This window comes from Stenotrophomonas sp. I18B00994 (genome assembly GCF_014145825.1).
GTDB classification, from domain to species: domain Bacteria; phylum Pseudomonadota; class Gammaproteobacteria; order Xanthomonadales; family Xanthomonadaceae; genus Stenotrophomonas; species Stenotrophomonas maltophilia.
Genome location: NZ_JACIUW010000008.1, coordinates 1 through 190,205 on the forward strand (window position 1 = coordinate 1; position 190,205 = coordinate 190,205).

General features: G+C 59.5%; 200 protein-coding genes, 2 tRNA genes and 1 pseudogene. 53 read left to right on the forward strand and 150 right to left on the reverse strand.

Translation table 11 applies throughout. The annotated features are described in order from the left end of the window. Positions 1 to 75: 75 nt before the first annotated feature. The 10 genes from hisIE to hisS all read right to left on the reverse strand — a co-directional run bounded on the left by hisIE (position 76) and on the right by hisS (position 9,292). Entirely contained in the window at positions 76 to 696 is a 621-nt protein-coding gene (gene hisIE, locus H4O10_RS10555) for a bifunctional phosphoribosyl-AMP cyclohydrolase/phosphoribosyl-ATP diphosphatase HisIE (protein ID WP_076738989.1), read from the reverse strand. Continuing rightward, on the reverse strand, positions 686 to 1,462 hold the full coding sequence (hisF, locus tag H4O10_RS10560) for an imidazole glycerol phosphate synthase subunit HisF (RefSeq protein WP_005409431.1): 777 nt from the start codon (positions 1,460 to 1,462) through the stop codon (positions 686 to 688). Before hisF ends, hisIE begins: the two co-directional genes overlap by 11 nt. After that, entirely contained in the window at positions 1,456 to 2,190 is a 735-nt protein-coding gene (gene hisA / locus H4O10_RS10565) for a 1-(5-phosphoribosyl)-5-[(5-phosphoribosylamino)methylideneamino]imidazole-4-carboxamide isomerase (RefSeq protein WP_076738988.1), read from the reverse strand. Before hisA ends, hisF begins: the two co-directional genes overlap by 7 nt. Then, the gene (gene hisH, locus H4O10_RS10570) at positions 2,187 to 2,789 is read right to left on the reverse strand and encodes an imidazole glycerol phosphate synthase subunit HisH (protein WP_024956882.1); all 603 of its coding nucleotides are present in this window, start codon (positions 2,787 to 2,789) and stop codon (positions 2,187 to 2,189) included. Before hisH ends, hisA begins: the two co-directional genes overlap by 4 nt. Further along, positions 2,786 to 3,859 (reverse strand): bifunctional histidinol-phosphatase/imidazoleglycerol-phosphate dehydratase HisB, encoded by a 1,074-nt coding sequence (gene hisB, locus H4O10_RS10575; protein ID WP_005409428.1) that lies wholly within the window; start codon positions 3,857 to 3,859, stop codon positions 2,786 to 2,788. Before hisB ends, hisH begins: the two co-directional genes overlap by 4 nt. Next, positions 3,856 to 4,950, reverse strand: coding sequence for a histidinol-phosphate transaminase (hisC, locus tag H4O10_RS10580; protein WP_076738987.1), 1,095 nt, complete (start codon positions 4,948 to 4,950; stop codon positions 3,856 to 3,858). The genes hisB and hisC overlap by 4 nt, the downstream gene beginning before the upstream one ends. Next, positions 4,947 to 6,242 (reverse strand): histidinol dehydrogenase, encoded by a 1,296-nt coding sequence (hisD, locus tag H4O10_RS10585; RefSeq protein ID WP_076738986.1) that lies wholly within the window; start codon positions 6,240 to 6,242, stop codon positions 4,947 to 4,949. Before hisD ends, hisC begins: the two co-directional genes overlap by 4 nt. Continuing rightward, the gene (gene hisG, locus H4O10_RS10590; protein WP_099562583.1) at positions 6,239 to 7,150 is read right to left on the reverse strand and encodes an ATP phosphoribosyltransferase; all 912 of its coding nucleotides are present in this window, start codon (positions 7,148 to 7,150) and stop codon (positions 6,239 to 6,241) included. The genes hisD and hisG overlap by 4 nt, the downstream gene beginning before the upstream one ends. 34 nt (positions 7,151 to 7,184) lie before the next feature. Next, the gene (locus H4O10_RS10595; RefSeq protein ID WP_088025802.1) at positions 7,185 to 7,493 is read right to left on the reverse strand and encodes a YerC/YecD family TrpR-related protein; all 309 of its coding nucleotides are present in this window, start codon (positions 7,491 to 7,493) and stop codon (positions 7,185 to 7,187) included. A gap of 404 nt (positions 7,494 to 7,897) precedes the next feature. Further along, on the reverse strand, positions 7,898 to 9,292 hold the full coding sequence (gene hisS / locus H4O10_RS10600) for a histidine--tRNA ligase (RefSeq protein WP_005413164.1): 1,395 nt from the start codon (positions 9,290 to 9,292) through the stop codon (positions 7,898 to 7,900). Between the two features lie 126 nt (positions 9,293 to 9,418). Between hisS and H4O10_RS10605 the strand changes: the two genes are divergently transcribed. Beyond that, complete coding sequence (locus H4O10_RS10605) at positions 9,419 to 10,171, forward strand: helix-turn-helix domain-containing protein (protein ID WP_005409422.1); 753 nt, start codon at positions 9,419 to 9,421, stop codon at positions 10,169 to 10,171. A 102-nt stretch (positions 10,172 to 10,273) separates the two neighbouring features. Here the strand turns inward: H4O10_RS10605 and thrC are convergent, their stop codons facing one another. The 3 genes from thrC to thrA are packed head-to-tail and all read right to left on the reverse strand — an operon-like array spanning position 10,274 to position 15,005. Continuing rightward, positions 10,274 to 11,560, reverse strand: coding sequence for a threonine synthase (gene thrC, locus H4O10_RS10610; protein ID WP_076738984.1), 1,287 nt, complete (start codon positions 11,558 to 11,560; stop codon positions 10,274 to 10,276). Between the two features lie 29 nt (positions 11,561 to 11,589). Then, positions 11,590 to 12,504, reverse strand: a complete 915-nt coding sequence (locus tag H4O10_RS10615; RefSeq protein ID WP_076738983.1) for a homoserine kinase — start codon at positions 12,502 to 12,504, stop codon at positions 11,590 to 11,592. Then, a complete protein-coding gene (thrA, locus tag H4O10_RS10620; RefSeq protein ID WP_043035073.1) occupies positions 12,501 to 15,005 on the reverse strand; it encodes a bifunctional aspartate kinase/homoserine dehydrogenase I in 2,505 nt (834 codons plus the stop codon). Before thrA ends, H4O10_RS10615 begins: the two co-directional genes overlap by 4 nt. A gap of 27 nt (positions 15,006 to 15,032) precedes the next feature. Here thrA and H4O10_RS10625 point away from each other — a divergent pair, with 27 nt between their 5' ends. Beyond that, complete coding sequence (locus H4O10_RS10625; protein ID WP_162292024.1) at positions 15,033 to 15,353, forward strand: hypothetical protein; 321 nt, start codon at positions 15,033 to 15,035, stop codon at positions 15,351 to 15,353. Positions 15,354 to 15,362: 9 nt separating this feature from the next. Here H4O10_RS10625 and H4O10_RS10630 read toward each other — a convergent pair whose 3' ends face one another. Next, positions 15,363 to 16,313, reverse strand: coding sequence for a DMT family transporter (locus H4O10_RS10630; protein WP_043035072.1), 951 nt, complete (start codon positions 16,311 to 16,313; stop codon positions 15,363 to 15,365). Positions 16,314 to 16,432: 119 nt separating this feature from the next. Then, complete coding sequence (locus H4O10_RS10635) at positions 16,433 to 17,131, reverse strand: AraC family transcriptional regulator (protein WP_005409417.1); 699 nt, start codon at positions 17,129 to 17,131, stop codon at positions 16,433 to 16,435. Positions 17,132 to 17,212: 81 nt separating this feature from the next. Between H4O10_RS10635 and H4O10_RS10640 the strand changes: the two genes are divergently transcribed. Further along, positions 17,213 to 17,992 (forward strand): DUF6491 family protein, encoded by a 780-nt coding sequence (locus tag H4O10_RS10640; RefSeq protein ID WP_043035071.1) that lies wholly within the window; start codon positions 17,213 to 17,215, stop codon positions 17,990 to 17,992. Here H4O10_RS10640 and H4O10_RS10645 read toward each other — a convergent pair. The 3 genes from H4O10_RS10645 to H4O10_RS10655 all read right to left on the reverse strand — a co-directional run bounded on the left by H4O10_RS10645 (position 17,989) and on the right by H4O10_RS10655 (position 19,958). Further along, positions 17,989 to 19,041: a linear amide C-N hydrolase gene (locus tag H4O10_RS10645; RefSeq protein WP_012480021.1), complete on the reverse strand. Its 1,053-nt coding sequence runs from the start codon at positions 19,039 to 19,041 to the stop codon at positions 17,989 to 17,991. The two genes, H4O10_RS10640 and H4O10_RS10645, sit on opposite strands and share 4 nt — an antisense overlap. 69 nt (positions 19,042 to 19,110) lie before the next feature. Continuing rightward, a complete protein-coding gene (locus H4O10_RS10650; protein ID WP_005409414.1) occupies positions 19,111 to 19,524 on the reverse strand; it encodes a DUF6691 family protein in 414 nt (137 codons plus the stop codon). Then, positions 19,521 to 19,958: a hypothetical protein gene (locus H4O10_RS10655; protein WP_043035070.1), complete on the reverse strand. Its 438-nt coding sequence runs from the start codon at positions 19,956 to 19,958 to the stop codon at positions 19,521 to 19,523. The genes H4O10_RS10650 and H4O10_RS10655 overlap by 4 nt, the downstream gene beginning before the upstream one ends. Before the next feature lie 86 nt (positions 19,959 to 20,044). Here H4O10_RS10655 and H4O10_RS10660 point away from each other — a divergent pair, with 86 nt between their 5' ends. Next, positions 20,045 to 20,365 (forward strand): metalloregulator ArsR/SmtB family transcription factor, encoded by a 321-nt coding sequence (locus H4O10_RS10660; protein WP_043035069.1) that lies wholly within the window; start codon positions 20,045 to 20,047, stop codon positions 20,363 to 20,365. 15 nt (positions 20,366 to 20,380) lie between these two features. Here H4O10_RS10660 and H4O10_RS10665 read toward each other — a convergent pair whose 3' ends face one another. The 5 genes from H4O10_RS10665 to H4O10_RS10685 are packed head-to-tail and all read right to left on the reverse strand — an operon-like array spanning position 20,381 to position 26,197. Further along, entirely contained in the window at positions 20,381 to 20,515 is a 135-nt protein-coding gene (locus H4O10_RS10665) for a hypothetical protein (RefSeq protein WP_005413152.1), read from the reverse strand. Between the two features lie 54 nt (positions 20,516 to 20,569). Then, on the reverse strand, positions 20,570 to 21,703 hold the full coding sequence (locus tag H4O10_RS10670; RefSeq protein WP_043035068.1) for a hybrid sensor histidine kinase/response regulator: 1,134 nt from the start codon (positions 21,701 to 21,703) through the stop codon (positions 20,570 to 20,572). Continuing rightward, positions 21,700 to 22,275 (reverse strand): chemotaxis protein CheB, encoded by a 576-nt coding sequence (locus H4O10_RS10675; protein ID WP_005409409.1) that lies wholly within the window; start codon positions 22,273 to 22,275, stop codon positions 21,700 to 21,702. The genes H4O10_RS10670 and H4O10_RS10675 overlap by 4 nt, the downstream gene beginning before the upstream one ends. Further along, positions 22,275 to 23,099 (reverse strand): CheR family methyltransferase, encoded by an 825-nt coding sequence (locus tag H4O10_RS10680; protein WP_005409408.1) that lies wholly within the window; start codon positions 23,097 to 23,099, stop codon positions 22,275 to 22,277. Before H4O10_RS10680 ends, H4O10_RS10675 begins: the two co-directional genes overlap by 1 nt. Beyond that, entirely contained in the window at positions 23,096 to 26,197 is a 3,102-nt protein-coding gene (locus tag H4O10_RS10685) for a response regulator (RefSeq protein ID WP_043035067.1), read from the reverse strand. Before H4O10_RS10685 ends, H4O10_RS10680 begins: the two co-directional genes overlap by 4 nt. Before the next feature lie 178 nt (positions 26,198 to 26,375). Here H4O10_RS10685 and H4O10_RS10690 point away from each other — a divergent pair, with 178 nt between their 5' ends. Both H4O10_RS10690 and H4O10_RS10695 read left to right on the forward strand, forming a co-directional pair. After that, positions 26,376 to 27,512, forward strand: a complete 1,137-nt coding sequence (locus H4O10_RS10690; protein WP_005413148.1) for a PAS domain-containing sensor histidine kinase — start codon at positions 26,376 to 26,378, stop codon at positions 27,510 to 27,512. Beyond that, positions 27,502 to 27,861 carry a response regulator gene (locus H4O10_RS10695; RefSeq protein ID WP_005409405.1) on the forward strand — a complete coding sequence of 120 codons (360 nt, stop codon included), beginning with the start codon at positions 27,502 to 27,504 and terminating at the stop codon, positions 27,859 to 27,861. The genes H4O10_RS10690 and H4O10_RS10695 overlap by 11 nt, the downstream gene beginning before the upstream one ends. Positions 27,862 to 27,892: 31 nt before the next feature. Here the strand turns inward: H4O10_RS10695 and H4O10_RS10700 are convergent, their stop codons facing one another. Then, positions 27,893 to 28,459 (reverse strand): hypothetical protein, encoded by a 567-nt coding sequence (locus H4O10_RS10700; RefSeq protein WP_005409404.1) that lies wholly within the window; start codon positions 28,457 to 28,459, stop codon positions 27,893 to 27,895. 172 nt (positions 28,460 to 28,631) lie between these two features. Here H4O10_RS10700 and H4O10_RS10705 point away from each other — a divergent pair, with 172 nt between their 5' ends. Beyond that, positions 28,632 to 29,462 carry a universal stress protein gene (locus H4O10_RS10705; protein ID WP_005409403.1) on the forward strand — a complete coding sequence of 277 codons (831 nt, stop codon included), beginning with the start codon at positions 28,632 to 28,634 and terminating at the stop codon, positions 29,460 to 29,462. Here the strand turns inward: H4O10_RS10705 and H4O10_RS10710 are convergent. Beyond that, positions 29,410 to 30,303: a helix-turn-helix domain-containing protein gene (locus tag H4O10_RS10710; RefSeq protein WP_076738982.1), complete on the reverse strand. Its 894-nt coding sequence runs from the start codon at positions 30,301 to 30,303 to the stop codon at positions 29,410 to 29,412. The two genes, H4O10_RS10705 and H4O10_RS10710, sit on opposite strands and share 53 nt — an antisense overlap. A gap of 146 nt (positions 30,304 to 30,449) precedes the next feature. Here H4O10_RS10710 and H4O10_RS10715 point away from each other — a divergent pair, with 146 nt between their 5' ends. Continuing rightward, positions 30,450 to 31,010 (forward strand): GNAT family N-acetyltransferase, encoded by a 561-nt coding sequence (locus H4O10_RS10715; protein WP_099485195.1) that lies wholly within the window; start codon positions 30,450 to 30,452, stop codon positions 31,008 to 31,010. A gap of 7 nt (positions 31,011 to 31,017) precedes the next feature. On the opposite strand, the pseudogene H4O10_RS10720 reads toward H4O10_RS10715, so the two are convergent. The 3 genes and pseudogenes from H4O10_RS10720 to H4O10_RS10730 form a co-directional block, all read right to left on the reverse strand. Continuing rightward, a pseudogene (locus H4O10_RS10720) lies at positions 31,018 to 31,482 on the reverse strand (GNAT family N-acetyltransferase). 173 nt (positions 31,483 to 31,655) lie between these two features. Further along, on the reverse strand, positions 31,656 to 32,138 hold the full coding sequence (locus H4O10_RS10725; RefSeq protein ID WP_076738980.1) for a hypothetical protein: 483 nt from the start codon (positions 32,136 to 32,138) through the stop codon (positions 31,656 to 31,658). Between the two features lie 253 nt (positions 32,139 to 32,391). Then, positions 32,392 to 32,495, reverse strand: a tRNA-Ser gene (locus tag H4O10_RS10730). Positions 32,496 to 32,727: 232 nt separating this feature from the next. Between H4O10_RS10730 and H4O10_RS10735 the strand changes: the two genes are divergently transcribed. Next, a complete protein-coding gene (locus H4O10_RS10735; RefSeq protein ID WP_076738979.1) occupies positions 32,728 to 32,916 on the forward strand; it encodes a hypothetical protein in 189 nt (62 codons plus the stop codon). Positions 32,917 to 34,448: 1,532 nt separating this feature from the next. On the opposite strand, the gene H4O10_RS10740 is transcribed toward H4O10_RS10735, so the two are convergent. From H4O10_RS10740 to H4O10_RS10750, 3 genes are all read right to left on the reverse strand, one after another. After that, entirely contained in the window at positions 34,449 to 34,703 is a 255-nt protein-coding gene (locus H4O10_RS10740) for a hypothetical protein (RefSeq protein ID WP_224481848.1), read from the reverse strand. Between the two features lie 80 nt (positions 34,704 to 34,783). Beyond that, positions 34,784 to 35,212 carry a BLUF domain-containing protein gene (locus H4O10_RS10745; RefSeq protein WP_076739013.1) on the reverse strand — a complete coding sequence of 143 codons (429 nt, stop codon included), beginning with the start codon at positions 35,210 to 35,212 and terminating at the stop codon, positions 34,784 to 34,786. Between the two features lie 142 nt (positions 35,213 to 35,354). Further along, positions 35,355 to 36,008 carry a hypothetical protein gene (locus H4O10_RS10750; RefSeq protein ID WP_076738976.1) on the reverse strand — a complete coding sequence of 218 codons (654 nt, stop codon included), beginning with the start codon at positions 36,006 to 36,008 and terminating at the stop codon, positions 35,355 to 35,357. Positions 36,009 to 36,233: 225 nt separating this feature from the next. On the opposite strand from H4O10_RS10750, the gene H4O10_RS10755 reads away from it, so the two are divergent. Together H4O10_RS10755 and H4O10_RS10760 are read left to right on the forward strand one after the other, a co-directional pair. After that, entirely contained in the window at positions 36,234 to 37,586 is a 1,353-nt protein-coding gene (locus H4O10_RS10755; RefSeq protein ID WP_076738975.1) for an aspartyl protease family protein, read from the forward strand. Positions 37,587 to 37,881: 295 nt separating this feature from the next. Further along, positions 37,882 to 38,406: a DUF1993 domain-containing protein gene (locus H4O10_RS10760; protein WP_076738974.1), complete on the forward strand. Its 525-nt coding sequence runs from the start codon at positions 37,882 to 37,884 to the stop codon at positions 38,404 to 38,406. A gap of 124 nt (positions 38,407 to 38,530) precedes the next feature. Here H4O10_RS10760 and H4O10_RS10765 read toward each other — a convergent pair whose 3' ends face one another. From H4O10_RS10765 to H4O10_RS10785, 5 genes are all read right to left on the reverse strand, one after another. Further along, entirely contained in the window at positions 38,531 to 39,106 is a 576-nt protein-coding gene (locus H4O10_RS10765) for a hypothetical protein (protein ID WP_076738973.1), read from the reverse strand. 77 nt (positions 39,107 to 39,183) lie between these two features. Further along, positions 39,184 to 39,801 carry a hypothetical protein gene (locus H4O10_RS10770; protein ID WP_139338711.1) on the reverse strand — a complete coding sequence of 206 codons (618 nt, stop codon included), beginning with the start codon at positions 39,799 to 39,801 and terminating at the stop codon, positions 39,184 to 39,186. Between the two features lie 126 nt (positions 39,802 to 39,927). Beyond that, positions 39,928 to 40,275 carry a hypothetical protein gene (locus H4O10_RS10775; RefSeq protein ID WP_065183267.1) on the reverse strand — a complete coding sequence of 116 codons (348 nt, stop codon included), beginning with the start codon at positions 40,273 to 40,275 and terminating at the stop codon, positions 39,928 to 39,930. A gap of 38 nt (positions 40,276 to 40,313) precedes the next feature. Next, positions 40,314 to 41,933 carry a DUF1983 domain-containing protein gene (locus H4O10_RS22395; protein ID WP_224481847.1) on the reverse strand — a complete coding sequence of 540 codons (1,620 nt, stop codon included), beginning with the start codon at positions 41,931 to 41,933 and terminating at the stop codon, positions 40,314 to 40,316. Between the two features lie 336 nt (positions 41,934 to 42,269). Continuing rightward, positions 42,270 to 42,995: a hypothetical protein gene (locus H4O10_RS10785; RefSeq protein WP_076738971.1), complete on the reverse strand. Its 726-nt coding sequence runs from the start codon at positions 42,993 to 42,995 to the stop codon at positions 42,270 to 42,272. Between the two features lie 39 nt (positions 42,996 to 43,034). Between H4O10_RS10785 and H4O10_RS22290 the strand changes: the two genes are divergently transcribed. After that, entirely contained in the window at positions 43,035 to 43,163 is a 129-nt protein-coding gene (locus tag H4O10_RS22290; protein WP_258013616.1) for a hypothetical protein, read from the forward strand. A gap of 58 nt (positions 43,164 to 43,221) precedes the next feature. On the opposite strand, the gene H4O10_RS10790 is transcribed toward H4O10_RS22290, so the two are convergent. Beyond that, on the reverse strand, positions 43,222 to 43,449 hold the full coding sequence (locus H4O10_RS10790) for a hypothetical protein (RefSeq protein ID WP_076738970.1): 228 nt from the start codon (positions 43,447 to 43,449) through the stop codon (positions 43,222 to 43,224). Positions 43,450 to 43,763: 314 nt separating this feature from the next. Then, positions 43,764 to 44,345, reverse strand: a complete 582-nt coding sequence (locus H4O10_RS10795) for a hypothetical protein (RefSeq protein WP_139338710.1) — start codon at positions 44,343 to 44,345, stop codon at positions 43,764 to 43,766. Positions 44,346 to 44,409: 64 nt separating this feature from the next. On the opposite strand from H4O10_RS10795, the gene H4O10_RS10800 reads away from it, so the two are divergent. Genes H4O10_RS10800 through H4O10_RS22400 form a run of 4 tightly spaced genes read left to right on the forward strand, consistent with a single transcriptional unit; the run spans position 44,410 to position 46,472 of the window. Next, positions 44,410 to 44,913, forward strand: coding sequence for a hypothetical protein (locus H4O10_RS10800; RefSeq protein ID WP_076738968.1), 504 nt, complete (start codon positions 44,410 to 44,412; stop codon positions 44,911 to 44,913). Beyond that, positions 44,910 to 45,233, forward strand: a complete 324-nt coding sequence (locus H4O10_RS10805) for a hypothetical protein (protein WP_076738967.1) — start codon at positions 44,910 to 44,912, stop codon at positions 45,231 to 45,233. The genes H4O10_RS10800 and H4O10_RS10805 overlap by 4 nt, the downstream gene beginning before the upstream one ends. Before the next feature lie 55 nt (positions 45,234 to 45,288). Further along, positions 45,289 to 45,624 (forward strand): hypothetical protein, encoded by a 336-nt coding sequence (locus tag H4O10_RS22295; protein WP_224481846.1) that lies wholly within the window; start codon positions 45,289 to 45,291, stop codon positions 45,622 to 45,624. Between the two features lie 8 nt (positions 45,625 to 45,632). Further along, the gene (locus H4O10_RS22400) at positions 45,633 to 46,472 is read left to right on the forward strand and encodes a tyrosine-type recombinase/integrase (protein WP_224481845.1); all 840 of its coding nucleotides are present in this window, start codon (positions 45,633 to 45,635) and stop codon (positions 46,470 to 46,472) included. Positions 46,473 to 46,707: 235 nt separating this feature from the next. Here the strand turns inward: H4O10_RS22400 and H4O10_RS10815 are convergent. After that, positions 46,708 to 46,784 (reverse strand) — tRNA-Arg (locus H4O10_RS10815). 26 nt (positions 46,785 to 46,810) lie between these two features. Between H4O10_RS10815 and H4O10_RS10820 the strand changes: the two genes are divergently transcribed. Continuing rightward, positions 46,811 to 48,235, forward strand: coding sequence for a site-specific integrase (locus tag H4O10_RS10820; protein WP_088470179.1), 1,425 nt, complete (start codon positions 46,811 to 46,813; stop codon positions 48,233 to 48,235). 2,215 nt (positions 48,236 to 50,450) lie between these two features. Here H4O10_RS10820 and H4O10_RS10830 read toward each other — a convergent pair. Next, positions 50,451 to 51,224 carry a hypothetical protein gene (locus H4O10_RS10830; protein ID WP_182681008.1) on the reverse strand — a complete coding sequence of 258 codons (774 nt, stop codon included), beginning with the start codon at positions 51,222 to 51,224 and terminating at the stop codon, positions 50,451 to 50,453. Between the two features lie 252 nt (positions 51,225 to 51,476). On the opposite strand from H4O10_RS10830, the gene H4O10_RS10835 reads away from it, so the two are divergent. The 4 genes from H4O10_RS10835 to H4O10_RS10850 all read left to right on the forward strand — a co-directional run bounded on the left by H4O10_RS10835 (position 51,477) and on the right by H4O10_RS10850 (position 54,737). Then, positions 51,477 to 53,114 carry a YadA-like family protein gene (locus H4O10_RS10835; protein WP_182681009.1) on the forward strand — a complete coding sequence of 546 codons (1,638 nt, stop codon included), beginning with the start codon at positions 51,477 to 51,479 and terminating at the stop codon, positions 53,112 to 53,114. A gap of 92 nt (positions 53,115 to 53,206) precedes the next feature. After that, positions 53,207 to 53,623 (forward strand): carboxypeptidase-like regulatory domain-containing protein, encoded by a 417-nt coding sequence (locus tag H4O10_RS10840; RefSeq protein WP_182681010.1) that lies wholly within the window; start codon positions 53,207 to 53,209, stop codon positions 53,621 to 53,623. After that, positions 53,623 to 54,294 carry a DUF5710 domain-containing protein gene (locus tag H4O10_RS10845; RefSeq protein ID WP_182681011.1) on the forward strand — a complete coding sequence of 224 codons (672 nt, stop codon included), beginning with the start codon at positions 53,623 to 53,625 and terminating at the stop codon, positions 54,292 to 54,294. Before H4O10_RS10840 ends, H4O10_RS10845 begins: the two co-directional genes overlap by 1 nt. 20 nt (positions 54,295 to 54,314) lie before the next feature. Further along, complete coding sequence (locus H4O10_RS10850; protein WP_259394421.1) at positions 54,315 to 54,737, forward strand: GIY-YIG nuclease family protein; 423 nt, start codon at positions 54,315 to 54,317, stop codon at positions 54,735 to 54,737. A 38-nt stretch (positions 54,738 to 54,775) separates the two neighbouring features. Here the strand turns inward: H4O10_RS10850 and mobF are convergent, their stop codons facing one another. The 13 genes from mobF to H4O10_RS10915 form a co-directional block, all read right to left on the reverse strand. Further along, a complete protein-coding gene (mobF, locus tag H4O10_RS10855) occupies positions 54,776 to 57,739 on the reverse strand; it encodes a MobF family relaxase (RefSeq protein ID WP_182681013.1) in 2,964 nt (987 codons plus the stop codon). Positions 57,740 to 57,809: 70 nt separating this feature from the next. Beyond that, positions 57,810 to 58,661 (reverse strand): ankyrin repeat domain-containing protein, encoded by an 852-nt coding sequence (locus H4O10_RS10860; RefSeq protein ID WP_182681014.1) that lies wholly within the window; start codon positions 58,659 to 58,661, stop codon positions 57,810 to 57,812. Positions 58,662 to 58,749: 88 nt separating this feature from the next. Further along, positions 58,750 to 60,204: an ankyrin repeat domain-containing protein gene (locus tag H4O10_RS10865; RefSeq protein WP_182681015.1), complete on the reverse strand. Its 1,455-nt coding sequence runs from the start codon at positions 60,202 to 60,204 to the stop codon at positions 58,750 to 58,752. 59 nt (positions 60,205 to 60,263) lie between these two features. Then, complete coding sequence (locus H4O10_RS10870; RefSeq protein WP_182681016.1) at positions 60,264 to 62,138, reverse strand: helicase HerA-like domain-containing protein; 1,875 nt, start codon at positions 62,136 to 62,138, stop codon at positions 60,264 to 60,266. Positions 62,139 to 62,183: 45 nt separating this feature from the next. Beyond that, positions 62,184 to 62,876 carry a M15 family metallopeptidase gene (locus tag H4O10_RS10875; protein ID WP_182681017.1) on the reverse strand — a complete coding sequence of 231 codons (693 nt, stop codon included), beginning with the start codon at positions 62,874 to 62,876 and terminating at the stop codon, positions 62,184 to 62,186. A 186-nt stretch (positions 62,877 to 63,062) separates the two neighbouring features. After that, the gene (locus tag H4O10_RS10880) at positions 63,063 to 63,947 is read right to left on the reverse strand and encodes a hypothetical protein (protein ID WP_182681018.1); all 885 of its coding nucleotides are present in this window, start codon (positions 63,945 to 63,947) and stop codon (positions 63,063 to 63,065) included. Positions 63,948 to 63,977: 30 nt separating this feature from the next. Next, positions 63,978 to 67,007 (reverse strand): hypothetical protein, encoded by a 3,030-nt coding sequence (locus H4O10_RS10885; protein ID WP_182681019.1) that lies wholly within the window; start codon positions 67,005 to 67,007, stop codon positions 63,978 to 63,980. 42 nt (positions 67,008 to 67,049) lie between these two features. Further along, the gene (locus H4O10_RS10890; protein WP_182681020.1) at positions 67,050 to 67,385 is read right to left on the reverse strand and encodes a hypothetical protein; all 336 of its coding nucleotides are present in this window, start codon (positions 67,383 to 67,385) and stop codon (positions 67,050 to 67,052) included. Positions 67,386 to 67,446: 61 nt separating this feature from the next. After that, positions 67,447 to 68,691 carry a hypothetical protein gene (locus tag H4O10_RS10895; RefSeq protein WP_182681021.1) on the reverse strand — a complete coding sequence of 415 codons (1,245 nt, stop codon included), beginning with the start codon at positions 68,689 to 68,691 and terminating at the stop codon, positions 67,447 to 67,449. Between the two features lie 72 nt (positions 68,692 to 68,763). After that, positions 68,764 to 69,408, reverse strand: a complete 645-nt coding sequence (locus tag H4O10_RS10900; protein WP_182681022.1) for a glycine zipper 2TM domain-containing protein — start codon at positions 69,406 to 69,408, stop codon at positions 68,764 to 68,766. A 101-nt stretch (positions 69,409 to 69,509) separates the two neighbouring features. Continuing rightward, positions 69,510 to 69,962, reverse strand: coding sequence for a hypothetical protein (locus H4O10_RS10905; protein WP_182681023.1), 453 nt, complete (start codon positions 69,960 to 69,962; stop codon positions 69,510 to 69,512). 902 nt (positions 69,963 to 70,864) lie between these two features. Continuing rightward, positions 70,865 to 71,614 (reverse strand): ankyrin repeat domain-containing protein, encoded by a 750-nt coding sequence (locus H4O10_RS10910; protein ID WP_143570037.1) that lies wholly within the window; start codon positions 71,612 to 71,614, stop codon positions 70,865 to 70,867. 70 nt (positions 71,615 to 71,684) lie between these two features. Continuing rightward, positions 71,685 to 72,272, reverse strand: a complete 588-nt coding sequence (locus H4O10_RS10915; RefSeq protein ID WP_158490958.1) for an ankyrin repeat domain-containing protein — start codon at positions 72,270 to 72,272, stop codon at positions 71,685 to 71,687. Positions 72,273 to 72,393: 121 nt separating this feature from the next. Between H4O10_RS10915 and H4O10_RS10920 the strand changes: the two genes are divergently transcribed. Then, positions 72,394 to 73,413 carry an HNH endonuclease signature motif containing protein gene (locus H4O10_RS10920; RefSeq protein ID WP_182681024.1) on the forward strand — a complete coding sequence of 340 codons (1,020 nt, stop codon included), beginning with the start codon at positions 72,394 to 72,396 and terminating at the stop codon, positions 73,411 to 73,413. 180 nt (positions 73,414 to 73,593) lie between these two features. Here H4O10_RS10920 and H4O10_RS10925 read toward each other — a convergent pair whose 3' ends face one another. From H4O10_RS10925 to aadB, 23 genes are all read right to left on the reverse strand, one after another. Next, on the reverse strand, positions 73,594 to 73,773 hold the full coding sequence (locus H4O10_RS10925; RefSeq protein WP_182681025.1) for a hypothetical protein: 180 nt from the start codon (positions 73,771 to 73,773) through the stop codon (positions 73,594 to 73,596). A 36-nt stretch (positions 73,774 to 73,809) separates the two neighbouring features. Beyond that, positions 73,810 to 74,253 (reverse strand): hypothetical protein, encoded by a 444-nt coding sequence (locus tag H4O10_RS10930; RefSeq protein WP_088470199.1) that lies wholly within the window; start codon positions 74,251 to 74,253, stop codon positions 73,810 to 73,812. A gap of 158 nt (positions 74,254 to 74,411) precedes the next feature. Further along, positions 74,412 to 74,585, reverse strand: coding sequence for a hypothetical protein (locus H4O10_RS10935; protein ID WP_158490959.1), 174 nt, complete (start codon positions 74,583 to 74,585; stop codon positions 74,412 to 74,414). Positions 74,586 to 74,857: 272 nt separating this feature from the next. Continuing rightward, positions 74,858 to 75,052, reverse strand: a complete 195-nt coding sequence (locus tag H4O10_RS10940; protein WP_099476141.1) for a hypothetical protein — start codon at positions 75,050 to 75,052, stop codon at positions 74,858 to 74,860. Then, positions 75,049 to 75,330, reverse strand: a complete 282-nt coding sequence (locus H4O10_RS10945) for a hypothetical protein (RefSeq protein WP_088470201.1) — start codon at positions 75,328 to 75,330, stop codon at positions 75,049 to 75,051. Before H4O10_RS10945 ends, H4O10_RS10940 begins: the two co-directional genes overlap by 4 nt. A 157-nt stretch (positions 75,331 to 75,487) precedes the next feature. Further along, positions 75,488 to 75,880 (reverse strand): ankyrin repeat domain-containing protein, encoded by a 393-nt coding sequence (locus H4O10_RS10950; RefSeq protein ID WP_088470202.1) that lies wholly within the window; start codon positions 75,878 to 75,880, stop codon positions 75,488 to 75,490. Next, the gene (locus H4O10_RS10955) at positions 75,874 to 76,194 is read right to left on the reverse strand and encodes a hypothetical protein (RefSeq protein ID WP_182681026.1); all 321 of its coding nucleotides are present in this window, start codon (positions 76,192 to 76,194) and stop codon (positions 75,874 to 75,876) included. Before H4O10_RS10955 ends, H4O10_RS10950 begins: the two co-directional genes overlap by 7 nt. Positions 76,195 to 76,318: 124 nt before the next feature. After that, complete coding sequence (locus H4O10_RS10960; RefSeq protein ID WP_088470203.1) at positions 76,319 to 76,759, reverse strand: hypothetical protein; 441 nt, start codon at positions 76,757 to 76,759, stop codon at positions 76,319 to 76,321. Between the two features lie 124 nt (positions 76,760 to 76,883). Next, positions 76,884 to 77,405 carry a hypothetical protein gene (locus H4O10_RS10965; protein WP_182681027.1) on the reverse strand — a complete coding sequence of 174 codons (522 nt, stop codon included), beginning with the start codon at positions 77,403 to 77,405 and terminating at the stop codon, positions 76,884 to 76,886. Between the two features lie 181 nt (positions 77,406 to 77,586). Next, a complete protein-coding gene (locus tag H4O10_RS10970; RefSeq protein WP_182681028.1) occupies positions 77,587 to 78,147 on the reverse strand; it encodes a hypothetical protein in 561 nt (186 codons plus the stop codon). Positions 78,148 to 78,232: 85 nt separating this feature from the next. Then, positions 78,233 to 78,643 carry a hypothetical protein gene (locus tag H4O10_RS10975; RefSeq protein WP_182681029.1) on the reverse strand — a complete coding sequence of 137 codons (411 nt, stop codon included), beginning with the start codon at positions 78,641 to 78,643 and terminating at the stop codon, positions 78,233 to 78,235. A 129-nt stretch (positions 78,644 to 78,772) separates the two neighbouring features. Continuing rightward, complete coding sequence (locus H4O10_RS10980; RefSeq protein WP_182681030.1) at positions 78,773 to 80,059, reverse strand: ankyrin repeat domain-containing protein; 1,287 nt, start codon at positions 80,057 to 80,059, stop codon at positions 78,773 to 78,775. A gap of 97 nt (positions 80,060 to 80,156) precedes the next feature. After that, positions 80,157 to 81,236 carry a hypothetical protein gene (locus H4O10_RS10985; protein WP_182681031.1) on the reverse strand — a complete coding sequence of 360 codons (1,080 nt, stop codon included), beginning with the start codon at positions 81,234 to 81,236 and terminating at the stop codon, positions 80,157 to 80,159. 299 nt (positions 81,237 to 81,535) lie between these two features. After that, entirely contained in the window at positions 81,536 to 83,011 is a 1,476-nt protein-coding gene (locus tag H4O10_RS10990) for an ankyrin repeat domain-containing protein (RefSeq protein ID WP_242876484.1), read from the reverse strand. Positions 83,012 to 83,445: 434 nt separating this feature from the next. Further along, positions 83,446 to 83,994 carry a hypothetical protein gene (locus H4O10_RS10995; protein ID WP_143570083.1) on the reverse strand — a complete coding sequence of 183 codons (549 nt, stop codon included), beginning with the start codon at positions 83,992 to 83,994 and terminating at the stop codon, positions 83,446 to 83,448. A gap of 98 nt (positions 83,995 to 84,092) precedes the next feature. Next, positions 84,093 to 84,917 (reverse strand): hypothetical protein, encoded by an 825-nt coding sequence (locus tag H4O10_RS11000; protein WP_143570084.1) that lies wholly within the window; start codon positions 84,915 to 84,917, stop codon positions 84,093 to 84,095. Positions 84,918 to 85,063: 146 nt separating this feature from the next. After that, entirely contained in the window at positions 85,064 to 86,488 is a 1,425-nt protein-coding gene (locus tag H4O10_RS11005; RefSeq protein ID WP_099476149.1) for a hypothetical protein, read from the reverse strand. A 156-nt stretch (positions 86,489 to 86,644) separates the two neighbouring features. Next, positions 86,645 to 87,274, reverse strand: a complete 630-nt coding sequence (locus H4O10_RS11010) for an ankyrin repeat domain-containing protein (RefSeq protein ID WP_310734141.1) — start codon at positions 87,272 to 87,274, stop codon at positions 86,645 to 86,647. A gap of 200 nt (positions 87,275 to 87,474) precedes the next feature. Then, complete coding sequence (locus H4O10_RS11020) at positions 87,475 to 88,239, reverse strand: IS6-like element IS6100 family transposase (protein WP_001389365.1); 765 nt, start codon at positions 88,237 to 88,239, stop codon at positions 87,475 to 87,477. 506 nt (positions 88,240 to 88,745) lie between these two features. Further along, positions 88,746 to 89,246, reverse strand: coding sequence for a GNAT family N-acetyltransferase (locus H4O10_RS11030; protein WP_000376623.1), 501 nt, complete (start codon positions 89,244 to 89,246; stop codon positions 88,746 to 88,748). Positions 89,247 to 89,373: 127 nt separating this feature from the next. Continuing rightward, positions 89,374 to 90,213, reverse strand: coding sequence for a sulfonamide-resistant dihydropteroate synthase Sul1 (gene sul1 / locus H4O10_RS11035; protein WP_000259031.1), 840 nt, complete (start codon positions 90,211 to 90,213; stop codon positions 89,374 to 89,376). Next, positions 90,207 to 90,554, reverse strand: coding sequence for a quaternary ammonium compound efflux SMR transporter QacE delta 1 (locus H4O10_RS11040; RefSeq protein WP_000679427.1), 348 nt, complete (start codon positions 90,552 to 90,554; stop codon positions 90,207 to 90,209). The genes sul1 and H4O10_RS11040 overlap by 7 nt, the downstream gene beginning before the upstream one ends. A 156-nt stretch (positions 90,555 to 90,710) precedes the next feature. Further along, positions 90,711 to 91,244 (reverse strand): aminoglycoside nucleotidyltransferase ANT(2'')-Ia, encoded by a 534-nt coding sequence (gene aadB, locus H4O10_RS11045; RefSeq protein WP_000381802.1) that lies wholly within the window; start codon positions 91,242 to 91,244, stop codon positions 90,711 to 90,713. A 145-nt stretch (positions 91,245 to 91,389) separates the two neighbouring features. On the opposite strand from aadB, the gene intI1 reads away from it, so the two are divergent. Further along, positions 91,390 to 92,403 carry a class 1 integron integrase IntI1 gene (intI1, locus tag H4O10_RS11050; protein ID WP_000845048.1) on the forward strand — a complete coding sequence of 338 codons (1,014 nt, stop codon included), beginning with the start codon at positions 91,390 to 91,392 and terminating at the stop codon, positions 92,401 to 92,403. Between the two features lie 355 nt (positions 92,404 to 92,758). On the opposite strand, the gene H4O10_RS11055 is transcribed toward intI1, so the two are convergent. From H4O10_RS11055 to H4O10_RS11080, 5 genes are all read right to left on the reverse strand, one after another. Then, complete coding sequence (locus H4O10_RS11055; RefSeq protein ID WP_143570050.1) at positions 92,759 to 93,757, reverse strand: hypothetical protein; 999 nt, start codon at positions 93,755 to 93,757, stop codon at positions 92,759 to 92,761. Between the two features lie 118 nt (positions 93,758 to 93,875). Then, positions 93,876 to 95,300: a hypothetical protein gene (locus H4O10_RS11060; RefSeq protein ID WP_143570051.1), complete on the reverse strand. Its 1,425-nt coding sequence runs from the start codon at positions 95,298 to 95,300 to the stop codon at positions 93,876 to 93,878. Positions 95,301 to 95,831: 531 nt separating this feature from the next. After that, on the reverse strand, positions 95,832 to 96,641 hold the full coding sequence (locus H4O10_RS11070) for a hypothetical protein (protein ID WP_143570052.1): 810 nt from the start codon (positions 96,639 to 96,641) through the stop codon (positions 95,832 to 95,834). Positions 96,642 to 96,655: 14 nt separating this feature from the next. Further along, the gene (locus H4O10_RS11075; RefSeq protein WP_099476019.1) at positions 96,656 to 97,456 is read right to left on the reverse strand and encodes a hypothetical protein; all 801 of its coding nucleotides are present in this window, start codon (positions 97,454 to 97,456) and stop codon (positions 96,656 to 96,658) included. Positions 97,457 to 97,488: 32 nt separating this feature from the next. After that, positions 97,489 to 99,039, reverse strand: a complete 1,551-nt coding sequence (locus tag H4O10_RS11080; RefSeq protein ID WP_099476020.1) for an LA2681 family HEPN domain-containing protein — start codon at positions 99,037 to 99,039, stop codon at positions 97,489 to 97,491. Positions 99,040 to 99,127: 88 nt separating this feature from the next. Here H4O10_RS11080 and H4O10_RS11085 point away from each other — a divergent pair, with 88 nt between their 5' ends. Both H4O10_RS11085 and H4O10_RS11090 read left to right on the forward strand, forming a co-directional pair. Further along, the gene (locus H4O10_RS11085) at positions 99,128 to 99,502 is read left to right on the forward strand and encodes a hypothetical protein (RefSeq protein ID WP_158490965.1); all 375 of its coding nucleotides are present in this window, start codon (positions 99,128 to 99,130) and stop codon (positions 99,500 to 99,502) included. A gap of 158 nt (positions 99,503 to 99,660) precedes the next feature. Continuing rightward, positions 99,661 to 99,999, forward strand: coding sequence for a hypothetical protein (locus tag H4O10_RS11090; RefSeq protein WP_099476022.1), 339 nt, complete (start codon positions 99,661 to 99,663; stop codon positions 99,997 to 99,999). A gap of 53 nt (positions 100,000 to 100,052) precedes the next feature. Here H4O10_RS11090 and H4O10_RS11095 read toward each other — a convergent pair whose 3' ends face one another. The 7 genes from H4O10_RS11095 to H4O10_RS11125 all read right to left on the reverse strand — a co-directional run bounded on the left by H4O10_RS11095 (position 100,053) and on the right by H4O10_RS11125 (position 105,841). Further along, on the reverse strand, positions 100,053 to 100,586 hold the full coding sequence (locus H4O10_RS11095; RefSeq protein ID WP_099476023.1) for a hypothetical protein: 534 nt from the start codon (positions 100,584 to 100,586) through the stop codon (positions 100,053 to 100,055). Positions 100,587 to 100,609: 23 nt separating this feature from the next. After that, positions 100,610 to 101,752 (reverse strand): hypothetical protein, encoded by a 1,143-nt coding sequence (locus H4O10_RS11100; RefSeq protein ID WP_143570054.1) that lies wholly within the window; start codon positions 101,750 to 101,752, stop codon positions 100,610 to 100,612. 70 nt (positions 101,753 to 101,822) lie between these two features. Further along, complete coding sequence (locus H4O10_RS11105) at positions 101,823 to 103,085, reverse strand: Y-family DNA polymerase (protein WP_099476025.1); 1,263 nt, start codon at positions 103,083 to 103,085, stop codon at positions 101,823 to 101,825. Next, the gene (locus H4O10_RS11110; protein ID WP_182681034.1) at positions 103,085 to 103,933 is read right to left on the reverse strand and encodes a hypothetical protein; all 849 of its coding nucleotides are present in this window, start codon (positions 103,931 to 103,933) and stop codon (positions 103,085 to 103,087) included. Before H4O10_RS11110 ends, H4O10_RS11105 begins: the two co-directional genes overlap by 1 nt. 26 nt (positions 103,934 to 103,959) lie before the next feature. Further along, a complete protein-coding gene (umuD, locus tag H4O10_RS11115; RefSeq protein WP_099476026.1) occupies positions 103,960 to 104,400 on the reverse strand; it encodes a translesion error-prone DNA polymerase V autoproteolytic subunit in 441 nt (146 codons plus the stop codon). A gap of 103 nt (positions 104,401 to 104,503) precedes the next feature. Beyond that, a complete protein-coding gene (locus H4O10_RS11120; protein WP_143570056.1) occupies positions 104,504 to 105,277 on the reverse strand; it encodes a hypothetical protein in 774 nt (257 codons plus the stop codon). Positions 105,278 to 105,322: 45 nt separating this feature from the next. After that, entirely contained in the window at positions 105,323 to 105,841 is a 519-nt protein-coding gene (locus tag H4O10_RS11125; protein ID WP_099476028.1) for a hypothetical protein, read from the reverse strand. 98 nt (positions 105,842 to 105,939) lie between these two features. Here H4O10_RS11125 and H4O10_RS11130 point away from each other — a divergent pair, with 98 nt between their 5' ends. Continuing rightward, on the forward strand, positions 105,940 to 106,449 hold the full coding sequence (locus tag H4O10_RS11130; RefSeq protein ID WP_099476029.1) for a hypothetical protein: 510 nt from the start codon (positions 105,940 to 105,942) through the stop codon (positions 106,447 to 106,449). A 22-nt stretch (positions 106,450 to 106,471) separates the two neighbouring features. Next, entirely contained in the window at positions 106,472 to 106,951 is a 480-nt protein-coding gene (locus H4O10_RS11135) for a hypothetical protein (RefSeq protein WP_099476030.1), read from the forward strand. Between the two features lie 54 nt (positions 106,952 to 107,005). Here the strand turns inward: H4O10_RS11135 and H4O10_RS11140 are convergent, their stop codons facing one another. The 29 genes from H4O10_RS11140 to H4O10_RS11280 all read right to left on the reverse strand — a co-directional run bounded on the left by H4O10_RS11140 (position 107,006) and on the right by H4O10_RS11280 (position 129,136). Continuing rightward, positions 107,006 to 107,941: a hypothetical protein gene (locus H4O10_RS11140; RefSeq protein WP_143570057.1), complete on the reverse strand. Its 936-nt coding sequence runs from the start codon at positions 107,939 to 107,941 to the stop codon at positions 107,006 to 107,008. A gap of 55 nt (positions 107,942 to 107,996) precedes the next feature. Further along, positions 107,997 to 108,527, reverse strand: coding sequence for a hypothetical protein (locus H4O10_RS11145; RefSeq protein WP_099476032.1), 531 nt, complete (start codon positions 108,525 to 108,527; stop codon positions 107,997 to 107,999). A 115-nt stretch (positions 108,528 to 108,642) separates the two neighbouring features. Further along, positions 108,643 to 109,320, reverse strand: a complete 678-nt coding sequence (locus tag H4O10_RS11150; protein WP_143570058.1) for a hypothetical protein — start codon at positions 109,318 to 109,320, stop codon at positions 108,643 to 108,645. 100 nt (positions 109,321 to 109,420) lie between these two features. Beyond that, positions 109,421 to 109,801, reverse strand: coding sequence for a hypothetical protein (locus H4O10_RS11155; RefSeq protein ID WP_143570059.1), 381 nt, complete (start codon positions 109,799 to 109,801; stop codon positions 109,421 to 109,423). Between the two features lie 134 nt (positions 109,802 to 109,935). Continuing rightward, the gene (locus H4O10_RS11160) at positions 109,936 to 110,676 is read right to left on the reverse strand and encodes a DUF4942 domain-containing protein (RefSeq protein WP_158490967.1); all 741 of its coding nucleotides are present in this window, start codon (positions 110,674 to 110,676) and stop codon (positions 109,936 to 109,938) included. Positions 110,677 to 110,830: 154 nt separating this feature from the next. Beyond that, a complete protein-coding gene (locus H4O10_RS11165) occupies positions 110,831 to 111,874 on the reverse strand; it encodes an ankyrin repeat domain-containing protein (protein WP_099476035.1) in 1,044 nt (347 codons plus the stop codon). A 136-nt stretch (positions 111,875 to 112,010) separates the two neighbouring features. Beyond that, positions 112,011 to 112,523: a hypothetical protein gene (locus H4O10_RS11170; RefSeq protein WP_099476036.1), complete on the reverse strand. Its 513-nt coding sequence runs from the start codon at positions 112,521 to 112,523 to the stop codon at positions 112,011 to 112,013. A 43-nt stretch (positions 112,524 to 112,566) separates the two neighbouring features. After that, on the reverse strand, positions 112,567 to 113,067 hold the full coding sequence (locus tag H4O10_RS11175) for a hypothetical protein (RefSeq protein ID WP_141097825.1): 501 nt from the start codon (positions 113,065 to 113,067) through the stop codon (positions 112,567 to 112,569). Between the two features lie 77 nt (positions 113,068 to 113,144). Next, positions 113,145 to 113,522: a hypothetical protein gene (locus tag H4O10_RS11180; protein ID WP_182681035.1), complete on the reverse strand. Its 378-nt coding sequence runs from the start codon at positions 113,520 to 113,522 to the stop codon at positions 113,145 to 113,147. Further along, a complete protein-coding gene (locus tag H4O10_RS11185; protein ID WP_182681036.1) occupies positions 113,519 to 115,699 on the reverse strand; it encodes a fimbria/pilus outer membrane usher protein in 2,181 nt (726 codons plus the stop codon). The genes H4O10_RS11180 and H4O10_RS11185 overlap by 4 nt, the downstream gene beginning before the upstream one ends. Beyond that, the gene (locus tag H4O10_RS11190; protein WP_099476038.1) at positions 115,696 to 116,319 is read right to left on the reverse strand and encodes a fimbria/pilus periplasmic chaperone; all 624 of its coding nucleotides are present in this window, start codon (positions 116,317 to 116,319) and stop codon (positions 115,696 to 115,698) included. The genes H4O10_RS11185 and H4O10_RS11190 overlap by 4 nt, the downstream gene beginning before the upstream one ends. Before the next feature lie 64 nt (positions 116,320 to 116,383). After that, positions 116,384 to 116,737 carry a hypothetical protein gene (locus H4O10_RS11195; protein ID WP_099476039.1) on the reverse strand — a complete coding sequence of 118 codons (354 nt, stop codon included), beginning with the start codon at positions 116,735 to 116,737 and terminating at the stop codon, positions 116,384 to 116,386. Between the two features lie 30 nt (positions 116,738 to 116,767). After that, on the reverse strand, positions 116,768 to 117,739 hold the full coding sequence (locus H4O10_RS11200) for an ankyrin repeat domain-containing protein (RefSeq protein WP_143570060.1): 972 nt from the start codon (positions 117,737 to 117,739) through the stop codon (positions 116,768 to 116,770). A 245-nt stretch (positions 117,740 to 117,984) separates the two neighbouring features. Next, entirely contained in the window at positions 117,985 to 118,353 is a 369-nt protein-coding gene (locus H4O10_RS11205; protein ID WP_182681037.1) for a hypothetical protein, read from the reverse strand. A gap of 260 nt (positions 118,354 to 118,613) precedes the next feature. Then, positions 118,614 to 119,045, reverse strand: a complete 432-nt coding sequence (locus H4O10_RS11210) for a hypothetical protein (RefSeq protein ID WP_182681038.1) — start codon at positions 119,043 to 119,045, stop codon at positions 118,614 to 118,616. 280 nt (positions 119,046 to 119,325) lie between these two features. Next, positions 119,326 to 119,823 carry a hypothetical protein gene (locus H4O10_RS11215; protein WP_182681039.1) on the reverse strand — a complete coding sequence of 166 codons (498 nt, stop codon included), beginning with the start codon at positions 119,821 to 119,823 and terminating at the stop codon, positions 119,326 to 119,328. Between the two features lie 32 nt (positions 119,824 to 119,855). Further along, positions 119,856 to 120,257 (reverse strand): ankyrin repeat domain-containing protein, encoded by a 402-nt coding sequence (locus H4O10_RS11220; protein WP_182681040.1) that lies wholly within the window; start codon positions 120,255 to 120,257, stop codon positions 119,856 to 119,858. Positions 120,258 to 120,317: 60 nt separating this feature from the next. Further along, positions 120,318 to 120,938, reverse strand: a complete 621-nt coding sequence (locus H4O10_RS11225; RefSeq protein WP_182681041.1) for a hypothetical protein — start codon at positions 120,936 to 120,938, stop codon at positions 120,318 to 120,320. An 8-nt stretch (positions 120,939 to 120,946) separates the two neighbouring features. Then, positions 120,947 to 121,558, reverse strand: a complete 612-nt coding sequence (locus H4O10_RS11230) for a hypothetical protein (protein WP_182681042.1) — start codon at positions 121,556 to 121,558, stop codon at positions 120,947 to 120,949. Beyond that, complete coding sequence (locus H4O10_RS11235) at positions 121,558 to 122,553, reverse strand: zincin-like metallopeptidase domain-containing protein (RefSeq protein WP_182681043.1); 996 nt, start codon at positions 122,551 to 122,553, stop codon at positions 121,558 to 121,560. The genes H4O10_RS11230 and H4O10_RS11235 overlap by 1 nt, the downstream gene beginning before the upstream one ends. Before the next feature lie 7 nt (positions 122,554 to 122,560). Then, on the reverse strand, positions 122,561 to 123,652 hold the full coding sequence (locus tag H4O10_RS11240; RefSeq protein WP_182681044.1) for an ArdC-like ssDNA-binding domain-containing protein: 1,092 nt from the start codon (positions 123,650 to 123,652) through the stop codon (positions 122,561 to 122,563). Further along, on the reverse strand, positions 123,649 to 123,861 hold the full coding sequence (locus tag H4O10_RS11245; RefSeq protein WP_182681045.1) for a hypothetical protein: 213 nt from the start codon (positions 123,859 to 123,861) through the stop codon (positions 123,649 to 123,651). The genes H4O10_RS11240 and H4O10_RS11245 overlap by 4 nt, the downstream gene beginning before the upstream one ends. Positions 123,862 to 123,997: 136 nt before the next feature. After that, entirely contained in the window at positions 123,998 to 124,318 is a 321-nt protein-coding gene (locus H4O10_RS11250) for a hypothetical protein (protein WP_182681046.1), read from the reverse strand. 1 nt (position 124,319) lies between these two features. Next, on the reverse strand, positions 124,320 to 125,915 hold the full coding sequence (locus H4O10_RS11255) for a DUF5906 domain-containing protein (RefSeq protein ID WP_182681047.1): 1,596 nt from the start codon (positions 125,913 to 125,915) through the stop codon (positions 124,320 to 124,322). Between the two features lie 58 nt (positions 125,916 to 125,973). After that, positions 125,974 to 126,198, reverse strand: a complete 225-nt coding sequence (locus tag H4O10_RS11260) for a hypothetical protein (RefSeq protein ID WP_182681048.1) — start codon at positions 126,196 to 126,198, stop codon at positions 125,974 to 125,976. A 591-nt stretch (positions 126,199 to 126,789) separates the two neighbouring features. Continuing rightward, the gene (locus tag H4O10_RS11265; protein WP_182681049.1) at positions 126,790 to 127,470 is read right to left on the reverse strand and encodes an ankyrin repeat domain-containing protein; all 681 of its coding nucleotides are present in this window, start codon (positions 127,468 to 127,470) and stop codon (positions 126,790 to 126,792) included. 139 nt (positions 127,471 to 127,609) lie between these two features. Further along, positions 127,610 to 128,101 carry a helix-turn-helix domain-containing protein gene (locus H4O10_RS11270; RefSeq protein WP_099476044.1) on the reverse strand — a complete coding sequence of 164 codons (492 nt, stop codon included), beginning with the start codon at positions 128,099 to 128,101 and terminating at the stop codon, positions 127,610 to 127,612. A gap of 127 nt (positions 128,102 to 128,228) precedes the next feature. Then, on the reverse strand, positions 128,229 to 128,642 hold the full coding sequence (locus tag H4O10_RS11275; RefSeq protein WP_182681050.1) for a hypothetical protein: 414 nt from the start codon (positions 128,640 to 128,642) through the stop codon (positions 128,229 to 128,231). Between the two features lie 5 nt (positions 128,643 to 128,647). Beyond that, entirely contained in the window at positions 128,648 to 129,136 is a 489-nt protein-coding gene (locus tag H4O10_RS11280; RefSeq protein WP_088470249.1) for a hypothetical protein, read from the reverse strand. Positions 129,137 to 129,545: 409 nt separating this feature from the next. Here H4O10_RS11280 and H4O10_RS11285 point away from each other — a divergent pair, with 409 nt between their 5' ends. The 7 genes from H4O10_RS11285 to H4O10_RS11315 all read left to right on the forward strand — a co-directional run bounded on the left by H4O10_RS11285 (position 129,546) and on the right by H4O10_RS11315 (position 136,250). Continuing rightward, the gene (locus H4O10_RS11285) at positions 129,546 to 131,078 is read left to right on the forward strand and encodes an aldehyde dehydrogenase family protein (protein ID WP_012480007.1); all 1,533 of its coding nucleotides are present in this window, start codon (positions 129,546 to 129,548) and stop codon (positions 131,076 to 131,078) included. Further along, positions 131,078 to 131,917, forward strand: a complete 840-nt coding sequence (locus tag H4O10_RS11290) for an SDR family oxidoreductase (protein WP_076738965.1) — start codon at positions 131,078 to 131,080, stop codon at positions 131,915 to 131,917. The genes H4O10_RS11285 and H4O10_RS11290 overlap by 1 nt, the downstream gene beginning before the upstream one ends. Before the next feature lie 219 nt (positions 131,918 to 132,136). Next, a complete protein-coding gene (locus H4O10_RS11295) occupies positions 132,137 to 132,421 on the forward strand; it encodes a DUF4190 domain-containing protein (protein ID WP_005413144.1) in 285 nt (94 codons plus the stop codon). A gap of 4 nt (positions 132,422 to 132,425) precedes the next feature. After that, positions 132,426 to 133,196: a class I SAM-dependent methyltransferase gene (locus tag H4O10_RS11300; protein WP_049396305.1), complete on the forward strand. Its 771-nt coding sequence runs from the start codon at positions 132,426 to 132,428 to the stop codon at positions 133,194 to 133,196. A gap of 8 nt (positions 133,197 to 133,204) precedes the next feature. Further along, a complete protein-coding gene (locus H4O10_RS11305; protein WP_005409365.1) occupies positions 133,205 to 134,260 on the forward strand; it encodes a quinone-dependent dihydroorotate dehydrogenase in 1,056 nt (351 codons plus the stop codon). An 8-nt stretch (positions 134,261 to 134,268) separates the two neighbouring features. Then, entirely contained in the window at positions 134,269 to 135,330 is a 1,062-nt protein-coding gene (gene murB / locus H4O10_RS11310) for a UDP-N-acetylmuramate dehydrogenase (RefSeq protein WP_076739012.1), read from the forward strand. A gap of 32 nt (positions 135,331 to 135,362) precedes the next feature. Further along, the gene (locus H4O10_RS11315) at positions 135,363 to 136,250 is read left to right on the forward strand and encodes a DMT family transporter (protein WP_032966688.1); all 888 of its coding nucleotides are present in this window, start codon (positions 135,363 to 135,365) and stop codon (positions 136,248 to 136,250) included. Between the two features lie 153 nt (positions 136,251 to 136,403). Here H4O10_RS11315 and H4O10_RS11320 read toward each other — a convergent pair whose 3' ends face one another. The 3 genes from H4O10_RS11320 to H4O10_RS11330 form a co-directional block, all read right to left on the reverse strand. After that, entirely contained in the window at positions 136,404 to 137,444 is a 1,041-nt protein-coding gene (locus H4O10_RS11320; protein WP_076738963.1) for an aminoglycoside phosphotransferase family protein, read from the reverse strand. Positions 137,445 to 137,543: 99 nt separating this feature from the next. After that, positions 137,544 to 138,578 (reverse strand): heparan-alpha-glucosaminide N-acetyltransferase domain-containing protein, encoded by a 1,035-nt coding sequence (locus H4O10_RS11325; RefSeq protein ID WP_076738962.1) that lies wholly within the window; start codon positions 138,576 to 138,578, stop codon positions 137,544 to 137,546. After that, entirely contained in the window at positions 138,575 to 139,165 is a 591-nt protein-coding gene (locus tag H4O10_RS11330) for a TetR/AcrR family transcriptional regulator (protein ID WP_076738961.1), read from the reverse strand. Before H4O10_RS11330 ends, H4O10_RS11325 begins: the two co-directional genes overlap by 4 nt. A 143-nt stretch (positions 139,166 to 139,308) precedes the next feature. Here H4O10_RS11330 and H4O10_RS11335 point away from each other — a divergent pair, with 143 nt between their 5' ends. Further along, on the forward strand, positions 139,309 to 139,734 hold the full coding sequence (locus H4O10_RS11335; RefSeq protein ID WP_060380028.1) for a DoxX family protein: 426 nt from the start codon (positions 139,309 to 139,311) through the stop codon (positions 139,732 to 139,734). Here the strand turns inward: H4O10_RS11335 and H4O10_RS11340 are convergent. Together H4O10_RS11340 and H4O10_RS11345 are read right to left on the reverse strand one after the other, a co-directional pair. Next, positions 139,707 to 140,510 carry an APH(3')-II family aminoglycoside O-phosphotransferase gene (locus H4O10_RS11340; protein WP_180845672.1) on the reverse strand — a complete coding sequence of 268 codons (804 nt, stop codon included), beginning with the start codon at positions 140,508 to 140,510 and terminating at the stop codon, positions 139,707 to 139,709. The two genes, H4O10_RS11335 and H4O10_RS11340, sit on opposite strands and share 28 nt — an antisense overlap. A 41-nt stretch (positions 140,511 to 140,551) precedes the next feature. Continuing rightward, positions 140,552 to 141,055, reverse strand: coding sequence for a DUF2938 domain-containing protein (locus H4O10_RS11345; RefSeq protein WP_076738959.1), 504 nt, complete (start codon positions 141,053 to 141,055; stop codon positions 140,552 to 140,554). Between the two features lie 55 nt (positions 141,056 to 141,110). Here H4O10_RS11345 and H4O10_RS11350 point away from each other — a divergent pair, with 55 nt between their 5' ends. The 3 genes from H4O10_RS11350 to H4O10_RS11360 are packed head-to-tail and all read left to right on the forward strand — an operon-like array spanning position 141,111 to position 143,264. Continuing rightward, a complete protein-coding gene (locus H4O10_RS11350; protein ID WP_005409356.1) occupies positions 141,111 to 141,776 on the forward strand; it encodes a metalloregulator ArsR/SmtB family transcription factor in 666 nt (221 codons plus the stop codon). Between the two features lie 14 nt (positions 141,777 to 141,790). Beyond that, positions 141,791 to 142,519: a GNAT family N-acetyltransferase gene (locus tag H4O10_RS11355; RefSeq protein WP_059034257.1), complete on the forward strand. Its 729-nt coding sequence runs from the start codon at positions 141,791 to 141,793 to the stop codon at positions 142,517 to 142,519. A 28-nt stretch (positions 142,520 to 142,547) separates the two neighbouring features. After that, positions 142,548 to 143,264: an SDR family oxidoreductase gene (locus H4O10_RS11360; RefSeq protein ID WP_005413133.1), complete on the forward strand. Its 717-nt coding sequence runs from the start codon at positions 142,548 to 142,550 to the stop codon at positions 143,262 to 143,264. Here H4O10_RS11360 and H4O10_RS11365 read toward each other — a convergent pair. Further along, positions 143,258 to 144,769, reverse strand: coding sequence for an MFS transporter (locus H4O10_RS11365; protein WP_076738958.1), 1,512 nt, complete (start codon positions 144,767 to 144,769; stop codon positions 143,258 to 143,260). The genes H4O10_RS11360 and H4O10_RS11365 overlap by 7 nt on opposite strands. Before the next feature lie 120 nt (positions 144,770 to 144,889). Here H4O10_RS11365 and H4O10_RS11370 point away from each other — a divergent pair, with 120 nt between their 5' ends. Then, complete coding sequence (locus H4O10_RS11370) at positions 144,890 to 145,792, forward strand: LysR substrate-binding domain-containing protein (RefSeq protein ID WP_076738957.1); 903 nt, start codon at positions 144,890 to 144,892, stop codon at positions 145,790 to 145,792. A gap of 63 nt (positions 145,793 to 145,855) precedes the next feature. Next, positions 145,856 to 147,802, forward strand: a complete 1,947-nt coding sequence (locus H4O10_RS11375) for an EAL domain-containing protein (protein WP_076738956.1) — start codon at positions 145,856 to 145,858, stop codon at positions 147,800 to 147,802. Here the strand turns inward: H4O10_RS11375 and H4O10_RS11380 are convergent. Beyond that, positions 147,799 to 148,410 carry a TetR/AcrR family transcriptional regulator gene (locus H4O10_RS11380; protein ID WP_076738955.1) on the reverse strand — a complete coding sequence of 204 codons (612 nt, stop codon included), beginning with the start codon at positions 148,408 to 148,410 and terminating at the stop codon, positions 147,799 to 147,801. The two genes, H4O10_RS11375 and H4O10_RS11380, sit on opposite strands and share 4 nt — an antisense overlap. 104 nt (positions 148,411 to 148,514) lie before the next feature. On the opposite strand from H4O10_RS11380, the gene H4O10_RS11385 reads away from it, so the two are divergent. Continuing rightward, on the forward strand, positions 148,515 to 149,591 hold the full coding sequence (locus H4O10_RS11385; protein ID WP_076738954.1) for an MBL fold metallo-hydrolase: 1,077 nt from the start codon (positions 148,515 to 148,517) through the stop codon (positions 149,589 to 149,591). Between the two features lie 27 nt (positions 149,592 to 149,618). Here the strand turns inward: H4O10_RS11385 and H4O10_RS11390 are convergent, their stop codons facing one another. Then, positions 149,619 to 150,116: a DNA-binding protein gene (locus H4O10_RS11390; protein ID WP_012479990.1), complete on the reverse strand. Its 498-nt coding sequence runs from the start codon at positions 150,114 to 150,116 to the stop codon at positions 149,619 to 149,621. A 33-nt stretch (positions 150,117 to 150,149) separates the two neighbouring features. Continuing rightward, positions 150,150 to 150,392, reverse strand: a complete 243-nt coding sequence (locus H4O10_RS22310; RefSeq protein ID WP_076738953.1) for a hypothetical protein — start codon at positions 150,390 to 150,392, stop codon at positions 150,150 to 150,152. A 237-nt stretch (positions 150,393 to 150,629) separates the two neighbouring features. On the opposite strand from H4O10_RS22310, the gene H4O10_RS11395 reads away from it, so the two are divergent. Next, a complete protein-coding gene (locus H4O10_RS11395) occupies positions 150,630 to 153,743 on the forward strand; it encodes a discoidin domain-containing protein (RefSeq protein ID WP_076738952.1) in 3,114 nt (1,037 codons plus the stop codon). Positions 153,744 to 153,818: 75 nt separating this feature from the next. Here H4O10_RS11395 and H4O10_RS11400 read toward each other — a convergent pair whose 3' ends face one another. From H4O10_RS11400 to H4O10_RS11440, 9 genes are all read right to left on the reverse strand, one after another. Further along, complete coding sequence (locus H4O10_RS11400; RefSeq protein WP_076738951.1) at positions 153,819 to 154,796, reverse strand: ABC transporter substrate-binding protein; 978 nt, start codon at positions 154,794 to 154,796, stop codon at positions 153,819 to 153,821. Between the two features lie 16 nt (positions 154,797 to 154,812). After that, on the reverse strand, positions 154,813 to 156,558 hold the full coding sequence (locus H4O10_RS22405; RefSeq protein WP_099562582.1) for an amino acid ABC transporter permease/ATP-binding protein: 1,746 nt from the start codon (positions 156,556 to 156,558) through the stop codon (positions 154,813 to 154,815). Beyond that, a complete protein-coding gene (locus H4O10_RS11410) occupies positions 156,555 to 157,106 on the reverse strand; it encodes a GNAT family N-acetyltransferase (protein WP_060380885.1) in 552 nt (183 codons plus the stop codon). The genes H4O10_RS22405 and H4O10_RS11410 overlap by 4 nt, the downstream gene beginning before the upstream one ends. After that, complete coding sequence (locus tag H4O10_RS11415; protein ID WP_065184098.1) at positions 157,103 to 158,323, reverse strand: M20 aminoacylase family protein; 1,221 nt, start codon at positions 158,321 to 158,323, stop codon at positions 157,103 to 157,105. The genes H4O10_RS11410 and H4O10_RS11415 overlap by 4 nt, the downstream gene beginning before the upstream one ends. Before the next feature lie 4 nt (positions 158,324 to 158,327). Next, positions 158,328 to 159,671: an LLM class flavin-dependent oxidoreductase gene (locus H4O10_RS11420; RefSeq protein WP_012479984.1), complete on the reverse strand. Its 1,344-nt coding sequence runs from the start codon at positions 159,669 to 159,671 to the stop codon at positions 158,328 to 158,330. 17 nt (positions 159,672 to 159,688) lie between these two features. Next, positions 159,689 to 160,666, reverse strand: a complete 978-nt coding sequence (locus tag H4O10_RS11425) for an MsnO8 family LLM class oxidoreductase (protein ID WP_076738949.1) — start codon at positions 160,664 to 160,666, stop codon at positions 159,689 to 159,691. 14 nt (positions 160,667 to 160,680) lie between these two features. Beyond that, positions 160,681 to 161,043, reverse strand: coding sequence for a DUF3088 family protein (locus tag H4O10_RS11430; protein WP_044570017.1), 363 nt, complete (start codon positions 161,041 to 161,043; stop codon positions 160,681 to 160,683). 157 nt (positions 161,044 to 161,200) lie between these two features. Beyond that, on the reverse strand, positions 161,201 to 161,782 hold the full coding sequence (msuE, locus tag H4O10_RS11435; RefSeq protein ID WP_012479981.1) for an FMN reductase: 582 nt from the start codon (positions 161,780 to 161,782) through the stop codon (positions 161,201 to 161,203). A gap of 52 nt (positions 161,783 to 161,834) precedes the next feature. Continuing rightward, positions 161,835 to 164,411, reverse strand: a complete 2,577-nt coding sequence (locus H4O10_RS11440) for a TonB-dependent receptor (protein WP_099562579.1) — start codon at positions 164,409 to 164,411, stop codon at positions 161,835 to 161,837. A gap of 424 nt (positions 164,412 to 164,835) precedes the next feature. Here H4O10_RS11440 and ftrA point away from each other — a divergent pair, with 424 nt between their 5' ends. The 3 genes from ftrA (at position 164,836) to H4O10_RS11455 (ending at position 166,942) form a co-directional block, all read left to right on the forward strand. Then, on the forward strand, positions 164,836 to 165,837 hold the full coding sequence (ftrA, locus tag H4O10_RS11445; RefSeq protein WP_049459933.1) for a transcriptional regulator FtrA: 1,002 nt from the start codon (positions 164,836 to 164,838) through the stop codon (positions 165,835 to 165,837). 95 nt (positions 165,838 to 165,932) lie between these two features. After that, positions 165,933 to 166,367 carry a BLUF domain-containing protein gene (locus H4O10_RS11450; protein WP_076739201.1) on the forward strand — a complete coding sequence of 145 codons (435 nt, stop codon included), beginning with the start codon at positions 165,933 to 165,935 and terminating at the stop codon, positions 166,365 to 166,367. Positions 166,368 to 166,390: 23 nt separating this feature from the next. After that, positions 166,391 to 166,942 (forward strand): chemotaxis protein CheW, encoded by a 552-nt coding sequence (locus H4O10_RS11455; RefSeq protein ID WP_224481844.1) that lies wholly within the window; start codon positions 166,391 to 166,393, stop codon positions 166,940 to 166,942. A gap of 11 nt (positions 166,943 to 166,953) precedes the next feature. On the opposite strand, the gene H4O10_RS11460 is transcribed toward H4O10_RS11455, so the two are convergent. From H4O10_RS11460 to H4O10_RS11475, 4 genes are all read right to left on the reverse strand, one after another. After that, positions 166,954 to 167,454 (reverse strand): hypothetical protein, encoded by a 501-nt coding sequence (locus tag H4O10_RS11460; RefSeq protein WP_065184076.1) that lies wholly within the window; start codon positions 167,452 to 167,454, stop codon positions 166,954 to 166,956. A gap of 92 nt (positions 167,455 to 167,546) precedes the next feature. Then, positions 167,547 to 168,134: a TetR/AcrR family transcriptional regulator gene (locus tag H4O10_RS11465; protein WP_043035135.1), complete on the reverse strand. Its 588-nt coding sequence runs from the start codon at positions 168,132 to 168,134 to the stop codon at positions 167,547 to 167,549. Positions 168,135 to 168,220: 86 nt separating this feature from the next. Beyond that, positions 168,221 to 169,990, reverse strand: a complete 1,770-nt coding sequence (locus H4O10_RS11470) for an oleate hydratase (RefSeq protein WP_076739202.1) — start codon at positions 169,988 to 169,990, stop codon at positions 168,221 to 168,223. 94 nt (positions 169,991 to 170,084) lie between these two features. Further along, positions 170,085 to 170,609, reverse strand: coding sequence for a GNAT family N-acetyltransferase (locus tag H4O10_RS11475; protein WP_033834651.1), 525 nt, complete (start codon positions 170,607 to 170,609; stop codon positions 170,085 to 170,087). 165 nt (positions 170,610 to 170,774) lie between these two features. Between H4O10_RS11475 and H4O10_RS11480 the strand changes: the two genes are divergently transcribed. From H4O10_RS11480 to H4O10_RS11490, 3 genes are read left to right on the forward strand one after another with little or no spacing between them, the layout of a single operon-like run. Next, entirely contained in the window at positions 170,775 to 171,230 is a 456-nt protein-coding gene (locus tag H4O10_RS11480; RefSeq protein ID WP_076739203.1) for an SRPBCC domain-containing protein, read from the forward strand. Positions 171,231 to 171,240: 10 nt separating this feature from the next. Continuing rightward, positions 171,241 to 171,573 (forward strand): helix-turn-helix domain-containing protein, encoded by a 333-nt coding sequence (locus H4O10_RS11485; RefSeq protein WP_076739204.1) that lies wholly within the window; start codon positions 171,241 to 171,243, stop codon positions 171,571 to 171,573. A gap of 2 nt (positions 171,574 to 171,575) precedes the next feature. Beyond that, complete coding sequence (locus H4O10_RS11490; RefSeq protein WP_062606308.1) at positions 171,576 to 172,034, forward strand: SRPBCC family protein; 459 nt, start codon at positions 171,576 to 171,578, stop codon at positions 172,032 to 172,034. A 54-nt stretch (positions 172,035 to 172,088) separates the two neighbouring features. Here the strand turns inward: H4O10_RS11490 and H4O10_RS11495 are convergent, their stop codons facing one another. Next, positions 172,089 to 173,375: an alpha/beta hydrolase gene (locus H4O10_RS11495; RefSeq protein ID WP_076739205.1), complete on the reverse strand. Its 1,287-nt coding sequence runs from the start codon at positions 173,373 to 173,375 to the stop codon at positions 172,089 to 172,091. A gap of 145 nt (positions 173,376 to 173,520) precedes the next feature. Here H4O10_RS11495 and H4O10_RS11500 point away from each other — a divergent pair, with 145 nt between their 5' ends. Together H4O10_RS11500 and H4O10_RS11505 are read left to right on the forward strand one after the other, a co-directional pair. Next, positions 173,521 to 173,898: a DUF4180 domain-containing protein gene (locus H4O10_RS11500; RefSeq protein ID WP_049403163.1), complete on the forward strand. Its 378-nt coding sequence runs from the start codon at positions 173,521 to 173,523 to the stop codon at positions 173,896 to 173,898. 97 nt (positions 173,899 to 173,995) lie between these two features. Next, the gene (locus H4O10_RS11505; protein WP_060380221.1) at positions 173,996 to 174,760 is read left to right on the forward strand and encodes a hypothetical protein; all 765 of its coding nucleotides are present in this window, start codon (positions 173,996 to 173,998) and stop codon (positions 174,758 to 174,760) included. Here H4O10_RS11505 and H4O10_RS11510 read toward each other — a convergent pair. After that, entirely contained in the window at positions 174,757 to 175,539 is a 783-nt protein-coding gene (locus H4O10_RS11510; protein WP_182681051.1) for a 3-hydroxybutyrate dehydrogenase, read from the reverse strand. The genes H4O10_RS11505 and H4O10_RS11510 overlap by 4 nt on opposite strands. Positions 175,540 to 175,599: 60 nt before the next feature. After that, positions 175,600 to 176,079: an SEL1-like repeat protein gene (locus H4O10_RS11515; RefSeq protein ID WP_158230118.1), complete on the reverse strand. Its 480-nt coding sequence runs from the start codon at positions 176,077 to 176,079 to the stop codon at positions 175,600 to 175,602. Positions 176,080 to 176,245: 166 nt separating this feature from the next. Here H4O10_RS11515 and H4O10_RS11520 point away from each other — a divergent pair, with 166 nt between their 5' ends. Further along, positions 176,246 to 177,622: a hypothetical protein gene (locus H4O10_RS11520; RefSeq protein ID WP_076739208.1), complete on the forward strand. Its 1,377-nt coding sequence runs from the start codon at positions 176,246 to 176,248 to the stop codon at positions 177,620 to 177,622. Positions 177,623 to 177,748: 126 nt separating this feature from the next. Here H4O10_RS11520 and H4O10_RS11525 read toward each other — a convergent pair whose 3' ends face one another. From H4O10_RS11525 to H4O10_RS11535, 3 genes are all read right to left on the reverse strand, one after another. Further along, on the reverse strand, positions 177,749 to 178,228 hold the full coding sequence (locus tag H4O10_RS11525; protein WP_224481843.1) for a hypothetical protein: 480 nt from the start codon (positions 178,226 to 178,228) through the stop codon (positions 177,749 to 177,751). Positions 178,229 to 178,302: 74 nt separating this feature from the next. Continuing rightward, on the reverse strand, positions 178,303 to 179,034 hold the full coding sequence (locus H4O10_RS11530; RefSeq protein ID WP_076739210.1) for a hypothetical protein: 732 nt from the start codon (positions 179,032 to 179,034) through the stop codon (positions 178,303 to 178,305). Between the two features lie 98 nt (positions 179,035 to 179,132). Beyond that, positions 179,133 to 179,972, reverse strand: a complete 840-nt coding sequence (locus H4O10_RS11535; RefSeq protein ID WP_076739211.1) for a type 1 glutamine amidotransferase domain-containing protein — start codon at positions 179,970 to 179,972, stop codon at positions 179,133 to 179,135. 98 nt (positions 179,973 to 180,070) lie between these two features. Here H4O10_RS11535 and H4O10_RS11540 point away from each other — a divergent pair, with 98 nt between their 5' ends. Together H4O10_RS11540 and H4O10_RS11545 are read left to right on the forward strand one after the other, a co-directional pair. After that, positions 180,071 to 180,994 (forward strand): LysR family transcriptional regulator, encoded by a 924-nt coding sequence (locus H4O10_RS11540; RefSeq protein WP_099596132.1) that lies wholly within the window; start codon positions 180,071 to 180,073, stop codon positions 180,992 to 180,994. Between the two features lie 542 nt (positions 180,995 to 181,536). Continuing rightward, a complete protein-coding gene (locus H4O10_RS11545; RefSeq protein WP_049427767.1) occupies positions 181,537 to 181,893 on the forward strand; it encodes a hypothetical protein in 357 nt (118 codons plus the stop codon). A 253-nt stretch (positions 181,894 to 182,146) separates the two neighbouring features. Here the strand turns inward: H4O10_RS11545 and H4O10_RS11550 are convergent, their stop codons facing one another. The 5 genes from H4O10_RS11550 to folD form a co-directional block, all read right to left on the reverse strand. After that, on the reverse strand, positions 182,147 to 183,886 hold the full coding sequence (locus H4O10_RS11550) for a DUF87 domain-containing protein (RefSeq protein ID WP_076739213.1): 1,740 nt from the start codon (positions 183,884 to 183,886) through the stop codon (positions 182,147 to 182,149). Between the two features lie 9 nt (positions 183,887 to 183,895). Further along, positions 183,896 to 185,146, reverse strand: coding sequence for a DUF4297 family anti-phage-associated protein (locus tag H4O10_RS11555; protein WP_076739214.1), 1,251 nt, complete (start codon positions 185,144 to 185,146; stop codon positions 183,896 to 183,898). A gap of 400 nt (positions 185,147 to 185,546) precedes the next feature. Continuing rightward, positions 185,547 to 187,112, reverse strand: a complete 1,566-nt coding sequence (gene guaA, locus H4O10_RS11560) for a glutamine-hydrolyzing GMP synthase (RefSeq protein WP_076739215.1) — start codon at positions 187,110 to 187,112, stop codon at positions 185,547 to 185,549. A gap of 103 nt (positions 187,113 to 187,215) precedes the next feature. After that, positions 187,216 to 188,673, reverse strand: coding sequence for an IMP dehydrogenase (gene guaB, locus H4O10_RS11565; RefSeq protein ID WP_049483302.1), 1,458 nt, complete (start codon positions 188,671 to 188,673; stop codon positions 187,216 to 187,218). Between the two features lie 491 nt (positions 188,674 to 189,164). Further along, entirely contained in the window at positions 189,165 to 190,043 is an 879-nt protein-coding gene (folD, locus tag H4O10_RS11570; RefSeq protein ID WP_012479956.1) for a bifunctional methylenetetrahydrofolate dehydrogenase/methenyltetrahydrofolate cyclohydrolase FolD, read from the reverse strand. Between the last annotated feature and the right edge of the window lie 162 nt (positions 190,044 to 190,205).

Here is a 190,205-nt window from a genome sequence, read left to right on the forward strand (position 1 = left end):
GTCGGCCGCTGGCCGGCAACCTCATGATCGTCGGGCATCCGGGGCTTGCCGGCCAGCGGCCGGCACTACCACACGTCAACGATGGCGTTTTTCCAGCACCGCACGCGCATCATCCAGCGACAGCCTGCGCGCGCGCAGCAGCACCAGCAGGTGGTACAGCAGGTCCGAGGCCTCGCCGAGCAGCGCCTCGTCATCCTGCGCCACCGCCGCCAGGGCGGTCTCCACACCCTCCTCGCCCACCTTCTGTGCGATACGGCGGATGCCGCCCTCGAACAGGCTGGTGGTGTAGCTGCCCGGCGGGCGTTGCGCCTCACGCATCGCCACCAGCTGGCCCAGCCCGCCCAGGAAATCCTTCGGCGCCTGGTCGAAGCAGCTCTCTGCACCGGTGTGGCAGGTTGGCCCCGCCGGCCGTGCCATCACCAGCAAAGTATCGGCATCGCAGTCGACGCTGATCGACTGCACCACCAGCACGTTGCCGGACTGCTCGCCCTTGGTCCACAACCGTTGCTTGCTGCGGCTGAAGAAGGTCATGTGGCCGATGGCCAGCGTGGCCGCCAGCGATTCGGCGCTGACATAACCGAGCATCAGTACCTGCAGGGTATCGGCATCCTGAACCACCGCCGGCAGCAGGCCGTCACCCTTGGCCCAGTCCAGCGCCTGCAATGCGTCCAACGACGGCCTGACTTCAATAGACATCCCGCACCTCGATCTGCTGTCCGCGCAGGTAGCGCTTCAATTCTGGAATGGCGATGGCGCCGCTGTGGAACACGCTGGCGGCCAGCGCGCCGTCGACGTCGGCCTGGTCGAAGGCTTCGGCGAAGTGCTCCATCGCACCGGCACCGCCCGAGGCGATCAACGGTACCTGGCACAGTGCCCGCGCCTGTTGCAGCTGCACGACATCGTAGCCACGGCGCACGCCATCGCTGTCCATGCAGTTCAGTACGATCTCGCCCGCGCCACGCCGTTGCGCCTCGACAATCCAGTCCAGGGTGCGCAGCGGCACCGCCTGGGTCTTGTCCGGATCGCCGCTGAAACGACGCACCCGCCATTGCCCGTCGGCCTCGCGCACCGAATCGACGCCCACCACCACGCACTGCACGCCGAACTCGTCCGCCAGCTCGGTGATCAGCTCCGGGCGCCCCAGCGCCGGCGAGTTGATCGACACCTTGTCGGCACCGGCAAACAGCACGCGGCGCGCGGTCTCCACGCTGTCGATGCCACCGGCCACGCAGAACGGAATGTCGATCAGCCGCGCGATACGCTCGATCCACGCCACGTCGACCGAACGCGCCTCGGGGCTGGCGCCGATGTCATAAAACACCAGCTCGTCCGCCCCCTGGTCGCGATAGCGCTGCGCCAACTCGGCGATGTCGCCCATGTCGACGTGGTCGCGGAAGCGCACGCCCTTGACCACGCGGCCATCGCGCACGTCCAGGCAGGGAATGATGCGGCGGCTCAACATGCCAGTGCCTCCGCCAGGTCCATGCGCTGCTCCAGCAGTGCCTTGCCGAGAATCGCACCGCCGCAGCCGGCGGCACGGGCCTCGGCCACATCGGCTACGTCACGGATGCCACCGGACGCCTGCACCGCCACACCCGGCAACAAGCCGGACAGGTGCCGATAGAGGTCGATATTGGGCCCGGCCAGCATGCCGTCACGGGCGATGTCGGTGCACAGCAGGTGGCGCATGCCGGCGCGCGCGTAGCGCTGGGCCAGGTCATCCAGGGTCACTCCGGCGTTCTCGGTCCAACCATGCACCGGCAATTGCCACTGCCCCTGTGCGTCCTGGCGCGCGTCCAGCGCAACCGTGATGCGATCGGCGCCGAATTCCTCCAGCCAGCCGACCACTTCATCGGGGCGACGCACCGCCAGCGAACCGACCACCACGCGACCGGCGCCGGCATCGAGGATGCGCGCCACATCGTCGCGGCCGCGCACGCCACCGCCGGTCTGCACCTGCAGCGATGTCTGCGCGCGGATCGACGACAGTAGCGGCGCCAGCGTATAGCCACCGGCGCGCGCAGCGTCCAGATCGACCAGATGCATCCACTGCGCACCCTGCGCGGCGAAGGCCTGCGCGCGTGGCAACGGATCGTCGCCATACGAGGTTTCCTGCGCGTAGTCGCCCTGGCGCAGCCGCACCACGCGGCCGTCGCGGATATCCAGCGCGGGGTAGACGATGAAACTCATGCAGCAGTGCCCTCGAGAAAATTGCGCAGCATCAGCGAGCCGGTCTCGCCGGAGCGCTCGGGGTGGAACTGTGCGCCGTAGTAACGCCCCTGCTCCACCACGGCAGTGAACAGGCCGCCGTGGTCGCAGGCAGCGACGGTGTGGGTATTGAGGGGCGCGGCGTAGCTGTGCACGAAGTAGGCGCTGGCACGCTCCGGCACGCCGCGCAGCAGCAGCGATTCGCGCAGCGGCAGCAGGCGGTTCCAGCCCATGTGCGGCACCCGGATGCCGCAGGCCGGCACCAGCTTGCGCACCACGCCGGGAATCAGGCCCAGTGTCTCCACACCCGCCTCCTCGGAGCGTTCGAACAGCAGCTGCATGCCCAGGCAGATTCCCATCAGCGGCACCTCCAGTCGCTGCAGCGGTTCCACCAGGCCTTGCGCATGCAGGCGTTGCATGCCGGGACCGGCGGCGCCGACGCCGGGCAGGATCACCCGCTGCGCACCGACCAGACCGTCCGCATCGCGCACCAGCCGCACAGTCGCACCCAGGCGCTCCAGTGCGTAGCGCACCGAGCCCAGGTTGGCGCCGCCGGCATCGATCAGCGCAACGTCACTCACAGCGCCCCCTTGGTGCTCGGCAGTGCCGTGCCCTGCCGGGCCAGCGCCGGACGCAGCGCGCGGGCCAGGGCCTTGAAGCACGCCTCCACCTTGTGGTGATCGTTGTCGCCGCGTACCTGCAGGTTGAGGTTCAGGCCGCTGGCATCGCACAGCGAGCGGAAGAAATGCGGCACCAGCTCGGTCGGCATATCGCCCACGCGTTCGCGCTTGAACTCGCCCTCGAACACGAAGTACGGGCGGCCACTGAAGTCCAGCGCAGCGCTGGCCAGCGTCTCGTCCATCGGCAGGGTGAAACCGTAGCGGCCGATGCCGCGCTTGTCGCCCAGCGCCTCGCGCAGCGCCTGGCCCAGGGCCAGCCCCGTATCCTCGATGGTGTGGTGTTCGTCGATGTGCAGGTCACCCTCGGCCTGGATGTCCAGCGCGAAGCCACCGTGCTTGCCGATCTGTTCCAGCATGTGGTCGAAGAACGGCAGGCCGGTGGAGATGCGTGCATCACCCGCGCAATCCAGGTCCAGTTCGACGCGGATCTTCGTTTCTTTCGTGTTGCGCTGGACCACGGCGGTGCGCGGCGCATCGGCCAGCGCATGGGCAATGCCCGGCCAATCCCACTCGCCACCAAACTGCGCGGTGCGCAGCTGGAAACCGCGGATGTTGAGGTTGTCGGCAAACTGCAGGTCGGTGATGCGATCGCCGACCATGCCCGAACGCGCCCAGTCGATGCTGCGGTCCTGCAGATAAGCCGTCATCAGTCCGATGCCCGGCTTGCGGGTCGGCGCGTTGTCGTGCGGCCAGCTGCAGTCGATCAGCACGTCACGGAAAGTGATGCCCTGGCTTTCGAAGATCTGCAGCATCAGCTCGTTGGGGCCATCGAAGCTGGCACGCGGGTAGCTGTCGCTGCCCAGGCCATCCTGGTTGGTGACGATCACGAACTGGTAGCCGGCATCCCGCAGCTTCAGCAGCGCCGGGATCACCTGCGGCACGAAGCGCAGCTTCTCGTAGGCGTCGATCTGGAAATCGGACGGCTCCTCGATGAGGGTGCCGTCGCGGTCGATGAACAGGATCGGGGTCATGCTGCGGCCCTCCGCGCCGACAGGGCCGCGAGCACGCGGTCATTCTCTTCCGGGCTGCCGATACTGATGCGAAGCGCATCGCCCAGCTGCGGCGCGGCGCGCTGGTCGCGCACCACCACCCCTGCAGCAAGCAGCGTATCGAACGCCGCCTGCGCATCGGCGAAGCGGACCAGCAGGTAGTTGCCGGACGAGGCGTACACCCGGCGTACACCGGGCAGGCTGGCCAGTGCCGTTCGCAGGCGTTCGCGCTCGGCGATGACCGTGGCCACGCGCTCGGCGGTGCGTGCCAGCGCGGCCGGCTGCAGGGCCTGCACGGCCAGTTCCGCGCACGGGGTCGGCACCGGATACGGCGCCTGGCAGCGGCGCAGCACGGCAATCAGTTCCGGCGCGGCGATCAGCGTTCCAATGCGCGCGGCCGCGAGTGCGTGTGCTTTCGACAGCGTGCGCAGCACCGCCAGGTTGGCGTGCACGGCCAGCAACGTGGTCGCCGACGGACGCTGCGCGTACTCGACATAGGCCTCGTCCACCACCACCAGTGCCTGCCCGCGCAACGCAACCGCCACCCGTTCGACCTCGTCCAGGGCGATATCACTGCCGGCCGGGTTCGACGGTGCGCACAGGAACACCAGCTTGGCATTGCGCGCCCTGGCGGTGTCGATCACCGCATCCAGATCGGCGCGCAGGCCATCCTCGCTGTCCACCAGCGGCACTTCAATCAATGCGGCGCCCTGCAGGCGTGCGCAGACGGCGTACATGCCGAACACCGGCGGCGTGACCAGCACGCCATCGCGGCCCGGCACGCACAGCGCGCGCACCAGCAGATCAATGGCTTCGTCGCTGCCGCGACCGATCAGCAGCTGCTGTGGCGTCACGCCGTACAGCGCCGCCAGTCCCTCACGCAATGCCAACGGCTGCGGTTCGGGATAGCGCCGGCTGCTGCCCGCGGCATCAGCGGGATTGGCCCAGGCCGATTCATTGGCGTTCAACCAGACCTCGCCCTGCACCGCCGCACTGCGCGCCGAGCTGTAGCCGGCGAAGCCCTGCAGATCCGGGCGAACCAGTGCCAGCACATCATTGATAGCCGCGTTCATGCTGCCACTTCCATGCGCACTGCGACCGCACGTTCATGTGCATCCAGGCCTTCGGCACTGGCGATGATGCGCGCGCAGCCGCCAATCGCTGCCAGGCCGGCGGCGCTGGCGCTCTGCACGCTGATCAGGTTCTGGAAGCTGGCCACACTGACACCACTGTAGGCACGTGCGGCACCCGCGGTGGGCAGCACGTGGTTGGTGCCGCTGCAGTAGTCGCCCAGTGCCTCGGGGGTGTAATCACCCAGGAACACCGAGCCGGCCGCCTGCACCTTGTCCAGCCACGCACGCGGATCACGCAATGCCAGGATCAGGTGCTCCGGTGCATAGCGGTTGCTGATCGCGAAGGCTTCGTCCAACGAGTCGACCTGGATCAGCCGCGAGGCCGACAGCGCCTGGCGTGCGATCTGCTGGCGCGGCAGCAAGGCCACCTGGCGCTCGACTTCAGCCTCGACCGCCGCCAGCATCGCGGTATCGTCGGTCAGCAGCAGCACCTGCGAATCCGGGCCGTGCTCGGCCTGCGACAGCAGGTCGGCTGCAACGAACGCCGGGTTTGCACCTGCATCGGCAATCACCAGCACTTCGGAGGGACCGGCCGGCATGTCGATGGCGGCGGCGCCGTCCTGTGCGACCTGCTGCTTGGCTTCGGTGACGAAGCTGTTGCCCGGCCCGAACAGCTTGTCACAGGCCGGAATGCTGGCCGTGCCGTAAGCCATCGCAGCGATGGCCTGGGCGCCGCCCAGCTTGAACACGCGCTGCACGCCGGTCAGGCGTGCGGCCACCAGCACCGCCGGATCCGCGCTGCCATCGGCACGCGGCGGCGTGCACAGCACCACCTGCGGGCAGCCGGCCAGCTGCGCTGGCACACCCAGCATCAGCGCGGTGGACGGCAGCGGTGCGCTACCGGCCGGTACGTACAGGCCCACCCGGCCGATCGGGCGCAGCATGCGTTCGCAGACCACGCCCGGGGCGGTTTCCACCACGTATCCCTGGCCCATGCCGGCGGCGTGGAAGCGCGCGATGCGTTCGGCAGCTTCCACCATGGCCTGGCGCAACTCAGCCGGCACCGCAGCTTCCGCCGCGGCAAACTCGGCTTCGCTCACTTCAAAGGACGACAGCTCGACACCATCGAAGCGTGCGGTGATCGCGCGCAGCGCGTCGTCGCCCTGTGTGCGCACCTGTGCAATCAGCGTCGCCACCGCGTCGCGGGTCTGCTGCGCCACGGTCTGCACCGGGCGGGTCAGCGCCGCGCTGCGCGCGGTCTCATCAAGTCGGGACCAGATCAGACGGTTCATGCCAGCGACCGCTCCACGCTCAGTACCATCAAGCCCTGCGCGCCGGCGCGCTCGAGTTCCTCCATGCGCTGCCAGCTCAGCGGGCCCGGGCACATGGTCTGCAGGCGCAGCGCGCCGCCATCGGCCGGCAGCCGAACCAGCGGCTCGGCATCGGCCAGCAGCTGCGCCAGCGCGTCGACGCGATCCTCGCTGGCGCGGAACATCAGCAGCTTGCGATCCTGGCGCTGCACCACGCCGTCGAGGCGGCGCAGCAGCATCGCGCGCAGCGATGCACGTGCGTCATCCGGCACGCGCACCGCACCGGCCAGCACCGCCTCGCTGTCGAGCAGGTTGTGCACCGGGGTCAACTGGTTGGCGCGCAGCGTGGCGCCACTGGAGACCAGGTCGCAGATCAGGTCGGCGGTACCCAGGCGCGGGGCGATTTCCACCGACCCGGACAGCTCGACCACCTGTGCGTCCACGCCCTGTTCGGCCAGCCATTGCTTGAGGATGGCCGGGTAGCTGGTGGCAATGCGGGTGCCGGCCAGCTGCGCCGGTCCCTGCCACTGCCACTCCTCGGGTACCGCCAGCATCAGCCGGCACTGGCCAAAGCCCAGTCCGCGCAGTGCCTGGTAGGCAACCGGCAGGCCGATCTGGCGACGTGCCGCAGCCTGCTCGTCCAGCTCGTTGCGGCCGACGATGCCGAGGTCGCAGACGCCGTCGGCGATCAGGCCGGGGATGTCGTCGTCGCGCACCAGCAGCAGGTCCACCGGCAGCGATTCGCCGTAGCAGAACAGCTTGTCGCGGCTCTCGCGCCAGCTCAGGCCACAGGCACTGAGCAGGTTGCGGGCGGGCTCGGCCAGCCGGCCACTCTTCTGGATGGCGATACGCAGCCGGTCTCGTGCCGGCGCTGCCTGGGTTGCACTCATGGGGGAGGTCTCGAAGTTCGGAACGGGGCGCGGATCAGCGCGAAGCAAGGCGGTCGATGGCGGCGGCATAACCTCGATGGCCATGCTCGAGCGTTCGCGCCACCCGTCCGGTGGTGGTCACGCTGACCCCGGTGCGCTCGTGGATCTCGCGATACGGCACGCCCTGCTGCAGCAGCGGCACCACCTTCCAGCGGTCGGCCATGGCTTCCAGCTCGGCCGGGGTGCACAGATCACGCAGGAAGGCCTCGACCTGTTCCGGCTCGCGCAGGGCGGCAAAGGCTTGGGCCAGGGCTTCCAGGTCGGCCTTAGGGTCTTTGGCGGCAATCTCCGGGCGGGCTTTCACGGGGTCGTTTCCATGCATCAATGTAATAGCGCGTTAGTACATTAGCGCATTCTTGCGCACTGCGTCAAATCTGGGGGGATTTGTGGGCAGGGCTGCGCCCTGCACCCGCTAGATGCCGAAGCGACGTCAAATGCTGGATGGCTGAGGGTTGGCGGGGTGGGTCCGGTGGCAGGGGACGCCGTAAACCCGTCCATGGGGGCTTGTCCGCGGCATCCATGCCGCGGACACCCCTGCCTCCGGCCCCACCCCGCCGTCGACAGTTTCCTGCGAGCTGTTGGAACAGCAAGGGGTCGGATCCGTTTTCTGAAGGAAAACGGCTCTGACCCCGGAACGCGGCCCGGAAACGAAAACGCCCACCGGGTGGTGGGCGTTTCGTGGCGTGTCGGCGTGCGGCCAACCGGCCGTTACATCACCTTCGACTGCTCCAGCTCGACCTGCAGGGTGCTGGCCAGCTCGTCGCGGGAGACCTCGAACTGCTGCTCGCGCAGCAGGTCCTTCACTGCCACCACGCCGCGCGCCAGCTCGTCCTCACCGGCCAGCACCACGAAGCGGATGCCGGCCTTGGCTGCGTACTGGAACTGCTTGCCGATCTTCTTCGGCTCCATCTGCACTTCGGTGTTGATGCCACCGGCGCGAAGGCGGCGCGCGATGTCCAGCGACTGCGGCATGCCCTGCTCGTCCATCAGCGCCACCAGCGCCTGCACGCTGCTGCCCTCGATGCCATCGATCAGGCCGGCTTCGCGCAGCTGCCAGAACAGGCGCGACAGGCCGATGGAGATGCCCACGCCCGGCAGCTTCGACTTGCTGTAGTGGCTGGCCAGGTCTTCGTAGCGGCCGCCCGAGCAGATCGAACCGATCTGCGGGTGGTCGGTCAGCGTGGTCTCGTAGACGGTGCCGGTGTAGTAGTCCAGGCCGCGCGCAATGGAGAAATTCAGGCAGTACGCGGTTTCCGGCACGCCCAGCGCCTGCACCAGCTGCAGCACTTCGCGCAGTTCGGCGACGCCGGTACGCAGGATCTCCGAAGAACCGGCGTCGGCTTCAAGCGTGGCCAGCTGCGCCAGTGCATCGGCATGGCCCTGCGAACGCACGGCCACGAACGCCAGGATCTTCTCGACCTGCTCGGCCGGAATCTCGAAGCCCTCGCCCACCAGCGTCTCGCGCACGTAATCGGCGCCGCGCTTGTCCAGCTTGTCCACTTCGCGCAGCACTGCCAGCTGGCGCTCGCCCTCCGCCACGCCCAGGCTCTCGAAGAAGCCACGCATCAACTTGCGGTTGTTCAGCTGGATGCTGAAGTCACCGATGCGCAGTTCCGAGAACACCGCGTGGATGACCGCCAGCACTTCGGCGTCGTATCGCACGCTCAGGCTGTCCTTGCCGATCACGTCGATGTCGCACTGGTAGAACTCACGGAAGCGGCCGCGTTGGGCGCGCTCGCCGCGGTACACCCGCTGCATCTGGTAGCGACGGAACGGGAAGGTCAGTTCATGCTCGTGCTCGGCCACGTAGCGCGCCAGCGGCACGGTCAGGTCGAAGCGCAGCGCCATTTCCGGCAGCGAACGGTCACCCGATTCGGCGGCGTTGGCCAGCGCACCGGTGGACTGCACGAAATACACCTGGCGCTCGGTCTCGCCACCGGACTTGGTCAGCAGCACGTCGGACAGCTCGAACACCGGCGTCTCCACCGGCAGGAACCCGAAGCGCTCGTAGTTGCGACGGATCACGTCCAGCATGCGCTGGAACGCAATCTGCTCGCGCGGCAACAGTTCAAGGGTGCCGGGCGGGGTACGGGGCTTGATCACGGGCGGAACTCCTGCTGGAACGGGACGTGGGAGGGGGCGACATTCTAGCGCCCCCGCCTCGGGCAGGGTCGAACGGCCGCTTGAAGTATCATAAGGCCCTCCCCGCCCGCGATACGCCCCCGCAACATGTCACGGCCTTCCGGCGCTCCGCCCGCCACCAACGATCCCGCCTCGCCGTCCTGCAACACGCTGGACTGCCTGCACTGCTCGGTTCGCCACCTTGCGGTGTGCTCGGCGCTGTCGCCCGATGAAGTGCAGGCACTGGAACAGGTCACCGTTTCCCAGCAGGTCAGCATGGGCAGTACCCTGGCCCGCACCGGCGAAGAGCGCGACCATGTCTATACATTGACCGGCGGCGCCCTGCGCCTGGTGCGCACCCTGGCCGATGGCCGCCGCCAGATCAATGGCTTCGTGCTTCCTGGCGACTACCTGGGCCTGAGCGGCAGTGACCACCACCGCTACGATATCGAGGCCATCGCAGACAGCCGCGTATGCCGTGTCGCGCTGCCGCAGATGAAGGCGCTTCGCAGCCGTTTCCCGCACCTGGAACGCAAGCTGCTGCAGCGTGCCTGCCAGGAGCTGGACGCCGCCCAGGATGCCGCGCTGGCACTGGCGCGGCTGCAGCCGGCCGAGAAAGTGGCCGACTTCCTGCTGCGCCTGGCCGCGCGCGAGGCCAAGCTGGGTGGCGATGGCCTGCGCGTCTCGCTGCCGATGGGGCGTGGCGACATCGCCGACCATCTGGGCCTGACCATGGAAACGGTCAGCCGTACCTTCACCAAGCTGCGCCAGCAGGGGTTGATCGCCCTGCCCCACCTGAACGTAGTGGAGATCCTCGACGAGGACGGGTTGCGCACGCTGGCCGGTGAAGGGTTGATCTGACCGCATCGCGGTTGGCTGGGTTGCCGGCCAGCGGCCGGCACTACCAGGTGGACGCAGCACGGGTAGTGCCGGCCGCTGGCCGGCAACCACGTCCATCTCCGGTCAACGCAGCAACACCTCGCGCAACGCCGCATACTCCGCGGCCAACGGTTCCGCGTGCGCGGGCCGCTGCAGCAACGCATCCAGCGCAGGCGGCACCGCCACCGTTTCGCCGATCAGCGGCTCGACCACGGCCTCGAACTTGGCCGGGTGCGCCGTGGCCACCACCGCCCAGTCGCCCTTGGCGCCGCGCGCACGCAGGTCCTGCAGCACCTTCACCGCTGTGGCCGTATGCGGGCAGAACAGTTCGCCGTTGCTGGCATGCGCCGCCGCAATCGTCGCGCGGATGGTCACGTCATCCACCGCGAACGCGCGGAACGCAGCGCGCAGCTCGGCGTCATCTCCGAGGTAAAGCCAGCGCAGGCGTTCAAAGTTGCTGGGCGCCCCCACATCCATTGCGTTGGCAACCGTGGCCACACTGGCCTGCGGCTGATAGTCGCCACCGTTGAAGTACGCCGGCAGCACCGCATTGGCATTGTTCGCCAGCACGATCTGCCCGATCGGAACGCCCAGCGCGCGCGCCAGCACGGCCGCCATCGCATTGCCCAGATTGCCGGTCGGCACCACCAGGTTGAGCCGACGACGATGCGCTGCGTAATGGGTCAACGCCGCATGTGCGTAGTAACTCATCTGCGGCAGCAGCCGGCCCAGGCTGATGCTGTTGGCCGAGCTGAGCGGCACCTGCGCCTGCAGGTCACGGTCGGCCAGCGCCTGCTTGACCATGGCCTGGCAATCGTCAAACGCCCCGGCCACACGCAGCGCCTGGATGTTGTCGCCGAAGCAGCCAAGCTGATGCGCCTGGCGCGGTGACACGCGGCCATCCGGGTACAGCACCACCACACGCACGCCCGGCTGGCGGTGGAAGGCTGCCGCCACGGCGGCACCGGTATCGCCAGAGGTGGCGACAACGATCGTCAGGTCGCGGTCCTTGCCGGCCTGCAGCCGCGACAGTGTTCCGGCCAGGAAGCGCGCACCGATATCCTTGAACGCCGCCGTCGGCCCATGGAACAGCTCCAGCACATGGTCACCGCCGCCCAGTGGACGCAGCGGCACCGGAAAGTCGAACGCCTCGCGGCAGATCGATGGCAGCGCCGCCTCCAGAGCATCACCTGCGAAGAACGGTGCCAGCAGATCGGCGGCGGTATCGGCCAGCGTTGCGCCGGCCCGCAGCTCACGTGGCGCCGGCAGCACCTGCGGAACATACAGCCCTCCATCGGGCGCCAATCCTGCAGCGATCGCCGCACTGAGGCCAACGGCCGGGGACTGACCCCGGGTCGAAACAAATTGCATGGGTTCGGTATCCAGTAAAGGGGAAGGATTCAGCACAAGCGGGCTCCCGCTGCATCCAGCGGCGACACCCAGGCATCGCTGTCGAAACCGGCGGCGGCAAATGCCGCCTGCACCGGTGCGGCAGCGGCGCGGGCCTGGTCGGCGTCCTCGAACCAGGCGAACACGCTGGGTCCGGCACCGGAGATGCCCGCACCCATTGCATGGGCCGACAGCGCCGCATCGCGGGCTGCTTCGAAACCTGCAATCAGGCCGGCCCGCCGTGGTTCGACCAGCACATCGCGCAATCCAGCCCGCACCAGCGCCGCATCACTACGATGGCAACCACTGAGTACCAGCGCGAGGTTCGCACTCTGTGCCACGAATTCACCCAGCGCGTAGCTGCCCTGCAGCACCTGGCGCGCACGGCGTGTTTCCAGCACCGCGTGCGGATGCACCAGCAGGCTGTGCCAGGCCGCCGGCACAGGAATTGGCAGCAGGCGGTCGGCCGTACACAGCGCAAGACCACCCAGCAGCAGCGGCCCCACGTTGTCGCCGTGGCGGCCACCGCTGGCCACTGCCTCGCCATCGAGCGCAAACGGATACAGCGCCTCACGCGACAGCGGTGCATCCAGCAGCGCGTTGCCGGCAACCAACGCCGCAACGCATGACGCTGCCGAACCGCCCATGCCGGAACCGAACGGAATGCCCTTGTCGATCTCCACCGCGAATCCGAAATCCAGGCCCAGGCCTTCGCGCAGTGACGTCAGCGCAGCGCCGGCGGTGTTCCCGGCTGCCTCCAGCGGCAGCTCGACCGCACTGCCACGGATCGCCTCGATGCGCACCAGCGGTTCATCGATGCGGCGCACGCTCACGGTATCGCCAACACCGGCGATGGCATGACCAAGAATGTCGAAGCCCACCGCCACGTTGGCCACCGAGGCCGGCGCGAACGCACGTGCGATCACAGGCGCGCTCCTTCACCGGCCGCGACCCGCAGCAGGTCGGCAAACACACCGGCGGCGGTGACTTCCGGGCCGGCCCCCGGACCCTGCACCACCAACGGGTTGTCGCAGTAGCGACGGGTACGGAACTGCACCACGTTATCGGTCAACCGAAGGTTGGCGAAGGCGTGGTCGGTGGGCAGTTCCTGCAGGCCCACCGAGGCACCGTCAGCGCCCAGCCGTGCCACGTAGCGCAGCACCGCGCCACGCGCCCGCGCGTCCTGCAACCGCTGCAACAGGCTGGCATCGGACTCGCCCAGCCGCGCCATGAAGTCATCCACGCTGCCGTCGCGCAGCAGCGCCGGCACCAGGCTTTCCACCTGTACCTGTTCCAGGCTGAGCGCGTGGCCGGCCTCGCGGGCGAGGATCACCAGCTTGCGCGCCACGTCCACGCCCGAAAGATCATCGCGCGGGTCCGGCTCGGTGTAGCCCATCGACCGCGCCTGCGCGACCAGCTGCGAGAACGGCTGACTGCCGTCGAAGCGGTTGAACAGCCACGCCAGCGTGCCGGAGAAGATGCCTTCGATCGCCAGCACCTCGTCGCCCGTATCGACCAGATCACGCAGCGTGGTGATCACCGGCAGGCCCGCGCCCACCGTGGCTTCGTAGCGGAAGCGCGCACCACTGGCCGCCGCAGCAGCACGGATGCGCTGGTAGCGCGGCAGCGGGCCAGCACCGGCCTGCTTGTTCGGGGTCACCACGTGGATGCCGGCAGCCAGCCAGCCCTCATAGCGCTCGGCCACGTCGGCGCTGCCACTGCAGTCGATCACCACCGCATGCGGCAGGTGCGCGGCCAGCAGATGTTCGGTGAAGCGATCCAGGTCGCTGGGCTCGCCCGCGTCCTGCAATGCCTCCCGCCAATCGGCGTGCAGGCCATCCACTTCCATCCGCATGCGCGAACGCGAGGCCAGCGCGCGCAGGCGAAGATCCACATTGGCCTTGGCCAGCAGCTGCGGGCGGGCCGCCAGCAGCTGGTCCAGCAGTGCCGCGCCGACGTTGCCCGGCCCGATCACACCGACCGCGAACGTCTGCGGCGACAGCCAGAAGCCCGCATGTGCGGCCCGCAATGCGCGGGTGGCATCGGCACTGTCCACCGCCACAGAAATATTGCGCTCCGACGAGCCCTGCGCGATCGCCAGGATGTTCACCTGCGCGCGTCCCAGCGCCTCGAACAGGCGCGCCGCCACACCGGGCTGGCCGGCCATGCCGTCACCCACTGCCGCCAGCACGCTGACGCCCTCACTGACCTGCACGCGCTGCACCTGCCCTACCGACAGTTCATGCGCGAACGCGTGCAGCAGTGCCTCACGGCCACGCGCCGCTTCGGCAGCGCGCACCACGCAGCAGATCGAATGCTCTGACGAACCCTGCGAGATCATCACCACCGACACCTGCGCCTGGCGCAGCGCCGCGAACACGCGCTCGGCGGTACCGGGCACACCGATCAGGCCGGTGCCTTCCAGGTTCAACAGGGACAGCCCGGGGCTCAGGGTCAGGCCCTTCACCGGCCCGCGCGGCGAGCGCTCGGCGCTGATGCGCGTCCCCGGATGCGCCGGCTGGAAGGTATTGCGGATGAAGATCGGCAGGCCGAGGCGGATGGCCGGCGACATCGTCTGCGGGTGCACCACCTTGGCGCCGAAATAAGCCAGCTCGCAGGCCTCGTCGTAGCTCAGTGATTCCAGCTGCACCGCTTCGGGCACCAGTCGCGGGTCGGCCGACAGCACACCGTCGACGTCGGTCCAGATGTGCAGTTCATCGGCATTGAACAACGCGGCGAAGATCGCGCCGGAATAGTCGCTGCCATTGCGGCCGAGCGTGGTGATGCGGTCATGGCGGTCACGGGCAACGAAACCGGTGGCGACCAGGCGCATCTGCGGATGCCGCAGGCGCCACTTGGCCAGGCGGTCCGCGCTGGACTCCCAGTCGACATCCACACCCAGTTCGCCATGCCCGACCACCAGCACGTCGCGTGCATCGAGTACCGCACAGTCTTCGCCCAAGGCACGCAGGTGGGTGCCAAGCAGTTGCGCGGAGAATACTTCGCCCAGGCCCTGCACGCGGTCGAGCACTTCGCGCGGCAGCTCGCCGATCACCGCCAGCGCCGCCAGCACTTCGGCCAGTTGATCGAAGCGGGCGTCGATCCATTCGACGGTCTCGCCCACCTGCTCGCCCAGCAGGGCCACGGCGGCGCCACGGTGACGCGCGCGCAGCGCATGCCAGGCCTCGCGCCAGGCTTCGTCGCCCTTGGCCGCCAGCTGGGCCAGCTCGATCAGCGCGTCAGTGACGCCCTTCATTGCCGAAACGACAGTGACCTGCAGCGATTCGGGACGGGCCAGCAGCAGGCCCGCGACATGGCGGTAGCGTTCGGCATCGGCCACCGAGGTGCCGCCGAACTTGTGCACGACGATGGACGGTGCAGCCAGATCGGCCGGGGCAACGGGATGAGCGGGGGCGTGGGAAGACATGCAGACCTCGGCAGGAGGCCCCGTCGCATGCAGGTGTCGAGTTTCCCCGCCACCTGTATGGTGCGGGGCCGTGGTTTTCGGGAGTTACACGAAGACGACGGGCCGCACCAGGGCAGTGGTGACGGTGGTGGTGGTAATGGTGGTGGTGGCGACCGGCGCAGTCGAACGGCCCGCGGTAGCGGGAGCGATCAGGCTGGCGTGGGCGGCATCAAGAACCATGACGCACAGAAAACACTGTGCGCCGGCCTGCTGTCAAGTGCTGCGATGCAAAAAACCAGTGCCGCGATCATCGCTCAACGTGCCGGCATTTGGTTGCATCTGAGACCAAGGCAGCATCAGCACGCTTGACGCACGCATTCAGTCGGCATGTTCGGCGATCGCCCGTGGACTACGATGGGCATGCGCGCACAGCATCACGCCGGCCACCAGGAACACGATCGCCAGCGCTTCCAGCAGTGAAGGCCAGCGCTGCTGCCAGGCGAAGGCATACGCCAGCGCGAACAGCGTCTCGAACACGATCATCTGTCCGGTCAGGGTCAGCGGCAGCAGGCGGCTGGCGCGGTTCCAGAACGCATTGCCGAGGATCGAGGCCACCACCGCCACACCGGCACTGATTGCCCAGAAACCACTCCACTGCGCCGCCGTGTGCCCGCTGGTGTGCCCGATGAAGGCCATCGGCACCAGCAGCAGGGCCAGGCCGCCGGTGGTGACGCCGGTCAGCAGCGACCAGTCGTGGCTGGACAAGTCCGGTCGACGCGCCAGCCAGCGGCTGTTGCCGATCGAGTACAACGCCCACGAGAACAGCGCGCCGAACGCGCACAGCAGGCCGATCAGGCGCTGCCGCCACGGGGTTGCCAGGTGCTCGGACATCAGTGCTTCCCAACCAACCAGGGCCACGCCCAGCACGCACAGGCCCAGTGCCGGCAGCAGCTGTTTCAAAGGCACTGCACCCTGTTCGCGCACGCCGACCAGGGTGACCACCACCGGAATCAGGCCGACAATCAGCGACGCCGCCGCACCGCCAGCCCACTGCACCGCCGTGGCCAGCAGCAGGAAGTACACCAGGTTCCCGGCCAGGCTCAGCCACAGCAGCCCGATCCATTCGGTGCGACCCAGCTGGGGTGCCAGCCGCTTCCAGCGCGGGAGCAGCAGTACTACGGCGATCAGGCCGTAGACCAGATAGCGACCGGCCGACAATTGCAGGGCGTTGAACGACTGCAGCACGGCGGGCGCGAGGAAGACCACGCCCCACAGCGCGCCAGCGGCAACGCCATTGGCGATGCCCAGGGCCATCGGGTTGTTGCGCATTCGGGTTCTTCGGGGGGAGAGAACAGGCCGCGCAGTGTAAGCGCTGGCCAGCGGGCGCTCTTGACCGAGGCTATTGCCCTGACCGGCCGCGCGTGTGCAAAGCCGAGCGTGGCTCGACCCTACAGTCCGGCGCCCCGGCGCCACGCTGCGGGAGTCTGGCCGCACTCGCGGCGCAGCGCGCGGGTCAGTGCGCTCTGCTCGGAATAGCCCGCGGCCAGCGCGATATCGCTGATCGGCGCCACGCTGGTGCGCAGCTGGTGCTTGGCCCAACGCAACCGGCTTGCACTGAGCCAGGCCTGCGGGCTGAGCCCGAACTCCTGCCGGAACAGCGCATGCAAACGGCTCTCGCTGACCCCGACGAACCCCGCCATGCGCGCCACCGGCCACGCCTGCCCGGGGTCGGCCTGGACCGCCGCACACAGACCCTGCATGCGCGCGCCACTGCCGGCAGGTGCAAATACCTGCAGCAACTGCGGCAGCAGCGCCGGCATTGACTGCCCTGCCTGCACCTCAGCCAGGCGTCGGCGCAATGCCAGCGGCAGATGCAGCCAGCGCTGCCGGCACAGATGCTCCTGCGTGCCGTCATCAAGTACGCCCGGAGGACAGTCAACGATCACGAAACCATTGGGACCATCAGCCATCTGGTCATGCGCCTCACCGGCGGCCACGAATGCCCCCTGCAGCACGTCCAGCCGACCTCCGCGGCCTTCCATTTCGAACTGCAGTTCACCCTGCACTGGCAGCACCCACTGCGCGTAGTCATGGCGGTCCAGGCCGGTGGCCTGGCCGTAGTGCCGCAGATGGAAGATGGCGCCCATGCGGGCAGTGTGCGCGTGTAACAACGGCCGTGCAAACCGTTGCTATAGTCGATCCGTCATCCAACGCAGGGAGTGCAGGACATGACCCATCAGCAGGTGTCCCTGGCGCTCGCCACCGGCCTCGGCCTGGCGCTCGCAGCTTCGGTCTCCGCACAGGCGCGTACGCCACCGGCTCCGCACTGCATGAACGCTGTCGGCGTACAGGAAGTGGAGCAGGCATCACCGCGCTCGATCGCACTGCGCGCCGCCTCCGGCCAGCCCTTTCGGATCGACTTCAACGAAGATTGTCCCGGCGTCCGCAGTGCCACCTCGCTGAAACTGGAAGCCCCCGCCGGCTGGGCCTGCGGCCGCCCCAGCGAACGCGTCGTGGTCGACGGCCGCCAATGCACCATCAGCGCAGTCACCCCGCTGCAGAATCGCGACTATGCCAGCGTCGCCCGCGACAGCGAGCGCCTGCGCACCGCTACCCTGCCTGCCGTGACCATCCGCGAACGCAAGGAGGTGCGTCGCAGCTTCGGCGGCTCACCGTCCTACTGCTTTGCCACGCGCAACGTGCGTGCCTGGTCATCCGACCCGCAGGGCATGCTGGTGGAGACCAACCCGCGCCGCAATGGCGGCCATCGCTACTACCGGGTAGAACTCGGCAGCCACTGCCGCCAGCTCGACCGCACGCCGCAGCTGAGCTTCCACTCGGGCCTGCAGAACGGCCTGATCTGTGGCAATCCCGGCGATCGGATCATGACTGCCGAATTCGAGACAGACGATCTGCGCGGTGAAAGCATCGCCCCGCTGCCGCAGTACACGCGCGGCAGCTGCACGATCCAGGCGGTCTACCCGGCCTCCAGCCAGGCGTCGAACTAACCGTCGACGCCGAGGAAGGCGAACGGTGCGCTGGGCACGAACTGGCCCAGTGCATCACCGGCGAAGGTATTGCGCTGGTCCTTGCCGAGGTCGAGCTTGAGTACCTTGCCGGCGAAATCGACCTTGTTCAGATCGACCCAGAAGGTGTTCGGGGTCAATGCCGATTCGAAGAAGTACAGCCGCCGCTTGTGGTCGGCCACGGTGCGCCAGCGCGTGGATGAGATGTTCGGCTCACCCGGCGTGGTGATGCCATACGGCACCGACGCGTTGCGGATCACGCTGAACACGCTGGCCAGGGCCTCCACCGGATCCTCGGCCTTGGGAATGGCGTTGATGTAGAACGAGGCGCGCGCGAAACGGTCAGCAGAGCGGTTGGTGCCCGGCAGCATCACCGTGCCGCCGATCTGCTGCCAGTAGCTGTTGAGCGCCAGCTGCTGCTCGAAGATCGGCGAATTGGTCATCACCTGGTAGCGCCGGTCATGGTGGATCACCTGGCGGCCGCCGATGTACTCGACGATGGCACTGTCGCCGCTGGCATCGGACAGCGAAAGGTGCAGCGTCGCCTGCCGATCTTCACCGGGCACCTTGTCGGTGACGATCGAGTACGGCTCGCGCTTCAACGCGGCGACCGCCTCTTCCACGGTAGCGAAGTTGTCCAGCACATACTGCGCCCACAGCGAAATCGCCAGGCCCGGCTTGTTGCCACGCTGCTGCGGATACTCCGATTCGACCAGCCACAGCAGGTTGGCTACCAGGCCCTTTTCGTTCATGCCATCGGTGGTCGACACGTCGTAGCCGGTGGCCACCACCGAGCCGTAGCGCGCGGTCCACGCCAGCGACTTCGGGCCGGCCTGGCCGGTGCGCGCAATGCCGCGCGGCAGTATGTAGAGGTTGGTCGCCACATCGACCTTCCAGTCCATCGAGCGCGCGGTGATCACATCGCCGTTGTCACCCAAGTACACCGCGCGCGTGCAGGCCAGTGCCGGTGCCACGGCTGCGGCCAGCGCGACCGCCAGCATTCCCCTTCCCATCCACTTCATCCGTGCCATGTCGTTGCACTCCTTTTCCCCGTGATCCGAAGATAGGACCCCAGGCAGGGTGAGACAGGGGTGAAAGCCTCAACGGACGAAGCGGTCGTGCAGCCAGAATCCTGCAAGCATCGAAGGCACGAACCACAGGGCTTCGCGCGACGCCACGGCCACCCCGGCGATGGCCGGGCCTGGGCAATAGCCCGCCCAGCCCCAGCCGATCCCGAACAGCGCGGCACCCAGCAGCAGGCGAGCATCCACACGCCGGGTAACAGGCAGCCGGAAGCGGTCTGCGTACAGCGGCTGCTGTCGCCGCAACACCCACCGCTGCCCGATCGCGCTGACCAGCAGCGCCGAGCCCAGCACCCACAGCAGCGTGGGATCGAAGTCACCGGTGATGTCGAGGAAGCCGAGGACACGACGCGCGTCGGTCATTCCCGAAAGTGCCAACCCCATGCCAAACAATGCGCCCGCCGCGCCGGCGGCCCAGACTGCGCGGCTCATGTTGGGCCTCCGCCATGACGGACCAGGAAGGTGGTCAGCATCGCGCAGGCCATGAACACCAGCACGGCCGCCAGCGATCGCTTCGAAGCGCGGGCCATGCCGCACACACCGTGACCGCTGGTGCAGCCGTTGCCCAGCCGCGTACCGAAGCCGACCAGCAGGCCGGCTCCCATCAACTGCCATGCCGGCAGCGCATCACGCAGCAGCGCACGCGGCGATGCCTCGGGCACCGATTGCCACCACAGCACCAGCCCCGCCGATGCGGTCAGGCCGGCCAGGAAGGCCCAGCGCCAGGCACGCTCGCCCTTGCCTGCGCGCAGGCTGCCTGCGGTGATGCCGCTGATGCCCGCCACGCGTCCGATGGTGGCGAGCAACAGCACCGCGGCGGCGCCGATCAACGCACCACCTGCCGCCGCACTCCATGGCAGGTTCATGCCCTGCCCTCTTCGCTGCCGTACATGGGATTGCCCATTTGTTTAGATTATTCTAAATTAGATCATTCTAAACAAAATGGTCAACCATGGCCCGGACCCAGCTCGACAGCGCCGCGATGGCCGAACACGCGTCGCAGGCAGCCACGCTGCTCAAAAGCCTGGCCCACCCGGCCCGGCTGCGGGTGCTGTGCCGCCTGGTGGAAGGTGAAGCGTCGGTACCGGAACTGCAGGCACTGACCGGCCTGAGCGCATCGGCGTTGTCACAGCATCTGGCGGTGCTGCGCGGACTGGATATCGTGGCGACCCGGCGCGAAGCGCAGGCGATCCACTACCGGGTTCTTGAAGGGCCCGCACTGGGCGTGCTGCAGGCGCTGCATGCGGCGTACTGCGGTGCTGCTTCGCGCTGAATCCGGCGCAGACCATCAGCCTGCGTGCAGCGCCGGCTGCACCACCTGATCGAGCAGGTCCACTGGCGTCGGTGCCGAACGATCGCCCTGCAGGCGCCGGGAGAATCCGGACCAGTCACTGCAGGAAAGCTGGCGAGAATAGGCACCCACGCTGGCAGTTGCGGACCAGTCCGTCTCAGTCCGCCGGAACGCTGGCCGAAGCGTTCAGGTTGCCGCCAAGACCGTGCCGTCGCAGCGTCGTGGCAGCATTGCCTCGAACACCACCTGGCCCGCTTCGTTGCGGGCCGCAATGCGCCCGCCGTGCGCGCGGACGAACTGATCGACGATGTACAGGCCCAGGCCCAGGCCCTTGCTCTGGTGGAAGCTGGCCTTGAACGGTTCGAACAGTCGCGGCAACAGCGCGTCATCGATCCGGCCGGCGTTGCTGACCCGCAGCAGTACGCCGCGCGGGTCGCGCCCATCCACCTCCACCCTCGCCTCGCTGCCATGGGTCAGCGCATTGCCGACCAGGTTGGCGGCGACCTGGCCAAGGCGATCCAGATCGCCCTGCAGCCGCGTGTCTCCCTGCAGGTCCAGGTGGATCCGGTCCGCCCCATGCGCGCTGCCCGCCTCGGCGACTACCGCGCGCGTCACGTCGGCCAGATCGCAGGCACTTGCCTCCAGCCTCAGGCCACCGCTGCGGATCCGCGAAAAATCCAGCAGCTGCTCGACCATCCGCGCCATCCGCAGGGTGCTGGCTTCCAGGTACTGCAGGGTCTGCTGCGCGCCTGCGTTGTCTTCCGGAAGCTCCAGCGCCAGCTTGTCGGCACACAGCAGGATCGCCGACAACGGCGTGCGCAGGTCGTGGGTCAAAACGGCAGCCATCGTCTCGTTGAGCTTCAGCGCGCGCTCCAGTGCCTCGTTGCGCGCCTTCAGCAGCTGCCGCTGCTGGTACAGCTCGATGAAGACGTTGACCTTGCTCAGGATCACCTGCGGCGCCACCGGCTTGTGCAGGAAATCGACCGCACCGCTTTCGTAGCCCTTGAACACGCGCAGGGGATCATCCGGAGAGGCGGTCAGGAAGATGATCGGCACGTCGCGGCTGCGATGCGAACCGCGCATCAGTTCGGCCAGGGTGAAGCCATCGATCTCCGGCATGTGCACGTCAAGCAGGGCCAATGCCACCTCGTGCTCGAGCAGCAGCTCCAACGCCTGCGCGCCCGAGCCGGCCAGCAGCAGGTTGACCCCTTCGCGCTGCAGCAGGGCCTGCATGGCTACCAGGTTCTGCGGCACGTCATCGACGATCAGCAGGTTGACCGGGGTCCGCGACTGCGCAGGTTCCGGTGGCAACAGGTTCATGCAAACAACTCCTTCAGGCGGCGACACATCAGTTCAAGGGGCAGCACGGCATCGGCGCCGGCGTACTGCAGGGCGGAAGCGGGCATCATCGACGCCTCGGCTTCCTCGGGACATTGCAGCCAGGCATGGCCACCGGCACGGCGCACGGCGGCAACGCCCTCGCTGCCATCACTGCTGGCACCGGTCAGCAGCAGGGCCAATACCTGCGCGCCGAACACCGCCGCAGCGGAGTCGAACAGCGGATCGATGGCCGGACGGGAAAACAGCACCGGTGCATCCACCGACAACGCCACCGCCCCCTCGTCCTCCACCAGCAGGTGGTAATCCGGCGGCGCGAACGTCACCGTGCCCGGCTGCAACGGCTGCTTGTCTTCGGCTTCGCGCACCGGCAACGCGCAGTACGGCGCCAGCACCTCGGCGATGCGGCTGGTACGGTCACGCGGCAGGTGCAGCACGGCCAGTACCGGTACCGGCAGCTTCGCCGGCAGTGCACCGAGCACCGCCTGCAGGGCCGCCACGCCACCGGCGGACGCGCCGATCACCAGCACGGCCGGACGCACCGGCAGCGTCATCAGGCCACCTTCCGGTACAGGCGGTGCTCTCGCGAACAGACCTCGAAGGCATCGTGGTGGCACCCGAACTGCAGCGACTCCTTGCTGCCCAGGCCAAGGAAGCCCCGGTGCACCAGCGCTTCGCGGAACAGGCCGACGGCACGATCCTGCAGGTCGCGGTTGAAATAGATCAGCACGTTGCGGCACGACACCAGGTGCACTTCGGAGAACACGGTATCGGTGGCCAGGCTGTGGTCGGCGAACACCACGTTGCGGCGCAGTTGGCGGTCGAACACCGCACCATCGTAGGCGGTAGCGTAGTAGTCCGACAGCGACGCGGTGCCACCGGCGGCCAGGTAGTTGCGGCTGAACTGGGCCATCCGGTCGATGCCATAGGCGCCCGCCTCGGCGGTGGCCAGTGCGGCCGGATTGATGTCGGTGGCATAGACGATGCTGCGCTCGAGCAGGCCTTCCTCATGCAGCAGGATCGCCAGCGACCACACTTCCTCGCCCGTGCTGCAGCCGGCCACCCACAGCTTCACCGAGGGATAGGTACGCAGCACTGGCACCACCTGCTCGCGCAGCTCACGGAAATACGCAGGGTCACGGAACATCTCCGAGACCTGCACGGTGAAGAACTGCATGGCCTGGGCGAACAGGTCCGGCTCGTGCAGCAGCCGGTACTGCAGGTCGACCAGCCGCTCGCACTCATAGCGCTGCATCGCCTGGCGCATGCGTCGGCGCAGCGACGACACCGCATAGCTGCGGAAATCGTAGTGGTAGCGCTGGTACAGCGCCTCCAGCAGGACCTTCAGTTCGAGGTCGAACAGCGCCTGTTCGTTCATTGCCGCGAGCACCAGACCCGGCACAGCGAGACCAGCTTGTCGACGTCGATGGGCTTGGCGATGTAATCGTTGGCGCCCGCCTGCAGGCAACGCTCACGGTCGTCAGGCATGGCCTTGGCAGTCAGCGCGATGATCGGCAGGTCCTGCAGGTGACGCTGCGCGCGGATCTCGCGCATCGCGGCCAGGCCATCCTTCTCCGGCATCATGATGTCCATCAGCACCAGGTCGACTTCGCGCTCGGCCAGGCGGTCCACTGCCTCCTGCCCATTGCGCGCGATCTCCAGCGTCACGCCCAGCGGCTCGAGCACGCTGGACAGCGCAAAGATGTTGCGCACGTCGTCCTCGGCCAGCAGTACGGTGCGTCCATCGAGCACGGTGTCGCGACGGCGCGCCTCGCGCAGCAGGCGCTGCTGGTCGGTGGGCAGGCTGGCTTCCACGCTGTGCAGGAACAGGGTGACTTCATCCAGCAGGCGTTCGGGCGAACGTGCGCCCTTGATGATGATGCTCTTGGAATAGCGGCGCAGGCGCTGTTCTTCCTCGCGACCGAGCGCGCGACCGGTATAGACGATCACCGGCGGGAAGCCGACGTCATCGTTGCCGGCCATGTGTTCGAGCAGGTCGTAGCCGCTGCCGTCAGGCAGTGACAGGTCCATCACCATGCAATCAAAGGTGACCGTGCTGAGCTGCTCCAGCGCGCCAGCAAGCGTTCCCACGGCGACGATCTGCAGCTGATCACGGCCCAGCAGCAGTTCCAGGTTGTGGCGCAGCTCGCTGTCGTCCTCGACGATCAGCAGGCGCCGCACGTCGCGCTGGCTGGTCTGTTCCAGCTGCTCGATGGCGCTTACCAGGCGCTCGCGCGTGGTCGGCTTGATCGCAAACCCGATCGCGCCAAGCTCGCGCGCCACCTGGCTGCGGTCCGTTGCCGAGACCACGTGCACAGGAATATGGCGGGTATCGGGGTTGCGCTTCAGGCGCTCCAGCACGCTCAGGCCGGACACGTCCGGCAGGCCGATATCGAGCAGGATGCCGTTCGGTCGCAGTTCGCCGGCCAGGGCCAGCGCCTCTTCGGCCGTCCCGGCCACCACGCAGTCGAAATCCAGTTCATGGGCCAGGGCCACCAGCGCTTCGGCGAACGTGGCGTCGTCCTCGACGGCCAGGATCAGGCGGCCCGGGTGCTGGCGACGACCGCGGTCGTCGGCCACGCTGGGCACCGTCGTCGTCGGCGCCACCGGAGCCCTTGCTGGCACCTGCATCGCCGGCACAGCGGCCGCGACCGGCGAGGCCACGGGGGCTGCGGCGATGTCCGCGGCGCTCGACGCGGGCGCGCCCTGCAACGGCAGTTCCAGAATGAAGCAGCTGCCACGGCCCGGTTCGCTGTCGACCTGGATGCTGCCGCCCATGCGCTCGGCCAGATCGCGCGAGATCGACAGCCCCAGGCCGGTGCCACCGTAGCGGCGACGGGTGCTGCCATCGGCCTGGCGGAAGGCTTCGAAGATGACCTGCAGCTGCTCGCGGGCAATGCCGATACCGCTGTCGCAGACCTCGAAACGGATGCGCCCCTGGCCGGCCGCGCGCACGTGCAGGCTGACCTTTCCATGCTCGGTGAACTTCACCGCATTGGCCAGCAGGTTCTTCAGGATCTGCTGCAGTCGCTGGCTGTCGACCATCAGCTGGCTCGGCGCCAGCGCATCGGCCTCGATCTGCAGGGCCAGGCCCTTCTGCCGCGCCATCGGCTCGAAAGTCTCGCGCAGGCGCTGCAGCACGCTGTCGGTCACCACCACTTCATCGGCCAGCTCGACGTGGCCGGCCTCGATGCGCGACAGGTCCAGGATGTCGTTGATCAGCGCCAGCAGATCGTTGTTGGACGACAGGATCGCACGCGCATACTTCACCTGTTCTTCGGTGAGCGTGCCGTCCTTGTTGTCGGCCAGCAGCTTGGCCAGGATCAGCGAGCTGTTCAGCGGCGTGCGCAGTTCGTGCGACATGTTGGCCAGGAACTCGGACTTGTAGCGCGATGTCGCGGCCAGTTCGTTGCTGTTGCGCACCAGCTGGCTCTGCGCGACCAGCAGTGCCTGCTTCTGCGCCTCCAGCTCGTGGGTCCGCTCTTCCAGCTGGACGTTGCTCTGTTCCAGCTCGGCCTGCTGTTCTTCCAGATGGCTCTGCGACTGCAGCAGGCTGCGGCTCTGCTCTTCCAGTTCCTCATTGGCCACGCGCAGCTCTTCCTGCTGGGCCTGCAGCTCCTCGCCCTGGCGCTGCGATTCCTCCAGCAGCACCACCAGTTGTGCGCGCAGCAGCGATGCACGCAGCGCCATGCCGATGGTCTCGGCGCAGCGCTCCAGCAGCTCGCGATCCAGGTCGCGCTGCGCACCCGCCCGGGCGCGTCCCAGCTCGACGATGCCTACCACGGTGCCGTCACTGCTGATCGGCGCCAGGATGCGCTCGCGCACCGGCAACCGCCCCAGGCTGGTCTGCAGTTCAAGTACGGCATCGTCGCTGCCCTCCAGGTGACGGATGCACTCATCCCGCGCCACCTGCCCGGCCACGCCCTCCTGCAATGCCAGCGACGCCGGCATGCCGGACGGCAACGCCAGGCCGCCGGTCAGCTGCAGTCGTCCGCCTTCCAGCCGGTACACGGCGCCGACGTCGGCCTCCAGTTGCGCGCCCAAGCTGGTGGCTGCCGCCTCGGCAATCTGCTCCGGGCCGAGGTCGCCGCGCAGGCTCATCGCTACCGCGTTCTCGGCCTCCTGCAGCCACAACGCCCGCATTGCGTCCCGGCGTGCCTGGATCGCGCGGGAGACGATCAGCGCGATCATCAGGAACGCACAACCACCGATGCTTCGGTTGACCAGCGAGAACGCCGAGTTCGAGCTGGCCGGGGCGATGTTGAAACCGATGACCAGCAGGACGCAGGCGAGCACAGCCACGATGAACGGCGCGCGCGCACTGCGCTGGAACACCGTGACGCCCACGGCCAGGAAATACGCCAGCCATACTGCATAACCGAGCGGTACCACCAGCTCCAATGCGATGGTCGCAGCCAGTAGCACGGCGGACGTCATCCAGATCCAGCGGTCACGCGTAGTCGCACCAGGACGCATGCAGGTCGGTTCCAGAACAAAAAGGGTGGGTGATGGTACTCCGTGTCGTATTCAGCCGCACAGGACAAATGGCACGTGTCCCGCCTCCACGCCTCCTTCACACTTGAATGCCTAGCTTCACGTCCCTCACAGGGGTAACACTTATTTTTACGTGGACGCTGCCGCCTCTACGACGTCCGTGCTGACGGACCCTTCCCGCCAACTGCGACTGCTGATCGACAGCGTGCGCGACCATGCGCTGTACCTGCTTGATCCTGATGGCATCGTCTGCAGCTGGAACCCTGGTGCGGAGCGCATCAAGGGCTATTCAGCCGATGAAGTGGTGGGCACCCACTTTGGTCGCTTCTACCTGGCCGCCGACCGCGAGGCAGGAGAACCGCAACGCCTGCTCCGTCATGCAGCGCAGCATGGCCACGTTGCCAATGAGGGCTGGCGGGTACGCCGCGATGGCTCGTCATTCCGTGCCAGTGTTGTCATCGAGCCGGTGGTTGAAGCGGGTGAGCTGCTCGGCTTCGTCAAGATCACCCGCGACATCACCGAGCAGTGGCAGGCACAGCGCCTGCTGCGTGATGCCCAACGAGCGCTGCGCAATACCCAACAGTTCGAGACCGTCGGCCGACTCAGCCGCGGCCTGTCGCACGAGTTCAACAACCTGCTGACCACCATCGGCAACGCACTGGACCTGCTGTCCCTGCGCGTTGGCGGTGACGATGCGCGCGCCGCCGAGCTGCTCGATGCCGCGCAGAGCGCGACCGATCGTGGTGCGCTGCTGACCCGCCAGCTGCTGGCGTTCAGCACTGGCCAGACCCTGATCCGCGAACCACTGGATATCAATGTGCTGATACAGCAGTGGCTGCCGGACCTGCAACGCGCCTGCCCGTCCACGGTGATGCTGGATGCCAAGCTGGCACCCGGCCTGCCTGCGGTCAACACCGATGCGCTGCAGCTGCAGACGGCGCTGGCCAATCTGGTCGCCAATGCCGCCGATGCTACCCTTGAAGGCGGCCGCATCCTGATCGGCACCGCGCTGGAGCATCGCCTCGACCCGGACGCGGACTCCACGCTGCAACGTGGCTATGTCACTCTCAGCGTCTGCGATGAAGGCCACGGGATGGCGGCCGACATCGCCGAACGGGCCACCGAGCCCTTCTTCACCACCAAGGACATCGGCAAAGGCAGCGGCCTGGGCCTGAGCCAGGTGTTCGGATTCACTACCCAGAGCGGCGGCTTCGTCGACGTGTCCACCACGCCCGGTGTCGGCACCACGGTCAGCCTGCTGCTACCCGCAATGGAGGACCCTGCCGATGACCGATGACCCGATCCGCGTACTGATGGTGGAAGACCAGACCGATCTGCGTGAAATGATCGGCTTGGCCCTGCGCGACCTCGGCATCGATGTGGCCACGACCGCCGATGGCCACGAGGCGGCGGAACTGCTCAAGGGCGAAGCACGTTTCGACGTGGTGTTCAGCGACGTCAGCATGCCCAACGGCATGTCCGGCATCGAGCTGAGCGAGCATGTGGCACGCGAACAGCCGCAGGCACGGATGATCCTCTCGTCCGGCTATGCCCGCTCGCAGCTGCCGCCGCTGCCCGAGCAGGTGGAGTTCCTGCCCAAGCCCTATCGCCTGCGCCAGCTGGTGCAGCTGCTCAGGCAGGCGTAAGCCACGGCGCTCCCGCAGGAAACCCCTGCGGTCAACCCATCATCGCCCCGCGCTGGAACGACGCCAGCAGCGTAGAGGCTGCCGCTGCCGGCGCCAGCCGACCGCGTGCCAGTGACCAGGTGATGCCGTAGAAACAGCTCCAGTAGAAGTCCGCGAGCCACACCGCGGTGAAACCGACGTTGAACTCTCCGGCCGCCTGACCCCGCAGGAAGAAGGCCTCGAAGCGCTCGCCGATCGGCGCCCAGCGCTCCGGCAGCAGGTGCAGGTCGCCCAGGCGCTGCTGTTCTTCCATCATCCGTGCGAACAGCAGCGTCACCAGCTCCCAGTCCGCCAGCAGCGTGGCGGTGACCTGCTCCAGCACGTGGCGTGCATCACCGCCCTGGTCGAACCAGGCCGCCGCAGCTTCCACGCGCTCGAAACCGGCCGCGAACAGGGCCTCGTCGATCGCCTCCCGGGTAGGCGCAAACCGGTACAGGGTCGCGCGGCTGATGCCCGCCCCGCGCGCGAGTTCGCTGAGGGTGCAGCGTGGATGGCTGACCAGGGTGGCCGCCAGCGCATGGGGCAGGTCGCGTCGTGTACGTGCTGCGGCAGGTCGCATGAAAAGCGATGGGGTGTGGGCTGGCCCTCACGCTAGCATGAATCATCAATTAATAAACTGAATCAAATATGATTCATCCGAATCACGGATGCGCTACAACGGGGGTGCGTCCGGTGCACCCGGGTCGGTGCACGGCAGGGAACGCGTCACAGGCATCGAGGGAGACAACGCCATGCTGCACCCACTACGCGATATCGCCGTGCTGTTCGACGCCAGCGACACCGGGCACCGCGTTCTCAACATCGCCGCCGACCTGGCGCAGGCCCAGCAGGCGCATCTGGTCGCAGTCTCCACGGCCCTGCATCCCACCGACATCGCCAACGGCTTCGCGCGCGGTGCCGGCATCGCCGCCGCGCTGGACCACGAGGCCCGCGCGGATGCCGCCTGCACCGCACAGCTGATGCAGAACCTGCGTGCCGTGTCCGAGCCGCTGCAGATCAGCACCGAACTGCGCATCGTCTCGGACTACCTGGGTGGCGCCGACCTGGCGCTGCAGTCGCTGTACTGCGACCTGATCATCGCCGGCTATCCGCACACACCAGGCGCGCCCTCCGGCTGGCATCCACTGGGCACGCTGCGCCAGACCGGGGTACCGATGCTGCTGGTGCCGCCGCACTGGAAGGGCGAGCAGGTCGGCCGGCGTATCGTGGTGGCCTGGAATGCCAGCAAGCAGGCCCGTCGTGCGGTGGCAGATGCCCTGCCTCTGCTGGCCCGGGCGCAGGCCGTGCACCTGCTGATGGTCGACACGCCCAAGGCTGAAGCGGCACCCGGCGCTGAAATGGCCCAGCATCTGGCGCGGCACGGCGTTGAAGTGGAGATACAGGCGATCAGCTCCAGCCAAGGGGGCGTAGCTGCCACCATTCGCCAGCATGTACTTGATGCCGAAGCCGATCTGCTGGTGCTGGGGCCCTACAGCCGCAGTCGCGTGGTCGAACGCGTGCTCGGCGGGGTCACCGAGGATCTGCTTGCCGAAGTACCGGCGCCCTTGTTCGTATCGCACTGATACCGCCCTGCCCCGCCCGGCGGTAGCCGGTCAGCGATTGGCCGGTGTGCCGCCGGAAATAGCGGCACAGGTAGGACGCGTCCTCGAAACACAGGCGTTCGGCGATGCGACCGATCGGCAGTTCGCTGTAGCTCAGCAGCGCCTTGATCTCCAGCACCACCTGGCGGTCGATCAACGCCTTCGGCGTTTCGCCGAAGCATTCCCGGGTCACCTGCGAGAGATAGAACGGGGTAATGCACAGCGCCTCGGCGTAGGACTGCACGTCGCGTTGGCGCGTGCTGCGCTGGCCGACCAGTTCCCAGAAGCTCCAGGCCAGGCGCTCGCGTCGGCCGACCGGCGGCGCCGCCTCGTAGTATGCCGGGAGCAGTGTGGCGAACTTCAGGAAAAACGTCTGCAGCAGGTTGCGCAGCATCACTTGCCGATGGCGGCCACCGTTGTGCTGGGCATCCATCAACTGCTGCAGCCAACCCTGCAGCAGCGGCACCTCCAGCGGTGACGGTACACAATGAGGGTGCTCGTGCAGGAACTTGAACAGTGCATTGGGCAGCACATAGGCCACCTCCGAGGCCAGCGCTTTCGGCACCAGGCAGGCCACCACAAGGAAGCCGCGCGAACGCTGCCGCAGCAGCGTCAGCGTATCCTCCGCCAGCACCAGTACGTCGTGCCGCTGCACCGCCACTTCGCGGAAGTTCAGTGCGAACCGCGCACGCCCGGACACGCACACCAGCACCGTCAGATAGGCGTGCCCGAACGACAGCGGAACACCCAAGCCTTCAGCCAACGTACTGACTTCCAAGCGCATGGATTCGTCCTGTTCCAGAAGCTGGGGAATGCGATCCATGGGCCGATCCACTGGGATATCGCGGCAGAGCATATCCGCCCGAACGAAGAAGTTGTGAAAAGTACCGAAACCATCAAGGTCCCGCCCTGTGCTCCCCGCCCGTCGAAACCTAGCCTGTGCACTCTCTTTCCACCGACGGACCCGCCATGCAACTGGCCACCCAACGCTTGATCCTGCGCCCCTGGCGCGACAGTGACGCCGCCGATCTGTACGAGTACGCCCGCGACCCGCGCGTGGGGCCCATCGCCGGTTGGCCACCGCATGCCAGCGTAGAGGAGAGTGCCGACATCATCCGCACCGTGTTCAACCGACCGGAGGTCTACGCCCTGCAGAGCCGCGAGAACGGGCGTGCCATCGGATGCGTCGGCATCCTGATCGGTGCTGACAGCAACTTCAGCTTGGGCGAGCGCGAGGGAGAGATCGCCTACTGGATCGGCGTACCGTACTGGGGTCGTGGCCTGGTACCCGAAGCTGTACGTGAGGTGATGCGGCATGCCTTCCTGGATCTGCAGCTGGATGCGTTGTGGTGCGGCTACTTCGCCGACAACCTGCAATCAATGAGCGCGCAGGCCAAATGCGGTTTCCGCCATCACCACACCGAGGTCAACCAGTTCAACCGCTTCCTCGCCGACTACCGCACCGAGCACATCAGCCGCATCACTGCCAGGGAATGGCAGGCGCAGCAGACCGTACCGCTGCCCACGTGATCACGGCTCAGCCCTCGCTGCGCAGCATGAACAACAATTCCAGCGTCGAGGCATCTTCCACCGGCTGGAAGCCGACATCGCGGTAGAGCGCCAACGCTGCGACGTTGTCACGATAGACACGCAGGCTCAGGCGCTGCACATCCGGCGACCGCAGGGCCTCGGCACACAACAACTGCATCAGCACCCGGCCCAGGCCGCGCCCACGCGCCTGCGGCGAGACAATGATGCGGCCCAGGTGGGCAGTGCCGGGCGCGGTCAACCAGTACTGGCCGAACCCCATGCAAGCACCCTCCCCGTCCAACAGCACCCAACCCGGGCGCTCGGCCAGTTCAAGAGCCCGTGCGAATGCCTCAGGCAGCAGAGGAAACGCAACGCCCGGGCCAGCCCAGCGTTACGTCGCTGCAACCGAATCGAGCCAGCCAGCGATACGCGGGTAATGCCGAGGTTGAACCGGCTGCAACTGTGCGGGCATATGGATGCCTGTGTGGTCCCGTCAACCTGCCGCGGTCGCTGCCTGGATTGCAGGGTGATGAGCAGGCGCTTGCAGCGGACGTGCTTGCGCGAACTGGGCTGCGGTAACAGTGCGTGGGACGGATGTCCCCTGCAGGAAGCCGCCGCACTCGACGGCGGCGACCTGTCGGCGCTTTACCGGCAGACGTACTCGCGTGCCGATTCGATGGTGTCCACGTCGAGCTCTTCGTATTGGATCTCGACGGTTTCCATGCTGGACGCGGTGACCACCGCGCGCGCGCCAAGATTGCAGGCGGCAGGCAGCCCGCCAGCGTACGCTTGGCCATTGATCGCATACGCCAGGCCGTAGCAGGCCGAGCCGAGCTGGAACGGATTGTGGTTGCAGGCCATGAGCTGACTGTTGGCAAGGTCACTGGAGGCCGTGTAGTTGGACGTCCAGCCACTGCCGGCATCGCTGCCGCAGCTACCCGGATACCCCTGGATCTGCGCACCGCTGGAGTCGCAGGTGTGGTAGACGAAACTGCCGAAGAAACTGGTCTTTACGTACGCGGTGCGGCCGCTGTCTACCCATTGTGCCGCAGCAGCGCTCTGGGCAAAGGCGGACAGGCCGAGCAGGCACACGGCGGCAGCGGTGAGAGGTTTCAATCCCTTCAACATGACTATCGTCCTCGGTATTGGCGTAGTGCACGCCTCATGCGTGCCAACCGAGTCTACCCCGCAGGTATATGGGCAAATATGACAGGCTCGACAGTCTGGGCCCTTCTGCGCACCTGATGCCTGAAGGGGAGGACGGCTTCGTGGCGAGGGCCGCCTGTTGACTGGCCATTGTGACCACTGCGACCAAAGCACTGGAAGGTGCCGTGGAACAAGGAGCGCCACACGATCACCAATCGTCGCAAGTGACTGATTCTGGTGACCCCGGCCCGATTCGAACGGGCGACCTTCCCCTTAGGAGGGGGCTTCCACCGCGCGTTAAATCAATGACTTGCAAGACTGCTGGGACCGGCTTGGGTCCAGCTTCGCTCAAACACCCCGCCGCAGCTGTTGTAGCCCTACCCACACCCAGGCCTTGCGGGCGTCCCTCAGTTAGCGCTCATCGGACCCTACGATGATCAGCATGGGTCGGTCCAACTCGTCCTGCGACAGAGGCTCGAGAGTAAGCCTGAAGCCATTTTGACCAGGCCGACACAGAATTCCGTCTTCTGTTCACCACGATGTCAGCAATGAGCCTCTAAGCGAAAACGCCATGCTCGCCCTACTGAAACGTATGGGCTATCGCCACGTTACCGTCCATGGGTTCAGATCGACGTTCAAGGACTGGTCCAGCGAGACCACCGACTTCCCCGACGACCTGTCGGAAGCCGCACTCGCCCATCGGATTCGCGACAAGGCGAAGGCCGCCTATAAAAGGGGAACTATGCTCGAAAAGCGGTGATCCCTGATGGCAGCTTGGGCCAACTATCTAATGAACGAAGAATAACCGAATCGAGTCGTGGCGGCGGGAATCTCAGCTTATGCGACTTCATTGTGGGTCATCCCAGATCACCCCAGATCACCGGACACCCCACGTCAGATGATTCAAATCATCAAAATGAATTTGTATGCTGTTGATTTTATTTAATAAAAGTGCGACGAGAACCAAGGTCACATGCGAAATCGTGACCGAATCCCGAATCACGCTTCCATTTGGCTGAGCTGGGCGGTACAGTTCGCATCATGGACAGTCTCAACAACCCCTATGCCGCTGCCATCGCTATGGAGCGCGCGAAGATTTCCGAGTATGAGAAGCGGATCGCGGCTTGCCGCGGGCGCATCGCGGCGCTGGAGGGGTTGGCTGATGCTGAACCGGACGATGTCGATGCAGCCTTGGAACGGAAGCTAAAGGGATTGGACAGCGGGGACTGGTACACCGTTGAAAGCGAGGAAGTTCGGACGCGAGTTGCCGCGCCGCCCTCGCTAGCTACCTACTCCCCTCCGATTTATCCAGGGACTCCGCCGCTTCCAAAGCTGCCTACTGCTGAGACTGATCCATCCGTACAGTCCGGGTCGACGGCGTCTACACTCGTCCCGCCACCGCCACTGCCACCGCCAGGGCCGTTCGTTGGGCGAGCTGCGCTGCCCAGTTTCTTTTTTGCTCCACCACCAGGACCAACGATGCTGAACCCACTTAAAGGGGAAAGCGTCCATAGGTCCGAAAGTGGCGATTTCGTGTTGCCGAAGCGTCAAGTCTCGGCACAGGCAATTGAGCTCCTGCGCTTTCTGCGCGCCCCAGCCACATCAGATACAACGTTCGCGTTCACTGAGCGACGCGGTATCAAAATGAATCGCGCTTCACTTAGCACGTTCTTGTACGCCTATCGAACCAAGTACGGCTTTTTGGACTTGCAAGCAGACGGACGGTACGTGCTATCGGAACGTGGTCGCAATTACATCGACGCACCGGCGCGTCGCGATATCAAATTTGAACCCTCTGACGCGGGTGCAACCGCGTCAGAGGAGGAGTAACGCAGGTGATGGACCTGACCCGAACCGAAGGGGCTGACTCGGTATGGAGGATGCAAATGGTGCTCACCCGCCATCCCCGAACAACATAGATTTCGGCCGAGCGGATGATGTTGGCTCTTGCTGACAGTCATGTCAACTGGCCCCAAAAAAAGCCCAATAGCGCGGCAACGCTATCGGGCTCTGGCATGGCAGTGGAGCGTCCCTCTGCCACCTGCAGCTGTCTCTTAAAGACGGGCGGACTGTAACACCCGTTTTAGGCTGCGGGCAAATATCGCCTCCAAAGCCCCTTAGAGGACTTTGGCCATGGACTGCATTGCAGCCAAGCCCAAGAGCGTGCGCGTGCGTGCTTACACCAGGATTCGCTTCGGCAGCCTGGAGCATGTTTGCCAGCACTGGCGCTCTTACCCGCATCAGCTGAGCCTGTTCTGATGCATAGCGCCCGGTCTATCCGGGCGCTACCTTTTAGGGCTGCCCTTGCGTTCGCCGCCCTGCCGTCACCCAAGCCTTCATCGGATCCTTCGCCCTAGGCTTGGTATCGGCCGGCGGCTTGCGTGGCGCCAGTGCCGCCTTGATCCGCTCGACCTCCTTCGCTCCGGCCTCGGCCAGGCGCCGGGCCTGTTGCTGCTGCTCGCGGGTCGGCGGCAGGCCAGGTGGTGGGGGTGCCGGCTGGATCGGCGTGGTGTCAGTCAGCCGCGCCACAGCCGCGCGCAGGCGCATCTCCGGGTAGAGCCTGGCCGCACACCACCGCTCGGCATAGCGTTTGCCCTGACTGATGCTGGCCGCCGGAACGTCCTTGCTCAGGCAGCCTCGGCGAATGGTTCGACCAGCGCACCCAGCATCTCCATGGCTGTCGCTGGCGGCGTGCGCTCGGCTCCGCGCTGGAGGAAGCCGATCCAGTCAGCACGAACCAACATCAAAAGTTCTCCAGGCGATACGGGGACCAAACGCATCGGCCAGTATGGAAGCCGACGCTGCCCCACCCGCCCCCTGGCCAGCTCGATCAGTTCAATGTGGCTGGTTGAGCCCGCGGCTCTGGAGAAGGCCACATCTAAGCCATCTGGCGGGCCTTCCATGTACGCCAAGAAGCGGCTGCCATCGAAGAGGGTCACGCCAGTGACCCCTGCATCCCGGTTGAACCGCCTCGCGTCCGCCATCAGCCCTACAAGGTGAGCACTGTCGAGCCCTGGCATCGCCTCACTCACAAATACCACCGCTCGATTTGGCACGGCCGGCTCCGTCATCCTCTAGAGACTGTGAAGCCTATGCCTACACATGTTCACGACGCGTGCTGACCCATGGGATGCCGTCACAGTTTGGTTCCCGCTGGCCTACACGCCCCGGGCACGGCCGGCCGGACTACTCTCCGGCCTAGTGTGACCGATTCGTCCAGCTTCCTGCCCCTAATCGCCAGATCGGCCCTAGGTCCTTCACGACCGCCTGGCCCTGCTGAAGGAACCCGATTAGCAGACGGCCACCAGCGACCTGCCGGCCCATCTGCTCGTTGAGGTAGTTGGCCTGGAGCCGCCCAGCCGTCATCAGATCGGACTGCAGCATGCTGGGCGCGACACCTTTAAGTGGATCACCAGGTGATGCGAAATGGCCACCAATCGGCTGGACCGTGGTTGCGCGCCGACTGTTGCTCTTGGCATAGGCAGTGGCCATCATCCGGCCACTTCCCGACGACCAACCGGCCAGGATGATCTCGGTCCCCAGTTGTTCGATTGGTAGGTCAGCCTCCGCCGCCGCCCTCTCGTAGTTCAGCCACAGCTGGTCCATTACTGATCCCATCTCGGCGGACAGCTTCTCAATGGAGAAATCCGCACGGAAGCTAGCCTGCAGGACCAGCTCGTAGATCTTCAGGAAAAACTGGGCCGCACCTCTCGCCGCCAGCAGCACGTTGTGCTGCGGTATCAGGAGCATCTTGGCACCAGCAGAGTGGGCACCGGTAAGCGCATCCTCCGCAAGCGTATCTACTGCAATGACAAGCTGGTCACGGCTGATCAGAACATTGAGGATGCTCATGGGGCGCGTCCATTGGCAAGCCGAGACTATGGCTGGAGCACTGCCCACTGGATCTGAACCGGCGCGGCGCTGCGTAGCTGCTGCACCAGCGGAACGGCCCGCCCGGACCATCCTTGCTGATCCACGAGGCAACCCATATACCGTCGTTCAGGGGTCGAGCGGCGGCGATGGAAGTCGTGATGGCCGCCATGCTAGGTTCCAACCGGGTAGAAGGGAGCAACCTCAATGAATCGACGCTGGTGGGGCGTGAGTGCATTATTCGTTACGGCAGTGGCTTCAGCTGCGACAGCCGACACACCCGAGGGTGAACTGAGCGATCCCTACGGCTATACCCGCAGCGTACGCCGTGCTGAACTGGGCGCGCTGCAGGCGATGGGCAAGACGCAGGGCGCTAAGGGGCTGCTTGGCCAGACAGGCTTCTACCGTGTCCGCGGCGAAATCGACCGCTCCAGCAAGGCCGCCGAGCAATGTCTTCAGGCGGTGGCCAACGAGCCCCGCGAACAGGTAAAAGGTATCGAGTACCTATGTGCGGCCTCCTTGGCAGGCAACTTACTCATCCAGGGCGATATTGCCGGATGGGCGACGCAGATGATCCAAGTTCGAACGCTGCTGGACCGCGATATCCGCCCAATGCTCAAACAGCAAGCGGGCGACATCCACCTAGCGGGCATCAGCGAGCCGCATTTCGAGCGCTTCACAGCCTGGCCACGCACTGCCTTGGCGGCACAAACACCTCCAAGCGATATCCATGTTCCCATCCAATTGCAAAACGAACTGCCGACACTCAGCCTGAAGATTCGCACTAAGGCCGGTGAGCGCGAGCTGCGCGTACACGTGGACAGTGGCGCAGCGCATTCGCGCATCGGGCGCACGCTGGCAGCCGAACTCGGGCTGGAACTCACCGAAGGTTTCATGGTTGCCGATGGAAAGGCTGGGGCGGTGTATGCGCTGGCGTCGCCGGTGACTCTGGACATCGGAAGTGTTCTGGTGCGCGATGTCTCCTTTGCAGTGCTGGGCAAGGACGATCTACCGCGCATCGGCCTGGACGTGTTGCGCGCGCTTGGACGGGTGCGTATCAACCAAAACGCCCTTGTGATCCAGGCCGCTGCCAGCCCGGTGCCATGCGCGCGACGGATGGCGACACTATCCTCGCTGTGGGGCGATGCGTATGACGTCCGCTATCCGATCCGTGCCGGCAAGCAGAATGTGCTGGTCAAGGTGGATACCGGATTCAACGGTGGCTTCCAGGCGCGCGGAACGCTGCCCGCGCGCCCACCGGCAGCTGCTATACGGCGCAAGAACGTGATCACCACCGAAGGCAGCGAAGATATCCAGTACGTGGAAGCAACCACGCCGGTGATGATTGGCGACGAAGTTCTGAACCTCCCGATGGACCTAGGCCTTTCACCTGGGCCCAGGCCGTTGTTCAATCCCGAATGGCGCTTGGGTTTTGCTTCAACCCAGCGTTACAGCCTGTACATGGACGTTGCTGGCACCTACGGTTGCCCAGTTGCCGTTGCCGAAGCACCACCGCTGTTGCCACCGAAGCCAGTTGCCGCGCCGCCCACCGGCGACTGATCGGCGCTGGACGAAATCGTCAATTTGCCAAAATCGCAGGGTCGAGCCTGGTTCGACTCTTTGTCGGCGAGCCGCTCCTCACGCGCCCCGGTCGAGCGGCCTGCGGCCCCAAGCGCCGCGCCGAACCAAAAACGCTAGACCCATGCAGGGATGTCTGGCCACCCCTCAAGTCAGCCAAAAATGTATGTTCTATGCCCGTTCTGTCCAGTGAACCCGATGCATCCGAGCCAAGAAGATCGTCGAATTGCTAAGGTCCAGCGATTCCGCCTAGGCTTCCAGCAAACAAGGTAGCCCGATGTCCATTCATCAACTGAACGTTTGTGGCTCAGCACAGATGCTCCGCGCCCTCCGAGGTCAACTGGAAAAGGCCGAGGCCCACGCCAAGACCCTCGGATATGATCCGGGCAACTTGCTGTTAGCGCGATTGGCGCCAGATATGCACCCCCTTGCCAAGCAGATTCAGTTCGTATGCACCCAAGCCCGTGAAGTGATCAGCCGTCTCGGTGGCAAGCCCCTGCCGACACTCCAGCCTCCGAGCGACATGGACGAAGCACGTGCGCTCATAGACCAAACGCTGGAGTACTTGACCACCAGTGAAGCGGAAGAGATCGATGCCGGCGCGTCGCGTCATGTTGCGATCGAACTAGCCGATGGCCTCGCCTTCGATATGAAGGGCGAGGAGTACGCAGCGAACTGGGCAACACCTCAGTTCTACTTCCACCTGATAACCGCCTACTGCATCCTACGCCACAACGGCATCCCCCTGGGGAAGGCAGACTATGTGCCCCACATGTTCGCGTGGATACGAAAGGACGACTAGCTAGCCGCCGGTGATGGAGGCCTCCCGCGTCAGTCGCACGGTCAACACGTCGCCGCGGAACAACGGCGAGAATCTGCGATTGCCCGTACCTTGAACTGCCCAGCCATGGCTGGGCAGCAGGCGATCACATGAAGACGTAACCCAAAGGACCGTCAAGGATAGCGCCAGGCGCCCCGTCGCAATCCGCGCGAAGGGTATCAAAATGCCGCGACTTCCCCTCCCAGAGATGGCGGCAGCGGTACAGGGGAACAGTACCTGGCAACTGGGCTTGCGAGATGTAGCCCCGCAGATGCGAGTATGGGAGCATCGGCTGCCCCTCACAGTTCACGTCGGTGCTACTGAAGGTGTCCCAGGGAGTATGCGAGACACATTCGCGGATCGGCAAGCTGTTCTCAAAGGGAGTCAAGGAGATGAATCCCAAAGTTCCCTCAATGTGCCACCCATCCCGCAAGTAGAGACCGTAGTCCCAGTTCACGCTCACGTGTGAGCCAAGGTTAGGTCTGTAGATACGGACGACCTCGCTCAAGGTAACGCCAGGCGGCACAGCCAGCGTCGGGTTCATCTGAACTGCTGCGTTTGCCACACCAGACAGATCGGACTGGCTGGCAGGAGCGGACGCTGCGCTACCGGCTGCCAGAATCAACGAAATTCCCAAAAGACATGCTTTCACGGACATCTCCATTTCTTTAATCGCGAGCATCTTGCTCGCCTGACCATCCTAGCTGGACTGGCAAGTCCGCGACATGACCTAGTTCCCACAGCTACAACGTAGCTGTGTCAGCCGAACCCCAGCGGCACTTCCGTCAGGTCCACGATGAAGATCGTGGCGTTCTGCGGCCCCATCGTCACCCCGCCCACCGGGAAGGTGTTGGTGATAAGGGTCTGCGAGAACGTCTCATGCTTCGACATGAAGATTCTATTGTCGCTCGTCATGTGGAAAGCATCGGCGTAGGCAGTACACCGGTCCTGGGATATTGATGCGTAATAGAACCTGGGAGATGGGATGGCGATGCCAATCTTGGTGCCAGGGAAGAACTGGCCGACCTCAACGAACGGCGTATTTACCGGCGGCGGCGGGAGCGGCACAACCTGCAGCACGCGCAACCCCTTCCGCCTGGAGTCATAGAAGACTGACCCGTCCTCCCCGCGCGTGCGTAGCCCCACCGGCCCTGAAGCGGCCCGCTCGGTAGCGTCGAACGTGTAGTACTCCAACGTCTTGTTCGGAGCATTATTCGCTGCAAACACGTAACAGCTCAAACCCGACTGGACAATGGAAAACCCAGTGATGAACGCGACGCTGTCGTTGATGTACCTCACCACGTGCAGGTTGGTTGTTCCGGCAGTGCTCGCCAGCAACCCATAGGGAGACGAAGAGGCGAACGGGGGGGGATCCACCGGTGGATCTGCCCTGAAAGGAACCAGTGTCGAGGGTTCCCGACTTAGCCAACTGCAGGTTTCGATAGCCAGCACCGATCTGGATCTGCCCGGTCCCTTGGTTCCGCACGCGAAGTCCGACGGCCATCAGCTGTAGATCCCGTAGTGAAGGGTGATGCCGCCCACGGTGTTGGTGATCGACTGGCTCAAGAACATCTCCATCCTGACGTGATAGTTCACCACGTCAGGATCCCAGGACCAGTTGATGCTGTTGCCTGACACGGTGACGGAGGGAACCAGCATCCCGTACACCGATCGCTGCCCCTCGCAGGTGAAGTAGTAGAAGGGCTCGCCGCCGGAGAAATCGTTGACGACGAGCCCGCCATTCGCCTCTGGCGGGGCCACCCATTTGTTGTTGGAGTTGACCGGGTTGTAGAGCGGAAATCTGTACGACCCTATCATCTTGGACAGCTTGGTGGTGACCGTGGTCTCCACGTAGCCATCAGCTCGTCGTATGCGGAGCCCGACTAGGGTCACAACAACACCCCCACTTCAACAGCTGGAACTCCGTTCGGGTGATAGACGTAGACGCCTTGATTGACCACGCGCAACTTGTAGCCATCTGGCGTGTTCCCGTTCAGTTCGAAACCACCGTCCTTGCTGATTCGCCAACCGGTTTGCCCTGGAACATAGTTGTCTGACTGGATGACGCCACCGATCTTTGCGTTGGTGATCGCCGCATCCGCGATGTTGGCCGTGTTGATCCACGCCGTTCCGATCAGCGCCTGGTTGATGAAGGTCTGGCCCCCCTGGATTACGAACGGCGAGGTCAGCTGCCCGTTGACCAGGTTGACGAATGCAAAGCGATCGGCGGTGAACAGCACCTGGCTTTGGTAGCTGCCATCCGGCTGGTTCTCGATGCCGATACCCATGCCGGCCGCGTAGTACTGGCCGTTCGCGGCGATCTGCAATTTCAGGCTGTAGGAGGCGCTGATCTTGCCATTCACGTCCACCAGGGCTTGGCTGGTCGCCTGCACCATCGACCGGGTTTCGCCTACCGCTGCTTCGTTGGTGTCCACCCGCCGGCCCAGCGCATAGTCGCCACTGCCGGTGACCGTCAGCGTGGTGATCGTGCCGGCAAACGAGTCCTCATCGCCTGCGTTCCAGTCCTCATCGCCCGCATGCTCGGCGCTGTACTGCGCGACCAGGCCGTCCACCCGGTTGCCCACCGCGGTGACCTTGCCATCGATCTCCGTAACGTCCAGCTCCAGCTGATCGATTCGCCCGGCCAACGCACCGGCTTCGGCGACGGCGTCGCCCACGCTCTTCCACTTCGTACCGGGCGGCTCCTCATTGCCGGGGGCGGCGTCAGTCCACAACCAGATCTTGCCGTTGCGCACCACCGTCTGGCCCGGCTCGTACGTCGCATCGGCGACCCAGATCAACGGGACGATGCTGCTGATGCTCTCGATCTCCGACAGCAGCTCCTGTCCCAGCGCGCTCTTGTTGATGAGGCCGGAGAAGTACGCGTCGTACTCGGTCACGTCGGCGCTCGATTCGCCCACCACGCCTGCACCGGCCGGATACCACGGCCCGATGTTGCCGCTGCGATCCACCAGCCGGCCCCAGAAGTAGAACTTCGCGCCGGCGGCCAGGCCATCGAGCCGGTGCCGGTTCTGGGGATAGGCGAAATCGCCCAGCTTCGTCGCGCTTTCCAGACTCGGTCCGGGGCTGCGCCAGATCTCGGTGCGTTCGGTGTCGGTTGCCCCAGGCGGGAACGCCCAGGCCAACTGGATACCGAACACCACCGACGCGGCCGTCAGCGAGGTCAGCGCCGGCGGCGGCTCCGTCTTGCCCTGAATGTCCGTGAGGACGCTGAGGGCCGGCTGCGACACGGCATTGAGTGCATTCACCGCACGCACCCGGGCCAGGTACTTGCCCGCGTAGATCCCCCGCACCTCCGCGCTGGCCGTGCCCACGCGCCCGACACGCACCCAGTTCAGGTCGTCCCGGCGCCATTCCACGTCGTAGGCAATGGCTTTGGCGGCTGCGTCCCACTCGATGGTCAGCACCGGTGTGGCGATGCCCTGGTCGATCACCACATGGGACGACATGCGCACATTCGCCGGCGGCGGCTGCACGCTGGGCGGCACGGTGCTGACCGGCGGCGGCTCCAGCCGGGTGTTGCTGTAGGTGAACCGCCCGATCGTGAAAGCGCAACGGCACACCTTTGCGAGAAGTGCGTCTTGGCAGCGCTCAGCGCCTTTGCCGCAGCCGGGGCGCAGCCATGAGCCGCCACATCGCCCGCCGTGCGCCGAAGGAGACCCTGGGCTTCGCCTGGGGCCGATTCCCTACCGTTGACGGCAGCGCCATCACCTCGCCCATGAGGACCGCGCGGTGATCGCCGGGCACCTGCGCCGCGCGCGCCGCTGCCTGCGGGAGAAGGTGGACGACATCGACTTGATGGCGATGGGGGTGGCGGCTTGAGCCTAGTGAATCGTGTAGCTGGAGAACTCCTCCAAGTTGTGGGCGTAGTCACGCTTGGGAACTCCCACAAACGAGTGAAACTCATCAGAGAACTGGGCACTGAAGCGAAGTATCCAGATCGCCTGGTCCTGCAGGTTGAGCCAGTCGACGAGCACCCTGCTCACATCTACATAGCTAGTGCTCTTGCCAGCAGTGGTAGTAGTCGTGCGGAGGGCGTTCACGTCGACTCTCTCTGCCAGTGCCTTGAGGGTTCTGCACGCTGCGATGAGCGCGGCCAGATCGGGCCCCAACGAAGCTGGAAGCGTGTGGATGCGCTCAATAACCGACTCCGCAGTCGGCAGGAGGTCTTGGCGAGCTTCGTAGATAGCTTGATCGTAGTAGGTGCCGTGCAAGTAGCGAATGCTCTCGCCATGCCCGTCGGGCGCCTCCCGCATAGCTCTCGCCACTCGGGCAGCTCGCGGCGTGATGGTAGCCACCTCGGCAATGAGAAGCCTTCCAACGATTCGCCCGGTCTCGCGACTAAGGCGTGCCACATCTTCATGCTGCCGCTCGGCGATTCTGGTTGCCTGCTCAGCAATCTTTGCTGCTCTTCTAGAGGTGAGCCACGCAAGGAGGGCAACCAGAACGGTTACCACACCCACAGCTGCAGTGGCGATGACTCCCCATCCCGCCCAGAACGTCGCGCACTCCGCCTTCATCGAAAGGCATTCACCGAATCCCAGAGCCATCGCTGTTCCCCCCCTATCCATGTTGGAGTCGATTCTGCCATGACCTATATCCATCCGAACGACCGGGTCTACACCCTGAAGCGCGCCCTGGCTGCTGCCATCGTTCGCAGCGAGGGATGCAAGTCCGACATGGCCCTGATCGAAAGCCAGGCGGTGGGCAATGGCTGAGCGCGAATTCCCTTGGTGCGTCAGAGAAACTGCCCGTCTATCGCCGATCGTACGGGGCTCAATCAATATAGCGCCGGTAGCGCTCCATCAGCGACATCTCGGTTGCAGCAGCGTTCGCCAGCTCGCGGGCGGCAGCCACCGCCTCTGCTTCCGTCGCGCCTTGCCCAAGGACGCTTCTAAGCGGCTCCTGAGACCACAGAGGACGCAGCGTCCCTCTTGCTACGAAGGGACCGTCACCGGTGATTTCGATGTCCACGTTGAAGTGGCCAGCGTAGAAGGTGTTCATTTCGCCGTCTTTTCTGCTGTTGAAAGTAAGACGATGTATCGCAAACCCCTCCTCCTATTCAAGCTGGAGGAAGAGGCTGCGTGAACTACTACAGCGAATGGGATCCCTACGCAGCGCAGTGGATCCGCAACCTCGTCGAGGCCGGGCTCATTCCGCCTGGCCACGTCGACACCGGGAGCATCACCGATGTTCAACCCGCAGACCTCGCTAGATACCGGCAGTGCCACTTCTTCGCCGCCATGGCCGTCGGCATCCCGCACACGCTCGCGAATGCAAAAGCTATCGGACACACCCCGGAGCAAGCTCGCACCGAGCTAGCTTTTAAACAACCATCGGGAAGAGTTCAAGCGCTTCACGATGGCGCGCTCACACGTACCCAAGAGCTTCTCCGCTTGGGTAGATCGAAACAGCGCGTCCTTCAGCATCTTCTGAGGGTCCTCCCCCTCAAAAGGCTTCCCGTCAACAAAAGCGGAGATGCTGTGCCAGTCGTCGGCGATCTCACCAATCAGGAAACAAGCTTGGGCGAGCGCCTCTCCAATGACTCCAAGTTGATATACATCGGCGCGGAACTGCGAGACACCAGCGGGCATTTCCAACGCTTTTCCATACTGTCCATTGGTGATGGACATCATCATCTTGAAGTCGTCGAGCTCGATGGCCTGGGCCAGTACCCCAACGTCCATGCGCCATGCCCGAATCGGCCTGAGCAGCTCCATAGCGATCCAGCGGGAGCGCCCCTCAAGCTCCTTCTTGCGTCGTCTTCCATCGAGCGTCGCAAGCGAGAGTGCGCAAATTACAGCACCGACCGTCCCTATTGCGGCCCAGGCGTCCCACCACACAACGCAATCGCCCTCACCCGGTGGCCAGCATGTACTGAGGCCATTCCACCAGCTCATTCTCTTATCCCCCTGTGGACTGGCGGGCATTCTGCCATGCCAATTCGGCCAGAGGAGATGGCCCATGGCTGACCAGCAGTTTACCGCTGCAATGGTCCACCGCGAGGTCGGCCGGCAGCTGGCCAGCATGTCGGGGGTCGAACTCGACTCGATCATCTCCCAGGATGCTCGCCTGTGGGACGCCCGCGGGCAGGCGCTTCAGGCGCTTGCTACGGGCGATATGGAGACTGCGCTGCGAATCATGGGCATGGTGTCGTCGCGGATCATGGACCGAGACGAAGCATGGGAGATCGCGTCGAACGCGGTAGCTGTCCGCATTGCCGCCGGCTGGACGCGCGACATGCTGGACAGCAGCACCGTGGGCGGCCGCGCGCCGTGTGGTCGCGGCTACTACCTGTTCTGCTCCGGGGCCATCGCGGTCTGCTACTTCCCGATGGTCTGCATCACCGACATGAACGGCCGGGGCTACCACTTCCATATAGCCCATGACCTGCTCAACGAGCGAGATCCCAGCCCCTACGCCATCCGTCGTCCGACCGTGCCGCAGCAACTGGAGATGTTCCGATGATCGGCCAGGACGCAGCACGCGTGCCTGACGCTGATGAGGATGAGTACGACCGCCGGCGTTTGCCCGGTGCCTACTCCCAAACGATCCATCACATCCGGGAGTTGCGCAAAGAGCGGGATGCGCTGCTACTGCGTGGCCACGCCGGGGACAGATTCAGGGCCGCCCAGCTCTCATGGTTCATCACGAACAACGAGAACTACGCAGCGCGACTTGTGGTGCAAATGGAGCGACTCGGGCATGGCAGATCCCGAGCGACCGTTGAACACGCGACCGCAGCCCCGCCGCCGACGCTGCCGGCTCAACTGAACCTATTCGCATGAACACCGCCACCGAGCAGCTGCGTGCTGCGCTGGCAACGAACTGAAGGAGGACCCGATGGGAGCTGCTGAAAAGCTGGACATCGTCGGAAAGGACTGGCTGACCGTGGACGAGGCCGCGCACTACTGCGGGGTGTCACGAAGCCAGTTCGATTCGAACATCGCCGACTACGGCATCGAACCACGAAACTTCATGGGCAAGAAGCTCTACGAGAAGGCTGCCCTCTACTCTGCAATCTACGGCTCCAAGCAATGGTCAAGGTCACAATCTTCTAGCGCGATGGCGCCGCGTACCTCAACTGGCGGGAAGGCGGCAAGCGAAGCCGTGTCGCCATTGGTCGCGTCAGCCCACGCGAAGCTGAGGGCGTACGAGCAGCGAAAGAAGCGGAGCTGACCCATGGAGTGCGCATCCTTCCCCGGCTGCCCACGGTCCGCGACTTCCTGGAGCCCTACCTGGAGTGGTACAAGGCCGAGCATCCCACCACGCACGGCAAGGCCAAAAGCGAGGTTCGGCTGTTCATGGCCCGCTTCGGCCACCGCCCCATCGATACGCTGCGCCCGATGGAAATGGAGTCGTATAAGACGGACCGCCTGACCAAGGACAGGGTTTCACCAGAGACTGTAGGGAAGGAAGTGCGCAGGCTGCAGGCCGCGTTTCGGCGTGGCGTGCAGTGGAAGGAACTGGACTTCAACCCGCTGGAGGAGACCCGGGCACCGCGAGGCGTTCGTAGCGTGGCGGTGCGGTTCTACGACCGGGCCGCGATGCGCAAGCTGTACCGGGCGAACCCGGCCCGGGCACCCCTGTGGCTGTTCATGGCCCACACGGGTCTGCGTCTCGGCGAGGTGGTTGGAATGGGCAAGGATGCGGTGGCCGGGTGCAGGCTCAGGATCGAAAGCGATCCAGACGAAGATGGCCAGGGACGCACGAAGTCGGGCAAGTGGCGCGAGGTGCCGCTGAATCGGTATGCACGCTGGGCGCTTCGCCACCTACCCGATCCGCTGGTGGCCGTGCACAGGGACACGCTGTCCGACTGGTTCGCCTCAGATGCCAAACGTGCGGGAATCGGTGGCAGCCTCCACCGGCTGCGGCACACCTTCTGCGCCCACATGGTGATCGCCGGGGTTCCGTTGCGACGGGTGCAGATTCTGGCCGGGCACGCTGATTACGCCACGACCGAGAAGTTCTACGCTCACCTAACTCCTGAGGGCGACGACGGCGCCGTAGCGAAGCTCAAGTACTGATCCGCGGCGCTGGGACCACTGGGACCAAATCCTGTGGATATGCAGGAAACAGTGGGAAATGCTCGCTACTGAGTCTTCCTAAGTTATTGATTCTGGTGACCCCGGCCCGATTCGAACGGGCGACCTTCCCCTTAGGAGGGGTAAGATAGACAATCTGCAAGCCCTGCGGCACAAGGCTATCGGCGGCTTTTGGAAGATCTGGGGCAACCGATTGGGGCAAAATCAATTACAACGATGGTGACCCCGGCGCGATTCGAACGCGCGACCTGCCGCTTAGGAGGCGACCGCTCTATCCAGCTGAGCTACGGGGTCAAAGAACGGCGTTAAGGATACAGGCAATGGCGAAGATGACCAAGATGAAGAAGCCCGCAAGCCGCGTTCCGGGTGTCACCTACCGCGACGACGGCTCCCCTCGTTGGGAGGTTCGAATCCGCTGGATGGTCAACGGCGAGAAGCGACACCTTCCTACGGTCCGCTACCCGGTGGACCTTGACGCGCCCAAGGGGGCAGACACCCACATCGAACGTGCGCGCACTGATGCCGAGGTGTACGCCAAGCAACAACGTCAAAAAATCAAAAGCGAGTCGTTGGAGTGGTCCAGCGCCGCCCACCACTACACCCTTCGAGGAATTTTGGAACGCTACCGCCAAGAGGTGGAACAAGGGCTCATCACTACCCAGGAGGACCGCGAAAACAAGAAGATGGCCTCTGAACATGTGCCGTTGAAGGCCCACGTGCGCAAGAGCGTGACTAAGGAATTGTCAGCCATCGCCGTGATGCTTGGCACAGCCACCACCGGTCCCAACCGCGAGGGATTTCCCGACATCGTGGACCGGCGAATGGACCAGCTTTCCTACGACCTGTTTCACTCCCCCAACAGCACCGAGGCATTGAACTGGCGGTTGAAGGGGCAAGACGGTAAGCAAGCCCCACCCGGAAGTGTTAAGCGTCTTTTGTCGTCGCTGCGCACAATCATCAACCACGCCACAAAAGTGTGGAAGCTGTCTTTGGACAACCCATTGGCAACACTCAAGGACATCAAAATCAATGATAAGCGCGAGCGAACTATTGATGCCGAGGAATGGGAGTTGCTGTGCCAATGGATGGAGCGAAGCCGCACCGACCCCACCACCTACGCAGCAATTCGCTTCGCCCGCTTCTCTGCTGCACGCCGGGCGGAAGTGTGCAAGTTGGATTGGTCTGATATCGACCAGCGGAAAAAACTGGCGTTGCTGCGCGACACCAAATCGAACGCTGGGGAGAGCCGTCAGCGTTCCATTCCTCTCAATGGCGACACGATGGCCATTTTGGAAGCTCTTCGGGCCAATCGCACAGGCAAGGACCTAGTAGGCCCCGTGTTTCGCACCAGCAGAGGTAAGCGCCTGCGTCCCGACACCATCACCCAGGCTTGGTCTAGGGCACGCGAAGCGGTGGCCGACGAAACGGGGCGTGAGGAAATCCGCACCGCTCGCCTGCACGACCTGCGCCACACCCGTGTTACGGAATTGGGCACTTTGCTTTCAGCGGCAGAAGCAGCCATGGTGTCCGGCCACCGCGATATGGGCACCTTCATGCGGTACTTCAACCCAAAGCCCGAAGACATTGGGCGGCGCATTGACGCATTAGAAGCCCAAAAAGGTGACAACAAGGAGCTACAGGGGTTGATTGAAAAACTAGCTTTGCATTCGGTTGAAGATATCACAGCCGTTTTCATGTCGGCCATTCAACGAAAGACGCTCACAGAGTCCAACAAAGGACGATAACCCAAGCCCCAGGAATGGGGCTTTTTTCATTGCAAATAATTTGCACCACCCAACGGACAACTCAAGAATGTAACAACATTAAAATAATTATATATATCAACACAAAAGCTTGCCAAAAAACAAAACCCCCGTAATGTGAAATGAACATTTAATATTCAGGGGCGAAAGATGGCAAGAAATGGATTTAATTTAGTTGAACTCACGCTGTGCCTCGCTCTATTTGTTGGCCTGGGCGCATTGACATACAAGGTCTTTAAGCCTTCCGCATCAATGGCGGCAATTCGCTCGGAGCAACAAAGAGCTGGTGAGATTGTTCAAGCGCTGACAGACCTATACGTACTTCAACCATCGTACAACGGTTTAACAACAGACACACTCAAAAGTACATTCAACTCAAGGTTCATTGTCCACAACAACGCATTGAGCACACCCGCATCAATTGCAGGAATGGCAACAGTTCAACCCGGCTCTTCGTTCGGAGCAAATGACTCAATAGACCTTCTGTATTTATCGGTACCAACGGGATCATGCATCAAACTTGCAACAGCCCTATCCAAATCAGCGGATTTCATTGCCGTGAACAATGTGCAGGTGCAAAAGCCGTACACACCTTTAAATGAGGGATTGTTGGCAACGCATTGTGCAACACGCGAGCGCAATGAAGTTTTGTTCCGTTACGCGAATAAAAATGTTTCGACCCAAGCAACAGACATGCTTGCTTGTGAGTGTTCGCCCACGATTGAAACACAAACACTAGCGTGTCCGGACAACGCTGCTGGCTCTATTACCCAACGGCGCAACGGCACGTGCCCTGCAACATCGTGCCCAACCCGACAATGGACATCGTGGGTGACCACCAGCAACACGTGCGCGGCCAATGGGGCACCTATACCTGTCATTGATCCGCAAGTCCCACAATCCATCTGCACACCAATCACTGAGCAACGGGTGTCAAACTGTCCAAGCGATCAAATTGGATTTGTCGTTGAAGGGCGAACCCGTGCGTGTCCAACCCAACAATGGGGAGCGTGGACGCCCGTAACTCGGAATTGCATCGATCCTGCCCCACCCCAAACAGCGTGCGAATTTGATCCCGTGACGGATAAAGGCACGGAAACGACCACCTGTCCTGCCGGTCAAGGCGGAAACATCATTCGCGAGCGCTACCGTAGCTGCAAAGCGGATGGAACAAAAGAATGGGGGGATTGGCAGACAATGACCAACACATGCAGCGCGTCGTGCACAACCACGGGCACGTGCTGTGCGCCTGGACGCATGCAACGCGCCACTGCTGTGCCCTGCCCTATTCACAGCTATGGAGAGCGCAATGGGGTTGAACAGCAATTTTCCCGGTGCACAAACGCAACATCCGCTCCTGTGTGGACTGGCGTGTGGGAATTGAATGCGTCAACCGTTGTCGGTCAATGCAATGCATGCCCCGCTGACACGTCCGCGACACTGACCCGCACAGAACCGCGCTCCGGTGTATGCCCAGCTGGAACGTTTGGTAATCAAAGTTGGGAAGCGGTGTTCAATCAAACAATGACAGTCGCTTATGCATGCAACGCCACATCCGGCCAGACATCACCAGGTCGAAAAGAGACGTATGGAGCATGGGTCGAGTCAGGCACCAGAAATCACAACAGCAATTGCGCAACATGCCCATCGCCTTACAGCGAAACCGATGAGCAATGGCAACGGGTTGATATGGGATGCCCCAACGGCTACACGGGGCAGAACTCGTATGAGAAACAACAGTATCGCCAACGGACAATAAGCTTCAATTGCCCAATCGGTCAGACAACTGCGCCATCACCCAGCGTTGGGGCATGGGGTGGATGGTACGACACAGGAGCACAACGAAATCACGTGAACTCGTGTGCTGCAAGTTGCACGGTCGATAACCGTTCGTATCGAATTGCGTGGCAGAATTCCTCTGCGTTGAACGGGCTGAAAGACTGCAACGCGTCGAACATTGGTCAGCGCTCTTGGTCCAACTACACAAGTTGCAGTGGGATGGGGCCATGTGGGGGAACATTCCGCGCAGCGATTTGCACAGCAAGCGGGTGGCAAATTGTGGCCGGTGCTGGATCGTCACCCTACGTCGGATGGGCCAGTGGTCGTCCAGCGGAATGGGACGCGGTTTATATGCAGGGGTACAACGATGCACCCGCAATTGGTGCGCAACAGGGCTCAGCCGGTCAATCGAATTGGATCACCTATCAATGCTTATAACCCTAACCTTTTTGGGGCCGTCTTGATGCATCAAGCGGCCCTTGTCGGTGACCATGTAGCCAGGGCCTGCTTTGAAGTCTTCCTCGGAAAAAACATCCGTATGTCCGCGTGCTTCTTTCGCGCCCAGGCGATAGAAGGGACCAGATAGAAGCAAAGCCTTATCAGCGGCATTGATTTTGTAGGTCGAACCTGTAGGGTGCGAATGGATCCCCTGACCTGTCGCGGTCATGCCATCAGGGCAAACACTGGTGATTGGGCACATCACGTGCGAACCGACCGTTGTGACGATTGCACCCCAATCCCCCAAGGGGGACTTGCAAATCTGAGCGCACACCTCGTGCTGGGTGTTCTTTGTGTACTGCGAAATTGGATCGGAAATCGAAGCTGCAAACTGATCCATAGACATTGCAGAGCTTGCGGTCAATTCCCCAAGAACGCGGCCCTCAAGATGACTGCCACCGATATTTATTGAAGCACTCACTGACTCAAATACTAGGCGCGTCCAGCCCCCAGCCGTGTAAACAACGAGTTCCGCATCAGAATATTTCAGTGCACAGTCAACCAATCGAATGCGATAAGAGTTTGCCGCTTTAGAAATATAACCGCAGCTCGATGTCCGCTCAGCCAAGGAAACCCGCTCAACAAATTTATGAAGCGACTCACCATCATTACTGACCAATGCCCCGTCGCCAGAAGCACTGGCCGATGACACAACTAAAGACAATCCGAAAGCAAGCAAAACAAACTTATTCATATACAACCCCATTAACATTGATTGAATTCAAGTTATGAGGTATTTGAATATTGTCAATTAGCTTGACTTGCGCATATCGACTGATACTTTAATTGTGCCGTGAGCGTCAAACCTCCTTACACCTCTTCGGCAAGCCCCCCATAAGGGGGCTTTTTTTTGGAAGTAATTGTAATTGCAATTAAGCTATTGACAAAAATGCAATGTCTGATTTCCTGAATTGGTGAACTTATTCACCAACTAAAAGGAGGTCAAATGAACCGCAACAAATATTCAGCAATGCATTTAGCCCTATCCATTGGCATGGCTTTAAGCGGACATGCTGCAGCTCAATCAACGCCCATGCAAAACTATGGTGACGCAAGCCGTCAACAGTATTGGAATGGCACAGGCAACTCTGCAACCCATGCTGACCCTGCCTGGGAGCGCAATCTAACCAATCTGTACTTCAACGGAGTAGGAAACAGATTGAACATCACCAACCCATTGACCCATAACGTCAGCGATGTTGTATTCAACGGAAGGAACAACCAAAGCGACACAGGTTTCGTCACCGTCACCGGATATGACAACATCGTTCGTTCGGATTGGGTCTATGCAAATGATCCAGCAATATCACCTAGCACCGGCCAGATCTATTTGAACGGCGGCAGCAATGAGTTGAATGGACGAAACCTCAACATTTATGGCAGCTTCAATCGCGCAAACGGTGAATTCACCAGTTCGCTAGGCGACAACAACGAACTCGGATCCAATGTGCGGAACCTCGGAAGCGGCAATGCCGTTGCGGACGGTGGTACAAGCATTGGGTTTGGAAACCGCGTGACTTACGCAAGCAATGCTGGAAGTGCAGGCGGCATTGCCCTGGGCAACTACACCGTTGTTGAAGCGGCGTGCGTATCTATTGGATATGCCTCATCGTGCAATGAAGACCGCACTGTCTCGTTCGGGCAGACAGGGACCAACTTGCTGTCACGTTTGACTGGCGTAGCCGCTGGGCAAGCTATGGACGACGCTGTGAACCTCGGGCAGTTGTCTTCCGTGACCCAATCATTAGGCGGAACAGCAGGCTTCACCAACGGCGTCTACAACGGATGGAGGGTCAACCTAGGGGGCTCGAGCTATACGAACGTACACGACGCTCTCGTGTCGCTCGACGGACGCCTCACCACCGTTGAGAACAACCCAGGTGGTGGAACTCCGACACCCGGTCCGGTTGGTCCTCCCGGCACTCCTGGGCGCGATGGTGTGGACGGTGAAACAGGTGCGCCCGGACAAAATGGAACGGATGGCCGCAGCGCATACGAGGTGGCTGTTGGTGAGGGCTTTACCGGCACCCAACAGGAATGGCTTGAGTCGTTGAACGGACGCGATGGTGCCAAAGGCGACCGTGGCGAAACAGGTTTGGCGGGCAAGGATGGCATTGACGGAGCCACCGATCCCCTGGCGGTGAAGTACGACGACGAAAGCAAATCCCAAGTGACGTTGAACAGTGCGTCGTCCCAACCGGTCCGCGTGAGCGGTGTTGCCAACGGTCAAATTGCGCAAGGCTCCATCGATGCTGTCAACGGGGGCCAGTTGTGGGACATGGAAAGCCGCTGGAACGACCGCTGGGAAGACACCAACCGCCGCATCTCCAATCAAGACAAGCGCATCAATGGCTTGGGCGCGCAAGCGATGGCCATGGGGCAACTGTCAATGGCAAGCCAGTATTTGCCGGTCGGAAAAGTTGCCGTGCATGCCGCTTTTGGCGCGTACGGACCTGAAACCGCTGTGGCGTTCGGTGGAAGCGCCCAGGTCAGCCCACGTATTCGTGTCACGACTGGCTTGACGTTTGGTTCGGGCGGCGCAAAACCCGGTGGTGGTGTTGGCTTCTCGTACGTATTGGATTGATTTTTACGCGTGCGGGGAAGCCCGCATACAACTCGGCAAACATTCATAGGGGCGCCGAAAGGTGCCCCTCTTTTTTACAGGAGAACTTTACGATGAAAGCATTATTGATTGCAGCAATCGCATGGATTGGTTTAACAGCCCAACCCGCTCATGCGGCATATGTTTTGGCGTCGGATATCAACGGAATTGTGGTGGACGCCAATGGCAAACCCATGGCGGGTGAAGTGGTCCGGATCCACCACCACGAAACCAACCGGGTGATTGAACGTCGCACCAACAGTAAGGGGCGCTACCACTTTTCCAATGTGCGTTCGGATGGTCATTACACCGTCTCGCACAATGGAACGTCGTACACAGGCCGCGTCCGCCTGGGGCAAACCCACCGACAGAATTTTATCGGTGAGCCTATTCGTTATGACTCACCTGCCCATCTCTTCTCGTGGATCTGGTCTGGTCCTCAACAAAAAATCTCTGACATTAAAGCGGCAAACGCCGCACAGGAGGACTAATGGCCGCTCAGTATTTCCACGTCCCTTATGCCAATAAAGACACGGCGCGTGATTTGGGCGCACGCTTTGACGGCGAGACCAAGCAATGGTACGCCGATACACAAGACTCCATCGAACAAATGCAACAGCATTTCGATGCCATCAACGACCCCAACCCAATTGTAGAACTGGTCGGCGAGGACCGCACGTTTGGCGGGAACCATTTGCACATCACAATGGTGCCAATGAGTTGCTGGATGCGATCCGTGAAGCAAGCGGTGGATCCGTCCGACTGGAAACGTCTGTCCATGGGTCTGCGTCAGCGCTGCAACCACACATGCGAATTGTGTGGTGCTGTGGAAGACGCCAAACGCAATGAGTATTTGGATGTCCTGGCTCGCTGGGAGTATTGCGACGACAGCAAAACGCAAACGCTCAAGCGCTTGGTGAGTGCGTGCCAAAATTGTGTGAAGGCGACGAATTACGGCTACTCAAAACTCATCGGTGAAGAAGAGCTTGTGCGAATCCACTTCAAAAGCGCAAATAAATGTAACGATGATTTCTTGGATGAACACATCCGTGATGCATTCGGGCTGTGGACGCAACGGTCCGCCAACAATCAAAAATGGAGCATGGATGTATCGCTGTTGACCAACAACGGCATCCACTTAACTCGTAAAGGGGGAGTTTGAGTGGCGGTAAAGCGGCAGGATTGGGCCGCTCTGAAAAATACCACACCCGCCCCCGACATCTGTACACACTGCTGTTTGAGAACGGATGTTGCTATGTGGGGCAGACCACAGACTTGAAGCGGCGTGAGAGCCAACACCGCAACCCCACTGGTGGATGGGGAAATCAACCCTTCACCTTCGTTCATTTGGCAACCATGGAAGGAACAAAAGAGCAAGCCGAAGATCATGAGTACGCGTGGCGGTACACGGCTCAACACGCCGGTTGGCGCATCTACGGCAAGCCGCCCAATATACGCGTGAACACCGTTTTGCGTATGAATTCCAGACGGCAGGCGATTGCACGCCAATGCACATGGCCGTCACCCAAACGCAACGCATGGGGATGGATGAAATGGATTTTTGGTCTGTCCGCAGCCGCTGCAATCATCGCACTGGCACTGTAAAGGAAAAGCCACCCAATGGGTCGCTTTCTTTATACACACTAGATCCTTTGGGTGTTGGTGTTCGCGCGTTGTTTGGTTACGGCATCGTGGGTGGTCTTGATGGCGTCCACATGCTTTTGAACCCAGTTGAACATCTCTTTGTCTTCGATGGACACGCGAGCTTTCTTTGTGCGTGTGTGGGCCGATTTCATGTCGATCTTTATGGGAGAAATGTTGGGTTTGACTTTGAGGCTGTCGAACAATTTGGTGATGTCCTGGCCTTCCGTTCCACGGATGCCTGCGTGCAATGTGTTCTCTTTGCGGTGATCCAAAGCGGCGCGTTGACGGATTGTTTCCACGTTGTCTGCCGTGGCGTACAGCGTGAACTTGCCTTTGGTGACGCGTGAGATGGCAACCATCAGGCTGCTGCTGTCGGTCATACCCGCGTTGCCCAGCAAGAAGACATCTGTTTTTCCTTGACCCTGTGCGCCATGAACGGTGCGCGCGTAGTTGTGCTGGATGGCGTTCCATTCCTCAGTGTTAAAGGTGAGTTTTCGCACGCCACCCTTTTCTTCAATGTCCACCGATACGTTGTATCCGCCGCGTTTGTGGTTGGGAACCACCGCTGTGATTTTTGCCTCGGTTCCGTTGACCACTTTCATCACACTGTCCGCCGTTGTAAAGCGAATGCGATCCCCAACTGAAATGGCGATGTTTTCAAAATACCTTTTGCCCATCGCGCGAATGACAACCTCGTCGGTCGAAACCTCACCCTTGTCCTGGAAGCCTTTGCGGATGGCTTGATTGAGTGTTTTAAGATCGGCGTTGGAGTGGGCCAACACCAAACGCTCATCCACCGTCGCATTGGACGCAAAATAGTCGCTCACCAACGCCTTGAGCGCTTGCTTTTGGGTGTTGTATTCATCGATACATCCCGCCGCAATCAGTGCGTTCCAAATTTCTTTGGATTGTTCCAACACCTCGTTGCGCGATTTTGGCGAACGGGACTTCTTGGGCAGTCCGTTTTCATCGTATTGGTAAAACATCTTGATGATATCGCGCATAACGACATCCTTTTGGCGGCGGATTTCGGTGATGGTGCTTTCGCCCAACACGTCACTCATCAACGCCATGCCCTGCCCCGCGCCCACCGGCTTCAACTGTTCTTCGTCGCCTTGCAAGATCAATTTCGCGCCCGCCTTCTTGCAGTGCGCCGACAGCGCCCGAATTTGCGGGACATCGATCATTCCAGATTCATCCAACACCACCACATCGTTTTCGGTGAGCGTTAGACGGTTGCGTGAGAGATCCACCAGCATTTTGGTGACCGAACGGCATTCCATGCGGCTTTCTTCCTCCAGCTTTTTTGCGGCTTGATTGGAGATGGCGCAGCCCAACATCTGCTTGCCCTGCGCACGGAACACCGCAGAGTAAAAATCGGAAACCGTTGTCTTACCGGTTCCCGCAAAACCAGAAGCGATGCAAACACCTGCGGTCTGGCACACAATGTGATCAACCGCAACACGCTGCTCCTGTGACAGTTTAAAGCCCTTCAATTTCTCCATTTCAGCGATGATGGTGTTGGCAACCTTTTGGTCAATCTTCCACCACTCTTCTTTCTGGCGTGCATTGGACATGGTGACCAGATCGATTTCGCAGTCCACCATCCAACGGGCGGCGTAGCGTGCTTCGGTGTGCTTGCGCGCCAGTGTTTTCCCCTTGTCGTCTTCGTGCAGTTCTTCGGGGTTGATTTCCATCAGATCGTCCATATTGGTGATGGCCTTTTCAGCCAGGTCAAACAGCTCGGCTGCGGTGACAAAGCCTAAGTTCTCCATTCCAAGTTGCTTCAACAATGTGGGGTAGCTAAAAGCAGCGTCGTGTTCGTGCAGCAACTCCAACAATTCCTCACGGCTGCGCGGTTCACACCGCACATCGGATTGACTCTTCAATTCCTCAATGGATGGAATGTGGCGGCGCTGGCTCACGTTGTTGATCAATTTGGAAAAGTGGTCCATCAACTCCGGATACGATGGCTCATCTTTGTGCTTGCGGGTCTTCGCCCACGCCTCGGCATCGGACGTGCCCTTGGCGCGCTCGTTCATGATGTCCATATGCCGGGTGGAGAATTCGTCAATCAAATCCCGGTCGTGCAACCCCGCGATTTCCCAATTGCGCTCCCCAGTTCTTTCACCGCGCGCATCCAATGTCTCTTCTTGGTGAATTTTGAAGCCCGCTTTGGACAACTGCGTTGCCAAGGTGTTTTGATAAACCATGTCGGCGGCGTGGCAGAAACGGAAGATTTCCGACGCGTCAAAGGTGCTGTATTCCCCGTCCTTGCCTTTGCACACGTTGTAGACCAAAACGTGCGTGTGCAAGTGCGGCTCCAATTCGCGGCTACCAAATTGCATGTGCATGGAGTACGCCAATCCATCGACATCGATGACATCTTTACCACCCTTGCCGCGACGGCATTGAGTGAATTTTTCAAACATAAATTTCATCGATGTTTCCACCGCCAACTTTTGCGCGTCCATGACAATGCGTTTGGTGTCGTCGTCGCCCAAAGTCATCAACAGTGAGACGGATTTGGGGGGCGAATGGGTTAAGTCGTAGCCTGCGCGCCGCCCACCAACGTCCACGGTCATAACCGTTCCATCATCGTTGAGACGTGGCTTATTTGTCTTGGGATCAATTTTCACTTCCGCTGTTGGTCGCGCGCCCGCGTTTTGGCACAGCGCTGTTCCTGCTGGTGAGAAGCCGTCGAACAACGCCATCATGTCGTCTTTGTTGACGGGCTTGCCAATCAACCCCAGTTCTGCGGCAAGGTTCCCACCCCATTGTGAGGTTGAATAGAGTTCACCGACATTCGGTGTGCCGTCCAAATAATAGTCCGTGACCTGCCCCGACTCTTGAATGTGGGATGGAGCCTTCAATTCAATGTCGGGAACCGACAGTAAATAGTCAATGACATCATCGCCCTTGGGCCGTTGCGATTTATGTTTCAGTGGTTTCTTTTGGATCATGCGCTGCCCCCATCAATTTGATACAAACATCCAAACAAACAAATGGTATTTGTCAAGACAACACGAGCGTTCACAAGCACATGCGTGGGGGTTTATCACCCCGTCCCACCTCGTATTGGATGCGCGCGGATCCCAGCAAGCGTTGCTTATACGCCAGGGCGTCGTTTTCGTTGATGGTGTGGGTGGTTGAGGGCGCGGATTGCGCACCGTGATCTTCCAACCATTGGGACGCTTGCTCACGGCCAAATTGGCGGGCTGTATCCAACGGTGTTTGCTTGAGCATGTCCAAGTCGTTGACGCTGTGCGACGCCAGCAATTCCAGGCACGCAACGCTGCCGCTGCGTGCGGCCAGATGCATTGCGGTTCGCTTGAGTGGATCCAACTGGCAGGGGTCGGCCCCCGTGTCCATTATCTTTTTCAGTGTCTCCGGTGATCCGCTGAGCGCGGCCAGATGCAAAGGAGGGGTGGTTGAAGGGTGGACGTTGCGGCAGTCGGCTCCGGCGCACACAAGCTCGTCAACGATATCCGCGTGCCCCTGCATACAGGCGTGCTGCAAGATCGAAAACTTGCTGTGGTCGGTGGTGTTCACATCGCCACCCAAGGCAATGTAGGCGCGGATTTGTTCGATATCCCCCAGCGCTGCAGCTTGGTGTGCGGTTAAGCGGTGCTGCTCACGGTTGTTAACCATGGGCTTGCGCAAATCAAACGCCCGTACACCATGTATATCTTCCGCGTCAACATTGGCCCCGTTGTCCAATAAAATGGCTGTGGCTTCGGTTCGCTCTCCCAGGACGGCGTAATGCAAGGGGGTGATCCCGCTTTCATCGTGGGCGTTTGCACCGTACTGGGCAACGCACAATTTCAGTTCATTGACGTTGTTGTCAATGATGGCGCTTTTGTACCTCTGATTGAAATATGACATTGGGATCCCCTGAAAGTGATGTATCCATTCACTCAAACAAAGAATGACCCAATGTCAAGCTCAACGCCCGTCAATTGACGGGCGTTCGTTACATGCGCCTGCGCATCCGTGGTTGTTCGTCTGTGAGTTCTGCGGTGTTGGTGAGTTGAGCCAAGAGTGTTTGTTTTTGAACAAAACTGTCAATAGCGTCCGCGATATCGCCACGACCATCTGCTCTGTGATGAATTGCAGGTGTTGCACCTTGATGAATATCAATGAGCGCCCTGTTGCTGTCCGCGCCCGCATTGAGCAGTTCTAACGCAATTTCCGGCGAATTTGCTGTATGCAATGGAGTAATGCCTTTGGGGTGGAAATGCATTAACTCTTCGTTTTCCCTGCGCATCATTTGGGCACCCATGGCATCGGAATTGACATCCGCCCCATGCTGGATCAGCAATCGGACTTGTTCGGCGGATCCTGCGCAATGGAGTGGAGTAAGCCCCTCAGCCACAGGGGTCATGAAATACTGATTTTTAGGATCGTCAATGAGGACATTCAATCTTCGATGAACATCCGCCCCCAAATTAAGCATTTTCTCGCTCAAAGTGGTGTCTGCCAGGGATGCGGCCAAATGGAATTCCTGAGAAAGCGAATGCATATTTGCGCCCTGCTCCAAAAGCTCAATGGCGACACTGTTGTATTGAGTGTCAATGGCACACCACAGCGCCGACTTATGTTCGTGCGAGTCGGTTAAAAAGTAGTCGCTGGGGCCAACACGATCAATCAACGCCGCAAACACATCGACGTGCCCATTGTCCAAAGCAATTTTCCACGCGGGTTCAACGTCCTCCAAGATACGTTCACGATACAGCGGGCGCTCTGGAACACCATGTTCAACGCTTCCGTAGTAATACCCCTCTCCGCGATATTCATTGATCGCGCCTTGAGATGGATACCCTTCATCAATGAGTGTGTTGACCGTTTCAAGATCACCAAGTGCAGCAGCTTGGCACAACTCCCTGTCCATAGCGATATCATATGGCGTGCGCCCTTCGGCGTTCTTCAAAAATGGATTGCAACCAAAATCGTTGATCAATAATTCCGACAATTCATGATCGCCCAAACGTGCCGCTGTGTGCAACGGTGAGTCGTTGAGGTCGCCACTGCCGTCAACGCTGCACCCACGGCTGTAAAACAATCGCATCACCGGTATATTGTGCGACAGCGCGGCGTTTTTAAATTCTGCATTAAAGTCCACGCCGGACCCACCGTATGAGTTGATCGTTAATGTGTCACCACCAACGTTCCCATATTGCAAGTACAACTCAGCAAGCTCGCGACTGGCCGTATCAAACTGTGATCCACCCCAATACTCAATAAAAGGATACCCCACCCTCGCCAGCACATCTTCTACAACATCAAGATTTTGCAAGCGCTCATCTAATGTCAGCCCCCCCAAAAGGAAATTTGCGTAATCAGAAGATGATATCTCATACTCATCCAAATTGACACTGGATGAGCGCTTGCTCTTTTTGAACTTCTCATATCTCTCACGTGCATCCATAACCCCCCCCCTTTACATGGTATTGCTTCATCCAAACAGATGAATCATTAAAGTCAACACTAACGGAACAAATCGTATATTTCCTCTTGAGTCATAATGGAATGGGTTCTCCCTCCACTGGGCGCTTCCTCGCGGGGTTCCAAAGGAGCATCGACTTTCTTGACCGCAGCGGCTTCCGTCATCCATTTGGCTGGAACCTGCCCAGGACGTTTGACCTCCAATGGGAACCCAGGAAAGGCCAACAGCATTGGGTCGTAGCCCGCCACGGCAACAATGGCTCGGACTTCAAAGCCTTTCTTCAAACTGCGCGGGCCCAACTCGTTGGTCAGTTGATGCTCAAACACCACCTGTCGGCCATCTTGATGCACGTTCGCCTGCGGATCGTGCGCCAGCGATGCCGTCACGTTGGTTCCAAACATCTCGGCCACGTGCTTGCGTGTTTCAGACATCTGCAGCTGACAAATCACGTGCGTGCCAACAATGGTGGGCAGGATCTTGGCGTCCTCCTGTGAATAGACCTTTGCCAACTGCCCAAGCTCTTGAATGGCGGCAATAAACGTCACACCCTTGGAACGCCCTTTGTCGATCAGCGGCATGATGTTCAAACGTCCAGCGGATGTCAGCTCATCGAGCACAATGTAAATTCCCCGGTCTTTGTTCTCGGTCATTTTTGGCGAAATCACCTCACCCACCAAAGTGTTGATCAACGATGAAATGTACGCACTGGTGAGCAATTCCATCCCGCCACCTTGAACAATGACCGCTTTACGCCCACGGTAACTGTCGGACGCCCACTCTGTTATTGAGAACCGCCGCTTTGTGACAACCGGCCACGCCTGCGCCAAATACTCCACCGCTTGCATATTGGACATCACCGTTGACATAACGTTGGATGTCGTCTGTGACTCAGCGTTTTCGATCAGCGAAAAAGCTTTGGCGTAGTGCGCCAAAATGTCGGGTTGCATCTGCGCGGCGGTCTTATTCAGTTGCTCGTTGAGATCTGTGAAATTCCACTGCCTGGGCTTGTTGGCAATCAAAGTGCGCACGGAGCCTACGAAAATCATGCGCGCGGCGTTGGTGAAAAATGGATTGGTTTCACCGGGGTTGTCTGCAATCATGCTGCGGGCAAATTCTTCCACCTGCATGCTTGTGTGGATGTCGCAGGCAACATCCCACACATACCCCCGCTTGTCATACGGACTGAGAATGATGGGACGGGGAACCACCGTGTTGACCACCGCCTTTTTGAAGCGCTTTGCCCAGCGGGTTTGTGGTTCGCTGTCGGATGCGCCAAAGTCTGCGAAACTTGTGAAGTCGCCTTTTACGTCGTACAAAAAGAGTTTCTTGCGCATCCGCATGATTTGTTGCAGCAAACGCTTCAAGAATTCGGTCTTTCCTGAGCCAACGGATCCATATATAAGGATGTGGCGGTTTAAAGTCGTCTGCGCCAAACGCAACAGTGGATGCAGTGCGAGTGTATTTGTGGCATTGCCAACCTCCTTCTTTGTGATCTGCCGCGCCAGTTTTTCGGCGTCTGCGCCTTGGCGAAGTTGAGGGCCATCGAGAACGTACATATTGCGGCGCGGCACCAAACCGATGCGCAAGGCAATACCACCACACAGCATAGCCACCGCAAAACTCACATAGGTTGCAATTTTCGCATTGGTCAGCGCAAGAATTTCAGTGCTGGTGTTGTCGGGCGAAAAAATTCCCAAAGTCAAATAGTGGAGCGTACTGCTTGCGCCCACGATGAGATGCAGCATGTAGGGAACCTGCGTGGGATCACCCATTAAACGCACAAGCCAAATCAAAGCGGCGTAGGTGAAAACAAACACCCCCAAAGCAAAAGCGAGGGCGGTATCCCAACGGCGAACCAAAGTGTGGGGGGCAACATGTTTCCCCACCGGCCCAAACGCATCGTAAATCTTGCTCATATAAAACCCCCTTTTTCACTCAACTTAAAGGGGGTTTGCAATGTGTCAAGTCCAACTGTACGCGTAATACCCGCTCATCACGGACCACGGCAATGGTTCTGGCGTGTGTAGAGGCGTTGGGCACATCATTGCGGCGAAAAAGGCCTGCTGTTCGCACGGACTGTCGAATGTGCATATGGTTCCATTGGGACTGGGTTGAACGAACGACGCCAACAGGATGTCGGGCGGTAATTGCATTGGGTCTGCCACCATCACGGGTGGCTTTTGACCGCTACGTTTTGCGCGAATGGCAACACGGCATTCGCTTTGCATTTCGACATGGGGATAGTCTTTGATGGTTGTCCACGCACCACCCCACTCAAGCCCCACGGCCTGCACCATTTCGCCAAACAGAAGGTAGCCGTCGCGCACGTGTTGGTTGTCCATGTCCCAGGTGGGTTTACCATCCACATACATCACACTGTCGATGGCGTATCCGTGGTTGTGGCAACTCATGCCAGCGCCCACGGTTGTTACCCCACTGCCACTGGCAAGCAACGACGCTTGACGTGCTTCACTGCGCAACCCTTCCATGGGGCGGATGTCAAATCCGCGTTGGGCCATCGCGCTGTACACCGCTTCCAACTTGGTGCGCATATCGGGGTGAACACCTTTCCAAATCCGCTCGTGCTTTTTCTTCTTGAAGAAATTCCACCACTGCGTTTCGTTGGCGTTCTTGATCGGATTTTCACTAATCATGGGCCTTTCGTTGTATGCGCTTGTAGTGTGCGCGACACACGGAATTGCAAATATGAGCGCAAGATAAAATAGAATAATTTTTGTTTTCATGAATTCCCCTTTTCTAGCAATCTGTATTTATTACAAAAGAGAAATCAATATTGTCAACCACCCAATAATAAGGCCGGGAATTCCCGGCCTTTTGTGTTACTGGGTGTAAGTTTGACTTCGCCGCTGGGTTTGCACCTGCGTTTGTTCTTCGCTTTCGACATCCACGTGCCCGCTTTGCGTGCGCTGATGTTTGAACAGAAGGTCGTCAATTTCCTTCTCCTTGGGCCAGCGATTGTTTTCCAACACGAACTTGTGCTGCAAGTCAGCCAACAACTTTTCCTCTTCAGTTGGTTTTGCCAAAGTTTCTGCCGCCCACGCCATCCCACCTTGACGCTCTCCTTGTTCGGACTGCCCGCTGTCACCGTCGGAAGTCTCGCGGCGTTTCTGGATGCGCTCGGCTAAGGAAAAGGAGTCACGGCCTTGGAAAAGATTGTATGCATCCGCTGACGCCTGGGCGTGCATCAATTGCTCCGATGGCAGTTCACCCAATTTCTGACGTTCGCCCGTGGCCTCCAACAACTCTTCAAATTTTTGATTGCGGCGCTTGGTCAATTCCGCCAAAACTTCGGGGGAGGATTTCTCTTCCCACTCGTGCATCTGCTGCTTGCTGTCTTCAATTTGTTGTTCGTACACACTGAACTTCTTCTGCCACTCGTCTTTACCAAACGCTAAGGGTTTAGGGTTGTTCTCCAAAAACACGGTGCGCGCGTGCAAAATGCTTTGGTAGTGCTCTTCCAACTTCAACACATGGGTTGGATCTTGGCGGCGTTCAATTTCATGGTCGTACTGTCCAATGCGGCGCTCAAGTCCATCAACGGTGGCGTCGTGGTCCACCCAGGCTTGCGCTTGGGGGTCTCCGCCTTCCGCTGCCTGCTGCTTTTCCGCGCGGAATGTGTCGTCCGGTGCTTGGAAGATATCTTCCAACTTGGTGCTGAACATTGCGTCGTTGTAGGCTTTCTGGTCTTCAATGTGTTTGTTCATACTATTGCTCTCCTATTTTGAGTTGTTGTTTTATGCCAATTCGTTCTGGAAGTTCTCGGGTTCCAAGCGTTCCGCTTTGAACCGTTCCATGTACTTGTCCACTTTGCCGGGTGTGACAGGAATGGTTTTAGCAAAATCAACCCGCCGCACGTTTCCTCGGTTGAGGTACACCAACGCACGTGTACCACCACTTGTGTTGAGTTCGCGTTCCAATTCCACCGCTGACACAATCTCGCCGTCTTTCGCGGATCCTGCCCCACCCACAATAATGGCTGACCGCGCTTTGGATCCTGCTGCTTCGCCAACATTGGTTCCTTGCAACGCCTGCATCTTTTGATCCCAACGGTGGCCGTAATCGCTGACCAGCATGTCTTGAGATACAACTTTCCCCATGCCGAAGCGTTTCAATTTCCGCAAGAACGCACGCTGCGGGTGATCGTCCACATTAAGCGTTGAGCGTTTGAAGGCATTGGTGCTGGCCTTGTAATCAAAACCACGGCCCGTGGGTTCGTATTGAACAATCGACCCATGCCCCACCTTACCCGCAACCCACTCATAGCTTGCTTTGGAGGCCATGGAACAGGTGACGGATTGGAAACAATCCAGGAACGCATCAAGATCTTCGCGGGTTTCAAAGCACTGCATTAAACCTTCCACGTTCTGGGTTAAATACACAGCACCCATACCAAGCGAACGGGCAATGCTGAGCAAGCCCTTTTCTTGCTTGCTGACCAACAAATGGCATTCGTCCATCAACTGGATGAACACCGTGTCATCGGGCATTTCTTTGCGCCAATCGGGGGCTTCAACACGGCGTTTGAGTTTGGCGTACACCCGCTGCTTCAACAGGATTTGCACGGCGGTGCCAGCCTCTTTGTGCAGAGCTTCTGGAAGATCGATCCCAATGCGATCCCCACGCATGACGCCCGTGATATCCACACCGCTTGTCAATGCCGTCCAAGGGGTTCCGTTTTCGTCAACCAAATGTTCGGATTGGTACAAGGGGTTGATGCGTTGATCAACGTTCAAAAGAAACGATTGACGTTGTTCGTGAGGGTACTTGGCCCAGGTTTCGGCAATGTAACCCACAGCTTTTTGCAAAGCAGAACCTTCAACTTGAATTTTGGGGTGGATGGCAATGGGGCTGCGGCTCTCGCCTTGCACATTCACGCCCAAGAAGTTGAACCAACGTTTGATCTCAGGACCAATCTCCCCCTCTTCACCGCCTTTGGGAACCACAATGTCGTTCAACATCTTTTTGGTCTTCACGAAATGGTCGTAGCTCCAATGCCATTCGCGCGGACGGCTCACTTCTTTAGCATAGAATTCACGGCGGTCGCGTGTCTCTTGCAACGCGCGAACAGCTTTGTGGTGCTGATCAGATTTCTTGGTGTCGGGATTGAAGTTCAACTGCTTCACAATGAATTCCAAATTGGGAAGCATTGCGTCGATCTTGGTTAACTCCGAAACAGCTTTTTTGTAGACCGTTTTTTCATGCTCACACAACGCCTCAAAAATCAGACAGGTGTTCACCACAAAAAAATCTGCCCCTTGGCTCCACATCTTGTCTTTAGCGGACGAACTGGCAACCATTGAGTTGATGGCGTCGGCCAAATCCATTGCCTTCAATCCCTCAATCAAGCCCACCGCCATACCAGGCTTGATGTTCCAATCCAACGCGTTTCGGACTTCACCGGGCAACGTTCCCTTTCCGCACAAGACGAACAAACCAACGCGGTATCCGTTCATGGCCGCCAGAGCTATTTGCAAGGCGATCAAACGCGCAAAGTTGGTTGTTTTACCAATACCAGTTCGCCCCAAGTTCAACATGTGGGTACACATGTCGTTGATCGACATCACCATGAACTTGTTTTGGTCGGGACTAAAGTTGTAGCCCTTGCGCGCCAAATACCCTGTGGAAATAGCAATCACGATGTCCGGAGATTTGTCGTTCTCAACATTCATCCGTTGGAACTGACGGTCGTCCATATCACGTTGATACGAGTGATCCTGCATCACACCGCCAATCCGTTTGTTTTGCTGATCCAACACCCAGCCGCGCGCTTGGAAATTCTGTTCGGTGTAGCGCATTGCGTACGCTGATGCGAACAACAAGATCACCCATGGAGCCATAACGGGTGGAAGTGACAACACCAACCCCAAAGCCAAGCACAACTTGGCGTACGCCCACACCCAGGCTTTACCGCCTTGAACAGCCCCGCCAACTTTTGAGTCGTTCCCAGCATTCACCAATGAGCCAAGTAGCATCACAAAACCACTTCCCACAATAAACAGACCCAAGGCCATGGAGATGTTGCCCACCAAACCCCATTGGCCGGTGGCGAAGTTGGTCAGTGCTGAAATCGCATTGTTGGCTAACCCGGCTATCAGATCCGACGCCGAAAGCCCTTGGCTGGTTGACACCAACTGCGCCTGGTCAAGTGCGGCCACGGCTTTCCCTGTTTTCACAGTGGACACCACGTTCAACGACAGGAGAACCGGCAGGATGAAGCCAACAAATCCGCTCTTGACGGCCTCGGTGATTGACTCCCCTTGGTACAACGCAATGAGGTGCGGTATCACCAAGGCAGCGGGCAGACACGCGAGCAACGCCCACAGTCCCGGCAACGCCATCAACACAATGGTCAATGCCGCCAAGACAGGAACCATTCCGTAGACAATTGATGTTGCTGTTGAGTCGCCCCCCTGCGTGGTGTCGGTTGGGGTGACAAAGTTTTCCCAGGGCAAGCCGTCGCTTGTGACTTTGTACGTCGAATGTTCGTCATCCAGGTCTTCTGCGACCATCGGCGAGTACATGCGGAATGGCTCGCGATTGACGCCCTCGGGCACATACAGCGATCCGTCCTCACGCATCTTCGCGCCCATCTTTTGAACTTTCTCGTAGTCCTTCAGCTGAACGTTTGGCAGTTCACCATTGAGCACATGGCGGTCACCGCGACTGATCAAACGATGAAAACGCTTGTTGGCGTTGCTGATTGTTTTTTGCTCACTCGTTGGAATAGAGCCTTGGCCTTTTAATCGACCATACAGCTTTTCCATAAAATCTGGAATTGTAAAAATACTTAAACCCATATCACCCCCTTATACTTTAATGATGAACCAAAACACCAACCCCAAAAAACAAATAATGGAAAGTGATGTCATGAACACGCCGCGCGACACACGCGGAGCCTCTTCGTCGCGGATCTGAGCTAAAAGCAAACTGTTATCCCGCCAATTGCTTTCCGACTCAGAAATATCCGCTGTACTGCCTCGATCACCCACGTTGTAATAATATTCCCGCTCTAAGTGTGGGTTCATCTTGGGATACTTGTGCAACGGTGTGCGAATTAACTTCCGTCCGTAAAAATTGTAAATCTTGCTGCCCAGCGACAGGCCGAACTTTGTTTTGTATTGATCGTATATTTTGTTGAGCATTTTGACTCCTTATATATATGCCTTGTTTAATCAAACACAGAAGCTAACATTGTCAATAGCTTTAAAATTGTTTTGCCCATTCGTCCAAATCATCGCTGGCTTTGTCCTGCCAGTTCTGTGAGCGCGCATTGCGTGGCTCAACTTTGGGCGCAGGTTTTGTTTGGGCAGGTCGTGGACGTGGCGCGGGTTGTGCAACAGACGCAACCGGTTTGGGCGTTTCAATTTTCGGCTCGACCTTCGCTTCAACCTTTGGTGTTGCTTGAGGTTCAACACTCACAGGTTTTGGTTCAACAGCAATTGGTTGTTGTTCAACTTTCGGTTCTTCAACGACGGCTGGCTCTTGAACCTTTTGTTGCGCACGTTCGGCATCAACAACCGACTTTTCGCGGAACACAATCGACACGCCAGCCACTTCATCAAAGACGATGCTTTTGGGAACCGTGTTGCTTGCGTTTCCATAATTGACCGTTGCCCTGACAAATCCATTCCCGGCATCAATCAATATGCGCGGATTGGTCTGATTGGGTTCGTACTCACCGGATGGCTCAATGTTGTATTCCTCGCGGACATCACCCACAGGGTTGATAAACACCACCTCACCCTTTTTGGAAATCACAAGAGACTTCTCACCATCGACCCAGGTCTTTCCAAAGATCGCCGTCACGCGCTCATCCAAGATCGCACCGCGTTTGGTTTTGAACTCCACGATGGGCTTTTCTTCTTGAACCTCTTCGACCGCAACTGTTGTGGTGTCGTCGCTGGGCCAATACAGATAGCCTCCAACCACACCAGCAACGATCAACAATGCCGCGCCGACCAACACAATGGGTTTGCGTGAAGGGGGTTTCTTTTCACCGTCTTGCTGCAGCTCAGGTTGTTCAACCCGATCATCGCTAAAGAATGACTCATCCATTTCGGGCGCACGGGCAATTGCAATGGACACATTTGCTGGGGCTGAGTGTGTAAGGTCGTAACCCACCCTTTCATCTGCAACAGTTTCTGCTTGTGCGACAACAGGTTCTTCAACGCTGTGCGGCGCGCTGGCCTCATCGTGTTTTTTCTGTTGTTGTTTTTCTTTGACTTCGGAAGCTTTCTTGGCGGCTGCTGTCGCGCCACTTTTCAATCCACCCCACAAACCACTTCCGATTTTTTTTGCACCATCTTTGACCTTCTGCGCGGCCTCGACTGTCTTATCAACCGCCCGATCCAAATCCTTGCTGTTGCAGTCGTCAACAAGATCCTCGTCGTCAACCATCTGCATCTCTAATGCGCGCGGATCAATTTTTTTATTTTTATCGTCTGACATATTCACTCCTTATTGATTGCTCAACGTGCTGGGGATACTGGGCGTCATTGCGACGCCCAGTATCGTTTTGGATTACTGACGCGCCAATTCCGGCAACGGGGTGATGACGAACTTGCTGTCCCCTTGTCCGCAACTGACCTTCACCGCGTGTTGAACACCCGCGCCGTTGAATGCGCCACGCTTGCCCAACTCGGCCAACGGCAACTCACAGCCTTGGCGTCCGCTGAACTCAAAGGTCAGTTGGTTTTTGGAGCGCACGCTGATTGCGGCCACCTTGTCGAACACCGCCGATGTTTTCGCCGACATCGGGGACAAGTCGCTGGGGTTGTATGCAATCACCATTGCGCCCAACTCTTTGGTGGGTTTGCCGCGCTCATCCACACCGTCCCGCGCATCGACGGTTGCGGTCAAGCCTGCGGCTTGCGCCTGGGCTTGTGCCTCTTGGAACTCTTTGAGTTGTTTTGCTTTGCTCCACTTCTTGCCAAAGAAGTTTCCGCCCGCGCAACCCAATGCTCCACCGCCCACCGCTCCAACCGCTTGATCGTCTTTGAAGACCTTCGCGCCCACCACACCGCCCAACAATCCGCCGACAACACAGCCGATCTTTCCGGCCTTCTCTGTGCGCCGTTGGTCCTCTTGCTGGGTTTGTGCGTGTGCAGTCATTCCGCCTGTTGCCAACGCCACTGCCACCGCTGCTGCCAATACAATGTTTTTCATAAATCATTCTCCTTGTTGTGAATTCAAATAGTTTTGTACCTGGGGAGGTTGTTGGTCATCGTTCGTGAGGCTCCCCTGTACACCACGACCGATTTTTTTAATTACGATTTGTCACCGCTGGGGAATGACACTTGCGATCCACCCGATGAATGACTGCTTCTGCTGCTTGACGATGACGGTGAGCCGATATGCAGCGCGCCCGACTCAAGCCCCCTATTGAGAACGGTTGTCATTCCTGAAATGTGTTGCTGTGCGATCTTGATGTGATGCTCGGACATGGCGTCAGCGACCTGCTCGGCTTTCTCAATAAAGGATTTTTGATCGGCCAATAGGTTGAGCCGGAGATTTGCCAGTTCTTTGCGCAGGTCGTTTTGGGTGCGCAGTAAATCCTGTTTTGCTTGCTCAATGGCGTCCACTGTTTCCACTTGGCTGAGCTTTACTTCGATGGCGTTGCGGATCCAATCGACAAATGTCATACCGCAACCGGCCATTTGACGTTCAATACGTTCGTTCTGCCGCTCTGTAATTTTGATGTGCTTGCTAATTTTTTTCATTTTTCCTCCTTTTTGTTTCCTTTACTCAAACAAAAAATTGGATAAAGTCAAGCTCATTGCCGAAACTCAAGCAAATCAAGGGTTTTTGGGTATTTTATTAAGGCAAATAAATACACATGCGTGTACATCTGAAAAGCCTTGCTGCTGTAGGCTTTTCGTGTGCTTTTAATCGTTTTTATGTACACCGCGTTACAACACCGAAGGTGCGACATGTGCATACGTTCTGTTCAGTCCCAAACCGACGGCTGTAGACTTTCGGCCCCCGCGTGGTTTTGATTTTGCTTTTCGCTTTTTTGTTTTTTGCTCTGGCTTTTCGCTTCTGCCTTGCTCCGGCTGTCCCGCTGTTGCTCTTTGCGGGCGCTCGGGCTTTATTGTTTTTTGCTTTGCCCACTGGCGCGCTCCACCGCCAGTCAGTGCCCCGTCCTGGCCGTCTCGTGCTGTTCTTCTGGGTGTTTGCAGTGCCACACCACGGCTTGGGCCTGCAGCTCGTCTTGACCGCTGTCAAGTCGTTCGTGTGTCAGCCGTCTGTACCTGTTGGCTGGGCACCCCCTGCCCTCGCCTGCGGCTCTTGGCTGCACGTCTGGTTGCTTGCGAGACACCTGTGCGCCGTCTGTTCGGACGGCCTGCACACGTCGTCTGGTCCGCTCTGTGGGTTCGTGCGTGCAGCCGTCTGGTGATACCGTTTGGTTCTCGCACAACAATCAAGCGTCTGGTCCGGTCAACGCGCGCAGCGTCAGGTTCTCAAACCAAACACCTTTTGTTCGTCCAGCCGTTCTGGTTATACATACGTTGTCCTGCCTCAAGTACCCTGGAACACTTCATCGTCAGGTGTTGAGAATTCAACGGGCATAAAAAAGGCCGTCCATTGGACGGCCTATCGTGCAACCAAAAATTGTTAGTTGTCAGATCCCACCTTCACCACGCTTGATGCGGTCCGGTGAATTCTCAGATAACGCAAGCAACTCCGCGTTTAGCACTGCTCGTTGAATAATCGATTTAATGCCCGATCTGTTTGCAACATCACCGGGGGTTTTCCCCTTGGCATTTAATGCAGAGGGATTGGCACCAGCATGAAGCAGAACCCCAATTACTTCCTCACCATTTGCCCCATATGCTGCCATATGTAAAACAGTGTCACCATCATTGTTGACTGCATTAACGTCAGCCCCAAGGGCGATTAGGGACGCCACTGGATTAACTTCATTAGCGCACCACTCACTTGCGCTAATGAAGTGATGCATTAGAAGCGTTTCGCCGTCTTTGTTTCTTGCATTGACATCCGCACCCGCATGAACAAGCAATTTAATAGCATCAGTTTCGACATCACCCCAAAGATGGAAGATTGGCGTAAGACCAGAATGATCCATTGCGTTAATGTTTGCGCCAGCTTCAAGTAGAGCCTTAACTGTTTCCACTGTCCGTGCCGACACCAAGGGTGTCCTCCCTTCGTGATCAATGCAATTCACATCAGCACCACGGCGAGCAAGTTCTCTTATTAGATACGGCTTATCATAGCTCACTGCGTAATGCATCAATTTCATCCCAAGCACACGACCATCAGCGTTAAGATTATCGACTTCGCCGCGATCAATACTTGTCAAAAGTTCGTCAAACCTATTTTCAACCATAAGTTGAAAAGCATTTACTTTCAAAGGACACCTCCACCGTCCAGTTCCATCCCAGTCTATCAAAAAACCCGCCGAAGCGGGTTTCGTTTTTCTATTACATTCGCCGCCGCATTCGCACCGGTTCTGCGTCCAGGCTTGCTGTGACTTCACTCATGATTTTTGCATTGGTCTGAGTGTTCAACGCCTCGGTCAAACGGTCCCGTAGGGAAAAATCGTCTGCGAGTTCCGCTGGCACTTGTCCATCTTTAGTACGCGCTGTTGCGTCGGCTCCTGCTTGTAGAATTTTCTCAGTCACTTGCGGCAAGCTGTACGCCGCTGCGACATGCAAGGCGTTGTACCCCTCGTGGTCTGTGGCGTTGACATCCGCACCCATTTTCAAAAGCTCGTTTACGCACCCGAACGAATTCTTGACGATGGCTAAGTGCAACGGTCGAACACCATGTTTTTCGTTCTCAATATTGATGTCCGCGCCCGCATTGATAAGCTCACTCAGGACAAACGCTTGCCCTTTGTACGCAGCAATATGCATCATTGAGTTGCCTTGTTCGTTGAGCGCATTAAGATTGACAATACCATCAAGCGCCAACCGAAACTCATCCGCCGACTTTTCGTCACCATTATTCTTTTCAAGATTTCCAGCCGCTTTCGCAAGCCGCTGGTAGTTCTCATCATTGAAATTCATATTTTTTCCCCTGTGTGGGTGGATATATACATAGCAACACACGCGCTTAATTTGTCAAGGCCAATATTTGACAATACAGCAAATTGTGATTGAGTAAGACGTGCATCAACAGGGGAACAACATGAATATTAAAGATGAAATGCTCTCGATCATTCTTACGCTCAACAAACGCAAACGGCACAGCGTCCCAAAATACGCGCGTCCCACAATATTGGGTTTGTTTGGCGGGGTGTGCGCGTACTGCGGGGATGTGATCAACGCGGAAAAGAAAAACGCGTGGGGCGTCACCCACGCTATACCTGTGGCTTTGGGTGGGGAGGTTTCCATGGACAACTGGATCCCCTCGTGCATACCGTGCATCCAAAAATTTGGGAATTCCGATTGCCTGTCCGCGTTGACAACGAACACCACAAGGATGGATCCCACGTGGCAAAGCAAGTTGGAGCGCATACGCGACAAAGGGTTGCTTAGAAGCCGCAACCATCTCACTCATTTGTCACCAAAAACCGACATGGAGCATGTTCAAAAAGCCATTGCGGCGCGATGGACCCAGGAGCGCTGCACGGTGTTTGTTACGGTGTTGCCAACGCATGTCGTGTTGGCGTTGACCGCACGCAGTGGCTCACCCCAACGTGTGGGTGAGATGTCATCGCTTCTTCTGTTTGGATTTAAGGCTCAACGGTCGGATGTCACAGGTCCATACACCGCTACGGCCACCAAAGCTGGGTTGAACCTGTTTGTTGTCCCCCGCGCGCGGCTCATCGATGTCACCATGGCGTTGACGGAGGAAAACTGCTGGTTAAGAGAGGTCCGTGTTTCCATTACCCCCAACCATGAAGACCGGTCAGTGTGGCGTTCGTTTTGGTTTCGCTCGTACGTGACACTCAAATCAAACTGGACGCGTCGTGTGTACGGAGAAGTGCAAGCGCCCTGGTACGTGCGCAATTCGTTGTCGATGACGCCCGGTGCGGTACGCAGGCGGCGGCACTACCTGAAAAAGAAAGCCAGTGTGTTGGAAGGATTGCAATACGATTCACACGTGAGAGATTTGCGCATGGCCGCAGGACAACCGGTGGAGAACTGGGATGATCGGGTGAAACGTTTGGAACACGAACTGAATTTGCAAATCAAACTGTCGTAACACATCCAAACAAAAAGGACCGATCTTTCGGTCCTTTTTTATATGTGCAACATGATGTTATCTCTCAGACAGCCAGACCCAGGGCAAACGCGACCAGCGCAAGACAGAGGATGGAGGCGGCGTGCAACTGGACTTGTGTTTGACGTTCAAAGCGCTTTAAGCGTTGCTGTGCAGATGTCTTCATTTTGCTTGCTCCTGAATGGATACGGGCGTTTCATAGGTCATGGGATCGTTTTCTTCAACACAGAAGACATAGAAGACTCCGTAGATGTTGAAAGCGATGGCTGCGTACAACGCTGCGCGCAAAGTGTAGTAGGTTAATGCGCTTTGTCCGTATTTTTTTTCATAGCGTAATTTCATAGCGGTTCCTTTTTAAGTTTTTAATGTTCGGATCAATCAGTTGATAGAAGCGGTGTACTTGTCGTACGTGGTCATGTCGATGGATTTGACATACTCCTGAACATAGGGTGGAAGACAACCTTTGAACAATTGGAAGATCGTTGTTCCAGTGTAGTCATCGCGTTGGCCGGTGCGGCGGTTGATGCTGCGGTTCATCAGTGTGGTGACGGATGCATACCCGTCGCGCACCAGCACTTCAATAATTGTGTTGTACACACCAGCCAGTTGATCGTCGTTTGTCAGCAGAGCTTTGCGGTACAAGCAGCAGGCCAAGTGGATGGGAGTGGCGTCGCAGGTGGTGGCTCTGCTGTTGGTCAGCGCGGTCAATTGTGCGGCGTCCACGCGTCCATCTTTTTCGCGGAAGTTGGTTAAGACGATAGAACGAACGGCTTTTAAGTTGGCGGTTTCGACGGCGTGGAAAAGTTGGGTTGATAAGTTCATGCAATGCTCCGTGAATGGATTGGTGATTAGCGGCGTTTGGATTTGTCTCTCAATTTTTTGATCAAGCGAATTTCACGTTTGATTTTTCTGCTATCACGTTTGATTTTATTACTGAAAACTTTGCTTGTGTTGCTCATAAGAAGTCCTGAATGGTGTGGTTAGCGGGCCTTGCTTGCGGCAATAGCGGCGTCGGCTTTGTCGTACATGCTGCTCGATGACGACACCGAGTTGAACAACCCGCCAATCAAAGTGCAGACCAACCAACCGACAAGGACGACACCGATTGCAACGGCTGTGAATTTTAAGGTGGTGGCGTTGATGATTTGTTCCATTGTTATTCCCCTTTAGAATTGAATTGTGAATTAGATTGCACAGATGCGGTTTAAAATATTGCAGATCGTGATGTGCATGACGGCTGCGGTGGTAAGTGTAGCGATAATCATTTTGAAACCCCTTTCTCTTTGTATGTATTGATCATACGAAATATAATTAACATGTCAATAGATTTAATTGACATTTTTTATCAAAAGTGTTAGTTATCTCACATTATTTGAAATTGAAATCTCAGAATGAAAAAAAGAGCCAATTAAGGCTCTTTAATATTTCAATGAAACACCACTTCTGACTCAAATTCCATTAAGAGAATTGGAATACAGACGCCAAATGATGAAAGCACCGGTAAAAAAATTTCCATGGAGATGGGCGCGTAAGGTATACACAAGTTGACGATCAATAAAATGATAGACATTGCCAGGGCAACACATGCCACGCCCATGAGATAGATGAGTATTTTCTTCATGCAGCCTCCGTCATTTCGGGCATAGCGTTGAGTCTTTTGGCGGTTTCAAGAATGTCAGCCAAGTCATGGGTTGCGACTTCCGATGCGTCCACCCAATGGAATGTCAGGTAATACTCGGCGGACAGATCCCCTTCCCATCCGCGTAAGAAATCTGAGTCACTGTTGGATTTGGCGCGGATGATGGCTTCGCGCACCACTCCTTCGCGAGTCCACAGTTGCGCGCTGTCTGTCAATTCGACAAATCCGTTTTCTTGCAATTGAGATAAGATGGATTTCATACAACCCCCGTTTTTTGATTGAGATACCTTCACTCAAACACGGATCACAACATTGTCAATAGCATTGATTGATATTATTTACAGCATATAAGCGCTTTGAATTGGGGATAAAATCCCAATAAAAAAAGCCCGCCGAAGCGGGCTTACTCTTGTGCTGTTACATCTTTCTGGTGCGTTGCTTTTCTGGTGGTTGATCGCAAACTGCGCTGAGTATGCGCAACCGTTGGACCTCACCGTCGATCAACTCGATCAAATCGGGCCGTGCGGTGTGTAGCGCGATGTCCTGGCACGACATTCCATAATGGGTGCGCAGACGTGTATTGGCCCCCAATTCCAACAGCAAGCGGATTATGTCTTTTGTGGCCGATGGGTTGGTCTTTAACGACGTGCTGCACCACAAAGCGAAGTGAAGTGGTGTTTCGCCGCGCAGATTGCAAACGTTGACATCCCAACCATTCGCCACAAGATTTTTAATGGCGTTGTGATCATGGCGGATGATGGCGTTGTGCAAGTCGGTACACCCGAATGCATCGTACGACGGAGTTACCATTTGATGGACTCCGAGGACCAGTGATCGCGGCTCAGCGCGTACAGTTCGTAGATGCTTGGGTTTTCGTAAAACGCTGCTTCCTCCATTTCCGTAGACAACAAGCGTTCTTCAAGCTGTTCCCAGGCATCAATGGCTGCAACCCGGCTGCATTCATCCGCCATGATCTTGTAAGGTTGATCAGCCCATCCCTCACCGTTCCATACGAATGCATCAAAGACGTGGTAACCCGCTAGCGTCTGACACCATTCAAAGCGGACGGAAGCATTGTCTTCGTTGCAAATGAGGTTTGTGTGGTTGATGTAAAAAATATTCATGTTGCCCCCGAAGTATGTGTGTGATGTATTCACACAATCATGGAAGGCAATATTGTCAAGCTCTATTTTTGGAGAAAGAAAAAGCCCGCCGAAGCGGGCTTAACCAATGCGTTTGCAGCAGGACTTACAGATCGCCGTAGGTGGGCTTACCCTCAGCGGTGAGTTTTGCGCCCGCTTCGCTGGCTTCAAAGTTCCTGAGGACTTCGGGCTTGGGACCCTTGCCACCGTAATAGAACGGCGTCTTCTTACCGTCGTGCAGGAAGCGGTTGTTGGCGCGCTGTTCCTTGGGAACGGTGTTGCGCGGCTTGGAGCCAGCAGCCTTACCACCCTTCTTCACCGGCCCAAAGAAGTTGGCGACCTGGGCCTTCTGCCCATCGGTGAGATAAGCGGAGATGTTGGACAGGGTGTTCAACACTTCTTCAAGAGCGTCGCCAGCAGAGGCGCGGCGCGCGTCCTGGATGCGCTGACGATCCGCAGCCTGCTTTTCTTCCAGTGCCGCGAGGTCTTTGGCGAGCTTCTTTTCCAGCTCATCAGCTTCTTTCCAGGTAAAGGTCTTCTCGTTCATTTGGTGATCTTTTGTCTATTGGGCCGCAATTGGCAACCGGATCATATCTCATCAAATTTCCATTGCCAAGCTATTCCCCGACCTTTTTGCTGAAAAAAAAGCCACCCGAAGGTGGCCATTTCAGTCATTTCTTCTTAAGCCCAGGTGGGCGTCTGCGCCGTGTTGAGTTTGGCAGAGACCAACTGTTAACAACCTCATCGACGCGATGGTAAGCGGCATTCTGGCGTTCGTTGTCCTGTTCAATACGCGCCTTTTCATCTTGGCGCTCGGTGTCGAAGCTTGCAAGGAACTGTTCCACGCGTGCGGGGTCATTCCAGTTTGCAATCACTGCTTTCATCGCACTCATGATGCTTGAGCGGTCCAAAATGACATCCGTTGCAAGATCGCGTGTGACTTCACAGCGATGCTCCAAACTCCGCACTTTCCTTTGAAGTTCTTCCACTTCACGCGCCAGGTCATTGGCCCGCTGGATGGCGTCCAGCTCTAAGTTTAAACGCCGATGCTTCCGCCGTTCCTCAATCCGATCCTGCCGAATGCTTCGGTCCTCTTGTTGCCCCTGGGCAAACTGGATGTTGTTGTTGATCAAGTCACTGGTGGATTGATCGGCATCTTGGTAGATACGTCCTAAAGTTCTGAGCAAGTCCATAATTCCTCCTATTCATTGGATCCATTCACAGAAGCAGAAGATAGAACATTGTCAAGCCCACGCCGAGTCATCTAGCTCCTTTCTCCCGCTGGAGTCAAGCTCAATCGCAGCGGAATGGGGTGCAAATCCGCTCTGTCGCGCGTCCAATGAAAATTTACTGGCACACAGGTGTTGAAATGCATCACGTGAGCGGCGACAGCACCACGTTGGTCAGGTCATAGCCTGAGTCCTTTGCAATCCCGGTGAGGACCAGCACCAGATCCGCCTTGCGTTGCTCTTCGCGCTTTTTGTGGATCACCTGCTCCAACTCGGCAATGGACAGGTCGTTGATGTTCACCAATGCGACTGTGGGCAGTTCGTCACCGATCCCAAGAGCCTCAACGATGGACTGTAAGGCGTTGGGTTTGACACCTGGGCGATCAAAGCCGTCGTGGTAGTACCCTGCTTCACCAACCTCTGCAGCTTCAAGCAAAACGGTGTTGGGGATGCGAATGGCGGGGCGGTTGGGGTCAATAAACGAGCGCTTGTTGATCCACGTGGCCGGTCCTGTCTTCCAACGGGGTTTCAGTGAGAGTCGTGTTTCCATACTGGTGACCACCGCCCACACGCCTTCACTGTCGTTGACTCCCAGGCACAGCAGTGGGTGGATAACGCGAAGCTTGGTGTCCACGTTGTTGCGGTGAAGCGCATCAACGCAGGCGTACACAATTATTCCGGGTTTTAATTCTTCTCTTTTGAGCATAGATATTCCTCGATGAATGAAAAATCTCATCCAAGCAGAATTTCAAGGCGTGTCAAGAAAAAGCCCGCTTCCGCGGGCGTTTTACTTAGCACTGAACACTGTTTTGCAATTGGGAATATCTGCGCAGACAGATCTTAACGACTTGACTGCAAATGATCCCTGCCGACATCAAGCCAACCAATCCGATGTGCCACGCGTCCGCAACGCTCCACGCTGCATACGCGGCCAATCCAAACAGCACCAATTTTTGAAGCATTGAAGCCACATCAAACTGAGATGAGTTGTGGGCTTGGGATTTGTATTTGTACGGCATCACAAACGCTTGCACCAACGCCAAGCAGGCAATGGCAATATCCACGTCATTTCGGAACACCAGTGCGTTGTGCGTGATAACAACAAAGTACGCCATTTCTGCAAAGAAGCCCAAAATGAACGCACAAGCACATAATCGCTCATAAAAGATTTTCGACATTACCACCCCCGTTTTGATTGACATACATTCACTCAAACACAGAAGTCCACATTGTCAATAAGGCTGGCTGGAATTAAAAAACCACAAGCGCTTTTGAGTGGGAATAAAATCCCAATAAAAAAAGCCCGCCGAAGCGGGCTTACTTTGTTGCTTTTACATCTTTCGCTTCACGGGCTGTTGTTCGTCTTTGATGTCCAGGCTTTCCATCAACAGTTTGCGCTGGTGTTCTGCAAAGATCCGTGGTCCACGTTCAACGAGATCCCGCCAGACAAACTTGCGATCAATATGGGACTGCTGCATGTACTCATCTGGGGTTTTTCCGTAATAATCTGCGCTTTTTATTGTGGGGTCTGCGCCAAACTGGATGAGCATTTCTTGCATCCTCCGCGACTTCGCAAGATACAAAAGCTCGCTGTCTATTCTCAAATGACCGCGCATCATATGCTCAAGGAGAACTCTTGTGTAATCACACGTGTCCTCCCGAACAGAAAATTCAAGAAGTCCAAGATCATAACACCCATGCTGGTTGATGTTGGCGAAATTCGCAAGATCTTTGAACACTTCAAATTCCCCACAGTAATACGCAATCCAAAATGGATGCCGGTCCAACAGCTCTTCTTCCATCTCGCGGAATTGATAACTGCACGCGTTGATTTTGATGAGATACCGTGCAATATTGATTTTTCGCTTTAAAATGAGAGCAGATAAGAGTGGATATCCATTCTCCAACATGAGATTGGGATCGGCACCATGGTGCAAAAGAAGATCCGTCATCGCTGTGGATTGGGCGGAAAGAAGCGGACAAATCACGGTGTCATGCACTTGATTGGGGTTGGCCCCTGCTTTCAAAAGTGCGGTCGCAACATCCATGTTGTCGTTGAGTGCAGCGGCGCATAAGGCGGTGTTTCCATTGTCGTCCACGGCATGAAGGTTTGCTCCTGCGTCAATAAGCATCTGCACAAGATTGATGTCGCCGCCCAGGACTGCGGAATGCAAAGGCATTGTATGGGTCGCCTCGTACACCGTGGACTCAAATCTGAGGTCCAACGTGCTATTGGGATCCGCTCCACACTCAATGAGCACCTTAGCGAAATGGATTGCGCCATCTTTGACGCACTCATGCAGCAGGGTTGAATTCATCCGATGTTTTCTATCGCTCACAGTTCCACAAGACATATTGATGTCCGAACAGTGCGGAATGATCTGACTAAAATCCACCAAGCATCCACTGAGATACGCTTTCCGCAAGCAATACATACCAACAGAATCGCGCTCACTTTCGACAGATCGTTCTATCGCACGGATACTGTCTACAACTTGGCTGGATAAGGCATTCTCTGCAACATCCGGCTCCGTGATTAACTGTTCGACTTCCTTTGCACGCCATCGTGTTAAGAACTCCTTTGCGCGCAACACCATTTCTGACCAATGACTTTTCATGATAACAACCCCCGTTTTGATTGAGATATATTCAATCAACCACGGCTGGCAATATTGTCAAGCATAAAAAAAGCCCGCCGAAGCGGGCTTATCTCTTTTACATTTTACGTCGCTTTGTAGATTGTTGTTGCGACTCACCCAGTTCTTCCAAAAGTTTTCGTTGCGTGGCTGCGCTTTCCAACAAAGCTTTTGCTTCCCGCACCTCTTGTTCATCATCATTGTCCTCACAGGTCATATCAGCAGCCTGTTTTCCAGCCTTATTGCGCAATGATGGATCAGCGCCCGCATCAAGCAAATTTTGTATGCCTTGCAAATTCCCGAACGTCATGAGTTGATGAAGAGCCGTGCTGTCTGTTTCTTGAAACCTTGCGTTTAAATCTATGCTTAGATCAACCATCAACTGAACTGCGTCTCTGCGACTTGCGTTGAGCGCTATGAAGTTAGGATCGTACATATCAAGAGGATTGAGACCATGATTATTCACAATATCCAATGATGCGCCTGCCTTTACAAGAAAAGACACGTGTTCAATATCATCAAGATAGTGAAGAAGTGTACTACCATTTTTATCCTGGCCATTGACATCAAAGCCCGCAAGAACCAGATTTTCCAACAGCCGCAAGCCTTCATCATGGGCATTCAAATTGCCGAAATGATGCAGACGCAACAGGCCAATGTATTTTTCCGCTATGACATCCGGGTCAACACTGGCGTACATAATCTTCTCAATGTGCCGCTCACGAGGGCGCAACCCACTCTTTAAAAGCAGAGCTATACGATCACCACCGCGAGCCACATCAATAATATCAAGTCCATTCTTATTATCATCGTCATAGTCATAGTCATAGTCATAGTCATCCGCGCATCCATACCCATACCCATTTTTTGTCACGTGTGCGTTTACGCTCGCGCCAAGCTCAATAAGATCACTCATAATTTCTAGAATGCCCTCATTCTCATCGTCTTCCATCCACTTGGATGCTACAAAAGCAAGGGGCGTCATTTCTCTCTGCCACAGCGGGCCATTGACCGCAATAACTTCATTAACGTCGTGCGCCTCAAAGTAGCTACGCACTTGCGATCTATCCAATACTGCGCTGGGATTCTTGACTTTTAGAATTGCATAGACATCCAGATCTTGCTCCCCCTGGGAAATCGACGTATTAAGTTGTCTCATAGAAACCCCCGATTTGATTGAGATACCTTCACTCAAACACGGATGGCAATATTGTCAAGCATGTTGCCTTCCCATATTGACAAGCCAGGCAATTCATGGATGATGAGGATGCAATGGAAATAAAGGAACTTACTCACCCTTTATGGAATGTGCGCCGAGACGACCAACCGGATGAAAGTGAGCGTCTCCCAGCAGTCGAACGGCTGGCTCTGTTCACGACAGGGTGCAAATGGTTCTCTGGATCGGAGTATAAAAGGCGCTGTAAGCGCCTTTTACTTTGTTTGCCCTTATCTCAGTTGTCACATCTTTCGACGTTGAACGGAGTGCTGTTCTGTACTCAGCCCGGTGGCTTTATTAAGCAATCGGCGCTGACGTTTGATGGGTCGCTGGATCCAGCGCTGTTCATGTTCAATCAGCAATTCTTTGGCTTTGGGCGTCTTCGCATAGACGGACGCTCGGTGACCACTCCCGCTTTCAAGAGTTGGATCGGCCTTGCGTTGCAACAACCAATTTAAGCGCCGCGTTGCGTTGTTCAATGCCACGTAATGCAAGGCTGTGAATCCCAATTTGTCCTGAGCGTTCACATCCACACCCAGTTCAATAATTCTGTGCATCAAACCGCAGGAAATGTGTTCCATTGCCACATGATGAAGAAGGGTTTTACCGTTATTTGGAGATTTCTTATCCAATGGGTTGTAACCTGCATCCAGCACCGCATGAAACACAGACTCATTAAATGCAGCGTGCGTTAACACCCCATGTCCTGCTTGATCAATGGCGTTGACATCCGCTCCCGCGTCAAGAAGTACGCGAGTTAAATGGAGTGCGTCTGAATGACATCCTAAGTAGTGCATGTATTCAAATAGTGGTGTACGGCCTAGATCATTCCGTGCGTTCGGATCGGCTCCACGGCTGAGTAGGTACGTGCTGACCTCCGGCGAATTCATCATGTGCAAAGGTGTTGCACAACTATTGCTGCGCGCATCAATCTCTGCACCTGCGTCCAACAGTGCTTTCGCGCACGGTACGTTCAACGTCGTGTGCAATGGTGTTTGGCCCTTGCTCCCTTTCGCGTTGACATCCGCCCCACCCTCAATCAACGCCTGGACACATGCGGCGTCGTCCACGAGATGCAATGGAGTCGAACCGTGCCGATTTCTGGCGTTGGGGTCCAATCCCAAACTCAGTAGGTACTCAACAACCCCAGGGTGACCAACGTTGTGCAAAGCGGTGTTCCCATCGTCGGTTGCGAATGGGTCGGCCCCACACTCAATCAAGCCCCGCGCATGATCCGCACTGTTGGCGCACACACTGAGCAGAAGATCCTTGGCGTTGATTGAGGGTGCATTGTTGTAAATCTGGTGGACCCCCATACTGTTCCCACAGAGCTTGAGGATATGGGCTGCGCCCTCCTGGGCGTCTTTGTAGTTCTCATCGGAATAGATCAAGTCTTCTGGGATCCGCCACGTGTCACCCATCACGCACAATCTCATCAGCAGTCCATGCACATCGAGCATTGTTGTGTAGGGAGCAAGCAAAGCGGCGGCATCATCGCTGCGCACCGTGTAAAACGCCGGAATGCCAATGTTGGGGTCCACACCAGTGTTCAACGCCGCGCGCACAAGACGAACATCGCTTGAATATCGCACCACGTATTGAGCAAGCTCCCACTCCCCTTCGTGGAGCATGATTTGGCCTATGAGTTGTTGATCGCTTAGCGTCGAACTCAATGCAACGAGGTCGGACAGACACTTTTTCAGTTCGTCCGCATACATATCATGCACATGACCATAATCCATAGAGACCCCGCAATTGATTGAGATGCCTTCACTCAAACAGGGATGGCAATATTGTCAAGCTCAAAGTAAAAGCCCGCAGAAGCGGGCTTCTTGTTACCTTAAACCCATTAACCCATCCGATTTAAACACTGGCGATAAAACAGCCCAGGGCGAGTCCAAAACTGAAAGCAGTCACTACTGACAAACAGACTGTTCTGATCCACATCGAACGTTTAGCTTTCGCCTTCGATTTTGATGCCTCGATGTAGCTAGTGATAGAGCCCTGAAGATCATCAAAACAGTTTTGCAATACTGCAAGATAGATTTTATCCATAACACCCCCTTTAATTTGATTGCGATGAATTCAATCAAGCATGGATGTCAACATTGTCAAGCTCAAAGAAAAAGCCCGCTGTCGCGGGCTTCATTCGCTACATCTTTCGCTTACCTGGTGCAGGTGTTTTCGACTGCACTTCCGACACAACGTCCAAAAGTTTTTTCTGCTGCCTGCGCCGCGCAACCTCAATCAAATGGTCGCACTGTTCTTCAAGTGTGGGCCACCTCTGGTCCGTCTCCCACTGCGGAATGTCCCCTGCTCCATTGGTGAAGTATCTTGCACGATTGTGCATCTGTAGCAGAGTAGCAGCGTCATGTGGGTTGATCTTGGATCCACCCTCCAGTTTTTCTTTTAACTCACCATACACAGTCGATAAAAACACCGATCGCAATCTCTCTGGACGCGAACTCAAAAACTTACCAGTGTGCGGATTCATTTCCACACCAACAAGGCTAGGCGCACTCTCATCAAGCCTACTGCAAACAAGATCCAAAAAACCATCGATGTCAAAATGTCTTTCCATCATGGGGTAGTCGTCAGTCTCTACAATCCTTTTCATCCACCGTCTGACCAAAAAGCAAAATACTGCACCTGATGAAAAACTAATGCCCAATGCGATCAACCCTATATAACTTGCTTCCATACTGACCCCCTATTTGATTGAGATATATCACACAATCATGGAAGCCAATATTGTCAAGCTCAAAGTAAAAGCCCGCCGAAGCGGGCTAATGGTTGCCTTTACATGCGCCGTTTTGGTCGGACTTCGGCATCCTCAGTTGCGACAGCAAGTTCACACAACAAGATATGCTTCTCTTTTTTTGCTTTGGCAGCGTCAACCTGCGCGACCAGGTTCAAGAACGATTGCCGACAATCATCTGCGATGATCTTTATATCTTGGGCGTCCAAGGTTTCACTGCCGGGCAATTGTAATTCTTTCTTTTCCAATCCGATTGAAGCAAAGGCATCAACAAGATCCACCAATTCCATATCGGTGCATCTAAATCCCCCACCGCTGTACTGATAGAATGTCCACAGAACTATTGGAACATTAGTCAACGCATCCGCCCGTGGTCCTTCGACTTGACGCGCACCATTCCGGATGAGAAAAGGGATCAAAAAAAATTTATCACGATAGATAGCTTCTTCCAATGGGGTCCGACCGTCGTCAGGCGAACGCGCGTTGATATCCGCCCCACATTCAAGTGCGAACGACAACATTTCCTTGTTTTTTTCAATCATGTGTGGGGCGGCGCACTCAACAATGCGGTTGAGTGTTGAGCATGTTTCTATGCCACTTTTTCCCACTCTGTAAAAATTGTAGTGCTGAGCCAAAGTTGGGTTATCCGTCACAAGCGACTTAAATGCATTCACATCATCCTGAAAGATGGAGCAAGACAGGCGGTTGCCATCGGGATCCTCTTTCAACTTGGGACGGATGACAATTTCGGGCTCGGTTGCGGGATGTTCTACAGATTTCATCCAACGGCGTATCGAAATATAAAAGACGGCACTCGCGGCGCAACCAATGCCAATTGCCAAACACCATATAGTAATTGCATCCATAGAACCTCCGTTTTATTGATATACATTCACTTAAACACGGATGGCAACATTGTCAATGGGTGCAATTGACACTTTAAAGCATCAAGCGCTTTTGAATGGGATAAAATCCCAATAAAGAAAAGCCCGGCTAAGCGGGCTTATCTCTTTTACATTTTACGTCGCATTTTTTGCACGGGCGCTTCCTCACCCACTTCCGCCAGGATTACGTCACGCTGTTGACGGTTTAAGGCATCTTGGACTGCATCTTTTCTGGACTTGTACACGTCTTCCATACCGGAACCTTTTCCAAGTGACATGTATTGCCGTTGTGCTTCGTCACTCATCACAGCGCCACGATCAATCAGCGCAACAATCCGATCAGCGTCGGGGATCTCCATCTTCATATAAGACGCCAAGTCAGCAGTTGGATTCTCTGAATGTTCAATCAAATAGTCTAACGCTCTTTTTTTAGATCCATATACAAGAAGATTCTTCACTCCATCAAAGTGCTTCACAACCTCATCCATGGGCCGTTGTCCTTCACCTTCGTCAACCGCCCCGAAGCTCCGCAAGACCTCAAACGTCTCAAATTTTCCGTTCAAAAGCGAAGCCAACACCAAGCTTTGCCCCTCGTCATTGAGTGCGCGGGGATCGTGGCCCATCAAAAGCATTTCGGTGACCGCTTGGGGGTTTGTCATTGCATGCATGTGATGGGCTTCAAAGATGTCGGGATGCTCAGTGACCAGCCTCAATTCAAGCGGCGCAAGCTGTTTGACGTTCTCGGACGCTATGTGATGCCTCTGCCACGCTTCTTCTTGTTGCTCCGGTGGACTATGGAAATAAACGTGATACGCTTTGACGCCTTCATCTTTGATGCCATACAGAACGTCCCCCAAAAGGTGTTCCGTGGGAATTCCACCCCTGTCTAATGCACGGTTGATTTTATCAACCGAATGGCACAATTCGATCACGGACAGTTCGTCGTAGTTGTCTGTGTCATCAAGGCTTTCCACACGACATTGCGCATTGGGATCCCCGCCCGCCTGCAACAATTTTTCGAATGTCCAGCCGCTCACCTTGTCCTCAAACGCGGCTAAACCACAGATGGGTCCGGTGTAGCGTATATTTTTCTCAGGGTATTCCCAGGTGATTTCATCGTTGGGATCGTGCTTGAGTTCGGAAAAATACCGCTCGACGTTGCCGGTTGTCAGCAAATCATAGATTTCTGCATCACTGTATTTGCGATTGATCCAGTGTGCGTGCGCTTCCACTGCGTTGCGCAGCACCTCTTGCTTCTCTGCGCTGGCATCCTCAAACGCATGGAACGTGATTGCATCAGGATATTCATCATACTCTTCCAACTCTTTGAACAATTGGAACTCAAAGCTGTCAAGCTCTGCCCCGCTGTCGATAATTGCTTGAAGCTTGGCGCTGTCAACCTTATCCGAGAATATCGCGTATTGAAGCGCGCCGCCCTCGAAGGTTAGCCCTGAACCCACATCTGCAACAACAGCGTCCCTGTCATTAACATTATGATGTTTAAAGTGCTCCACCAATTCATCGACTGTCGCCGTTTCGATGAATTCAGCCATCTCGCGTGCCGAAATTTGTGTTCGCATGACGCACCCCCGTTTATGTGATTAAGATGCCTCCAATCAAACAGAAAACCATGTTTTGTCAATGATGATTTGACGTTGAAGGCAACATAAAAAAGCCCGCCGAAGCGGGCTTTACATTTCAACATCTGGTTACATGCGGCGCGTTACCGATTGGCGGTTTCGGGGTTCGTCTTCAATGGCCTGCTGTAAAACACTTCGCTGTTCCAACGCCCGTTGCTCTGCTCCCAAATCCAGGTTCATGCTCCCAACAGCTTGGTTGTAATCCTTACCAAAGAACACTCGATCCGCGACACGTACAGCATTCAGGTCATCGGCAGTTTGACCATCATTATTTTTGATTGACGGGTCTGCACCATTTTCGACCAGCAACTTCTGACACTCCCCACAGTCCGTGTTGTGCAGTGGCGTTGAACCAAACTTGCCTTGATGATTGACATTCGCACCAGCGTCGATCAATAAACGGACCACCTCAATATCATTGATACGCGCGGCTGCGTTCAGTGGCGTATCACATCCGTCGCCATGCCAATCTTTGTCCTTGATATTGACATCCGCCCCGGACGCAATGAGTTCGTGGATGACGTTGTGAGCCTCATGATACACCGCAGCTGACAATAAAGACTCGCCATCTGAGTTGAGCCAATTTAGCTCAAGGCCATCCCCAATCATTTTCTGAACATACTCCACATCATCATTCCGGAGAGCTAAATCAAGTTTGTGTTCAAACATATTAAATTTAGTTTCACTGTTGTCTGTCATTTTCAGAAGACGACTGCACCAGTTGATTGGGCGTAATGGCTGTTGTGCAGCCAGCTCCTGACAGTTCAATATCAGAAGTGATCTGCACCAATCTCGACTATGCTCAATACTCGTGTGCACCAAAGCGAGGTGAGCATGGCGACGGAGGCTCTGTTGCAAAGATTGGCGGCAGTCAGAGGTAGGCTGTCGCTCTGCGCCGATCAGGCGGCTGCTGCGAAATGGTGGTTGAGCATGCCCATGGCCTCCGTCAGCGCCGAGGGCCCAATGCCAAAAGCTCTCTCCACAAGGCGCACCTCGCCCCTGATGCCGGGCTGCAGGCACCAGGGGCGAGCCTGTCCTTTGCGCAGGGCTCGCATGACTTCGAATCCCTTGATCGTGGCATAGGCCGTGGGGATCGATTTGAAACCGCGCACCGGCTTGATCAGTATCTTGAGCTTTCCGTGATCGGCCTCGATCACGTTATTGAGATACTTCACCTGCCGGTGGGCCGTCTCCCGGTCCAGCTTTCCTTCGCGCTTCAATTCGGTGATCGCTGCACCATAGCTCGGCGCTTTGTCGGTATTGAGCGTGGCAGGCTTTTCCCAGTGCTTCAGGCCTCGCAGGGCCTTGCCCAGGAACCGCTTCGCTGCCTTGGCGCTGCGGGTCGGCGACAGGTAGAAATCGATCGTGTCGCCCCGCTTGTCGACTGCCCGGTACAGGTAGGTCCACTTGCCCCGCACCTTGACGTAGGTTTCATCCAGGCGCCAGCTCGGATCAAAGCCACGCCGCCAGAACCAGCGCAGCCGCTTCTCCATCTCCGGGGCGTAGCACTGGACCCAGCGATAGATCGTCGTATGGTCGACCGAAATGCCGCGTTCCGCCAGCATTTCCTCAAGGTCGCGATAGCTGATCGGATAGCGACAATACCAGCGCACCGCCCACAGGATCACATCACCCTGGAAATGGCGCCACTTGAAATCCGTCATCGTTCCGTCCGTCCAATCTCCGCCAAGCATGCTCAAGCTTCACGATTTTTGCAACAGAGCCCACACGAGTATTGAGCATAGTCGAGATTGGTGCAGATCACTTCTGATATTGAACTGTCAGGAGCTGGCTGCACAACAGCCATTACGCCCAATCAACTGGTGCAGTCGTCTTCTGAAAATGACATTTGGTATCTCTCATAAACGGATGTTTTTGAGAGAACTATCTTCGGCCTTCACACGCACGAAAGGCGGCGAAGCTCCGCCGTTAATCCGTCCGCCGGAGATCTCGCCCAGGCAGGCTGAAGGCCGAGCAAGCCTGACAGGCCCGAAAAGCCCGGCACGGGCGTCGGCGGCGATGACGGCGGCGGCATTATCCAGGGTTGATGATGGAAGTGGAGGATATCGACAACCTCTCGCGCAACCAAGACATCGCGGTCGGACTGCAAGTGATCTTGAAGCCACGGGCCCGTCCCACCCCGACATGGACCTCGATGCCCGAACGGACGTTAGATTTCGAGTTCTAGGCGTTCTGCGATGAAGGTTGGATCCCAGCCGGGATTGAAAGTGTCGACGTGGGTGAATCCGAGCCGCTCGTATAGGCCACGCAGGTTCGGGTGGCAGTCGAGCCGCAGCTTGGCGCACCCCTGCGTTCGCGCGGCATGGCGGCAAGCCTCGATCAGCGCGGAGCTGACACCCCGGCCCGCATGTGTCCGTCGCACCGCGAGCTTGTGCAGATATGCGGCCTCCCCCTTGAGGGCGTCGGGCCAGAACTCGGGATCCTCGGCCGACAAGGTGCAACAGCCGACGATGCCGTCGCTGCAACTCGCGACTAGGAGCTCGGATCTCAGGACGAAGGTCTCCGCGAATGTCCGGTCGATCCGCGCGACGTCCCAGGCGGGCGTTCCCTTGGCGGACATCCACGCCGCAGCGTCGTGCATCAGCCGCACAACCTCGTCGATATCACCCGAGCAGGCGACCCGAACGTTCGGAGGCTCCTCGCTGTCCATTCGCTCCCCTGGCGCGGTATGAACCGCCGCCTCATAGTGCAGTTTGATCCTGACGAGCCCAGCATGTCTGCGCCCACCTTCGCGGAACCTGACCAGGGTCCGCTAGCGGGCGGCCGGAAGGTGAATGCTAGGCATGATCTAACCCTCGGTCTCTGGCGTCGCGACTGCGAAATTTCGCGAGGGTTTCCGAGAAGGTGATTGCGCTTCGCAGATCTCCAGGCGCGTGGGTGCGGACGTAGTCAGCGCCATTGCCGATCGCGTGAAGTTCCGCCGCAAGGCTCGCTGGACCCAGATCCTTTACAGGAAGGCCAACGGTGGCGCCCAAGAAGGATTTCCGCGACACCGAGACCAATAGCGGAAGCCCCAACGCCGACTTCAGCTTTTGAAGGTTCGACAGCACGTGCAGCGATGTTTCCGGTGCGGGGCTCAAGAAAAATCCCATCCCCGGATCGAGGATGAGCCGGTCGGCAGCGACCCCGCTCCGTCGCAAGGCGGAAACCCGCGCCTCGAAGAACCGCACAATCTCGTCGAGCGCGTCTTCGGGTCGAAGGTGACCGGTGCGGGTGGCGATGCCATCCCGCTGCGCTGAGTGCATAACCACCAGCCTGCAGTCCGCCTCAGCAATATCGGGATAGAGCGCAGGGTCAGGAAATCCTTGGATATCGTTCAGGTAGCCCACGCCGCGCTTGAGCGCATAGCGCTGGGTTTCCGGTTGGAAGCTGTCGATTGAAACACGGTGCATCTGATCGGACAGGGCGTCTAAGAGCGGCGCAATACGTCTGATCTCATCGGCCGGCGATACAGGCCTCGCGTCCGGATGGCTGGCGGCCGGTCCGACATCCACGACGTCTGATCCGACTCGCAGCATTTCGATCGCCGCGGTGACAGCGCCGGCGGGGTCTAGCCGCCGGCTCTCATCGAAGAAGGAGTCCTCGGTGAGATTCAGAATGCCGAACACCGTCACCATGGCGTCGGCCTCCGCAGCGACTTCCACGATGGGGATCGGGCGAGCAAAAAGGCAGCAATTATGAGCCCCATACCTACAAAGCCCCACGCATCAAGCTTTTGCCCATGAAGCAACCAGGCAATGGCTGTAATTATGACGACGCCGAGTCCCGACCAGACTGCATAAGCAACACCGACAGGGATGGATTTCAGAACCAGAGAAAGAAAATAAAATGCGATGCCATAACCGATTATGACAACGGCGGAAGGGGCAAGCTTAGTAAAGCCCTCGCTAGATTTTAATGCGGATGTTGCGATTACTTCGCCAACTATTGCGATAACAAGAAAAAGCCAGCCTTTCATGATATATCTCCCAATTTGTGTAGGGCTTATTATGCACGCTTAAAAATAATAAAAGCAGACTTGACCTGATAGTTTGGCTGTGAGCAATTATGTGCTTAGTGCATCTAACACCTGAGTTAAGCCGCGCCGCGAAGCGGCGTCGGCTTGGACGAATTGTTAGGCCGCATATCGCGACCTGAAAGCGGCACGCAAGACCTCAACCTTTTCCGCCCCGAGTGAGGTGCATGCGAGCCTGTAGGACTCTATGTGCTTTGTAGGCCAGTCCACTGGTGGTACTTCATCGGCATAGTAAAAGTAATCCCAGATGATCGCCTCCCAGCTGTTACAACGGACTGGCCGCCCGGCGATGACGCCCTCAGCCGCCTCTGGGCACGAGCCCTGCGGAGCCTCCGCGATTTCATACGCTTCGTCTGCCCACCAAGCAGGTTCGCAGTCAAGTAACTCATCCCCGATCTCCGCTAAGAATCCATAGTCCAACTCCTCCATGACGCGCCCGCCGAGCATTTCAACTATTGCCTCGAGCTCGCCGCGCCTCTCGCCGGGAAACGTCAGATCAATATCATCGTGCTTGCGTGTTACACGCCCTAGCCGTGCATCGATCGCCCAGCCCCCACCGATCCAGAGCGGCAGATTTCGCTCATCTGCCGCAGCTAGAATTTTGTGTATCAATGTGACCTGCGTTGTGTCCATGCGGCCTAACTTTGTTTTAGGGCGACTGCCCTGCTGCGTAACATCGTTGCTGCTCCATAACATCAAACATCGACCCACGGCGTAACGCGCTTGCTGCTTGGATGCCCGAGGCATAGACTGTACAAAAAAACAGTCATAACAAGCCATGAAAACCGCCACTGCGCCGTTACCACCGCTGCGTTCGGTCAAGGTTCTGGACCAGTTGCGTGAGCGCATACGCTACTTGCATTACAGTTTACGAACCGAACAGGCTTATGTCCACTGGGTTCGTGCCTTCATCCGTTTCCACGGTGTGCGTCACCCGGCAACCTTGGGCAGCAGCGAAGTCGAGGCATTTCTGTCCTGGCTGGCGAACGAGCGCAAGGTTTCGGTCTCCACGCATCGTCAGGCATTGGCGGCCTTGCTGTTCTTCTACGGCAAGGTGCTGTGCACGGATCTGCCCTGGCTTCAGGAGATCGGAAGACCTCGGCCGTCGCGGCGCTTGCCGGTGGTGCTGACCCCGGATGAAGTGGTTCGCATCCTCGGTTTTCTGGAAGGCGAGCATCGTTTGTTCGCCCAGCTTCTGTATGGAACGGGCATGCGGATCAGTGAGGGTTTGCAACTGCGGGTCAAGGATCTGGATTTCGATCACGGCACGATCATCGTGCGGGAGGGCAAGGGCTCCAAGGATCGGGCCTTGATGTTACCCGAGAGCTTGGCACCCAGCCTGCGCGAGCAGCTGTCGCGTGCACGGGCATGGTGGCTGAAGGACCAGGCCGAGGGCCGCAGCGGCGTTGCGCTTCCCGACGCCCTTGAGCGGAAGTATCCGCGCGCCGGGCATTCCTGGCCGTGGTTCTGGGTTTTTGCGCAGCACACGCATTCGACCGATCCACGGAGCGGTGTCGTGCGTCGCCATCACATGTATGACCAGACCTTTCAGCGCGCCTTCAAACGTGCCGTAGAACAAGCAGGCATCACGAAGCCCGCCACACCGCACACCCTCCGCCACTCGTTCGCGACGGCCTTGCTCCGCAGCGGTTACGACATTCGAACCGTGCAGGATCTGCTCGGCCATTCCGACGTCTCTACGACGATGATTTACACGCATGTGCTGAAAGTTGGCGGTGCCGGAGTGCGCTCACCGCTTGATGCGCTGCCGCCCCTCACTAGTGAGAGGTAGGGCAGCGCAAGTCAATCCTGGCGGATTCACTACCCCTGCGCGAAGGCCATCGGTGCCGCATCGAACGGCCGGTTGCGGAAAGTCCTCCCTGCGTCCGCTGATGGCCGGCAGCAGCCCGTCGTTGCCTGATGGATCCAACCCCTCCGCTGCTATAGTGCAGTCGGCTTCTGACGTTCAGTGCAGCCGTCTTCTGAAAACGACATTGTCCATAAAACCCCTTAAAATAATTGAGATGCACTCAATTAAACATGAACTGCAACATTGTCAACATCGAAACGCCAATATAAAATCTAAGGCGCTTTTGAGTGTGGATAGAATCCCAATAAAAAAGCCCACCGAAGCGGGCTTATCTCTTTTACATTTTTCGTCGCATAGCAAATTGTTGTTGTGATTCACCCAGCTCTTCCACAAGTTTTCGTTTTGTGGCTGCGCTTTCCAACAAAAGTTTAGCTTCATGCCGATCTTCACCCCTGGAATCCACTTGGTAAGGAAGCTTGTCATCTGCGTCCCGAACAGTGGGATCGGCCCCAGCGTCCAACAGATTTCTAATACGCTCCAAATTGTTACCTTCGTACATCATCTTGTGCAGCGCGGTATCTCCAAAGTGATCTGGCGCGCTCAGGTTAACACCGAGATCTCTCATGATTTGAGCGCCATTGGCCGAGGAATTTTTCGCAATAAATTCCGCACGGCATTGATCCAAGAACGTTTCACCATCGTTGTTCGGAATACGAACCGAAGCTCCCGAATCAACAAGCCGCTTCACATTGTGAATGTCACGCACATAACTTAGTGGCGTGTCACCGTTCTCATCCTGAACATTAAAGTCGTAACCCGCAAGAGCCAGTTCATCAATTATTGCTGCACTTTCATTGTTGTTCTTTAAGTGGAAGAAGTGCCTGGGCTCTATCAAGTCGAAATATTTTTCTGCGATAAAAGCGCCACCCGTTCCTTCTCGGAATAAAGAGAGGATATGCGACTCTTTTGCGCTGGCTCCACTTTTGACCAACAGTTCAATGCGATCTGTGCCGTTAGCAAGATCTACCAATTCCTTGCCGTCACCCTTTAAAAACCCGTCACCGTAGTAATCAGACTTACGAACTGGCGCGTTCACATCGGCACCCAATTCAATCAAATCCCTCATCACATCAAGAACGTTATCACGATCAAAATTGTTGATACTCTTTGATGCAACATAAGCAAGTGGAGTCAGTAGAGTTTGACTCGCACCACCACTCACATAGAACGTCTCATTCACATCATGAGTTTGAAAATACTCTTTAATTTCCTCGCGATCCAACGCCGCGTCCCACTCACTGGTTTTGAGCAATTCATGTATTCTCATGTCAGTCATGCATCACCCCTTATATAGCCTTAAGACATCATCAATTAAGCAGAAGATTGAACCTTGTCAATACAAAAAAAAGGCCACCGTGCGGCGGCCTTAATGATGCTGGAGATCTCGTTCCTTATTAGCTTCTAAGAAATCGACTGACGCTATCCTTGCCCACAAAGAAAATTTGATCGATAGATGGGATGCACAGATCATCACCAGAACAGATGTGACCTACCCCATCATCACAATTGAGAATGATGGCAGTTTTTGTACCGGCAACAACGCGGCCACTGGGGGCAACAGACCAGTCCCGCTCTCCGCTCAGCCGCATTGCATAGCGCACGCGGATATAGGCGTTTATGGTGTTCAGTTGTGCGCCTTGAAATCGAATTTTTGCGACCGACAACGCCAGTTCCAGGGCTTGTGGAAGCTGCTCGTTGGCTATTCCATCGATCACCGCCAAGTTGTTTGCAACAACATCAAGTTGTTCGTGACCAATATTATTGATCAGATCCAGTAGGCTTGGAAAATCTTGACGTTTTCTAGTCGCCTGCTCGCCTTCATGAGTGATTTCTTGAACACTACGCGTGCGTGCGTCAATATAATGGATCGACAGGGGAACGTAGTCCAAATCGAACGCCAGACGGTCATCTTCCTCCATTGGCTCGTCTCCAAAGAAGACGACATGATTGTTCACAGCAAACGAATGGATGATGCCTTCTGGCGAAATAGATGCCTTCACATTTGAGAATGGATTTGACTCATCCAATTCTCGACCATTTTGCTTGTAAAGCAAATCCCGTCCGGCACAGATGGCTGCAATAGCACAGCGGCGAAGATCGTTTGGATCTATGTCAACGTGACGGCTTTGATAGATACCCTTTACAACAGCCCCCAGCATTGGGTCGGTTGAATCTTTAAAAATTGATCCAGCCTGGGCGCGCGCCTCTGTCATTGTGTTCGGACGCTTGTATGAATCCCCACTGGCCTTCATTCGCTCCATAAAAGACACGACGTGATTACCATCATCTTCGTCTTCCAAACCTTGCAGCAGCCTCTTGAACTCTGAAAGCTTGGAGATTAGTTCTTCTGGCGTTGATGGCACATCATCGGAAACGGAGGATGTGCCGCCATACTCTGCATTCCATTTTGCGCGGTAGTCCTTGTACGTCTCGTACAGGCAAACAGACAGATCTTCGTACGCAATGACTGCGTACTTCCCATTCTCTGGCACATCAATTTCAATTTCCGCCAATTCAGAGTGACGCATTGTGAAGGCCACAATGTTTCCATGGCGCGGGTCAACCATTCCTATAATTCCAGCATCCTGATTGAGTACCGGCTGCATATCCCCGGAATTCGCCCACGCCGATAAGATATTTCTGGATTGGTGAATAAGCCACACATAACGCTCAACCAAATTGTCGCGCGAAAGCACGTCATCTTGAGTCAACTCACCCGAATTGATCATGCGTGATGCAGACTGCATCTCTCGCTGCGCAACACCATCATCGCGCTCAAATATTTTCTTAAATTTATCACTAAGATTGGCAATACTCACTAATAACCCCTTTGTAACGCGACAGATGCTCCTGCCGCATGGTCCATTTGGTGACGCTGTAAGGTGCAACGGTTGCGGATCCAAAGCCAATCCATCCGCGTCCGAACTCCATGTTTGCCTTTTCTACAACCTGCATTGCAGGGACTTTTGGTACATGCCGGTTCAACTCTTGCGTACCCTCTGATACGTCGCGTGTCACGTCACCGCATGTCCGTTCGCGGCCCAGTTTGACAGTTGTTAATTATAACGGGCAGCGTACAATTCAATCCGCACTCACAACCACACAAGGAAATGACCGTGCGACCATAACTTTACAAGGAAAAATAATTATGGACCTATACTCAACTCTAATTCTCATCTCAGCAATGGCGATTTACGGACCCGTTGAAAATCTCAAAATCATACTTAAGATAGTCAAAGAAATCGGAAAAATCATTGGTTGATTGGAAAACTATCGGCACTGGCAAGCAGCCCAATGGACGCATTGGACTGTTGCTCTCATGACCTACAAATCAGCTCGACAGCCCAAAGTTAAAGTGCTGGATCCGCCTCATTCCGCGTCACGGCGAGAACTTCACCCGTCCGGCCATCCACAATGCCGACGGCAATCAGGTCACCCAGCACCACCGATTTCTCAATGGCAAAGCTCCCAGGGCTGTCCATCGTAGCGGCATGAACATCGGTTCCTTGAGCCAGATATGGGCTTCGCAGCCTGTACTGGAACACCACCATTGCGTGTGGCTTTACGTCTCGCGCCTGGTTCGGATCCATGAGCATGGACATTGCCTTTGTCCCATACGCGCTTTTGAAGCGGTGGTAAGGAAGCTTTCGGTGAAATGCGTCCATCTGCTCGCTGGTGAAGCCAACGGATGCTGCTTTTCCAGTGGCATGTAACCCATCCACGCTGACACCCAAAGCATTGGTCATCACTCGGTCGGAAATCACGCTGTCCCATTCATCGGAGACAACATCCCTCACAGTGATCCGCCCATGAGCCGTACGGAAAATGCGGGTGCCGGAGGCTGCTTCCACATTGGCCCACAGCGTTTGCGAGTCTGCGTCGTAGTCAAAGAGCGCACCATCGCCTTTGGAGGAGACGCACAACTGCCCATCTTTACCTGGAACATCAAGCGAGCCGATGAACTCGCGTAGCTGTGAGTCGTGCCGCTCCGTGGATGTGAATTCATCCTTGAGGGGCGTGTGAGCGAGCAGTTCTACAAGCTCACGGGTTGGATGTGCTCCAACAGTTGATCCAACGATCAAATTGCACCGCTGTGATAGGGGAAGCGGTGCAGCGTGTGCGCTGCCGACACCTAAGACAATAAGAGCAAGCCATTTCATCGGGAAAAATCCTTTTATTGATCCAACCAGCCAGGGCGTCGGTAGAAGCGTCCGCGCTCCAACAACTTATCCAGCCTTGTCACCCTCTTACTTGCCGCCAATCGTGGGGCTCTTTTCTTGAACTCGGCGAACGCGTGCTTTGCGGCATCCAAGTCCCCCTGCCCCATATACCACTCGACAATCGTAGTAATGAAGTAATCATTGACCGGCTGTGATGCATCCATTGCCTTGAGAACTTCACCAAAACGGCCAGTCTCGCCACGATAGGGATCAAGCTCGTACTGCAATTGTTGAGCGGTCAGCGCCGCCTGAAATATTTCTGACGCTGGCTTCTTGCTACCAACAAATGCATAAAAGGGTCGGATTGCTCTTTTCTTGTCGTTCTCTTCTTTGAGTGCCTTGTAGTCCATGCCTCTGTAGAAGCTCGATTGATTGAGCAATCTCGTGTTGTACATCTCAAGCATCTGCTCAAAAATGCTGTGGATGTGTGCTTCTGACAGGCCCACTGCTAGGACGACAACACGGTATTCGCCGCCCAATCGCTCGCGAACGAACCATTCCCAGGCAATGCCACCGTTCTTCTGCCACGCGTAGGGGCCACGACCGTAACCGGCGTAGAACGGTACGCCCTCTGCGTCCACGTGCAGCCAAGCGTAGTGCTTGTGGTGGTGCGGCAACATCATCCATTGAGTCTGCGAGACGCACGCCTCTTGGGTGTACGACGCAAGCAAAGGCACTTCAACACTGATCTTGCTCACACCAGATGCCTTGGCTTGAGCAATCAGTTCTTCAATATCAACAATCTTGAACGTCACCGCGAAATCTCCCTTTTCATGTGCCGCCGCTTTTACCCTTTAAGCCGGTCCGGAATGTGGTTCACCCCGAACGACATAGACTGAGCTTTATCTTCTTCGGCACGCTGCACTTCGGCTCGATGCATTGCAAGGCATAGGTACATGATTGCAGAACGTGCCATCGTCAAAACGCGCAGGGCTTTGCTTTGGAACTCGTCAAATGTCATCTGTTCCGACAGTCGGTCGTGGTGCATCGATGTTTCGTCGCACTCGGACCTGGACCAAACAATTTTGAAGAACCGATGCTCCAAAGCATTACGCACGACGTGAAGTTCTTGAGCGTCCGGCGATGCGTATTGCCTTGTGTCCTCATTGAAGATGTCTTCGGACAGGCTGTACAGAGCGTGCAGCCAAATATTCTGACTGCTTTCAAACTCCGGGCGAATGGTTGTCTCCGTGCCCTTTTTTGGTTCTGTCCGCCACAGTCGTGCGAAGTCAGCCGATTTTCGCTTAGCACCAATCTCCCAGCGGTCGCGCACAAAGTACGCAACCTTATCCAACAGCGAGTAGGCCGCACGGTAAGCGGTTTTTACCTGCTCAATGGCGATGCTGTAGCGCGCACTGTCGGCGTTGGATGACAACAATACTTCACGGTCGGCCATATGCGTCTTCTGGTCATCCAGCCCAACGAACAAGCACCATCTGGCATAGATGTATTCCTGTTTGAGTTGGTTGAACGCAGCAAGATACGAGATCCCCACCCCATCGGCTCGATGTGTTGGCAGCGAAAGCGAATCTGTGGCGGCAACTGGCTGGATGTACGCATCATTCATGGGGTTGAGGAAAAGCCTGTTGTCCAGACACCAACGTCGATACCGCTTCTCCTGGGCGCTCTTCCCCAGTGAGAAATTGTCCATCCAGGTACAATCCGGTTTGCGCTCAATACCGTACTGATCCAAGCCTAGCTCTACGGCACCCAGCATGCGCCTAAAGCGATCAGCAGCTTCAACAAATGTGGCTCCATGAACGCCAATGGCAACCGCTTTGCGCAGTTGCTCACGCCCTTCAATGTTGATCCACTCCCGATGACCTACGTCGTACAGATTGCGCGCGTAAAAGAACAGTGCACCCGCCATATTGCCTTGGGCCATCGCAAGCATCGGGTCCAGAGCTAACGCTTTTCGCCAGTGTTCCAGTGCGTCATGAATTCGCCCCGTCTTGTTGAATGCATTGCCTAGGTTGGAATGGACCTGCGCGCGGAATTCAGCGGGATGCAGGGGAAAGCCAGCATGTGCAATGGCTGACCGCAATTCATAGATCTGTGCAGTGTTGTCCGGCTGGATCCACGACAATGCGTTGTCATCGGTATGACGATGTATGTACAACCATCCCAAAGCGTTGGCATGGAAGTAATGCAGCATGCACCCATACCGCTTGTCATCCAGTTCCCCGAACTTGCCAATCACCTCAATGCAACGCAGAGACAGTTCGAGGTCTTGGGTTACCCCTGCCGCGTCGATCAGCGCGCCGAGTTGATCCATAAACCGGGCGGTGATCTTTCCTGCTGCTGCACGGAACGATATTTGCTCAGCCAGGGCGAACATCTGTTCGCGTGTCAAATGTATGGCGGTCAATGCGCTCTCCGAACGCGTGCGTGTAGCATGGGGGCCTTACCGTCCATTACACACCGTCATGAGCCTAATTTCGACCGTTTTGATTTTGGCAGCAGCTGCTCATGCCCAGCCCCCGCTTGCTGTGGACGCAACGGTCTTGCTGGCGGCCTACACCCGTGACGCCGCTGCTGCCGACAGGCACTACATGGGTCAACGGCTGCGGGTCACTGGCGTGGTTGCCGAGGAGCCCGCGCTGTACCGCCGCTCGCCTCTTCTGAGCTTTGAAGGCACGGGGATCCACGACCGGCCCGTGGCTGTGCTGGACCCGGCGCGCAAGGATGAGTTGGCCGGTTTGCGCAGAGGGCAGTCGGTGACGCTCGATTGCCTGGGCAACGGACACGTCTCCGGCACGCCGATGCTGAAAAATTGCGTGAGGGTGCCAAAACACCCCTAACCACTGCCGCTTGTGTTGTGCGTGGTTCGTCAACCGAAATCTTGGTGGTTGGCGTGGCGTCAGCGACCCACAACTGCCGGTTACGCTGACTTCCAACGGCTTGTGCACGTCATTTTTTTGGCCTATACCTACGTCATCCCTTCCACAAGGAGACAACGATGGCTAAGAAGAAAGTGCTGCCCAAAAAGTTCCATGACATTGACGAACGTTTCATGCATTCCATGGCGCGGATCGCAAAAGATCATGACGACGGTGCAAGCCTCACGAATATCGCCATGACTTGCAACAGCAAGGCGAAAGGCATTGACATTGATGAGGCGTTCTTGGAAAAGGTGCTGGCGTTGCGTGAGTGCAATCGCACCCACACCATGTACACAATTCGCGACCAAAAGAACACGCAACGCATCATCAAGGAAGTGAAGTCGGAACCGGCAGAGGAACTGCCGATCTACTCGGAAGACGAACTGGACTGCATCACAGTAATCTTTGATGAGTGACGCCCAGCCATCTTTCTACGCCCGCGTAAGCGGGCTTTTTTATGTCCATTGAACTACCTCGCTCTTAGCTTCGCAAACGCGATCAGTGCTGTCTCCGTGTCATACAATCTGCTGCGGTACTGGCTGCGGACCTGGGCGATTTGCTGTGGCGTGATGTCGGCGGTGGCCTTTTCAATTTTCAAACTGATCTGAGCCATTTTGCGTTCAAACTCGTCCGCACCCATCCGCCCATTGATGACTTCAAGATAGACCTTGGACCGCTCATCAAATATCGCACGCATTTCCTCACTGCGCGTTGCCAGCCCCGCCAACATGACATTGGACGTGCCAGCCACTTTCAACACCCATTGCATGTCGCTTTTGCTTTTAACGGCGGGGATCAACCTCGTATCCACATGTGTTGACATGCCAAGGCCCAGCGACACTAGGACGATTTGCTGATCAAGCGCAGGCAATTCCTTCACCCACGCGGAGTTCACCGCCCAATTCTCAGAATCTTCGGGCGGGACATCGGACGCGATGGCTCCCTGCGTGAGCGCGAACATCAAAAAGACAAGAAACACAAAATTGCGTTGAAAGGTACTCACGGAAAATTCCTTTTAGACATCCATCAATTTGGCTTGGAACAGCCCCGCTGGACCCAGGTGATAATACGTGCATCACAGAGTTCATCCTCCTGCCCTTCAACCATCGTCATACCAGACGGCGGCGAACTCCACATGCGCTTGAGAACATACGTTGGATCAACGCCCATCTCTGACGTGTAGTTGAAGATTGCCTGATATATCGGATGTCCCACCGGCACAGCCGTCCCGTTTTCATCTGCGACTTGATGAAAGCCCAAGTCCCCGTATGGCGACCAATTGACTCGCTCCACGCCCCCCATAAAGACTAATGGGCACGCGGAATAGCAGTTGTTCCACAATGATGTCTCCAATCCCTTGCTGCGGATGTACCGTCCGGCTGCAATTGCTTCGAGCACATATCCACCTCCGCTCCCCAAAGCAACTTGCTCAACCGTTGGATTGGCTTCAACTGCGTCAGATACTTTTTGTGCAAAGCCTTTTTCGATATCCCCCAGCACTTGCAGCACTCTGCCCTCAGCTCTAATTACGTAGAACGACGACTGTCCTACTTGCTCGATTGATGCATCTCTCGGGATGCCAAATCGACCCACACAGTCCAAGTTCCATTCAATTACGCGCTCATGGTGAGCGTCCCCAATGATGCCGTTCGCCACACTGTTAAAGTTGCTCAACGAGACAGCCATAACGCGCAGGTCTTGGGCGTTCTCAGTCGTGGCGGTGACGTAATCTGGATCGTACGTCATCACGGTTCCAGCAATATATTTATCCTGCTTTAGCAGCCGCCCAAGTACGTAACAAGAATGCTCGGGGATATGGTACTCGTTGTAGTACGTCCCTACATGGTTGTAGTCGTTGATTGCGTTTGCGGCCGCCCACAACTTATCTTGCAGCGCCTTCTTGTCTTTCATCTGCCGGTAAAGATCCTGGACCACTTCGGACACATCGGTAACGTCAGCAGAAGCTGCCGCCTCGGGCGCAGGCTCTTCCGCTGGCTGCACTTCTACAACAGGAGCAGGGTCTGTCACGGCAGGCGGTGAGATGGGAGAGGCCGGAGGTGGCACCGACTGATCGCAAGCACCCAAAACTGAAATGCTGACAAGTGCGAAGATCGGTTTAATTTTATTGGCACACAAGCCAATTGATCCGATACCGAATATCCATTTCATTACAACCCCCTTGTTGAAACCCACCACTGCGTTTGTGAGCCGACCATCCAAAGCCACGCATGGTGCAGCCCTATCTGGCAACCAGTATCTCATCCCAGCGGGTCGTAAAGGAACGCGACAGATGCTCCTGCCGCATTGCCCATTTTGGGGCACCGCCTGGACCCGCACTGGACGATGCAAACGACAGACTGCCGCGCCCGAACTTGTGGTTGGCCGCGTCCAAAGCCTTCATCAGTGCGTCGGATTTCGGGTTGCGCACCGGGGCGAACAGATCCGCCTGTTGCACATGATCGGCGCTCAGATCCACCAACCCCACTCCGGCCTTCTTCCACGCAACATGGGGGCGGTACATCGCAGCGGTTGCCGTCTGCGCCGCCTCCAAAATGGTACGGGTGTCGGCGGTTGGTGCCACCAATCGAACGGTTCGCGACGGGTGGTATTGCTGGGTGTTCCCGAACGGGTTGGTGTGAAAGAACACCCACACTCCGTGCGTCGTGAGGTGACGGGCGCGCAACTTCTCGGCGGCACGCTGAGCGAAGGTGGCCACCGCTTGCGCCAGGTCGTCGTGTGTGTGGATTTCGCTGCCGAATGAGCGGGACACCATGATCTGCTGGCGCTCGGGTTCTTCCTCCTGCAGCTCAGCACATCGCACCCCATTGAGTTCGGTTTGCGTGCGGACCAGCACCACTCCGTAGCGGTCCTGGATGCCTCGTGGATCTGCGGACACCAGATGGGCTGCTGTGGTGATGCCCTCGCCCATTAGGCGCGCGGCAAACTTGCGCCCCACGCCCCACACGTCGCCAATGGGGAAGTTGCCCAGGTCGGGTCGTCGCACGTTCCACACGCCCTGCTCGGTCCCCTTGGCGATCTTGTTGCCCATCTTAGCCAGGGTCTTCGTGGGGCCGATCCCAACGCAACAGGGCACGCCTACCCACTTCAAAATACGTGCGCGGGCCTCTATGGCAACCTTGCGCCGATCCTGCGCACGGATCCCGTCAAAGGACACGAAGCTCTCATCAATGGAGTAGACCTCCACGTCGGGAAACAGATCGCGCAGGATGAGTGCAATGCGCGCGGAGATGTCCCCGTACAGCGCAAAATTGGCGCTTCGGACATGCAGTTGCTTGCGGATGTGCGAGGGGATTTGATGGATGGGTTGCCCCATTCCAATGCCAAGTGCTTTAGCTTCGTTGGATCGGGCAATGGCGCATCCATCGTTGTTGGACATCACAACAACCGGAACACCGCGCAACTTGGGGTCAAAGATACGCTCAACCGAACAATAAAAATTGTTTCCATCCACCAAGCCGATCAATGGTTGCGCAACAGACATCACATCCTTCTTTTCGGCTTAGGGGTGTCATCTTGAGTCAGGCCAGCGTCGGCAAGTGCCTGGGCGATATTGGCGGCGTCACGCTCGGCGATACGGCGGTCGCCTTCATCGATTTCCGAATTGATATATGCGGCCATCTCCGACAATCCATGTTCCGTCGGACGCTCAACATACACACCCCACTCGATCAAGTCTGAAATCAACCCAGGACTGGGATTGGGGTAAAAGAATGTCTCTGGTGCCACAGAAAGACCCCCGTGGAAGTTGTAGCCATTCTTCTGCATGATCCGAAGAACATTGTGGACGGCTGACGCCCCATTCTCTAGTGGCGGGCGAGTCAGTTGATTAAGCACCTTGAGGTGGCTCACCTTCCTCCGCCGACGAATAATTGCGGCTATCAAACTTTCAATTTCCTCAGGACACTTGCACCACACAGACAATTCAAAGAGAAGGCATTCAATATCCCAGCATCTATCAAGCACGCCCGAATTAACCAACTCGATTGACGTCTCCACATCTAAATTCAAGGCTGCATTGTATACGAATGCATCCCGTATGGCTTCAAACCCAGCAACGTTTGCAGCAATCTTAAGAATGCCCGATGCTGAATTATTGAAATGCGAGTTGTACATAACAGCGCTATCAAAGATGTCCCCAGCCTTTTTTGGCTTGACCGACAAGAATAATTGAACTGCTCTTACACCGCACGCAACAACTAGACAAATCAAGAGTCGATCAAAAAAAACAATGACAGAAATCAATAATTCAAGCGACTTCCCATGAATATATGACGTAAACGATGAACACATCCCCATATTGCCCCCCCCCTTTATTTGCATTGAATACATTCAAGCAAACACAGAAGCCAATATTGTCAAGCGTGCCGGGTAAACGACCACGTGACCACGCCCCACACATCCAATTCAACGTCGGGCGGCACGATGATGGGCGGTATGTCTTCTGCGGACGAATGCAATTCAAATCGACCCCGCCGCTGAACCAATTTCTTGACCGTGAACCCACCCTCCCAGTTCACCAGCACGATGTCGCCGGGACGTAGGGTGCGTGACCGGTCCACAATCAGGGTGTCCCCAGGTTGGATCCCAAAACCCACCATCGAGGTGCCGGTGTCGGCTTGGGCAAAGAACGTTGCCACCGGGTTTGAGATGCAGTGCTGGTTGAGGTCCAGCCCGTCGCCTGCCCCGTAGAAGTCCTCTGCGGGGCTTGGGAAGCCGCACGTGACGTTGACCGGCAGTAGCGGCGAGGTGGCCGCAGCAGGCTCAGGGTGGGCGTTGACGGTGGTCTGGCGGGCCATGGGTGCAGGCGGGGTTGATGGCCCGGTATCCTACACCCGCCGTTAGCAGAATTACTAACGCCTTGCGCTGAACGCCTTCACACGCGCACGCTTGGACTGCCGCTCACTCTGTGTCAAACAGATGCGCACTGTAGGGAGTTTGCGCACACAGTGCGGCAAACACTTTGACCATGATGTCGCTCAGCGAGGGCCGGGATACCGCCTGCTCGTACGCGGCGTAGACAGCTTGGTCGTACCTCAACAGCAGATCCGTATCCCCATCGGCCACGGCCTTGATGGCGCGGGTGTACACGGCTTGGTCGAACCACAGAGCTTTGGCGTAGGCCACAAGCGTTTCTCGATTTCGCGTGGCTTGCCCCTCAAGCTTGTAGTTCACATTCATGTAGTCACGCACCCCTTCAAACGACAACTCGTTGTTCAAGATGTTGGTTACACGCTGCTTGCCTTGATTCAACTGCTCACTAGTTTGGAGCATGAGGGGCGGGTATCGGCCACTGGCGGTAGTAAAGTGTGTAGAGCGGAGCATGTCGTGAAATGCTGCTCCAACAATCCACTCATCAATTTCGCAGATCAATTTGTCGTCCGCACGCATGGATTGAGTTTTCAATTCAACAACCGTCTGATCCCCTGAAAGTTCACCGAAGGCCGTCTTCTTCGCCTGGAAAACACACCAAAGCTGGATGACTTCTTCGGCATGACGCGGCCCCTCGCGCAGCAAACAGCGCCGCCACATCTGCGCACCTTGTTGATGAAGAAGATCCTGCTCCAAGTCCAGCGTTTGGTTCATCATTGAACGGCGCTGGATGTCGGCGGTTCGCGCGCGCGACCGCAGCAAGAACAACTTAACCTGGGTGTCCATGTCCGGGGAATGCGGCATATCCATACTCCTTCAATTTTGATCCATCAACCGAATAGCAAAGGACTAATCAGGCAACCGCGCCCTGTAGGGGGCGAGCTTCACAAATCCGTCTTGCTCCAAGCCAACAATTTTGGACGTAAGCGCGTACTGATTGAGATAGATCATCACTGGATGATCCTCAACGGTTGCCCACGGGCGAGCAAAACCGTAGGCCACCGCGTCCTTCTCACCATCGGTACGGAACTCAAGCCGGTCGTGCCGGTAGTGCAAGCCAACGACTTCGGCGTCGTCACTTCCCCCACAGGCCATGATCAACTCACGCTCGGAACCGGCGCTCAGAGCCTTGAAGTCGTCCAACGCAAACGGCAGCAGTTCGTCAAACCACTTCACCCGTCGTTGTTCGCGACTCAGAAGCACGCGATCCGCAACCGCGTCCACCACCTGCCGCAGCACTGCGATGTCCCTGCCCTGCTGGGCGGACTGCTCACGCAGCTCACGGATCACCTGGTCCCTGGACGCCACGACTTTAAACAAGACAACCAGCACAAGAACAAGAAGCAAGAACCCAATGTATCCAGCCATAGTGCCCCCTCCCTAGAGGATGTCAGTCTAGCGGCTTAATGGGCGAAGACTGTAGCCCCAGATATGATGGCTACTGGCCAGTGGACACGGATCGTGCAATGAACACAGATGACCTTACGGACCGGCAGTTGCTCGATCTCCATTGCACGGTGATGGACGCATTGCGGCAGCGCGGGGTCATACGTTCATCGAACAACCCAGTGGCGGACTACACAGAGACGCTGGTGTCGCGCGCTCTCAATGCCACGCTGGCTACTGGCTCCCAGGCAGGCTTTGATGCTGTCGGTCCAGACGGAACACGGTATCAAATCAAAGGCAGGCGACTGACCCCAGCCAATAAAAGCACGCAGCTAAGCGCGTTGCGGAACTTACAGTCCAATCCCTTCGATCAACTCGCCGCAGTGATGTTCAACAGCAACCTGCACGTTGAGTACGCTGCACTCATCCCACTGGATGTGGCTCAGAGATTGGGGCGATACCGTGCGCATACCAACAGTCACACGTTGTATTTTCGGCGCTCACTTCTCGATGAGCCAGGCGTGATCAATATTACGGACTTGATCGTTGAGGCAACATCCACGGCCAAGCCACAATCGAGTGCAATTTGATCAGTCAATCACCATTGAAAACATGCACGTAGAGATCATGAGACATCATTTCACAAAGATCATTGAGAACAAGGCGCGCACAAAGCCGCCCGAATTGCAAAACTACCGGATGACCAACACCATCGCTATCACGTACAAGGATGCGAACACACCAAGCCCAAAGTATTTTGTGCTGACGTGCTTCTTGAACGCCGAAACGATGAGCGACGCCGCTGCCGAAGCAGCCGAGCGAAACTTGACTGTACTGCAAGTTCTAACGCCAGTGTTCGATGCCATGTTTCAAGACACGACATATCGTCCTGCAACAATGGTCCGATCCGTTCTAAACAATTTTGAAACAGGTATCGAACTCTGCGAGGATGTTGCAACGTTTGAAGACATCCCCGCAGACGCTCGATATACGGGCTTCATGGGATCGTGCTATGGACGTGAGTGCATCCACTTGGTCTACAAGTTGTTGCACACCGACACCGAGATAATCTCTTCTACTGTCACAGTCTGAACAATGTGATCGATGAACGAAGCTGGCTTACGAAAACACTTCGCCATCGATCCTTCACTTGACCACAAAGGGCTTCTTGATTGTAGACGGCCCCAGGCTCTTAAGATCACCATTGTTGGTGTTAGAACTGATGGACGCCGAAGGCTGCTCACCAGCCAGATCAAACACTTTCAAAATTAGACCAGTGCGAACGTTGATGACAGCCAACTTCTTGAGGGATGCGGTTACCAGTGTTTGTTTTTCTTCCGACTCAAAGGGCCAATCAATTTTCGGGAACTCATACTCAGAGTGGTTACCCACATACGGGCGAACCACACCGTACAAGTACACTACGTCAATATCATCCTTTTGAGCGCGTGCATCAGCACCACTCATTTCCACATCAGCTCTCAGTGAAAGCTCCTTGTACGAAAGCCCTGGAAGCTCCCCGGCGTCCACCACTGATTGCTTATCAAAGGCCACGTAATAGGCGTCGCGTTTCTTCTTTGTGACAGACACAGACACACCATAGGCGTTGCTTGCGTCGTAGACGCTTGTGCGAACGTTTCTCTCACCCCCGTAGACTTTGGCGATATCGTGGTATTTCTCGCCATCAAACCATCGGCTGCTGTACGTACCAAGTGTGCGCACCCGAAGAACTTGTGCGTCCGCGTCGAAGTCATCTGTCAAACGCGCACCGGCACTGATCACACACAGATGGCCGTCACGCAATGCTGGTGGCTTAGTGGACAGCACGTTCTCCGTACGCGCCTTAAACTCATCGTTGGTTTCGTACTGATCTTTGGGTGGGATATTACCTATCGCCGCAACGACCGCCATGACCGAGTGCCCCTTGTAGTTGGGACCGAGCCTCATACCCTCCTCCAACACGCAGCTTTGTGTCAAAGGCATGAAGCCTCCGGCTGGGGCTTGGGCTTTGGATTTAGGCGCACCAACAGCAGCGGGAATTACAGCCATCCCGATGCACAACAGCATAAAACGCTTGAACACTGATAACTCCTCGATACACAGCCCGCTTGCTGCGGACTGTGCCCAACTTGAAATATTAACCCAGGACAAGGTAGGCAACTCCAACAACGACTGCGCCGATGACAAAATAGCGCCAGAACGTTGCCCTTTGGATGCGCTGCCCCTCAGCAACAAACTGTTTGAACGTGGATACGCGAAATGCGTGCATGGAATGGGCAATCATCAGGATTGCCGTCAAGTAGGACTCGTCACTGTCAAAGCTGGACTTGTACTGCAAATCCCTAAGCATCAAGTTAACAACAGCGCCAGATATGGCTTTTGATTTGGGGTCGTTAACCTGCTGCATCGTCACCATCGTAAAAGCGTGCGCGGCGTCAGCGGTGTCTTTGAACGAATAGTTGAACTCACCACGGTTGAACGAAAGCGCCACACCGTTCAATCGGTGTGCAAAGAACTCGGAAAATTCCTTGTTGTGCGCACGCACGACAACTTGGCTTGCGGCAAACGCAGCCGCTACAGTCTGCGGATCTGCCCCAGGCTCATTGGCCTTGTCCATTAGCGGTTGAAGCCGCACAAGATCCTGTGCGAGCTCTGGCGTCATCTTCATACGGTCGTCCTTGCCCCTAGTGGCGGGATGATAGCCCACAACACGGCTATTGGGCAGATACCCGTTACGTCATAGGGCACTGCAAGACGTACGCCCACACGCTTTGCAGACCCGACTACATCCGCCGCACGTGCTGTGCCCGCTGCACCTCAGTGGGTGTCTGCTCAGCGGCGCTGACATGCTGCTGCAATCGCAAACGTTGGAACTCATCGTCCAAATTATTCACCACTGACACATAGTCTGCGGACGTATGAATGGGTACTACATAGTCAGTGTTGCGCTCAACGACATAAAATGGCGCTTGCTCACTTTCACCGAAAAACTTTTGAGGGTCGTAATCAAGGTACTCTTTCGTGCACACATAGTGACTATCACCAATGACGTGAGCATATGTATCGTCAATCATTTCAAATGTCATCTCGGCATCACGCAGGGTAACAGGGATGCGCGTGTGGTCCACTTGATCACCCAGGTCGTACACCGTGGTGTCGATGACATCCTCAAACGCACTCGTGACGCACTCATACAACCAGTCGTTTGAAACATCATCGCTCATAAGAGATTCTGGACCATCGAAGTGCAACCCGCGATCATTAAGGATCGCATCAATCCATGCAACGCACCCATCTCCATCTTCATCAATGTACTCAACCTTGCATACAACACTCAGTTGCGAAATTATCAGTTGATCCTCTTCCTCTTCATCAAATGACATAGCAGGATTGAACGCCACAACTTCCAGCAACTTCCCACCATCAACCGCTTGATCGTAAATATTATCATTGCCGCGCATAAACACCCCTTAATATGATTGAGATACATCCACTCAAACACGGATCGCAATATTGTCAACAGCCCACAACGAAATTATTATTTGGATGCACCACGCCAACTCAAATCTTGCGTAATTTCTTTGGAGTGGTCTGTGCATCACGAACTGCACGTTCCAACAGGATCCTCTGTCGTTGCTCAGGTGTGCTTTGTGCCAGGGCGTCAATGAAGGGCCACAATGAATAAATAGGCATAAGTTGCGACTCCAACGGACGATCATCCACGCGAACACCCAGCATCTGGTAGCAGGATCGCGCTATTGAGTTTGCAAGGACATCAAGTGTTGCAGTGCTGCCATCAGACGAAAAGAAGACATAGCCGCACGCACGTCTGTGAAGATAGCGGCCAACCCGTTGGAATTGGGCGGCATCAAATGACAACACCTCATCCCAAATCTCATCGCTCGATATAGATATTGAATGTAGAACACTCTGCTCGTCCATAAGTCCTCCAATTGATTGACTCCATTCAATCAACCACGGATGGCAACATTGTCAAGCGCACAAGAAAGCCCGCCGAAGCGGGCTATTGGAAGTGCTGTCCCGATGGGCTATCGGGGACCAACCATCCATCCTTTTTATCGGGGCGGCGGCAATGCACCTTCGTAGCGACGGGCGATAACCTCGTTAAGCTTGTCCACCAAGTCAAGACGCTTGAACACAATGTGGGCGTTTCTGTTCTTGTAAAAGGTGACATCCATGTACTCAGAGAACACCTCGGGGCTTGAAGCTGCGCTTCTAAAATCCGGATGCGGCTTGCCGTCGAACATGTGAAACGCACGGATCATGTCTTGCACAACGTCTCTTGAAATGAAGTATGTCCAGCTCTCCATGTATTGCAAAATTATTTTTTTTCCAAAGCGAACGGGAAGATGGCTTTTGTAGTCCCATGACAAACCTTCAAAGACGCCGACAATACCGTCTTCAAACATGTCTGTGCGCGTGTCGTACAGTTGGGCAAACGTCGCAACAACATTGTCGTAGTTGAACTCAGGAACGGTGTTCTCATAGAACGCCCGGCCCCACTCAACGCGTTTTTTGTGGCACATGAAATCTTTCAGCCCCGTCTCACGCATGATTGTTGACCAGCTGTTCTCCGTAAGGGCTTTTGCGTGTGTGTTCCGCGCATCTTTCATGCAATCGAAGTTGCGGAAGTTCAGTTGGGCCAGGGCGCTACGCATAGCACCACCAACATGCATGTTGTCCGCCTCATGGAGTGCAGCCTCAATTGTCGCCATCAGAGCCTCAAATTTCTCATTCGCCAATTGATGTCGCGCCAACTCTTTTTGTATTGAAATGGATTTAATCATCTCGTTCATTGTTACCCCCTTGCTTAAATGAAGAGTCATCCAAACACAAGAACCAACATTGTCAATGGGTTTAATTCATATGTTTATAAAAATCACAGGCGCTTTTGATGGGGGATAAAATCCCAATAAAAAAGCCCGCCGAAGCGGGCTTAATCATTTGCTTTTACATTCTGCGCCATCGTGATGGGCGGGGTGGATCGTCCCGTACAATATTGACGGCGGACTCAATTTCGCGCCGCTGTGTGTGCGCGGCAATGGTCTGCAACATCCCATCATCCCCATACGCAATCTCCTGGGCGTTCGTGCCTTGAGCGTTGCGCAACGATGTGTCTGCACCGTTGTCCAGTAAAACACGAACCCCCCACTCCGATTTTAAAGACGCGGCGTTGTGCAAGGGCGTGTTGCCGTATCGGTCTTGGGCGTTGATATCCGCCCCGTTGTCCATCACCTTGCGTGCCAGTTCGCTGCGGTCCTTGGCAACGCCGTTGCTGGAAAAAAGGTGGTGCAGTGCGTTGGCACCGTTCACATCAAGAATGGATCCATCCGCACCGGCAGACAGCAAAATCTCAGCCATCTCGTAATGTTGGTACGCTAATGCACACGCCAATGGTGTTTTACCGGATAGAGTTGGGCGGTTGAGATCCACCCCCATATCAATAAGCATTTGCGTCACGTCCACACTGTCTTCTGCGGTGGACCAACACAAGGCGTTTTGATTGCCAGCGGCAATGCAATGGATATCAGCCCCTCGCTCAACCAGCGTCTCAATCATGCCAACGGGCCGCTTGGCTTCAATGGCACGAAAGAACGGTGTGGCCTGCTCGTAATCGCGGGCGTTCAGATCCGCTCCACCATCGATCAACGCATGTATGCGGTCCATGCGCGCAATAGCTTTTTCTTTCCCCAGGTTGACGTGCAATGGGGTTTGTTGATTGACATCGGTAAAATTAGGATCCGCCCCACAGGCGATGAGTTCGGCAATGGCCTCTGGGTGTCGCGCATAGTGCAAAGGTGTGCGGTGGTTGCGTTCAATGGCGTTGGGATCGATGCCAGCGTTGACAAGCGCGGCGACAACCCCAGGTTCGTAGAATTTGTCATCGACGGCGCGGTGCAAAGCTGTCAATTGAGCCGTGCCCGACCGCTGATTGATGTTGGTGGCGGATGAAATGTGTTTGTTAACGTCATGCAGTAGCCCTGTTGTGTACATACCGACCCCTTATAAGTGGATGATGCATTCACACAAACATAAGCTCGATTATTGTCAAGGGTCTGGATGGACGTGTTGAACATTGAGCAAAAGAAAAGCCCGCCGAAGCGGGCTTCATTCTCCCTATATGCGTACATCAGTACGTCACCGTGAAGGTTACTGATGCGGTGTAGGTGCCCTCCGCCAACGATTTGTAATAGCCGTAATAGGCGTCGCGCTGACCAAATTCATACGACAGAGGGATGGCTTGGTGTGCACCCGTACCGACTCCTGAAAGAGCCAAACCGTTTGCATCGGTACCGAACTTCGGTGCGGAACGGGTGTCCAATCCGCGATACAAAGTCACGGGATATTCGCGCGCCGATGTGGCGGATGTAGCCATAACCTGTCCGTTTGCATCTGTGGATGCCTCAACGATGTACGGCAAGTCTTCGCTGCACAAGACTCCTAAGTTGTCGTCCCAACCCTCCCCGGCGATGTCGTGTACGTCGGTTTGATTGATGGTGTCGGTAGTGGACAGATAGATATCACATGTCCCAGCCACCACAAACGAAAAATTCATTGTGGTGGATTTTGAAGCTGCGAACGACGATCCGGAAGCCATCATGGCAACGGCAGCGGCGGAAGCAATAATTAGTGTTTTTTTCATAAGTAAGTTCTCCTTCAAAGTTGATGTAGTTTTGTTGTGGTGATTAGTACGTCACGGTAAAGGTCACGGAGGCGGTGTAGGTGCCCGGTGCCAATTGCTTGAACGTGCCATCACCATTGGGTTGACTCAATTCCCATGCGAAGGGAATTGATTGGTGCGCGCCCGAACCGACACCCGAGTGCGCCAAGCCGTTGGCGTCTGTGCCGAAGCGCGGGCCAGAGTAGGTGTCATTACCACGAACAAACGTCACGGGGTATTCGCGTGCTGACGTGGTGGATTTGGCGATCACCTGACCTGCTGCGTTGGTCGATGCTTCCACGATGTACGGCAGGTCTTCGCTGCACGTCACACCCAAGTTTTCAGGGTTGTTGCCACCCACAACGTCGAAGGTTGCCACTTCAATGTTGTCAACGTCCAAATAAATTTCGCAGGTGGACGCCACAACAAATGAAAAATTCATGGTGGTGGATTTTGAAGCTGCGAATGTAGTTCCCGATACCAGTAAGGCGGCGACTGTTGCTGCGGTTAGAATTGCAATTTTCATTTATTCTCCTTTTTTAGTGATTGATTGTGTTGCATTCGACCAGAAAAACATAAATCGTCATATTGTCAATGGTCGAACTAATAATTTAAATTCAGCCGCACAGAACTGCTGTACAACCCCGCAGCTTTGTACCGAACCGAAGCTGACAACGCGCTTCGGAATTCAATCGTGACCAGCAGCGGCGTCTCACCGATTTCAATGGGCACTTCGTCTACCAATGCTGATCCGTCCAGGACGGCAGACAATGGGATTTCTCTGTTGCTCTCAGAACGCAAGATCAGTTGCTCCTGATCAATCTGCAAAGTGGCGGTTGTGGGTTGGTCGCATTCGATGAGGTACTGAACGTTCACTCCACCGTCCTGATCCAAAACCGCAAAGTCTTGGTTCGGGGTGATTGAACAGTCCGCGCAGGCTTTGCCTGAGAACAAAAGCAACGCGATGACAAGAACTTTCATAAGACCTCCTTGCATTCCAAGATTGGTTTGTCCAACTCGCCCGAATGCGGGATGGTGATGGCGCATGTGGAACCGTCCTTTTCAACGGTGAGTACGTCACCAGGGATGGGTGCTTCCAGCACCAACGCCCCACGCACTCCAATAACGGTTTCCTTGCCCTTCACATTGGCCATGTCGATGGGCACACCGTTCTGCACAACCACGTACTCACGTGTGGTGTTGCTCACAACGTCGAACTGCAGCTTTGTCCCGCCCCCACGTGGGGCAACGATTTTTTTGCTCAGGCTGTCAAGTTGCACACCGAACGGTAGACTCAGCGCGTCCACCGTTACGGTTTGGTCGAACAGTGCTGAGACATTGGGGACCACGGCCACGCCCAGGGCGTTGGTGGTGACACTTTTGCCAGTGAGTTGAACGTGTGTATTGGGCAAATTGGGAACGCGGATGAGCGCGTACGATCCAAAAGGACGGGACGTTGGCAGTACCCCGCCCTCCCCGATCCACACCCCGCCGTTGGCTCCGAAGACGGTATTGGTTGTGCTGTTTTGCAGCAGCAATGTGGACATCGGAAGATCCCAACGCCCTGCTACATAATGGTTGTTGGCGCTTGCGCTTGCGTTCCAGCTCAGGCGGCGATTTTTCAGTGTGGTTGAACCGTTGGCCTGTCCAAACCACTCACCATCATTGAGGTTGACGCTCGTGGATGCTGAGGATCCAAACTGGTAGCGGAACCCGAGATTTAACGTTGTGTCGCGTAGCGATAAGTCGCGCTGAGCGAATACAGACAGTTCTGACCGAGAGTTCAACTGCCAACGCGATTGGGCTGTAAGTAATTGAGTCGAGCGATTGGAATAGCGAACATCGCTGTAGTTTAGCGCCGCACTGAAACTATTCTGGCGGTACGCAACACCCAACGTGGTTTGAGACTCAAGAGCAAAGCGTGAACGTTCGCGGTTGAGGTTCCAGTAGTCGTCTGTGACATGGGTGTGCGAAGCGGACCACGAAACGCCATTGGTGCGCCGTTCGTATCCAATGGTGGCGGCCATGCCATCACCACTGGTCGCGATGTCAAAGGTGGCAGCGCCCCAGCGCCCAAAGGTCCACAAGTTGCCCCACATGGCAGTCCGGCCTGTGGCCGTGGCCTGAAACGCAGCGGTGGTGGTCCAGCGGTCGGACATACCGCGTGCGTACACTGCGTTGGCGGCCAAGTCTGCGTAGTTGTTGCCCAGTCCACCGTTGCGCATCAAGCCCCCAGACAGTTCCAACTCGCTGCGGCCTTCGGCAAGCGCTTTGGGTGTGCTGTAGAACTGACGGGTTGTCCAGTATTCGCGGCCCAACTCATCGCGCACAACCATGGAGACGGTACTTAGACCAATCGGTGAATTGAGGTTGGCAAACTGATATGGCCCAGGCTGGAACTGCTGCTGAGACGCCCGCACACTGTTGACGAACACCTCCGCCGTCGAACGCGTGTCGGCAACACCATTGAACGTGGGCACCGGATAAAAGGCGTCATCACTCAACGATCGGTCTGTGCCCACGCGAACACCCAGCAAGTTGCGCGAGCCAAGCAACGAACCGTTGGGTGTGGCGTTGATGACATCACCGATCTGCACGCGAGTCTGCGATGCATACAGATCCCTACTCCACGTCGTCAATGAGCGCTCGTGGATTAAGCCAGTGCTGTCTTTATTGAATTGACCTGCACCGAACAATGCCCCTCCCAGGACATTGGTCCGAACGTCGTAGGACAACGACTGCGTGAAGCCATACGACTCGCTGTCTTGCGCGCGGTAGTCGTAACCCAGCATCACCCCTTTAGGCGAAGGTCCAACGTTCGTACGCAAGCGTGATGCTTGGTTGTAATTGCGCGCAGGCAGGTACTTTGCCGGTACATTGATGCTGTAACTTTGAGTGGCCGGATCGAACTGAACATCCGCGTTCAAATCGGATGGAGACACGGCATCACGGTCGGCAAGCGATGCGGGCACCTGCACACCCCACTGGGTCCACCGATCAATTGATATCAACAACTGCCCATCCTCACGAACGCGCAGTTCTTCAACGTCGCTTTTATGCGATCCATTGATGGATACGGCGGCAATGGTTACGTCTGAGGCCCAAGATGGATGTGCAAGGCAGACAGCCATAGCCAATGCGATGACTGATTTCTTCATTTGATATCCCGGCGCTGACCGTTGACTTCAACAGACACCACACCGTGCGGGAAATTTTCAAGTGCAAACTTGCGTGTTTCACCGGGAAGGACATAACCCAGCAAGCCACTGCGGGTTGCGGAGCCAGACGACGGAGACACCAATCGTGCAGACGCAGTACCAGTGTTTGTAACTTCAAAGTGTTCACCCACCCAGCGCCCGGATAAGTTGGGTTGGGCGGTAGGCGAACGCCAGATCCACGCCAAGTCCTGCTTGACCAACTTGATAAGCCCCACCTCACCAGGTGCGGGCAGTTCGGCCACACTGACTCGGAAGAACTCTTCACTTCCGCTTTGTTCGGCTTTGATGTAGCGGATGGACTGTGTTGCGCCTTTTTTTACTGTAACAATCGAAGGAGCAAACCGGATCTTTGATGATGCGCTTCGGCGTGAAGCACCGTTTTCAACAGTTAGTTCATCCACTGTGATTTGATAAGAACGATCAGGACCATTATTTGAAATAGTTAAAACCCCACTTTTTTCCCCTGCGGCATTGACTTTAAATACCGGCCCAACAGAGCCCGCAATTGACACCAACGGAACCATAACCAACGACAACATCAATACAAAACCTTTAACCATTTAGACCTCCTAATAACTATAATTAAATCCAGGTAACCACGAACGCCAATATTGTCAACACCATTTATTGAACCTGAACCGCCTGGGTGCGCAATCCGCTGTAATCCATGGTGATCACATACGGCCCCGTGTTAGCCCAGCATTGCGCCCGGTCGCACCACATGGGCATTTCATCGGGGTCGAAGGCTTGGGTGTTGCGCTCCACAGAGATTTTGACGGGCAAAGTCACGGCTTCACAAAACACGCCCTGGCAGTCCTCATCAACGGGCGCACGCTCATCGCATTGAAGGAATTCGGCGGCGCTGCCGCTGACATACGCGCAGGTTTGTTCGACGGTGAGGTACGCCCCCATGGGAGTGGATTGCGCGCCCATGGCGAACAAGGGAACAGCGGTTGCGGCGAATAAAAAGTTTTTCATACATGCCTCCTGTGGCGTGGGAAATGGGAGTTAGTTTTCATGATCCAGTGGGCTTGTACGTCCCAACAGGATGTTGAAAAATTGTTTGAAGCGGCTGTGTGGTTTGAACGACGCGTATTGAACGGCGTTGCACGGTTCCAGTTGTGACCAATCATTTTCTGAACGGTCTGTTGGCGTTGGTTCGACGGCGGGTGGAATATCGTTTTGGGGTTCGGGCGTGCATCCAAAGCCCGCGAACGCATCCACATGTCCATAGAACGCGGCAACCTGTTGGGGTGTAAACCCTTCGTTGTCTTTCAAATTGGGGTTCTCACCGAACTCCACCAAACGTTCAATCAACTCTTTGTCGTCGTACAACGCACTGCACCAGTGCAAAATCGACATCCCCCGCTCATCGGTGCCAGCCAAGTTGCATTTGTAGTCAAGACAAATGTGAATGATTTCTCGCGCTCGGCTGAGCATGTCGTTCTGCGCGTCGGTGAAGTCGTCGGGGTTGTTGGCAACGATGGAAGCGAACATATTAAAGATCGAGGAAATGGTGGCGTTGGTGAATTCTTGAGACCCCATGCGCACGGAATTTCCATCGGCACTGGCAATCGGAACAGACCCCGCACGACCCAACCATTTGACCGCCGCCATGTCGTGCAATGGCAGAGTGTCAATGAGCATGCCTGCGTCTTTGTTCAGCACTTCGCAATCACCGTGAGGCTGCACTTCATCGGCGGGGACACGCAGTTGCGCCGTCCAAACAGCCAATGTTCTGCGAAACAACGGTGTCGGCTCAGCTCCCAGGCTCAACGCGTTTTCAACGACCTCCGGCTGGATGTTTGCTATTCCATCCAAAAAGCGCCGCGTTTGTAATGTGTCGTATTTTTTAAACATATCGTTCCTTTTAGTAAATAATTTCAGTGATTGAACGCTTGTATGATTCACCGCCGACATTGAAAACACGCGTGGATTTCTTGATAGTGGGCGGCAACATTCCTGTTGTGCAGCGCTCAACTCCAAAATCCAACATGCGGCACGACGCAACAATGGTCATAGTCACCAAGAAAGTTTTGCGTGTTTCAGTTGCGTTCGCCGAGACGGATGACAAAAGTGCGATACATAAACAGATTGCTTTCATAAATTTCCCCGTTGTTTTAATGAGTAAAACAAATATTCTTATATTGTCAATAGAAATAATTGACATTATGAAAAATAAAAAGCCCCAAAAGGGGCTTCTTGATCGGCGCTGGTGCAGACGGCTACATAACGTTCTTTCGGAGTATGTAACGGACCAAATCGGTGGTGCTAACCCCATATGCAGCGGCCAATGCATTGACACGTTTGACAATGGGTTGAGCGTCCGGAATAAAACCAATTCCTGAACGACGACCAGGATCCAGATGTTTGGGGTTGGTGGGTTTGGGACGTTGGCACTCGCACCCTAAGTTGGCGAAATGGACACGGCTGAAGTTCGGGGACTCAATAAAATCCCAAACAAACTCGCGAATTGTCTGCGCGCGTGATTTTTCAGCAGCCTCTGCTCTCTTGTCCAACAACTGAACAACCTTCTTTGTTTCATAAAACATTGGATACCCAATGGCATCCTTTGGCTTAGTTTTCGATTTCATGCACTCTCCTTAATTTGGTTTCGATATGTTCTTGTTTTGTCATCAGTTTTGCCTTGCCCGTCCATGCAATCATCTTCATGTAATGGCGGTTGAGATCACCTTTTTGCAAATAATCATGAACGCCCTTGGGTTGCCAATACGTCGCGCCCGTCACATGTGTCCATTCGTAATATTTTTTTCTCATACACACCCCGTTGTATTTTTATCTAATCAAATCATCCAACAATGTCAAGCATCATATTTGACAAAAGCGTTGAATGTTATGAATTCAACCGTTGCATGAATTCAACAATGGTGAACCCCGCCCCCACACAAAACACCAGCGCGCCAAAAATGAGAGATGGCACCGCCAAATGGCGAATGGGCAACAGTTGCAGGCAGGTGATCAACGCACCACAGGACAACCAGAATGCCAATTTCATCACCGCCAACGTGATCCACACCCCAGTGAAATCCGCGCAGTAGACATGGCAGAACTTCATCAAACCAATGAGAACAAGCCACGGCACCGTTGAGAACAACATCATGGTGAGTGACAACTTCCAGTTGCGTTGAACTCCATAACGGACCGCGCAGATGGCGTAAAATAGAAACGCCGCCAGCGAAATCGCGTTCACCACCGCCATATCACCCCAGGTCAACACATCAATGTCCTGAAGCTCGGGCGTGGATGGCGGCCAAGCCTGCTTCAATCGTGTCAAGCTTTTCAAAAGCCGCCCCCGCAAAATGCAAGACGAACAACGGAAGACCGACAAAGATGATGTATCTGGCCAATATTTTTTTCATGGAAACCCCGCAATTGATTGAGATACACTCACTCAATCACGAATCGCAACATTGTCAATAGGTTTAATTGATATTATTTAGAATAAATGCCGTTTTGAAGTGTGGATTAAATCCCAATAAAAAATCCCGCTTAAGCGGGCGCGCTTAAAAGAAAAGCCCCCTTGCGGGGGCGTTTCCTGCCGTGTCTTACCGTGTTGTGTATGGATGCAACGGGACGGGGATAACCCGCACATCACGACCACTGCCACTGATAAGAACACTCTGCCCAGGTTGAACGCTGATATCGGCGTCCTGAATGATGGAAATGACGTTGCTGCGTCCGCGCTGCTCGGTGCGAATAAATATTTCCAAACCGTCGCGGTCGCTGGCTGCGCGTTGAATGGCACCACCGGCCACCCCACCCGCTGCAGCTCCCACAATCCGTGCGGCATTGCGTGCGTCGCGGTTTTTCACCTGTTGGGCTGCTCCCAATCCAATGGCCGCGCCCAGGACGCTTCCGGTGTTGACTTTGGAACGGTTGGCAATTTTGATATCACGAACCATCACCACAACCCCCTCTTGGATATTGCGTGAGGTCAACGCCTGTTCGCGGCTGTAGTTGCGGCTGGACGTGTCGGATTCCGCCCACGCCGGAGTTGCTGAAAGCAAAACTGCTGTTGCAATTGCAATGCATTGGATCTTCATAAATTCCCCCCTTTTTATAAACATGCCCCCACTCAAGCAGATCTTGAAGCGTTGTCAAGCTTCATGCGCACATTTGTTGATTGGGACTGTTCAAGCGAATGTGACCGCAAAGCAACTTTGACGCGGAAATCCGTCAGCGCGGATTGTTCAACGGGCGCGTTGCGTTTCCAATATTGGGCAATCACGCTGGTGCGCAAGCGCCATTCCCGCTCTTTGAGAACGCTGCGGTCGGCGTAATCCATGGGAGTCTTTCCAGACTTGTCCGGCTTCAATGGGTTGGCTCCGAACGCAACCAACGCGTCGGCCACATCAAAACGTTTGTTGATCACCGCCCAATGAAGTGCGGTTCGACCGTGGGCATCCACTGCCTCCAACAATCGGTCCGGTGATACCGTCACAAGAGTACGAACATCTTGAAGCGTCAAATTTTCCATATGCAACTCCCTTAGTGAATTGCATTTAGAAAATCAGATGCATGAATATTGTCAAGCCCTCTAGAAATTCAACTGCTGTTGTACGACAGGCTGTATTCGTGCGGACATCTGTGCAAGTGCGCTGTCCATTGAAATAGCTCTACCGTTGCCTTCCAAAAGAACATCTTTAAGGGGAACATACCATCGGTTCTCATCGTCACCCTTGACGTTGAACTCAACGTAATCATCGCGGATAGATGATATCTCTACAGGTTTACGCTCAACACGTGCGCGTTGGACTGACGCTACCACATCTTCGCCCAAACCGAACCGCTCAGAGAGACGCCCCATGAAAATACTGCTTAAGACGGGCATGATGGGTGGAATACTCATATCCAACAAATCACCAAACTGCTGCGGGAATGAACTGCGACACTCTACAGACCCTACCCCGGTTCGCGAAATAATCTGGTTTCCAATATCTAGATCCGTTATGTTTTCGCACAGTGCCTTGACTTCCGAAACACATCGCGAAGTAGGCTGCTCAAGGAGACGACTTCTAAATCTAACGCCCGTGAGCACACACACTTCATCAACCATGACTTTCAACGCTTCCTCGTTGCGTTTTTGTGCGTAGTCTGCGGCCTTCGCTTTTACGCTGTATATCAGCGCCATTTCCTCTGCGAGTGTTGGTTTGTCCATGGTTCCCCTCACATTTGTGGGTGGTGATTGGCGTGTCGCCCAGGACACATCTGACGCATTGCACTGGACAAGGAAACACTACGATCTGCGCTCCTTAAATAAACTTTGTTTGCCGCTACACTGTGAGTGGTCCCTGTTTCGTTGTGCACAAACGTCACCAAATCGCCTTTCCAAGAATGCATCCGCACGGCGTGGCTCTCCCAACTCCCACGAACAAAGAGTTGTGAGTCGCTGGGAAAATTGAAACGCTCCCGGACCCGTCCAAGAAAGACATCACACAACTGCGGGTTCAACAAAGGAATGCTTGTGTCAATCATGTCGCGCATATTTTGGGGCAATACTGCGCGGGACTGGGGACCAGCGATGCCAGTGTTTGTCATAACCTGACGGCCGATTTCAAGATCACTGTAGTCGCCCGATATGTTGTCGAATGCCTCGCGATGACGCTCTACTTTTGACTCAAACAATTTTAGACGCAGGTTCAGGCCCACCAACTCTTTAATTTGGTCAACCATTCCTTCCAACGTCGGGGCATTGCCATCCTTGTCGTAGACGGCGGACAGACGGACAATCTCGCTTTCAAGAAGTCGCTGCGTTTCTTTCGCGCTTGCATACCACATCACGCCACCTCCAATGCCGGGGCTTTTCTGCGGCGCACGACTTGGATGGTTGGACGCGCCTCACTGGATGGTTCAACCTCGTTCTCGTCGCGCTCCATGTCAAAGGCTTTGCGGGTGTACTCTTTGACGTTGTAATACGTGGCGATCTTCTCGGCTTCGGCAAACGCTGTGAAGATCAAAGAGTGATCGTTTTTAAGAACCTTGATCCACGACTGCAAGTAGGCAATGTGATTGCCGGGGTCATACTCTTGATCGACCGACAAGCCCAGGCGGTCGGCCACGATCAATGAAAAGCACTCCGCAATCAACTCTTCTTTGGCGTACTTCTCAGAACCGAACTTGCCGCTTAAGTCGCGACCCAATCGTGTGGGGTGAGCGCTGGCGTGGCCTGTCTCATGCAAGGCGGTGGCGTAGAAGCCTTCCATAGTGCGGAACTGCTCTTTGGTGGGCAGTTGCACGTAGTCCTGGGCGACGGTGTAGTACGCCGCGTTGCCCCCGTATCGGTACTCAACACCACTGTCGCGCATCAAGCGCTCAGCTTGCTCATGACTCCACTCCACGGGCTTTGGTACTTTTGACTCGCGGATGGGCAAGCCATCGCACTGTTCGCTGTTGAACACAGCGGATGTAATCAGTGCAATTTTCTGTCGCCCGTTCTCATCAAGTACAGGGTTTCCTTGCTTGTCGGAAACATTGATGACACGCACGACCTTAGATGACTTCTCACCTTTGCGTACCGCGCCGCCAAGTGCTTTGGCCTGGTTGAAGGTCAACCACCCGTTGCTTTGGAAGCCGCGCGCAGCCTGGGCCATCATCAGCATCATCACGTTGCTGCCGTGATATGTGTTACCGCGTGCATAATTGTACGGCAGGCTTCCAAACGCTCCTGTGGAACTGTGCTGTTTCCAATCCCGTCGCCACGGGATGACGCCCTGCTGCATCTGTTCAATGATGTATTCGGCGGCAACGCTGCGCGCTTCGTCTTGCTTGCTCATTGCCACCTCACAATGTCAGTGTTTGTTTTGCACCGTTGAGTTTTTGGGCTGCGGCCTTCTTGACTGCCTTACCCACCTGTTTGCTGGGCTTGTCGGCCACGTGGACAACTTGAATTTTGTCTTCCACAAACGCTTGCACGGGATCCACCTGCTGCTGTGCTTGTTGGTGATCTGCGGGCTGCACGGTGGGTCGGAACGCTTGCGAGGCTTCTTGTTTCCACACCTTGGAGCGCACGGGTTCTTGTTGAACCTCGGGCACGCCAATGGTCTTCAAAATGGTGTCTGCAGCTTTCGCGGCGCGTTCCAACTCCTGCCAGTTGGGACGGCTGTTGATGTAGTTATTGGCCCAACCGCTGTCATCGGGTTCGTAGGTCATTCCCAAGCGGCTGGCAATCTGCAACAACGCCAATTGGCGTCCCAAACGGTATTGGCTGTCCTGCTCACTGCCCTGCTCCCCAGGTTGCACGCCGTGATAGCGGCTGGGGTGGGTGGCCCAATCAGCAAGCAAGAACATCAGATCGTTGTAGTACGCGCTTTTGCCATCGGCGTGTTTGGTGGCGTACTCCGTCTGAGGACGCATGTACAACGTATCGGTGGACCGTTCGTAGTACGGCGCGTTCATGGGATCAAATGAGAATTTCGCTCCCGTCTTGGCAATCATGTCATCCAAGAATGCATCGCGATTGTCCGCCAATCCCTGCCACGCGTATGTGTGTTTGTTTTGGGGGAGATTTTTGATTTGATCCCCGTTGAAGCACACCGCCATCACGGATTTGAAATCGCCATCCTCTTGCTTGTACGTGCTTTCAATCTTCGTGGCTTTGGACTCACCTTTGGCGATGTAGTAGCCGTTCTTCTTGATCTGCTCGGATTTCATGTAGATGGGGCTGGTGAAGCCGCGATCCAGTGAAACGGTCATCAGTTGCAATGCGTTGAAGTCTTTGAATGGATAACCACTGGGGCCAACAGGCCAACCCCCAATCATCGACAATGGTGTTTCAGTCTCCCGAAAGCCGTGATCCAACACAGATCGGCGTTCGGCAAGTTGGTCGTAAAATTTTTCAGCAATATCTTGCTTGAGTTCGCTGGCTGCGCTCATGATTGTTTCTCCACGTTGATTGATACTGTTAAACCCCGTTCGAGGGCTTTCCGAAGGTGATACAAAACGTCATCGATGGTGTGAAGCTCAACTGTGGAGTCATCAAAGTCGTGATGCAGGACCATTTGCACGCCGCCATCCACTTTGTAAATTGCAAAGCGCTCCGCCGCAATAAGGTCATCCCACCAGTCTTCTTCATAATTTTCCATGCTTTATTCCATCGCTGATAATGAAAATTATTAAACGGGCGGAAAATTGAAAGTCAAGCTTTTCTGAAAAATCAAAATTCAGGAATAAAAAAAAGGGCCGCACGAACGCGGCCCTTGGTTATCATCGAGATGGATGTCATTGTTGGAGTCCTCTGGGCACAGAGTGGTTGTTCACCCTGCGCAAAAGGTTGAGGGCGTAGCCTTGGCGGGCTGTCTTGAAAACACATTCAAGCAATTGCACGTCCAATTCGGGGGTGGTCTTCCCGTGTCCAATCTTGCAGTCATAACGCTGCAAGATAAGAGCATCCCAGGTGACGTTGCCGTCCGGCGCGTGATTGGACAGGTGACAGAACCCACGCGCTACCCACTGTGCTTTTTCCAACAGTTCATCACCATCAACAATGATGTGGCTGAACGCCGCGCAAAATGCCTCTTCAATGTCTTTGTTGGTGTCCATATTAAAAGCTCCACTGTTCGTCGGTGAAGTCCTTATCCGACACTGTAATAAGAATGGGTTCGCCGTCGGCAACCTTGGGTGTATCAATCACGGATGGAGCGCTTTTTGTGGGCGCACGCACAATGATTTCGCCGGTTGGAAGCTCCCAGGACAGATCCGCAGGAATGCGTGCGCGCACACAATTGACCTGGATCCCATCAATACGCTTTGTGTCTCCACGCACGGACTGTGGCCGTTCAAACCCTGGCATTTGCCAAAAGCGCGTCCAGAATTGTGCCGGACTCAAGACATGACGGCCATCGCCCTCAGAGAATTTGGCGTATGAGTTGTAGATATCGCTCTTAGGTGTCAATGTGCTTGCGTCAGGAACAATTCCACAGTAATCACGCCACGCGCCCACACAGTCGTTCTTGCTGCGAATTGACTGTTTAAAGATCTTCGTTGCTTCGGGCCATTCATCTTCGGGCAGAAAACCGCCGCGTTTAACAATGCGACTGATACCTTCCAACAGCCAGTCCAATACGATGTGCGCTTCATCTTTCAGAATGCGCTCCGCAAGATTTGGGACTTTGATGTATGTTCCATGCCGTTGATTCCACTTGACCACGCACAAGCGGCGGTACACACCGTCGGTTGCATCGCTAATCATTGGCTCATAGTTGGAACTGACGATGTGGCAGGACGTGTTCACGAACTCAATCATGTCGCGATACAAGAACTTTGCAGTCAGCAGATCACCCCCGCTGAGCGCTTTGAAAGCTTCTTGATTGATACCTCGCGCCCCATTCGTCACTTCTGGTGTGAAGATCAAGCTGGCGTTCACGCAACTGGCGAGCGCTTGAGGGTCACCACACTTATCCAGCCAGATTTGCGCCGTGCGATGGTGGAACCCACGAATGATGGACGACATCACACCTTTGCCATTGCCACCTGTTCCCACCCACCACCAGACCAATTGATGCGGCCCAGGAATGAGCGTGAGAGCACACTGTTCTTGCACCAATGCACAAATATCCGGGTCCGGCAATGCGCTGGCAAGGAAGCGGCCAAACAACGAGTTGGATGGAACAGCGTGAGGTGTGTGTTGCTTGTTGTACGTCGTGCTGACAGTCGCGTTAACTCCAAACATGAGGCCCAGTTTTTTATCGGCGGGGAGAACGGTCACGGCCCCATCTTTGCCCACGTGCAGGTAGCCATTTTTCGCGGCAATAACAATCTTGTCTGCATCCAACTTAGGCAGTGGATCAAGCATGTTTGTGGCAAATTTAAAGCAATCCGTTGCAGCCGAATTTGTAGCCTTGTCGGGCATATGCTTGAACAGGAAATCGGTTGCCATTGCCGTTCCATCTGCCTGGGTAACGGTGTCCCAAAATACACCGTTCCATTTGTATGCCATACCGTTGGCTCGTGCCCAATCTCCACACGCGCCGCTGTTGATGTAGTTCACCCAATTCCATGCGGGTGTATTAGATGGGATGATGTTCGCGCTGTTGATCTTCTTAATCTTCGGCTGAGCGGTTTTTGGAGCCGCCTGTTTGCCGATGGAAGCTGGCGGGGTTGACACCACAGCGTTATTTGATACGTTGGTTTTGGACATGAATTTCTCCTATAGTTTTACCTCATTGAAAACCGCTCGGTTGCAGCCGCGCGGTTTTTTATGCGTTTTTGGCATCGTTGAACAACCAGTTGTTGCCAACGGCCAAATCCGTGAGTTCCCGGATGTATTCGGAAACGGTCATACCACTGCGCTGCGCCACCTCTTCCAACCGCGCCAACTTCTCTTGATCAAAGCGGAACGTGCGGTTGATTTTTTGCGGACGCGCGCGGCGGCGGTACGGCTTGCGCTTTTTGTTGAATTTGAATTGCAGTACCTCACCCATGTGTTACCTCCAAAAACCTGTTGTGTTATTTAGTTCTAATTTATTTTTTCTCATTGTCAAGCATATTTTGTATTGCAAAATTCGCAATCTTACTGCCACAAGGTTTTTGGATGTTTTCTTCAACCATTTTTAATCCAATTTGCATCCCAGGCGGGGTCGTTTTTATCCCTGTTTTTTAAAAACCCGTTCAAATCCTTACGCCACAAGGCTTTGAAGGTGATTTTCCCTGAATTTTGCAATACAAAATATGGCGTGAGTAGGGCTTTGAGTAGGGCTTGAGTAGGGTCTTTTGGAGCTACCCTACTCAGCCAGAACCGTTGGTATATATAGGTTTCACCTATTTTGAGTAGGGTGAGTAGGGTAAAACATAAAAAAGTTTCCTCTGAGAATGCTTTTTTGGTGTTTTTTTGTATTTTTCTATAAATAATTTATCAACACCCACCCTACTCACCTACTCACCCGATTAAGCCTTACTCCCGAAAGGGTTTCAGTGAGTAGGGGTGATTAGCAACACCCCTACTCATTCAATAATTTGTATTGCGTTTTTTTATGAAACTAAGCAATTAAGATCCAGTTGATATTCAAGCATCATTACATCCGGCGTTTACCAAAGCTTGCGTCATCACCAGCTTCAACCTGCTCCATGATTTTCCGCGCCATTCGCTCGCTCATGATTCTTTGTGCCTCATTTGTGTAATACGAGTCAGCAATCTGCTCCGGAATGAAGCCGCAGTCATCCAGCGCATAGAAATCCGCGCCATTGTCCAAAAGAAAATTGATTGTCTCGCTCTCAGGAAACAAGAACGCAGCATGCAACGGGGTGTAACCGCAATAGTCGCAATGCAAGTTGACATCAGCTCCGTACGAAATCAGCAACTTCATTGTCTTGATATCCCGCTGCCTCACTGCCATGTGCAAAGCGGCGTGACCTGGGAAATCCATGTCACTCAACGACGCGCACGTATTTGGATCCACCCCCATTTTGAGAACATCCTCAAGCTGCCACTGATAAATGCGGGTGCAGTAGTGAACCATTGTGTAGCCACAAGAAAATACAATGTTTGTGTTCGCCCCGTATCGAACCAAAATATCCAACGACTCCATTTTCTTGCACTTGAAAGCCAGCTCCACAAGACTGCGACAATCACCTTCTTTGTAGTAGGTTGAATTCGGGTCAACGCCGAGCTTCAACCTCTTTTCAAGCAGATCCAATTTCCCCTTCACGACAGCCAGTCCCAGGACCGACTTGCCGCGCTTGTTGTAGTTCTCCATTTCATATCTCCACATTTGCCCGCTGGGCGACAGGGAAATGTTGACAATGGCGAATAGATTTCTCCACATAAAAAAAGCCCCCAAATTGGGGGCCGAAAAGGACTGCAAGGGACAACTAGGGACTGGGGCTTAACACCGCCTATCTCAGTGCTTGCGCGAGGACGTTTCTTTCGTGCAAAGCAATACGCTCTTGCACTTTGGCGCGCTGTTGTTGTTGCTCATCGAACAACATCTGCTGTGCTTCGATCATCAGATCTGTGCTGCTCCACTGCAGCTCGGTGAGCAAGTCAAAAATACCGTCAACAACCGTGTTGTCATCAAGATCCTTGGCGTGGGCAATGATGATGCCGTTAGCCATTTGGAACGCATGCAATTGCACGCTGGGCATCACAGGATGTTGGAGCCATGCGTCCACATCGCTCTTTCTGTAGCGCACAGGGGTGGTGGACCAACGCTCTTCGGTGCGTGCTGGACGCTCCCCAATGGGCGGTGGTGGCATCCCTTGGTTGCGCAGACGCTGCAATGTCTTGGTGCTGACTTGCATCAACACAGCGGCTTGCGCTGCGGTGAGATGGAGATCCCCAGGCGCTTGGGCTAACGCTTGGCGCTGCTGTTCGTCAACCTTCGCCATCGCCACCTCCAATGTGACTCATCAGTTCGTGCTGCTGTACTCGGGCGCTGTACAGTTTGTCTCGATTCTTAATATGAATGGGCTGGTGTTGGTCGGCGTATGGCGTGATGTTCAGTTCGCTCATCCATTAAATCTCGCTTATTTGGATTTCCACACCAATCTCTTGGATCTCATCCAAAATCATATTGAGGCTATCTATTGTGGAGCCCATCTTTCCCTTTAGACTGTCTTTTCTTTGAACGGTCAAGGCATTGGAAAAGTTTTCCAATATCCAATTGCGCCTGCGGCGGATATCGTCACTGTCCAATGCCATCAAGCGCTCGTTGAGAGGATGGAACAACCGTCTGAGCTCTTGAAAGCGCGTGTGTGCGAATTTTGTGTATGTTGTGTTGGCTGAGCACTGGTTCATTAGCCGAGCTTCCTCAACCATCCTTTTGAAGTCACGCACATCACGATACAAAAGCCTTAGTTCTTCAACTAAAAGCTTCCGCACCTTCTTTTTTTCATTTCGCTCGTCAACAAAGAGCATTCCATCACTCATAGCTCTTAATCATCCTTGGTGTGTCCCAGCCCTGCGAGCGCCTCAACCAAACTCATCTTTGAGCGTTCGGCACGGCGGGCGTAGTCTTCTTGACGGAGTTCCTCACGCACTGTCCAAGCATCATTCCGGAGCGCTTGGGCACCCTGCGCGTATCCAATGGAGTCGCATACCTGAGCGAAAAATCGAGCATTGATCACAAAGCGGATGCGTGGGCCAACCTGGGAGCGGCGACGACCAGCCTTGGCCACAACCGGCACCATCACCGTTTCGGGCGTGGGGTCGAGTATTTCTGCCAGGTCCTCAAGCGGCAGCTGCCAGTGTCCGTCAATCTTCCGGGCACCGGGGTAACGGCCACTCTTCATGCCCTCGCGGATCTTCTGCAACACGCCCCGAGAGTTGGAGTTGCGACCGAGAACAACCGCCACTTCCTCCGGCGTCAACGCATGGCGTTTGGGCCAGTCTCGACGCAGGTTTTCCAACGCTGTTTTGCTCATATCCAGACAGTAGCAGCGGACCTAGGCTGGGGCAAACGACTGGGGCAAAAAGGGGGTGTTCGCGGGTGTTTAAGGGTGTCTTATGGTGTTTGGTTGATGGCGGACAACCAACGCTCGACACGCTTAATTCATTGAAAACAAAGGGCTTTCACTGACCGCCCGAACTTGCCCCAAAAAAGAGTTGACCTTAGGAGGGGGACGCTCTATCCAGCTGAGCTACGGGGCCATGCAGCCGGGAAGTTTACAGGCAACACACCCTGCCCTCCAAGCATTCGTGCTCCACACGGCGGCGCTGGCGCGTTGCACCATGGCCGGACAGGCCGCTCTGCTACCATCGGCGATTCAGTTCATCGCGCCCCCCACCTGCCCGCGATGGCACCAAACAACGTAACGAAACACAGGAGTCTGCATGTCTTCCGAGCTGCTCAAGTCCCTTGGCCTGGACGCGATCAACGCTGGCACGTACCTGGGCAACGGGGAGTGGTCGAGCGCGACCAGCGGTGAGCTGATCACCCCGGTCAACCCGACCACCGGCGAGCCGATCGCGCAGGTCCGCGCGACCACCGAGGCCGAGTACGAGACCGTCGTCGCCCGCGCCCAGGAAGCCTTCAAGATCTGGCGTACCACGCCGGCCCCGCGTCGCGGCGAAGCCGTGCGCCTGTGCGGCGAAGCACTGCGCAAGCACAAGGACGCCCTGGGTTCGCTGGTGGCGCTGGAAATGGGCAAGAGCAAGCCGGAAGGCGACGGCGAAGTGCAGGAGATGATCGACATCGCCGATTTCGCCGTGGGCCAGAGCCGCATGCTGTACGGCTACACCATGCATTCCGAGCGCCCCGGCCACCGCATGTACGAGCAGTACCACCCGCTGGGCCTGGTCGGCATCATCTCTGCCTTCAACTTCCCGGTCGCGGTGTGGAGCTGGAACTCGTTCCTGGCCGCCATCTGTGGCGACGTGTGCATCTGGAAGCCGTCCAACAAGACGCCGCTGACCGCCATCGCCTCGCTGAAGATCTGCAACGACGCCCTGCGCGAAGCCGGTTTCCCGGACATCTTCTTCCTGATCAACGATGCGGGCACCGCGCTGTCGGAAAAGATGGTCGATGACCGTCGCGTGCCGCTGATCAGCTTCACCGGCTCGACCCAGGTCGGCCGCACCGTCAACGAGAAGGTCGCGCGTCGCCTCGGCCGCTGCCTGCTGGAACTGGGCGGCAACAACGCCATCATCCTGGACGAAACCGCCGACCTGAAGCTGGCCGTGCCGGGCATCGTGTTCGGCGCTGTCGGCACCGCCGGCCAGCGCTGCACCACCACCCGCCGCCTGATCGTGCACCGCTCGATCTACGCCGACGTGCTGGCCACCCTGGTCAAGGCCTACAAGCAGGTCGAAGGCAAGATCGGCGACCCGACCGATGCGGCCAACCTGATGGGCCCACTGAACAGCGATGGCGCCGTGCAGCAGTTCCTCGATGCCATCGCCCAGGCCAAGGCGGCCGGCGGCACCATCGAAACCGGCGGCACCCGCATCGACCGCGCCGGCAACTTCGTGCTGCCGGCGATTGTCTCCGGCCTGAAGAACAGCGATGCCGTGGTCCAGCACGAGACCTTCGCGCCGATCCTGTACGTGATGCCGTACGACACCCTCGATGAAGCCATCGACATGCAGAATGGCGTGCCGCAGGGCCTGTCGTCCTCGATCTTCACCCAGAACCTGAAGACTGCCGAGAAGTTCCTGTCGGCCGCTGGCAGCGACTGCGGCATCGCCAACATCAACATCGGCACGTCCGGTGCGGAGATTGGTGGCGCCTTCGGTGGCGAGAAGGACACCGGCGGTGGCCGCGAGTCCGGTTCGGACGCCTGGAAGGTCTACATGCGCCGCCAGACCAACACCATCAACTATTCGGACTCGCTGCCGCTGGCCCAGGGCATCAAGTTCGATCTGTGATGGCAGACGTTTCTGCCATGGCTGCGGGTCAGAGCCCCTCCGGGGATCTGACCCCTGCCCAGGGCCGGATCCCCAATGGGGCTCCGACCCTCGACTTCACCGGTCGCCGCGTGCTGATCGCCGGCGGCAGCAAGGGCATCGGTCGTGAAATGGCGTTGGCATTTGCCGGCGCCGGTGCGCAGGTCTCGGTCTGCGCACGTGGCCAGGCCGGCCTGGATGCCCTGCGTGCCGATGCGCAGGCACAGGGCACCCCACTGCATACCGTCTCCGCCGATCTGGCCGACGCCGGCCAGATCCAGGCCTGGCTGCAGGCCGCTGCCGATGCACTCGGCGGCATCGATGTACTGATCAACAACGCTACCGGCTACGGCATGGCCGACGACGAGGATGGCTGGGCCGCCAGCCTGCAGATCGACCTGATGGCGGCGGTACGGGCCTCGCGCCTGGCACTGCCGTGGCTGCGCGCATCCAGCGATGCCTGCATCCTCAACCTGTCCTCGATTGCCGCACAGCAGCCACGCCCCGGTGGCGCGCCCTACGCCGCCGCAAAGGCCGCGCTGTCGCACTACACCACGTCGCAGGCATTGGCGCTGGCCAAGGACCGGATCCGGGTCAACGCCATCGCCCCCGGTTCGATTGAATTCGATGACGGCCTGTGGGATCGCCGTCGCACCGAAGATCCGGCGCTGTACCACGGCACCCTGGCGAAGATTCCGTTCGGCCGCTTCGGCCATCCGCGCGAAATTGCCGACGCCGCCCTGTTCCTGTGCTCGCCGCTGGCGCGCTGGGTCACCGGCAGCGTGCTCAACGTGGATGGCGGCCAGGTGTTGATGGGCTGATACCGGCACTCCGGTAGCTGCCAACCTTGGTTGGCATGCCTTTCGTCGACCAAGGTCGACGCCTACCCTGCTGAAATGGCTTTCGTCGACCAAGGTCGGCGCCTACCAGGGCTGGCACCTCGTTCGCCCACCAGGGTCCACGCCTGCCATCGCATCCGCCGGGCATGGGATTGCCTGGGCAGAGGCACTATCATGTGCACACTGCCAAGGAGGACCCCGATGAGCGTGGCACCCCGACAGACAAGCGCCCTGGCCGTGGTCAGCCTGGTCATGGGCATCGCCAGCTGGACCGTCCTGCCCTTCGTGGCCAGCATCGTGGCCATCATCACCGGCCACATGGCCCGCGCCGAGATCCGCCGCCGCCCGCACGAACTGGAAGGTGATGGCCTGGCCGTTACCGGCCTGGTGCTGGGCTGGGTGATGGTCGGCGCGGTACTTGCCGCCATCCTGGTCTTCATCCTGTTCTTCGGTGGCCTGGCGTGGCTGGCCGCGGTGTCGAACTGACGCCATGACCACCTCCGACAGCACTGAACGCTTCAGCAGCCGCGTCGCCGACTACGTCCGCTACCGGCCCGATTACCCGCCCGCGCTGCTGGAATGGCTGCACGGCCCGATGGATGTCAGTCACCAGGCCCGTGTCGCCGACATCGGTGCTGGCACCGGCATTTCCAGCCGTCAGTTTCTGGCCAGCGGTCATCCGCTGGTGGCGGTCGAGCCGAACGCCGCCATGCGCGCCGCCGCCGAAGAGTGGCTGGCGCCGCAGTATCCGGGCTTTTCCGCCGTCGATGGCCGCGCCGAGGCCACCGGCCTGGACGATGCCAGCATCGATCTGGTCAGCGTCGCGCAGGCGTTCCACTGGTTCGACACCGTGGCAGTGCGCGCCGAGTGGCAGCGCATCCTCTGCCCCGGTGGCCTGGCACTGATCTACTGGAATTCGCGCCTGCTCGATGCCAGTCCATTCCTGATCGGCTATGAACAGCTGCTGCTGGACTACGGCACCGATTACACCGCGGTGGCCGAGCGCTACCAGGACGATGCCACCATGCAGGCCTGGTTCGGCCGCGGCCTGCGCGGCATGGTGGAGTTGCCGAACGTACAGCATCTGGACTTCGACGCCCTGCGCGGGCGCCTGCTGTCCTCCTCCTACGCACCCCAATCCGGTCATCCTCGCCACGCGCCGATGATCGACGCTCTGCAGGACCTGTTCGCCGCCCACGCGGTCGACGGCCAGGTCGCTTTTGAATATCGAACCCGAGCCTTCCTCGGCACGCTGGACTGAACCGACGCATGTATTCGCTTGCCCGCCCCTTCCTGTTCTCGCTCGACGCCGAGCGCGCCCACGGCCTCGGCCTGTCCGCACTGGACCTGGCCTACCGCACCGGCACCACGCCGCTGCTGGCCGCACGCATCGCGCCGATGCCCAGCACGGTGTTCGGGCTGACCTTCCCCAATCCGGTCGGCCTGGCCGCCGGCCTGGACAAGAATGGCGAGCACATCGATGCGCTGTTCGCGCTCGGCTTCGGCTTCGTCGAGATCGGCACCATCACCCCGCGCCCGCAGGCCGGCAACCCGCAGCCGCGCCTGTTCCGCCTGCCGGAACACAACGCGATCATCAACCGCATGGGCTTCAACAATGCGGGCGTGGACGCGCTGGTGCGCAATGTCGAGCGCGCGCGCAACCGCCGCGGCCTGCTCGGCATCAACATCGGCAAGAACAAGGACACCCCGAACGAACAGGCGGTGGACGATTACATCGCCTGCCTGGACAAGGTGTATCCGCTGGCGGACTACATCACCGTCAACATCTCCTCGCCCAACACCGCCGGCCTGCGTGAATTGCAGGAAGAGACCGCGCTGCGCCAGCTGGTCAGCCAGTTGCGTGACCGCCAGGAAGACCTCGCGGCGCGCCACGGCCGCCGCGTGCCGATGCTGGTCAAGGTGGCACCGGACCTGAGTGACCGCGACATCGATGCCGCCGCGCGCGTGCTGGGCGAACTGCAGGTGGACGGCGTGATCGCCACCAACACCACCATCGACCACAGCAAGGTGGCCGGCGATCCGCTGGCCAACGAGGCCGGCGGCCTGTCCGGTGCGCCGGTGCTGGAGCAGTCCACCCTGGTGCTGCGCCGCCTGCGCTCGCGCCTGCCCGAATCGGTACCGCTGGTGGGTGTGGGAGGCATCCTGTCCGGTGCCGATGCGGTGGCCAAGATGGCCGCGGGCGCGGCGCTGGTGCAGTGCTACAGCGGCTTGATCTTCCGTGGCCCGGCGTTGGTCTCCGAATGCGTGGAGGCGATCCGTCGCCGCCGCGAAGCGCCGAGCCGCGGCGCGGTGGCCCCACTGTGAGCGCGCCCATGGATACCGTCGACGGCAACGCCCCGCTGCGCTGGACGCTCACCCGCAATGCGCCACTGCAGGCGCTGAACACCTTCCACGTGCAGGCCAGCGCCGCGCAGCTGCTGGAACTGCACGATGCCGCACTGCTGCCGGAAGTGCTGGCATTGCCCGAAGTGGCCAGCGGCCCCCTGTTGGTACTGGGTGCCGGCAGCAACGTACTGATCGCCGAAGACCTGCTGGGCACCGTGCTGGTGTTCGGCAACCGTGACATCAGTTTCCTGGAACACCGCGCTGACCACGCAGTGATCCGCGCCGGGGCCGGCGTGCCCTGGCATGGCCTGGTGATGTGGTCGCTGCAGGAAGGCTTGTCCGGGCTGGAGAACCTGGCCCTGATTCCCGGCACCGCCGGTGCCGCGCCGATCCAGAACATCGGCGCCTACGGTGCGCAGGTCGGCGAGTTCATCCAGGCGGTCGAGGCCTGGGACTGCCAGGAACAAACCTGGGTACGGCTGGACAACGAGCAGTGTCGCTTCACCTACCGCGACAGCGTGTTCAAGCAGCAGATCGACCGCTACCTGATCACCGCCATCGAACTGAAGTTGCCGCTGCTGCACGACCTGCGCATGGACTATGCCGGCATCCGCGAGGAACTGCAGGCACAGGGCGTGGAGCTGCCGAGCGCAGTGGACGTGGCCAACGCGGTGATCGCGATCCGCCGCCGCAAGCTGCCCGACCCGGATGTGCTGGGCAACGCCGGCAGTTTCTTCAAGAACCCGGTGCTGCCGCTGGAACAGGTCGATGTGCTGCTGCAGCACTTCCCCGACCTGCCCGTGTTCCCGGCCGAGCAGGACGACAAGCGCAAGGTCTCGGCTGCATGGATGATCGAGTCCTGCGGCTGGAAGGGCTTCCGCGAAGGCGATGCAGGCGTGGCCCCCAGCCACGCGCTGGTACTGGTCAACCATGGCAATGCCAGCGGCGCTGAACTGCTGGCGCTGGCGCGACGCATCTCCGCTTCAGTGCTGGAGAAGTTCGGCGTGCCGATCGAACCGGAGCCCCGCCTGCTCGGCGCACAGTGGTGAACACCCCCGCCCTCTCCCCCAGCGCCACCCCGATGCGGGCGGCGCTGCTGATGCTCGGCAGCACGATGGCATTCGGCCTGATGGCCGTCGCCATCCGCTACGCCACCCGGTACGTACCAACCCAGGAAGTGGCGTTCTTTCGCAATGCCTTTGGCCTGCTCGCGTTGCTGCCGATGCTGCTGCGCCCCGGCCATGCACCACTGAAAACGCAGCAGCTGCCGCGTTACTTCGTGCGCAGTGCGATTGGCCTGGGTTCGATGCTGTGCGCGTTCTGGGCACTGGGCCATCTGCCACTGGCGCAGGCGGTTTCCCTCTCGTACTCCACGCCGTTGTTCGTCACCATCGCCGCCGTGCTATGGCTGGGCGAGACCGTGCGTATACGCCGCTGGGCCGCGGTGGTGGTTGGATTCATCGGTGTGCTGGTGATCGTGCGCCCCGGCACCGCCGGCTTCACCGCCGGCAGCCTGGTAGCGGTGGCAGCCGCCGTGCTCAGCTCATTGGTGGCGATCCAGATCAAGCAGCTGACCCGTGTCGACAGCGCTGACACCGTGGTGCTCTACACCTACGTGTTCTGGGTGCCGCTGTCGCTGGTCCCGGCACTGTTCGTCTGGGTCTGGCCCTCCGGCATGGCGTGGCTGTGGCTGCTGGCCACCGGCGTGCTGGGCACCGTCGGCCAGCTGCTGTGGACGCGGGCGTTGCGCCTCGGTGAAGTCTCGGCGCTGACCCCGATCAGCTTCCTGCAGCTGCCGCTGGTAACGCTGCTCGGCTGGCTGCTGTTCAACGAAAGCGTGGATCGCTGGACGCTCATCGGTGCCGGCATCATCCTCGCCGCCAACGCCTACATCGCCCACCGCGAAGCCGTGTTGTCGCGCCGCGCCGCAAGCGCGGCGGCCTCTGCAGCAGCCAAGCCCGCCGAATGAAAACCATCTGCATGGACAAGCCATGGGGCCTGCACGGGCAAGCCACGGGTCGTGCATGGACAGGCCATGGGTAGAGTCGACTGTTAGTCGACTCCCGCGCGCAGCGCGGGCTTTGCCTGTTCCAATCGAAGCGCAGTCGACTAACAGTCGACTCTACCCGGGGCGATGCTGGCAACGGCCTGGAACCTGATCCAGCGCGCGATATACCCGCTCCGCCGCATCGAACACATTGCCCGGTGCGAACTGCTCCCCCAGGTAGTGCAGTGACTGCCGGCGCAACTGCGGCGATCGGTCCTCCCCGTCACTGCCCAGCAGCACCTGCTGGAACTCGATCAGGTCCTGCAGAATGCGCCAGTGCCGGTACCAGGCGATCCAGCGCGGGTCACCGCGATCGCTGCCGTAGCCCTCCTCGAACCCCAGTGGATTCTCGCGACCCCAGCGCCCGCCAACAGCGGCACCGATGAACATCAGGTCACGCTCGCGCGGGGCCAGCGACAGACCATCCCAATCGATCAGGTGCAGGCCCCCGTCATTGCCCATCAGCAGGTTGCCGGCATGCAGATCGGTGTGGCACAGATGCAGGTCTACCGGCGCGTCCTGCAACGCCGCTAGCAGCTCCCGTGCCTGCGCATGCAGCGCCGCGATGCGCGCATGCTGCTGGTCCCATACCGAAACGAATGCGCGGCCCAGCCCGTCCTTCGCGGCCGCCAGGCCCTCGCCGGCCAACCATTGCCCGACGGTCTCCAGCGCCGCGGTTTCCAGCCGTACGATCGGCAGTGCCTGCTGCAGTTCCGCTGGCAACTGCGCGCCATGCAGGCGCCGCAGCACCTCCCCCAGCCGTTTCCACTGCGTGCGGCTCAACGCCGCCTCGAATCCGGACTGGCCTTCCACATACGGGAACAGGGTGAACTGCAATCCCCAGCGCTGCACAGACGCACCACCGGTCAACGCCGGCCACGGCGCGACGATCTCATCGATACCCAGCGTGCCGCGCATCCAATGCAGGCTGTCCCACACCGCTGGGGCGACCTGGTAGGTACGGCATTTCAACCACCACTGCCCGTGCCGCGCATCGACGCGATACACGCTGGCATTGGCGTCGGCGCCCACCGGGCGTGGCACCACGGCGGTGGGGGTGATGCCATAGGATTGTTGCAGGACTTCGCCGAGATGCTGCGCCGAAGCGAATGACATGGATGCAAGCGGAAAGTGTTACCTGCCACCACTATCGCAGATGCGTTCGCCGCGGCACAGACATGTCCGTCACAACATCGATTCAGCACGACTAGGGAACTAGCCTGCGATGCGCCGCATCACCGTCTCCAGCGGGCCGCGTGCGAACTGCCACGACCATAGCCAGGCCGCGCCCGTCGCCAGCATCAGGAACAGCAGCGCCCACAGCAGCACCGATGCGAGCGACGCGCTGCCATCGAGCAGGCCCAGGCTTTCCAGCGTGCCCATGCCCAGCAGGATGTGGCCCACATACAGGGTCAGGGTCATGCGTCCGGCCGCGGTGAACGGCTCCAACCAGTCACCCGGTCGCACACGCGCCAGCCACAGGCAGGCGGCGATGACACTGCAGGCCGCACCCGCACCCGTAAGCACATAAGCCGGTCCCGGCGGCATCGGCTGCGTTCCCAGCCACACCTGCCAGGGCGTTCCCTGCGCAAGCTGCTGCACGCCATGTCCAGCCCCGATCAGCAGCAGCCCCAGCACCAGCAATGCATGCTGTACCCGCGGCTGCGACAACTGAAGCCGTGCCAGCAGCATCCCCAGCAGGAAGAAGCACAGCCACGGCATCAACGGGTGGAAGCCATTGAACAGCAGGTTGCGGGCTGCGCCCGGCCATTGCCACAGGCCGGCATATTCCAGCGTCTGCCAGTTCCATCCCTGGCTGTAATCCCAATGCAGCAACGCCCAGAACGAACAGGCCGCCAGGCCCACGATGCTGGCCAGCAGCACGCGCGGCGAGGCACGCAGCCACACCACGGCCAGCGCGAAATACACCGCGTAGTAGTGCAGGATATCGGCCGGGAACAGGGTCAGGTTGAGCAGGCCCAGCACCATCAGGAACAGCGCGCGCCTCCAGGTCTGCACGCTGGCCGGCCACCACCCTTGCCGCTGCGTGGCCAACACCAGGCCCAAGCCAGCCAACGTAACGAACGTCGCCGAAGCCTTGCCCTCCAGAAAGTGGAAGAAGCCTGCCAACCATCCGGCGCCCTCTGCCGGCACGGCCATCGCCAGGCGGAAGTTGACCAGCACCATGCCGGCCAAGGCCAGGTAGCGCGCCAGATCAAGGCCGTGCAATCGCCGGTCAACGGCACTCATGCGCGCGCCCCGAGCAGCAGCGCGAGCAGGCCAAGATCCAGCGATGCCTCATCGCCTTCACCGGCTTCGCCCAGCCCCCGACGCAGTGCATCGCTTTCAATGGCATCCAGCAGCACCTGCGCCTGCAATGCCGGTGCCAACACGGGACGCCGGTGTTCGCGCTGTGCCACCTGCTGCAGCGCTTCGGCCAGGACCGCCTGCAACTGCCTGCGATTGGCCGCAAATGCCTCGGCTACGGCCGGATTGCGTGCGCTCTCGGCCAGCACTTCGACGGCGAGCGTCGCCCATTCCGGCTGCCGGCACAGTGCGTGGAAGTCCCGAAGGAAAGCCAGCACCTGTGCGCGCTCGCCTTCGGACGCGGCCAGTCGCTGCAGCAACGGTGCCAGCTCTTCGCTCTCAGCCACCGCCACGGCAAGGATGATCGCCTCCTTGCCCGGGAAGTGGTTGTAGAGATTGCCCAGGCTGACACCGGCCGCCTGCGCGATGTCACGCATGCTGGTCTGGTGGAATCCCTTCGCGAGGAAGCACTGCAGGGCGGCCTGCAGGATCTGCGCGATGCGTTGCTCGTTGCGGTCGGCTCGGCTCATGGCGCAAATAGTGAACGAACGTTCGTCCAATTAAAAGGCGACAACCCGACCACCATCGGGCTTCGTTCAGCCAGCCTTGACCTCAACCGCTGTTGAGGCCCGATGCTGCCCGGCCCGCCCAACGCTCAACCCGGAGTTCCTGCATGCCACGGATGATCGCCACCCTGCTCGACAGCCGCGTGCTGTGGTTCCTCGCCCGGCTGCTGCTGGCCGTGGTGTTCCTGTCCTCGGGCCTGGCCAAGCTGCTGGCGTGGGACAACAGCGTGGCCGAAATGCAGGCCGCCGGGCTGCAACCGCCTGTGCTGTTCAACCTCGCCAGCGCCGTGGTGCTGCTGGGCGGCGCACTGTGCCTGCTGCTTGATCGCCTGCTCTGGCTGGGCAGCGGCGCGCTGGCAGTGTTCATGCTGCTGACCATCGTCGTCGTGCATACCTTCTGGACCAAGCACGGCGCGGAACAGCAGCTGGCCCTGTTCTTCGCGCTGGAACATCTGAGCGTGGTGGGTGGCCTGATCTGCGCGGCCATCGCCAGCCAGGCGCGGGCTCAGAAGAATTCGTCAAGCAACCGGTAGAACGCCAGCCGTCGTTCGTCGGCAACCATGCCGTAGCGCTGGAACAACGGCGCCACCCAACGCGTGTCGCCGAAGTTGTGGACCAGGCTGCGCGCGGCCAGCGCCAGGTCCTGGTAGCGGTCGGCAACACCCAGTCGCCCACAGTCGATGAAACCGCTGAAACGCCCCTCGACCACCATCAGGTTCGGCAGGCAGGCATCGCCATGGCTGACCACCAGGTCTTCATGATCGGGCCGGGTGCTGCACAGTTCAGCGAAGACCTGCTGCGGACTCTGGCCCAAGCGTTCGTCATCGAAATCATCGGCATCCACCAAGCCCGCTTCGACGCGGGCCTGCGCGGCCTGCAGGCGCGAGGCCAGTCGCTGGTCGAACGGGCAGGCTGCCAGCGGCAACGCATGCAGCCCGCGCAGCGCGTCGGCCAGCATTTCCACCAGCTGCTGCGGCGCGAGTTCCGGCGACGAAGCCAGGTCGCGGCCGGGCAGCGCGCTCATCAGCAACCAGCGCCGGCCCGCTTCTTCGGCGGTGGCAATTACCGTTGGTACCGGTTGTCCCTGTTCCTGCAGCCAGCGCAGGCGCGCGATCTCATCACCGAGCTCACTGAAGGCGTCGATCACTTCCGACTTCACGAAGGCATCGGCCTGCCCCCGCCGTTGCACACGGGCTACATCCGCGCGCGACACGCCGATCGACTGCCGCTCGATGCGCGCATCGGCCAACGTTTCCTGCCATGCCCACGGTAGCGGCATGCCATCAGCGAAGGGATCAGGTGCTTCCATGCCGGGGTGTTCCTGTTGCCGGTGACCCCACCGATTTTCGCTCACCCTGCACGAACCGCGGCCAACAGCAGCGCGGAAAGGTACATGCCCACGCCGAACACGCTGTGCGCCACCAGGCTGCGCAGGCGTGCCTTGCCCGGCGCCGGGGTCTTCGAAGCGGCAATGCCGGCACCCATGCCCGGCTGAAGGATGAAGAACGGCGCGGCAACACTGAGAATGCCGAAGGCCAGCGCCGGCCACAGGGTGGGTGCCTGCCCCCAATCGCTCCCGACCACGACCAGCAACAACGTGGCGAACACCACACCGATCACGTAATGCGCGGTCCACCCCAGCGCGCGCTCGCCACCGACCGCTGCCGCGCGGCCGATGCCATCGTGGCGGAAGCGCCCGCGTGGCAGGTGCCCCAGCCAACGCCCGACCATCGCAAAATCCAACGAGGGAATGCCGAACAGCCGCCGCTGCACCACCGCCCACAGGTCCATTACTGCGGTCGCTCCCACGCCGACTACCACCGCATCCATCACGAATGTCGCCTGGCCAAGCATATCGCACACCTTCAATTATTTGCTTGAATGATAGAGCGATGCTAGCGTGCCCCGCATGAACGCTGCAACAGAGCCACCACCCTCACCGCTTGAGGCCTTGGCCGAGATCGCCCGCACGCTCGGCCATGCCCATCGCCTGGCCCTGCTGGAGCACATCGCCCAAGGCGAGCGCGCCGTGGAACGCCTGGCTGAACTGACCGGCCTGTCGGTGGCCAATACCTCCCAGCACCTGCAGCAGCTGCGCCGTGCCGGCCTGGTACAGACCCGCCGTGACGGCAAGCGCATCCTCTACCGCAGCGGTGATGGCCCGCTGGGCAACCTGCTGGCCGCACTGCGCGACTATGCCGACCACCAGCGCAGCGAAATGCACGGCGTGATCCACGACAGCCTGCAGCGCCGCGATGCGCTGGAAGGACTGACCGTGGAGCAGCTGCTGGAACAACGCAGCAGCGTGGTGCTGCTGGATGTGCGGCCGCGCGAGGAATTCGATCTGGGCCACCTGCCCGGCGCGCTGAACATTCCCGTTACGGAACTGCGTGCACGGATGGACGAACTGCCGCGTGCCGTCCACATTGTCGCGTACTGCCGCGGTCCCTACTGCGTGCTGTCCAACGATGCGGTGGCGATGCTGCGCGAGGCCGGACTGACCGCGCAGCGGCTCGCCGCCGGTTACCCCGAATGGAAGGCCGCCGGCCTGCAGGTGGACCTGCCCCGGCACTGAGCGAGACACCGGTCATGGATGATGTGTTTGCCCCGTTGATCGATGCGACCTGGCGCGGCGTGTTCTCCGGGCAGCGCACGCTGCGGGACGATCCACAGCTGCAGTTGGCGTGCAGCGATGATTTCGATGAGGGCGAGGACGGCATGCTGCTGCAGCCGGTCGTGGGCCCCGCTCGCGCACTGTTGCGCCCTGCCCTGGCGGCTCGCCTGCACGTGCACGCGCAACCGCACTGGACGCTGGCACAGCTGCAACAGCGCCTGCAGCAGCTCGGCCAGCGCACGCATGGTGCGGATCGTGTCTTCTACTTCCCTGCCGCAGAACTTGCGGCCCTGGCCGCGCGCCCTGCACCACTACATATCCGCCGTCTCGACCCGGCCGACGCAGCCGCGTTCGAGGTGTTCCAGGCCAACGCCAGCGAAGAGGATCTCGATGCCGCCTGGGTCGAGCTGGACCACTGGCAGGTGTTCGGCGCCTTCGATGGCGAGCGGCTGGTTGCCGCGGGAAGCATGTACCCGTGGAGCCTGGATCCAGCCCTGGCCGACATGGGCGTGCTGACCCTGCCCGAGGCCCGCGGTCGCGGGCACGCGCGCCAGCTGGTACACGCCATGGCCGTGTCCGCGCAGGCTGCCGGGCTGCAGCCTCAGTACCGTTGCCAGCTCGACAACACCGCCTCGATCATTACCGCCGAGCGCAGCGGCCTGCGCGCGTTCGCCGACTGGGACACCATTCTGGCTGCCGACTGAGGCCGCCGCAGTACAACAAGGAAGCAACATGAAATTGATGGTCATCGGCGCCAGCAGGGGCCTGGGTCGGGCGTTCGTGGAAGGCCTGTGCAGTGCGGGCGACACCGTCATCGGCGTTTCGCGCAGCCGTCCGCGCGACCTTGAATGCCCCGAGGGTGTCACCCTGCAGTGGATCGAGGCCGATCTCTCCCAACCCACCCTGGCTGCCAATCACATCGCAGCGCAGGCACCGGCCGATCTGGATGTGCTGATCCACAACCTGGGCATCTGGGAAGAGACCGCCTTCAGCGACGAGTACGCCTTCCTCGACGAGAGCGATGCCGCGCTCACCCAGCTGGTCGACGTCAACATCACCGCGACCTTGGTGCTGCTGCAGCGCCTGCTGCCGCGGGTGCTGGGCGCGCCACGCCCGCAGCTGGTGCTGACCGGCTCGACCTCGGCACTGCCGCGCAGCGGCCGCCCGGAAGTGGCGTTCGGTGCATCCAAGTTCGCACTCAACGGCATCGCCGATGCACTGCGCGAGGGCTTCCGCGATCGGCGCCTGGCGGTGACCAGCCTGCAGCTGGGCTACCTCAACACCGACGATGCACTGTCGGTGCCGGTGGCAGAGGCCGCAGCGCGCGGCGACGGTGAACTGGTGCCGGTGCACGACGTCGTTGCGATGGTGCGCGCGCTGCTGCAGTTGTCACCGTCCGGCTTCGTGCGCGAACTGGTGCTGCCGGCCATCGCCGACCCGCGCTACTGACTACCCCTGCTCAGGCCAGGCTCGACCTCTTCGCGCAACAGGTACCCAAGCACGATGGCGGCCAGCACGGTCGCCATCGCCAGGGCAAACAGCTGGCCACGGACGGCCTCCACGTATGCCTGGGCAAGCGCCGTTCTCGAAACGCCGGGCAATGCCTCCACCGCTCCGCCAAGGTCGCCCATGGACAGCCTGTGCACGGCGGCACGGGCCACGACGCCGGCCTCCAGCATCATGTCCCCGCCAATCCGGGCCGAGAGCATGATGCCGACAAGCGCGAGGGCAATGGAATCGCCTGCCAGTCGCATCGCATTGAAGATGCCAGCGGCCATGCCGGCCTGCTCCTTGCCGACCACGCTGACCGCCAGGCCATCCATGATCCCCCAGGGAAGGCCGATGCCGATTCCGATGACCAGCATCGGCATCCAGCGCACCGACGGGAACTGGAACACCTGCGCCAGCCATGCCAGCCCAAGCGCACCGATCAGCAGGCCCGCACAGCACAGCGTCCGCGCCGGAATCCAGCGCAGCAGGTAGCCGGCAACCAGGGGAACAACCAGCAAGGGTGCAGACAGCGCTGCCATCGCCAGTCCAGCCTCGGTGGGTCGCAGTCCTTCAACACCAATGAAGCCAGCCGGCAGCACGACCAGAAGGACGACGTAGGAGAACGCAGGGGCAGCGGCCAGAATCTGCACACCAACAAAACGCCGGTTGCGGAACAGCCCGAGATCCAGCAGCGGTGTTCGATGGGAGCGCTCAACGGCAATGAACACGCCCTGCAGCACCACCGAGAGCGCCAGCAGTACCAGCGTCTGCGGATGCAGCAGGCCACGTTCCGGCAGCACGATCATGGCGTAGGTGAGTGAGCCCAGCGCCAGCATGAAGGTGATGGCCCCCAGCCAATCCAGGCGTGGCGAACCGGCGTTTCTCGATTCGGCGGATGACAGGGCGACCAGCGGTACGGTCAGGGCCGCCAGCAACGCAGGCAGGAAGAACACCCATTCCCAGCCCAGCGCATCGATCAACCCGCCCGCCAACAGCGGACCGCCTGCGGCCCCTGCACCAAAAGTGGTGCCGATCAGGCTGAACACCCTTGCCCGCGCCTGGCCGTCGAACACCTGCGCCAGCGACGCCATCGCGCCGGCAAACGCTGCCGACGCCGCCATCCCCTGAAGCAGTCTCAGGACATTGATCCACGCCACATCGGGCATCAAGGGAATCAGGCCGGTGACGAGTGCAAACAACGCGCCGCCCATAATCCAGATCCGGCGCCTGCCATGCAGATCGGCCAGTCCACCGGCCACCAGCGTGGTGCAGCCGTAGGTCAACAGGTAGGCGTTGATGATCCAGGACAACGCCGCAGGAGAACCGCCCAGCGCGTCCCGGATGGCAGGAATGCCCACGGCAGGGCTGGCAATGCTCAAGGGAATGGTGAGCGCCGTCAGACAGCCTGCCAGCACCACGCCAAAGCGTGATGATCCGGCCGTCTCAGCAGAGGCAACAGACATGTCGATGAAACTCGAGCGTGGCCAAGCGCCACCGCATTGATGCTATGGACGACGCTATTGCGTAAGAATCCGTCATTCGCTCCATGCTTTAATGACACAAACGTCATCAATGGCCACGTCATGGACAGCTTTGCCGGTCTCAGCCTCTTCGTTCTGGTCGCCGAGGCACGCAGCTTCGCGGCCGCAGCACGACAGCGTGGCATCACCCCTTCGGCCGCAAGCAAGACCATCGCCCGGCTGGAAGAGCGCCTGGGCGCCCGCCTGCTGAATCGCAATACCCGCAGCGTCAGCCTGACTGCCGAAGGCGAGCAGTTCCTTGAACGCTGCCGCCGCATCATGATCGAGGTCGCTGCGGCAGAACGCGAACTGACCGATGCCCAGGCCGCGCCCAGCGGTCGCCTGAAGGTCAGTCTTCCACTCGCCAGCGGTCTGATGCTGCCGGTGCTTTCGGCGTTTGCGCAGCGCTTCCCCGCCATCGAACTCGACCTGCACTTCAGCGACCGCCTGGTCGATGTCATCGAGGAGGGCTTCGATGCCGTCGTCCGCACAGGCAGCCCCGCCGACTCCCGGCTGCACGGCCGCAACCTCGGCAGTACCCGCCTGCTGTGCGTGGGCGCCCCTGCGTACTTCGCCCAGCGCGGCACGCCGCAGCACCCGGACGAGCTGAGCGGCCACGCATGCCTTCTCCATCGCTTTCCCGGCACCGGCCTGATCGAACGCTGGCCACTGCCCGCACGTGAGGGAGGCGCTGAAACCCGGCTGACTGCCGCAATGACCGCCAATCATCTTGAGACGATCCTGCACATGGCCATCGATGGCCATGGCATTGCGTGCCTGCCCGACTTCGCCACGCGTGATGCGCTGGACCGCGGTTCGCTCGTCAGCGTTCTGGACCCATGGAGCACCGAGCGAAGCACCTTCTGGGCCCTCTGGCCAAGCCATCGCCATCAGCAGCCGCGTGTTCGGGTGTTTGTCGATTTCATGGCCGAACACCTCCTTCCCGGAAACGACCGCTGCAATTGAACCTGCGCGCTGCTGCGACTACGCTGCTCGTCACCGGCCGTCGGTCACAGGCGGGAACCTGCTATGGATGCGCTTTCACGGGTCTCGGCCCAGGTCCTGGACAGCGCCCTGCCCAGCCTGCCGCTGTACCTGCTGCAGGCCACGGCGGTGATCGGCATGATCGGCGTGCTGCTGATCGCCACCCGCCGCGCCGGCCACGCCATTGAAGGCCGCCGCCTGTATGTGGGCGTGGCGCTGGGCCTGATCTACCTGTTCAATTCCTGGTTCGTGGCCCGCTACAGCCAGGGCGTGGTCAAGCTCCACCTGGGTTTCGACATCCTGCTGGTCAGCGGCCTGCTCGGCGGCTGGCGCGGTGGCCTGGCCTGCCTGGGCGCCAGCCTGCTGGCCCGCTACCAGTTCGCCGGCATCCAGTATTTCCTGCCTGCCGGCCTCGAGGCCACGCTGCAGATGCTGGCCGGCGTCTGGCTGCGCAGGCGCCTGCACCCGCGCATGCTCAATGAACTCTCGCTGCGCCTGATCCTGCAGGCCTGGGGCGTTCGTATCGTCGTCACTGCGTTGGGCCTGGCACTGGGGGTAGCAATCATCGGCGCCCATCAGCTACCCGTGGAGGAGTTGGCAATCCAGCGCCTGCTGGCACTGCCACTATCACTGCTGATGCTCGGCGCGGTGTTCGCACTGGTCTACAACGATGCGCAGATTGATGCACAACGCCAGCGCGAACAGGCCTGGCTGCGCATCGATCCGATCAGTGGCCTGCCCAACATGCGTGCGCTCGGCGAACGCCTGCAGCACTACTGGCGCGACAACGACGGCATCGGCAAGGCCTGCCTGATCGTGGCCGAGATGGGAAACCTGCGCGATCTGCGCCTGCGCTATGGTCCGCTGCAGGACAACGGTATCTGGCAGCGCGACAGCACCGAAGAAGTACATCGGCTGCTGCCCTCGCTGCCGTCCGCGCAACTGGAGATCTACCAGTTCGGCGATGCCACGCTGGCGATCCTGGTGCGCGACCTGACCTTGTCCGAACTGCGCACGCAGCCCCAGATCACCGAGCTGGCCAGCAACCTGGCCGAGCAGGTCGGCCGCGATTGGCCCGGTTTCCGGCCGCTGTTCCGCTGTGCAGTAGTCGAATTGAAGCCCCCCGTAGATGCCGACGAAGGACATCTTCCGTTCCGTGCGATCACCGTTGCACTGAGTGCGATCGAATCCGGCGTCGTGTTCTTCGACGACCCGATCCAGCGCGACAGCGAGATCGACGCCCTGATCGAAGTCGCTCTCGAACGTTGGCTGCAGCAGGGCGACGCACCGCTGTGCTACCAGCCCAAGCATCGCCTGCAGGATCGCCAACTGGTCGGCGCCGAAGCACTGCTGCGCATGCGCGATACCGAGGGCAGGATGATCGCACCGATGCGCGTGATCTCCCTGCTGCGTCGGCATGGGCGGTTGGCCGAACTGGAATGGGCCACGCTGCAGTCGGCCATCCACTTCCTGCAGCAGTGCCGACGCGATGGCTGGCAGCTGAAGATCGCAGTGAACGTTTCGGCCGAGTCACTGCGCCTGCCCGACTTCGGCCTGCGCCTGCAGGAACTGCTGCAGCTGCATGATGTGCCCGGTGCGATGCTGCGCCTTGAGATTGTCGAATGGACCGAGATCGTCGAGCGCGACGCGGTCGATGCCAACATCGCACAGCTGCTGGCGGCAGAGGTCACCCTGTCGCTGGATGATTTCGGCGCTGGCTATTCAACCCTGATCCTGCTCTCGCAGCTGGCCATCGCCGAGGTCAAGATCGAACAGGCGCTGATCGCCACACTGTCCGACGCCAAGTCGCAGTCGATCGTGCGCTTCATCGTCGAGGTTGCGCACCGCTGCGGCGCGATCGTGGTGGCCGAAGGTACCGAAACCCTGGCGCAGGAGCAGAAGCTGCGGGCCCTGGGCGTGGATGTCGGCCAAGGCTATCTGTACTCGGCGGCGCTGCCGGCCGACGAGTTCCTCCGCTTCGCCGCCAGCTAGACCGCGTAGAAACCCAGGAACATCGCCACCGCCGATTCGGCCACGCGTGCACGCTCCTCTGCGTTCAACGGCGCCTGCCCCATCGTCACCTGTGGCCAGAACGCAAAGCTCTTCACCAGCCCGTGCAGCTGGTGGCCGGCGAACTCCGGATCGACCTCGCGCAGCCGGCCGTCAGCGATGGCCGCGCGGATCCACGCACTCTCGCCACTTTCCTTCTCGCCCATGCGGCAGACGATGGCCTGCGCACGCTCCGGTGAGTGGATGATCTCGGCCATCGCCACCCGCGCCAGATCGATGAAGTTGGCATCACTGAGCAGTTCCAGCTTCTGCCCCAGCAACTGCAGCAACTGCGCCTGCAGCGGCTGGTCGGCGCGGTACGGCAATGTGTCGCTGGCCACGCTGCGTTCCCACAGCTCCTCCAGGATCATCGAAAACAGCGCTTCCTTGCTCGGGAAGTGGTTGTAGACGGTGCGCTTGGAGACCCCGGCCACCTCGGCGATGCGGTCCATGCTGGTCGCCTCGTAGCCCGATGCACGGAACTCCTCCACCGCCGCGCGCACGATGGCCTCGCGTTTGCGGTCGGTCAGGCGTTGTGGGGCACGGGGCATGGCAGAAACCGGATAACTGAACGGATGCCTCCATTTTACACTTGGTAGTGTACTTTTGGAAAACCCGAAACTACACTGTGCAGTGTACTCAGCGGACGTCACCCATGAAGCGCCTGCTCCTTGTCCTCCTGCTTGGAATCCTCGCCGTGACCGCCTACACCTTCTGCAAGTCCTGGTCCCTCCCCGACTTCCCCGAGTCTCCGCAGTACCGTGATGGCAAGTTCCGCAATGCCCTGCCCCGTCCAGCGATGGGCCTGCGCGACGGCCTGGAGATCTGGTGGACGTTCCTCTTCAACAAACCCAAGGGCACCGTGCCCGCGCACCCGATTCCAGTGCAGCCGCTGGACCGCGCCACACTGGATGCTGCACCGGACCGCAGCCTGTTCCGGCTGGGGCACTCCACGATCCTGCTGAAGCTGCGCGGCCAGTACTGGCTGACCGACCCGGTGTTCTCCGAGCGCGCCTCGCCGGTGCAGTGGATGGGCCCGGCCCGCTTCCATGCGCCGCCGATCAGCATCGACGATCTGCCGCCGATCGCCGGCGTGATCCTCTCGCACAACCACTACGACCACCTCGACCACGCAGCGGTGATGCAGCTGGCCGGCAAGACCGCGCGCTTCATTGCACCGCTCGGCGTCGGCGACCAGCTGATCGCCTGGGGCGTGGATGCCAGCAAGGTCGAACAGCTGGACTGGTGGCAATCCACCGAAGCCAGCGGCCTGCGCCTGACCGCCACCCCGGGCCAGCATTTTTCCGGCCGCGGGCTGGGCGACAGCGACCGCAGCCTGTGGGCGTCATGGGTGATCCAGGACGGCGACTTCCGCATCTTCTTCAGCGGCGATACCGGTTACTTCGACGGCTTCAAGGCCATCGGCGAAAAGTACGGTCCGTTCGACCTGACCATGATCGAAACCGGTGCGTACGACCCACGCTGGGCGTTCGTGCACATGCAGCCGGAACAGACGCTGCAGGCGCACCTGGACCTGCGCGGCAAGTGGCTGCTGCCGATCCATAACGGCACCTTCGATCTGGCCTTGCACGCATGGCAGCAGCCGTTCGAACGCATCACGGCATTGGCGGCCGCGAAGAACGTGCCGGTGGCCACGCCGATGATGGGCGAAGCACTGGACATGCAGGCGCCGCAGGCGGGTACGCGATGGTGGGAGACGGTGGAGCTGTAATGCGATGGGCTCCGATTCTGGCCGCTGCTACGTCTTCGGGTGAAGCCTGCGCCCTTCCCGGGCCAGATTGATCTGCAGCGCAGCGGCGGCGAGCTCGGTCATTTCCGTCGTGACTTTCCCGCTGCCGCGCGCTCGCAGCCAACCGAGAATGTCGACCAGATGCCAGATCGAGGTCGAGCCGTCATGCACGGGGGACGGAAACGACTGCGGGTTGGCCAGCATGAGCTTCCGCATGTTCTGGCGCGACATTCCGAGCAGGTCTGCGACGTCAGTGAGCCCCACCAGATCGGGGCTCACTTCAACCAGTTCGGCACCGGGCACGGCCCGCTGCACATCGTCCAGCGCCGAACGCAGGGCAGCCCCTGCGCTGTCTGCTTCGCGGCAGAACGCCAGGGCCAGCCGTCCCGGCAGCCCAAGGCCCACAAGCGCGTCGTCACAGCCGCCTTCGGCCAGGCGCTGCTCGAGGACGCCGATTTCATTGCCTGTGTCCGGCAAGCGGTACTTCAGGGTGAAGTTGAATTCCATGATTGACCCCTTCGCTTCTGACGAAGCCTGATCTCATTGCTCACGACTGCAGTTCTCGACCACACGCCGCAAGGCCCTTGCATGATGGCTGCCGCTTCGCGGCGTGCTCCAGACGCTCACGATGCAGAACTCCCCGCATCGGCAATCGGTGTCGTTGTAAGGGCAATACATCCGGCCCCACGCATGGCCGCCCGCCATACGGAGCCTCCACCCGCGGTCCTCCGCGAACTGCAACGCCGCTTCGATGTCCTTGTCTGGATGACGCGCTCGAGACATTCCTTGTTCTCCATAGTCTGCACACGGCTCACGTAAGTTGTCAAATGACAACCAAACTAAAAGACTTGCGATGTGACCCTAGCCAATCCGCGCTACACGTCCAGAGCCACATCCGTCAGCCCTCCCGTGATGGCGGGGCCAGCGTCCAGCGGCGCTGCAGTGCGTCATGTAACCGATTACATCCCTTGCTAGCGTAGCGCTCGCCCGATTCCGGTCGATCCTGCGAGGCTGCCAGTAATGACGTTGCGCGCCGAACGCTCCAAGGTCTCCACACCGCTTTTCCCGTTGCGCCCTGCCGCTGCCCTGCTGTTGGCCGCCCTGGCCTCCAGCGCACAGGCACTCCCCCCGCGCAGCCAATGGCAGGCCAGCAGTTCCTCGCAGCAGGTGCCGGCGATGGCGATCGGCCACCTGATCGACGGCGACCCGAAGACCGTGACCGGCGGCGCCTTCAGCCCCGGCCACTGGTTCCAGATCGACCTGGGCGCACCCACCCTGCTGGCCGGCGCGCGCCTCACCTGGGATGTCTCCACTCCGGAAGGCTATTCGCTGCAGACCTCACTGGATGGCACGCAGTGGCAGACCGCGTACACGATGGCCGATTCACTGGGCGATGTGGAAACGCTGTACTTCGCGCCGCGGCAGGCGCGCTATCTGCGGCTGGCCAGTCCGCAGCGCACTTCCGACTGGGGCGTGTCGATCTTCGAGATGGAGCCGCTGGACAGCACGCTCAGCGCACGCATCAGCGGTATCGATGCAGCGCAGGCAGCAGCGCTCTGGCAAGGCGGCGGCACCGTTCCGATGCCGGCCGGGACAAATGGATCCCATGCGTTAGAGATCACGCTGCCGCAGGCTCAATCGACGGCTGGTCTGGTGGTCGACTGGGCTGATGGAAACCGCGGCCCTGCCCGATTGCAGGTTCAGGATGCACAGGGCCGGTGGCAGGACCTCGCGCACGATGCGCAGGCGGCCAGCCACCGCCAGAGCTGGTTGGCCGCCAACGCCGCACAGGCCGTGCGTGCATTCCGCCTGAGCGTGGATGGATCTGCACCAAAGGTGGCACGCCTGCGCCTGCTCGGCCCGAAAGCCGTGATGACGCCAATGAAGCAGTACCAGATTGCCGCCAGTGGTGCGCAGCGCGCGTTGTTCCCGGCCTCGCTGCAGATGCAGCAGACTTACTGGACCGCCGTCGGCGTGCATGCCGGGCGACAGAAATCGATCTTCGACGAGTACGGCAACCTGGAAGCATTCAAGGGCGCGCCGCTGGTGCAGCCACTCTGGCGTAGCGCTGACGGGCGTGCCGCAGGTGCCACCGGGCAGAACGTGCAGCATGCATTGCGTGATGGCTGGAAGCCGATGCCCTCCGCCACCTGGTCACCGCAGCCCGGCCTGGAGCTGCGCAGCGAAGTGTTCGCCATCGAACGCGACGGGCAACCGGTCACCTTCCTCCGCCATCGCTTGCACAACACCGGCAAGACCCGCATCGACGGCACGCTCAGCCTGGTCGTGCGCCCGATGCAGATGAATCCACCGTGGCAGAACGGCGGGCTGTCACCCATCCGCGATGTGGCGATCGATGGACAGGCCGTGCGCATCAATGGACGCACGCTGCTGCAGTCGCTCACGCCGGTGACTGCGTCCGGCGCGGCGCCGTTTGGCAGGGATGGCGCAACGGAAATCACCGCGACCCTCGCTGCCGGCCAGCTGCCCTCCACGCAACAGGCGCGCGACGACGAGGGTCTTGCCTCGGCTGCGTTGAACTACCGCGTCTCGTTGGCGCCGGGAACCAGCGATGCCATCGTGGTCGCGTTCCCGCTGGGTACTGCCGCCGCCGATAGCAAGGGCGCACTGCCCGAGGCGCCTGCGCTCGATCTGGCCACGCTGCCCCGCGATGCCAATACGGCGTTCGATTCCCTGGCCACGCAAGCCTCCGCGGACTGGCAGGCACGGCTGGGCCAAGTCGGGCTGCGCCTGCCCGATCCTTCGCTGGTCGACATGCTGCGCGCGCAGGCCGCCTACATGCTGATCAACCAGACCGGCCCGGCCATGCAGCCCGGGCCCCGCAACTACAACCGCTCTTTCATCCGCGACGGCATGGCCACCTCGGCGGTGCTGCTGCGCATGGGCGAAGCACGCGTCGCGCGCGACTACCTGGCCTGGTACAGCGAACACGGCGTGCATGCCAACGGCCTGGTCTCGCCGATCCTCAACGACGATGGCAGTGTCAACACCGGTTTTGGTTCGGACATCGAGTACGACAGTCAGGGCCAGTACGTGACGCTGGTGGCCGATGTCGCGCGCCTCGATGGCGGGCCCGAGTCGGTACGTGCCTATCTGCCGAAAGTGAAAGCGGCGCTGCGCTTCCTGCAGGAACTGCGCGAGCGCACGCTGGTGCCCGGCTACAAGGCCGACCAGCCGGCGCCGAAGCGATTCGCGGGCATCCTTGCGCCGTCGATCAGCCATGAGGGATATCCGTCGCCCACCCACAGCTACTGGGATGACTACTGGGGACTGAAGGGCTGGCACGACGGCGCGTGGCTGGCCGAGTCGCTGGGCGACCATGAAACCGCCCGTTGGGCGCGCGAACAGTACACGCTGCTCTACGACGCGCTGCACGCCTCTATCCGGGCGACGATGGCGTGGAAGGGCATCGACTTCATTCCCTCCTCGGCCGACCTGGGCGATGGCGACCCCACCGGGGTATCGATCGCACTGGACCCGACCGGCACGCAGAGCGTGCTGCCCGCCGAGGCGTTGAAGACCACCTTCGCGCGTTATCTGGAGGATGTGCGCAAGCGCAGCCAGCCCGATGCGCTGTACGCCTATACGCCGTATGAGATCCGCAACGTGCTGAGCTATGTGCACCTGGGCCAACCGCAGGTTGCCGATGAGCTGCTGCAGGGACTGCTGCATGATCGGCGCCCGCTTGAGTGGCAGGTACTGGCCGAGGTCGTGCACTCGCGGCTGCGTTTCCCCCGCTACCTGGGCGACATGCCGCATACCTGGATTGGTGCCGAGTACGGCCGCACGCTGTTCGGCATGCTGATGCGCGAAGACGATGATGCGTTGTCATTGCTGCCGGGCACGCCGCCGTCGTGGGTGGCGGGCGATGGGTTGGCGGTGGAGCGGCTGCCGACCGCGTATGGCACGTTGCAGATGCAGGCGCGGCAGCGCGACGGCATGCTGACGGTCACGCTGGGCAAGGGGTTGCGCAGCGGAACGGCAGTGAAGGTCTGGTGGCCGGCGCGCACCATGCCGAAGACGGTGCGTGTGGATGGGCGTAGCGTTTCCGACTTCGATGCCGAGGGTGTGCGGCTGGCGAAACCGTTCAGAACGCTGGAGGCGCGCTGGTAGAGGCGAGCTTGCTCGACTGCATGTCGCCGATCACCATGCGCCAGTCTACAGGGGCCCGCCGGGCCACGCCCGGTGTCATTGCAGCGTCGGCAATCCCGGCGGGTTGGTCTGCGACTGCGGCACAGCTTCCTCGGCCACGTTCCATCGCTTCAGCGCCTGCGCATAGGTACCACTGGCAATCTGCGTGTTCAGCGCCTGCGTCACCGCATCAGCCAGGCCGCTGCCCTTGCGGGTGGTCACCGAGATCGCCGCAGCGTTCGGCCAGCCGCCGGGGAACAGGCCCACGCGCCGCACCTTGCCGTCGCGTGCCGAGTACGCGCCGGTGGCATTGGGCTCGAACGAGACATCGGCCCGCCCGGTGATCACCGCCAACCGGCCGACCACCGCGTCATCGAAGTACTGGTACTCCACCGGCTTCAAGCCGGCAGCAATGTTCTGCTGGTCCCACTGCCGCAGGATCTGGTCCTGGTTGGTGCTGGCACCGACCACCACCTTCAGCCCGGCAACGTCGGCCGGCTTTTCGATCTTCTGGATCGGCCCATCAGTGCGCGTGTAGATGCCCAGCAGGTCGTAACGGTAGCTGGAGAAATCGAACTTCTTCTTTCGCTCCTCGGTGACCGTCACGTTCGACAGCACCGCATCGTACTTGCCCGATTCCAGCCCCAGCGGCCAGTCGGCCCACGCCACCGGCACGATCACCAGCTTCCGGCCCAGCGCATCGGCGATCAGGCGCGCAATGTCGGGCTCGATGCCGACCACGTCCTTGCTGTCGGCACCATAGTCGGCCAGCGGCAGCTGCCCCGGATGGGTCGCCACGGTGAACGCCCCCGGCGTGACGAAGCGGTAGCCAGCCGGAATCAAGGCCTGCGCCTTCGCGTCGAGCGTGCCCTTCAGGATGGCGGTGTTCGCGCCGGCCAGGCTGGTCGCGGCCACGGCGCCGGCATCCGGGGCCTGGCGCACGCGCGAGTAGACGATGCCGGCGATGCCGATGACCAGCACCCCTGCGATCAACAAGGTGCTGCGCGAGGGGCGACGCGGTGCTGCAGGGCTCATGGTGTTCCTTCCGGGGTTACAGGGTCTTGGCCAGGAAATCGGCGGTGCGTTGCTGGCGCGGGCGCTCGAACAGGGCCTCGGGCGTGCCCTGCTCGATCACCCGGCCCTGGTCCATCATCACCACGTGGTCGGCCACGCGGCGGGCGAAGCTCAGCTCATGGGTGACGATCACCAGCGTGGTACCCGAACGGGCCAGTTCTTCGATCACGCTCAGCACTTCAGCCACCAGCTCCGGGTCCAGCGCCGAGGTCGGTTCGTCGAACAGCAGCACCTTCGGCTGCAGCGCCAGCGCGCGGGCAATCGCGATGCGCTGCTGCTGGCCACCGGACAACTGGCGCGGGAAGGCATCGGCCTTGTCGGCCAGGCCGACCCGCTCCAGCAGCGTGCGCGCCTGCTGCTCGGCCTGCGCGCGCGGCACACCGCGCACCGCGATTGGCGCCTCGATGATGTTCTCCAATGCGGTCAGGTGCGGGAACAGGTTGAAGCCCTGGAACACCATGCCCACTTCGGCACGACGGCGACGGATCTCGCGCTCGGGCAGTTCGTACAGGGTGTCGCCATCGCGGCGGTAGCCGATCAGCTGGCCGCCCACGGTCACATAGCCGCTGTCGGCACGCTCCAAGTGGTTGATCAGCCGCAGCAGCGTGGATTTGCCGGCGCCGGACGGGCCGATCAGAACCGTCACGCTTCCAGCGCGCAGCTCCAGGTTCACGTCTTCCAGCACCGGCTGCTCGCCGAACACCTTGCCCACACCATGCAGCGACACCGCAGCGCCCTCGCCCGCTTCCACCTGCGTGGCGATGCGCGGGCGGCTTGCCACGCGCGGCGCGGCTTCGCTCTGCACACGCGGGGGCGATGACACCCGCGACACCGAACGTTCGCGTTGCAGCTGGCCGCGCGCGAAGCGCTGCTCCACGCGGCGCTGAAGCAGCGACAGCGCGGTCAGGATCACCAAGTACCAGACCGTGGCCACCATCAGCAATGGCACCACTTCCAGGTTGCGGCGGTAGATCACCTGCACGGTGTAGAACAGCTCAGGCAGCGCCAGCACGTAGACCACCGAGGTGCTCTTGGCCAGGCCGATCACATCGTTGAACGCGGCCGGCAGGATCGAACGCATTGCCTGCGGCAGGATGATGCGGCGCACCTGGCGACCGCGCGGCAGGCCGAGTGCGGCCGCGGCCTCGTACTGGCCGTGGTCGACCGAGAGGATGCCACCGCGGATCACCTCGGCCGAGAACGCGGCCTGGTTCAGGGTCAGGCCCAGCACCGCGGCGGTGAACACACCGATCAGCTGCGTGGTCGGGTACGAGAACAGGCTGATGCCGGTGAACGGCACGCCCAGCTCGATGGTGCTGTACAGGTAGCCCAGGTTGTTCAGCAGCAGCAACAGCACCAGCAGCGGGATCGAGCGGAACAACCACACGTAGCCCCACGACACCGCCGACAGCAGCGGCGAACCAGAGACGCGGGCCAGCGCAAGCAAGGTGCCCAGTGCGAAACCGAGACCGGTACCGAGCGCGGTCAGCAGCAGCGTGCGGCCCAGGCCCTCGAGCACCGGGCGTGCGAAGAACCACTCAGCGAAGGTGCCCCAGCCCCAGCGCGGATTACCCAGTACGGACTGCAGCCCGATCAGGATCAGCGCCAGTGCCAGTACTGTGCCGAACACCTGTAGCGGATGCCGGGCCGGCACGATCTTCAACGCGGGCGCTGGCGCGGGCCGGGTTGCAATGCCATCCAGCGCGGTCGAAGGCGTGCTCACGCGTGGGCTCCTTGCAGCTGGGTCTGCGCAGGCACGATGACGGGCGTCGCTGCCCGCAGGTGCTTTTCGAACGGCAGGTGCGCAATGGTTTCGGGATCCGCATCCAGATCGAACAGCGCGGTGTAACCATGGCTGAGGTACAGGCCAACCGCTTCAGGCTGGCGGAAGCCGGTGGTCAGGAACACGCGCCGATAGCCCTGGCGCGCCGCCTGCTCTTCCAGTTCCTGCAGCACGCGCCGGGCGATGCCCTGCCGGCGCAGCCCGGGCAGCGTCCAGATACGCTTGAACTCGGCGGTGTCGGGATCACGGTGCGGCATGAAGGCACCGCCGGAGATTGCCACACCGTCGCGCAGCAACAGTACGAAGGCCCCTACCGGCGCGGCAAATGCCTGCGCCGGGTAGCGCTGCAGTTCCTCGCGAGCGCTGCCGCCGATGCGTCGGCGCACATCGGCGTAGCGACTGTCGTATTCCTGCTCCAGGCCATCGAACAGAGGCCGTGCCAGCGGATCATCCACCGAGGTGTAGAAGAAGCGTTCGTTGCTGCTCATGCCACGTCCTTCACCAGATAGTCTTCGGCCAGCCGTGCCCACAGGCTGGCGGCGGGTGCGATTGCGGCGTCGTTGAACACGTAGCGCGGGCTGTGCAGCGGCGCGCTGTCGCCGTTGCCGACGAACACGAAACTGCCCGGCCGCGCCTGCAGCAGGAAGGCGAAATCCTCGCTGGCGGTGCGCGGCGCGAATTCGGGCACTACGTTTTCACTGCCGAAGCCCTGCAGCGCCACCTCGCGGATGTAGGCAGTCTGCTGCGGGTGGTTGATCACGCTGGGGAAACCGCGCGGGAACTCGATCTCGGCGCGCGCACCGAACGCGGCAGCGGTCTGCTCGGCAATCCCGGTGACCCGGCGCCGCAGGGTGTCGCGTACCTCCGGCAGGTAGGCGCGCACGGTCAGTTTCAGCTCGACCACGTCCGGAATCACATTGGCGGCCTGGCCGCCGTGGATCGAGCCGACGGTGACCACGCCCATCTGCCGCGGATCGACATTGCGCGACACCACGCTCTGCAGCGCAGTGATGATGTGCGCGGCGGCCAGGATCGGATCCACGCTGCCCTGCGGCTCGGCACCGTGGCCACCCTTCCCGATCACCTTCAGCCGTGCCCAGTCCACCGACGCCATCGCCGGGCCATCGACAAAGCCGAAGTGGCCCACCGGCACGCCCGGCCAGTTGTGCAGGCCATAGATCGCGTCCACCGGGAAGCGCTCGAACAGGCCGTCGGCAATCATCTTCGATGCGCCCGAACCCGTCTCCTCGGCCGGCTGGAACACCAGCTGCAGGGTGCCGTCGATATTGCCGTGATGGGCCAGGTAATGCGCGGCGGACAGCAGGATGGCGGTATGCCCATCGTGGCCACAGGCATGCATCAGCCCTTCGTTCTGGCTGGCGTAGGCCAGCCCCGAGTCTTCGTGGATCGGCAGTGCATCGATGTCGGCGCGCAGGCCGAGACGACGGCCGCCCTGCCCGCGTTGCAGCGTGCCGACAACGCCTGTGCCACCGAGCCCGGTGGTGACCTCATAGCCCCACTGTTGCAGCAGCTCGGCCACACGGGCGCTGGTGCGATGCTCCTCGAAGGCCAGCTCCGGATGCCGGTGCAGGTCATGGCGGATCGCGATGGCCGCCTCGGCGCGTGCCGCGATTTCGGGCAGCACACCGATGGACGCGGGGTCTCGCCGGGCATGGCCGGGCGAGACCGAATTCTCTCCGCTCATCGCCCTACCCCGCCTTCCGCGCCGGTTCGGCATCGGCCGCATACCGGCTGGCCTTGTACGGCAGCCCCAGATGCTCACGCAGGGTCTGCCCCTGCAGCTCACGCTGGTGGTAGCCGCGGGCCTGCAGGATCGGCAGCACCTGGGTCACGAAATCCTCGAGGCCCTCGCGCTGTGCGGCGAAACCAAGAATGAAGCCGTCGCTGGCACCGGCGTCGAACCAACGGATCAGCTCATCGGCCACGTGCTCCGGCGTGCCGATGAAGTTTGGTCGCGGGCTCACCGCTTCCAACGCCACCTGGCGCAGGCTCAGGCCCTTCTCACGCGCATCCTGCTTGATGCGGTCGGTGGTGGAACGGAACGAATTGCTGCCGATGTCGCCCAGCTCCGGGAACGGTGCATCCGGGTCGTACTGGCTGAAATCGTGGTGATCGAAGAAGCGGCCGAGGTAGGCCAGCGCATCTTCCAGCGTGGCCAGCGCGGCAATCGCCTGGTACTTGGCTTCGGCCTCCTCGGCAGTGCGGCCGACGATGGGACCGATGCCCGGGAAGATCTTCACGTCATTGCCGCTGCGGCCGTGCGCGATCGCCGAGTTCTTCACCTTCTGGGTGAACGCGCGGGTTTCTTCCAGCGATGGCGAATGGGTGAACACCGCATCGGCGTACTTGCCGGCCAGCGCGATGCCATCATCAGACGAACCGGCCTGGAAGATCACCGGCTGTCCCTGCGGCGAGCGCTGGATGTTGAGTGGGCCTTCCACCTGGAAGAAGCGGCCCTTGTGGTCGAGCCGGCGGAACTTTTCCGGCGCGAAGAACGCGCCGCTGTCACGCTCGCGCACGAAGGCATCGTCATCCCAGGAATCCCACAGCCCCTGCACCACCTCCAGATACTCGTCGGCGATCTGGTAGCGCAGCGCATGCTCCGGGTGCGGCCGGCCATAGTTGCGACCCGAACCTTCCAACGGTGAGGTCACCACGTTCCAGCCAGCACGGCCGCCGCTGAGCAGATCCAGCGAGGCGAACTGGCGGGCGACAGTGAACGGGTCGCTGTACGAGGTGGACAGCGTACCGGCCAGGCCGATCTTCTTCGTTGCCGTGGCCAGCGCCGAGAGCAGCGAGATCGGCTCGAAGCGGTTGAGGAAGTGCGGAATCGACTTCTCGTTGATGTACAGGCCGTCGGCAACGAAGCCGAAGGCGATGCCGTTGTCCTCGGCGGTGCGCGCAATGTCGATGTAGAACTGCAGGTTGACGCTGGCATCGGCCGGGTTGGACGGATGCTTCCAGGCATGCATATGGCTGCCGGGGCCCTGCAGCATGATGCCGAACGGAATGTGGCGCGGAGTGGTGCTCATGGAATCGCTCCTGCAGGTCAGGCCACCGCCGCGCGCGGCGCGGGCGACAGCAGTTCAAGGGATGTCAGGCGTGCGTCGAGGTCGGCCACCGGCGCATCGAGGATGAATTCACCCACGCCGAAGCGCCGGTGCAGCGCGTCCAGTTCGCCGCGCACGTGCTGCGCATCGCCGGACAACACGCTCGGACGTGTTTCCTCGATGCGGAAGTCGGCCACGCCCACCTGGCGTGCGTACTCGGCAGCCGCCTCCGGGCTGGGCAGGTTCACGGTCTGCCCGGGACCGAGGTGCAGCTTGTAGACGCGCAGCGCACCGATATGACGCGCAGCGGCTTCGGCAGTCGGTGCGGCGAAGGCCACCGTAGCCAGCAGCGGTGGCTGCGAGGAGACGCTGCGGTAGGCGTCGAACGCGGCCTCGATGTGCTTCGGGTCGCCGTCGAAGTGCGCGGCGTAGACGAAACGCCAGCCCAGCTCGGCCGCCTGCCGTGCACTCTGCGTGCTGGCACCGAGCAGGAAGCGCTCCGGCGCCTGCTGCGGAATCGGCCGCGCCAGCACATCGGCCTCGGCGCCGGACAGATAGCCCTCAAGATCGCGCAGTTGCTGGTCGAAGTCGGTGAACGCCGGCCGCCCCGCTGCCAATGCAGCGGTAGATGCCGGCAGGCCGCCGGGCGCCTTGCCCACGCCCAGATCCACGCGCCCTGGCGCCAGCGCCGCCAGCAGGTTGAAGTTCTCCGCCACCTTGTACGGCGCGTAGTGACGCAGCATGACCCCACCACTGCCGATGCGGATGCGCCGGGTCTGCGCCAGCACCCAGGCCGCCAGCACTTCCGGTGCGGGGCTGGCCAACGTCGGCGCGGCGTGATGCTCGGCAAACCAGTAGCGGTGATAGCCCAGCTGTTCGGCGCGCTGCGCCAGCTGCAGGCTGTTGCGCAGCGCCTGCTCCGGCGAGGCGCCTTCGGCCACCGGGCTCTTGTCCAACACGCTGATCTGATAGCTCATGGTCGCGTCCTCGCTCAGGGATGGGCCACGGGGATGCCGAGCAACCCGTTCAGCGCGGCCAGGATCGGCTCGGCACCGGAGATGTACTGGCGGTCCTGGTGCACGCCACTCGCGAGGTCACTGCGCACGCCCTGCGGCAGCACCAGCTTCGGCAGCGACTGGTCCTGCTCGCCGATCTCGGCGATCACCTCCCGGCGCGGCCGTGCGAAACCGATGCGGCGCACGTCCAGCCGCGCGTCCAGGCCGTCGATGCTCGACAGCGCACCTTCCAGCAACAGGCTGTGCCGGCAGAAGAAACGCTGGCCGGGAATCTGTCCGTCCTCGAACTCACGGTCGAGCAGGAACAGGATGGGCTTGTCGGTTGCGTCCAGACTCACGGGGTCGTCCTCATCGGGGGGCGGCAATGCGATGCCGCTTCGATATCGATGCTAGAGATGACGGCGGTCGGCACGGCGATGCCAGGCGACAATCGGCGGTCAGATCCGGCCATGCAGATGCGCCTTGGCCATAAGCAAAGCGCCGCCGGTTATGCCGTCAGGCGATCCTTCGCAGCGGCGCCGGTACCGCCAGCGCCTGCGAAGCCAGATGCCCTGCCGCGCGCTCGGCCGCCAGTGCGATGCGCGCCTGCAAGGCTGCACTGTTGATGTGCTCGCCATCGAAGTCGGCAGGCGTGGCATACACCCCGATCGGCAGCGTGTGCGCCTGCAGGAAACTGAACAACGGCCGCAACTGGTGGTCGATCACCAACGCATGGCGCTCGCTGCCACCGGTCGCCGCCAGCAGCACCGGCGTATCCACCAGCGCTTCCAGCCCGATGAAATCGACCAGGTGCTTGAACAGCCCGGGATAGGAACCGCGATACACCGGCGTCGCCACCACCAGCAGACCGGCCGCCTCGATTGCCTGCAGTGCCTGCTCTACGGCTGGCTCCGCTTCATCGCGCGACAGCGACTGCCCCAGCGAACGCGCAATCGGCGCCAGCTCCACCAGCTCCACGCTCGCATGCACCCGCTGCTGCAACGACGCCAACAAGTGCCGCACCAGCAGCAACGTGCGCGACGTTGCCGAGCTGGTCGGTGACCCCACCACTGCCACCACCTTCAATGCAGAAGACATGAAATGCTCCTCGATGATGCCGAACTACGTCCGGCCGCCTTTGGCGTGAACCTCAAAACCGGTAACTGACCCGCCCGTACCAGTACGCGCCGACGTTGCTCAACACGTCGCCGTTGTCCCAGGTCGTCTCGATGCTCGCCACATCGGTGGCACTGCGCGCGTACTCCGGCACCTTGCGCGTGCGCTTGTCGAACACGTTGTTGATGCCCAGCGCCGCACTCCAGCCTGCGCCCAGTTCCACGGCACCGGAGAGATTGGTCACCAGCACCGGCGGCTGCTTGTACTCCACGCCGTTGTTCAGGCGCTTGATCGGGCCGTAGTAGGTGAAGTCGAGGTTCGAGCGCCAGCGCCCGTTCTGCCAGCCCAACCCCGCCACCTGCGTGTAGCTGGGCGTACGGAAGCGCAGCGCGTACTCGCTGCTCTTGGTCAACAGGTTGATGTTCGGCAGCCCCTGCAGCGCCGCCGGAATGTCGCTGATCTTCTGGATGGTGGTGCGCCCCACGTTGGCCGCGTAGCTCCAGCGCAGCTTGCCCCAGGCCGTTTCCTGGTTCGCTTCCACGGTCAGCTCGACGCCGCGCGTACGGGTATTGCCCACGTTGGTGAAGTAGCTGGCGTAGAACGCATCACCCGGCAGGATGCTGATGCCGGCCGACCCGAGCAGCGCATCGATGGTGTTCTTCTGCGCCGCGCTCAGCACCGTGCCGCTGTTGTCGGTGACGCGTGCAGGATCCTGCGCGTTGTAGCCGATCTGGCTGGACTGGCCGAGCTGGCCGCGGATGTCGATCTGGTAGGCATCCACGGCCAAGTGGAACGCCGGGCTCGGGTCCCAGGTCACGCCCAGGCTGTAGTTGGTGGCTTTCTCGGGCTTCAGCGGCGTAGCACCCAGCGCAACCGCTGCCGGCGAAGACACCTGCGCCACCAGCGTGGTACCGCACGGGCAGCTGCCAGTGGCCTGGTAGAACTGCGCGCCCAGGCTGGGCGCGTGGAAACCGTTGCTGACCGTGGCACGCACGCCCAGCGCATCGGTGAAGTCGAAGCGCGTGGTCAGGCGGCCGGTGGAGACACTACCGAAGTCGGAATGGTCTTCCCAGCGCGCCGCCGCATCCAGATACCAGCGCGAGGTGATGTTGGTGGCTGCACCCACGTACACCGCCTTGCTGTTACGGGTCGCCTTCACCGCATCGGCGGTGGAGTAGCCCACGAACGCGGCGGCGCCGAAGCCGGTGTACGACTCCCACTGCCCTGCCCCACGCTCGTACTGTTCGTGCTGGTACTCGGCGCCCGCGCTCACCTCCAGCGGCGACGCAAACGCCGCCACCTCGAAGCCGCGGCGCAGGTCCAGGTTGGCGATGCCCTGCTGGTAGTCCAGCTTGCCGTCATAGAAGTCAGTGGGCGAACCGGGGTACGGCAGCGAGTAGTTCACCGAGTTGCGCGTATAGGTACGTACCGTACTGCGGTTGCCGCTTAGGCTGGCGTCGTAATCCCAGCCCGCGATCTGCCCTTTCACGCCCGCAGTGCCGGTGTACTGCTTCTCCTTGGTTTCCAGCACGGGCAGGAAGCCATCGGGAAATACGCTCAGCACCCCGGGCGCCTTGTAGGTGGTGAAGATGGTCGCCGGCAGGCGGAAGTTCTGGATTGCCTGCGCGGTGCGATCGCTGGCGGTGGCGTTGGCGTAGAACTGCGCGCTCTCGCCCAGGCCATGGCCCACGTTCACCGCGAACGCCTTCAGCGCATACGACGGGGAGCTGAGGATGGTGTTGGCCTCGGCATTGCGGCTGGCTTCGGCCGGGTTCAGTGATGCGCCGGCCGGCAACCGGTTGTTCGGCCGCAGCGCCACCAGATTGCCGCTACCATCCACCGCCGGGTAGCTCAGATAGCCATCGATGTAGCGGCGGGTGCGGATCGCATGATGCTGGCGGGTGGTCTCGCCGGAGAGGTTGACGAAGCCATCGGCACCCCACGGCAGGCCAACGTTCGCACGCACGCTGGTTCGCGAGCCATCGCCATCAATGCTCTGCCCGCTTTCCACGACGAGCTCGCCACCGTGCGCCTGCGACTTCAGGATCACGTTGACCACACCGGTAATCGCATCGGAGCCATAGATGGCCGACGCACCATCGCGCAGCACTTCCACGTGGTCGATGGCCGACACCGGAATCAACGCCAGGTCCGCCCACGCATGGCCTGGGAAGCCGCCCCCATTGGCACCGCTTACATAGGCACTGGCATTGCGGCGCTTGCCGTTCACCAGCACCAGCGTGTAGCCGGGCGACAGGTTGCGCAGCTGGTAGCCACGGATCAGGCTCTCCTGGTCGCTCTGGTAGCCACCAATCTGGCTGAGCGACGGCAGTGCGCGCTGCAGTGCTTCCAGCAGGTTGGCCTGGCCGGTGGCGGTGAGGTCTTCGGCGGAGATCACGTCGATCGGCGTGGAACTGTTCTTCACCGTACGCGTACTGGTGCGCGAGCCGGTCACCACCACCGCATCCAGCGTGGACGCGGCCACGTTGGCCGTCGCAGCGGCGGCAGCAGGATCCGCATCGGCTTCAGCCGCATGGCTGGGCGAAGCGGCGAGGATGGCTGTGATCAGAACAGCGAGAGTGCTCAGGACAGGGGCGTGGGCGGCAGGCATGGGGGCTCGTGGGGGTGGGCCGGAAACACGCTTCCATTCAAGGGCCTGTCCGCCCACCGCGACAGGCGCGATCGCGTCACCCAGCCGTAACATCCGGCCACCCACATGACTGCTGGTAATGACGTTAGGCGGCCCTGCGCACCACGCCCATGGGACGGCGAGCGGCGGGTGGCAGGTGGTGGGTGATGGGCGGCGGGCGGCGGGCGGCGGGCGGCAACCTACGGGGGTAGAGTCGACTGTCAGTCGACTATCGCGCGCAGCGCGGGCTTCCAGGCGGTATCGCCAACAGCAGTCGACTAACAGTCGACTCTACCCCGTCGGGTGCCCCAGGCCAGACGAATGCCCCCGTGCACATGCTCCACAGGCATCACCTCATGCCCTCGCACCACGCAGCGCACCGCATCTGCACCCGTAGCATCAAGCCATGCCCAGCCCACCCGCCCATCCCACCGCGCCGCTCGTTGCCATCGTCGCCTGCCACGGCCAGGGCCTGTTCGAGTTCGGCTGTGCGGTTGGCCTGTTCGCGCCGGTGCGGCCGGAACTCGGCGTGGCCTGGTATCGCACCCAGCTGTGCGCGGGTGAACCTGGTGCGCTGCGCATGCTTGGCGGAACGCAGGTCCAACTCCCCTACGATCTCAGCAGCGTTGATGACGCCGACATCATCGTCATTCCCGGTTGGCGCGAGCCCAGCGAGCGCCCACCGCAGGCACTGCTCGATGCACTGGTCCGTGCCCACGCACGCGGCGCGCGCATCGCCTCGATCTGCTCCGGTGCCTTCGTGCTGGCCTGGGCCGGGCTGCTCGATGGCCGCCAGGCCACCACCCACTGGCGCCTCACCGAAGCGCTGGCACGCGAGTTCCCACACATCGATGTGCGGGAGGATGCGCTGTACGTGGATACCGGCAGCATCATCACTTCGGCCGGCTCGGCCACCGGCATGGACATGATGCTGCATATGGTGCGCAAGGATTACGGTGCGCGCGTGGCCAATCTGGTGGCCGAACGGCTGGTACTGGCGCCGTGGCGTGATGCCGAACGCAGCCAGCGTGTCAGCCGCGCCATTCCCCATGGCGAGCCCACGCGCCTAGCAAAGCTGATGGAATGGATGCGCCGCAACCTGCGCGAGCCGCACTCGCTGGGCAGCCTCGCCGAGCAGGCCGCACTCAGCCAACGCACCCTGCAGCGGCAGTTCCTGGAGGCCACCGGCCTGTCGCCCATCGACTGGCTGATCCGCGAGCGCGTCGCCTACGCCCGCGAGCTGCTGGAAACCACCGATCGGCCGCTGCAGTGGATTGCCGAGCAGGCTGGATTTGGTTCGCAGGAATCGTTCCGTCGGCACTTCCGGGGCCAGGTCGATGCGAGCCCTACCGAGTACCGCAGCCAGCATCGCGGCGGTGTTGGCGCGGATCGGCTGGTGGGCTGCTGATCCAGCTCAGCGCTCTCCAGCGCCACGTGAGAAAAGGCTCACGGCGGACGGTGGAGACCCACGTATAGTGACGTGCGTCACACGAAGCCCCTTCCATGCTCCACGCATTTGCTTACTCCAGCCACATGTCGGCTGGGCTTTCCGATGAAACCCTCCGCCAGATCGTCTCGGGCTCTGCCGCGTTCAATCGCCGGGTGGACGTTACCGGAGCGCTGCTCGTCGACGGGCAGCGGTTTTTCCAGTACATCGAAGGCCCGCCCGACGGCCTGAAGGCGGTCAGGCGCCGCATCCAGGACAGTCGTTCGCACGCCGCCGTCACCCCGGTACTGGACATGGCAATCGGCGCACGCGCCGTACCCTACTGGGCGATGACCCGCATCGAGACCGGGCAGATCGTCGTGTCCGGGCTGGTCAATGCGCGATGGGACGAATTTGGCCATTCCGTTCCAGGCATGGATCAGCTCGTTGGCCTGCTGCGTCCGCATTTCCCACGCATCGGCACCGTCGAGCCGCCACGCGCCCCCGCCTGATACAGACTGAACCGACGCCTTGCGTGCGCCTGCCGACGCGGCCGTGCGCTACGTTCGGGCGTCATCATCAGGATCCTCCTTCCCGCTGTCTTCGCCACGCCCATCGCATGCCAGTACCCGCCCCACCTGCAATGGAAAAACGCGCATCGCCCGCCGACCTGTTCGAGATCGTGATCGTGCGTGCAGGCACCGCCCTGTTCGCGATTGACATCCAGGCTGCCGTCGAAATTCGCGGCCTGGAGGCATTCGGCCCTGCAGACCGCAACGGCAGGCCGACCCTGGAAGTCCGTGGGCAGCCATTACCCGTGGTCGACCTGCGCCGCATGAGCGGCCAAGCGGCATTCGACGGTGGCAGCCCGGCCATGCTGTTGATCAATGCCGGTACCGCAACGCTGGCGCTGGCCGTGGATGAGGTGCTGGAGATTGAGACACCGGACGCGAGCGCACGCGTCCCCGAGCGTGCCGCAGGCCGATCGTTCGGCTTCTGCAGCCGGCACATTCAACTTGACCCGGCGCGCTCGGCTGCACTGATCGAACCGGTGGCACTGCTGGGCGCACTTGCCGCGCCGGAGTGACCGGCGGCGTCTCAGGATCGTCCTGCCAAGGCACGGTTTCGCAGCCTCCAGCACTGCGCGGCCACGCCGATCACGAACATCACCAGGCAGACCAGCAGCGTGTGCAGCACCACCGGGGCCATCGGCGCGGCAGCAATCGGATGCGCTGCCGGCACGCGGGTCAGCGTTTCGTTGACGCCGGGCACCAACGACAGCAGGAAGCTGAAAGACAGCGCAAACGTCGATGCATAAGGTGCTGCGCGCCCCAGCCAGCGCAGCCGCGCGGCCAGCACGCCGCCGAATGCCACCAGCAGCACGATCACCCCGAATGCGTGGCCGGGGTTGATCCCGCCCGTGCTGGACACGGTGAACGAGGTGGCCACCGACAGCACCAGCCCCACCAGGTACAGCTTGCCCGCGCGCGTGGCGGGATCGATTGCGCGATGGCGAATGAAGGCATACAGGCCACTCAACACCGGGATCAGGCTGACAGCGGTATGGATCACGCCAAGCGTGGACAGAGGGTGGGACATGGGACATCTCCAGGGATAGAATGAACCTACTAGTAGGTAGGCATTGGACTCAAAAAGAAGGCCCGCGTCGCCGCAGGCCCACCACACATCTCTCAGAGCGCCGCACTCACCCGCGCGATCGCCAACTGTGCCAGTGCCGCGAAGGTCGCCGCGTCACCAAAACCGCGCGCGGCCAGCATCGCGCCGTGCACCGAGGACATGAACGCCCTGGCCTCGTCCGCAGGGGAACCCTGCAGGCGCAACTGGCCCAGCGCCGCGCCCTTCTCCAGCGTCACCGTCAGCCACCCGCTCAGATCCTCGAAATGCCCGCGCACTTCATCGGCAATCTCCGCAGGGATCATCGGCGCCTCCGCTGCCAGCATCGCGCAGATGCAGAACGACGACGTCCCCCCTGCAATGCAGCTGGACCAGTACTCCACATAGGCGTTGAGCTCCTGCAGCGGGTCGTCCAGCTGCCGGTCCAGCAGCGCCAGGCCTTCGCGCGCCTCGGCCCGGTACAGTTCAACCACCGTGCGCACCAGGTCCGCCTTGCTGGGGAAGTGGTGATGGATGCTGGCCTTGCTGATGTTCACCCGCGCGGACACGTCGGCGTAGCTGAAGCCGTTGTAGCCACCGGCCTCCAGCAGCGAACGGGCATGGGCCAGGATCTCCTGGGCCTTGGGCGAGAGCGACTCTTTCATGCCGCCAACCTACTAGTAGGTTGAAGCTGTGTCAATAACCCGCTGCTGGACCCGCCGGGCGTGGCCCGGCGCTACCGAGATCCCAATCAGTCCTCCTGCACCAGCTTGAACTCGCGCAGCAGCCCGCCGATCTGGGTCTTGTCCAGCTTGTTCATCAGCAGGTTGCGCAGGAACACCGGCCCGGGAATGTCCAGTTCCTTGCCGTCACGCAAACGCCCGGTCGCGGCCAGCAGCGAGCGCACGTCGTAGGTGGAATTGAACACCTCGGGTACGCCGCGTTCGATATCCAGCAGCGTGTACACCGCTTCCATCGGCGTGCGCACCGAGTACTCTGTAGTGAAGATGCAATCGCGCTGCTTCGATTCGGCGAACTGGCCGATGAAAGCGAAGTTCACCGCACCGTCCGGCACCACGTCCGGGCGATCACCGGCCTGGCGCGGCATGAAGAACGCGGTGATGTACGGCATCATCACCGGCACCGTCTTCGCGCCCGTCGCCGCCAGCTCGTCGATCTCCTCCACCGGCACGCCCAGGTGGTACAGCCACTCGCGGGTGATCTCCTCGCCGGTGCAGTCCTGCATCGGCTTCTTCACGTAGTCGCCGGGCGTATCCACGAACAACGAATACACCCAGACCACGATCTGGTCCTTGGGCTGGTTCTTGAAATGTGGCTGGCGATTCACCGTCCAGCTCATCAGCCAGCGCGAGTCGCGCACGCTGACGATGCCGCCGGTCACCACTTTGCCGCTGAAGGGATCGCGCTTGGCGATCTTCTGGATGTAGGCCGGAATGCGCGCATCCAGCGTGGTCACCGTTGCCGATTCCCACTTGGTTTCTGGAATGTGCGCGCCGAACACATCCGGACGCCCGAACGCGTCATCCTTCGCGGCAATGCGGCGCCACAGGTCCCAGGCAGGCGCCGGGCCTTCGTTCAGGCGTGCCGCAGTGTGGTGGTCGCCATTATCCGAGTTCTCGGTCAGCGAACCGATGGTCATGAACAGCAGATCATCCGCGCCGAGATCCACGCCACCGGCTACACCGTCATGCATCCAATGGATGCGCGTGGCCTGCTTGCGGTCCGGCTGCAGATCAAAGTCGACGTCGGTCACCTCGGTACCGTACTGGAACACCACGCCCTGGTCCTGCAACCACTTCACCAGCGGCAGCACCAGCGATTCGTACTGGTTGTACTTCGTGAACTTCAGCGCCGAGAAATCCGGCAGGCCGCCGATATGGTGGATGAAGCGATGCAGGTACAGCTTCATCTCCAGCGCCGAATGCCACTCTTCGAACGCGAACATGGTTCGCCAGTACAGCCAGAAGTTGCTGTCCAGGAAATCACGGCCCAGTACTTCGTTGATGCGCTTGTTCTCCATCTCCTGACGGGTGGCCAGGAACAGCGCGATGATGTCCCTCTGTGCCTGCTCGGTCAGCGTGAACAGGCCATCGGTGTGTGCATCCTCGCCGCGATTGATGGTGGCGCGCTGCAGCGAATAGTTCGGGTCGTCCTTGTTCAACCAGTAGAACTCGTCCAGCACGCTGGCATCTTCGATCTCCAGCGACGGTATCGAGCGGAACAGGTCCCACAGGCACTCGAAATGATCTTCCATCTCGCGGCCACCACGGATCACGAAACCCTTTTCCGGCACCTTCAGGCCATCCAGCGCACCGCCAGGAATCTGCTGCTGTTCAAGAATGGTGATGCGTTCACCGGCCATGCGCCCATCGCGCACCAGGAACGCGGCGCCGGCCAGCGAGGCCAGCCCCGACCCCACAAACCAGGCGCGCTTGCCATCGACACCGGCTGGCTTGCGCGGGCGCGCGAAGGCTTCGTAGTTGCCACTGCTGTAGTACATGCGCTGCTCCTTCCTGGAGGGGGTGACCCCACTCTAGCGCCGAACCGATGTACCGATTCCTGCATGCATGCTGCGACCGAATGACGCAGCGGCGTCAGAGCTGGCGGCCCAGCAGCATGCCTGGCCAGCCGTCCACGTTGAACGGCGCAATTCGCGTGTAGCCGCAGGACTCGTAGAAGCGCACCAGATCACCGCTGCCTCCGCCATAGCAGTCCACGCGCAGATGGTCGAGGCCGGCAGCGCGCGCCTGCTCATCGGCAAACGCCATCAGGCGACGGCCAATGCCGCGCACGCGCGCATCACGCGAGGCCACCAATACCCGCACGTACAGCTCCGGCCCATCGGGCGCCGGCACATAGGGCATCGACTCGCCCAGCGCCAGGAACGCACGCACCTCACCCTGCTCGTTCTGGGCCACCCATGCGCCAGGCAGCGCGCACGCATCGGTCACCTGGGTGACCCGGCGCGGCACCGTGGACCACGGCTCGCTGCCCCATTGCTGCAGATTGCCAATGGACACGAACCATTCAATCACCTCATCGAACAGCGCCAGCACCGCAGGGGCATCTGCCGCACTGGCGCGGCGGATGGTCAAGGTGTCCTCTCCTGTTTCAGTCATGCACGTACTCCTGTCAACGCGTCAATCAGCTGTCACGAGGATGCCGGCCAGCGGCCGGCACTACCAGGGTCGGAAGTCCCTGGGCCGGATTTGACATGCAGGCATTTACCTGCATATAGTCCATCCCAGGGGCGGCGCCTGCCGGCCCATCGCGAGGAACCTGCAATGGTGGATATCGCACACAGGGTCGGCATCAAGGCCCCCGCAAGCCAGGTGTACCAAGCCCTGGCCACCCCCGAAGGCGTCGCCGCCTGGTGGGCCGAAGACACCCACGGCGACCGCGAGACCGGCGGCACGGTCAAGGTCCGTTTCACCAACAACGGCCAGGAAATCGGCGCCATGGAAATGCAGCTGGAACAGCTCATTCCAGGCGAGTTGGTGCTCTGGAAGTTCCTCACCGGCCCCGCCGAATGGATCGGCACCCACGCGCGCTTCGTGCTGAAGCAGGAAGGCGATTACTGCATCGTCCTGTTCACCCATGAAGGCTGGAAGGAGCGCGTCGAGTTCACCTCCCACTGCAGCACAAAGTGGGCGGTGTTCCTGATGAGCCTGAAGGCCCTGCTGGAGACCGGCAAGGGCCAGCCCAACCCACACGACGTCAGGATCGACAACTGGAATTGAAGACATCCCCATGGTGGTAGACCACGTGCGCGACGCAGACAAGGTCTTCAAGGCACTGGCCGATCCCACGCGCCGGACGCTGCTGGACCTGCTCTGCGAGCACAACGGCCAGACCCTGGGCCAGCTGTGCGAAAACCTGGACATAGCCCGGCAATCGGTCACCCAGCACCTGGGCCTGCTGGAAGACGCCAACCTGATCAGCACCGTGCGCCGTGGCCGCGAGAAGCTGCACTTCATCAACCCGGTGCCCCTGCATGAAGTCTACGAACGCTGGGTACGCAAGTTCGAGCAGCAGCGCCTGAGCCTGCTGCATGACCTGAAACGAGAACTGGAAGGAGAATGACGATGTCCGCAGAGACCACCCGCTTCATCCACGTGATCTACATCGCTTCCACCCCGCAGAAGGTGTTCGAGGCCATCACCCGCCCCGAGATCGCCAGCCGCTACTGGGGCCACGAGAACGTCTCCGACTGGAAACCCGGCTCGCGCTGGCAGCATGTGCGCGCAAACGAAACCCGCTCGGTCGAACTGGTGGGCGAAGTGGTGGAAAGCACCCCGCCCTCGCGCCTGGTCATCACCTGGGCCGCCGCCTCGCAGGCCGACAACCCGGATGCCTACAGCCGCGTCACCTTCGACATCGTGCCCTACCAGGACATGGTGCGGCTGACGGTTACCCATGAGGAGCTGGAACCGGGCAGCGGCATGGATACCGGCATCCGCCAGGGCTGGCCGATCGTGCTGTCGAGCCTGAAGTCGCTGCTGGAAACCGGCAAGGGATTGGACGTATTTGCGAAGCCGAACTGAGTCGTGCCGCAATCGGCGGCGGAGCGCCATCCGCCGCTGGCGCTCCCCATCCGGTCAATCGCTCAATCTGCGCGCACGCCCATAACTGCCATGCACATCCTGCTCGATCCAATCGGCCAGCAGGCGCAGGTAGCCGTCGGTGATCCGCGTCGACACCCGGTTGCCCTCGGCATCGGTGCGGAACTCGACCATGCCGTGGTCGGTATCCGGGAACAGGTAGGTGTCGATCGGTTGCCCCGACGCGCGCAGGCGCGACAGGATCGAACGCGTGGCGGCAATCGGCGCGGCGCGGTCCTGCTCGGCCAGCACCCACAGCAACGGCACCTTCAGGCGGCGCAGCGCGGCCCCGGCGTCGTAGTCCCAGATCAGCTCCAGGTTGTCGAATCGGGCGCGGCCGATCCGGCGCAGGTCGGCGTCACTCATGCGCAGCATGTCGCCGCTGTATTCGCCGCTGATGTTCTTTGCCCACGGTGCGGCACCGATCTGCGTACGCACCTTCGCCAGCGCCTCAAACCCTTCATTGAAATGCGTGCGCATCAACTGCGCGGTCGCGTCTGAAAGCTGGCCGACCTGCTTCATCGCCGTTGCATCCAGCTGCATGCGGCGTGCCTCGTCGAACAGCTGCTCGCGGTCCTCCTCGATGGGTGACACCACCAGGCCGAAACCGATCGCCACGAAATCCGCCTGCGAGCGCGTCGCCGCCAGCGGCGCGATCCACCCGCCCTGGCTGCCACCGAAGTAGCCGGCCCGACCGAAACGCCCCGCCGCCAGCTCACGTGCCTTGGCAAGCGCCGCCGCCGCATCGTCGGCCAGCAGTTCGAAGTTCTGCGTGTACTCCCCTTCCGAATCGCCGGTCCCACGCTTCTGGTAAGCGAACACCGAAATCCCCTGCGCCACCAGCACGCGCTGGTAGATGGCCGCCACCGCCATCGTGCGTTCCGAGCCGTGCACCAGCACCACCAGCGGCCGCATCGGGTCGGCCGGGCCGGCCGGTTCGATCAACTGCCCGACCAGCTTGGTTCCCGCACTGATGAACGTTGCATCGGTATCGCGGGTCGGCAGTCGCTGCCAGCGCTGCGTGGCTCCCGCAGGCGACCTGAAGCTGACCACATCGCCGCTGCAGCTCACCGGTGCGTTGGCATCGCCGGTGGCGCCACGTCGCCCGTCCAGCATCAGATAGCGCTGGCCCGTGGCCGGTGCCGCAGCGGGTGCGCCGAGCACCACGATGTTGCCCTGCCCGTCACCGTAGGCACTGGCCGTGCATAGCTCGGCGGCCGCGGCCGGCAGGCCAGAACACACCAGCACCGCCATCAACAACGAACGTCCTTTCCACCCTGCCATGCCCTTTCCCGGTATCGTGAACCCGCCCCGTGCGGGCGCCCGGCGCAGCCTAGCGCGTTCGTTCGCCAGATTCATGCTGCATCTGCTTACTGTTGGCCTCTCCCATGGCCATACTGGGCGGACGATACGAACTTCAGAGCGCACGATGCACACACATGTCGAACAGATCGGCAGCACCCGCGTCCTGCGCAGCGCCGATACAGGCCCGCTTCTGGATGGCAACGCCCTGCGCGACCTGGTCGGCGATGCCCTTGGGCACCAGGCCGAGTGGATCGCCGTGCCGGTGCAGCGCCTATCGGCAGACTTCTTCGAGCTGCGCTCCGGCATGGCCGGGCAATGGCTGCAGATGCTGGTGAACTACCGCCTGCACTTCGCCGTCCTGGGCGATGTCAGCGGCTATCGCGCACAGAGCGAATCGCTGGACGCGTGGATCACCGAGTGCAACCGTGGGCACAACGGCTGCTTCGTGGCCGACTGGGACGCCCTGCTGGCACGCCTGCCGGCCCCCGCCAGCACCGGCTGAACGCCGCCCCCACGCTCACTCTCGCCGAACCCGGTTCCGACCGCGCTCTGACGCCCGCCGCCACAGCATCACCCGCAGGCTCCCCAGGCGACGCTCGATGAGTGTTTCAGACGCAGATTCCCTGCACAGCAAAGTGGCGGCGGTCACCCTCGGTTTCTGGGTGATGAAGATCGCCGCCACCACCCTCGGCGAGACTGCGGGCGACCTGCTGTCGATGACGCTCAACCTCGGCTACGTGGCCAGCTCGGCCATCCTGCTGGCGATCTTTGCCGGCCTGCTGGGCATGCAGTTGTCGGCGCGGCGCTTCCACCCGGTGCTGTTCTGGTCGGTAGTGCTGGCGACCAGCACCGCCGGCACCACCATGTCCGACCTGATCGACCGCACGCTCGGCCTGGGCTACGCCACCGGCGCCAGTCTGCTGGCCGGCTGCCTGGCGCTGGTGCTGCTGGCTTGGCGGGTGTCGGAAAAGTCGATCTCGGTCAGCAACATCGCATCGCGCCGCGCCGAAGGCTTCTACTGGACCGCCGTGCTGTTCTCCAACACCCTCGGCACCGCGCTGGGTGATTTCCTCGCCGACGATTCCGGGCTGGGCTTCACCGGCGGCGCACTGCTGATCGGCAGCCTCATCGCGCTCACCGCACTGGCCAGCCGCATCACGGGCATCAACCGGGTCATCCTGTTCTGGATCGCCTTCGTGCTCACCCGCCCGTTCGGCGCCACCTTCGGCGATCTGCTCACCAAGCCGCTGGAAAAGGGCGGCCTGGGCTTCGGCACGGTGGGCTCGTCGCTGGTGCTGTTCACCATTCTCGCCACGCTGGTGGCATTGCCCATGCTGCAGCGTAAAGCACAGCCAGCCAGCTAGCGCGCCGTCCAGCCCCCATCCACCGGCAGCGCCGTGCCGGTGATCTGTGCAGCGGCATCCGAGGCCAGGAACACCACCATCTCGCCCAGCTGCTCGGGCGTTACAAACTGCAACGAGGGCTGCTTCTCAGCCAGCAGCGCACGCGCGGCGGTCTCCTGATCCGTGCCATCGCGCTCGGCCAACGCGGTGATCTGCTGCTCGACCAGCGCCGTCCGCACCCAGCCCGGGCAGATGGCATTGGCGGTGATGCCGGTGCCCGCATTCTCCAGCGCGGTGACCTTGGTGAACCCCACCACGCCATGCTTGGCCGCCACGTAGGCCGACTTGTTCACCGAGCCCACCAACCCGTGCACCGACGCAATGTTGATGATGCGGCCGGCGCGCTGCTGCTTCATATGCGGCAAGGCCGCCGCCGTGGCATGGAACACGGCCGAGAGATTCAACGCCAGGATCGCATTCCACTTGTCGACAGGGAATTCCTCGATCGACGCGGTGTGCTGGATGCCGGCGTTGTTCACCAGGATGTCGATGCGGCCCATCGTCGCGACGGCATGCTCAATCATCCAGCGCACTGCCTCGCCACGGGAAAGATCGGCGCCGTCATGCGCCACGCGCACGCCGAACTCGGTTTCCAGCTTGGAACGGATGCGTTCGATCTCCGCCGCATCGCCGAAGCCATTCAGCACGATATCGGCACCTTGCCGCGCCAGGGCTATGGCAATGCCAAGACCGATACCGCTGGTGGAGCCGGTGACCACCGCAACTTTTCCACTGAACATGGGCGAGCTTCCATCGGGGTAGGCCGCCAGTGTAGCGTTACCGGCCTCCGCACCCTCCTCCTACGTGCCCACGTCCAACGAGTACGTCAGCAGGAATTCCCTGGCGTACTCATTCCCCGACTGCGCCGAAGCGCGGATCAGGTACACCGCATGCGGCACGTCCCTGGCAACACCCATGCCATGGAACAACGCCAGGCCAAACTCGTACATGGCCGACGGATAGCCGGCCTCCGATGCCCGCTCAAAATGCGCGGCCGCACGCATGACGTCCTGCTCGACGCGGTCACCGGTCAGCAGGCACAGCCCTATCGCATGGATTGCCGGGATATAACCCTTCTCTGCGGCCTGCTTGAGGGTCGCGAAGCTGTCCGCCTCGGCATGTGCGTCGTCCTCCCCCACAGGCATCGAAGAAGAGAGGAACAACGCTTCAGCACAGCCGCGTGCAAGCTGCGGGGCCAACAGCCGCCGCGCCTCGGCAATGTCACCACCGTCGAGCATCGCATCGAAGTCGGTCGTGAGCTGGGTTGGCATGTTCGTCATGGCGCAGGCGTCCGTCCTGTTCGCGGGCATCCGTTCGCCCCGCTGGCATTATGCCTGCACCAGGCCAGGGCATTGCACCAGCCCCACAAGGCCGGGTGACCAGAAGACTCTCCGCGTCCATCGATGTTGGCCCTATAGTCAACGCCATCCACCCAAAGATGGCCCGATGAACCCCTGCACCGCCCTGCTGCCTGCCGCCCTGACCGCACTGCTCGCCCCCGCCACCAGCGTGGCCGCACCGACCGCGCAGGCGGCCACGCCGCTCACCACCGGCAGCGTGCGGCTGGATATTGCCAGCGGCCGCGTCGAAGGCAATGTCTGCGTGTCCAACCTCCCAGCCGAATCAAGGGGCGCGTTCGTACTCAACGCCGGCCTGAACGTCGCGCGGGTCACCGACGGTGACGGCAAGCCGGTAGGGTTCGATGGCTGGTACGACCCGGGCGTGGATGGCGAGGCGCGCGTCTACACCCTGGCCGAGCCCACCGCCACGCTCTGCGTGCAGTACGTGGGCGCGTTCCCGCTGTACCCGAAGCACGATGCCATGGGCGACTTCAAGGGCATGATGGCCTTCAACGGCGACAGCGCCCGCTTCACCGAACAGTCCGCATGGCTGCCGCAGGCATTCGACCCCAAGGCCCGCGTGCGCAGCAACGAAAGCCGCTACGACCTGCAGGTGGACTGCGCCGGCTGCCGCTTTCTGTATCTCAACGGCAGCCCGGCCATCGAAGGCGCGCAGGGGCGATTCCGCAGCGACAACGCACGGCCGATCCTGCTGTTCGGCGGCGGCGGCCCGATCACCCGCACCGCGCAGGTCACGATCCTTAACGAGACCCTGCCCTCGGCCAAGGTCCAGGCACTGTCCAGCACACTGCAGAAGGTAGCCGACGTGCACAGCCGCTACATGGGCATGCCGCTGGCCGACCGCCCCACTTTCCTGCGCATGGTCACGCTCAACCAGATCGAGCGCGACCGCGAAGGCAGCGAGTGGGGCTTTGCCACCTGGCCCACCATCGCCATGAGCGGCAGCATCGGCAATGTGGCCGACTCCCTGCTGGCTGGTGGCGAACATGCTGAACGGCGCGTGCAGTACATCGCACACGAAATGGGCCATTACTACTTCGGCACGCTGAACCGTCCGCAGGGCCCCTACTTCTGGGTTCTGCTGGAGTCCAGCGCCGAGTTCCTGTCGATCAAGGCGCTGCGTGAGATCAGTGGCGATGCCGCGGCCGATCGCTACATCGCACGACTGCAATCGGCCGTCGATACGCACGACAAGCCGCTACCCCCGTTCGATGCCATCGATGGCAACTCCGATCTGGGCGAGATATATCGCTACGTCTATGCCCCTTTGCTGCTGCTTTCGCTGGAGAAGCAGGTGGGTGAGGCAAAGATGCAGGCCTTCATGCGTGGGCTGCTGGCCTCTCCTTCGCCGAAGGGCTGGGCAGAGCTGCAGGGCATTGCGCTGAAAGCCGGCATCGATCTCAAGACCTGGGAGCATTGGCGGGCAAGCTGTGTGGCTGGCGGCAGGCAGAGGTGCCAGTAGATCCACGCCATGCGTGGATTCACTCCCTCAACGCCCGCACAACTGAATCGCCCAGCACCGTGTCCAAGGCGACTCGCCCCCTGGCCCCTCCATTTGCCAATCAGCGCCGCTGATGTCCCCGCACAATCAGAAGAACAGACCCGCCTGATCGACGGTCGCCAGAGGATTGGCCTTCCGCACCGCCTCCAGGAACAGCAGGAAGTCGCGGTTGAACAGCGTCAGGTTGTTGGTGAACGTCACGCACTTTCTGCCCGATGCTCTGCTGAAGCACACCTGCCAGACATAACGCCCGTAGATCCTGTCGGACGTTCGTGTGACTGAGGTGATCTGCGAAAGCGGAACTGCCGTGGGCACCGCCCCCCGCCGCAGGTGGAAGGATTCTGTATCAAAGAAGTAGTGCTCGCGATCCTCTTTGCCATCCACCATCACCAAGGTCATGGACGTGCCGGAAATCCGGCGAGGGGGATTCAAACGCAGCCCTGATCCCAATGCAGAACGCGCGGTCGCTGACATTCGCCGAAGGATGAGCCAGAGGATCACCAACGGAAGCGCCGCAACGACAATGAAGCCTGCAGTCTTCAAAACAGTTTCCAGCGTGCTTGGCACACAGATCTCCAGGATGAACTTTCAGGCGATGCCCAATCCACGCCATGCGTGGATGACTCTCCCCCAACGCCTTTTCACTTCCAATGATCCGGCCCCAGGAACGGCAGGCTTAGCACAAACACCGGCACGGCCACAGGGATCAGCGCCGCGCCGAGCACCTTGCCCGCCGCCGAACCCGCACCCGGCTTGCCCTCCCTCTCCGGCAGGATCCGCTGCGCCCGCGCATTAATCGGCTGTTCCAGCTTCCCCTTCTCCGCCAGTGCCGCAGCATCCGGCAACTGCACCCGCTCGCCGTCGCCCTCGAACAGCGCGCTGTAATAGCTGCCGCCCTTCCTTGAAAGATTGCAGGCGCGGTCAAACGCCAGCGCGTAACGGGTCCGGTCCATCGGCAGGTAGTAGCGCGCCCGCTCCTCCACGGCCTTGGCCTCACGCGGGAGCACCTCAATCCGCTCCAGCTTGAACTGTCCGGCCAGCTCTGCCGTCACCTGCTCCGGCAGCAGCAGCAGCGCATAGCTGCCGTGCACCTTGGCCTTGTTGGCCGGGTCGCGCCAGTCCTCATGGAAGTACATCTGCGCGCAGGCCACCGCCTCGCGCAGCGGGCTGTCCATCAGCGCGCGGTACTCGCGGAACGGCGCGGCATTGAAGCGCATCGGCTCGTCATAGCGCGGCAACAGGTACAGCTGGCCGTCGTCGGCCACGAACGCACTGGTTATCTCGCGGCTGGAAGCGTGCTCCTCCGGGCCACTGGCACAGCCAGACAGTAGGCCAAGGCACAGGGCGGAGAGAATGAAAAAAGACGTTCGCATGTCGTGTTCGAGGGCTTGCCTGGAAAACCGGCCCCGCCCAGAAGGACGAGGCCAGCCCACCATGTTGCCACGACACGGCACGCGATGCAGACCCCGCCTTACTTCAACCGCTCCACCAACCGCTGCCCCACCTCCAGCGCCGAAGCCGGGTTCTGCCCGGTAATCAGCTCACGGTCCACCACCACATGCCCCATCCACGGCGTGGCATTGCTGCTGAACCGCGCACCCGCCCGCTGCAACGCGGTCTGCGGGTAGAACTTCATCTCACCGCCACCCAGCAACGGCTTGGCCTGCTCTTCTTCCTGGTTGCTGATCACCGTCATCTGGTAGCCGCTGTAGATCCACTTCGGCATGGCCGGCATCGCACCCGTTTCCAGCTTCGCCACGAAACCCGCAGCATCCGGCAGCGTGGACAGCAGCGCGATCGGCCCGTGGCAGACCAGCGCGGTGGTTTTGTTGCGCTGGTGGAAGTCGGCCAGCAGCCGGCCCAGCGCCGGGCTCTTCAGCAGGTCCTGCATCGGCGCGTGGCCACCCGGAATGTAGACCGCATCGAAACGCGCGTAGCCCTGCTGCTCGATGCGTGCCAGGCTGACCACCGGCGAGGCCGTCGCCGAGGTCAGCGCCAGTTTCTCCAGCAGTTCCTTGTGCAGCGTCAGCTGCGCGGCATCGTTGCCGAAGTACGCCGGCGTCACCGAAGACGCATCCACCGTCGGCGCCCGCCCCTGCGGCGTGGCGAAGGTCACCTCGTGGCCCGCGTCCAGCAGCAGCTTGACCGGCTGCATCAGCTCGTTGAGATAGAAGCCGGTGGACAGCACCTTGCCGTCCTTCAGGTCCAGGTGGTTTTCGTCGGACAGCACCACCAGCACGTTGGCGGCCTGCGCGCCGCTGGCAGCCAGGGTCAGGGCCAGCGCTGCGGCCAGCCGGGTCATCAGGTTCATGGGGGAGCTCCTAATCGGGGAATGGCGGCCACTTTATTCATCGCCCCAGCGGCGATAAATTGGCCCCATCGCAAAACATCTGTTCCCCGGAGAGCCAAATGAGCCGCAAGTTCGACTACCTGGGCGATGTGGAGGTGTTTCTGGCGGTGGTCGAGCACGGCTCGTTCACCGCCGGCGCGGTGGCGCTGTCCACCACGCCCTCGGTGCTGAGCCGTGCGGTCACCCGCTTGGAAGCGCGGCTGGGCCGGCAGCTGCTGCAGCGGACCACCCGCCGCGTGGGCCTGACCGACGCCGGGCGGCTCTATCTGGAACAGGTGCGCACCGCCTTCGGCCTGCTGGACGACGCCGAGCGCGCCGTACTGGCCCAGGACGGCGCGCTGGCCGGCCGCGTGCGCCTGAGCGTGCCCACCACCTATGGCCACTACCGGCTGCCGCCCGTGCTGGCGCGCTTTGCGCAGCAGTACCCGCAGGTGCAGGTGGAACTGAACATCACCAACCGCAACGTGGACCTGGTGGCCGAAGGCTTCGACCTGGCCATCCGCCTGGGCCAGCTGCCGGACAGCGGGCTGGTGGGGCGGAAGCTGGAAGATGCGCCTTTGGTGCTGGTGGCCGCGCCGGAGTACCTGCAGCGCTGCGGCACGCCGCAGACGCTGGACGACCTGCAGCAGCACCTGTGCCTGCCGTTCGTGATGCCGCGCACCGGACGGTTGGCGCCGTGGATCTTCCGCGACGCCGGGCGCGACGTGGACTGGCTGCCGCGTTCGTCCATCGAGACCTCCGACGATGTGCTGGGCGTGGTTTCGCTGGCCGAACAGGGCATCGGGATTTGCCAGAGTTACGAGTTCATCGTGCTGGAGCGGTTGCGGCGTGGGGAACTGGTGGAAGTGCTGCCGCAGCTGCGCGGGCGGTCGCGCCCGTTCTCGGTGATCTATGCGCCGCATCGGCGGCAGTCGGCGGCGGCGCGGGCGATGATTGAGTTGCTGGTGGGGAATGCGGGGCATGCTGAGGATGGCGCTGGCTGAGGCCGCGAGGTTCGCTGGCGATGTCGGGTTTGAACCGCTTTTCGGGGTGTGTGGCTGATCACGCGCCGTTGCCACTCGGTGCGGATTAAGAACTGTTGCAAAGAAGGCTGTCGCGCTATTCGCTTGTGGCATGGGCGATTGCGCCACTTTGATTCGCCATCAGCAGAGCGGCTGCGCGAATGCGTCTGCTGGCGTCGTGTGTTGCACGATTGGTGCATGCAACAATAGTTCTTCGCTCTCGGATTCCGCGATTCCTTCGCGAATTTCTATTGGTATTCGGAGCGACGGCGTAAACACCATAGCGCGCCACCGACAACGGGTGGCCGGGCCTGCAAACCCGAACTGTTAGTTGTTTACGCTTACCCGTCGGCACCGTCCTTAACCGGTGCCGGCGGGTAATCCGTCGGCCTTTCTGGCGGACGGTGCGTGGGGGTCTTCGGGCCCGCCGGGTACTGACAACTGACGTCCGGTTTGCAGCCACGCACCGTCCGCCACCCGCTTACGCGGTGGCGCTGTTAAGCACAGCCATGGAAGCCGACGCCATGAACGAATCCGACACCTTCTCCTCCTACACCGTTGTTGAGCCCATCAACGACGACACTCCCCTGCCCGACCTGAACTACCTCCTCGGCATCCTCAAGCGCATGCGCGGCTGCGAGGGAGCCGATGGGCACCCATGGCCAGAAACCGATGTGTCGCCCGGCCGCCGCGTAAGCCTGGCTAGAAGTGAGCGCGCGATGGTTGGCGCACTGACGGTGCTGGAGCTGCTGCACGCGGCAGACCGCTGCCGGGTGGCAGCGGACCCGGAACGGCATTTGGATGAGGGAGTTGTGGATGGGCTGTTTCTGGCTTGCCGGGGGTTGGTTGAGTGGGCTTGTCACGAGGTAAGACCAGAGTGAGACGGCAAACGCTCACAGTGTATGAAACCAGCTTCAAGGTGAGCTCGCACCCATTGCCTCGAAAATGCCCCTATACATAACGAAGTAGTCGCCATCGACGGACGGAGCGCGGGCAGTACGTTAGCTCGCGCCAAACTCATTGTTGATTCCGATCAAGAAGGCGGTTGATTTCACGAAGCTCTGGGACAGCCCCGTGCCACTGGGTTCTGATCATCCATCTTTATCAACGACCTGGATCTGCGATCCTTGATCATCACCCTCGCCAGTTGTCGGCACGCTTTTCGAAGTCGATATTCTTCCATTCTGCTTTCCAGAGCGTAAGGTACTTCACATCACTAGACGAGGGCTCAGGATCACATTTCTCTACATACACAACGCACGGCATGATCACGGCATCACCAATCAGAAGTGCTTCCCCTTGCTCCAGTGCGGGCATACCCTCTGTTAGGTTGCCAAGCGTATCCGGCAGTAGTCGGCGGACATAGCCCTGATCATCGGGATTAGTAAGACGCATCGCCAAGAAATTGGAGCACTGCGAAAAGATAGTTTCTGAAATTTCAGACGGTCGCTGACTCGAAATAAGCAGGCTGATGCCGTACTTTCGACCTTCTTTGGCTATGCGTTCGATCGCACCCAGTGAAGCTTTATAGCGCGCAAGTCCACTCTTCGGCGCATACTTGTGCGCCTCCTCATAGACCATCAGGAATGGCTGTTCGGTTTTGGTTTCAACGCGCCGTGCGTAGTAGCAAAAATCGAACATCAGACGGGAGATGAGCGAAACGGTTATGCTGAGCAGTTCAAAGGGGATGCCGCTAAGGTCGATAATGGTGACATTCGACTCACCTCCGACGTTGTAGCCGGTGAACTGTCTAAGCACATCCTCCAAAGAAGCCTTCCTAGCCTTCTGGCCAAAGATGAACCCAAGCCGCGCATTTCCAATCTTCGATCTGACCCGCCGTTCGAACTTATCGATCGAGCCATCGGCATACGGCCCTTTGTTAATCTCACTACGTTTTGTCGGTGCAAATTCGCGCAACTCTTTACAGTAGTGTTCGATCTGGGCATCGACGTCTTCGAATTCGACTTCCGAGCCGTCCTTAAACTTGATCAACAAAGAATTGTCAGCATTCTTTGTCTCTCTAGTTAGATTTCTGAACGCATTCGCGACATGATCGATCTCGTACGGAAGGGGACTGTCGAAATTTACCTTCTCGACACCGGGGTTACTGATTTTCTTTGCGATGGTAACAACCTGCCTCAGCAATGCCTCCTGATTGTAATTGTTGTTATCGCCTGACTCGAGGAACATGTCCTCCATCTCGTCTTCGTTTAGCAGCCAATACGGCAGGACAAGATCATCGACGGTAATTACGCTTGCATTCGGAAAAGCTGCGGCGTACTCAGAGTGAAGATCGAATATAAGAATATGTGAGTTATTAAGACCCTGGTACTCGCCAGCTTTGGCTGATACAGCCCTTTGCAGAATAGAAGACACACTTGACGATTTTCCGGATCCCGAAGCACCGACAACGGCGACATGCTTGTTGAAGAACCGGTCGCCGTGAACGGGCACGACGATATCACGTTGCCGGGTCAGTGAAGAAAAGCAAAAGCGGTCTTCAGCCGCATAGCAGTCTGCATAGATGGCTGCGATTTCCACCTTCGTTGCCGGGACGACCTTCTTCGGTGGAATTGCCAACTCGTCGCCGCCACGATTGAACTTTCCTTCCTTAAGGGTCCCAAGAGGATAGGCGTCAATCATATAGACACGCCTGTAGTCACCACCTTCGCCTCCTTTGACCTCCTTCATTTCGATTGAAAAGCTTTCGATGATGCAAATAAGAGAGACGTTTTCGTTGTCCGATACTTTAAGAAATGATCCAACGCGAAGAGCCTCACCGGCTGATTGGAAGTTCAACAGATCGTCAACGGCTACTCGAACCTTATTGGGGTAAACCGCCACAACCTCGGCATTTGCGATTTCCTCAGTCATTGTACGTCCTCAAATAATTTTCTTGATTGTGGAGATGCTGCTGACGGGGATCGAGTACAGCCGACTCTTTGGACCCGGCATATCCATGGTCACAGGGCTTTCAAGGAAGAAGTCATAGATGTGGCACGACTTCCGCCCCATGCCATCGAGGGCCGTCTGCAACTGCACTTCGTCGTCGACAAAGCGAATTTCGATCTGATGCTGTTGAGTCTGCAGGCTATGGAGGTGATCAATGCGGAATGGCGATCCGCGATACGGGAAGCCGTCCACGAAAATTATTCCAGTATCGAAAAGATCGTTCTTTACCTGCAGAATAAATTCTTCATCCGCACCGCGCAGCAGGATAAATGGAGCGTAGCGGTCGGAATTTTGGATGCGACGATTCTTAGCGGAACTCCAGTTTTTACCGATGGACCTGAGTTGATCGCAGATATCCGAAGGGTCTGTTCCGGTATCACACTGAATAATGAAAGCGCGAACCATTCCCGCGCCGTTCGTCGGCGAGAAGTACAGGCGCTTCATATGCTTCGCGTACTCGACCTCCTCCTTCTCTCGGAGAAGCCAACGATGATGGACGACCTGGGCGCCCTTGAGCACTTCCTGCAGATCACGACGGGTAGTCCTTCGATCGTTGTGATCTTTTTTTGTGGCCAGTGTCGCAATGTAATCGAGGGCTATTGGATAGTGAAATCCTTCAGCCTCAAGAACTGAGACACCTTGGCTCTTCCGTATGGCCTCAATAACGCTGTTTCGATGTTCAGAATATTCAGCAGCAATTTTTATACTGAAATTCTTGCAGAACGCCTCGATCAATTCATCCGGCGCTGTGGATCCATTGAGCAGGGATTTCTTCTCGTACGTTATCGTCCCATCAGCAGCCCTCACCTCCTTGCGGTATTCCATCACCGACTTAAATCGCTCGACGGAAAGCTCACCAATATCGATCTTAACTTCTGAAAAGTGCCCGTACAGGATGTATTTTCTACCTGCGCGCTGCCCCTCTTCGAGCCCATGGAAATGAACAAAGAGCTTGTACAGAGGATCACGCAGCACTGAGTCTGTTAAGTTCTGCTCCGCGTAGTACTTTACCTGGCCGTAAATTACACCTTCATCCGTGTAACGATCAAAATCTTCAACACCCTCAATGACGATGTCATCGTTCAGGCCCGCGCGCAAGATTTCGAGTAAGGCAGCGTCGAGTTGGTAAAAGTACCCTCTGATCGAAGCTGTCGCCTCGCGCTTCTTGTCCACCTCCAGCATCCTAGCCTCCGAATCAGTCCCTGATTGGCCCGGTAGCTCGCGCCATTTCTAGTCACAAGATCGTTAGACAAATATTGAAGCTGGTTTCCATTGCTATCGCGCAAAAGCAACCAAAATGGTTACTCAGCACAACAGCAGCCACGCCCCCAAGAGCTGGACTCATGCGACATTACACAAAAGTTCATGCATCCGGAAGATCCGCATCCGGCGTAGCCCCCCCCCCCGTCAAACTTACTGAGATGAAGTTACGTGACCCCAAGCACTCCTACAAGACACAGTCTCTCCGGCTCGTTCGCAGTTTCCCAACGATCACGTACAGCTATTGAGGCCCAGAAGTTGCAGGTCACTCGATCAAGCCACAAACAACAAGGGCGCCTTTCGGCGCCCTCGTTCTTTCAACTCATTCCCACTCAATAGTCGCCGGCGGCTTCCCCGAGATGTCATAAACCACCCTCGACACCCCCCGCAACTCATTGATGATCCGGTTGCTCACCGTACCCAGGAACTCATACGGCAGATGCGCCCAGTGCGCGGTCATGAAGTCGATCGTCTCCACCGCTCTTAGCGCAATCACCCACTCATAAGCGCGCGCATCACCCACCACGCCCACCGACTTCACCGGCAGGAACACGGCAAACGCCTGGCTGGTCTTGTCGTACAGGTCCGCCTTGCGCAGCTCATCAATGAAGATGGCATCGGCCTTGGCCAGCAGCTCGGCGTACTCGCGCTTCACTTCGCCCAGGATACGCACGCCCAGGCCCGGGCCCGGGAACGGATGGCGGTAGACCATGGTCCGCGGCAGGCCCAGCTCGACGCCCAGGCGGCGCACTTCGTCCTTGAACAGCTCGCGCAGCGGCTCCACCAGGCCCAGCTTCATGTGCTCCGGCAGGCCGCCCACGTTGTGGTGGCTCTTGATCACATGCGCCTTGCCGGTCTTGCTGCCGGCCGACTCGATCACGTCCGGGTAGATGGTGCCCTGCGCCAGCCACTTGGCGTTGCTCAGCTTGTTCGACTCTTCGTCGAAGATCTCAACGAACAGGTTGCCGATGATCTTGCGCTTGGCTTCCGGGTCGCTCACGCCTTCCAGCGCGGCGAAGTAACGATCGGCGGCATTCACGCGCACGACCTTTACGCCCATGTGCTCGGCAAACATCGCCATCACCTGGTCGCCTTCCTGCCAGCGCAGCAGGCCGGTATCCACGAACACGCAGGTCAGCTTCTCGCCGATGGCCTTGTGCAGCAGCGCAGCCACCACGGACGAATCGACGCCGCCGGACAGGCCCAGGATCACTTCGTCATCGCCCACCTGCTCGCGCACGCGAGCGATCTGGTCGTCGATGATATTGGCGGCGGTCCACAGGGTCTGGCAGCCGCACACATCCACCACGAAGCGGCGCAGCAGCGCCTGGCCCTGCAGGGTGTGGGTCACTTCCGGGTGGAACTGCACGCCGTACCAGCGCTTTTCTTCGTTGGCCATGGCGGCCACCGGAATGCGGTCGGTGGTGGCGGTGATGGTGAAGCCCGGCGGTGCAACGGAGACGTGGTCGCCGTGGCTCATCCAGACATTCAGCTTCGGCTCGCCGCCGTGGTCGCTCAGGCCCTTGAACAGTGCATCCGGGTTGATCACGTTCACTTCGGCGTGGCCGAACTCGCGCTGGTCAGCGGCTTCGGTGGCACCGCCCAGCTGCGCGGCCAGGGTCTGCATGCCGTAGCAGATGCCGAAGATCGGCAGGCCGCTGTCGAACACTTCCTGCGGCGCGGCCGGCGCACCCGGCAGCGTGGTCGATTCCGGGCCACCGGACAGGATGATGCCCTTGGCGCCGAAGCCGGCGATCTCGGCCGGGTTGTGGTCCCACGCCCAGATTTCGCAGTAGACGCCCAGCTCGCGGATGCGGCGGGCGATCAGCTGCGTGTACTGCGCGCCGAAATCGAGGATGAGGATCTTGTCGTTATGGATGTTGGTCATGGCGCCCCGGCAATGCAGTAGGGAAAACGAAATCAGATTTACGGCGGCAGATGGAGAAAGAGGAACGGGAAGTGCTTCCCCGTTCCTCTTTGCTCGGCCCGCATCAGGCGCGGTAGTTCGGCGGCTCTTTGGTGATCGTCACGTCGTGGACGTGGCTCTCACGCTGGCCGGCGCCGCTGATCTTCACGAACTTGGGCTTGCTGCGCATGTCTTCGATGGTGGCGCAGCCCACGTAGCCCATGGTGGCGCGCAGGCCGCCCATCAGCTGGTGGATGATGCCGCCCACCGGGCCGCGGTACGGCACGCGGCCTTCGATGCCTTCCGGCACCAGCTTGTCGGCGGTGGCGGCGTCCTGGAAGTAGCGGTCCTTCGACCCCTTCTCCATGGCAGCCAGCGAACCCATGCCGCGGTAGCTCTTGTACGAACGGCCCTGGTACAGCTCGGTCTCGCCCGGCGATTCTTCGGTACCAGCCAGCAGGCCACCGACCATGATGGTCGAGGCACCGGCGGCCAGCGCCTTGCCGATATCGCCCGAGTAGCGGATGCCACCATCGGCGATCAGCGGGATGCGGTCCTGCAGGGCTTCGGCCACCAGATCAATGGCGGTGACCTGCGGCACACCGACGCCGGCGACGACGCGGGTGGTGCAGATCGAGCCCGGGCCGATGCCGACCTTGACGGCGTCCGCGCCGCTGTCCAGCAGCGCCAGTGCGGCTTCGCCGGTGCAGATGTTGCCACCGATGACCTGCACCTGCGGGAAGTTCTTCTTGACCCAGCTGACGCGGTCCAGCACGCCCTGCGAGTGGCCGTGCGCGGTATCGACCACGATCACGTCCACGCCGGCGGCGACCAGCGCTTCCACGCGGCGATCGGTATCGCCACCCACGCCGACGGCAGCGCCGACCAGCAGGCGGGTCGACAGATCCTTGGCAGCGTTGGGGAAGTCGGTGTTCTTCTGGATGTCCTTGACGGTGATCAGGCCACGCAGTTCGAACGAATCATTGACCACCAGCACCTTTTCGATGCGGTTGCGGTGCAGCAGCTGCAGCACTTCATCCGACGCGGCGCCTTCCTTGACCGTGATCAGGCGATCCTTCTTGGTCATGATGTGGCGGACCGGATCGTCCAGCTCGGTTTCGAAGCGCATGTCGCGGTGGGTCACGATGCCGGCCAGCAGGCCGTCGCTGCCCACCACCGGCACGCCGGAGATGTTGTGCGCCTGTGTCAGGGCCAGCACGTCGCGGATGGTGGTTTCCGGGCCGACGGTGATCGGGTCGCGGATGACACCGGCCTCGAACTTCTTGACCTTGGCCACTTCCGCGGCCTGCTGTTCCAGGCTGAGATTCTTGTGGATGATGCCCATGCCGCCGAGCTGGGCCATGGCGATGGCCAGGCGGGCTTCGGTGACGGTATCCATGGCTGCGGACAGGATCGGAAGCTTCAGCTTCAGGTCGCGCGTCAACCGCGTTTCGAGGTTGACGTCCTTGGGCAGGATGGTCGAGTGGGCGGGGACGAGCGAGACGTCGTCGTAAGTGAGTGCTTCAGCCTGGATGCGCAGCATCGGCATACCCGAGATGTGGGGAAGCGCGACATTTTACCCTGTTTTCGCGCCGCGTGGCAGGGGGTAAATGCGACGCAGTGTCGCGCGGGCGGTGATTGGTTCAGGGGGCCATCCGGGCCGGCGGCATACTGCCTTTGGTAGGTGCCAACCTTGGTTGGCACCTACCAGGAGCGAGTCATCGGCCTGCCTTTGGTGGGTGCGGACCGATGGTCCGCACTACCCTTCAGACACCTGTGTCTCCTGCATTGTGCCGACCAACGGTCGGCACCCACCTTAAGAGGATCACTCGGGCCAGCCCTGGAGCGCCTTTGGTAGGTGCCAACTTTGGTTGGCACAAACAGCCAGAGGCCTTCACCCCACCTGGGGTCCAGGTGCCGGACGGATCGTGCCAACCAAGGTTGGCACCTACCAGGAGCGGGTCATCGGCCTGCCCCGGCATTGTGCCGACCAACGGTCGGCACCCACCAACAGCAGATCTCCCCAATCGCAGGTCAGCTCAGCGCTTCCGCCGCTTCCAGGGTGTTCTGCATCAGCGTGGCCACGGTCATCGGGCCGACGCCGCCCGGCACCGGGGTGATCCAGCTGGCCCGCTGGGCGGCCGCTTCAAACCCGACATCGCCCACCAACCGGCCGTCATCCAGCCGGTTGATACCCACGTCGATCACCACCGCGCCCGGCTTCACCCACTCGCCCGGCACGATGCCCGGGCGGCCCACCGCCACCACCAGAATGTCGGCGTTGCGCACGGCCTGCTCCAGCACGTCCTTGGGGGTGAACTTGTGGCAACTGGTCACGGTGCAGCCGGCAATCAGCAGCTCCAGGCCCATCGGCCGGCCGACATGGTTGCTCACGCCAACGATGGTGGCGTTGCGGCCGCGTACCGGCTGGTCGGTGTGGCCCAGCAGCGTGGTGATGCCGCGCGGGGTGCACGGGCGCAGGCCGAACTCGCGCAGGGCCAGGTGGCCGACGTTTTCCGGGTGGAAACCGTCCACGTCCTTGCGCGGGTCGATGCGCTGGATCAGGCGGCGCGCGTCGGGGATGCCCGGCAGCGGCAGCTGGATCAGGATGCCGTTGATCTTCGGATCGGCATTGAGCTGGTCGATCAGGTCGAGCAGTTCGGCTTCGGTAGTACCGGCCGGCAGATCGTAGTCATGCGCTTCGATGCCGACCTTCTCCGCGGCACGGCGCTTATTGCGCACGTACACGGTCGAAGCCGGGTCGCCACCGACCAGCACCACGGCCAGGCCCGGGCGGCTGCCACCGGCGGCCACGCGAGCGTCGACGCGCACCTTCAGGCTGTCGAGCAGGTCCTCGGCGATACGGCGGCCATCAAGGATGCGGGCAGGATGTAGGGGGGCGGAATCGGTCATCGGGAGCGGGCGTGGGGCGGCGGGGACGCTATTGTCCCCGATTCAGGCCCCCTCGCCCACCGCCGCGCGCCGACACCGCGCACCGGTAGTGCCGGCCGCTGGCCGGCAACTCCATGACGTCGGAACGTTTGCGCATCTGCCGGCCAGCGGCCGGCACGACCC

What these genes read in the sequence shown, in the direction of transcription:
- hisIE (WP_076738989.1), bottom strand. Translation starts at nt 696, where the DNA reads ATGTCTATTGAAGTCAGGCCGTCGTTGGACGCATTGCAGGCGCTGGAC.
- hisF (WP_005409431.1), bottom strand. Translation starts at nt 1,462, where the DNA reads ATGTTGAGCCGCCGCATCATTCCCTGCCTGGACGTGCGCGATGGCCGC.
- hisA (WP_076738988.1), bottom strand. Translation starts at nt 2,190, where the DNA reads ATGAGTTTCATCGTCTACCCCGCGCTGGATATCCGCGACGGCCGCGTG.
- hisB (WP_005409428.1), bottom strand. Translation starts at nt 3,859, where the DNA reads ATGACCCCGATCCTGTTCATCGACCGCGACGGCACCCTCATCGAGGAG.
- hisC (WP_076738987.1), bottom strand. Translation starts at nt 4,950, where the DNA reads ATGAACGCGGCTATCAATGATGTGCTGGCACTGGTTCGCCCGGATCTG.
- hisD (WP_076738986.1), bottom strand. Translation starts at nt 6,242, where the DNA reads ATGAACCGTCTGATCTGGTCCCGACTTGATGAGACCGCGCGCAGCGCG.
- hisG (WP_099562583.1), bottom strand. Translation starts at nt 7,150, where the DNA reads ATGAGTGCAACCCAGGCAGCGCCGGCACGAGACCGGCTGCGTATCGCC.
- H4O10_RS10605 (WP_005409422.1), top strand. Translation starts at nt 9,419, where the DNA reads ATGTCACGGCCTTCCGGCGCTCCGCCCGCCACCAACGATCCCGCCTCG.
- thrC (WP_076738984.1), bottom strand. Translation starts at nt 11,560, where the DNA reads ATGCAATTTGTTTCGACCCGGGGTCAGTCCCCGGCCGTTGGCCTCAGT.
- thrA (WP_043035073.1), bottom strand. Translation starts at nt 15,005, where the DNA reads ATGTCTTCCCACGCCCCCGCTCATCCCGTTGCCCCGGCCGATCTGGCT.
- H4O10_RS10625 (WP_162292024.1), top strand. Translation starts at nt 15,033, where the DNA reads ATGCAGGTGTCGAGTTTCCCCGCCACCTGTATGGTGCGGGGCCGTGGT.
- H4O10_RS10630 (WP_043035072.1), bottom strand. Translation starts at nt 16,313, where the DNA reads ATGCGCAACAACCCGATGGCCCTGGGCATCGCCAATGGCGTTGCCGCT.
- H4O10_RS10635 (WP_005409417.1), bottom strand. Translation starts at nt 17,131, where the DNA reads ATGGGCGCCATCTTCCATCTGCGGCACTACGGCCAGGCCACCGGCCTG.
- H4O10_RS10640 (WP_043035071.1), top strand. Translation starts at nt 17,213, where the DNA reads ATGACCCATCAGCAGGTGTCCCTGGCGCTCGCCACCGGCCTCGGCCTG.
- H4O10_RS10645 (WP_012480021.1), bottom strand. Translation starts at nt 19,041, where the DNA reads ATGGCACGGATGAAGTGGATGGGAAGGGGAATGCTGGCGGTCGCGCTG.
- H4O10_RS10650 (WP_005409414.1), bottom strand. Translation starts at nt 19,524, where the DNA reads ATGAGCCGCGCAGTCTGGGCCGCCGGCGCGGCGGGCGCATTGTTTGGC.
- H4O10_RS10655 (WP_043035070.1), bottom strand. Translation starts at nt 19,958, where the DNA reads ATGAACCTGCCATGGAGTGCGGCGGCAGGTGGTGCGTTGATCGGCGCC.
- H4O10_RS10660 (WP_043035069.1), top strand. Translation starts at nt 20,045, where the DNA reads ATGGCCCGGACCCAGCTCGACAGCGCCGCGATGGCCGAACACGCGTCG.
- H4O10_RS10670 (WP_043035068.1), bottom strand. Translation starts at nt 21,703, where the DNA reads ATGAACCTGTTGCCACCGGAACCTGCGCAGTCGCGGACCCCGGTCAAC.
- H4O10_RS10675 (WP_005409409.1), bottom strand. Translation starts at nt 22,275, where the DNA reads ATGACGCTGCCGGTGCGTCCGGCCGTGCTGGTGATCGGCGCGTCCGCC.
- H4O10_RS10680 (WP_005409408.1), bottom strand. Translation starts at nt 23,099, where the DNA reads ATGAACGAACAGGCGCTGTTCGACCTCGAACTGAAGGTCCTGCTGGAG.
- H4O10_RS10685 (WP_043035067.1), bottom strand. Translation starts at nt 26,197, where the DNA reads ATGCGTCCTGGTGCGACTACGCGTGACCGCTGGATCTGGATGACGTCC.
- H4O10_RS10695 (WP_005409405.1), top strand. Translation starts at nt 27,502, where the DNA reads ATGACCGATGACCCGATCCGCGTACTGATGGTGGAAGACCAGACCGAT.
- H4O10_RS10700 (WP_005409404.1), bottom strand. Translation starts at nt 28,459, where the DNA reads ATGCGACCTGCCGCAGCACGTACACGACGCGACCTGCCCCATGCGCTG.
- H4O10_RS10705 (WP_005409403.1), top strand. Translation starts at nt 28,632, where the DNA reads ATGCTGCACCCACTACGCGATATCGCCGTGCTGTTCGACGCCAGCGAC.
- H4O10_RS10710 (WP_076738982.1), bottom strand. Translation starts at nt 30,303, where the DNA reads ATGGATCGCATTCCCCAGCTTCTGGAACAGGACGAATCCATGCGCTTG.
- H4O10_RS10715 (WP_099485195.1), top strand. Translation starts at nt 30,450, where the DNA reads ATGCAACTGGCCACCCAACGCTTGATCCTGCGCCCCTGGCGCGACAGT.
- H4O10_RS10725 (WP_076738980.1), bottom strand. Translation starts at nt 32,138, where the DNA reads ATGTTGAAGGGATTGAAACCTCTCACCGCTGCCGCCGTGTGCCTGCTC.
- H4O10_RS10735 (WP_076738979.1), top strand. Translation starts at nt 32,728, where the DNA reads ATGCTCGCCCTACTGAAACGTATGGGCTATCGCCACGTTACCGTCCAT.
- H4O10_RS10740 (WP_224481848.1), bottom strand. Translation starts at nt 34,703, where the DNA reads ATGCGCCTGCGCGCGGCTGTGGCGCGGCTGACTGACACCACGCCGATC.
- H4O10_RS10750 (WP_076738976.1), bottom strand. Translation starts at nt 36,008, where the DNA reads ATGAGCATCCTCAATGTTCTGATCAGCCGTGACCAGCTTGTCATTGCA.
- H4O10_RS10755 (WP_076738975.1), top strand. Translation starts at nt 36,234, where the DNA reads ATGAATCGACGCTGGTGGGGCGTGAGTGCATTATTCGTTACGGCAGTG.
- H4O10_RS10760 (WP_076738974.1), top strand. Translation starts at nt 37,882, where the DNA reads ATGTCCATTCATCAACTGAACGTTTGTGGCTCAGCACAGATGCTCCGC.
- H4O10_RS10765 (WP_076738973.1), bottom strand. Translation starts at nt 39,106, where the DNA reads ATGCTCGCGATTAAAGAAATGGAGATGTCCGTGAAAGCATGTCTTTTG.
- H4O10_RS10785 (WP_076738971.1), bottom strand. Translation starts at nt 42,995, where the DNA reads ATGGCTCTGGGATTCGGTGAATGCCTTTCGATGAAGGCGGAGTGCGCG.
- H4O10_RS22290 (WP_258013616.1), top strand. Translation starts at nt 43,035, where the DNA reads ATGACCTATATCCATCCGAACGACCGGGTCTACACCCTGAAGCGCGCC.
- H4O10_RS10790 (WP_076738970.1), bottom strand. Translation starts at nt 43,449, where the DNA reads ATGAACACCTTCTACGCTGGCCACTTCAACGTGGACATCGAAATCACC.
- H4O10_RS10795 (WP_139338710.1), bottom strand. Translation starts at nt 44,345, where the DNA reads ATGAGCTGGTGGAATGGCCTCAGTACATGCTGGCCACCGGGTGAGGGC.
- H4O10_RS10800 (WP_076738968.1), top strand. Translation starts at nt 44,410, where the DNA reads ATGGCTGACCAGCAGTTTACCGCTGCAATGGTCCACCGCGAGGTCGGC.
- H4O10_RS10805 (WP_076738967.1), top strand. Translation starts at nt 44,910, where the DNA reads ATGATCGGCCAGGACGCAGCACGCGTGCCTGACGCTGATGAGGATGAG.
- H4O10_RS22295 (WP_224481846.1), top strand. Translation starts at nt 45,289, where the DNA reads ATGGGAGCTGCTGAAAAGCTGGACATCGTCGGAAAGGACTGGCTGACC.
- H4O10_RS10820 (WP_088470179.1), top strand. Translation starts at nt 46,811, where the DNA reads ATGGCGAAGATGACCAAGATGAAGAAGCCCGCAAGCCGCGTTCCGGGT.
- H4O10_RS10830 (WP_182681008.1), bottom strand. Translation starts at nt 51,224, where the DNA reads ATGAATAAGTTTGTTTTGCTTGCTTTCGGATTGTCTTTAGTTGTGTCA.
- H4O10_RS10835 (WP_182681009.1), top strand. Translation starts at nt 51,477, where the DNA reads ATGAACCGCAACAAATATTCAGCAATGCATTTAGCCCTATCCATTGGC.
- H4O10_RS10840 (WP_182681010.1), top strand. Translation starts at nt 53,207, where the DNA reads ATGAAAGCATTATTGATTGCAGCAATCGCATGGATTGGTTTAACAGCC.
- H4O10_RS10845 (WP_182681011.1), top strand. Translation starts at nt 53,623, where the DNA reads ATGGCCGCTCAGTATTTCCACGTCCCTTATGCCAATAAAGACACGGCG.
- mobF (WP_182681013.1), bottom strand. Translation starts at nt 57,739, where the DNA reads ATGATCCAAAAGAAACCACTGAAACATAAATCGCAACGGCCCAAGGGC.
- H4O10_RS10860 (WP_182681014.1), bottom strand. Translation starts at nt 58,661, where the DNA reads ATGTCATATTTCAATCAGAGGTACAAAAGCGCCATCATTGACAACAAC.
- H4O10_RS10865 (WP_182681015.1), bottom strand. Translation starts at nt 60,204, where the DNA reads ATGGATGCACGTGAGAGATATGAGAAGTTCAAAAAGAGCAAGCGCTCA.
- H4O10_RS10870 (WP_182681016.1), bottom strand. Translation starts at nt 62,138, where the DNA reads ATGAGCAAGATTTACGATGCGTTTGGGCCGGTGGGGAAACATGTTGCC.
- H4O10_RS10875 (WP_182681017.1), bottom strand. Translation starts at nt 62,876, where the DNA reads ATGATTAGTGAAAATCCGATCAAGAACGCCAACGAAACGCAGTGGTGG.
- H4O10_RS10880 (WP_182681018.1), bottom strand. Translation starts at nt 63,947, where the DNA reads ATGAACAAACACATTGAAGACCAGAAAGCCTACAACGACGCAATGTTC.
- H4O10_RS10885 (WP_182681019.1), bottom strand. Translation starts at nt 67,007, where the DNA reads ATGGAAAAGCTGTATGGTCGATTAAAAGGCCAAGGCTCTATTCCAACG.
- H4O10_RS10890 (WP_182681020.1), bottom strand. Translation starts at nt 67,385, where the DNA reads ATGCTCAACAAAATATACGATCAATACAAAACAAAGTTCGGCCTGTCG.
- H4O10_RS10895 (WP_182681021.1), bottom strand. Translation starts at nt 68,691, where the DNA reads ATGTCAGACGATAAAAATAAAAAAATTGATCCGCGCGCATTAGAGATG.
- H4O10_RS10900 (WP_182681022.1), bottom strand. Translation starts at nt 69,408, where the DNA reads ATGAAAAACATTGTATTGGCAGCAGCGGTGGCAGTGGCGTTGGCAACA.
- H4O10_RS10905 (WP_182681023.1), bottom strand. Translation starts at nt 69,962, where the DNA reads ATGAAAAAAATTAGCAAGCACATCAAAATTACAGAGCGGCAGAACGAA.
- H4O10_RS10915 (WP_158490958.1), bottom strand. Translation starts at nt 72,272, where the DNA reads ATGAATTTCAATGATGAGAACTACCAGCGGCTTGCGAAAGCGGCTGGA.
- H4O10_RS10920 (WP_182681024.1), top strand. Translation starts at nt 72,394, where the DNA reads ATGAATATTAAAGATGAAATGCTCTCGATCATTCTTACGCTCAACAAA.
- H4O10_RS10925 (WP_182681025.1), bottom strand. Translation starts at nt 73,773, where the DNA reads ATGAAATTACGCTATGAAAAAAAATACGGACAAAGCGCATTAACCTAC.
- H4O10_RS10930 (WP_088470199.1), bottom strand. Translation starts at nt 74,253, where the DNA reads ATGAACTTATCAACCCAACTTTTCCACGCCGTCGAAACCGCCAACTTA.
- H4O10_RS10935 (WP_158490959.1), bottom strand. Translation starts at nt 74,585, where the DNA reads ATGGAACAAATCATCAACGCCACCACCTTAAAATTCACAGCCGTTGCA.
- H4O10_RS10940 (WP_099476141.1), bottom strand. Translation starts at nt 75,052, where the DNA reads ATGAAGAAAATACTCATCTATCTCATGGGCGTGGCATGTGTTGCCCTG.
- H4O10_RS10945 (WP_088470201.1), bottom strand. Translation starts at nt 75,330, where the DNA reads ATGAAATCCATCTTATCTCAATTGCAAGAAAACGGATTTGTCGAATTG.
- H4O10_RS10950 (WP_088470202.1), bottom strand. Translation starts at nt 75,880, where the DNA reads ATGGTAACTCCGTCGTACGATGCATTCGGGTGTACCGACTTGCACAAC.
- H4O10_RS10955 (WP_182681026.1), bottom strand. Translation starts at nt 76,194, where the DNA reads ATGAATATTTTTTACATCAACCACACAAACCTCATTTGCAACGAAGAC.
- H4O10_RS10960 (WP_088470203.1), bottom strand. Translation starts at nt 76,759, where the DNA reads ATGAACGAGAAGACCTTTACCTGGAAAGAAGCTGATGAGCTGGAAAAG.
- H4O10_RS10965 (WP_182681027.1), bottom strand. Translation starts at nt 77,405, where the DNA reads ATGGACTTGCTCAGAACTTTAGGACGTATCTACCAAGATGCCGATCAA.
- H4O10_RS10970 (WP_182681028.1), bottom strand. Translation starts at nt 78,147, where the DNA reads ATGCTCAAAAGAGAAGAATTAAAACCCGGAATAATTGTGTACGCCTGC.
- H4O10_RS10975 (WP_182681029.1), bottom strand. Translation starts at nt 78,643, where the DNA reads ATGTCAATCAAAACGGGGGTGGTAATGTCGAAAATCTTTTATGAGCGA.
- H4O10_RS10980 (WP_182681030.1), bottom strand. Translation starts at nt 80,059, where the DNA reads ATGAAAAGTCATTGGTCAGAAATGGTGTTGCGCGCAAAGGAGTTCTTA.
- H4O10_RS10985 (WP_182681031.1), bottom strand. Translation starts at nt 81,236, where the DNA reads ATGAGACAACTTAATACGTCGATTTCCCAGGGGGAGCAAGATCTGGAT.
- H4O10_RS10990 (WP_242876484.1), bottom strand. Translation starts at nt 83,011, where the DNA reads ATGTATGCGGACGAACTGAAAAAGTGTCTGTCCGACCTCGTTGCATTG.
- H4O10_RS10995 (WP_143570083.1), bottom strand. Translation starts at nt 83,994, where the DNA reads ATGGAAGCAAGTTATATAGGGTTGATCGCATTGGGCATTAGTTTTTCA.
- H4O10_RS11000 (WP_143570084.1), bottom strand. Translation starts at nt 84,917, where the DNA reads ATGGATGCAATTACTATATGGTGTTTGGCAATTGGCATTGGTTGCGCC.
- H4O10_RS11005 (WP_099476149.1), bottom strand. Translation starts at nt 86,488, where the DNA reads ATGGCTGAATTCATCGAAACGGCGACAGTCGATGAATTGGTGGAGCAC.
- H4O10_RS11010 (WP_310734141.1), bottom strand. Translation starts at nt 87,274, where the DNA reads ATGACAGACAACAGTGAAACTAAATTTAATATGTTTGAACACAAACTT.
- H4O10_RS11020 (WP_001389365.1), bottom strand. Translation starts at nt 88,239, where the DNA reads ATGACGGATTTCAAGTGGCGCCATTTCCAGGGTGATGTGATCCTGTGG.
- H4O10_RS11030 (WP_000376623.1), bottom strand. Translation starts at nt 89,246, where the DNA reads ATGGACAGCGAGGAGCCTCCGAACGTTCGGGTCGCCTGCTCGGGTGAT.
- sul1 (WP_000259031.1), bottom strand. Translation starts at nt 90,213, where the DNA reads ATGGTGACGGTGTTCGGCATTCTGAATCTCACCGAGGACTCCTTCTTC.
- H4O10_RS11040 (WP_000679427.1), bottom strand. Translation starts at nt 90,554, where the DNA reads ATGAAAGGCTGGCTTTTTCTTGTTATCGCAATAGTTGGCGAAGTAATC.
- aadB (WP_000381802.1), bottom strand. Translation starts at nt 91,244, where the DNA reads ATGGACACAACGCAGGTCACATTGATACACAAAATTCTAGCTGCGGCA.
- intI1 (WP_000845048.1), top strand. Translation starts at nt 91,390, where the DNA reads ATGAAAACCGCCACTGCGCCGTTACCACCGCTGCGTTCGGTCAAGGTT.
- H4O10_RS11055 (WP_143570050.1), bottom strand. Translation starts at nt 93,757, where the DNA reads ATGACTGACATGAGAATACATGAATTGCTCAAAACCAGTGAGTGGGAC.
- H4O10_RS11070 (WP_143570052.1), bottom strand. Translation starts at nt 96,641, where the DNA reads ATGAAATGGCTTGCTCTTATTGTCTTAGGTGTCGGCAGCGCACACGCT.
- H4O10_RS11080 (WP_099476020.1), bottom strand. Translation starts at nt 99,039, where the DNA reads ATGTTCGCCCTGGCTGAGCAAATATCGTTCCGTGCAGCAGCAGGAAAG.
- H4O10_RS11085 (WP_158490965.1), top strand. Translation starts at nt 99,128, where the DNA reads ATGAGCCTAATTTCGACCGTTTTGATTTTGGCAGCAGCTGCTCATGCC.
- H4O10_RS11090 (WP_099476022.1), top strand. Translation starts at nt 99,661, where the DNA reads ATGGCTAAGAAGAAAGTGCTGCCCAAAAAGTTCCATGACATTGACGAA.
- H4O10_RS11100 (WP_143570054.1), bottom strand. Translation starts at nt 101,752, where the DNA reads ATGAAATGGATATTCGGTATCGGATCAATTGGCTTGTGTGCCAATAAA.
- H4O10_RS11105 (WP_099476025.1), bottom strand. Translation starts at nt 103,085, where the DNA reads ATGTCTGTTGCGCAACCATTGATCGGCTTGGTGGATGGAAACAATTTT.
- H4O10_RS11110 (WP_182681034.1), bottom strand. Translation starts at nt 103,933, where the DNA reads ATGTATTCAATGCAAATAAAGGGGGGGGGCAATATGGGGATGTGTTCA.
- umuD (WP_099476026.1), bottom strand. Translation starts at nt 104,400, where the DNA reads ATGGCCCGCCAGACCACCGTCAACGCCCACCCTGAGCCTGCTGCGGCC.
- H4O10_RS11120 (WP_143570056.1), bottom strand. Translation starts at nt 105,277, where the DNA reads ATGCCGCATTCCCCGGACATGGACACCCAGGTTAAGTTGTTCTTGCTG.
- H4O10_RS11125 (WP_099476028.1), bottom strand. Translation starts at nt 105,841, where the DNA reads ATGGCTGGATACATTGGGTTCTTGCTTCTTGTTCTTGTGCTGGTTGTC.
- H4O10_RS11130 (WP_099476029.1), top strand. Translation starts at nt 105,940, where the DNA reads ATGAACACAGATGACCTTACGGACCGGCAGTTGCTCGATCTCCATTGC.
- H4O10_RS11135 (WP_099476030.1), top strand. Translation starts at nt 106,472, where the DNA reads ATGCACGTAGAGATCATGAGACATCATTTCACAAAGATCATTGAGAAC.
- H4O10_RS11145 (WP_099476032.1), bottom strand. Translation starts at nt 108,527, where the DNA reads ATGAAGATGACGCCAGAGCTCGCACAGGATCTTGTGCGGCTTCAACCG.
- H4O10_RS11150 (WP_143570058.1), bottom strand. Translation starts at nt 109,320, where the DNA reads ATGCGCGGCAATGATAATATTTACGATCAAGCGGTTGATGGTGGGAAG.
- H4O10_RS11155 (WP_143570059.1), bottom strand. Translation starts at nt 109,801, where the DNA reads ATGGACGAGCAGAGTGTTCTACATTCAATATCTATATCGAGCGATGAG.
- H4O10_RS11160 (WP_158490967.1), bottom strand. Translation starts at nt 110,676, where the DNA reads ATGAACGAGATGATTAAATCCATTTCAATACAAAAAGAGTTGGCGCGA.
- H4O10_RS11165 (WP_099476035.1), bottom strand. Translation starts at nt 111,874, where the DNA reads ATGTACACAACAGGGCTACTGCATGACGTTAACAAACACATTTCATCC.
- H4O10_RS11170 (WP_099476036.1), bottom strand. Translation starts at nt 112,523, where the DNA reads ATGAAAAAAACACTAATTATTGCTTCCGCCGCTGCCGTTGCCATGATG.
- H4O10_RS11175 (WP_141097825.1), bottom strand. Translation starts at nt 113,067, where the DNA reads ATGAAAATTGCAATTCTAACCGCAGCAACAGTCGCCGCCTTACTGGTA.
- H4O10_RS11180 (WP_182681035.1), bottom strand. Translation starts at nt 113,522, where the DNA reads ATGAAAGTTCTTGTCATCGCGTTGCTTTTGTTCTCAGGCAAAGCCTGC.
- H4O10_RS11185 (WP_182681036.1), bottom strand. Translation starts at nt 115,699, where the DNA reads ATGAAGAAATCAGTCATCGCATTGGCTATGGCTGTCTGCCTTGCACAT.
- H4O10_RS11190 (WP_099476038.1), bottom strand. Translation starts at nt 116,319, where the DNA reads ATGGTTAAAGGTTTTGTATTGATGTTGTCGTTGGTTATGGTTCCGTTG.
- H4O10_RS11195 (WP_099476039.1), bottom strand. Translation starts at nt 116,737, where the DNA reads ATGAAAAACTTTTTATTCGCCGCAACCGCTGTTCCCTTGTTCGCCATG.
- H4O10_RS11205 (WP_182681037.1), bottom strand. Translation starts at nt 118,353, where the DNA reads ATGAAATCGAAAACTAAGCCAAAGGATGCCATTGGGTATCCAATGTTT.
- H4O10_RS11215 (WP_182681039.1), bottom strand. Translation starts at nt 119,823, where the DNA reads ATGAAGATCCAATGCATTGCAATTGCAACAGCAGTTTTGCTTTCAGCA.
- H4O10_RS11220 (WP_182681040.1), bottom strand. Translation starts at nt 120,257, where the DNA reads ATGGAAAATTTGACGCTTCAAGATGTTCGTACTCTTGTGACGGTATCA.
- H4O10_RS11225 (WP_182681041.1), bottom strand. Translation starts at nt 120,938, where the DNA reads ATGGACAAACCAACACTCGCAGAGGAAATGGCGCTGATATACAGCGTA.
- H4O10_RS11230 (WP_182681042.1), bottom strand. Translation starts at nt 121,558, where the DNA reads ATGTGGTATGCAAGCGCGAAAGAAACGCAGCGACTTCTTGAAAGCGAG.
- H4O10_RS11235 (WP_182681043.1), bottom strand. Translation starts at nt 122,553, where the DNA reads ATGAGCAAGCAAGACGAAGCGCGCAGCGTTGCCGCCGAATACATCATT.
- H4O10_RS11240 (WP_182681044.1), bottom strand. Translation starts at nt 123,652, where the DNA reads ATGAGCGCAGCCAGCGAACTCAAGCAAGATATTGCTGAAAAATTTTAC.
- H4O10_RS11245 (WP_182681045.1), bottom strand. Translation starts at nt 123,861, where the DNA reads ATGGAAAATTATGAAGAAGACTGGTGGGATGACCTTATTGCGGCGGAG.
- H4O10_RS11250 (WP_182681046.1), bottom strand. Translation starts at nt 124,318, where the DNA reads ATGGACACCAACAAAGACATTGAAGAGGCATTTTGCGCGGCGTTCAGC.
- H4O10_RS11255 (WP_182681047.1), bottom strand. Translation starts at nt 125,915, where the DNA reads ATGTCCAAAACCAACGTATCAAATAACGCTGTGGTGTCAACCCCGCCA.
- H4O10_RS11260 (WP_182681048.1), bottom strand. Translation starts at nt 126,198, where the DNA reads ATGGGTGAGGTACTGCAATTCAAATTCAACAAAAAGCGCAAGCCGTAC.
- H4O10_RS11265 (WP_182681049.1), bottom strand. Translation starts at nt 127,470, where the DNA reads ATGGAGAACTACAACAAGCGCGGCAAGTCGGTCCTGGGACTGGCTGTC.
- H4O10_RS11270 (WP_099476044.1), bottom strand. Translation starts at nt 128,101, where the DNA reads ATGGCGAAGGTTGACGAACAGCAGCGCCAAGCGTTAGCCCAAGCGCCT.
- H4O10_RS11275 (WP_182681050.1), bottom strand. Translation starts at nt 128,642, where the DNA reads ATGAGTGATGGAATGCTCTTTGTTGACGAGCGAAATGAAAAAAAGAAG.
- H4O10_RS11280 (WP_088470249.1), bottom strand. Translation starts at nt 129,136, where the DNA reads ATGAGCAAAACAGCGTTGGAAAACCTGCGTCGAGACTGGCCCAAACGC.
- H4O10_RS11285 (WP_012480007.1), top strand. Translation starts at nt 129,546, where the DNA reads ATGTCTTCCGAGCTGCTCAAGTCCCTTGGCCTGGACGCGATCAACGCT.
- H4O10_RS11290 (WP_076738965.1), top strand. Translation starts at nt 131,078, where the DNA reads ATGGCAGACGTTTCTGCCATGGCTGCGGGTCAGAGCCCCTCCGGGGAT.
- H4O10_RS11295 (WP_005413144.1), top strand. Translation starts at nt 132,137, where the DNA reads ATGAGCGTGGCACCCCGACAGACAAGCGCCCTGGCCGTGGTCAGCCTG.
- H4O10_RS11300 (WP_049396305.1), top strand. Translation starts at nt 132,426, where the DNA reads ATGACCACCTCCGACAGCACTGAACGCTTCAGCAGCCGCGTCGCCGAC.
- H4O10_RS11305 (WP_005409365.1), top strand. Translation starts at nt 133,205, where the DNA reads ATGTATTCGCTTGCCCGCCCCTTCCTGTTCTCGCTCGACGCCGAGCGC.
- murB (WP_076739012.1), top strand. Translation starts at nt 134,269, where the DNA reads ATGGATACCGTCGACGGCAACGCCCCGCTGCGCTGGACGCTCACCCGC.
- H4O10_RS11315 (WP_032966688.1), top strand. Translation starts at nt 135,363, where the DNA reads ATGCGGGCGGCGCTGCTGATGCTCGGCAGCACGATGGCATTCGGCCTG.
- H4O10_RS11320 (WP_076738963.1), bottom strand. Translation starts at nt 137,444, where the DNA reads ATGTCATTCGCTTCGGCGCAGCATCTCGGCGAAGTCCTGCAACAATCC.
- H4O10_RS11325 (WP_076738962.1), bottom strand. Translation starts at nt 138,578, where the DNA reads ATGAGTGCCGTTGACCGGCGATTGCACGGCCTTGATCTGGCGCGCTAC.
- H4O10_RS11330 (WP_076738961.1), bottom strand. Translation starts at nt 139,165, where the DNA reads ATGAGCCGAGCCGACCGCAACGAGCAACGCATCGCGCAGATCCTGCAG.
- H4O10_RS11335 (WP_060380028.1), top strand. Translation starts at nt 139,309, where the DNA reads ATGCCACGGATGATCGCCACCCTGCTCGACAGCCGCGTGCTGTGGTTC.
- H4O10_RS11340 (WP_180845672.1), bottom strand. Translation starts at nt 140,510, where the DNA reads ATGGAAGCACCTGATCCCTTCGCTGATGGCATGCCGCTACCGTGGGCA.
- H4O10_RS11345 (WP_076738959.1), bottom strand. Translation starts at nt 141,055, where the DNA reads ATGCTTGGCCAGGCGACATTCGTGATGGATGCGGTGGTAGTCGGCGTG.
- H4O10_RS11350 (WP_005409356.1), top strand. Translation starts at nt 141,111, where the DNA reads ATGAACGCTGCAACAGAGCCACCACCCTCACCGCTTGAGGCCTTGGCC.
- H4O10_RS11355 (WP_059034257.1), top strand. Translation starts at nt 141,791, where the DNA reads ATGGATGATGTGTTTGCCCCGTTGATCGATGCGACCTGGCGCGGCGTG.
- H4O10_RS11360 (WP_005413133.1), top strand. Translation starts at nt 142,548, where the DNA reads ATGAAATTGATGGTCATCGGCGCCAGCAGGGGCCTGGGTCGGGCGTTC.
- H4O10_RS11365 (WP_076738958.1), bottom strand. Translation starts at nt 144,769, where the DNA reads ATGTCTGTTGCCTCTGCTGAGACGGCCGGATCATCACGCTTTGGCGTG.
- H4O10_RS11370 (WP_076738957.1), top strand. Translation starts at nt 144,890, where the DNA reads ATGGACAGCTTTGCCGGTCTCAGCCTCTTCGTTCTGGTCGCCGAGGCA.
- H4O10_RS11375 (WP_076738956.1), top strand. Translation starts at nt 145,856, where the DNA reads ATGGATGCGCTTTCACGGGTCTCGGCCCAGGTCCTGGACAGCGCCCTG.
- H4O10_RS11380 (WP_076738955.1), bottom strand. Translation starts at nt 148,410, where the DNA reads ATGCCCCGTGCCCCACAACGCCTGACCGACCGCAAACGCGAGGCCATC.
- H4O10_RS11385 (WP_076738954.1), top strand. Translation starts at nt 148,515, where the DNA reads ATGAAGCGCCTGCTCCTTGTCCTCCTGCTTGGAATCCTCGCCGTGACC.
- H4O10_RS11390 (WP_012479990.1), bottom strand. Translation starts at nt 150,116, where the DNA reads ATGGAATTCAACTTCACCCTGAAGTACCGCTTGCCGGACACAGGCAAT.
- H4O10_RS22310 (WP_076738953.1), bottom strand. Translation starts at nt 150,392, where the DNA reads ATGTCTCGAGCGCGTCATCCAGACAAGGACATCGAAGCGGCGTTGCAG.
- H4O10_RS11395 (WP_076738952.1), top strand. Translation starts at nt 150,630, where the DNA reads ATGACGTTGCGCGCCGAACGCTCCAAGGTCTCCACACCGCTTTTCCCG.
- H4O10_RS11400 (WP_076738951.1), bottom strand. Translation starts at nt 154,796, where the DNA reads ATGAGCCCTGCAGCACCGCGTCGCCCCTCGCGCAGCACCTTGTTGATC.
- H4O10_RS11410 (WP_060380885.1), bottom strand. Translation starts at nt 157,106, where the DNA reads ATGAGCAGCAACGAACGCTTCTTCTACACCTCGGTGGATGATCCGCTG.
- H4O10_RS11415 (WP_065184098.1), bottom strand. Translation starts at nt 158,323, where the DNA reads ATGAGCGGAGAGAATTCGGTCTCGCCCGGCCATGCCCGGCGAGACCCC.
- H4O10_RS11420 (WP_012479984.1), bottom strand. Translation starts at nt 159,671, where the DNA reads ATGAGCACCACTCCGCGCCACATTCCGTTCGGCATCATGCTGCAGGGC.
- H4O10_RS11425 (WP_076738949.1), bottom strand. Translation starts at nt 160,666, where the DNA reads ATGAGCTATCAGATCAGCGTGTTGGACAAGAGCCCGGTGGCCGAAGGC.
- msuE (WP_012479981.1), bottom strand. Translation starts at nt 161,782, where the DNA reads ATGTCTTCTGCATTGAAGGTGGTGGCAGTGGTGGGGTCACCGACCAGC.
- H4O10_RS11440 (WP_099562579.1), bottom strand. Translation starts at nt 164,411, where the DNA reads ATGCCTGCCGCCCACGCCCCTGTCCTGAGCACTCTCGCTGTTCTGATC.
- ftrA (WP_049459933.1), top strand. Translation starts at nt 164,836, where the DNA reads ATGCCCAGCCCACCCGCCCATCCCACCGCGCCGCTCGTTGCCATCGTC.
- H4O10_RS11450 (WP_076739201.1), top strand. Translation starts at nt 165,933, where the DNA reads ATGCTCCACGCATTTGCTTACTCCAGCCACATGTCGGCTGGGCTTTCC.
- H4O10_RS11460 (WP_065184076.1), bottom strand. Translation starts at nt 167,454, where the DNA reads ATGTCCCACCCTCTGTCCACGCTTGGCGTGATCCATACCGCTGTCAGC.
- H4O10_RS11465 (WP_043035135.1), bottom strand. Translation starts at nt 168,134, where the DNA reads ATGAAAGAGTCGCTCTCGCCCAAGGCCCAGGAGATCCTGGCCCATGCC.
- H4O10_RS11470 (WP_076739202.1), bottom strand. Translation starts at nt 169,990, where the DNA reads ATGTACTACAGCAGTGGCAACTACGAAGCCTTCGCGCGCCCGCGCAAG.
- H4O10_RS11475 (WP_033834651.1), bottom strand. Translation starts at nt 170,609, where the DNA reads ATGACTGAAACAGGAGAGGACACCTTGACCATCCGCCGCGCCAGTGCG.
- H4O10_RS11480 (WP_076739203.1), top strand. Translation starts at nt 170,775, where the DNA reads ATGGTGGATATCGCACACAGGGTCGGCATCAAGGCCCCCGCAAGCCAG.
- H4O10_RS11485 (WP_076739204.1), top strand. Translation starts at nt 171,241, where the DNA reads ATGGTGGTAGACCACGTGCGCGACGCAGACAAGGTCTTCAAGGCACTG.
- H4O10_RS11490 (WP_062606308.1), top strand. Translation starts at nt 171,576, where the DNA reads ATGTCCGCAGAGACCACCCGCTTCATCCACGTGATCTACATCGCTTCC.
- H4O10_RS11495 (WP_076739205.1), bottom strand. Translation starts at nt 173,375, where the DNA reads ATGGCAGGGTGGAAAGGACGTTCGTTGTTGATGGCGGTGCTGGTGTGT.
- H4O10_RS11500 (WP_049403163.1), top strand. Translation starts at nt 173,521, where the DNA reads ATGCACACACATGTCGAACAGATCGGCAGCACCCGCGTCCTGCGCAGC.
- H4O10_RS11505 (WP_060380221.1), top strand. Translation starts at nt 173,996, where the DNA reads ATGAGTGTTTCAGACGCAGATTCCCTGCACAGCAAAGTGGCGGCGGTC.
- H4O10_RS11510 (WP_182681051.1), bottom strand. Translation starts at nt 175,539, where the DNA reads ATGTTCAGTGGAAAAGTTGCGGTGGTCACCGGCTCCACCAGCGGTATC.
- H4O10_RS11515 (WP_158230118.1), bottom strand. Translation starts at nt 176,079, where the DNA reads ATGACGAACATGCCAACCCAGCTCACGACCGACTTCGATGCGATGCTC.
- H4O10_RS11520 (WP_076739208.1), top strand. Translation starts at nt 176,246, where the DNA reads ATGAACCCCTGCACCGCCCTGCTGCCTGCCGCCCTGACCGCACTGCTC.
- H4O10_RS11530 (WP_076739210.1), bottom strand. Translation starts at nt 179,034, where the DNA reads ATGCGAACGTCTTTTTTCATTCTCTCCGCCCTGTGCCTTGGCCTACTG.
- H4O10_RS11535 (WP_076739211.1), bottom strand. Translation starts at nt 179,972, where the DNA reads ATGAACCTGATGACCCGGCTGGCCGCAGCGCTGGCCCTGACCCTGGCT.
- H4O10_RS11540 (WP_099596132.1), top strand. Translation starts at nt 180,071, where the DNA reads ATGAGCCGCAAGTTCGACTACCTGGGCGATGTGGAGGTGTTTCTGGCG.
- H4O10_RS11545 (WP_049427767.1), top strand. Translation starts at nt 181,537, where the DNA reads ATGAACGAATCCGACACCTTCTCCTCCTACACCGTTGTTGAGCCCATC.
- H4O10_RS11550 (WP_076739213.1), bottom strand. Translation starts at nt 183,886, where the DNA reads ATGACTGAGGAAATCGCAAATGCCGAGGTTGTGGCGGTTTACCCCAAT.
- H4O10_RS11555 (WP_076739214.1), bottom strand. Translation starts at nt 185,146, where the DNA reads ATGCTGGAGGTGGACAAGAAGCGCGAGGCGACAGCTTCGATCAGAGGG.
- guaA (WP_076739215.1), bottom strand. Translation starts at nt 187,112, where the DNA reads ATGACCAACATCCATAACGACAAGATCCTCATCCTCGATTTCGGCGCG.
- guaB (WP_049483302.1), bottom strand. Translation starts at nt 188,673, where the DNA reads ATGCTGCGCATCCAGGCTGAAGCACTCACTTACGACGACGTCTCGCTC.
- folD (WP_012479956.1), bottom strand. Translation starts at nt 190,043, where the DNA reads ATGACCGATTCCGCCCCCCTACATCCTGCCCGCATCCTTGATGGCCGC.